Annotated in this window: 205 protein-coding genes, 4 tRNA genes and 2 pseudogenes (2 of these 211 cut by a window edge); 91 read left to right on the top strand and 120 right to left on the bottom strand. The window is 63.4% G+C overall.

The annotated features are described in order from the left end of the window. The 5 genes in view from LZ518_RS07950 to LZ518_RS07930 are tightly spaced (at most 12 nt apart) and all read left to right on the top strand, a layout consistent with a single transcriptional unit that may run on beyond the window. Positions 1–424, top strand: the final stretch of a protein-coding gene (locus LZ518_RS07950) for a quinone oxidoreductase family protein (RefSeq protein ID WP_249915467.1). 557 nt of this gene lie to the left of the window's left edge; only the last 424 of its 981 coding nucleotides appear in the window; the start codon falls outside the window, past its left edge; the stop codon is at positions 422–424. Then, positions 421–1,269, top strand: a complete 849-nt coding sequence (locus LZ518_RS07945; RefSeq protein ID WP_249915466.1) for a TauD/TfdA dioxygenase family protein — start codon at positions 421–423, stop codon at positions 1,267–1,269. The genes LZ518_RS07950 and LZ518_RS07945 overlap by 4 nt, the downstream gene beginning before the upstream one ends. A gap of 12 nt (positions 1,270–1,281) precedes the next feature. Continuing rightward, positions 1,282–2,328: a beta-keto acid cleavage family enzyme gene (locus tag LZ518_RS07940; RefSeq protein WP_249915465.1), complete on the top strand. Its 1,047-nt coding sequence runs from the start codon at positions 1,282–1,284 to the stop codon at positions 2,326–2,328. Next, the gene (locus LZ518_RS07935) at positions 2,325–3,581 is read left to right on the top strand and encodes an MFS transporter (RefSeq protein WP_249915464.1); all 1,257 of its coding nucleotides are present in this window, start codon (positions 2,325–2,327) and stop codon (positions 3,579–3,581) included. The genes LZ518_RS07940 and LZ518_RS07935 overlap by 4 nt, the downstream gene beginning before the upstream one ends. Before the next feature lie 3 nt (positions 3,582–3,584). Beyond that, positions 3,585–4,595 carry a YeiH family protein gene (locus tag LZ518_RS07930; protein WP_249915463.1) on the top strand — a complete coding sequence of 337 codons (1,011 nt, stop codon included), beginning with the start codon at positions 3,585–3,587 and terminating at the stop codon, positions 4,593–4,595. 180 nt (positions 4,596–4,775) lie between these two features. Here the strand turns inward: LZ518_RS07930 and LZ518_RS07925 are convergent, their stop codons facing one another. Beyond that, entirely contained in the window at positions 4,776–7,328 is a 2,553-nt protein-coding gene (locus tag LZ518_RS07925) for a TonB-dependent receptor (RefSeq protein ID WP_249915462.1), read from the bottom strand. 241 nt (positions 7,329–7,569) lie between these two features. Here LZ518_RS07925 and LZ518_RS07920 point away from each other — a divergent pair, with 241 nt between their 5' ends. Both LZ518_RS07920 and LZ518_RS07915 read left to right on the top strand, forming a co-directional pair. Then, positions 7,570–9,336, top strand: a complete 1,767-nt coding sequence (locus tag LZ518_RS07920) for an adenylate/guanylate cyclase domain-containing protein (protein WP_249915461.1) — start codon at positions 7,570–7,572, stop codon at positions 9,334–9,336. A gap of 213 nt (positions 9,337–9,549) precedes the next feature. Further along, positions 9,550–10,581: a TIR domain-containing protein gene (locus LZ518_RS07915; protein ID WP_249915460.1), complete on the top strand. Its 1,032-nt coding sequence runs from the start codon at positions 9,550–9,552 to the stop codon at positions 10,579–10,581. A 21-nt stretch (positions 10,582–10,602) separates the two neighbouring features. On the opposite strand, the gene LZ518_RS07910 is transcribed toward LZ518_RS07915, so the two are convergent. After that, positions 10,603–12,870, bottom strand: a complete 2,268-nt coding sequence (locus tag LZ518_RS07910; RefSeq protein WP_249915459.1) for a serine/threonine protein kinase — start codon at positions 12,868–12,870, stop codon at positions 10,603–10,605. A gap of 140 nt (positions 12,871–13,010) precedes the next feature. On the opposite strand from LZ518_RS07910, the gene LZ518_RS07905 reads away from it, so the two are divergent. The 5 genes from LZ518_RS07905 (at position 13,011) to pgl (ending at position 17,662) form a co-directional block, all read left to right on the top strand. Continuing rightward, the gene (locus LZ518_RS07905; RefSeq protein ID WP_249915458.1) at positions 13,011–13,691 is read left to right on the top strand and encodes a PP2C family protein-serine/threonine phosphatase; all 681 of its coding nucleotides are present in this window, start codon (positions 13,011–13,013) and stop codon (positions 13,689–13,691) included. 90 nt (positions 13,692–13,781) lie between these two features. Beyond that, the gene (zwf, locus tag LZ518_RS07900; RefSeq protein WP_249915457.1) at positions 13,782–15,239 is read left to right on the top strand and encodes a glucose-6-phosphate dehydrogenase; all 1,458 of its coding nucleotides are present in this window, start codon (positions 13,782–13,784) and stop codon (positions 15,237–15,239) included. Positions 15,240–15,248: 9 nt separating this feature from the next. After that, positions 15,249–16,133 carry an ROK family protein gene (locus LZ518_RS07895; RefSeq protein ID WP_249915456.1) on the top strand — a complete coding sequence of 295 codons (885 nt, stop codon included), beginning with the start codon at positions 15,249–15,251 and terminating at the stop codon, positions 16,131–16,133. Positions 16,134–16,168: 35 nt separating this feature from the next. After that, the gene (locus tag LZ518_RS07890; protein ID WP_249915455.1) at positions 16,169–16,909 is read left to right on the top strand and encodes a TonB family protein; all 741 of its coding nucleotides are present in this window, start codon (positions 16,169–16,171) and stop codon (positions 16,907–16,909) included. Positions 16,910–16,960: 51 nt separating this feature from the next. Beyond that, positions 16,961–17,662: a 6-phosphogluconolactonase gene (pgl, locus tag LZ518_RS07885; RefSeq protein WP_249915454.1), complete on the top strand. Its 702-nt coding sequence runs from the start codon at positions 16,961–16,963 to the stop codon at positions 17,660–17,662. A 51-nt stretch (positions 17,663–17,713) separates the two neighbouring features. Here pgl and LZ518_RS07880 read toward each other — a convergent pair whose 3' ends face one another. The 11 genes and pseudogenes from LZ518_RS07880 to LZ518_RS07835 all read right to left on the bottom strand — a co-directional run bounded on the left by LZ518_RS07880 (position 17,714) and on the right by LZ518_RS07835 (position 26,607). Further along, on the bottom strand, positions 17,714–18,106 hold the full coding sequence (locus LZ518_RS07880) for an acyl-CoA thioesterase (protein ID WP_249915453.1): 393 nt from the start codon (positions 18,104–18,106) through the stop codon (positions 17,714–17,716). Between the two features lie 99 nt (positions 18,107–18,205). Next, positions 18,206–18,511, bottom strand: coding sequence for an MFS transporter (locus tag LZ518_RS13610; protein ID WP_431358231.1), 306 nt, complete (start codon positions 18,509–18,511; stop codon positions 18,206–18,208). 390 nt (positions 18,512–18,901) lie between these two features. Continuing rightward, positions 18,902–19,819: pseudogene (locus tag LZ518_RS13605) on the bottom strand (MFS transporter); the annotation flags it as partial. 90 nt (positions 19,820–19,909) lie between these two features. Next, positions 19,910–20,395: a DUF3833 family protein gene (locus LZ518_RS07870; RefSeq protein ID WP_249916525.1), complete on the bottom strand. Its 486-nt coding sequence runs from the start codon at positions 20,393–20,395 to the stop codon at positions 19,910–19,912. Beyond that, entirely contained in the window at positions 20,395–21,492 is a 1,098-nt protein-coding gene (locus LZ518_RS07865; protein ID WP_283938173.1) for an NAD(P)-dependent alcohol dehydrogenase, read from the bottom strand. Before LZ518_RS07865 ends, LZ518_RS07870 begins: the two co-directional genes overlap by 1 nt. 9 nt (positions 21,493–21,501) lie before the next feature. After that, positions 21,502–22,389 (bottom strand): HpcH/HpaI aldolase/citrate lyase family protein, encoded by an 888-nt coding sequence (locus tag LZ518_RS07860; protein WP_249915451.1) that lies wholly within the window; start codon positions 22,387–22,389, stop codon positions 21,502–21,504. Further along, positions 22,350–22,802 carry a MaoC family dehydratase gene (locus LZ518_RS07855; RefSeq protein WP_249915450.1) on the bottom strand — a complete coding sequence of 151 codons (453 nt, stop codon included), beginning with the start codon at positions 22,800–22,802 and terminating at the stop codon, positions 22,350–22,352. The genes LZ518_RS07860 and LZ518_RS07855 overlap by 40 nt, the downstream gene beginning before the upstream one ends. Positions 22,803–22,839: 37 nt before the next feature. Then, complete coding sequence (locus LZ518_RS07850; protein WP_249915449.1) at positions 22,840–23,274, bottom strand: hypothetical protein; 435 nt, start codon at positions 23,272–23,274, stop codon at positions 22,840–22,842. Positions 23,275–23,348: 74 nt separating this feature from the next. Then, positions 23,349–25,679: a transketolase gene (locus LZ518_RS07845; protein ID WP_249915448.1), complete on the bottom strand. Its 2,331-nt coding sequence runs from the start codon at positions 25,677–25,679 to the stop codon at positions 23,349–23,351. Between the two features lie 48 nt (positions 25,680–25,727). Then, a complete protein-coding gene (locus tag LZ518_RS07840) occupies positions 25,728–26,171 on the bottom strand; it encodes a hypothetical protein (RefSeq protein ID WP_249915447.1) in 444 nt (147 codons plus the stop codon). Between the two features lie 61 nt (positions 26,172–26,232). Next, entirely contained in the window at positions 26,233–26,607 is a 375-nt protein-coding gene (locus tag LZ518_RS07835; RefSeq protein WP_249915446.1) for a winged helix-turn-helix transcriptional regulator, read from the bottom strand. A gap of 135 nt (positions 26,608–26,742) precedes the next feature. On the opposite strand from LZ518_RS07835, the gene LZ518_RS07830 reads away from it, so the two are divergent. Continuing rightward, complete coding sequence (locus LZ518_RS07830; RefSeq protein WP_249915445.1) at positions 26,743–27,294, top strand: FMN-dependent NADH-azoreductase; 552 nt, start codon at positions 26,743–26,745, stop codon at positions 27,292–27,294. 67 nt (positions 27,295–27,361) lie between these two features. Here the strand turns inward: LZ518_RS07830 and LZ518_RS07825 are convergent, their stop codons facing one another. The 5 genes from LZ518_RS07825 to LZ518_RS07805 form a co-directional block, all read right to left on the bottom strand. After that, positions 27,362–30,010 (bottom strand): TonB-dependent receptor, encoded by a 2,649-nt coding sequence (locus LZ518_RS07825; RefSeq protein ID WP_249915444.1) that lies wholly within the window; start codon positions 30,008–30,010, stop codon positions 27,362–27,364. A 91-nt stretch (positions 30,011–30,101) separates the two neighbouring features. Further along, on the bottom strand, positions 30,102–31,400 hold the full coding sequence (locus LZ518_RS07820) for a dihydrolipoamide acetyltransferase family protein (protein WP_249915443.1): 1,299 nt from the start codon (positions 31,398–31,400) through the stop codon (positions 30,102–30,104). Next, a complete protein-coding gene (locus tag LZ518_RS07815; RefSeq protein WP_249915442.1) occupies positions 31,400–32,413 on the bottom strand; it encodes an alpha-ketoacid dehydrogenase subunit beta in 1,014 nt (337 codons plus the stop codon). The genes LZ518_RS07820 and LZ518_RS07815 overlap by 1 nt, the downstream gene beginning before the upstream one ends. Continuing rightward, entirely contained in the window at positions 32,410–33,693 is a 1,284-nt protein-coding gene (locus LZ518_RS07810) for a 3-methyl-2-oxobutanoate dehydrogenase (2-methylpropanoyl-transferring) subunit alpha (protein WP_249915441.1), read from the bottom strand. The genes LZ518_RS07815 and LZ518_RS07810 overlap by 4 nt, the downstream gene beginning before the upstream one ends. Positions 33,694–33,775: 82 nt before the next feature. Further along, the gene (locus LZ518_RS07805; RefSeq protein WP_249915440.1) at positions 33,776–37,123 is read right to left on the bottom strand and encodes an amidohydrolase family protein; all 3,348 of its coding nucleotides are present in this window, start codon (positions 37,121–37,123) and stop codon (positions 33,776–33,778) included. A 123-nt stretch (positions 37,124–37,246) separates the two neighbouring features. On the opposite strand from LZ518_RS07805, the gene LZ518_RS07800 reads away from it, so the two are divergent. Further along, entirely contained in the window at positions 37,247–37,522 is a 276-nt protein-coding gene (locus LZ518_RS07800) for a DUF3297 family protein (RefSeq protein ID WP_249915439.1), read from the top strand. Here LZ518_RS07800 and LZ518_RS07795 read toward each other — a convergent pair whose 3' ends face one another. The 3 genes from LZ518_RS07795 to LZ518_RS07785 are packed head-to-tail and all read right to left on the bottom strand — an operon-like array spanning position 37,523 to position 39,588. Then, positions 37,523–37,720, bottom strand: coding sequence for a hypothetical protein (locus tag LZ518_RS07795; RefSeq protein ID WP_249915438.1), 198 nt, complete (start codon positions 37,718–37,720; stop codon positions 37,523–37,525). It abuts the gene before it with no gap. A gap of 54 nt (positions 37,721–37,774) precedes the next feature. Further along, complete coding sequence (locus LZ518_RS07790) at positions 37,775–39,280, bottom strand: methyl-accepting chemotaxis protein (RefSeq protein WP_249915437.1); 1,506 nt, start codon at positions 39,278–39,280, stop codon at positions 37,775–37,777. Next, positions 39,277–39,588 (bottom strand): hypothetical protein, encoded by a 312-nt coding sequence (locus LZ518_RS07785; protein WP_249915436.1) that lies wholly within the window; start codon positions 39,586–39,588, stop codon positions 39,277–39,279. Before LZ518_RS07785 ends, LZ518_RS07790 begins: the two co-directional genes overlap by 4 nt. A gap of 252 nt (positions 39,589–39,840) precedes the next feature. Here LZ518_RS07785 and LZ518_RS07780 point away from each other — a divergent pair, with 252 nt between their 5' ends. From LZ518_RS07780 to LZ518_RS07765, 4 genes are read left to right on the top strand one after another with little or no spacing between them, the layout of a single operon-like run. Beyond that, on the top strand, positions 39,841–39,978 hold the full coding sequence (locus LZ518_RS07780) for a hypothetical protein (protein ID WP_249915435.1): 138 nt from the start codon (positions 39,841–39,843) through the stop codon (positions 39,976–39,978). Further along, positions 39,971–40,747 carry a PspA/IM30 family protein gene (locus LZ518_RS07775; protein ID WP_249915434.1) on the top strand — a complete coding sequence of 259 codons (777 nt, stop codon included), beginning with the start codon at positions 39,971–39,973 and terminating at the stop codon, positions 40,745–40,747. Before LZ518_RS07780 ends, LZ518_RS07775 begins: the two co-directional genes overlap by 8 nt. A gap of 20 nt (positions 40,748–40,767) precedes the next feature. Then, complete coding sequence (locus tag LZ518_RS07770) at positions 40,768–41,154, top strand: PspC domain-containing protein (protein ID WP_249915433.1); 387 nt, start codon at positions 40,768–40,770, stop codon at positions 41,152–41,154. Further along, complete coding sequence (locus LZ518_RS07765; RefSeq protein WP_431358230.1) at positions 41,151–41,384, top strand: hypothetical protein; 234 nt, start codon at positions 41,151–41,153, stop codon at positions 41,382–41,384. The genes LZ518_RS07770 and LZ518_RS07765 overlap by 4 nt, the downstream gene beginning before the upstream one ends. 93 nt (positions 41,385–41,477) lie before the next feature. On the opposite strand, the gene LZ518_RS07760 is transcribed toward LZ518_RS07765, so the two are convergent. Both LZ518_RS07760 and LZ518_RS07755 read right to left on the bottom strand, forming a co-directional pair. After that, entirely contained in the window at positions 41,478–41,651 is a 174-nt protein-coding gene (locus LZ518_RS07760; protein ID WP_249915431.1) for a hypothetical protein, read from the bottom strand. Positions 41,652–41,688: 37 nt separating this feature from the next. Next, entirely contained in the window at positions 41,689–43,755 is a 2,067-nt protein-coding gene (locus LZ518_RS07755) for a TonB-dependent receptor (RefSeq protein WP_249915430.1), read from the bottom strand. Positions 43,756–43,970: 215 nt separating this feature from the next. On the opposite strand from LZ518_RS07755, the gene LZ518_RS07750 reads away from it, so the two are divergent. From LZ518_RS07750 to LZ518_RS07730, 5 genes are all read left to right on the top strand, one after another. After that, positions 43,971–45,173 (top strand): threonine synthase, encoded by a 1,203-nt coding sequence (locus LZ518_RS07750; RefSeq protein ID WP_249915429.1) that lies wholly within the window; start codon positions 43,971–43,973, stop codon positions 45,171–45,173. Between the two features lie 157 nt (positions 45,174–45,330). Further along, on the top strand, positions 45,331–48,870 hold the full coding sequence (locus tag LZ518_RS07745; RefSeq protein WP_249915428.1) for a hydantoinase B/oxoprolinase family protein: 3,540 nt from the start codon (positions 45,331–45,333) through the stop codon (positions 48,868–48,870). Further along, positions 48,867–49,541: a DUF969 domain-containing protein gene (locus LZ518_RS07740; RefSeq protein WP_249915427.1), complete on the top strand. Its 675-nt coding sequence runs from the start codon at positions 48,867–48,869 to the stop codon at positions 49,539–49,541. The genes LZ518_RS07745 and LZ518_RS07740 overlap by 4 nt, the downstream gene beginning before the upstream one ends. After that, on the top strand, positions 49,538–50,491 hold the full coding sequence (locus tag LZ518_RS07735; RefSeq protein ID WP_249915426.1) for a DUF979 domain-containing protein: 954 nt from the start codon (positions 49,538–49,540) through the stop codon (positions 50,489–50,491). The genes LZ518_RS07740 and LZ518_RS07735 overlap by 4 nt, the downstream gene beginning before the upstream one ends. Next, entirely contained in the window at positions 50,488–51,483 is a 996-nt protein-coding gene (locus LZ518_RS07730) for a DUF2891 domain-containing protein (protein ID WP_249915425.1), read from the top strand. The genes LZ518_RS07735 and LZ518_RS07730 overlap by 4 nt, the downstream gene beginning before the upstream one ends. Here LZ518_RS07730 and LZ518_RS07725 read toward each other — a convergent pair. The 4 genes and pseudogenes from LZ518_RS07725 to LZ518_RS07710 form a co-directional block, all read right to left on the bottom strand. Continuing rightward, positions 51,471–51,545: transfer RNA gene (locus tag LZ518_RS07725), tRNA-Thr, on the bottom strand. The genes LZ518_RS07730 and LZ518_RS07725 overlap by 13 nt on opposite strands. A gap of 24 nt (positions 51,546–51,569) precedes the next feature. Continuing rightward, a pseudogene (locus LZ518_RS07720) lies at positions 51,570–52,413 on the bottom strand (hypothetical protein). Beyond that, positions 52,410–53,717, bottom strand: coding sequence for a mechanosensitive ion channel (locus tag LZ518_RS07715; protein WP_249915424.1), 1,308 nt, complete (start codon positions 53,715–53,717; stop codon positions 52,410–52,412). Before LZ518_RS07715 ends, LZ518_RS07720 begins: the two are co-directional and overlap by 4 nt. Then, positions 53,718–55,061 (bottom strand): replication-associated recombination protein A, encoded by a 1,344-nt coding sequence (locus LZ518_RS07710; RefSeq protein WP_249915423.1) that lies wholly within the window; start codon positions 55,059–55,061, stop codon positions 53,718–53,720. A gap of 94 nt (positions 55,062–55,155) precedes the next feature. On the opposite strand from LZ518_RS07710, the gene LZ518_RS07705 reads away from it, so the two are divergent. Continuing rightward, positions 55,156–55,806 (top strand): PadR family transcriptional regulator, encoded by a 651-nt coding sequence (locus LZ518_RS07705; RefSeq protein ID WP_249915422.1) that lies wholly within the window; start codon positions 55,156–55,158, stop codon positions 55,804–55,806. Here the strand turns inward: LZ518_RS07705 and LZ518_RS07700 are convergent. Beyond that, positions 55,769–56,953: a glycosyltransferase family 4 protein gene (locus LZ518_RS07700; RefSeq protein ID WP_249915421.1), complete on the bottom strand. Its 1,185-nt coding sequence runs from the start codon at positions 56,951–56,953 to the stop codon at positions 55,769–55,771. The genes LZ518_RS07705 and LZ518_RS07700 overlap by 38 nt on opposite strands. A 72-nt stretch (positions 56,954–57,025) precedes the next feature. Between LZ518_RS07700 and LZ518_RS07695 the strand changes: the two genes are divergently transcribed. After that, positions 57,026–57,526 carry a DNA-deoxyinosine glycosylase gene (locus tag LZ518_RS07695; protein WP_249915420.1) on the top strand — a complete coding sequence of 167 codons (501 nt, stop codon included), beginning with the start codon at positions 57,026–57,028 and terminating at the stop codon, positions 57,524–57,526. Next, a complete protein-coding gene (locus LZ518_RS07690; RefSeq protein WP_249915419.1) occupies positions 57,523–57,816 on the top strand; it encodes a hypothetical protein in 294 nt (97 codons plus the stop codon). Before LZ518_RS07695 ends, LZ518_RS07690 begins: the two co-directional genes overlap by 4 nt. On the opposite strand, the gene LZ518_RS07685 is transcribed toward LZ518_RS07690, so the two are convergent. The 4 genes from LZ518_RS07685 to LZ518_RS07670 all read right to left on the bottom strand — a co-directional run bounded on the left by LZ518_RS07685 (position 57,813) and on the right by LZ518_RS07670 (position 64,078). Continuing rightward, entirely contained in the window at positions 57,813–61,001 is a 3,189-nt protein-coding gene (locus LZ518_RS07685; protein WP_249915418.1) for an efflux RND transporter permease subunit, read from the bottom strand. The two genes, LZ518_RS07690 and LZ518_RS07685, sit on opposite strands and share 4 nt — an antisense overlap. A gap of 6 nt (positions 61,002–61,007) precedes the next feature. Next, entirely contained in the window at positions 61,008–62,135 is a 1,128-nt protein-coding gene (locus tag LZ518_RS07680) for an efflux RND transporter periplasmic adaptor subunit (protein ID WP_249915417.1), read from the bottom strand. 270 nt (positions 62,136–62,405) lie between these two features. Beyond that, complete coding sequence (locus LZ518_RS07675) at positions 62,406–63,434, bottom strand: histone deacetylase family protein (RefSeq protein ID WP_249915416.1); 1,029 nt, start codon at positions 63,432–63,434, stop codon at positions 62,406–62,408. Between the two features lie 5 nt (positions 63,435–63,439). Next, on the bottom strand, positions 63,440–64,078 hold the full coding sequence (locus tag LZ518_RS07670; RefSeq protein ID WP_249915415.1) for a helix-turn-helix domain-containing protein: 639 nt from the start codon (positions 64,076–64,078) through the stop codon (positions 63,440–63,442). Between the two features lie 129 nt (positions 64,079–64,207). On the opposite strand from LZ518_RS07670, the gene LZ518_RS07665 reads away from it, so the two are divergent. From LZ518_RS07665 to LZ518_RS07595, 15 genes are all read left to right on the top strand, one after another. After that, on the top strand, positions 64,208–66,214 hold the full coding sequence (locus LZ518_RS07665; protein WP_249915414.1) for a serine hydrolase domain-containing protein: 2,007 nt from the start codon (positions 64,208–64,210) through the stop codon (positions 66,212–66,214). Then, on the top strand, positions 66,214–67,224 hold the full coding sequence (locus LZ518_RS07660) for a dipeptide epimerase (protein ID WP_249915413.1): 1,011 nt from the start codon (positions 66,214–66,216) through the stop codon (positions 67,222–67,224). The genes LZ518_RS07665 and LZ518_RS07660 overlap by 1 nt, the downstream gene beginning before the upstream one ends. Next, positions 67,221–68,498: a peptide MFS transporter gene (locus LZ518_RS07655; protein WP_249915412.1), complete on the top strand. Its 1,278-nt coding sequence runs from the start codon at positions 67,221–67,223 to the stop codon at positions 68,496–68,498. Before LZ518_RS07660 ends, LZ518_RS07655 begins: the two co-directional genes overlap by 4 nt. Positions 68,499–68,625: 127 nt before the next feature. Then, the gene (locus LZ518_RS07650) at positions 68,626–70,848 is read left to right on the top strand and encodes a TonB-dependent receptor (RefSeq protein WP_249915411.1); all 2,223 of its coding nucleotides are present in this window, start codon (positions 68,626–68,628) and stop codon (positions 70,846–70,848) included. Beyond that, positions 70,849–71,898 carry an N-acetyltransferase DgcN family protein gene (locus LZ518_RS07645; protein WP_249915410.1) on the top strand — a complete coding sequence of 350 codons (1,050 nt, stop codon included), beginning with the start codon at positions 70,849–70,851 and terminating at the stop codon, positions 71,896–71,898. It begins immediately after the preceding gene. A gap of 4 nt (positions 71,899–71,902) precedes the next feature. Then, positions 71,903–73,030 (top strand): YkvI family membrane protein, encoded by a 1,128-nt coding sequence (locus LZ518_RS07640; protein WP_249915409.1) that lies wholly within the window; start codon positions 71,903–71,905, stop codon positions 73,028–73,030. Then, positions 73,027–74,598, top strand: a complete 1,572-nt coding sequence (locus LZ518_RS07635; protein ID WP_249915408.1) for a serine hydrolase — start codon at positions 73,027–73,029, stop codon at positions 74,596–74,598. Before LZ518_RS07640 ends, LZ518_RS07635 begins: the two co-directional genes overlap by 4 nt. 29 nt (positions 74,599–74,627) lie before the next feature. Then, positions 74,628–76,352 (top strand): N-acyl-D-amino-acid deacylase family protein, encoded by a 1,725-nt coding sequence (locus LZ518_RS07630; RefSeq protein WP_249915407.1) that lies wholly within the window; start codon positions 74,628–74,630, stop codon positions 76,350–76,352. 75 nt (positions 76,353–76,427) lie between these two features. Beyond that, positions 76,428–77,768, top strand: a complete 1,341-nt coding sequence (locus LZ518_RS07625; RefSeq protein ID WP_249915406.1) for an APC family permease — start codon at positions 76,428–76,430, stop codon at positions 77,766–77,768. A 34-nt stretch (positions 77,769–77,802) separates the two neighbouring features. Continuing rightward, entirely contained in the window at positions 77,803–79,134 is a 1,332-nt protein-coding gene (locus tag LZ518_RS07620; protein WP_249915405.1) for an aspartate aminotransferase family protein, read from the top strand. Next, positions 79,131–81,212 (top strand): oxidoreductase, encoded by a 2,082-nt coding sequence (locus tag LZ518_RS07615; RefSeq protein ID WP_249915404.1) that lies wholly within the window; start codon positions 79,131–79,133, stop codon positions 81,210–81,212. The genes LZ518_RS07620 and LZ518_RS07615 overlap by 4 nt, the downstream gene beginning before the upstream one ends. Beyond that, complete coding sequence (locus LZ518_RS07610) at positions 81,209–82,396, top strand: DmpA family aminopeptidase (protein ID WP_249915403.1); 1,188 nt, start codon at positions 81,209–81,211, stop codon at positions 82,394–82,396. Before LZ518_RS07615 ends, LZ518_RS07610 begins: the two co-directional genes overlap by 4 nt. Beyond that, entirely contained in the window at positions 82,393–83,967 is a 1,575-nt protein-coding gene (locus LZ518_RS07605; RefSeq protein ID WP_249915402.1) for an aldehyde dehydrogenase family protein, read from the top strand. The genes LZ518_RS07610 and LZ518_RS07605 overlap by 4 nt, the downstream gene beginning before the upstream one ends. Then, positions 83,964–84,665 carry a CoA transferase subunit A gene (locus LZ518_RS07600; RefSeq protein ID WP_249915401.1) on the top strand — a complete coding sequence of 234 codons (702 nt, stop codon included), beginning with the start codon at positions 83,964–83,966 and terminating at the stop codon, positions 84,663–84,665. Before LZ518_RS07605 ends, LZ518_RS07600 begins: the two co-directional genes overlap by 4 nt. After that, positions 84,662–87,205 carry a CehA/McbA family metallohydrolase gene (locus LZ518_RS07595; RefSeq protein WP_249915400.1) on the top strand — a complete coding sequence of 848 codons (2,544 nt, stop codon included), beginning with the start codon at positions 84,662–84,664 and terminating at the stop codon, positions 87,203–87,205. The genes LZ518_RS07600 and LZ518_RS07595 overlap by 4 nt, the downstream gene beginning before the upstream one ends. A gap of 104 nt (positions 87,206–87,309) precedes the next feature. Here the strand turns inward: LZ518_RS07595 and LZ518_RS07590 are convergent, their stop codons facing one another. Further along, positions 87,310–87,768 carry a pyridoxamine 5'-phosphate oxidase family protein gene (locus LZ518_RS07590; RefSeq protein WP_249915399.1) on the bottom strand — a complete coding sequence of 153 codons (459 nt, stop codon included), beginning with the start codon at positions 87,766–87,768 and terminating at the stop codon, positions 87,310–87,312. 69 nt (positions 87,769–87,837) lie between these two features. Continuing rightward, complete coding sequence (locus LZ518_RS07585) at positions 87,838–89,088, bottom strand: SulP family inorganic anion transporter (RefSeq protein ID WP_249915398.1); 1,251 nt, start codon at positions 89,086–89,088, stop codon at positions 87,838–87,840. 116 nt (positions 89,089–89,204) lie between these two features. Here LZ518_RS07585 and LZ518_RS07580 point away from each other — a divergent pair, with 116 nt between their 5' ends. Beyond that, on the top strand, positions 89,205–89,711 hold the full coding sequence (locus LZ518_RS07580; RefSeq protein WP_249915397.1) for a potassium channel family protein: 507 nt from the start codon (positions 89,205–89,207) through the stop codon (positions 89,709–89,711). Between the two features lie 70 nt (positions 89,712–89,781). Here LZ518_RS07580 and LZ518_RS07575 read toward each other — a convergent pair whose 3' ends face one another. The 5 genes from LZ518_RS07575 to wecB all read right to left on the bottom strand — a co-directional run bounded on the left by LZ518_RS07575 (position 89,782) and on the right by wecB (position 92,893). After that, complete coding sequence (locus tag LZ518_RS07575) at positions 89,782–90,252, bottom strand: c-type cytochrome (protein ID WP_249915396.1); 471 nt, start codon at positions 90,250–90,252, stop codon at positions 89,782–89,784. An 83-nt stretch (positions 90,253–90,335) separates the two neighbouring features. Next, a complete protein-coding gene (locus tag LZ518_RS07570) occupies positions 90,336–90,707 on the bottom strand; it encodes a DUF2147 domain-containing protein (RefSeq protein WP_249915395.1) in 372 nt (123 codons plus the stop codon). Positions 90,708–90,754: 47 nt separating this feature from the next. After that, positions 90,755–91,429 (bottom strand): NAD(P)H-dependent oxidoreductase, encoded by a 675-nt coding sequence (locus tag LZ518_RS07565; protein WP_249915394.1) that lies wholly within the window; start codon positions 91,427–91,429, stop codon positions 90,755–90,757. 169 nt (positions 91,430–91,598) lie between these two features. Beyond that, positions 91,599–91,674, bottom strand: a tRNA-Glu gene (locus tag LZ518_RS07560). A 52-nt stretch (positions 91,675–91,726) separates the two neighbouring features. Beyond that, positions 91,727–92,893, bottom strand: coding sequence for a non-hydrolyzing UDP-N-acetylglucosamine 2-epimerase (gene wecB, locus LZ518_RS07555; protein ID WP_249915393.1), 1,167 nt, complete (start codon positions 92,891–92,893; stop codon positions 91,727–91,729). 94 nt (positions 92,894–92,987) lie between these two features. Between wecB and LZ518_RS07550 the strand changes: the two genes are divergently transcribed. Next, on the top strand, positions 92,988–93,875 hold the full coding sequence (locus LZ518_RS07550; protein ID WP_249915392.1) for a phosphodiesterase: 888 nt from the start codon (positions 92,988–92,990) through the stop codon (positions 93,873–93,875). A 3-nt stretch (positions 93,876–93,878) separates the two neighbouring features. Here LZ518_RS07550 and LZ518_RS07545 read toward each other — a convergent pair whose 3' ends face one another. Together LZ518_RS07545 and hrpB are read right to left on the bottom strand one after the other, a co-directional pair. Continuing rightward, positions 93,879–94,160 carry an NADH dehydrogenase ubiquinone Fe-S protein 4 gene (locus tag LZ518_RS07545; RefSeq protein WP_249915391.1) on the bottom strand — a complete coding sequence of 94 codons (282 nt, stop codon included), beginning with the start codon at positions 94,158–94,160 and terminating at the stop codon, positions 93,879–93,881. A 31-nt stretch (positions 94,161–94,191) separates the two neighbouring features. Continuing rightward, positions 94,192–96,660 (bottom strand): ATP-dependent helicase HrpB, encoded by a 2,469-nt coding sequence (hrpB, locus tag LZ518_RS07540; protein WP_249915390.1) that lies wholly within the window; start codon positions 96,658–96,660, stop codon positions 94,192–94,194. Positions 96,661–96,813: 153 nt separating this feature from the next. Here hrpB and LZ518_RS07535 point away from each other — a divergent pair, with 153 nt between their 5' ends. Next, positions 96,814–97,584 (top strand): GAF domain-containing protein, encoded by a 771-nt coding sequence (locus tag LZ518_RS07535; protein ID WP_249915389.1) that lies wholly within the window; start codon positions 96,814–96,816, stop codon positions 97,582–97,584. Positions 97,585–97,668: 84 nt separating this feature from the next. Further along, positions 97,669–98,106 carry a hypothetical protein gene (locus LZ518_RS07530; protein ID WP_249915388.1) on the top strand — a complete coding sequence of 146 codons (438 nt, stop codon included), beginning with the start codon at positions 97,669–97,671 and terminating at the stop codon, positions 98,104–98,106. A gap of 16 nt (positions 98,107–98,122) precedes the next feature. Here LZ518_RS07530 and LZ518_RS07525 read toward each other — a convergent pair whose 3' ends face one another. The 6 genes from LZ518_RS07525 to LZ518_RS07500 all read right to left on the bottom strand — a co-directional run bounded on the left by LZ518_RS07525 (position 98,123) and on the right by LZ518_RS07500 (position 105,620). After that, the gene (locus tag LZ518_RS07525) at positions 98,123–99,052 is read right to left on the bottom strand and encodes a L,D-transpeptidase family protein (RefSeq protein WP_249915387.1); all 930 of its coding nucleotides are present in this window, start codon (positions 99,050–99,052) and stop codon (positions 98,123–98,125) included. A 129-nt stretch (positions 99,053–99,181) separates the two neighbouring features. Beyond that, positions 99,182–100,162 (bottom strand): phosphogluconate dehydrogenase (NAD(+)-dependent, decarboxylating), encoded by a 981-nt coding sequence (gene gnd, locus LZ518_RS07520; protein WP_249915386.1) that lies wholly within the window; start codon positions 100,160–100,162, stop codon positions 99,182–99,184. 41 nt (positions 100,163–100,203) lie between these two features. Next, the gene (locus LZ518_RS07515; protein ID WP_283938291.1) at positions 100,204–101,163 is read right to left on the bottom strand and encodes a polyprenyl synthetase family protein; all 960 of its coding nucleotides are present in this window, start codon (positions 101,161–101,163) and stop codon (positions 100,204–100,206) included. A 92-nt stretch (positions 101,164–101,255) separates the two neighbouring features. Beyond that, positions 101,256–103,283, bottom strand: coding sequence for a M13 family metallopeptidase (locus tag LZ518_RS07510; protein ID WP_249915384.1), 2,028 nt, complete (start codon positions 103,281–103,283; stop codon positions 101,256–101,258). An 83-nt stretch (positions 103,284–103,366) separates the two neighbouring features. Beyond that, positions 103,367–104,743, bottom strand: a complete 1,377-nt coding sequence (locus LZ518_RS07505; protein ID WP_249915383.1) for a sensor histidine kinase — start codon at positions 104,741–104,743, stop codon at positions 103,367–103,369. Positions 104,744–104,954: 211 nt separating this feature from the next. Beyond that, positions 104,955–105,620, bottom strand: coding sequence for a response regulator transcription factor (locus LZ518_RS07500; RefSeq protein WP_249915382.1), 666 nt, complete (start codon positions 105,618–105,620; stop codon positions 104,955–104,957). Between the two features lie 118 nt (positions 105,621–105,738). Here LZ518_RS07500 and LZ518_RS07495 point away from each other — a divergent pair, with 118 nt between their 5' ends. After that, positions 105,739–106,335 (top strand): DedA family protein, encoded by a 597-nt coding sequence (locus LZ518_RS07495; RefSeq protein ID WP_249915381.1) that lies wholly within the window; start codon positions 105,739–105,741, stop codon positions 106,333–106,335. Here LZ518_RS07495 and LZ518_RS07490 read toward each other — a convergent pair. Next, positions 106,332–106,700 carry a hypothetical protein gene (locus tag LZ518_RS07490; protein ID WP_249915380.1) on the bottom strand — a complete coding sequence of 123 codons (369 nt, stop codon included), beginning with the start codon at positions 106,698–106,700 and terminating at the stop codon, positions 106,332–106,334. The two genes, LZ518_RS07495 and LZ518_RS07490, sit on opposite strands and share 4 nt — an antisense overlap. Positions 106,701–106,821: 121 nt before the next feature. On the opposite strand from LZ518_RS07490, the gene LZ518_RS07485 reads away from it, so the two are divergent. After that, a complete protein-coding gene (locus LZ518_RS07485) occupies positions 106,822–108,624 on the top strand; it encodes an ABC-F family ATP-binding cassette domain-containing protein (RefSeq protein ID WP_249915379.1) in 1,803 nt (600 codons plus the stop codon). Here the strand turns inward: LZ518_RS07485 and LZ518_RS07480 are convergent. The 7 genes from LZ518_RS07480 to prsK all read right to left on the bottom strand — a co-directional run bounded on the left by LZ518_RS07480 (position 108,621) and on the right by prsK (position 119,176). Further along, a complete protein-coding gene (locus LZ518_RS07480) occupies positions 108,621–109,571 on the bottom strand; it encodes a CDP-glycerol glycerophosphotransferase family protein (protein WP_249915378.1) in 951 nt (316 codons plus the stop codon). The genes LZ518_RS07485 and LZ518_RS07480 overlap by 4 nt on opposite strands. A 380-nt stretch (positions 109,572–109,951) precedes the next feature. Continuing rightward, a complete protein-coding gene (locus tag LZ518_RS07475; RefSeq protein ID WP_249915377.1) occupies positions 109,952–111,256 on the bottom strand; it encodes a HAMP domain-containing sensor histidine kinase in 1,305 nt (434 codons plus the stop codon). A 43-nt stretch (positions 111,257–111,299) separates the two neighbouring features. Then, on the bottom strand, positions 111,300–111,983 hold the full coding sequence (locus LZ518_RS07470; protein WP_249915376.1) for a response regulator transcription factor: 684 nt from the start codon (positions 111,981–111,983) through the stop codon (positions 111,300–111,302). 96 nt (positions 111,984–112,079) lie between these two features. Next, on the bottom strand, positions 112,080–113,891 hold the full coding sequence (locus LZ518_RS07465; RefSeq protein WP_249915375.1) for a DUF885 domain-containing protein: 1,812 nt from the start codon (positions 113,889–113,891) through the stop codon (positions 112,080–112,082). A gap of 116 nt (positions 113,892–114,007) precedes the next feature. Continuing rightward, positions 114,008–115,648: a putative bifunctional diguanylate cyclase/phosphodiesterase gene (locus LZ518_RS07460; protein ID WP_249915374.1), complete on the bottom strand. Its 1,641-nt coding sequence runs from the start codon at positions 115,646–115,648 to the stop codon at positions 114,008–114,010. A 58-nt stretch (positions 115,649–115,706) separates the two neighbouring features. After that, positions 115,707–117,092, bottom strand: a complete 1,386-nt coding sequence (prsR, locus tag LZ518_RS07455; RefSeq protein WP_249915373.1) for a PEP-CTERM-box response regulator transcription factor — start codon at positions 117,090–117,092, stop codon at positions 115,707–115,709. Beyond that, the gene (gene prsK / locus LZ518_RS07450; protein ID WP_249915372.1) at positions 117,089–119,176 is read right to left on the bottom strand and encodes an XrtA/PEP-CTERM system histidine kinase PrsK; all 2,088 of its coding nucleotides are present in this window, start codon (positions 119,174–119,176) and stop codon (positions 117,089–117,091) included. The genes prsR and prsK overlap by 4 nt, the downstream gene beginning before the upstream one ends. 151 nt (positions 119,177–119,327) lie before the next feature. Here prsK and LZ518_RS07445 point away from each other — a divergent pair, with 151 nt between their 5' ends. From LZ518_RS07445 to LZ518_RS07435, 3 genes are all read left to right on the top strand, one after another. Then, positions 119,328–120,377 (top strand): mannose-1-phosphate guanylyltransferase, encoded by a 1,050-nt coding sequence (locus tag LZ518_RS07445; RefSeq protein ID WP_249915371.1) that lies wholly within the window; start codon positions 119,328–119,330, stop codon positions 120,375–120,377. Beyond that, positions 120,370–121,305, top strand: a complete 936-nt coding sequence (locus LZ518_RS07440) for an aldo/keto reductase (RefSeq protein ID WP_249915370.1) — start codon at positions 120,370–120,372, stop codon at positions 121,303–121,305. Before LZ518_RS07445 ends, LZ518_RS07440 begins: the two co-directional genes overlap by 8 nt. A 96-nt stretch (positions 121,306–121,401) precedes the next feature. After that, entirely contained in the window at positions 121,402–121,668 is a 267-nt protein-coding gene (locus LZ518_RS07435) for a hypothetical protein (protein WP_249915369.1), read from the top strand. Positions 121,669–121,673: 5 nt separating this feature from the next. Here LZ518_RS07435 and LZ518_RS07430 read toward each other — a convergent pair whose 3' ends face one another. Further along, a complete protein-coding gene (locus tag LZ518_RS07430; protein WP_249915368.1) occupies positions 121,674–122,093 on the bottom strand; it encodes an ATP-binding protein in 420 nt (139 codons plus the stop codon). A gap of 85 nt (positions 122,094–122,178) precedes the next feature. Between LZ518_RS07430 and LZ518_RS07425 the strand changes: the two genes are divergently transcribed. Continuing rightward, positions 122,179–122,571 (top strand): FecR family protein, encoded by a 393-nt coding sequence (locus LZ518_RS07425; protein ID WP_249915367.1) that lies wholly within the window; start codon positions 122,179–122,181, stop codon positions 122,569–122,571. Then, entirely contained in the window at positions 122,568–123,155 is a 588-nt protein-coding gene (locus tag LZ518_RS07420; RefSeq protein WP_249915366.1) for an OmpA family protein, read from the top strand. The genes LZ518_RS07425 and LZ518_RS07420 overlap by 4 nt, the downstream gene beginning before the upstream one ends. Here the strand turns inward: LZ518_RS07420 and LZ518_RS07415 are convergent. From LZ518_RS07415 to LZ518_RS07390, 6 genes are all read right to left on the bottom strand, one after another. Beyond that, positions 123,152–125,140, bottom strand: coding sequence for a CHASE2 domain-containing protein (locus LZ518_RS07415; protein ID WP_283938171.1), 1,989 nt, complete (start codon positions 125,138–125,140; stop codon positions 123,152–123,154). The two genes, LZ518_RS07420 and LZ518_RS07415, sit on opposite strands and share 4 nt — an antisense overlap. A 43-nt stretch (positions 125,141–125,183) precedes the next feature. Next, complete coding sequence (locus LZ518_RS07410; protein WP_249915364.1) at positions 125,184–126,143, bottom strand: MBL fold metallo-hydrolase; 960 nt, start codon at positions 126,141–126,143, stop codon at positions 125,184–125,186. 19 nt (positions 126,144–126,162) lie between these two features. Beyond that, positions 126,163–126,498, bottom strand: a complete 336-nt coding sequence (locus LZ518_RS07405) for an STAS domain-containing protein (protein WP_249915363.1) — start codon at positions 126,496–126,498, stop codon at positions 126,163–126,165. 84 nt (positions 126,499–126,582) lie between these two features. Then, a complete protein-coding gene (locus tag LZ518_RS07400; protein ID WP_249915362.1) occupies positions 126,583–127,899 on the bottom strand; it encodes an amidohydrolase in 1,317 nt (438 codons plus the stop codon). A gap of 1 nt (position 127,900) precedes the next feature. Beyond that, on the bottom strand, positions 127,901–128,515 hold the full coding sequence (locus tag LZ518_RS07395; protein WP_249915361.1) for a DUF4893 domain-containing protein: 615 nt from the start codon (positions 128,513–128,515) through the stop codon (positions 127,901–127,903). A gap of 11 nt (positions 128,516–128,526) precedes the next feature. After that, positions 128,527–129,312: a 3-hydroxybutyrate dehydrogenase gene (locus tag LZ518_RS07390; RefSeq protein WP_249915360.1), complete on the bottom strand. Its 786-nt coding sequence runs from the start codon at positions 129,310–129,312 to the stop codon at positions 128,527–128,529. Positions 129,313–129,451: 139 nt separating this feature from the next. On the opposite strand from LZ518_RS07390, the gene ypfJ reads away from it, so the two are divergent. Both ypfJ and LZ518_RS07380 read left to right on the top strand, forming a co-directional pair. Further along, positions 129,452–130,297 (top strand): KPN_02809 family neutral zinc metallopeptidase, encoded by an 846-nt coding sequence (gene ypfJ / locus LZ518_RS07385; protein ID WP_249915359.1) that lies wholly within the window; start codon positions 129,452–129,454, stop codon positions 130,295–130,297. 91 nt (positions 130,298–130,388) lie between these two features. Further along, a complete protein-coding gene (locus LZ518_RS07380) occupies positions 130,389–131,210 on the top strand; it encodes a COG4705 family protein (protein ID WP_249915358.1) in 822 nt (273 codons plus the stop codon). Positions 131,211–131,249: 39 nt separating this feature from the next. Here the strand turns inward: LZ518_RS07380 and LZ518_RS07375 are convergent, their stop codons facing one another. Then, positions 131,250–132,239 carry an NADP-dependent oxidoreductase gene (locus LZ518_RS07375; RefSeq protein WP_249915357.1) on the bottom strand — a complete coding sequence of 330 codons (990 nt, stop codon included), beginning with the start codon at positions 132,237–132,239 and terminating at the stop codon, positions 131,250–131,252. A 123-nt stretch (positions 132,240–132,362) separates the two neighbouring features. Beyond that, positions 132,363–133,214 (bottom strand): DUF2171 domain-containing protein, encoded by an 852-nt coding sequence (locus LZ518_RS07370; protein WP_249915356.1) that lies wholly within the window; start codon positions 133,212–133,214, stop codon positions 132,363–132,365. A 198-nt stretch (positions 133,215–133,412) separates the two neighbouring features. Here LZ518_RS07370 and LZ518_RS07365 point away from each other — a divergent pair. After that, a tRNA-Ala gene (locus LZ518_RS07365) sits at positions 133,413–133,488 on the top strand. A gap of 4 nt (positions 133,489–133,492) precedes the next feature. Here LZ518_RS07365 and LZ518_RS07360 read toward each other — a convergent pair. The 3 genes from LZ518_RS07360 to LZ518_RS07350 form a co-directional block, all read right to left on the bottom strand. Beyond that, positions 133,493–134,647, bottom strand: a complete 1,155-nt coding sequence (locus tag LZ518_RS07360) for a hypothetical protein (protein WP_249915355.1) — start codon at positions 134,645–134,647, stop codon at positions 133,493–133,495. 498 nt (positions 134,648–135,145) lie between these two features. Then, a complete protein-coding gene (locus LZ518_RS07355; RefSeq protein ID WP_249915354.1) occupies positions 135,146–135,337 on the bottom strand; it encodes a hypothetical protein in 192 nt (63 codons plus the stop codon). 39 nt (positions 135,338–135,376) lie between these two features. After that, complete coding sequence (locus LZ518_RS07350; RefSeq protein ID WP_249915353.1) at positions 135,377–135,703, bottom strand: hypothetical protein; 327 nt, start codon at positions 135,701–135,703, stop codon at positions 135,377–135,379. A 231-nt stretch (positions 135,704–135,934) separates the two neighbouring features. Between LZ518_RS07350 and LZ518_RS07345 the strand changes: the two genes are divergently transcribed. Together LZ518_RS07345 and LZ518_RS07340 are read left to right on the top strand one after the other, a co-directional pair. Continuing rightward, positions 135,935–136,186, top strand: a complete 252-nt coding sequence (locus LZ518_RS07345) for a YgaP family membrane protein (RefSeq protein ID WP_249915352.1) — start codon at positions 135,935–135,937, stop codon at positions 136,184–136,186. Between the two features lie 65 nt (positions 136,187–136,251). Continuing rightward, positions 136,252–136,527, top strand: coding sequence for a YgaP family membrane protein (locus LZ518_RS07340; protein WP_249915351.1), 276 nt, complete (start codon positions 136,252–136,254; stop codon positions 136,525–136,527). A gap of 54 nt (positions 136,528–136,581) precedes the next feature. On the opposite strand, the gene LZ518_RS07335 is transcribed toward LZ518_RS07340, so the two are convergent. From LZ518_RS07335 to truB, 4 genes are all read right to left on the bottom strand, one after another. Further along, positions 136,582–137,523, bottom strand: coding sequence for an MBL fold metallo-hydrolase (locus LZ518_RS07335; protein ID WP_249915350.1), 942 nt, complete (start codon positions 137,521–137,523; stop codon positions 136,582–136,584). A gap of 595 nt (positions 137,524–138,118) precedes the next feature. Continuing rightward, complete coding sequence (gene pnp, locus LZ518_RS07330; protein WP_249915349.1) at positions 138,119–140,491, bottom strand: polyribonucleotide nucleotidyltransferase; 2,373 nt, start codon at positions 140,489–140,491, stop codon at positions 138,119–138,121. 195 nt (positions 140,492–140,686) lie between these two features. Next, on the bottom strand, positions 140,687–140,956 hold the full coding sequence (gene rpsO / locus LZ518_RS07325; protein ID WP_249915348.1) for a 30S ribosomal protein S15: 270 nt from the start codon (positions 140,954–140,956) through the stop codon (positions 140,687–140,689). Positions 140,957–140,975: 19 nt separating this feature from the next. Next, positions 140,976–141,929: a tRNA pseudouridine(55) synthase TruB gene (truB, locus tag LZ518_RS07320; RefSeq protein ID WP_249915347.1), complete on the bottom strand. Its 954-nt coding sequence runs from the start codon at positions 141,927–141,929 to the stop codon at positions 140,976–140,978. 88 nt (positions 141,930–142,017) lie between these two features. Here truB and LZ518_RS07315 point away from each other — a divergent pair, with 88 nt between their 5' ends. Beyond that, the gene (locus tag LZ518_RS07315; protein ID WP_249915346.1) at positions 142,018–142,992 is read left to right on the top strand and encodes a hypothetical protein; all 975 of its coding nucleotides are present in this window, start codon (positions 142,018–142,020) and stop codon (positions 142,990–142,992) included. Positions 142,993–142,994: 2 nt separating this feature from the next. Here the strand turns inward: LZ518_RS07315 and LZ518_RS07310 are convergent, their stop codons facing one another. From LZ518_RS07310 to LZ518_RS07255, 12 genes are all read right to left on the bottom strand, one after another. Next, the gene (locus LZ518_RS07310) at positions 142,995–143,612 is read right to left on the bottom strand and encodes a thymidine kinase (protein WP_249915345.1); all 618 of its coding nucleotides are present in this window, start codon (positions 143,610–143,612) and stop codon (positions 142,995–142,997) included. Beyond that, positions 143,612–144,016, bottom strand: a complete 405-nt coding sequence (locus tag LZ518_RS07305; RefSeq protein WP_249915344.1) for a hypothetical protein — start codon at positions 144,014–144,016, stop codon at positions 143,612–143,614. Before LZ518_RS07305 ends, LZ518_RS07310 begins: the two co-directional genes overlap by 1 nt. Before the next feature lie 32 nt (positions 144,017–144,048). After that, positions 144,049–144,558 carry a GNAT family N-acetyltransferase gene (locus tag LZ518_RS07300; RefSeq protein WP_249915343.1) on the bottom strand — a complete coding sequence of 170 codons (510 nt, stop codon included), beginning with the start codon at positions 144,556–144,558 and terminating at the stop codon, positions 144,049–144,051. A 13-nt stretch (positions 144,559–144,571) separates the two neighbouring features. Then, the gene (locus LZ518_RS07295; RefSeq protein WP_249915342.1) at positions 144,572–145,309 is read right to left on the bottom strand and encodes a hypothetical protein; all 738 of its coding nucleotides are present in this window, start codon (positions 145,307–145,309) and stop codon (positions 144,572–144,574) included. Continuing rightward, the gene (rbfA, locus tag LZ518_RS07290; protein ID WP_249915341.1) at positions 145,306–145,698 is read right to left on the bottom strand and encodes a 30S ribosome-binding factor RbfA; all 393 of its coding nucleotides are present in this window, start codon (positions 145,696–145,698) and stop codon (positions 145,306–145,308) included. Before rbfA ends, LZ518_RS07295 begins: the two co-directional genes overlap by 4 nt. Next, the gene (locus LZ518_RS07285) at positions 145,698–146,135 is read right to left on the bottom strand and encodes a PaaI family thioesterase (RefSeq protein WP_249915340.1); all 438 of its coding nucleotides are present in this window, start codon (positions 146,133–146,135) and stop codon (positions 145,698–145,700) included. Before LZ518_RS07285 ends, rbfA begins: the two co-directional genes overlap by 1 nt. A 147-nt stretch (positions 146,136–146,282) precedes the next feature. Continuing rightward, positions 146,283–148,796 (bottom strand): translation initiation factor IF-2, encoded by a 2,514-nt coding sequence (gene infB / locus LZ518_RS07280; RefSeq protein ID WP_249915339.1) that lies wholly within the window; start codon positions 148,794–148,796, stop codon positions 146,283–146,285. Next, positions 148,793–149,491 carry a DUF448 domain-containing protein gene (locus LZ518_RS07275; protein WP_249915338.1) on the bottom strand — a complete coding sequence of 233 codons (699 nt, stop codon included), beginning with the start codon at positions 149,489–149,491 and terminating at the stop codon, positions 148,793–148,795. Before LZ518_RS07275 ends, infB begins: the two co-directional genes overlap by 4 nt. After that, positions 149,472–151,097, bottom strand: a complete 1,626-nt coding sequence (nusA, locus tag LZ518_RS07270) for a transcription termination factor NusA (RefSeq protein ID WP_249915337.1) — start codon at positions 151,095–151,097, stop codon at positions 149,472–149,474. The genes LZ518_RS07275 and nusA overlap by 20 nt, the downstream gene beginning before the upstream one ends. 5 nt (positions 151,098–151,102) lie before the next feature. Next, complete coding sequence (rimP, locus tag LZ518_RS07265; protein ID WP_249915336.1) at positions 151,103–151,639, bottom strand: ribosome maturation protein RimP; 537 nt, start codon at positions 151,637–151,639, stop codon at positions 151,103–151,105. Positions 151,640–151,768: 129 nt separating this feature from the next. Then, the gene (locus LZ518_RS07260) at positions 151,769–152,254 is read right to left on the bottom strand and encodes an isoprenylcysteine carboxyl methyltransferase family protein (RefSeq protein WP_249915335.1); all 486 of its coding nucleotides are present in this window, start codon (positions 152,252–152,254) and stop codon (positions 151,769–151,771) included. Beyond that, entirely contained in the window at positions 152,254–153,300 is a 1,047-nt protein-coding gene (locus tag LZ518_RS07255; RefSeq protein ID WP_249915334.1) for a type III polyketide synthase, read from the bottom strand. The genes LZ518_RS07260 and LZ518_RS07255 overlap by 1 nt, the downstream gene beginning before the upstream one ends. Before the next feature lie 39 nt (positions 153,301–153,339). On the opposite strand from LZ518_RS07255, the gene LZ518_RS07250 reads away from it, so the two are divergent. Next, the gene (locus LZ518_RS07250; RefSeq protein ID WP_249915333.1) at positions 153,340–154,497 is read left to right on the top strand and encodes a PQQ-dependent sugar dehydrogenase; all 1,158 of its coding nucleotides are present in this window, start codon (positions 153,340–153,342) and stop codon (positions 154,495–154,497) included. A gap of 21 nt (positions 154,498–154,518) precedes the next feature. On the opposite strand, the gene LZ518_RS07245 is transcribed toward LZ518_RS07250, so the two are convergent. The 3 genes from LZ518_RS07245 to trmB are packed head-to-tail and all read right to left on the bottom strand — an operon-like array spanning position 154,519 to position 156,996. Further along, on the bottom strand, positions 154,519–155,181 hold the full coding sequence (locus LZ518_RS07245) for a peroxiredoxin (protein ID WP_249915332.1): 663 nt from the start codon (positions 155,179–155,181) through the stop codon (positions 154,519–154,521). Between the two features lie 36 nt (positions 155,182–155,217). Beyond that, on the bottom strand, positions 155,218–156,267 hold the full coding sequence (locus LZ518_RS07240; RefSeq protein WP_249915331.1) for a cysteine synthase A: 1,050 nt from the start codon (positions 156,265–156,267) through the stop codon (positions 155,218–155,220). Positions 156,268–156,276: 9 nt separating this feature from the next. After that, complete coding sequence (gene trmB / locus LZ518_RS07235) at positions 156,277–156,996, bottom strand: tRNA (guanine(46)-N(7))-methyltransferase TrmB (RefSeq protein ID WP_249915330.1); 720 nt, start codon at positions 156,994–156,996, stop codon at positions 156,277–156,279. Positions 156,997–157,100: 104 nt separating this feature from the next. On the opposite strand from trmB, the gene LZ518_RS07230 reads away from it, so the two are divergent. Beyond that, positions 157,101–157,505 carry a DUF1761 domain-containing protein gene (locus LZ518_RS07230; RefSeq protein ID WP_249915329.1) on the top strand — a complete coding sequence of 135 codons (405 nt, stop codon included), beginning with the start codon at positions 157,101–157,103 and terminating at the stop codon, positions 157,503–157,505. Positions 157,506–157,586: 81 nt separating this feature from the next. On the opposite strand, the gene metK is transcribed toward LZ518_RS07230, so the two are convergent. The 22 genes from metK to LZ518_RS07120 all read right to left on the bottom strand — a co-directional run bounded on the left by metK (position 157,587) and on the right by LZ518_RS07120 (position 177,411). After that, a complete protein-coding gene (metK, locus tag LZ518_RS07225) occupies positions 157,587–158,831 on the bottom strand; it encodes a methionine adenosyltransferase (RefSeq protein ID WP_249915328.1) in 1,245 nt (414 codons plus the stop codon). A gap of 56 nt (positions 158,832–158,887) precedes the next feature. Continuing rightward, positions 158,888–160,405, bottom strand: coding sequence for an apolipoprotein N-acyltransferase (gene lnt / locus LZ518_RS07220; protein WP_249915327.1), 1,518 nt, complete (start codon positions 160,403–160,405; stop codon positions 158,888–158,890). A gap of 71 nt (positions 160,406–160,476) precedes the next feature. Next, entirely contained in the window at positions 160,477–161,370 is an 894-nt protein-coding gene (locus LZ518_RS07215) for a hemolysin family protein (protein WP_249915326.1), read from the bottom strand. After that, positions 161,370–161,873, bottom strand: a complete 504-nt coding sequence (gene ybeY, locus LZ518_RS07210; RefSeq protein WP_249915325.1) for an rRNA maturation RNase YbeY — start codon at positions 161,871–161,873, stop codon at positions 161,370–161,372. Before ybeY ends, LZ518_RS07215 begins: the two co-directional genes overlap by 1 nt. After that, on the bottom strand, positions 161,873–162,898 hold the full coding sequence (locus LZ518_RS07205) for a PhoH family protein (RefSeq protein ID WP_249915324.1): 1,026 nt from the start codon (positions 162,896–162,898) through the stop codon (positions 161,873–161,875). The genes ybeY and LZ518_RS07205 overlap by 1 nt, the downstream gene beginning before the upstream one ends. Further along, on the bottom strand, positions 162,898–164,202 hold the full coding sequence (gene miaB / locus LZ518_RS07200) for a tRNA (N6-isopentenyl adenosine(37)-C2)-methylthiotransferase MiaB (RefSeq protein ID WP_249915323.1): 1,305 nt from the start codon (positions 164,200–164,202) through the stop codon (positions 162,898–162,900). The genes LZ518_RS07205 and miaB overlap by 1 nt, the downstream gene beginning before the upstream one ends. Before the next feature lie 10 nt (positions 164,203–164,212). After that, positions 164,213–164,938, bottom strand: coding sequence for a lysophospholipid acyltransferase family protein (locus LZ518_RS07195; RefSeq protein WP_249915322.1), 726 nt, complete (start codon positions 164,936–164,938; stop codon positions 164,213–164,215). Between the two features lie 19 nt (positions 164,939–164,957). After that, positions 164,958–165,380, bottom strand: a complete 423-nt coding sequence (locus LZ518_RS07190; RefSeq protein ID WP_249915321.1) for a Fur family transcriptional regulator — start codon at positions 165,378–165,380, stop codon at positions 164,958–164,960. Between the two features lie 104 nt (positions 165,381–165,484). Then, complete coding sequence (locus tag LZ518_RS07185; RefSeq protein ID WP_249915320.1) at positions 165,485–165,901, bottom strand: Ros/MucR family transcriptional regulator; 417 nt, start codon at positions 165,899–165,901, stop codon at positions 165,485–165,487. Between the two features lie 122 nt (positions 165,902–166,023). After that, complete coding sequence (rimI, locus tag LZ518_RS07180) at positions 166,024–166,470, bottom strand: ribosomal protein S18-alanine N-acetyltransferase (RefSeq protein ID WP_249915319.1); 447 nt, start codon at positions 166,468–166,470, stop codon at positions 166,024–166,026. Positions 166,471–166,505: 35 nt separating this feature from the next. After that, the gene (gene tsaB / locus LZ518_RS07175; protein ID WP_249915318.1) at positions 166,506–167,132 is read right to left on the bottom strand and encodes a tRNA (adenosine(37)-N6)-threonylcarbamoyltransferase complex dimerization subunit type 1 TsaB; all 627 of its coding nucleotides are present in this window, start codon (positions 167,130–167,132) and stop codon (positions 166,506–166,508) included. A gap of 81 nt (positions 167,133–167,213) precedes the next feature. Continuing rightward, entirely contained in the window at positions 167,214–167,792 is a 579-nt protein-coding gene (locus LZ518_RS07170; RefSeq protein WP_249915317.1) for a NifU family protein, read from the bottom strand. A gap of 27 nt (positions 167,793–167,819) precedes the next feature. After that, entirely contained in the window at positions 167,820–168,755 is a 936-nt protein-coding gene (gene mmsB, locus LZ518_RS07165) for a 3-hydroxyisobutyrate dehydrogenase (RefSeq protein ID WP_249915316.1), read from the bottom strand. 12 nt (positions 168,756–168,767) lie between these two features. Further along, positions 168,768–169,544: an enoyl-CoA hydratase gene (locus tag LZ518_RS07160; protein WP_249915315.1), complete on the bottom strand. Its 777-nt coding sequence runs from the start codon at positions 169,542–169,544 to the stop codon at positions 168,768–168,770. A gap of 107 nt (positions 169,545–169,651) precedes the next feature. After that, the gene (locus LZ518_RS07155) at positions 169,652–170,731 is read right to left on the bottom strand and encodes an enoyl-CoA hydratase/isomerase family protein (protein WP_249915314.1); all 1,080 of its coding nucleotides are present in this window, start codon (positions 170,729–170,731) and stop codon (positions 169,652–169,654) included. After that, on the bottom strand, positions 170,728–172,398 hold the full coding sequence (locus LZ518_RS07150) for a PHA/PHB synthase family protein (protein WP_249915313.1): 1,671 nt from the start codon (positions 172,396–172,398) through the stop codon (positions 170,728–170,730). The genes LZ518_RS07155 and LZ518_RS07150 overlap by 4 nt, the downstream gene beginning before the upstream one ends. Positions 172,399–172,421: 23 nt before the next feature. Next, positions 172,422–173,564 carry an acyl-CoA dehydrogenase family protein gene (locus LZ518_RS07145; protein WP_249915312.1) on the bottom strand — a complete coding sequence of 381 codons (1,143 nt, stop codon included), beginning with the start codon at positions 173,562–173,564 and terminating at the stop codon, positions 172,422–172,424. A 30-nt stretch (positions 173,565–173,594) separates the two neighbouring features. Next, positions 173,595–174,125: a hypothetical protein gene (locus tag LZ518_RS07140; RefSeq protein WP_249915311.1), complete on the bottom strand. Its 531-nt coding sequence runs from the start codon at positions 174,123–174,125 to the stop codon at positions 173,595–173,597. Between the two features lie 14 nt (positions 174,126–174,139). After that, a complete protein-coding gene (locus LZ518_RS07135) occupies positions 174,140–174,658 on the bottom strand; it encodes a hypothetical protein (RefSeq protein ID WP_249915310.1) in 519 nt (172 codons plus the stop codon). A gap of 25 nt (positions 174,659–174,683) precedes the next feature. After that, entirely contained in the window at positions 174,684–175,076 is a 393-nt protein-coding gene (locus LZ518_RS07130) for a VOC family protein (protein WP_249915309.1), read from the bottom strand. A 2-nt stretch (positions 175,077–175,078) separates the two neighbouring features. Then, positions 175,079–176,581: a CoA-acylating methylmalonate-semialdehyde dehydrogenase gene (locus LZ518_RS07125; protein WP_249915308.1), complete on the bottom strand. Its 1,503-nt coding sequence runs from the start codon at positions 176,579–176,581 to the stop codon at positions 175,079–175,081. Positions 176,582–176,646: 65 nt separating this feature from the next. Beyond that, positions 176,647–177,411: a hypothetical protein gene (locus tag LZ518_RS07120; RefSeq protein WP_249915307.1), complete on the bottom strand. Its 765-nt coding sequence runs from the start codon at positions 177,409–177,411 to the stop codon at positions 176,647–176,649. Positions 177,412–177,476: 65 nt separating this feature from the next. On the opposite strand from LZ518_RS07120, the gene LZ518_RS07115 reads away from it, so the two are divergent. The 6 genes from LZ518_RS07115 (at position 177,477) to LZ518_RS07090 (ending at position 183,508) form a co-directional block, all read left to right on the top strand. Further along, on the top strand, positions 177,477–178,913 hold the full coding sequence (locus LZ518_RS07115; RefSeq protein ID WP_249915306.1) for a M28 family peptidase: 1,437 nt from the start codon (positions 177,477–177,479) through the stop codon (positions 178,911–178,913). Positions 178,914–178,995: 82 nt separating this feature from the next. Next, positions 178,996–179,934, top strand: a complete 939-nt coding sequence (locus LZ518_RS07110; RefSeq protein ID WP_249915305.1) for a DMT family transporter — start codon at positions 178,996–178,998, stop codon at positions 179,932–179,934. Positions 179,935–179,941: 7 nt separating this feature from the next. Continuing rightward, positions 179,942–182,215: a ribonuclease R family protein gene (locus LZ518_RS07105; RefSeq protein WP_249915304.1), complete on the top strand. Its 2,274-nt coding sequence runs from the start codon at positions 179,942–179,944 to the stop codon at positions 182,213–182,215. Between the two features lie 51 nt (positions 182,216–182,266). Continuing rightward, entirely contained in the window at positions 182,267–182,896 is a 630-nt protein-coding gene (locus tag LZ518_RS07100) for an NADPH-dependent FMN reductase (RefSeq protein WP_283938170.1), read from the top strand. Between the two features lie 85 nt (positions 182,897–182,981). Further along, positions 182,982–183,158 (top strand): YegP family protein, encoded by a 177-nt coding sequence (locus tag LZ518_RS07095; protein ID WP_249915303.1) that lies wholly within the window; start codon positions 182,982–182,984, stop codon positions 183,156–183,158. A gap of 131 nt (positions 183,159–183,289) precedes the next feature. Then, positions 183,290–183,508 (top strand): hypothetical protein, encoded by a 219-nt coding sequence (locus LZ518_RS07090; RefSeq protein ID WP_249915302.1) that lies wholly within the window; start codon positions 183,290–183,292, stop codon positions 183,506–183,508. A gap of 3 nt (positions 183,509–183,511) precedes the next feature. Here the strand turns inward: LZ518_RS07090 and dcd are convergent, their stop codons facing one another. Next, on the bottom strand, positions 183,512–184,066 hold the full coding sequence (dcd, locus tag LZ518_RS07085; protein ID WP_249915301.1) for a dCTP deaminase: 555 nt from the start codon (positions 184,064–184,066) through the stop codon (positions 183,512–183,514). A gap of 231 nt (positions 184,067–184,297) precedes the next feature. On the opposite strand from dcd, the gene LZ518_RS07080 reads away from it, so the two are divergent. Beyond that, entirely contained in the window at positions 184,298–185,788 is a 1,491-nt protein-coding gene (locus LZ518_RS07080) for a replicative DNA helicase (protein WP_249915300.1), read from the top strand. On the opposite strand, the gene chrA is transcribed toward LZ518_RS07080, so the two are convergent. From chrA to LZ518_RS07060, 4 genes are all read right to left on the bottom strand, one after another. After that, a complete protein-coding gene (gene chrA, locus LZ518_RS07075; RefSeq protein ID WP_249915299.1) occupies positions 185,785–186,957 on the bottom strand; it encodes a chromate efflux transporter in 1,173 nt (390 codons plus the stop codon). The two genes, LZ518_RS07080 and chrA, sit on opposite strands and share 4 nt — an antisense overlap. Beyond that, positions 186,957–187,784, bottom strand: a complete 828-nt coding sequence (locus LZ518_RS07070; protein ID WP_249915298.1) for a chromate resistance protein ChrB domain-containing protein — start codon at positions 187,782–187,784, stop codon at positions 186,957–186,959. The genes chrA and LZ518_RS07070 overlap by 1 nt, the downstream gene beginning before the upstream one ends. 120 nt (positions 187,785–187,904) lie before the next feature. Next, entirely contained in the window at positions 187,905–189,332 is a 1,428-nt protein-coding gene (gene astD, locus LZ518_RS07065) for a succinylglutamate-semialdehyde dehydrogenase (RefSeq protein ID WP_249915297.1), read from the bottom strand. A gap of 47 nt (positions 189,333–189,379) precedes the next feature. Further along, entirely contained in the window at positions 189,380–190,756 is a 1,377-nt protein-coding gene (locus LZ518_RS07060) for a protein adenylyltransferase SelO family protein (protein ID WP_249915296.1), read from the bottom strand. A gap of 38 nt (positions 190,757–190,794) precedes the next feature. Between LZ518_RS07060 and LZ518_RS07055 the strand changes: the two genes are divergently transcribed. Then, the gene (locus LZ518_RS07055; RefSeq protein WP_249915295.1) at positions 190,795–191,673 is read left to right on the top strand and encodes an alpha/beta fold hydrolase; all 879 of its coding nucleotides are present in this window, start codon (positions 190,795–190,797) and stop codon (positions 191,671–191,673) included. A gap of 11 nt (positions 191,674–191,684) precedes the next feature. Here LZ518_RS07055 and LZ518_RS07050 read toward each other — a convergent pair whose 3' ends face one another. Beyond that, the gene (locus LZ518_RS07050; RefSeq protein WP_249915294.1) at positions 191,685–192,167 is read right to left on the bottom strand and encodes an SCO family protein; all 483 of its coding nucleotides are present in this window, start codon (positions 192,165–192,167) and stop codon (positions 191,685–191,687) included. Between the two features lie 107 nt (positions 192,168–192,274). Continuing rightward, positions 192,275–192,706, bottom strand: coding sequence for a copper chaperone PCu(A)C (locus LZ518_RS07045; RefSeq protein ID WP_249915293.1), 432 nt, complete (start codon positions 192,704–192,706; stop codon positions 192,275–192,277). 135 nt (positions 192,707–192,841) lie between these two features. On the opposite strand from LZ518_RS07045, the gene LZ518_RS07040 reads away from it, so the two are divergent. Beyond that, positions 192,842–193,453: a TetR/AcrR family transcriptional regulator gene (locus LZ518_RS07040; RefSeq protein WP_249915292.1), complete on the top strand. Its 612-nt coding sequence runs from the start codon at positions 192,842–192,844 to the stop codon at positions 193,451–193,453. 11 nt (positions 193,454–193,464) lie between these two features. On the opposite strand, the gene LZ518_RS07035 is transcribed toward LZ518_RS07040, so the two are convergent. Next, positions 193,465–193,794, bottom strand: coding sequence for a hypothetical protein (locus LZ518_RS07035; protein WP_249915291.1), 330 nt, complete (start codon positions 193,792–193,794; stop codon positions 193,465–193,467). Between LZ518_RS07035 and LZ518_RS07030 the strand changes: the two genes are divergently transcribed. The 4 genes from LZ518_RS07030 to LZ518_RS07015 are packed head-to-tail and all read left to right on the top strand — an operon-like array spanning position 193,793 to position 200,045. After that, entirely contained in the window at positions 193,793–194,185 is a 393-nt protein-coding gene (locus LZ518_RS07030; RefSeq protein ID WP_249915290.1) for a hypothetical protein, read from the top strand. The two genes, LZ518_RS07035 and LZ518_RS07030, sit on opposite strands and share 2 nt — an antisense overlap. Continuing rightward, positions 194,182–195,447, top strand: a complete 1,266-nt coding sequence (locus tag LZ518_RS07025; protein WP_431358214.1) for an efflux RND transporter periplasmic adaptor subunit — start codon at positions 194,182–194,184, stop codon at positions 195,445–195,447. The genes LZ518_RS07030 and LZ518_RS07025 overlap by 4 nt, the downstream gene beginning before the upstream one ends. 15 nt (positions 195,448–195,462) lie before the next feature. Then, positions 195,463–198,642: an efflux RND transporter permease subunit gene (locus LZ518_RS07020; RefSeq protein WP_249915289.1), complete on the top strand. Its 3,180-nt coding sequence runs from the start codon at positions 195,463–195,465 to the stop codon at positions 198,640–198,642. Between the two features lie 8 nt (positions 198,643–198,650). Further along, on the top strand, positions 198,651–200,045 hold the full coding sequence (locus LZ518_RS07015; protein ID WP_249915288.1) for an efflux transporter outer membrane subunit: 1,395 nt from the start codon (positions 198,651–198,653) through the stop codon (positions 200,043–200,045). Here LZ518_RS07015 and LZ518_RS07010 read toward each other — a convergent pair. Continuing rightward, entirely contained in the window at positions 200,042–200,725 is a 684-nt protein-coding gene (locus LZ518_RS07010; RefSeq protein WP_249915287.1) for a TetR/AcrR family transcriptional regulator, read from the bottom strand. The two genes, LZ518_RS07015 and LZ518_RS07010, sit on opposite strands and share 4 nt — an antisense overlap. 114 nt (positions 200,726–200,839) lie before the next feature. Between LZ518_RS07010 and LZ518_RS07005 the strand changes: the two genes are divergently transcribed. The 5 genes from LZ518_RS07005 to LZ518_RS06985 are packed head-to-tail and all read left to right on the top strand — an operon-like array spanning position 200,840 to position 206,200. Next, a complete protein-coding gene (locus LZ518_RS07005) occupies positions 200,840–202,270 on the top strand; it encodes an efflux transporter outer membrane subunit (protein WP_249915286.1) in 1,431 nt (476 codons plus the stop codon). A gap of 56 nt (positions 202,271–202,326) precedes the next feature. Further along, a complete protein-coding gene (locus LZ518_RS07000; RefSeq protein WP_249915285.1) occupies positions 202,327–203,502 on the top strand; it encodes an HlyD family secretion protein in 1,176 nt (391 codons plus the stop codon). Continuing rightward, on the top strand, positions 203,502–205,037 hold the full coding sequence (locus LZ518_RS06995) for a DHA2 family efflux MFS transporter permease subunit (RefSeq protein WP_249915284.1): 1,536 nt from the start codon (positions 203,502–203,504) through the stop codon (positions 205,035–205,037). Before LZ518_RS07000 ends, LZ518_RS06995 begins: the two co-directional genes overlap by 1 nt. 29 nt (positions 205,038–205,066) lie before the next feature. After that, positions 205,067–205,582 (top strand): MAPEG family protein, encoded by a 516-nt coding sequence (locus LZ518_RS06990; protein WP_249915283.1) that lies wholly within the window; start codon positions 205,067–205,069, stop codon positions 205,580–205,582. Between the two features lie 3 nt (positions 205,583–205,585). Further along, positions 205,586–206,200 (top strand): hypothetical protein, encoded by a 615-nt coding sequence (locus LZ518_RS06985; RefSeq protein WP_249915282.1) that lies wholly within the window; start codon positions 205,586–205,588, stop codon positions 206,198–206,200. A gap of 6 nt (positions 206,201–206,206) precedes the next feature. Here LZ518_RS06985 and LZ518_RS06980 read toward each other — a convergent pair whose 3' ends face one another. Both LZ518_RS06980 and LZ518_RS06975 read right to left on the bottom strand, forming a co-directional pair. Further along, positions 206,207–207,535, bottom strand: coding sequence for a sensor histidine kinase (locus tag LZ518_RS06980; protein WP_249915281.1), 1,329 nt, complete (start codon positions 207,533–207,535; stop codon positions 206,207–206,209). Further along, on the bottom strand, positions 207,525–208,895 hold the full coding sequence (locus LZ518_RS06975) for a sigma-54-dependent transcriptional regulator (protein WP_249915280.1): 1,371 nt from the start codon (positions 208,893–208,895) through the stop codon (positions 207,525–207,527). Before LZ518_RS06975 ends, LZ518_RS06980 begins: the two co-directional genes overlap by 11 nt. A gap of 182 nt (positions 208,896–209,077) precedes the next feature. Between LZ518_RS06975 and LZ518_RS06970 the strand changes: the two genes are divergently transcribed. From LZ518_RS06970 to LZ518_RS06955, 4 genes are read left to right on the top strand one after another with little or no spacing between them, the layout of a single operon-like run. Then, positions 209,078–210,391 (top strand): efflux RND transporter periplasmic adaptor subunit, encoded by a 1,314-nt coding sequence (locus tag LZ518_RS06970; RefSeq protein WP_249915279.1) that lies wholly within the window; start codon positions 209,078–209,080, stop codon positions 210,389–210,391. Positions 210,392–210,404: 13 nt separating this feature from the next. Then, positions 210,405–211,085 (top strand): ABC transporter ATP-binding protein, encoded by a 681-nt coding sequence (locus LZ518_RS06965; protein ID WP_249915278.1) that lies wholly within the window; start codon positions 210,405–210,407, stop codon positions 211,083–211,085. Positions 211,086–211,116: 31 nt separating this feature from the next. Then, complete coding sequence (locus LZ518_RS06960) at positions 211,117–213,609, top strand: ABC transporter permease (RefSeq protein ID WP_249915277.1); 2,493 nt, start codon at positions 211,117–211,119, stop codon at positions 213,607–213,609. Positions 213,610–213,648: 39 nt separating this feature from the next. Then, complete coding sequence (locus tag LZ518_RS06955) at positions 213,649–216,141, top strand: ABC transporter permease (protein ID WP_249915276.1); 2,493 nt, start codon at positions 213,649–213,651, stop codon at positions 216,139–216,141. 90 nt (positions 216,142–216,231) lie between these two features. On the opposite strand, the gene LZ518_RS06950 is transcribed toward LZ518_RS06955, so the two are convergent. Then, positions 216,232–216,305: transfer RNA gene (locus LZ518_RS06950), tRNA-Cys, on the bottom strand. A gap of 162 nt (positions 216,306–216,467) precedes the next feature. Here LZ518_RS06950 and LZ518_RS06945 point away from each other — a divergent pair. The 9 genes from LZ518_RS06945 to LZ518_RS06905 all read left to right on the top strand — a co-directional run. Next, positions 216,468–217,100: a protein-L-isoaspartate O-methyltransferase family protein gene (locus LZ518_RS06945; protein ID WP_249915275.1), complete on the top strand. Its 633-nt coding sequence runs from the start codon at positions 216,468–216,470 to the stop codon at positions 217,098–217,100. A gap of 17 nt (positions 217,101–217,117) precedes the next feature. Continuing rightward, positions 217,118–218,554 carry a TolC family outer membrane protein gene (locus LZ518_RS06940; RefSeq protein WP_249915274.1) on the top strand — a complete coding sequence of 479 codons (1,437 nt, stop codon included), beginning with the start codon at positions 217,118–217,120 and terminating at the stop codon, positions 218,552–218,554. Positions 218,555–218,568: 14 nt separating this feature from the next. After that, complete coding sequence (locus tag LZ518_RS06935) at positions 218,569–218,979, top strand: PopZ family protein (protein ID WP_249915273.1); 411 nt, start codon at positions 218,569–218,571, stop codon at positions 218,977–218,979. A gap of 108 nt (positions 218,980–219,087) precedes the next feature. After that, complete coding sequence (locus LZ518_RS06930; protein WP_249915272.1) at positions 219,088–221,139, top strand: S9 family peptidase; 2,052 nt, start codon at positions 219,088–219,090, stop codon at positions 221,137–221,139. A gap of 113 nt (positions 221,140–221,252) precedes the next feature. Then, complete coding sequence (locus LZ518_RS06925; protein WP_249915271.1) at positions 221,253–224,015, top strand: valine--tRNA ligase; 2,763 nt, start codon at positions 221,253–221,255, stop codon at positions 224,013–224,015. A 99-nt stretch (positions 224,016–224,114) separates the two neighbouring features. Next, positions 224,115–225,575, top strand: a complete 1,461-nt coding sequence (locus LZ518_RS06920) for an MATE family efflux transporter (RefSeq protein ID WP_249915270.1) — start codon at positions 224,115–224,117, stop codon at positions 225,573–225,575. A 42-nt stretch (positions 225,576–225,617) separates the two neighbouring features. Then, the gene (gene hemB / locus LZ518_RS06915) at positions 225,618–226,613 is read left to right on the top strand and encodes a porphobilinogen synthase (RefSeq protein WP_249915269.1); all 996 of its coding nucleotides are present in this window, start codon (positions 225,618–225,620) and stop codon (positions 226,611–226,613) included. Further along, a complete protein-coding gene (locus LZ518_RS06910) occupies positions 226,610–228,046 on the top strand; it encodes a pyridoxal phosphate-dependent decarboxylase family protein (RefSeq protein WP_249915268.1) in 1,437 nt (478 codons plus the stop codon). Before hemB ends, LZ518_RS06910 begins: the two co-directional genes overlap by 4 nt. Beyond that, positions 228,039–228,659, top strand: partial view of an APC family permease gene (locus LZ518_RS06905; protein WP_249915267.1) — the start only. It continues 642 nt past the right edge of the window; only the first 621 of its 1,263 coding nucleotides appear in the window; the start codon lies at positions 228,039–228,041; its stop codon lies off the right edge, out of view. The genes LZ518_RS06910 and LZ518_RS06905 overlap by 8 nt, the downstream gene beginning before the upstream one ends.

The following is a 228,659-nucleotide window of genomic DNA, read 5'->3' as shown; positions in this document are numbered from 1 at the left end:
TGACGAGATTATCTTCTACCGCCGCGAAGATGTGCCCGAGCGGGTCAGGGCGCTCACCGGCGGCGAGGGCGTCACCACAGTCTACGATACGGTCGGCAAGGACACGTACGAAGGCTCGCTCAAGTCGCTGAAGCGCCGGGGCGTCCTGGTTGGCTGCGGCACGGCGTCGGGTCCGTTTCCGCCAATCGATGCGCTGCAGCTGGCGATCCAGGGGTCGGTTTATTTCACCCGCCCGGCGCTCGCCGACTTCATTGCCGATCCGGCCGAACGGGCCGAGCTGTCGCAGGCTCTGTTCGATCATGTCGCCTCCGGGCGAATCAAGATCAACGTCAACCAGCGCTACGACCTTGAAGAGGCGGTGCAGGCCCACCGCGACCTCGAGGCAGGGAAGACGACGGGCTCGTCGATCTTCGTCGTCCGGTGAGGATCGAGAAGCTCACGACGCACATCGGTGCGGAGCTGGGCGGAGTCGACCTCGCCGAGGCAGCGACCAACGACGATCTATTCGGTGCGATCCGCGACGCGCTGCTGACGCACAAGGTGCTGTTTCTTCGCGACCAGGACATCAGCAAGGCCGACCATGTCGCCTTCGCTTCACGCTTTGGCGAGCTGGAGACGCACCCGGTGGTCGGCAGCGACCCGGAGCATCCCGGCCTGGTCTGCATCTACAAGGACCTGAACTCTCCCCCCGACCATTTCGAAAATGCCTGGCATTGCGACGCGACCTGGCGGGACAAGCCGCCAATGGGCGCGGTCCTGCGCTGCCTTGAATGCCCTCCCGTCGGCGGCGACACCATCTGGTCGAACATGGCGCGCGCCTACGAGGACCTGCCTGACGATATTCAGGAACGGATCGCCGATCTCTATGCGCGCCATTCGATCGAGGCGAGCTTCGGCGCGCGAATGCCGATCGGCCAGCGCCACGCCTTGAAGGCACAATATCCCGACGCCGAGCATCCAGTCGTCCGGACTCATCCCGAGACTGGCCAGCGAGTGCTGTTCGTCAACAGCTTCGCGACCCATTTCACCAATTTCCATACGTCCCAGAATGTGCGCTTCGGCCAGGACTTCGCACCTGGTGCCACCAACCTGCTGAGCTACCTGATCGGCCGGGCAAGCATTCCCGAATATCAGGTCCGCTGGCGCTGGACGCCGGGCAGCGTGGCCATCTGGGACAATCGCTCGACCCAGCATTACGCGGTCATGGATTACTGGCCCGCCGTCCGCAAAATGGAGCGCGCGGGCATCTCTGGCGACAAGCCCTACTAGAGGAGAACCACCATGCAGTTCATGGACGACAGCCTGCTGCCCGAAAACCAGGATCCGCTGGTGATCCAGGTCGCGCCTTACGCGCCCAGCTTTTTCCCCCGCGATTCCGACGACATTCCGGTGTCGATGGCGGAGCAGGTGCAGAAGGCGGTCGATTGCTACAACGCCGGCGCGACCGTCCTCCACGTCCATGTCCGCGAGCCCGACGGCAAGGGGTCCAAGCGCCTCGAAATGTTCAACGAGATGCTCGACCGGCTGCGCACCGCGGTTCCGAAAATGATCCTGCAGGTCGGCGGGTCGATCAGCTTCGCTCCGAAAGACGAGGGCGAAGCGGCGAAGTGGCTGACGGACGACACGCGCCACATGCTGGCCCAGCTCAATCCCGCGCCCGACCAGGTGACCATCGCCATCAACACCAACCAGATGAACGTGATGGAGTTGATCACCGACGAGGATTGCGCCGGGACTTCGATGGGCGAGCCTGACTATAAGCACGCCTACACCGAAATGTATTATGAGTCCGGGCCGGGCTTCGTGAAGGAGCATCTGAAGCGCCTGGTCGCGGCCGGCATTCAGCCGCATTTCATGATCGGTTCGATCAAGGACCTGGAGACGGTCGAGCGTATCGTCCGCCAGGGCCAGTATATGGGCCCCTACGTTCTCAACTGGGTTGCGATCGGCGGCGGCCACGATGGCCCCAATCCGCGCAACCTCATGGAATTCATCAATCGGGTTCCGCAGAATGCCGTATTGACGGTCGAGGGACTGATGCGGAGCATCTACCCGCTGAACGCCATGGGCATTGCCATGGGCCTGCACGTGCGCGTCGGGCAGGAGGATAATTTGTGGGGCCGTCGCGGCGAACGCGCGACTTCGGTTCAGCAGATCGAGAAGATGGTGAAGCTGTCTGAGGAACTTTGGCGTCCAGTCGCGACCGCGGACCAGGCCCGCCAGCTCTACAAGATCGGAACTTTCTACTCGAGCGTCGACGAGACGCTGGAGCGGAACGGTTGGCTGCCCAACCGCAAGACCGCGCTGGCGCAGCGTCAGGCGGCGTGACCGACATCGCGATCAGCAGGCCGAAGGTCCAGGTCTATGCCTGGGTGATATTCGCGCTCACCTTCGGGCTGCTGATCTCCGATTATATGGCGCGGCAGGTGCTGAATGCCGTCTTCCCGCTGCTCAAGGCGGAATGGGCGCTCAGCGACAGTCAGCTCGGCCTTCTGTCGGGCGTTGTCGCGATCATGGTCGGATTGTTGACGTTCCCGCTGTCCCTGGCGGCCGACCGATGGGGTCGCGTCAAGAGCCTGACGGCGATGGCGGTGCTGTGGAGCCTTGCGACCTTGTTGTGTGCCGTCGCGGCCAACTATGAACAAATGCTCGCCGGCCGGGTGCTGGTCGGGGTGGGCGAGGCGGCATACGGCAGCGTCGGCATCGCCGTGGTGGTAAGCGCCTTTCCGTCGCGCCTGCGCGCGACCCTGTCCGCGGCCTTCATGGCCGGCGGCCTGCTCGGCCAGGTGCTGGGCGTGGGGATCGGAGGGGCGGTCGCGGCGGCGCATGGCTGGCGCATGGCATTCATGATCATTGCACTCTCGGGGCTGGCACTTGCTATCCTCTACCCGATCCTGGTCGGGGAGCAGCGGCTTGCGCGACTTTCCGCCGCCGCAGGGCAGGAGCCTTATGAGCGCAAGCGGGCATTGCCGAACATCGGCAGCCTGTTCGCCGGCCGTACCCTCAAGTGCGCCTATGTCGGCAGCGGACTCCAATTGTTTGTGGCCGGCGCGCTGCCGGCCTGGCTCCCGACCTATTTCAATCGCTATTACGAGCTTCCGGTCGATGGCGCCGCGTCGCTGGCAGCGCTTTATCTCGCGATCTGCGGGATCGGCATGGTTGCCTGCGGCGTGATCAGCGACCGGCTGTTCAGCCGTCCCGAACAGCGAGTGATGCTGGCCGCCGCCTATAGTATCGGCTGTGCTATCCTGCTCGCGGTGGCGCTCGCGGTCCCGGCCGGGCCGGCGCAACTGGCATTGTTGGGACTGGCGATCTTCTTTGCCGCGGCGACCGCCGGCCCTGCCGGGGCGATGGTCGCGGGGCTCACTCCCGCCGCGATCCACGGCACAGCTTTTGCCACACTGACGCTTGCCAACAATTTTCTGGGCCTTGCTCCGGGACCGATCGTTACCGGCTGGCTAGCTGACAGGGTCGGTCTGCTCGGCGCGTTGCAAGTGCTTCCCTTGGCCAGCGTCGCGGCCGCGCTGGTGTTCCTGTTCGCCCGCAAATCCTCGAGAGCTGCCGTCGCCTTCGCGGAGTAAAGAATGACCAAGATAAGCGGGTTGCCGTTGCCCGGCATTGGCGGGGTCGGACCCGGCGTGCTGGCATCGCTCATCATCGCCGCCGCGGCGACCTTCCTTGCCGACCATTACGGCGGCCCGGTGATGCTGTTCGCATTGCTGCTCGGCATGGCGATGAATTTCCTGAGCGAGGTTGATCGCTGCAAACCAGGGATCAGTTTCGCATCGCGGACGGTGCTTCGGCTGGGCGTCGCGCTGCTCGGGTTCCGGATCACCCTCGGCCAGATTGCCGATCTTGGCTGGCAACCGGTCGCGCTGGTCGTCGCCGTCGTCGCGTTGACGATCCTGGCCTCGACCTGGGCGGCACGGGCGATGGGCTTCAAGACGGAGTTCGGCATATTGTCCGGAGGTGCCACGGCCATTTGCGGCGCTTCGGCCGCCATGGCGCTATCGGCGTCCTTGCCTGCCCATCCGCTGAAGGAAAGGGCGACGGGCTTCACGATCATCGGCGTGTCGACCCTCTCGACCATTGCCATGATCCTTTACCCGGCGATCGCCAAGCTATTCGGGTTTGACGATCACCATGCCGGGCTGCTCATCGGCGCAACGATCCATGATGTCGCGCAAGTGGTCGGTGCCGGATACGCCATTTCGCCGGAGGCCGGCGACACCGCCACGGTGGTCAAGCTGATGCGCGTCGCCATGCTGCTGCCGGTGATCGTCGCCGTGGGATTATGGGCACGTTCGCGCGGCGATCGGGGCGAAGGCAAGCGGCCGCCGCTGTTGCCCTGGTTCGTCACGGCATTCGTCGCGCTGGTCGTGGCCAATACCATTCTGCCCATGCCGGGCTTCGTCCGTGATGCCGGCAACGAAGCATCGCGCTGGTGCCTGGTCGCGGCGATCGCGGCCCTGGGTATCAAGACGCATTTCAGCGAGATCGTGGACATTGGGTGGAAGCCGGTGGTGCTGATGGTTCTGGAGACCGTCTTCATCGCCGTGCTCGCGCTCGCGGCGCTGTGGTGCGGCTGGCTGTAATTATACTCAACTAACTCAATACCAAGAAAAGCCCGGTGCCGTGGACCAGCACCGGGCTCTCCCCTCCCCAAACGCAACTACTCAACCAAGAGGTGGAAGGTGGCCGCCACTCCGAAGAGTGGCGGATTCTTGTAGTTGGAAGGACAGGCTATCGTACCGCCCATCCCCCGCTCCATCCGTCTAGAAGTTCAGGCGCCCCTGGACCGCGAAGGTCCGTCCTTCGCCAACGATGTTGGCCTGGCTGTAAGCGCCGAATGTCGAATAGGACAAAGGTGTGGTGACGCCCATTGATACGACATGCTTGTCGGTCAGGTTCTTGCCGAGCAGCGCGATTTCCCACCGGTTGTCGGGAGCGCCCAGGGCAACACGCATGTTGAACTTGGCATAGCTGCCCTGGACCTGGTTCGGGTCCAGCGTCGGCGCCAGGAAGTAGCCGTCGGTGGCGAACATGTCCGCCGTCGTGCGCAGCTCGAGCCAGTCGGTCAGCTGGTGAGCCCAGTCGATCGCGAGCGTCGCCTGCCAATCGGCGACGAGCTGGTTGGTCTTGCCTTCATAGTCGCACTGTCCAAGCGTGCCGTCAGAGGCCTGCCCCGGATAGCATTGGCCGTTGGGATAGTCGGTGAACTCGAAATCGGTCAGCGCGCCCGAGCCGCGCAGGGTCAGTTCGGGGGTGACCCGGAAGCGCCCGTCCACTTCGATCCCCTGGGTCCGGGCATCGGCGTTGCCGACGACATAGCCGAGCTTGCCGTCGAACACCGAGACCTGCAGATTCTTGATCTTGGTGTGGTAGAAGGCGACGTTGAACGTCCCCCGGTGATCGAGGAACTGGGTCTTGGCGCCTGCTTCGAAGCTGGTGGCCTTTTCTTCGCTGAACTCGAACGCATCTTCCATGGTCGGATAGAAGCCGCGGTTGTTGCCGCGGAAGTCGAATCCTCCCGATTTGGTGCCCTTGGTGGCCGACGCATAGAGCATGACGTCGTCGTTCACGTCATACTGGACGGTGAGCGAGGGCACGAAGCCGGTCTTCGACACCTTACCCTCGACCGGATGGGCGCCGAACTGCGCGAGGCAGGCTGCCGCGCGTTGCGGGGGCGTCACACCGGTCGGCGGCGTGGTGCAGGTCACTCCCGGAGGAGCAGGGGTAGCTCCGGCGATGGTTGCCAGGTTGGTCGAACTGATGTTGAGCAGCTGGGCATAGACGAGCGGCGCGACAACCGCCTGCATCCCGGCCAGGTCGCCGCCGGCCAGCGTCTGGATCGTCAGCGTGCGGTCGCCTTCTTTCTCTTCGTGGGTCACGCGCCCGCCGACCGTTACGCGGAACTGGTCCGTGATGTCGTAATTCAGCTGGGCGAAGGCGGAGAGGATCTTGGCCTCGACCTTGGCTTCGCGCGCCGCGCGGGTTCCGCCAGTCAGCGTGCCGAAGCCGGCGGCCTGGGCGTTGATCACCGGAACGAGCAGCGAATTGGTCGGGATGTTGATGTTGTCGCGATAGCTATGGTCGCTGGTCTGGAAGAAGCCGCCGACGATATAGTCGAGCTTCCCCTTCGTGTCGGAAGCCAGGCGGATTTCCTGGCTGAACTGCTCATACTTCTCGCGCAGGTCGACGGTGAGAATGGTCGCGCCGGTGAAATCGCAATCGCACAGCTCGTTGTAGCTGAACTTGTTGAGCCCGCTGATCGACGTCACCGTGCCGATGTCGGTTTCCCAATTGGCGGTCACCACATAGGTGTTGGACTTGTTGTCCGACGTGTCGCCGTTCGCCGAGCGCTTGCCGTCTTTCACGGTGTTCAGGACGGACTCGTCGGCGCCAAGTAACCGCAAGATTTGGGCATAGGTCCTGCCGGCGAACAATGGTTTGGTGCTGATCGACGGCAGTTCGTTGTAGATCTCGATATTGCGGCCTTCGACGTCGAACTCGCCATGTTCGGCCTTGAGGTTGATCGTCAGATTGTCGGTCGCATCCCATTCGACGATGCCGCGCAGGTTCCAGTCCTTCCGCTGCGGCTCGGAACGGTCGAGCGTCAGATTGTCGATATAGCCGTCGCCCTTGTGATAGCGTGCGGCGACGCGGGCCCTCAGGCGATCGCTGAGGGGGCCGGAGACGGCGCCAAGCATTTCCCAGTCGTTGCCGTCGGGCTGATAGCTCGCCTGGGCATAGCCTTCGAAATCGTGCGTCGGCTGGGCGGAGATGATGTTGAGGGCGCCGGCGATCGAGTTTTTGCCGAACAGGATCGATTGCGGTCCGCGCAGTACCTCAACACGCTCGACATCCAGGAACGGCGAGCGAGCCTGTTGGGCGCGGCCATAATGGATACCGTCGATGTAGGTGCCGACCGACTGCTCGAAGCCCTGGTTGACGCCCGAGAAGATGCCGCGAATGGCGATGTTGGAGCCGATGCCGGTCTCCGTCATCGTAAAGTTGGGAACCTTGAACTGCAGATCGTCGAGCTTCTTGATGCCCTGCTGCTGCATCAGTTCGCCCGACACGGCGGCAATAGAGAGCGGCACATCCTGGAGGCTTTCCGAGCGTTTCCGCGCGGTTACGACGATATCGCCGTTATCGGCTGCCGGCGCATCCGCCGCAGGCACTTCTGTGGCTTCGCCTGCTGCCGCCGTCGCCTCTGCCCCGGTCGCGGCAGTCGCCGCGTCCTGGGCAGCCGCAGGTACCGACCACATTGCGGCTGCCATGGCAGTGACGCTCGCAAACGCGAGCAGTTTCAAATTGTTGGACATGAAGTTGGCTCTCCCCGAATCGATTGGGCAACCTAGCCGGGAGGGTGGGCCATTGTTCGCTATGCGTGCCAAGAGCTTTGCAGTACGTGACAAGTTTGACAGGCTATCGTCACGGGAAATTCGGAAAGCCGACGGCCTTTGACTCGAGCGCTGGTTTTCCACCTTTCGGGCGCAAGTCTATTTTCCTACACAAGCCCTCCCCCCGGGTAGGTGAGGGGCTGGAGGCAGGGTCCCGTCCACGATGGAAGCAGCGCAATCGAAGTTCCATCATCAGTTCGACGACGCTTTGAAAAGCGGCGACATGTTCGCGCTCTACGAACATGCGCGAGAGGCAATCCGGGCCTATCCCGACGATCCCCGTGCCCGCTACCTCCAGACCTTGGCCATGGCGCGGCTGGGTGAACCGGTCGCCGCGCTGGAATATTATGAGCGCAATCGTGTTGCGGAAATCGGCAGCGAGGATGCGGTGGCGCTGCGCGGAAGACTGCTCAAGGACCTCGCCGTCCGCTCCAGTGGGGCGGAGCGTGTCGACATGTTCCGCCAGTCGAGCAGTGCCTATCGCAAGGCCTACGAGCTTTCTGACGGCTATTTCTCCGGCATCAACGCGGCCACCACTTCCTTTCTCGCCGGCGACCGGCAGGAGGCGAGCGAGCTTGCTTCCGCGATTGGGCGGCGGCCGGACATTGCCGAGCCACAGGACTATTATGCCGCGGCATCGGGAGCCGAGGCCATGTTGGTTCGCGGCGAAGTCGAACGGGCCACCTCATTGTTCGCCGAGGCCCGGCGCCGGCCCGATGCGTCGCCGGGCATGGTTGCCTCAACGGCGCGCCAGGTTGCCTTGATCGCCGGCGAGCTTTCGATTTCCGATGAACAGTGCCGCGCATTGCTGGCGTCGATCCAGCCGACTCCGGTCATCCACTTTTGCGGTCATATGTTCCGCGCCGGCTGGGAAGAGGAGGCGGAAATTGCCCGCGCCGTACGCGCGATCCTTGATGAAGCCGATGTGCTCATTGCCTATGGGCCGCTCGCCTGTGGCGCAGATATCGTAATTGCCGAGGAAATTCTCGCCCGCGGCGGTGAGCTTCACGTCGTCTTGCCCTTCGCCGAGGATGATTTCATCCGTACCTCGGTCATCGTCGGCGGCGAGCAATGGCTGCCCCGCTATGAGGCAGCGAAACGGGCGGCCTCGTCGGTCACCCTTGCAACCCAAATGCGCAATGTGAACGACGACCAGCAGTTCGCCTATTGCTCCAAGCTGGTCATGGGGCTGGCGCAGCTTCGCGCCAGCATCATGCAGGCGAAAACTTTCCAGCTGGCGGTGTGGGACGGCGTCACGAGCGGCGGAGTGGCCGGCACGGCGGCCGACTACGATCTTTGGGCGCAACAGGGCGGAACCACCCAAATCGTGCCGGTTCCGCGCAATCGACCGCCGCTGGATTATGCCCCGGTCGAAGTTGATGAAGGTAGACCGAGCTGGAGCCTCCACTCCCTGTTGTTCGCGGATTTCGCCGGCTTCTCACGGCTGGACGAGGACCGCCTGTCCACGTTCCTGGAGGTCGTGATGGGCCGGATCGCCAAGGTGCTCGACCGTCACGGCGAAGCCGTGTTGACCCGCAATAGCTGGGGCGACGCCGTCTTCGCGGTCATCAGCTCGCCCTCGCAAGCGGCGCACATCGCACTTGAGATTCAAGCGGAGCTCGATCCGGATCTGCTTACCGAGATCGGCTTGCCACCCGAGGGCGGAATGCGCATCAGCCTTCACCACGGCCCCATTTTCCAGCATTTCGACGCCATCAAGGCCTCGAAAACCTATTATGGCACCGAGGTTACCGTTGCCGCGCGGATCGAGCCGCGCGTTCCGGTCGGGTCAATCTATACCACGCAGCCGTTCGCCGCGATGATCGAGTCCGACCGCAACAATTATCACTTCGAATATGTCGGGATGATGGACCTGGCCAAAAACTATGGCGTGCGCATATTGTACCGCCTTGGCACAGGTGACGAGTAAACGGTGGTTTCCAAGGCGAATCCAAGGCTAATCACTTGCTGCGAAACGGCTTTGGCCTCGACATTTTGGGTCGGTTAACCGACAATATACCAAGCTATTTCGAGTCGCTTCGCTGGGCGCTGTTTGCAGGTCAGGCGAGCGGGCCTGTTCGGCGGCCCGGCGACGGGCTCCCGAATAGGCGGTAAATTAGAAAGGGCGAAGCTGGGGAATTGCGTGTCGGGAAATGATATCTTCATCTCCTATTCCCGTGAGGATCGGACCTCGGCCCGGCAATTCGCCGAATGCTTCGCACGCGAAGGGTTCAGCGTCTGGTGGGATGCCGTGCTTCGCTCGGGTCAAACCTTCGACGAAATTATCGAGCAGGAACTAAGGGCTGCCAAGGCAGTCGTGGTCTTGTGGTCGCCGCGATCGGTTCGCTCGCGCTGGGTCCGGGCCGAAGCGACGCTCGCTGACCGCAGCAACAAGCTGGTTCCGATCATCATCGAACCGTGCGACCTGCCGATCATCTTCGAGCTCACCCATGCTTCCGAACTGGCGCAATGGGCGGGCGATACGTCCGATTCGCGCTGGCAGACGCTTGTCAGCGATTTGCGCCGGATGGTCGGGACCATACAGCAAGCGGCCCCTGAAGCTCCTGCCGTGGACCCGGTTCCGGCCAAGGCAGCTTCCGTGCCGGAGGCGCCAAGCACCACGGCTACGCCAAGCAGCGAAGCTAATGCCAAGTCTCGCCGGCCCAATGCCGAGGAGATCATGCGCGCCCTGGATCGGCTCGGAAATGCCCAGGAGTCGAAACTTTCCGAGCCTACTCCAGAAGAAAAGCAACAGGCCGAATTTTATCGCCGGTCCGATGAGTTTCGCGCGAACGAGCGCGAACAGCTGCACTGCCTGCTGCGGCTTGATGGCGAGGACCAGGAAACGAGGTTCGTGGTCAGCACCGAGGGCTTGCGCATCGGTCGCGCCGCACCAGCCGACGTGATAGTTTCGGGCCTGGGTGTATCCCGCCAGCATTGCATGGTTGAAATGGCGGCAGACCAGGTTCGGGTGACCGACCTCAATTCAACCAACGGGACGTTCATCGATAACAAGCGGATTGAGCGCAGCGCCAACTTAGAAGTCGGTTCGGTTCTGCGCGTCGGCAACGTCTCCTTCGAGCACGTCCTTCGCACGCACGAGGAACTGGATCCTGATTTTGATCCAGCCGCGATCGTCGACGACGATATTCCGCGCTCGGCGGCGCGCCACTAGGCCACCCGCCGCTCCCGGCTGTTACTTGTTGAGGAACACCAGATAGGCCTTGGTCTGGTTGGCCTGCTTTATCAGCTGATCCAGCTCGGCATTGGTCCTCGTTCCGCGCCCGCTGTTTTCGAGCGTCGCCAGATATTTGTCATATCCCTTGGCGAGCCGTGCATTTTCCTTGTTATCCGAGGCGATCACCTGGCGCGCCAGGCTGCGGCCGCTGGCGACGATCGAATTGAGCTGCGCGACCTTGGAGGCCGAACCAGCAGAGGCCGCCGGAGCGCTGCTCGGGGCAGCGACAGTGGGAGCTGCGGATATGACCGTGGTTCCGGTAGCCGTCGGCTCTTGCAATTTCGCCTGTTGGGGCGTGGTCACAGTGGTTCGCTTCGCTGCCAGCTGGGCGCGATGGACGTCGGGCAGGGCAGCTGAAACTGCCTGCGATTTCACCAGCGCATCGCGTGCGGCGGCCATGGACCGGCCCGGATCTGGCGCGGCCGAAGCCTGCACCGCGCCGCGAAGGCCCCCGAGCGCGTCATTCAGCCGGCCGACGCTGGGATCGGTAGCGGGCACGCCGGCAAGCGCCCTGCTCGCCTTGCCTTCGGCATCTTGCAGCAACGCATTGGCGAATGCCTGATGCGCGGCCGTCGCGGTACGCTTCATCTCGTCGGCTTTCGCCGTCGCCGCGCTTTCCTGGGCCGGATCGTTGAGCAGCGGCTGTAGCCCGACCATTTGCTTGTCGAGCGTCTCTCCAGCAGCAACCAGGCCATCGACCGCAGCCTTGGGCGCGCCAGCCTTGCGGGCATCATCGGCAAATAGTCGCTCGGCCGGAGCCAGTGCCGTTACGTCGGTTAGCGAGGCTTCGATAGCAGTAGCGTCGGCAATGGCGATATTCTCGCCGGAGTCTTCGGAGCTTCCGCCGCCGAACATCGACGTGCCGGCAACAACGGCCGCTATCAATGCAACCGCGCCCACGCCGGCGAGCATCGCCGCGCGCGGCTCCTTGTACCATGGCTTGCCAGACGGCTTGGCATTTGGATCGGTCGCGACGACCGGCTTCCGCTTGACCGGCTCCGGTTCCGGCTTGCGATTGAGCGGTGGAGCCTCGTCGACCGCCTGCTTTTCTGCCTTGGGCGGCTCGGCGGCGGCACCCGCGGCGGCGGCGGCACCTGCAGCGGCTGCAGCGGCAGCTGCGGTCTCCTCTGCTTCCTTTTTCTTCTTCTTGGACGCGCCAGTCTCTTCGCCGGCCCGCTTGAACTGAGCCTCGCTCGGATCGTTGGGAACGCCGGTATCGCGCGCTTCGGCCTGATCGAATCCCGGCGCCGGCGGCGGCACAGGGGTAATTTCGTCGGATGTCAGCTCATGAGCGAAGAAGCGCGTCGGCTCCTCTTCCTCGCCAACTTCCTCGACGACATTCTTCTTGCCGAATAGCGCCAGCCACTCGCGGATCGATTGTGGCCGCTCCGACGGCTTGATCGTCATACCGGCGTCGATCGCCTGGAGGAATCGCTTGCCGAAGCCGGGCCAATGGCCGTCCGCAAGCGCCGTTCCTAATCCGCCATGCAGCCGCTCGAGCACTTCAGGCGGCTTTTCGCCCGTGACGCACTCATAGAGCACAACCGCCATCGCATAGATGTCGGTCCACGGCCCCTGCGGATAGGTTTTCACATATTGCTCGACCGCGGCGTAGGGCGGCGTGTGGAACGTCACCGAAGTGCTGGTTGCTTCCGCTGCCTCGAACCGGGCAGATCCGAAATCGATTAGGACCGGGCGGTTGTCGTCGGCGATGAGGATGTTAGGCGGCTTGATATCGCGGTGGAGCACTCCGACGCGATGCGCCCGGTCAAGGCCTTCGGCGACCGGCTGGACAATGTTCCACAGGCTTCGTTCGTTGAACCGCCTGCCTTCCTTGAGCAGCTTCGACAGCGAGACCCCGTCTTCGAAGTCCATCACCATGTAGGCAGTGCCGTGAATCTCGAACAGGCTGCGGACGCTGACAATGTTGGGGTGCCGCGACGGAGTCGACAGGTTCCACAGCAGCTTGGCTTCCTCGACGAACTTCTTGAGGCCTAGCGCATGGACTTCCTCTACGTCCGACCCGATCGGAACGACGGTGTCCTCACCGTCGCGTTCGCTGATCGAACTGGGGAAATATTCCTTGATGGCGACGAGCTCGCCGAAATAGATGCCCCGGCCCTTATAGACGATGCCGAACCCGCCAACGCCGAGCACCTCTTCCAATCGCCATTCGCGAAGGACGGTGCCTGCCGGTAATGCTTTATTACTATACGCTTTGCTCAACGCCGACTCCCCCACGCATTGAAGCCCCGATGACAGCTAATAAAAAGTAAATCGCATGATCGCTCGGTAATTGCTAGTCTCCCCTCCTCACAGGCGGCGGGGGAAACCGAGTGGTAATCGAATGCGTCAGCAGAACGCACGTGGGGCTCCGCCGCAAGATCAACGAAGATTCGATGATCGCCCTCACCGATCGGGGGCTGTGGGCGGTCGCCGACGGAATGGGCGGCCATGAGGCAGGCGACGTCGCCAGCGGCAAGGTCGTCGAAGCGCTCGGCCAACTTCACACCGATACCAGCCTGGACGTCCTCGTCGAACAGGCGATTTCGTCCCTGCAGAACGTCAACCGTCAGCTGATTGCGCTGGCCGAGGCGGGCGGGCGCCGCACGATCGGTACGACTGTGGTCGGGCTGGCCATCTCAGACGGTCTGTTTTGCTGCTTTTGGGCCGGGGACAGCCGGGCCTACCGGGTCCGTGGCGGGGTGATCGAGCAGATCAGCCGCGACCATAGCGTAGTCCAGGACCTGGTCGACGCGGGCATGCTGGATTCGGCCGGAGCTCGCGATCATCCCAATTCGAACCTGATCACCCGGGCGGTCGGGGTGGCCGAGGACCTGAAGGTCGACATTGTGAGCGGAGAAGTCCAATCGGGCGATCTGTTCCTGCTTGGCAGCGACGGGCTGACGCGGATGGTCGATGACGATGAGTTGGCGGCCGAGCTGACCTCGAACAGCCTCGACGATGCGGCCGACCGGCTGATCGATATGGTCCTGTCGCGCGGCGCGCCGGACAATGTCACCCTCATCATCACCCGCTGCGTTTAGCCGGTCGGATCGAACCGTCGGCGCGCTCGACCCAGTTGCGGCCATCGTCCTCACCTCCCATAGTGCGCTGACGGCGGCGATGGAGAGGTGATGACCCCGGAAAAGGTTTCGACCCTGCTGCTGTTTGGCGCGACCGGCGACCTCGCGCACCGCATGCTATTGCCTTCGCTCTACGGTTTGCACGCCGACGGGCTGCTGCCTGACAACTTCAAGATCGTCGGCACGGCCCGTAGCGAGCTCAATGACGAGCAGTATCGCGCTAGCGCGGTCGAAGCGCTGAAAGAGCATGTCCCGGCCAATTTCTACGATCCCAAGTCGGCCTTGGTCTTCTCCCGCCGGCTGACTTACGTCTGCCTCGACGCGACCAAGCCGGAGGGGTTCAAGAAGCTCGCCAAGACGGTCGACCCGAGTGCCGGGCTGGCAATCTTCCTGTCGACCGCGCCGACCCTGTTCAAGGCAGTCATTGACGGGCTGGAGGCCAATGGCCTGACCGGGCCAAGGGTTCGACTTGCGCTGGAAAAGCCGCTTGGCACCGACCTTGCGTCCAGCCGGGTGATCAACGACGCCGTCGCCATTGCCTTTCCCGAGGACCGGACGTTCCGCATCGACCATTACCTGGGTAAGGAAACCGTCCAGAACCTGCTCGCCCTGCGCTTCGCCAATTCGATGTTCGAGCCGCTATGGAACTCGGCCCATATCGACCACGTCCAGATTACCGTTGCGGAAGGCATCGGACTGGAAGAGCGGGGCGCCTATTATGACGGCGCCGGCGCGCTTCGTGACATGGTCCAGAACCATATGCTGCAGCTCCTGGCGCTGGTGGCGATGGAGCCGCCTGCCGACTTCGACGCCACTTCGATCCGCGACGAGAAGGTCAAGGTGCTGCGCACGCTTCGCCCGATGCGGCCCGACGATGTCTCGGACCATGTCGTTACCGGCCAATATCGCAAGGGCGCGGTCGGCGGGGATCCGGTCCCCGGCTACACCGAAGAGTTGGGCAAGGAGTCGACCACCGAAACTTTCGTCGCCTTGAAGGCCCACGTCGAAAATTGGCGGTGGGCCGGAGTTCCTTTCTACCTGCGGACAGGCAAGCGAATGGCCGAGCGCAAGACCGAGATCTTCATCCAGTTCAAATGCGTTCCGCACTCGATCTTTGCCTCGCGCGGGGCGCGGACCCAGCCCAACAAGCTGGTGATCGCCATCCAGCCGGAAGAAAATATCCGCCTCCTGGTGATGGCCAAGACCCCTGGCCTCGACCGTGAAGGAATCCGACTGCGCGAAGTGCCGCTCGACGTCGGCATGGCCAATGCTTTCGCCGACGCCCGCCGGCGGATCGCCTATGAACGGCTGTTGCTCGACCTGATCGACGGCGACCCGACCCTGTTCGTCCGCCGCGACGAGGTCGAGGCGCAATGGCAGTGGATCGACGGTGTTCGCGCAGCCTGGGAAGGGGCCGGGCTGACGCCCAAGCCCTATGGCGCCGGTAGCTGGGGACCGTCGGCGGCGATCGCGCTGACCGAACGCGACGGCGTGCATTGGCATGATTAAGGTTGGGGCATGACCAGGCTTGCCGGGCTCGAGCTTGGAGGGACCAACGCCAACCTGGTGCTGGGTACCCCAAGGGAGATTGTCGAACGCTGCCGGCTCCCGGTCACCGACGGGGCCGACACGCTGGCCCGCGTCGCTGGCCAGCTACTGCAATGGCACGAGCGGGAGCCGATCGAAGCGCTCGGCATCGCCAGCTTCGGCCCGCTCCAGCTCGATAGCGGTCAGCCCGACTATGGCCATGTCGTCGCCACGGTGAAGCCGGGCTGGGACGGCGCCGATGTGCTTGGCACGCTGGAGCGGGCGATCGGCTGCCCGGCCAGGATCCACACCGATGTCACTGGCGCTGCGCTGGCCGAGGGGGCGTATGGCTCGGCGATAGGCTGCCACGATTTCGTCTATGTCACTGTCGGTACCGGCATCGGCATGGGGATCATCGTCGGCGGAAGGCCGGTGGTCGCCTCGCTCCATCCCGAAGCCGGCCACCTTCGTGTCCGCCGCATGGAGGGCGACAGCTTCGGCGGGGTCTGCTCATACCATGAGGATTGTCTTGAGGGGCTGGCGTCCGGCTCCGCGGTCGCCACCCGCGCCCGCCAGCCGGGCGATGAAGTCAGCGACGACAGCCCTGTGTGGCCGCCGGTGATCGACGCCCTGGCCGAAGGCTGTTCCAGCATATTCCTGACCCTTGCCAGCGAGCGGATCGTGCTGGGCGGCGGAGTCATCAACCAGCGTCACTGGCTGGTCGAGGAGATTGCGTTCAAGACCGCCGCAAAGCTCGGTGGCTATCTGCCTTATATCGGCGAGCGCGCGCCAATCGTCGCGGCGCGGCTGGGCGCCGATGCAGGGCAGCGCGGCGCCCTGATCCTGGCCGAGCAGGCGCTGCAATCGCGGGCGTAACGAAACCGGTTCGCATGCGCTAACGTTGGTGCGCCATGTATCACGAGCAGCTGACCCGCCGCGACCGCGCCCTAACCGCCCTGATGGTGGTGGCGATTCACGTCGTCCTGGCCTTCGTGCTGATCAACATTTCGCCCGCCGCCCGCCAGCAATTGCCCGAAGAAGTGGTCGACCTCTTGAGCATCACCGAGCCGCCACCGCCGCCGGTAGTCGAGCTTCAGCCCGAGAAAGACCAGTCCAAGCCCAAGCGCGAGGAGGGTGCCGCCTCCGCCAGGAATATCGAAAGCAAGGCAACTCCGGTGGTCCAGCCCAAGCCGCGCATCCAGCTCCCCGTTCCCGAGCCCAAGCCCGCCACGACCACGCCCAACAGCGGCAATCAGAATACCCAGGGGGCGTCTAATGTCATTGGACCCGGCACCGGGGCAGGCGGGCAGGGAACCGGTACCGGTAGCGGCGGATCGGGCAACGGCACCGGCGGCGGCGGGAGCGGCGGCATTGCCACTCGACCGATAGTCGTCCGCGGCATCACCAGTCGCGATTATCCCGACGAAGTCGCGCGCTACTGGCCACGGGGCGGGGCGGTGTTCGTCGCGGTGCGCGTTCTCCCCAACGGCCGCGCGACCGACTGCAAGATCAACAAGTCGATCGGCGTCCCCGCAATCGATCAATGGACTTGCCGCCTGGTCGAGCAGCGCGCCCAATTCCGCCCTGCCACTGACACCAGCGGACGTCCGGTGGCCGCCTGGTTCGGCTATGTCCAGCAGGAACGGCGCTAGCCTTTTCCTCCCGCTTCCGGCAAAGGCGCGGCACGCGAAAAGGAGCCGCAAATGATCGAAGCCGAATGGTGGGACTATGACAGCGTCGAGGAAATGGCGGACGCGGTCGCCGGCGATATCGGCTTCATCATCGAAAGCGCGCTCGACGCCCGCGGCGAGGCGCTGATCGCGCTCCCCGGCGGCAAGACCCCCCTGCCGGTGTTCGCCAAGCTGGCCCAGGCCAAATTGAACTGGAAGAAGGTCACCATCATTCCAACCGACGAGCGGCTGGTGCCGCTGACCGATGAAAAGTCGAACATCCGCGCCATCGCCCAGGCGTTCTTGCCGTCGGGCGCTCGCGTCTATCCGATCAGCAGCGACATCACCGACTATAAGCTCGCCGGCAATTCGGCCAACGCCAAGCTCTCAGACCTTAGATTTCCGCTCGATCTCGCCTGGCTCGGGGTCGGCGCCGACGGCCACACGGCATCTATTTTCGCGGGCCCAGACCTCGACGAAGCATTGAACGCCCCCAAGGGCCGCCACGCCGTCGGGGTGATGCCCGATCCGATGCCGGCCGAAGCGCCTGTGCCGCGCATCACGCTAACCCGTTCGGCGATCCTGTCGGCGCGCACGGTGCTGATTACCGTCACCGGCGAAGCGAAGAAGGAACTGCTCGAACGGGCGATCGAGGATGGCCATTCGTCGAAACTGCCGATTGGCCGCGTGCTCGCAGAAGCCGAGCAGCCGATCGACATTCATTGGGCGCCCTGAGCGCCCGAGTCGACTGGCGCGGCTAGTCGACCGGTGTGAGAATTTCGGGCGCTATTTCTCAGATTTTGGCAGGCCGGCAACGGCCCGCGGTCGGGCTTGGTCGTCGATCGCGACAAAGGTGAAAAGACCTTCGGTTACCTTGACCCGGATCGCGCCGCTGTTCCGCCAGGCCATCACCTCGATTCTCACTTTCATCGAGGTGCGGCCGACGCTTTCAACTTCCGCATAGACCGAGATTAGATCGCGCAAGTGGATGGGTGTGATGAACTCCATCCGGTCGATCGCAACCGTGGCAACCGGCCCACCCGAATGAAGCCGCGCGACGATACCGGCCGCCATGTCCATCTGACTCAAGACCCAGCCACCGAAAATGTGGCCGTTGGCATTGATGTCGGCATGTCCAGGCATAATGCGAAGGATCGGTTCGCGGCGGACTTCGGTCATGCGTTGGCCTTTCGTCTGAGTTTGGTCGGCCTGATGATCGCTTGGCTCAACGCAATCCATATAGCCGCATTTGGGTCAAGACCGGACCCTTCGCGCAGCTCAGCATTCCTCCAGCGGCTTGCCGCGAGTTTCCTTGAAGAAGAATATCATCACCACCGCTGACAGGGCGGTAAACGCGACCGAATACCAGAGCCCGGCAAAGATATCCCCGGTCAGTGCGACGATCGCAAAGCTGGTGACCGGCAGGAAGCCGCCGACCCAGCCGGTGCCGACATGATAGGGCAGGCTCATCGCCGTGTAGCGGATGCGGGTCGGGAACATCTCGACCAGCGCCGCTGCCTGCGGACCATAGAGCGCGGTCGCCGCGACCACGAACAGCAGCAGGACGGCAATCAGCAGCGGCATGTTCATCTTCGCTGGATCGGCCGAGGTCGGATAATGGGCTGCCGCCAGCACGGCATCGATATCCGTCGCCGACTTGGCCTTGAGCGCCTTCAAGTCCGCGCCCGGCAGCCCTTCGCCATCGGCAATCAGCGTCTTGTTCGGGCCGGCATGGACGCTGGTCATCCCATCCGCCGACGCACGCGTCTTGTACGATACGCCGCGGCCGATCAGCGCGCTTTTGGCGATGTCGCAGGCGGTAACGAACTTGGCCGTGCCGGTCGGGTCGAACTGAGCCGAACAGGTCGCCGGGTCGGTCTCGACGATCACCGGCATCGCCTCGCGCGCGGCGACCCGGTCGGGATTGGCGGCCTGGGCGATCAAATGCGATCCGGGAAAGTAGAGTGCCAGTGCCAGCAGCATTCCCGCCAGCATTACCGGCTTTCTTCCGATCCGGTCGCTCAGCCAGCCGAAGAAGACGTAGAGGGGTGCGCTCACTACCGTCATCACGATCAGCAGCATGTCCTTGGTCGCGCCCGGAACGCCGAGCGATTTCTCCAGAAAGACCTGCATGTAGAAGAATGCGAAATACCAAACCGCGCCTTGCGCGCACATGATCCCGAAAAAGGCGATTGCTACATTCTTGAGGCTTTCCTTTCGCGCAAAGGCTTCGCGGAGCGGCGTCTTGCTGGTTTCGCCCTCTTCCTTGATCTTGGCGAAGTGAGGACTCTCGGCAAGCTTGACCCGCATCCAGACCGAGATTGCCAGCAGCACGACCGACATCAGGAAGGGGATCCGCCAGCCCCAAAAGCCGAACGCCTCTTCGCCCAGCCAGCTGCGCGTCGCGAAGATGATCAGCAGCGCGGCCAGCAGCCCGAATGAGGCCGACGACTGGATCCAGCCGGTCGCCGCGCCGCGCCGGTCGTTGGGCGCATGCTCGGCGACATAGATTGCCGCTCCGCCATATTCGCCGCCCAGTGCCGTTCCCTGGCAGATGCGCAGGAATATCAGCAGCACCGGAGCCAGCAGGCCGACCTGCTCGTAGGTTGGCAGCAGGCCGATGGCGAAGGTCGCGCCGCCCATCAGGCTGACGGTGGTAAGGAAAGTCGCCTTGCGCCCGACCCGGTCGCCCATGGCGCCGAAGATGATCGCGCCCAGCGGCCGGAACGCGAATCCGACCGCGAACAGCGCCAGCGCCGCGACAAGCGCGGACGTCGGATCGAGCCCGGCCAGGAATACCTTTGCGATGACCGGGGTCAGCGATCCGAAGATGAAAAAGTCATACCATTCGAAAGCTGTGCCCGCCGAACTGGCGGTGACGACGCGGGCCATTGACCATGGTTTGCGCTGCGGTGTGTCGGCCAGTGTCGCCATTCTGTCTCCCCTAGCGGCAGGGATAGCGGGACGGGCACAGCGCGCAAGTCAGCGCTTGTCGATCCGCTCCGTGAGAGTCGCGACCTTCATTCCCCATTTCGTAATCCTGGTGTCATTGCTGAAGGCTCGCCCGCCGGGCAAGGGTGCCAGATGGCTCTCGACCTTGAGGCCGCCCTTCATCGTGTAGCGGATCCGGATCGAGCGCCCGATCACCTGTGCCTCGACCGGGCCGATCGCGTCGGTGAGCGTGCCGGTGTAGCGGCCGGGTCCGGCCTCGCGCAGCCGCCAGCGACGGATGCGCATCGGATCGCCCTCGACCTGCATTTTCTGGTCAAGGACCAACAGGCCGTCCTTTTCGGCATGGCCCACGCTGTCGGTCGTCACCTTCCGTTCGCGTTTCAATGCTTCCTTCAGCCGGCCTTCGCCATGGCTGACGCCGGTGAAGAAGCTGACCGGGTCGAACTGCTGAGGCGCCTCGGCGGACGCGCTTCCAGTGGCCAGCGCCACCACGATTGCAGTGGCGCCAACCCGCATCACATTCCGTGCGCCATGTCGATCACGAAGCGGTAGCGGACGTCGTTCTTCAGCAGCCGCTCATAAGCTTCGTTGACCTGGTCCATGCGAATGAATTCGACATCCGGGTAGATGTCCTTGGCGGCGCAGAATTCCAGCATTTCCTGCGTTTCCGGAATGCCGCCGATCGCCGATCCGCCGACTGCCCTGTTCCACCAGATGATGTTGAACCCGGTGAAGCCCGGCATCGGCGTCAGCGCGCCGACGATGACCATGCGCCCAGCGCGACCGAGCAGCTGGAGATAGCCGTCGATCTCATGGCTGACGGGAATGGTGTTGAGGATGAAGTCGAACCGAGTCGCCGCGGCGCGCATCTGCGCGGCGTCGGTCGAGATGATGAAGTCGCTGGCGCCAAGTTCGCGGGCGTCCTGCCCTTTGCTCGGCGTGGTCGTGATCATGGTCACGTCGGCGCCCATCGCGACGCCGAGCTTGACCCCCATATGGCCGAGGCCGCCGAGACCGACGACCGCCATTTTCGTACCGGGCCCTACGCCATATTGGCGAAGCGGCGAGTAGGTGGTGATTCCGGCGCACAGCAATGGCGCGACGCGGCTGGCGTCCATTCCGCCTGGTACCTTGCAGACGAAATGGTCGCGGACGACGATATGGTCGGTATAGCCGCCCTTGCTGATCGTCCCGTCATGATAGTCGGCGCTGTTATAGGTCTGGACGCAGCCCTTGCGGCAGAAGACTTCCCAGCCTTCCAGGCACTGGTCGCACTCCATGCAGCTGTCGACCATGCAGCCCACAGCGACGGTGTCGCCGATGCGGTGGCGGGTGACCTCGTTACCGATTGCGGTGACCGTGCCGACGATTTCATGGCCGGGAATGACCGGATAGCGGCTGCCGCCCCAGTCGTTGCGGCAGGTGTGAAGGTCGCTGTGGCAAATGCCGGCGTAGGTGATGTCGATCGCGACGTCGTTGGGCCTCAAGGCGCGCCGCTCGAACTCCATCAATCTTAGCGGCTGGTCGGCGGCATCGGTGCCCCAGCCCTTGGCGGCGGTCGGTCCCGCGGCGGATTCGGGCGAATTGGCGGTGTCGGGGTGGGTCGTTGCCATGGAAGCCTCCTATCGGGACCGGGCCAGTACGCGCCTAGCTTGAACGAGGTGGGGGCGGTCGACCATTTTGCCGCCGACCGAAAGTACCCCTGCGCCGGGCTCTGCCTCAAACGCGGCGACGATCGCCAGGGCATGGTCGATTTCGGCGCTCGACGGGGTGAAAGCAGCGTTGATCGGCCCGACCTGGGCCGGATGGATCGCCAGCTTTCCGGTAAAGCCTTCCAACGCTGCGGCACGGGCTTCGGCGATCAAGCCCGCCTCGTCGCGGAAATCGGCGAACACACCGTCAACCGGCTGGACCTCGGCAGCCACTGCGCCGGCGAGGCACAGCGAACGCGCCATCCGGTAGGTGAAGGCCAGTTCACCGCTCGCCGTATATTTCGACGAAGCGCCAAGCGCTGCGGACAAATCCTCCGCTCCCCAGCTCATCGCCGCCAGGCTGGAGCAGCAATCATTGTAGCTGAGCAATCCGAACAGCGACTTGGCCGTTTCGGTGACGATGGCATGGATCGGCAGGCTGCGCGGCGCCAACGCGGCGGCAAGATCGGCGACATCGTCGCCGCATTCCGCCTTGGGCAGCACAACTCCGTCGACATCCAGCTCTTCCAGCAATTCCAGATCGTCGCGATGCGAGTCCGTGCCGATCGGGTTGATTCGCAGCCAGCGCTCAGGCCCGCCATCGCTTCGATCGGGCAGCAGGCCGAGCAGTTCCCGGGCCATCGCCTTCTGGCCGGGGACGACGCTGTCTTCCAGGTCGAAAATCACCGCGTCGGCCTCGCTGGCGATCGCCTTCATCATCTTCTTGTTGCTGTCAGCCGGAACGAACAGCCAGCTGCGCGGTGCGGGACCGCTCTCGGTCATGCCGGTTTCTTCAGCAGCAGCGCCGAGCGGCTGCATTTGCAAACCAGCTCATTGCGTTGGTTGAAGCTGCGATGCTCCCAAGTGACGATGCCGGCATTGGGTCGCGACTTGCTTGGCCGGACCTCCAGGCACTCGCTTTCGCTGCGCAGCGTGTCTCCGACGAACACCGGCGCCGGAAACACCAGTCTGTCGTAACCCAGGTTCGCAACCAACGTGCCGAGCGTCGTGTCGCCGACCGATACTCCGACCATCAGGCCGAAGGTGTAGATTGAATTGACCAGCGGCCGGCCGAACTCGCTCGCCGCCGCGACTTCATGGTCGAGGTGCATCGGCTGCGGATTGTGGGTGAGGGCGGAGACCAGCACATTGTCGGTCTCGGTAACGGTGCGGGTGATGGCATGAGCGACGGTGTCGCCGACTTGCCACTCGTCGAAATAGCGTCCTGCCATGGACCCGCCTTAAGCGGCGCGCCATATTCTGCCAAGGTCAGGGTTCGAAACCGCCATCGACGGTGCCGCGGCGGGTCAGGCGAGCCTTCAGCTCGCACATGCCGATGCGCTGGACTGCCGCCTTTGGCGCGGCCGAGCGAGTCACCGCGGCAATATGGCCGAGCATCTGGCCGACGATGTCGACGCTTTGCAGGGCTACGGCGTGACGCATGACGACGCTCATATCGGTTGCAAGCTCGTCGCCCATCGCGTCGAGCATCCGCCTGGCATAATCCAGTTCCTCGGCCAGCCGCAGCCGCAGCTGGTCGTCGGTTGGGGTTAACGCGGGATCGACCGGCGGCGCATTTTCGCGCCGAATCGACTTGCCTGCGCCGCACTGCTGTTCCGCGCGATATTCTTGCTGGATCGAGTCGCAAATGGCTTGCTCTCGCCGAAGATGGGCTGGAGCGCCGAGATAATTTTGACCGCTCACCGTGGCGGTACTCCCGAAGATTGGCGGCCGCGAACCGGCGGCCTTCACATCAACCTGCCATAAACGGGACGCGGTTAAGGAACCATTTTTGGGTCATTTTGGAGCAGAATTTCGGCCGCCGCCTCGGTGATGGCCGCCCCGTCAAGCCGATAGGCGGCGTAAAGGTCGGGCAGACTGCCGGTCTGTCCGAAGCGCTCGACCCCGAGGGGCGCGACCCGCTGGCCGAGCACGCCGCCTAGCCAGCTAAGCGAAGCCGGCGCTGCGTCACACAGCGTAACGAGCCCGGCCCGGGGCGCGAGGCCGGACAGCAGCTGCTCGACATGGCTCGGCTCGCGCCTGCCGCTCCAGCGCGCTGCCTGGGCTGCGGTCCAGCCGCGATGAAGCAGGTCGGGCGAGGTGATGCTGAGCAGGCCGAGCCCGGGGATGTCGGCGCTTAGCTCCTCCCAAGCGGCCAGCGCCTCGGGCATCAGTGCGCCCATGGCGACGATCGCGGCCTCGGCATATGGGGCCGGCTGCTTGAGCCAATAACCGCCCTGAAGCGCGCCGTCCTTCCAGTCGTCGTCCGCGCGCTCGACCTGGTCGATCGAACGGGTCGAAAGGCGCAAATAGGTCGACTCGCCATTGGGGTCGTCGATCAGCCGGAACGCTTCTTCCATCATCGCAGCCAGCTCGTCGGCATAGGCGGGTTCGTAATGGCGCAGGCCCGGCTGGCCGAGAGCGATCAGCGGCGGATTGATCGATTGGTGAGCGCCGCCTTCCGGTCCCAAAGTTAGGCCCGATGGTGTCGCGACCAGCAGGAATCGGGCGTCCTGGTAGCAAGCATAGTTGAGGCTATCGAGGCCACGCGCGATGAACGGATCGTAGAGCGTTCCGATCGGAATCAGCCGCTCCCCGAACAGGTCGCCGGACAGGCCGAGCGCCGCTAACATCAGGAAAAGATTGGATTCCGCGATCCCCAGCTCGATATGCTGGCCTTTATTGTTGCCTGACCACTTTTGCGCCGATGGAATCTTTGCCTTGGCGAAAATGTCAGCCATTTCTCGCCGCCTGAACAGTCCGCGCTGATTGACCCAGGCGCCGAGGTTGGTCGACACGGTGACGTCGGGCGAGGTGGTGATGATCCGGTCGGCGATGGGCGCGCCCGACTTGGCCAGGTCGAGCAGGATCCGCCCGAACGCAGCCTGGGTCGACTGTTCCTCGCCCTGGGGGGCGGGAATCGCAGGAACGCTCAGCTGTCCGAACGCCCGGCCGCGCTTTTCGCGCGCGATCCGGCTGCGCTCGATCACCGCTTCGACGCCCGGCCGCTCATTGCCGCCAAGGCCGGCCAGCGGATCCCATTCCTCGCCTTCCTTGACCCCCATCGCGTCGCGCAGCGCATGTGCCTGGGTCGGGTTCATAAGCCCTGCATGATTGTCCTTGTGACCGGCGAAGGGCAGGCCAAAGCCCTTGACCGTCCAGGCGACGAACAATGTCGGGATATCGTCCTGCGCCTGGTCGAACGCCTGCGTCAGCGTCTCCATGCAATGGCCGCCCAGGTCGCTCATCAGCGCGCCAAGCGCCGCGTCGTCATGGGCGTTGAGGAACGCCGCGGCCTTCCTGCCGAGGTCGGCGTCGATTCGCGCCCGCCAGGCCGCGCCGCCCTGATACAGCAGCGCCGAATGATCGGCGTTGGGCAGCGCTTCGAGCCACTCCCCAATTGCAGGATGATTGGCCAGTGCCGCCGACAATTTCTTGCCGTAGCGCAGTTCGACAGTGCGCCAGCCGCACGAGCGGAAAATCTCGTCGAACCGTTCGAACATCCGATCGGCCGACGTCGCGTCGAGGCTTTGCCGGTTATAGTCGACGATCCACCAGCAATTTCGGATGTCGTGCTTGTAGGCCTCGATCAGGCATTCGTAGATATTGCCTTCGTCGAGCTCGGCATCGCCGATCAGCGCCACGAACCGCCCGCGGTCCTCGTCGGCCATCATGCCATGCGCGCTCAGATAATCCTGCACCAGGCTGGCAAAGGCCGTGATCGCCACGCCGAGCCCGACCGATCCGGTCGAGAAATCGACGGGGATCTTGTCCTTTGTCCGGCTCGGGTAGCTCTGCATCCCGCCCAGCCCGCGGAAATTCTGCAGCTGCTCGAGGCTCTGCGAACCCAGGAGATAATGGATCGCGTGCAACACCGGACCGGCGTGCGGCTTCACCGCCACTCGGTCATTGGGGCCGAGCGCATGGAAATAGAGCGCGGCCATGATCGCCGTCATCGACGCGCAGCTCGCTTGGTGCCCACCGACCTTCAGCCCGTCGGCGCTTGTCCGGATGTGGTTGGCGTGGTGAATCGTCCAGGACGACAGGAAGCGCAGCCGGTCGTCGAGCAATTTCAACGATGCGATATCGGGCGAAACCGTCTTAAGCATGGCCCTGCCCCTAGCGCCGACTTGCCGGGCCGACAAATGCCGCTTGTGCTAGTCGCGCCGCCCGAGGAACCGGGCCTGGAAATCGGGCGAATAAGTGTCGGTATAGAAGTAGTTGCGCATCAGGCTCTTGCGCAGCTTGGCCTTGGCGCCCTTCCTTGGCGGCGAGTCAGTCATCGAATCCGCGATCAACTCCCAGCGGTCGCCCGTATCGAGCTCCACCCAGAAGCGCATAAATCCCATTCCACCCGACGCGACCACTGTTCCTTCGAGCGCCTTGGGCTTGAACTGCGCGGTCGACATCAACTCGCCTTCTTCAAGCGCTTGCTTGAGGCCGGCCATGGCCTCGTCATAGCAGGCCAGCCGTTGCGCTCCGTCGGCGATTGTCGTGCATTGGAGCGACTTGGCGATGCGCGGATCGACCTTGTCCTTGGCCGTCGCGGCTGCCGGAAGCGCGAGTATCGCCAGGGCGCCTAACATGATGAACTTCGACATGAACGATCCTCCCCCTGGGCAGTGGCGCAGCATTGCACCGGCGGCGACGGAGGGAAAGGGGTTAAGCTGCGATACTGTCGTCGCGCTCGGCATCGAAGCGCGTTTGGGCGCCGTGGATCGCCTCCACATTGTCCATTGCCCAGGTGGCAAGCCCGCAGATCGGCTTTTGCAGCGACTGGCCAAGTTCGGTCAGTTCATAATCGACGCGCGGGGGGATCGACGGAGTCACCGTCCGGCTGACCAGGCCGTCGCGCTCCAGGTTGCGCAGGGTCAGCGTCAGCATGCGCTGCGACACGCTCGGAATCTCGCGGCGAAGCTCGTTGAACCGCTTCGGGCCGGCCCCCAGGGTCTGCACTACCAGCACAGTCCATTTGTCGCCGATCCGGGCCAGCAACGTACTGATCGTGCGGCACACCGGGTTGCTGGGATCTCTCATTGTCTGTCTCCGGTCACATTCATGTTCCCACCGCACAAATTTGTTCGTGAGAACCAAAAAAGTGCGTTCTTGCAGGGCTTTATAGGGTAGTTATTTAAAGTGTCTCAGTAACAAATCAATACCAAGGACCAAAAAATGACTATCCTTCGAATCGACAGCAGCATCAATGGCGAAAACAGCGCCAGCCGCACCCTCACCGACTCGATCATCGGGCAGCTCAAGGCCGCCAATTTGGGCGAGCAGCTCGTCACTCGCGACCTGGTTTCCAGCCCGCTGCCGCACCTGACGCTCGATGCTTTCGCCGACTCGTCGGTGCTCGACGAATTTCTCGCCGCCGATGTCGTCGTGATCGGCGCGCCGATGTATAATTTCTCGGTCCCGAGCCAGCTCAAGGCGTGGATCGACCGCATCGCGGTTGCCGGCAAGACCTTCCACTATACCGCCGACGGACCGGAAGGACTGGTCAAGGGCAAGCGCGTGATCGTCGCCCTGGCCCGCGGTGGCTTTTACGGCGACGGCGCGCCGGCGGCATCGCTCGAGCATGTCGAAACCTATTTGAAGGGCGTGTTCAACTTCATTGGCGTCGAGCCCGAATTCGTCATCGCCGAAGGGCTCGGAATCAGCCCCGAGCACCGCGAAAACTCGCTCAAGCAGGCGATTGGCGAGGTCGTGCTGCTTGCAGCCTGACTCTTGGTCCGGCCCCGGCTCCTTTCCGTCGCAGGGAGCCGGGATCGGTCCTGCGGCGAGGCCGGGGCTAGAATCGCGCGGTCAGCTGGATGCCGTAGGTCCGCGGCTCGCCGGCGATGAACGTCGGCAGCCCCAGCGCATCGCCGCTGTTGCCGGCGTCCTTGATATACTCCTTGTCCAGCGCATTCTCGATAAACAGCTCGACGCGATATTTGTCCGCCAGCAAGCCGTAGCCGAGCCGGGCACTGACAAGTGCATAGCCCTTTTGGAACTCGTCCTGGACGAAGTCGGGCAACAAGGTCGCCGGCGGCTGTTGCAGCTCGGGCCGGTCGTTGTTGTCGTCGAAGAACACCTTCGACTGGTAAGTAATGGCCGGCGTGAAATCGATCCGGCCAGGCCCGGCATTGGCGGCCCAGGTGAAGCCGGCCGAGAAGCTATGCTCCGGCGCCAGGCGGAACCGGTTTCCGTCAAGCACCCCGGTTTTGAACCGCGCATGGTTGAATGCGTAATTGGCGAACATCCTCAGGTTGCGGTTCGGCTCGTAGCGCAGCTGCGCCTCCAGGCCATAGCTTTTGGCCTTGCCCGCATTGGTCGTGATGAAGGTCGTGCCAACCTGCTCAAGTGTCTGGAAATTATCATATTTATAATAGAATAGAGAGGCATCGAGGTAGAGCTTGCGATCCACCAAAGTCGCCTTTGCGCCGACTTCGAAGCTATCGACGGTTTCGGCATCGACCAGCGTGAAGCGCGGATCGCCGAATGGCACGGCCGGGTTCAGCGCGGACAATACTTCCGGCCGGCGACCGCGCGCGTAAATCGCATAGAAGCTGGTGTCATCGTTCGGCGCATAGCGGCCGAACAGGCGCCACGTGAATCCATTGTCCTTGTTCTTGGCCTCAAGCTCGTCGCCATTGTTGGCGGTCGGCTGGAAGGTCAGGCCGAACAGGGGGACGGGATATAAGATCGACGGCGGAATGGTAGCCGCGCCCGGTACCGCCAGAGCCTGGAGCAAGCCAATGCGCTCGGCGTCGCTCAGCCCCGGCGTTTGCAGTGCTCCCAGGAAGCCGCCCAGGATGGAACGGCCATTGAGCACGCTGTCGCTGATGCTCGTGCTCTTGTCATCGTGGGTCCACCTCAGGCCCGCGCCAAGCTCGAACTGATCCGATACCTTCCACGTCACATCGCCGAAGATATCAAACGCCTCCGTCTTGGACCGGTTGATGTCCTGCTCGCCATGGTCGGCCTTGAGGTTGCCGGCGATGCCTGCCGCGACGGGCAGGGGCAATAGCGTGTCGAGCACGCCGTCAATGATGAAGTCGGGCGTCCCGATGGGAACCGAGTTGACGATCCCCTGCCGCGCCACGCCGCGCAGCAGCGCGGTCGTGAAGAGGGTATTGCCGAACAGACCAAGTGGGGCCGGGTCGGTGGCGGGACGGCCGGGGATCAGTCCGCCGCCGTTCAGCGCCCCGGCGATTTGGGCGAGCGCGGTCCGCTCATCGAACTGGACCGCCTGCCGCTGGCTGCTCTTCTCGTGAAAATAGCTGGCACCGATGAAAGCGGTGACCGGGCCCTTATTGTCCCAGGTCAGCCTGAGATCCTGGCTGAACTGCTTATTGTCGAATTCTTCGGCGCCGGTGATGATCGGCAATGACGTTCCGTCGATGTCGAGGATCTCCAGCGTGTGGAACTCGCGGTAGGCAGTAGTCGCGTTGAGCGTCCATGAGGGGCTCAATTCATATTTGGTAAGTCCGGTCAGTCCCCACACCTTGCGATCGAGCCCAAGGTCCTTGCCGCCCTCGAACCCCGCGCCGGGTGCCAGAGCGGCGCCGTCGCCGACGTCCAGCTCGCCCAGCACTTCGCCGGTCACCGGATCGGTCGGGCGATAGAGCAGCGACTTGAACGACGTCCCGCTCGGCGTGTCCTTCTGATAATTGCCGATCAGGTCGAACGTCAGCTTGTCCGATGGTTCGACGCGCAGGATGGCGCGAGCAGCGCCGGTCTCGATCGAATTGAAATCCTCGACTCCCGGAAGCAGGCTTTCAACATAGCCGTCGCGCTTCTTGTAACGGCCGGAAACCCGCAGCCCGACCTGCGGCGAAATTGCCGCGTTCAACATCGCTTCGGCCAGCCAATAGTCGAAATTGCCATATTCGCCGCGAACCCTGCCGTAGGTGCTGTCGAGATCGGGCTTGGCCTGGACGATGTTGACCGCGCCGATCAGGGCGCCGCGGCCATAGAGGGTCGATTGCGGTCCCTTGGAAATTTCGACCCGCTCGACGTCGAATAGTTCGACATAGGCTCCGCGCGGCTTCGCGATCGAAACGCCGTCCTGGTAGATCGACACGCGCGGTTCGAAATAGGAAAAGCCGGAGTCGACGGTAATGCCGCGGATGCTGATTGCCGGGTTGTTGGGCGACTGGTTCTGGACCGCGAAGCCGGGCGTGTAGCGGGCAAGATCCTCGAACTCCTGGATATTGAGATCCTCGAGCGTCCGGCTGGTGAAAGTGCTCAGCGCAAAGGGAATTTCGACCGGCCGCTGTTCGCGCAGCTGGGCGGTGACGACGATCGTCTCCTCTTCGGCTGCGGCCTGGTCGGCCGCCAGATCCTTCGTGACCGCCTGGTCGGGCGGTGGGGCCTGTTCATTCTGCGCCAGTGCCGGCGTTGCGGAAATCAGGGCCAGCAGGCTGCCGGCCGCGTACAAGGCGCGCGATTGCATCGGAAATCCCCCTCCGGTTTGCGAGGGCGATTAGCGCATGAATATGACGATCCCGCAAGCACGGGAATCCGATCGCGATTAGACCGGGCTGTCAGGCCGACAGCAGCCTGATCGGATTTTCGATATAACCCTTCAGCGCCTGCATGAAGCTTGCCGCGTCCCAGCCGTCGACCACACGATGGTCGCAGGACAGCGACAGGTTCATCAGCTTCCGGACTTCCAGCTCGCCGTCCACGATCACCGGCATCTCGCGGACCTTGTTGACCGCGATGATCGCCACTTCCGGCCGGTTGATCACCGGGGTCGAGGTTACCCCGCCCATCGGGCCAAGGCTGGATAGGGTGATCGACGAGCCGCTCAGTTCCTCGCGGGTCGCCTTGCCGGTCCGCGCGGCGTCGGCCAGCCGCAAGATTTCACGGGCCAGCTGCCACACGCTCTGGTCTTGCGCGTCGCGGATTACCGCCACCATCAGACCGTTGGGCGTCTGTGTAGCCATGCCCAGGTTGAGCGCTCCGTGGCGGGTGATCACCCCGGCATCATCGTCGAAAGTGGCGTTCAGCATCGGCCATTGTGGCAGCGCCTTGGCCATGGCGGCGATCAGGAAGGGGAGGACAGTCAGCTTGGGATTGCTGCCGCGGTCGGCATTCATCATGGCCCGCGTGTCTTCCAGCGCGGTGACGTCAAACTCTTCGACCAAAGTGAAATGCGGGATGCGCCGCTTGGCCTCCTGCATATTCTCGGCAATCTTGCGGCGAAGGCCGACCACCTTGATCGTCTCGTCGGCGCGCGGTGCCGAGCCGCGGACGGAAACGCTGCCGCCATTGTAGAGCAGGTAAGCGTCGAGATCGGCGTGGCGGATTCGGTCGCTCGCAGTTTTCACCTGGCCCAGGTCGATGCCGAGGTCGCGGGCGCGCTGGCGCACCGCCGGCGAAGCCAGCACCTTGGCGCCATGTGCCTCGACCACTTCCGGCTCGGGCTTTGGCGATGCCTTGGGGGCCGGGGCGGGGGCGGAAGCCGGTTCCGGTGCCGCGGTCGCCATCGTCGGAATGGCTTCTTCCTGCTCCCTGGTCGGAACTTCGGCGCCATCGGCCAGCGGCTGCTCGGCTTCGCTCGCGGAGGCCGGTTCTTCCTTGACAGTCTGAGCACCGCCTTCTGTCTCGATTTCGACCAGCACCGATCCAATCGCGATCTGGTCGCCGACCTCGCCCGCCAGCGACTTCACAACGCCGGCCACCGGTGACTCCATTTCAACCGTTGCCTTGTCGGTCATCATGTCCGCCAGCTGCTGGTCTTCCTCGACCTTGTCGCCGACCTTGACGTGCCATGCGACGATCTCGGCCTCGGCAATGCCTTCGCCAATATCGGGCAGTTTGAACTGATAGGTCGCCATTAGGCCTCCAACACCTTCTTCAGGGCATTCTTCATTCGGATCGGGCCCGGGAAATAGACCCATTCATAGGCGTGCGGATAGGGCGTGTCCCAGCCGGTGACCCGCTCGACCGGCGCTTCCAGATGATAGAAGCAGCGTTCCTGGACAAGTGTCGCCAGCTCGGCGCCGAAGCCGCTCGTCTTGGTGGCTTCCTGGACGACCAGGCAGCGGCCGGTCTTCTTGACGCTTTCCTCGATGGTCTCGATGTCGAGCGGGACCAAGGTGCGGAGGTCGATCACCTCGGCGTCGATGCCATTATCCTCGACCGCCGCCAGCGCGACATGGACCATCGTCCCATAGGTGAGGATGGTCAGCGCCTCGCCCTCACGCACGACCTTCGCCTTGCCCAGCGGCACATCATAATGGCCGTCGGGAACCTCGCTCAGCTCATGCCTCGACCAGGGCGTGACCGGCCGGTCGTGATGTCCGTCGAACGGTCCGTTGTAGATCCGCTTGGGCTCGAAGAAAATTACCGGGTCCGGGTCCTCGATCGAGGAAATCAGCAGCCCCTTGGCGTCATAGGGGTTGGACGGAATCACCACTTTCAGACCCGCGCAATGGGTGAACAGCGCCTCGGGGCTCTGGCTGTGGGTCTGGCCGCCGAAGATGCCGCCGCCATAGGGCGTGCGAATGACCATCGGCATGGTCCATTCGCCGGCGGTGCGGTAACGCATCCGGGCTACCTCGCTGACGATCTGGTCGTAGCCTGGGTAAATATAGTCGGCGAACTGAATCTCGATCACCGGCTTCAAGCCATAGGCCGCCATACCGACCGCGGTGCCGACGATGCCACCTTCCGAAATCGGCGCGTCGAATACGCGGGTCTTGCCGAATTCCTTCTGCAGCCCGGCGGTCGCGCGGAACACCCCGCCGAAATAGCCGATGTCCTCGCCATAGACGACGATGTCCTCGTCGCGGGCCATCATCACGCGGTGGGCGTCGTTGATCGCCTCGATCATGTTGCGAGTGGTCATTTCGGCTCATGCCCCAGAAACTCGCGGGCTTCGTTCATGGCCTGCTCGCATTGCTCGGAAACGTGCCACGGCGTGTCGTGATAGACGTCGTGGAACATCGACGGGATATTGTCGAAACCCTGCTGCGGGAGGATGCCCATCGCCTCGGCTTCCTTCTGCGCGGTCCGCACCAGCGTATCGAGCTCCTTGTCGAGCTCGGTATCCCGGTCGTCGTCCCATTCGCCCAGCGCAACCAGATGCGACTTCAGCCGCGCGATCGGGTCGCCCAGCGGCCATTCCTCGGCCTCGCCCTTGGCGCGATAGCCGGTCGGATCGTCGGAGGTCGAATGGCCCTCAGCGCGATAGGTGAAGAATTCGATCAGGGTCGGGCCGTTGTTCGTGCGCGCCCGCTCGCTGGCCCATTTGACCGCGGCATAGACCGCCAGCGCGTCATTGCCGTCGACCCTGAGGCCGGCCGTGCCATAGCCGATCGCCCGGCTGGCGAAGGTCGCTTGCTCGGCCCCCGCTATCCCCGAGAAGCTGGAAATCGCCCATTGGTTATTGACCACGGCGATGATCACCGGCGCCTGGTAGACCGTCGCGAAGGTCATCGCATAGTGGAAGTCGCCTTCGGCCGTCGCGCCATCGCCGATCCAGCCCATGCAGATGCGGCTGTCGCCCTTGATCGCGGATGCCATCGCCCAGCCGACCGCTTGCGGGACCTGGGTGCCGAGATTGCCCGAAATGGAAAAGAAGCCGTGCTTCTTGTCCGAATACATGATCGGCAGCTGGCGGCCATGGAGCGGGTCGCCGGCGTTCGAATAAATCTGGCACATCATCGTTTTCAGCGGATAGCCGCGCGCGACGAGCAGCCCCTGCTGGCGATAGGTCGGGAAGTGCATGTCTTCCGGGTCCATCGCCGTTGCGGCGGCGACGGCGATCGCCTCTTCCCCGGTGCACTTCATGTAGAAGCTGGTCTTGCCCTGCCGCTGGGCGCGATACATGCGATCGTCGAAGACTCGGACCGTCTTCATGTCCCGCAGCATCTTGCGCAGCGTATCGGGGTCCAGCTTCGGGTCCCACGGTCCGACTGCTTTGCCGCTGTCGTCGAGCACCCGCACCAGGTGCGTGCAAAGCGGGAAGGTCTCCTCCGCCTCGGCCGCGACGTCGGGGCGCGGCGCTTCGCCGGCATTGGGAACCTTGATCGACGAGAAATCGGGCGTGTCGCCAGGCCGGAACGGCGGCTCTGGCACATGCAGCGCCAGCGCCGGCCGGTTCGGGCGGGAAGTTGCTTTATCCATTGCGCCGTCCGCTTAGTGCGGAGTCGGCTGAGGGGCAACTATCGCCGCCATTCGGCACAGCGCTTCACGCAAACGGCAAAGCCTAATCTTCGTGTGGGACGCCGATCGTCGCTCCGGCGGTAAACGCCCCGCCAGCCTGCTCGTTGAACCAGAAGGGCTTGAAGCCGGCCGGAACATTGGCGGTCCCGCCCGCGACGATTTGCAGGTTGCTGTCGAACAATTTTCCGCCCTGCATCGTCATCGCGACATGATCGCTATTGCGGATATTCTCGAGCGGATTGTCGTCGAGCACCACCATGTCGGCGAGCTTGCCCGGTTCAATGCTGCCAAGGTCCTTGTCGAGCCCCAGCGCCCGCGCCGGATTGATCGTCCCGGTCCTCAGCGCTTCCATGTTGGTCATTCCACCCAGCGCGAACGTCCAGATGTCCCAGTGAGCGCCAAGCCCCTCGCGCTGGCCGTGAGCGCCGATCGACAGCGGAATGCCAAGATCACTGACCTGCTTGGCCTGCTTGGCGACGCTGAGCAAATTGTCCTCCTCCGGCGGGTTCATCACCGGTCGGCGGGCGCGGGCGTCGAGCAGCGGCCGCGGCACCCATTTGGAAAGGATCGGCTCGGCCCAGACATTGCTGTGCTGGTACCAGTAATTCTCACCGAACGGCCCGCCGTAGGCGACCACCAAAGTCGGGGTCCAAGCGGTTCCGCTGCCTTTCCAATATTGCAGCACGTCGTCGTAGATGTTCTGCACCGGCAGCGAATGTTCGATCGTCGTATGGCCGTCGGCGATCATCGTCATGTTCATCTCGAACAATGACCCCCCTTCGGGCACCACCTCCATGCCGAGCTGGCGCGCCGCCTCGATGATCATCTGCCGCTGCTCGCGCCGCGGCTGGTTGTAGCTCTTGACCGACCAGGCGCCCGAAGCCTGCAGCCGCCTAAGATGCGACAGCGCATCGTCCAGGCTGTTGATCTCGACCGTAAAGGGAGTCGTCGCCCCATAGAGGATGGTGCCGGTCGAGAAGATCCTCGGCCCCAAAATCTTGCCCGCCTTCTGATATTCCGATGCGGCGAAGATTTCGAACGTGTCGTTCGACGGGTCGTGAACGGTGGTCACGCCATAGGCCAGCGCCGCGGCATGCACCCAATTCTGCTTGGGGATAATCTGGTCGCTGCCCATCGGCCCGTGCCAGTGAGCGTCGATCAGGCCGGGGATAATCGTCTTGCCGCTGACATCGATCGTCCGCGTTCCCGCCGGGTAGGTGATGCTCGCCGTCGGCCCGACCGCGACGATCCGGTCGCCTTCGACCAGCACCGTGCCATTCTCGATCACCTCATCGCCCCGCATGGTGACAATCCTTGCGCCGGTGAGCGCGATGCTGCCGGTCGGCTTCGCCTGGTTGGCGGTGACGCCCAGCTGGGCAACCAGCGGAGCCGCGCCGAGCTTGCCGCCGGCAAATGCGCCCGACGACCCAACATTCAGCCCGTAAAGATTGGGCCCCTGGCTCCAGAACAGGCTTCGCCCGTCGCCCGACCAATGGATCCAGTCGCCGGCATCGGCACTGACCTTGGACATAGGCAAGGCCTTGCCGTCGGGCGCGATGTCGATCGATCGGCCGGATCGGGTGAAGGGCATGACATAGGCCTGGTAACGTTCGGTCCAGGCGACGAACTGCTCGTCCGGCGACAGCGCGAACCGCGCCGCGTTCTGGGAAACAAGGTGGGTGACCTCGTCGGTTCCTTGCACCGAAACCGATTTCAGCAGCCGCTTATCCTCATCGCCGGCGGCGATGTAGAATATCCGGTCGCTGGTCGCGCCGAACATCGGCTGCGTACCGGCCTTTGCGACCCTCTTCGGCGTGCCGCCATTTACCGGCACGACGTAGATGCCGGGGTCCTTGCCGTAGAGCGGCGTGGTCAGAAACCCGTCGCTGGTCTTGCGATAGGCGATCAAATTGCCGTCGGGCGAGAAGGCCGGCTCCAGATAATGGCCAGGCTGGGAAGTAACGGTTCGCCCGTCGCCGCCCGCGACTCCAACCACCTTGATCCGCGCCGCCGTGTCGTCGTCCCAGGAGACATAGGCGATGCTCTTCCCGTCTCGCGAGAAGGCCGGATAGCTTTCGAAGTCGCTGCCGCGCGTCAGCCGCCTGGGCGCGCTACCGTCGCCGTTCGCTATCCACAAGTTGCCGAGCGCTTCATAGACGATGTGGCGCCCATCCGGGCTTTTCTGGGCGAAGCGCACCATCTTGGTCGTGAAGCTGGCGGGGGCGACATCCTTCTGCTGCCGCACCGCATCCTCGACAAAGCGTGTGCCGGTGACGTGGAACGGGATTTCGCTGACCGCCCGTGAAACGGCATCGACCCGATGAATTCCGCCCTTGGCCCAGAACAGGATCGACTTGCCGTCGGGCGTCCAGCTCATGCCGGGATAGACGCCGTGGACGGCCCAGGTCTCCTGCATGTCGCGGTCGAGGATATCGGTCAGCGGCGTGATACGTCCGGACGCCAGGTCCATCAGCATGATCGTCGATTTGTACCGGACCCGCTTGATGAAGGCCAAGGTCTTGCCGTCGGGCGAGGGCGTCGGGCGGATCGCGCCGCCGGGCCCGTCGACATAAGTCTCGATGTCGCCGGTCTGCCGATCCAATCGCTGGATCACATAGATCTGGTCGTTGACGTCCTTCGAATATTGGAAAATGTCGCCGGGCGTCGCATCGTCGGAGAAATAGAGGTAGCGGCCGTCTGGAGAGAAGGCCGCCTCATTGGTGTCCTTCTGCTTGGTCCGCGCCTTGGTCATCTGCACGCCGCCGCCCTTGTCGGCGCCGCTGCGGTGATAAAGCCACATTTCGCCCGACCCCAAGGAGCGGGACGACGTGAAATGCTTGCGCGCGACGATGAAATTCCCGTCGGGCGTCCAATCTGCCTGGTTCAACAGGCGGAAATCTTCCTTGGTGATCTGGCGCGGGGAGCTGCCGTCGCGGCGGATGGTCCAGATATTGTCGCCGCCGCCACGGTCGGACGTGAAGGCGATTTCCTGCCCGTCCGGCGAATAGCGCGGCTGCATGTCCCAGGCGTTGCCGCTGGTCAGCGGACGCGCTTCGCCGCCCCCGATCGGCATGACGTAGAGGTCGCCCAGCAGGTCGAAGGCAATCTCGCGGCCGTCCGGCGACACGTCGAGGCTCAGCCAGGTTCCGCTCCTGGTATCGATCGGCACATCACGGCCCGGGCCGTGGCGGGCGTTGACATCCCATTTGGGCGGCTTTGCCCCTGCCGTGCCCGGGGCCGCGGCGATGTCCTTGGGCTTGTCCTGGGTCATCGGCTCGGCTTGGCCTGGCTGCGGCGGGGGCGGGGCTACAGGCGGCGTGGGCGCGGGCTGGGCAATGGCGGCGCTGGCGGCAAGCAGCGAGCAGCCGACGAAAAGCTTGAGTTGGCGCATGGAAATCCCCCTGGACACTGAATCGCGCGGGAGATTGGCCGTGCTGTCACACGAACGCAACGAAGGTGCGCCGCCGTTCGTCGAATTTGACGCGTCCCGCATGCAGCGGCTAGGGGCGCCGCCATGTCAGAATCCGAAGCCAACGAGGCCAAGAAGCCGCTGCCCGATCGCCTGTCGCTCGACCCGCGCAGCAAATATTTCGACGAGGAAGTGCTGCGCCACGGCGTCGGCATCCGCTTCAACGACAATGAGAAAACCAACGTCGAGGAATATTGCATCTCGGAAGGCTGGATAAAGGTCGCCGCCGGTCGCAGCCGCGACCGCTTCGGCAATCCGATGACCCTGACCCTCAAGGGCAAGGTCGAGCCCTATTATGAGGGCGAGACCGCTTCCGAATAGCTAGGCCGCGTCGCGCCGGCTGCGGCGCCGATCCAGCAGCTTCTTGGCTCCCCAACCGGCGGCCGCGACAAGCGCCAGCGGGCCAAGGCCGCGTCTGGCGATGGCTGGGATGGCGGCGCCGACCAGCGCGCCTGTCAGTTTGCGATTGGGTCCGGCGACCCTTTCGCCAACGATACCGCCCAAAATCTTGCCAAGCATATGTGATTCTCCTCTGGGTCGTATCAGCGCCTGAGCGGGCAGAGCGTTCCGAACTTAGGCAGCGCGGAGCTGCGACAGGAATTCGTCGGTCGCGGAGCGAAGGCCATGGGCTATCCTGGTCAGCCCATCCGCGGAGGCATGAACTTCGTCCGACAGCTTGACCGCCTCGCCGGCTGCCTTCGCCACTTCGCTGATGCGCTTGGCGATCTGGTCGGCGCCGGCGGCGCTGTCGACCGCGCCCTGTTCGATCAGCGAGGCGACATTGCTCTGGTCGCCGATCACGCCGCGGATCTTCTCTGCGGATTCAGCCAGTTCGGTCATTGCCCGCGATACCTGTCCGATCACGTTTTCCGCCTCGGCAGCGCCGCTGTCGATGTCGGACACCAGCTGGTTGATCTGGCCGCTCGCCTCGTGCGCCTTGTTGGCCAGCGCCTTGACCTCGGCGGCAACCACGCCGAACCCGCGCCCGGCCTCGCCAGCCCGCGCGGACTCGATCGTCGCGTTTAGTGCCAGCATGTTGGTTTGGGATGCGACGCCCTGGATCAGGCCGACGAACGCCTCGATGTTCTGGGTCCGCTCAGACAGGGTGCGGATCACTTCCTCGCCGGTCTTGGATGCACCGCGCGCCGCTTCGCCGAGGTTGGCCTGCTGCTCGGCGTTGCTGGCGATGCTGAGGATCGACTTCGAAAGGTCGCTCACTCCGGCGGATACGCGAAGCGCATTTTGCGAAGCGCTTTCGGCATCCCTGGCCGCCTCGGCCGACTGCTCGCCGGCATTATGCGCGAACTGGTGCATGTTGCTCGCCGCGTGAGCCATTTGTTCGGCAGCGGCAGCGACCGACTGGACGATGTTGGCGACCGAACCCTCGAACGCTTCGGCCAATGCCATCAACTCGCCGCGGCGCGCGTCGGCCATTCCGCGACGCTCAATCTCCAGCCGCTTCTCACGCTCCGCCTCGACTTCGCTCTGGGCGGCCCTGGCTTGCTCCAGCGCAGCCTGGGCCGACGCGGCGAGACCCTCGCTAGTCGAACGGGCCTCGGCCTGCTCGGAGAACAGCCTGCCCATGTGGACCATGACCGGCCCCAGCACGGCGAGCACCCAGCTCACCGCCAGCGCATGGACCAGCACGCGGGAAAAATCGCCGCTGCCGATGAACACCCATTCCGGGGCGACAAAGCTGAGCAGCAGGTGATGGGCGGCGATCAATCCGACCGCGGCCGCCATCGGACGCCAGTCACAGAGCAGGGTCAGCGCGGCGAGGCCGACGAAGAAATACATATGGCCTTCCATCTGCCACGGATGGCCCTGCAACATGTAAACCAGCAGCGCGGGCTGCACCGCTGCCATGACGGCGAACGTCATGCCGATCGACAGGTCATAGCGCGGCCGCATCGCGATGAAGGTCGGGATGATCGTGACGGCGGCCGAAAGTACGACCGGAACAAGCTCGTTCTTTAGGTCGAACACCAGCGCCAGGCCCATCAGCGCGATGGTGCACAGCCAGCCAAACATGGCGAGAAGCATCAGCCCACGCAGCCTTAGATCGTTCAGTTGAATCATGATTGAGTGGCCTCGTTCGATAGCAATCCGCCGCAAATTGCGTCGGGGGCAGCCAGGACGATAATTCCTTCAGACATTAACCCGGCGAGCGCCGTGCGCTGGCCGTCGACGACCCACGATCCCCTTACCGGTCCCGGCTTCAGCGCCAGCGCATGGGCGGACTCGATCGTGGTCCTGGCAATCGGCTCGCCGTCCAGCGGCACCAGGAGCATTCGGCCCTGGGCCGGAGGCGCGAACGCCGCCAGCAGCAGGGCTAACGCTCCCAGCGTCAGTTGCCCGATCAGCATCGGGCCCGTCTTGGCGAACATCGCTCGCATGGCTCCAAGCTAGCTGATGATGGTAAATTCCCTCTTAAGCTGGCGCTGGATTTGGTCCGGAAACAATCCTGGTCGGCATTTGGTCAAACATCCCAACTGATGGTGGGAAATTCCGCCAACTTGCCGGCCGATGAACGTTGTTCGCGGCATTTTCGGCGGAAATCTCCAATTGGCACGACCCTTGTAAAGGATGTGTCAGGACCAAGGGCGAATGCCCCGACGTCCGAAAAGGGAGATTGAACAATGTTTGGTTCGAAATTTCAAAGCCACCTGATCGTCGCGTTCGCGTCGCTGCTGATGAGCACGATCGCGGTCGGCGCGGCGGTTGCCCCGGCCCAGGTTTCGGCCGCTACCTCTGTGGAAGTTCTTACCTATGCCTGAACTTGAACCGATCGAAGCCCGCCCGGCCATCCGCATTCCGCGGCAGGACGAGGACAGGAATGAAACGACTATCAGTTTCGCGCCGCTTTCCGGCATCCTGTCGGGCCCGATCTTCACCCGTACGCGGGACATTATCGCAGCGAATGTGTCGGAACTGCTCGACCGGTCGGAAGACCCGGCCCGAATGATCCGCATGATCATCGTCGAGATGGAAGAAACGCTGGTCGAGGTGCGCGCAACCGCCGCCCGCTCGATCGCCGACATCAAGGAAATGCGCCGCGCCTGCAACCGGCTCGACGACCTCCAGCATGGCTGGACCGAGAAGGCCGCGCTGGCACTGGAAAAGGGCCGCGAGGACCTGGCCCGCGCCGCGCTGGGCGAGAAGCAGAAGGCAGCCGAGATGGCCGAGGGCCTGCATGCCGAGATCTCGCAGATCGAGCAGGTGCTGCGCGGTTACGAGGCCGACATCCAGCGGCTCCAGACCAAGCTTGCCGAAGCCCGCGGTCGCCAGAACGCGATCGCCAGCCGGCTCGAGAGCGCGATCACCCGCGCCCGCACTAGCGAAGTGCTGCACGGCAACCGCACCGAGGAAGCGTTCGCCAAGTTCGAACTGCTCGAGCGCCGTGCCGATTTTGCCGAAGGCCGCGCCGACGCGCTGGCGCTCGCCGGGCCGAAAAGCCTTGAGGAAGAAATTGCCGAGCTGCGCGCCTCCGAGGCCGTCGATGCCGAGCTTGACGCACTGAAATCCGCGCTTGCGGCGAAGAAGTGAACGGGAAGGAAAAAAGGGAAATGTCAGAACGTTATTCGATGAATCGCCGCGACAAGAAGGTGGCCGGCGTCTGCTCGACCCTCGGCGATGTGTTCAACATCGATCCGACCTTCATCCGGCTGGGGTTCGCCGCCGCCGCGCTGCTGATCAGCTGGAAACTGGCGATTGTCGCCTATGTCGCGGCCGGCATCTATCTGCATATCCAGAAGAACAAGGCAGTTGGCAGCCGCGAACGGCCGTCGGAGTTCGAGCGCATGGCCGAGCTTGGCCGGCGCCGCACCTCGGTCCACGAGCTGCGCACCGAGCTCGACGTCAACGACCGCCGGATGATGGCCATCGATCACCATCTGAGTAGCCAGAACGATGAGCTGGCCCGCGAAATCGAAGCATTGAGGGAGGAGAAATAATGGAACCGCTGTCCATCGGCCTGATCGCCGTCAGCGTTCTCCTTGTAGCCGGCATGGCAGCCGTGGCGGGTCTCAAGGGCTGGCAGAACTGGCTCGACTTCAAGCGGCTCGAGCTGGCAAGCCAGACCGGCGACCACAGCCTTCCCCCGGCGACCGGCCGGATCGAGTTGGCGGACCTCAAGGAACGGGTTCGCAAGCTTGAAGCGATCGCTGCCGGAATCGATCTCTAAAGCGGGGCTTCCTTCCCCAAAGCCCAAGTCCCGCAAAGGGCGGCCTGTCACGGTTCCGGCAGGTCGCCCAATTTTTTTGGCGGGAGTTAGCGGCTAAAGATAGTCGATCGGGGGACTGGCCAGGCGCTTGGCTCCGAAGATCGTCGCCAACGCCTCATAACGTTCCGCCATTTCGGCATGAGCCTCGGCCGCGCGGCAATCTGCCGCCTGCCGGCTCAACGCTCGCTCATGTTCTTCGCGGCTGGCGAAATAGCTTCCGTCGGTCATGCGCGAGGAACGCCGCTCCGGGCATCCAGTTCCTGCACTAGAATCCGATTCTCGCCGTCACCCTGATGTCGCGCCCGGCGAGCGGGGCAAAATCCTTGAGCAGCGACGTACTGCGCCGCGCCTCGACATCGAACAAATTATTCGCCGCCAGCGACAAGGTCAGCTCCGGCTTGGCCGCGAACGGGTGCCAGTCGAGCGACGCATTGACCAACGTATAGCCGGCCGTGTCCGTTTCGTTCGGCGCGGCGCGGTCATGGTCGAATGCATGCTCGACCTCGACCCGCCCATCCAACTGGCCCTTCTCGCCGGTGATCGCACCCAGTACCCGCATCGGCGGGATCAGCGGTGCGGGACCGAAATCCTTGACCGTGGCATGAACCATGTCGCCTTGCAGCTCGGCGCCCCAGTTGATGCCGAGCGCCTCGCCCAGCTTCGCCTCTGCCTGAGCCTCGAAGCCATAATAGGTCGCCTTGCCCTCGCTATATTGGAGCACCGGCAGATCGTCCTCGATCTCCCCGGTCGGCGCCTGGAAGATAAAGTTGGAGAAGCGCGAGTAGAACAGGTTCGCGGTGAGGTGCAGTCCGCCTTTGCTGTGGTGCAGCCCCAGCTCGACCGAATTGCTCCGTTCCGGATCTAGCTCGGGATTTCCGATTTCAAACGCCTGGCTGCCGCCGTGCGGGCCATTGGCGAACAGCTCGTCGATCGCCGGCGCCCTCTCGGCATGCGACAGCGACAGGCCGGCACGCCATCCCGGAACGAACTCATATTGCCCGCCCAGCGAGCCCGACCAGGTGGTGAAGCTCTTCGACCGCTCGGGCGTGCCGAGCTGCGCATCGGCATCGGCGTCGAGCTTGCTATGCTCGACCCGCACCCCGCCCTCGATCCGGATCGGCCCCTGGACGTAGGTCTGCAGGGTGAACAGGCCGGCCTGTTTCTGCCGGCTGTCAGGCAGGAATTTCTCTTCGCCGCGGATTTTCGCGTTGCGTTGGAGATATTGCACGCCGCTGGTTCCGCCCCAGCCCGACTTCTCACTCTGCACCAGCTCGACCCGGCCTTCTCCCCCCTTGCTGAAGAAGGAGGAGCCGATCTCGCCGCTCTCCTCGATCTCGTCGTGATGGTAGTTGGCGTAGCCGCCCCGCGCCCGGACCAGGTTGAAGAATCCGCCGACCGGAATCTCCGCCCGCGCGTCGTAACGCGTCTGCTCGACGTCGATGGTCGGCGCTTCTGGCTCAATCGCCGGATCGAGCGAATAGCGGATCGGCACTTCATACTTGCTGAGGTGCCGCGTCACCGACACGCCGACATTGAGGTCGCCGTCGACATAGCCGACGCCCAGCGCCCCTTCCTTCGACGTCGCCGCCGAATTGGGCAATTCGCCCTTAAGGTCGGCAAGAGCCTGGATTTCCGCATCGGGGCTGGCCAGCGCCTGTTCGCGCAATTCCTTCGACAGGATGTGGCCGCCCGTCTCCAGGTCGTCGCTCTTCGAATAATTACCGTCGGCATGAAGCACGAAATGCCCGCCGACCGGCACGTCGATCGCGGCATTGGCTGACCGCTCGTTGGCGGCGCTGCCATAGGACAGCAGAGCGTCGGCCTTGATCGGACCGTCGGGTTCATGACGCGGGATGCGCGTGTCGATGACATTGACCACGCCGCCGATCGCCGAAGATCCGAACAACAGGGCCGACGGCCCGCGCAGCACCTCGATCCGCTCGGCGGTGATCGGGTTGATAGCGATGGCATGGTCGGGCCCGGACGATGACAGGTCCAGGGTGCCGATCCCGTCGGTCAGCACCCGGACCCGGTCGCCGGAAAGGCCGCGCAGTACCGGCGCCGAGGCGGTCGGGCCAAAGCTCGTCGCACTGACCCCAGGCTGCTTGGCCAGCGTCTCGCCGATGCTTGGGCGCATCTGCCGGGTGAGGTCGGCCTGATCGAGCACCGAAACGCCGCCCAGCACATCATTCTCTTTCCGCCGGACTCCGGTGACGACGATGTCCGCCTCATGGTCGGGGTGAGCTTCTTCCGCGCTGCCCGACACCGGCACATCGGCCGATACGGCGGAATCGGTCGCTCCGACCGCCTCACTTGATGAATCGGTCACCATCGCCTGGGCCAGCAGCGGGGCGGGGGAAACGGAAATGGCTAAGGCAAGAAAAGTGGCGGAGCGGCGCATGATGATCCTGAAGCGGGGAGAGCCGCGTGCCTAGCTCAAGATGATATAATGTAGCAAATGTTATACCATACCTTGGTCGCGTCCTGACTGCAGTTCGTCGAAAGCCCGGCCTTGCGTGACGGAGATGTCGCGTTACCCAGGCGGCCATGTTCATGACCCATCTCGAATGTTCGCTGACCGGCGAGCGCTATGAATCGGACAAGCTCCAGAACCTGTCGAAAGTCGGCAAGCCGTTGCTCGCCCGATACGATCTCGACGCGGTCGCGGGGCGCCTGACCCGCGACGAACTGGCCTCGCGCCCTTCGGGCATGTGGAAATGGCGCGAGCTGCTGCCGTTGCCCGAAGGCGCCGAGCCGGTCAGCCTTGGCGAGCCGGAAACGCCGCTGATCCCGCTCGACCATGTCGGTCGCAAACAGGGTACCAAGGCACCGATCGTCAAGGACGAGGGGCGCCTTCCAACCGGCTCGTTCAAGGCGCGCGGCATGGCTGCGGCGGTCAGCATGGCCAATCATTTCGGCGTGACCCGCATTGCGCTGCCGACCAACGGCAACGCTGGCGCGGCGCTGGCCGCTTATGCCGCGCGGGCAGGGATGAGTTCCCTGGTCATTTGCCCCGCCGAAACGCCCGACATCAATATCCGCGAGACAGCGGCCTATGGCGCCGAGGTCATCGTCGCCGACGGCCAGATCGACGAATGCGGGCGGATCGTCGGGGAAGGGGCAATGGCCGGGAAGTGGTTCGACTGTTCGACGCTGAAGGAGCCCTACCGGCTGGAAGGCAAGAAGGTGATGGGCCTGGAACTGGCCGAGCAGTTCAGCTGGGAACTGCCCGACGCCATCTTCTACCCGACGGGTGGGGGCACCGGCCTGATCGGCATGTGGAAGGGGTTCGACGAGCTGGAGCGGATCGGACTGATCGGGCCGAAGCGTCCGCGCATGTATGCGGTGCAGGCCGCCGGCTGCGCGCCGATGGTCCGCGCGTGGGAAGCGGGCGACGAGTTCGCCGAGCGCTGGGAAGGCGCGGCGACAATGGCCACCGGCATAAGAGTGCCCAAGGCGGTCGGCGATTTCCTCATTCTTCGCGCGGTTCGGACAAGCGGCGGTGCGGCGATCGCCGTCCAGGAGGAAGCGATCATGGAAGCGGTCGACGATGCAGCACGCCTCGACGGCATGCTGCTTTGCCCGGAAGGCGGGGCAGTGCTTGCCGCGTGGCGCGACGCGCTCGATCGCAAACTGGTCGGTCCGGACGAGCGCGTCGTCCTGTTCAACTGTGCCAACGGCAACAAATATCCGCTGGCCGACCGCTCGCGGCGGATGATGCTCGCCGACATCGACGCTACGAGCCTCTAGAACGAGTAAACCCCGGAGACCGAAGTCTCCGGGGTTCCATGGTTCGCTTCCGAAGATTTGAACCACGAAATAATAACGGTCGTCCCACCTCCCAGTTCCGTGTTCCGCAAAAAATATTCGGCAAACTGTCATTGAGCATGGACCGGGCATTTGCTTCATGGGCGCCGTGGAGCGCAGCTGGACCTTTGCGATCGATCGCGGCGGGACCTTCACCGACATCGTCGCGACCTCAACCGACGGCCGCCAGCGGGTACAAAAGCTGCTGTCGGTAAACCCCGGCCAATATGAGGATGCCGCGGTGGAAGGGATCCGCCGCGTTCTGGCGGAAGAAGGTGGCTCGCTTGGCGATGTCCGCATGGGCACCACGGTCGCCACCAATGCCCTGCTCGAACGAAAGGGCGAGCGGACCGCGCTGGCGATCACCGCCGGCTTCGGCGACGCGCTGAGGATCGGTTATCAGGCACGTCCCGAAATCTTCGCCCGCAATATTGTGCTGCCGTCGATGCTGTACGAGGCCGTTGTTGAAATTGACGAGCGCGTCGGGGCGGACGGCGCGATCATCCGCCCGCTCGACGAGGAGGGCGCGCGGGCCGATTTTTCTGCGTTGAAGGCCCAGGGCTTTGTCGCCTTGGCAATCGTGCTGATGCATGGCTGGCGCTTCACCGAGCACGAAGATCGGCTGGCAAGCATCGCCCGCGACCTTGGCTTCACCCAGGTGTCGGTCAGCCATGAGGTGGCGCCGCTGATCAAGCTGGTCGGCCGCGGCGACACGACAGTGGTCGACGCCTATCTCTCGCCGATCCTCACCCGCTACGTCGGCAAGGTTGCGGCCGGACTGGGGGCCGGGACTCGTTTGCAATTCATGCAGTCCAACGGCGGCCTGACCGGGGCCCGCGCCTTCCGCGGCAAGGACGCGATCCTGTCCGGTCCGGCCGGCGGGGTGGTCGGCATGGTTGCGGCCAGCGCCCCCCATGGCTCGGATCATTTGATCGGCTTCGATATGGGCGGCACCTCGACTGACGTGTCCCACTATGCCGGCAGCTATGAGCTAGGCGACGAAAACCTTGTCGCCGGCGTCCGCATCCGCGCGCCGATGATGCAGATCCACACGATCGCCGCCGGTGGCGGCTCCATTTGCCGGTTCGACGGAATGCGTTTCCGGGTTGGCCCGGAATCGGCCGGGGCTCGTCCGGGACCGGCCTGTTACCGCGCCGGCGGGCCGCTAACCGTCACCGACTGCAACCTTTACCTGGGCCGGCTCGACCCGGCCAAATTCCCCACGCTGTTCGGTCCCAACGGCGACCAGCCGCTCGATCCCGAAGCGTCACATGCACGGCTGCAGGAAATCGCCGACGCTCTTGGCGGTACCAAATCGCTTGCGGAAATCGCGGAGGGCTTCCTGGATATCGCGGTCGACAATATGGCCGCCGCGATCCGCAAGATTTCGATCGCGCGGGGTCATGACGTGACCCGCTACACGCTGGCCTGCTTCGGCGGCGCGGGCGGCCAGCTTGCCTGCCGGGTCGCCGACGCGCTCGGCATGGAGCGGATCCTCATCCATCCGCTTGCCGGGGTGCTGTCGGCCTACGGCATCGGTCTCTCCGAGGTAAAGGCGGTGCGCGAGGCCAGCTGGCTGAAGCCGCTTACGGAGGATTTTTCCGACGGCCTGCACGCGCTGGAAGCGGCGGCGCGAAATGACCTGCTCGGCCAGGGCTTCGACCCAGACCAGATCCGCTTCGAGCACCGCGCCCGCCTCCGCACTTCGGGCAGCGACACAACCATCACCGTCGACCTCGCCAGTGCCGGCGAAATGCGTGCAACTTTCGAAACCATCCATCGCCGGCGCTTCGGTTATATCGACGAGGCCGAGCCAGTCCTCGACACGCTCAGCGTCGATGCCATTGGTTCCTCCCCCGCAGGGGGAGGGGGACCACGAAGTGATGGAGGGGGAATAGAGCCCCCTCCGTCATCTCCTTCGGACCTGACACCTCCCCCGACGGGGGAGGAGCTAATGGGCCCCGGCCTGATCTTCGACCCCACCTCCACCATCGTGGTGGAACCGGGTTGGCGGGCGGAGCGGGCCGCGGACGGGACCCTCATTCTGACCCGGGCCATGCCGCTTGAGCGCGCTCACGCGGTCGGCACCCAAGTCGACCCAGTCCGGCTCGAAATTTTCAACAATCTGTTCATGGCCATCGCCGAGGAAATGGGCGTCGCGCTGCAATCGACCGCAACCTCGGTCAACATCAAGGAACGGCTCGACTTCAGCTGCGCCATTTTCAACGGGTCGGGTGCGCTGATCGCCAATGCACCGCACATCCCGGTCCACCTGGGCTCGATGGGCGAAAGCATCCGCACCATCATCGACGCTCGGGGCGGGGGAAGGGACGAGCGCGGAATTCGTCGTGGCGACGCCTATGTCCTCAACGATCCCTATCGCGGCGGCACGCACTTGCCCGACATCACGGTGATCGTCCCGGTGTTTTATGGCGACGAGGCCGATCCATCCGCCTTCGTCGCGGCGCGCGGCCACCATGCCGATATCGGTGGGATCGCTCCCGGCTCCATGCCGCCCGACAGCAGGACCATCGAGGACGAAGGCGTATTGATCGACAATGTGCTGCTGGTCGACGAGGGCCATTTTCGCGAGGCCGAGATGCGCGCCCTGCTGACCAAAGGCGAGCACCCGGCGCGCAATCCGGACCGCAATATCTCCGACCTTCGCGCCCAGCTCGCCGCATGCGTTCGGGGCGCCGAAACGCTGGTCCAAACCGCCGGCGAATATGGCCCGGACGTCGTCGCGGCGTACATGAACCACGTCCTTGCCAACGCCGAGGAGTCGGTCCGGCGGCTGCTCGACCGTCTCGATGACGGCCAGTTCGCCTATGAAATGGACAATGGCGCGTGCGTTTCAGTCAGAATAACGATCGATCGGGCCTCGCGATCGGCAACTTTCGACTTCTCCGGCACCAGCCGGCAGTTGCCCGACAATTTCAACGCGCCTTTTTCGATCGTCCGCGCCGCTTCGCTATATGTCGTCCGCACCCTGATCGACGATGCCATCCCGATGAATGACGGTTGCCTCCGGCCAATTCGCCTGGTCGTGCCGGACAGGTCGATGCTTAGGCCCCATCACCCTGCCGCGGTCGTCGCCGGTAATGTCGAGACAAGCCAGGTCGTGACCGATACCCTTTTTGCGGCGACCGGCCGCCTGGCGCCTAGCCAGGGCACGATGAACAATTTCACTTTCGGCAATGACCGCCACCAATATTATGAGACGATCGCCGGCGGTTCCGGCGCCGGGCCGGATCATGACGGAACCAGCGCGGTGCAGACCCATATGACAAACAGCCGGCTGACCGATCCCGAGATATTGGAGACGCGCCTCCCGGTGCGGCTCGACCAATTCTCGATCCGTAGTCATTCCGGTGGCCGGGGGCTGCATAAGGGCGGCGACGGCGTAATCCGCAGCGTCACCTTCCTCGAACCGATGCGCGCCAACATGCTCGCCAATCGCCGCCGCGTAGCGCCGCGCGGATTGAACGGCGGCGGCGATGCACTTCCCGGCCGCAACTGGGTCGAGCGCGCCGACGGTTCGGTCGAGCAATTGACCGCGACCGACTGGGCCGAAGTCGGCATTGGCGACCGGTTCGTGATCGAAACGCCGGGCGGCGGCGGATATGGGGAGCCGACATGATCGACTATTGGCCGCTGATCGGTATCGCACTGGTGGTCCTCGGCTTCGCGCTGAAGTTCAACCCGATGCTGGTCGTCACCGTGTCGGCGATCGCTACCGGCCTGATCGCGGGGATGGACTGGCACGAGGTCATCTCGACCTTCGGCAAAGCGTTCAACGACAACCGCATCATTGCCATCGTCTGGATTGTCCTGCCAGTGATCGGATTGCTCGAACGGTTCGGACTGCAACAGCGCGCGGCCACGCTGATTCGCTCATTGAAGAGCGCAACCGCCGGCAAGCTGCTGATCCTTTATCTGATCTATCGGCAGATCACCGCGGCGATCGGGCTTCATTCGACCGCCGGGCAGGCGCAGACGGTCCGGCCGCTAGTCGCGCCGATGGCGCTCGCCGCCGCCGAGAAGCAGCATGGCGAATTGACCGAAGCGGAAGCGGAGACGGTCAAGGCCTATTCCGCCGCGACCGACAATGTTGGGCTCTTTTTTGGCGAGGATATCTTTTTCGCGATCGGCTCGATCGTGCTCATCCAGCAGATACTAGCGGGCTACGGCTATGATCTAGCCCCTCTGCACCTCGCGCTATGGGCGATCCCCAGCGCGATTGCCGCATTCCTGATCCAGTCGACCCGGCTGCTGCTATTCGATCGCAAGCTGGCGAGGCGCGGCCAATGATCACGCTTCACTGGCTCTATGCGCTGGCCGGCGCGATGTTCGCCGCTTTCGCCATCCTGTCGGCGCTCGACCGGTCGCACGGCAAACGGTTCGGCAATGCCGCCTTCTGGGGATTGATGGCGCTCAGCCTGCTTGGCGGCGACGCAATCGGCGACTTCGGCAACGGCTTGCTGGTGCTTGGGCTGGCAGGGCTCGCCGGCTTCGGCTTTATCGGCCGTAGCCATCCCCCGACCACCAGCGTCGAGCAGCGGCAGGGTTGGTCGGACAGGCTCGGCAATAAGCTGTTTCTTCCGGCGCTGATCATCCCTTTGACCGCATTTATCGGCACGCTGGCATATAATTATACTCCTCTCGGCAGCTTTGGCCTGATCGAGGCCAAGCGTGAGACTTACGTCTTCCTCGGCCTCGGCGTGTTGCTCGCCATTGGCTCCATCTTCGCCTGGCTTCGCCCGCCTGCCATCGCACCGTTGCAGGAAGGCCGCCGCCTGATCGACGCGATCGGTTGGGCAATTGTCCTGCCGCAAATGCTCGCCTCGCTTGGAGTCCTGTTCGCTGCCGCCGGTGTAGGGGATGCGATAGGCTCCCTGACCCGCATGGTGATCCCGGAGGGCAGCATCTTCCTCACCGTCGCGGTGTTCGGTGTCGGAATGGCCATCTTTACGATGGTGATGGGAAATGCCTTCGCTGCGTTCCCGGTGATGACCGCAGCAATCGGCGTTCCGCTGCTGATCCAGGGCTACGGCGGCGATCCCGCGGTAGTCGGCGCGATCGGCATGCTCGCAGGCTTCTGCGGCACCTTGATGACCCCCATGGCAGCCAACTTCAACCTGGTCCCGGCAGCGCTGCTCGAACTTAAGGATCAATATGGAGTGATCCGCGCCCAGTTCGCGACCGCGCTGCCGCTGCTCCTGGTCAACATCCTGCTCATCTATTGGCTCGCATACCGATGATACTCGACGAAAAGCTTGCCGCGAAATTTGCGCGGATCGCGCTCAGCCACGTGGGAAAGCCATACCCCTACAAGATGGATCATGTGCTGCTTGGCGATGAGGACGCGCTTCCGCCTCGCGCTCTTCACCCGATCTTTTTCGGCAGTTTCGACTGGCACAGCTGCGTCCATGGCTGGTGGACCTTGCTGACAATTAGCCGCCTCTACCCAGAGACCGGTGAGGCACAGGCCATCGCCGATCTGGCCGGCGCCAGCTTCACCGCCGACAAAGTTGCGATCGAATTGGCCTATCTCCGCCGGCCGCTTTCGGCGGGGTTCGAGCGACCCTATGGCTGGGGCTGGCTGCTTTATCTTCATCTCGAAGCATCGCGGCATTCCAACCAAGAGTGGGCGGCCAATCTTGAGCCGCTGGCCCGCGCTTTCGCCGACCGGCTTCATGGCTTTTTGCCCAGGCTGACCTATCCGATCCGGGTCGGCACCCATTTCAACACATGTTTCGCCCTGATCCTCGCACTGGAATGGGCCGAACAGTTTGACGCGGTCTTGGCCAGGAATATCCGCCGCTGGGCAGTCGAGAAATTCAGCAACGACCGCGATTGCCAGGCGTGGGAGCCGGGTGGTGACGAGTTCCTGTCGCCCGCGTTGATCGAGGCGCTGTGCATGGCGCGTGTTCTAGCAGCAGGTGATTTCGCAAGATGGTTCGCGGCCTTCCTGCCGCGGCTTGCAGATCGTGAGCCTGAGGCGCTGTTTGCTCCGGCAACGGTGAGCGACCGAAGCGACGGCAAGATAGCCCATCTCGATGGACTCAACCTCAGCCGCGCATGGTGCTGGCGTTCAATCGCGCCCCTGTTGCCGGCCGGCGAAAAGGCGATCGCCGAGGCAGCCGCAACGAAGCATCTGGACGCGGCGCTGCCGCATGTTGCCGGCGACTATATGGGGGAACATTGGCTGGCCAGCTTCGCGCTGCTCGCGCTGCAGGCTGGTGCCGGCTGAGGGATTTGAACCCCCGACCTTCGGTTTACAAAACCGCTGCACTACCACTGTGCTAAGCCGGCGTACCTGTACCCGGCCCCTTTGCTTCAGACGATGCCGAACGTCCAGCCCTCGGTTTGTGCCAGGTCCGACGTAATGCCGGCTGGATTGAACGCGGTCTGGTTCTGAAGATGGGCCCGCATCCCTGCCGCAGTTACCAGGGCATCTGTCTGATGGTCAGTGGGCTCGAACCCTAGGCGTACTGGTTTACTTCCAAGTCCGGCCAGCGCGCGGTTGAGATCGACCCGGGTTCGCAATTTCTTACCGCTCATGCCTGCGTTACGCAGGTAAATGCGGGTATAGATTTCGACTACCGCGCTGCCATTGGTCGGCAGCGGGTCCATCGGCCAGATGGCGACCTTTCCATTCAGGCGGTGCAGCAATCGCATTCCGGAGAAGCTGGCCTTGGCGACCTGCGCCGCCCCGATGGCGTCAAACGCGCTCGCTGTCTTGCGGCCACCCATCGCATTCAAATGCGAATCGCAGATGCGAAATCGCACAAAGTCGGCTTTCACGCCGTCGGCGATTCCAAAATAGAAATGGCGACGGTGCACCTCCTCCAGGAAAGAGGCGGCTCCTAGATCTTCGACTAAGGGCGTCGACATAGGCCCAGAAGTCGCGGGCATTGTCGGGCACGCCGCTTTCACCGGGTAAATAGGATCCGCACTCGGCAAAGGGAGGCGCAAAGCTGAAATCGAAGCCAAATAGTGTCGGCTCCCTGGCTGCGCGCGTCAGCAGCCATTCGAGCACCTCGGTTCTGGACCAGACATGGCCTGGTCGGACCAGCCGCGGAGCACTGCCCTCGCGCGCCTCGGCGATCGCAATGCCCTTGTGCCGCTTGCCCTTCGCGCCCGACCAATCGATCGCGACAGCCGCCGCGAAGCGGGTCACACCAGGGGCGGCTGGCTGTCGTCCTCGCTTGGGGCCTTCTTGAGCCGTGGCGGAGGTGCGCGGCGCACAGGCGGCGGGGCGGTGCTCTCATGCCACTCCTCCAGCAGACGCGCTGCATAGTCCCGCCCGCCCAGGCCAAAGGCAAGGGCAGTGGCCACAGCGGCCGAGCCAAGGATCAAGCCGAATGCAATCATCACGATCTGATCGGCTAAGCCCATGAAAGTCAGCCCGATGGCTGTGAACAACGCAATGATGGCATATTTGACGATCGTCTGGGCATAGCCCGCTTCGCCCGTCGAACTTCCGACCAAATTGGAAAGGATTCTAGCCAGGAAAATCCCAACGACGATGATCACTGTCCCGAATATCACCTTGCCGCCGAGCTCGGTGATTTGGAACAACAATGCCGCGACGCTGTCGCCGCCGATTGCCCGCGCTGCCTCGATGGAAGCCGCCAGCAATATGGCCGTCATCGCAATTGCCCCGACCACTCTCGATGGCACCGAGGTAGATGGCATGACACCGAGTGCGCGTACGGCATTGTCGAAGCCGAGCCCCGGCAAGATTGTCTCTAGAAGCGACTTCACCCACTTCGCGACGATGAATGCCAATGCCAGCCAGATGAGAGCGTTCAATACTTTCGGAATAGCGAGCGCGATAATGTTCAACATGTTCGTCGCGGGCTCGGCGATGGCGGATATCTGAAGAATTTGCAGCGCGCCGATCGCGGCGAAGATAATGATCACAGCAGACACGGTCATCCCGACCGCCCGCGCGATGGTGCTGCGCGCCGGTGCCACCCCGTCGCTCGCTACCCCGTCGCTGTCGACCGCCACAGGCGCATCGGCCAATTTCAGGCCAGCGCGTCCTGCCAGCTGCTCCAGGTTTAGCGCGCCGAGGGCCGCTTCGATCACATGGCGCACGATCCGGGCCAGAATCAGTCCGGCGAAGAAGAACAGTCCCGCGCCCAGCAGCCTTGGCAAAAATGCGAAAACTTCGTTGGTCATCGCCGTGACCGGGGTCAATACGCCCGAAAGGCCAAGCGGCTGCAACGCCGCGATCAGGCCAACCAGCCACACCAGCCAATAGGCCAGCCGCCCAAGCTCCGTGCCGATACTGTCGCCGCCCGCATCCGGGTGTCGCTTGAGCACCGGCACCCGGTCGATCGCCTTGGCGACGCCCCATTGCACGGCCTTGGCGACAAAATGGGTGACGACCAGGATGAGGATGGCAAACAGGACCTTCGGTCCCCATTCGACCAATTGCTGCTGCCAATAACGGGCGGGTTCGGTGCTCTGGTACATCTAGCTCCCCTTGTCCGAGTCCTTTGATTGCTTCTCTCGGCGCATTTCTTCCCAATAGGCAAGCCGCTCGGCAACCTTGGCCTCAAAGCCGCGGCCAGTCGGCACGTAATACTGCTGCGGGTCCATTTCCTCGGGCCAAAAATCGGCTCCAGAAAAACCTTCCTCGGCATTGTGGTCATATTCGTAGCCGCTGCCGTACCCGACCTGCTTCATCAGCTTGGTCGGGGCATTCAGAATATTCTTGGGCGGCATCAGTGAACCCGTTTCCATGGCCGATCGCCACGCGGCCCCTTGGGCCTTGTAACCGGCATTCGATTTGGGAGCGGTGGCGAGATAGAGGCAAGCTTGGACAATCGCCAACTCGCCTTCAGGCGAACCGAGAAAATCGTAGGCGTCCTTGGCGGCAATGCATTGCACAAGAGCGTTGGGATCGGCCATTCCGATATCCTCGACCGCCGCCCGGATCAGCCGGCGCAACAGGAACAGCGGTTCTTCGCCCGCCACCAGCATGCGCGCCAGATAATAAAGCGATGCTTGGGGATCCGAGCCGCGGATCGACTTATGTAGCGCCGAAATGAGATTGTAATGGCCCTCGCGGTCCTTGTCGTAAACGGCAACCCGGCGCTGCAGGAAGCTGGCCAGCCCGGCCGGGTCGAGCGGCTCCTGCAGCCCCACGTCGAACAGCGTCTCGGCCTGGTTGAGCAGGAAGCGGCCATCGCCGTCCGCGCTTGCAACCAGCGCGTCCTTCGTTTCCGGCGTCAGTGGCAGAGGCTTGCCCTCCAGTTCCTCGGCTCGCTCGAGCAGCTGCTTCAGCGCCTCGCTGTCGAGCCGGTGAAGGATCAGCACCTGGCAACGCGACAGCAGCGCGGCATTGAGCTCGAAACTGGGATTTTCCGTAGTGGCTCCGACCAACGTGATCGTGCCGTCCTCGACATAAGGGAGGAAGCCGTCCTGCTGGGACCGGTTGAAACGATGGATCTCGTCAACGAACAGTAAAGTCCTCTGTCCCGCCTTCACGGCGACCTTCGCCTCGGCGAAAACTTTCTTGAGGTCGGCAACGCCGGAAAAGACCGCGGACAGCGCGACAAACCTCAGTCCGACCGCTTCAGCCAGGAGCCGGGCGATGCTGGTCTTGCCGGTGCCTGGCGGTCCCCAAAGGATCATTGAGCCTAGCTTGCCCGCCGCCACCATTCGACCAATCGCCCCCTCCGGCCCGGTCAGATGCGCCTGTCCCACAACCTCGTCGAGAGAGCTCGGCCGCAGCCGGTCCGCTAGCGGCGCATGCAGCGAAGTCTCGCGGGGCGCCGTCCCTGGCGGCAATTCATCGGCAAACAGGTCGGCCATTGGTCGCTGGAATAAGCGCCTTCGCAGAAAGTTGCATCCATCCTTGACGCGATGCATCTAAGATATATCTTAGAACTATCACGAGGAGGATTAGATGCATTTCCATTACGACTGCGACGACGCAGGCCGGCATATTCGGCGGGCAATGAGCAAGAGCCGCTCGTTCCGCTTCGGGCCGTTCGACTTCGACTTTGATTTCGACAATGGCGGCGGGCGAGGCAGCTGGGGCGGCGGTCGCCGCGGCCGGGCAGGCAAGCGGATGTTCGAGGGCGGCGAGCTTCGGCTCGTGCTGTTGAAGCTGATCGCCGACCAGCCGCGCCATGGATATGAGCTGATCAAGGCAATCGAGGAAATGACCGGCGGCGACTATGCGCCCAGTCCCGGCATCGTCTACCCGACCCTCACCATGCTTGAGGACATGGGCCTGATCGCGGAGACAAAGTCGAAGAACACCAAGAAGGTCTATGAAGTGACCAGCGACGGCCGTGCCCATCTGGATGAGAATTCAGATGAGGTGGACGAGCTGATCGAACGGCTTGAAGGCCACGGACATCATCGCCGCCGCGGGCATCGACCTGAGATTGGGCGGGCTATCGGCAATTTGATGACGGCGCTCCGCAACCGCATTGCTCACGAGGGCTGGAACGAAGACCTGCTGGAAGAGGTAGTCGACATCCTTGATGAGGCTGCCCAGCGGATCGAGCGAGTCAAGGACGCAAAGCCTGAAGACCCAGACGACGATTGAGGTGGCACCGCCGTTCGATGACACGTTCGTAAACGTGCATCACGGCCGCATTGATCGCGTCCCAGTCCATGGTCTTTGCGAACTCAAGGCCGGCCGCGCCGTGTCTCGCCCGTAATTCCGGGTTGCGTTGATAGTCGGCCAGCTCGTTGGCCATGGCATCGATATCGCCCGGTTCCGCCAGCCGGCCGGTAATGTTGTCCTGGACCAGGCTGGTAGTCCCCGACGCGGCCGCCGCCATGACCGGCAAACCGGACGCCATTGCCTCCAGGGTGACGTTGCCGAAGGTTTCGGTGATTGAGGGATTGAGAAAGACGTCGGTCGAAGCGAACGCCATCGCCAACTCGTCGCCTGTCAGCTGACCGGTGAAGATCGCATCCGGCAGCCGTTCCTCGAAGTAATCGTGGGCGGGTCCGGTGCCAATCGCGACAACTCTGAGCGGCACTCCCTTGGCGCGAGCGGCGTCGACCGCATCGGCAAATACGTCGAGTCCTTTCTCAAGCACTAGTCGGCCAAGAAATGAGACGACCATTTCGTCATCGCCGATGCCATGGGCGCGGCGCCACTCCAGGCTGCGGCGTTCGGGATTGAACTGCGCCCGATCAACGCCGCGCGACCAAATCGAGATATCCTTGTTCATCCGCTGTGCGCGCATGATTGCCGCGGTGGATTCGGCCGGAACGACGATCGCGTCACAGCGCCGGTAGAAGCGGCGCATTATAGCGCGAGCAACCGGCTCCAGCCATTTCAGGTTATAGTATTGCAGGTAGGTATCGAAGCGCGTGTGGACCGATGCGACCACGGGAACCTTGCCCCGGCGCGCCCAGCTGATCGCCCGGTGCGCGACAAAATCGGGACTTGCCACATGGACGACATTCGGCGCGAACGCTTCCAGGTCCCGCCGCGCCGATCGAGGCAATTTGTACGGGATCCGATATTCTTCGCGCCCGGGAACCTTGAACGCCTTGATGTTGACCATCTCGCCGGTCGCCGGAAATGCCGGGCGCTTGACGATCGGCGAATAGACCCGGACCTGCGCGCCCTGGCGCAACAGATACTCGACCAGCCGGTTCAGTGCCTGGTTGGCGCCATCGCGGACATAATTATAATTGCCCGAGAACAGGGCGATGCGGAGTTCTTCGGGCCTCATTCGGCAAGCCCTTAGCGGTTGGGAAGTATCCATCGCAACTGCTGGAGGTTGGAGATTAGCTTAAAGCGTTCCATGGCACCGGTCGGCGCCCGCGATGCGCTGCTGCTGATCCTTGGCAGTCTGCCAGGTGACGCGTCACTGCGAGCCCAGCGCTATTATGCACATCCGCAAAATCAATTCTGGCGATTGCTAGGCAGCGCCATTGAAGAAGAACTGGCGTTTGCGCCCTATGAGGATCGCCTTTCCCGGTTGAGCGCCAGGGGGATCGCCCTATGGGATGTGGTCGGCGAGGCACGACGCCACGGCAGCCTCGATGGCGCAATCCGGGGAGCCACGCCTAACCGGCTCGCGGAATATGTTGCGACCCATCCGCGGCTTCGCGCTGTGGCATTCAACGGCAAGACTGCGGCACGGCTGGGCAGGGTGGCGCTGGCCGGCCTAAGCGGGCTCGAGACCGTCGAACTTCCGTCTTCAAGCCCGGCCTATACGATCGCCTTCGCCGATAAATTGGCCAAATGGTCGGTGCTGGGCCCGCTTGCATGCCCGGCAGAAGCTGCCACATTGGATCGATGACCGAAGATATTATCGAAGACGATGAAGATCAGTCGCTGACCATGGTCGATGAGGCGTTGGTCGCCGGCAACATTGCCAACACAAACGGCCTGCTCGTGATTCTTGCCCGTCTCGTCGCCAAGGGCGTGTTCGACGCTGAAGATCTGCATGCCTTTTCCGATAGCTACTCCAAGCCGCTCGACCATGAGCATATGCGCGAGAATGAGTTGATCAGTCAGATGCAGGACCAGATGGAGGCGACCTTGGCCCAGCTGATGCATTATCTGGCCGACAAGGGCAGCCCGGACTAAGCGGTCGCCTCGCGGCGCTTGGCACGCCGTTTACTTAGCGCTCCGAGCCCGTCGCGCACGCCGCGTCGGACGAGCACGAAGAACATCGGAATGTAGAATATCGCCAGCAAGGTCGCGGTCAGCATGCCGCCGATCACCGACGTCCCGATTGCAATACGGCTGTTGGCGCCGGCGCCGGTCGACAGCGCCAAAGGCAATACGCCAAAGATGAAAGCGAAGCTGGTCATCAGGATCGGGCGCAGCCGGATTCGCGCAGCCTCCAACGCGGCATCGATGATACGCTTGCCCTGCCGCTCGGCGCGGTCGGCGAACTCGACCATCAGGATCGCATTCTTGGAGGCCAGCCCCATCGTTGTCAGCAGCCCGATCTGCAAATAAACATCGTTCTGGAGCCCGCGGAGGGTGACCGCGAAGATCGCCCCGACCAATCCCAGCGGAATGACCAATATGACCGCCAACGGGATCGACCAGCTTTCGTAAAGGGCGGCCAGGCAAAGAAACACGACCAGCAGCGAAATGGCGTAAAGCAATGGCGCCTGACCCGACGACAGCCGCTCCTCGTAGGACTGGCCTGACCAAGCGACGCCGACCCCGGGGATTTGGGCGGCCAGCCGTTCGATTGCCTTCATTGCATCGCCGCTGCTCTTGCCGGGCGCCGGCTGGCCCTGGAATTCATAGGACTGGATGCCGAGGAAGCGCGACAGGCTGACGGGCGCCGTCGACCAGCCGGTTTGAGCGAATGAGGTAAAGGGCACCATCTCGCCGCGGCTGTTGCGGACCGACCATTGGTCGATGTCCTCGGGTTTCGACCTGAACGGCGCGTCGCCCTGGACATAGACGCGCTTGACCCGTCCACGGTCGATGAAATCATTGACGTAGCGACCGCCCCAGGCGGTCGACAGGGTGCTGTTGACGTCCGCGGTGCTGAGACCGAGCGCCGAAATCCGCTCCTGGTTCATATTGACCTTGAGGGTCGAAACGTCGGGCAGTTCGGACAAGCGCACTTGCTGCAGGTCCGGATCTTCCGCCGCCAGGTCCAGCAGCCGGTCTCGGGCTGCCTCGAAATCCGCCATGCTCATGCCGCTGCTGTTTTGCAGCTGCAAGTTGAAGCCGCCGGATTGGCCGAGCCCGCGAATGGCCGGGGGAATCAGGGCAAAGACCTGAGCATCCCGGTAACCGTTGAACGCGTCCTTCGCCCGTTGCACCAGTGCGTCGGCGTTATTTTCCTTGCCCTCACGCTGGTCGAATGGCGCCAGGTTGATGAACGACTGGCCGGCATTCTGGCCGGTCGCGCCCTGGCCGCCGCCGGCGACGATGAAGTAGGTCTTGAAATTATCCTTGTCCGGCCCGCGCATCAGATAATCTTCGACCGCCAGCTGCATTTCCTTGGTGCGCTCCAGCGTTGCGCCGGCCGGAAGCCGGAACTGGATCTGCATCGCTCCCTGGTCCTCGCTCGGCAGGAAGCCGGTCGGCAGGCGGAAGAACATTACGGCCAGGACGACACAGACGACCGCATAGCCGCCGAGAAACCGCCACTTGCGGTCAACCACGAAGGTCACCGTTCGCACATACCAGTCGCGCAGACTGTCGAAGCCGCTGTTGAATCGGTCGCGGGCGATGGAAATCCCGGCCGCTGCCCGGGGGAACCGTCGGCCGAAACCGGTGTCGCGTGGATCGACATGCTTGCGCCGGAGGACCGCCGCGGCAATCGCCGGGCTCAGGGTCATCGCGACGAACACCGAAAGGACCATGGCGGAAACGATCGTCGCCGAGAATTGCCGGTAAATAACCCCGGTCGAGCCGCCGAAGAAAACCATTGGCAGGAATACCGCCGACAGGATCAAAGCGATCGCGACCAGCGCCATTTGGATCTGGCTCATCGACAAAATCGTTGCCTCGCGCGGCGTGAGATCCGGATTTTCCTCGAGGATGCGTTCGACATTTTCGACCACCACGATCGCATCATCGACCAGCAGCCCGACGGCCAGGACCAATCCGAACAGCGTCATGGTGTTGATCGAAAAATCGAGTGCGTAGAGGATTCCGAAGGTGCCGAGCAGGACGACTGGAATGGCAATCGCCGGAACGAGCGTCGCTCGCCAGCTTTGCAGGAACACGAACATCACGACCAGTACCAGGATCATCGCTTCGACCAGCGTCTTCACGACTTCGTCTATCGACAGCTTGATGAAATCGGTGGTGTCGTAGGCGTAGGCAAAGCGGTAACCGGGCGGGAAGCCGGCAGAGATTTGCTCAACTTTGGCTTTGACCAGCTCCGCGGTTTCAAGCGCATCGGCGCCGGGTGCCAGGAAGATGGCAATTCCCGCGCCGGGCTTGCCGTTGAGGCGGCGGTCCGAATTATAGTTTTCGGCGCCCAGCTCAACGCGCGCCACATCCGACAATGCAACTCTCGCGCCGCTAGCATCGGCCTTGACGATGATGTTGCGGAACTGATCGACGTTCTGGAAGCGGGACGAAGCAGTGACGGTCGCGTTGAGCATTTGCCCCGGGCTCGACGGAGTGCCGCCCACTTCTCCGGCCGCGACCTCGACATTCTGCGCGCTGATTGCGCTGAGTATGTCAGCCGGGTTCAGCGAATAGGATCGCAGTTTGGCGGGATCGAGCCAAATGCGCATCGCGTAGGGCGCGCCGAACACATTGACGTCGCCGACTCCGGTGATTCGGGAAATCGGGTCCTGCATGTTGCTCGACAGCCAGTCCGACACATCCATGTCGGTCGTTCGTCCGGAATCATCGTAAACGCCGATGATCAGCAGGAAGTCGTTTGACGCCTTGGTAACGCGCAGGCCTTGTTGCTGGACCTGCTGAGGAAGTCGGGACAGTGCAGTCTGGACCGCGTTCTGGACCTGCACCTGGGCGATATCGGGATCGGTTCCCTTTTCGAAGGTGACGTTGATCGTCGCCTGGCCGCGCGAGCTCGACGATGATTGAAAATAGAGCAGCCCGTCGAGCCCGGTCAGCGATTGCTCCAGCACTTGCGTCACGCTGTCCTGCAGTGTCTGCGCCGAGGCGCCGGGATAGGTGGCGCGGATGTTGACCTGCGGGGGTGCGACATCGGGATACTGGGCGATCGGCAGCTTGGTGATCGACCCAATTCCGACCAGCATGATGATAATCGCGATCACCCAAGCGAATATCGGGCGATCGATGAACAGCTTTGACATGGTTGATCAGCGAGCCGCAGCGTCGGGGCGGGCCGGCGGGCTGGCGCGCTGCGGCGAGGCTGCCGGAACGGGCTTGATCTTGGCCCCTTCCTTCAGCTTGCCGATACCCTGAGTGATAACTTTTTCACCGGTCGCAAGGCCTTGCGTGACAACCCAGTTGGTCCCGTCCGTCCGGTCGGCAATCACAGTGCGCTGAACGGCACTGTTGCCCGGCCCAACCACCCACAGCGCGGCATTGCCTCTGGCATCGCGTGAAATGGCTTGCTGTGGCACCAGATAGGCCGTCCGGCTGATCGATTGGGCGAACCTTGCCCGGACGAACATGCCCGGCAACAGAATTGACTGTGCATTGGGGAACTCGGCGCGCAGCGTGACCGACCCGGTGTCCGGATTGACCACGACTTCGGTGAACTGGACCGTACCCGTATAGCCGTAGTCGCTACCATCAGGCAGCGTCAGCCGGACCTGTGCAGCGGTCGGTACGGATCCCCCGCGCGCCAGGTCGCGGCGCAAAGACAGCAATTCGGGCGCCGACTGCTGGATGTCGACATAGATCGGATCGAGCCTGGTGATGGTAGTCAGCGCGTCGGTCTGACTAGCGGTAACCAGCGCTCCTTCGGTCACATTGGATGCCCCGACGCGCCCGCTGATCGGCGCCGGCACGCGGGTGAAGCGAAGGTTGATCCGCGCTTCCTGCAACGCCGCCTCGTTCTGCGCCACGGCCGCCCTGGTTTGCCGGGACTGAGCGAGGACGTCGTCATACGCCTGGCGCGAGACGAATTGGCTCTTGGCGAGCGGGCGATAACGCTCTTCGCGCGCAGTTGCCGCCTGGGCGCTGGCGCGCGCGCTGTTGAGGTTGGCCTGCGCCTGCGCGACTGCCGTCTGATAGATGCGCGGATCGATTTCGTAGAGCGGTTGGCCCTGGCGGACCATTGCGCCCTGGGTGAACAGGCGACGCAGGACTACCCCCGAAACCTGCGGCCGGACTTCCGAAATTTGATAGGCGGCGACGCGCCCCGGCAAGTCCTGCTGGACGAGGACCGACGAAGGTTGGACGACGACATAGCCTACCTGGACGGGAGCGCCCTTCTTGGCGGCATCCTGCGAGTCAGCGGCTCCGCACGCCGCGAGCATCAATGCTCCGGCTGACGCGATTACAATTTTTAAAGCCGGCTTGGGCATTCCCGTCGGAACTCATTCTTTCTTTGGGTCGAAGGATTTTTGCAGGAAGGTGACCGATGTTTCCGAATTATGACATCCGGTGTCGCCGCTCCGCGATTACTCCTGAAGTGAGCGGGGGCAATACAGGGTCCTCCCACAGGCCGTCCAGCACGATTGCCGGTGCGATATCGGCCGTTCGTCGACCCTAGAGTGCCGTTCGTAAGAAGCGCGGGCGGTCGGCGCTCAAATTGCCGCGCTTTCGAATCCCGACAACAGAGCCGATACGTTGGCGCCCAGGGCATCAATTGCATAGCCGCCTTCCATGACGATCAGCGTAGGTAGGTCGATGGCGGCAATGCGGCTGGCTATTTCTCGATAATCGCCTTCCCTAAGCCGGAAAAAGGATATCGGGTCGTCCTCGAACGTATCCGCCCCGAATGACAGGACCAGCAGGTCCGGCCGATGCGCGCCGACGGCTTGCAGGGCCATGTCCAATGCCTCTCGATATCTACTCATGTCGGTACCGCGCGGCAGCGGCAGGTTGATCGTCTTGCCCTCGCCCTTGCCGTCGCCGCGCTCGTCCGCATGTCCCCAGAAGAAGGGGTAATCGTTCACCGGGTCGGCATGGATCGATACGAACAAAAGATCCGGATCCTCGAGAAAGATGTCCTGGGTGCCGTTGCCGTGATGATAGTCGATGTCGAGGATGGCGACCCGCAGTCCTTTCTGCTGGGCCCGCCTCGCGGCAATTGCCGCGTTGTTGAGGTAGCAATAGCCGCCGCAATAATCCCGGCCAGCATGATGGCCGGGCGGCCGGCACAGGGCGAAGCTCGTCCGCCTCCCCTCATCGACTATTGCGGCTAGTGCCGTGAGTGCGGTTTGCGCGCTCCAATAGGCGGCATCCCACGTGCCTTCGGCAATCGGCGTTGCCGCGTCATAGCTGTAGCGGCCCAACCGGGCGTCGATCCGGTCGAGCCTCAAGTCCCGGCGGTGCGCAATGGGCCAGGTGTAGCCAATTGCATCACCCTCACGCCCTGAGGCGCGCCAATCGGTGTAAGCCAAACGGAGGAAGTCGATATAGGCCGGGTCGTGAACGGCCAGTAGCGGTTCCAGGCCGAAATCCTTGGCCCCGCTCAACTCTCCCAGGCTGGCCGAGATATTCTCGGCGCGAGAAGGCTTTTCGGCATATTCGACCCAGCCGCCATTATGCAGTTCGCGGGCGGGAGCATGCGCCAGCTGCCTGAGGTCAAAGAATCCAGGAACTGGCCCCACCGACTCTAAATCCCTTCGTTGCCCGACCCGTCGTGCATCGTCATCAGGGACTGCATCAACTCTTCGTCGGCGCTGGACATCACCGCGAGCACGGTCGCCTCGTCGCATCCCTCGGCCGCGAGATAAGCGTGGCCCATGCTGGAATCGAAATAGATGGATTGACCGACTTCCAGGGTCACCGCGTCATAATGTTCGGTGTTGACGGTGACGCGGCCGCTCAGGACGTAGACGAATTCCTCGCCTGCGTGATGGACCAGGTCGCCGAACTCTTTCGACGTTTTCGCGCGGATTTTTGAGATGACCGGGATCATCCGTTTCCGTCGAAGGTCGGTACACAGGAAATAATAATCATAGTTGTTGGTCTCGACGCGAACCGCATGGTCGATATCGCAGAGGCTCCGGCGCGCCGTGATCGCTGCCGGTGCCTCCTCACTCGATTCGGCGAACAGCTCCGACATACGCAGTCCAAGCCGCTGAGCTACCTGATAGAGCTTGTCATAGGTCAGGGTCAGCCGGTCATGCTCGACCTTGGAAAGGGTCGATACCGGGATGCCGCTCTTCTCGCTCATCTGCTTGAGGGTCCAATCTTCGCGGTTGCGCACACCGCGCAACAGTGCGCCCAAGGTTGGAACTTCCGAGGCCATGAAATTGGACTCCTTTGCAGTTGACGAATTTTCTAATCAGGATAACAGTGTCCCAATCAGAACAATAGTATCAACCTTATTGGCTGGCGCGGGCCGGGGCAATCCCGGCGATTAGGGGAGGTAAAAGCCATGAAGAAATGGCGCGGAATAGCATTTGGATTGGCGGCGATCGTCGCCGGAACCGCGGTTGCGCAGCAGGCCGTCAAGCTTGGTCCCGTTACGACCGTCGGCAACCCGTTGGCATCGTCGGCAGCGCCCGGCGCGACTCCTGCATTACCGGCGTTGGGCGGGACTCATGAGCTCAACAAGACCGATGTCGATGCCTGGCTCGACGGTTACATGCCTTACGCGATCGCGCGCGGCGATATTGCCGGCGCGGTGGTCGTGGTCGTGAAGGACGGCCAGGTACTGACCGAGCGGGGCTATGGCTTCTCAAACGTCGAAAAGCGCACGCCGGTGTCGCCGGAGACCACGCTGTTCCGTCCTGGCTCGATATCTAAGCTCTTCACCTGGACTGCGGTCATGCAATTGGTGGAGCAGGGCAAGATCGACCTCGACAAGGACGTCAACACCTACCTCGACTTCAAGATTCCGGAGCGTAACGGCAAGCCGATCACGATGCGCAACATCATGACGCATACGGCCGGTTTCGAGGAAACGGTACGGCACCTGATCCACGATGATACAGTTCCCGTCGTTCCGCTGGACAAGTTTGTGAGGGTGAGCCTGCCGAACCGCGTGTTCGATGCGGGCACGACCCCGGCCTATTCCAACTATGCGACTGCCCTGGCCGGTTACATCGTCGAGCGCCAATCGGGACAATCGTTCGACGATTATGTCGATCAGCACATCTTCAAGCCTCTCAACATGCAGCATGCGAGCTTCCGGCAGCCGCTGCCCAAGAATCTGCAGCCGTTCATGGCACAGGGCTACAAGGGCGCGTCGGCACCGAAGGCCGAGCGGTTCGAGATCGTGGATCCCGCGCCTGCCGGAAGCCTGTCGGCATCCGGCGCCGACATGGGCAAGTTCATGATCGCTCACCTGAACAATGGCGCCGGCCTGCTGAAGCCCGAAACCGCCAAGTTGATGCACGAGTATCGCTACGACGTGATCCCGGGCCTCAATCGCATGGCGCTCGGCTTTTACGAGCAGGGCATCAATGGCCATCGCGGCCTTGCTCATGGCGGCGACACCAGCCTGTTCCACTCCGACCTGACGCTATTCATCGACGACAATGTGGGCCTGTTCGTCTCGGTCAACAGCGCCGGTGGCGAGGGCGCCCCGCGTGCACTGCGCGAGCGTCTCTTCGACGAGTTCGGCAACCGTTATTTCGCCGCCCAGCCGGTTACCGCCAAGGTCGATGAGGCAACCGCGAAAAAGCATGTTCAGCAGATGGCCGGCAATTATTTCAACAGCCGCGGCATTCGCTCCAAATTTCTCCATATCCTGGACCTGATCGGCCCAGTGGCAATCGGCCCTGATGAGAATGGCAAGCTGTCCGCGCCGATGGTCACCAACACCGGCAACAAGCCTCGCCGGTGGGAAGAAATCTCGCCCTATGTCTGGAAGGACCTGGACAGCGGCGAGAAGCTCGCGGCCAAGGTCGAGAATGGCCAGGTAACGCGCTGGAGCTTCGACACGGTCTCGCCGTTCATGGTGTTCGACCGGGTGCCCTGGTACAAAAATCCGGCATGGCTGGCGCCGTCGCTATATGTATCGCTCGGCCTGCTGCTCCTGGCTGCACTCTCCTGGCCGGCCGGAGCGATCGCACGACGTCGGTTCAAGGTCGCCAATGTCCATGAAGGCAAGCGCCTCCGCATGCAGCGGATCTGGCATGGCTGGCAGTGGTTGTCGCTTGCCACGCTGGCCGGCTGGGTCACCTTCGTATCGGTTGGCTTCTCAAGCCTCTCGCTGCTCGGCGGGCCGCTCGATCCGCTGCTGATCGCCGTCCAGGTGCTCACCCCAATTGCGTTCGTTGGCCTGCTCTTGCTGGCGGGCTGGAACCTGCGTCAGGCGTTCCTCGAGAAGCGGCGCTGGTTCGTCAAAGCCTGGGCCGTCGCCCTGCTGCTCTCCGCGGCAGTGATCGCCTGGGTCGCATTCGCATTCCACCTTGTCGGCTTCGGCACCAACTACTGATGTCACGCCTAGAGTTGGATGTAAGCGTAGAGACGTTGCGGCTGGCTCAGCCGTTTCGGATCTCGGGGCATGTCTTCACCGGTTCGGACGTCGTCGTGGTTACACTTCGGGACGGCGACCTGAGGGGCAGCGGTGAAGGGGGCGGCGTCTATTATCTCGGTGATGACGTCGCCCACATGCTTTACTCGATCGGTGCCGTCCGGTCGGCAATTGAGGCGGGTCCCACCAGGGAGGAGCTGCGCTCGATCATGCCAGCCGGCGGGGCCCGCAACGCGGTCGATTGCGCACTGTGGGAACTGGAGGCCGCAAGAGCCGGAAAGCCGGTTTGGCAGCTCGCGGGCCAAGCCGACCCACAGCCGCTTCGGACGACGTTCACCCTCGGCGCGGATGAGCCTGAGGTCATGGCCGAGGGCGCTCGGCGATACGCCGATGCACGGTCGATCAAGGTCAAGCTGACCGGCGAGCTGGACCTGGACATTGCCCGGGTGGAGGCGATCCGCGCAGCACGTCCGGACGTGTGGCTCGGCGTCGATGGCAATCAGGGCTTCGTCATCGACCAGCTCGACCAACTGGTCGCAGCCCTCGAGGAACAGCAAGTCTCGCTCCTTGAGCAGCCGCTCGCTCGCGGCCGTGAATCGGATCTGTACGGCTACAAATCTCCAGTCCCCATCGCGGGCGACGAGAGCCTGCTGACCCTGGAAGATTTGCCTGGCGCGATCGGTTGCTTCGACGTCGTCAACATCAAGCTCGACAAGTGTGGCGGCCTTACCGAAGGACTGCTGATGGCAGCGGAGGCGCGCCGCCTCGGGCTCGGCGTCATGGTTGGCAATATGGTCGGCTCGAGCCTTGCAATGGCACCTGCGTTCGTCCTCGGCCAGGGCTGCGACATCGTCGATCTCGACGGCCCGACCTTCCTCGCCGAAGACCGGACTCCAAGCGTGGTCTACAAGGATGGCAACATCACTGCCGGGCCGGAAGTCTGGGGTTCGGGCAAGGTCGCGGTTGCATGACCGACGAGCGCACGTGGTTCGGCCAGCCGCGTGGCCTTACCGTCCTGTTTCTCACCAATATGTGGGAGCAATTCTCTTACTATGGGATGAGGGCGCTGCTGGTCTATTATATGACCAAGCAGCTGCTGATAGGGCAGGCCCAATCCTCCTTCATCTACGGGACCTACACGGCCTGCGCTTATTTCACGCCGATCATCGGCGGGGTCATCGCCGACCGCTATCTTGGCAAGCGCAAGGCGGTGATTATCGGCGCCAGCGTCATGGCCCTGGGCCATTTCATGATGGCGTTCGAGCCGCTGTTCTATGCGGCGCTGGCGGCGATTGCGATTGGCAACGGCCTGTTCCTGCCAAGCCTACCCAGCCAGGTCGGCGACCTTTATCGGCGTGACGACCCCCGGCGCGGCTGGGCCTTCAACGTCTATTATGTCGGGATCAATATCGGCGGGTTCCTCGCCCCATTGATCTGCGGGACCCTGGGCGAGCTATATGGCTGGCATTATGGTTTCGGTGCCGCCGGCGTCGGCATGGTGGCGGGCCTGTTGATCTATCTTTCGGGGCAGAAATACCTGCCGGTGGAACAGCCGAAACCGAACGCCGCGGAGGCTGGCGCCCGCACGGGCTTCGACCGGCACACCATATTGGTCCTGCTCGGCATCGGTCTTTGCGTAACCGTGTTCCGCGCAGCCTATGAGCAGGTCGGTAATACGGTAGCGTTGTGGGCCGACAGCGGGATCGATCGCGCCGCTGGCGCCTATGAGATTCCGATGACCTGGTTCCAGTCGCTGAACCCGCTGTTCGTCATGATCATGACCCCGCCGCTGCTCGCTTACTGGCGACGCCATATCCACCTTGAGACGCGCGCATCGTTGATCCGGCGAATGGCTACGGGAGCGCTGATCGTTGGCGCATCTTACCTCCTTCTCGCCGGGGTTGAGCTCTTGAGCGGGGCCGCCCTGGCCGGCTGGGCCTGGCTGGCGCTTTTCTTCCTGATCTTCACCTTCGGGGAATTGTTCATCTTGCCTACCGGCCTGGGCCTGTTCGCCCGGCTCGCACCGCCGCACCTGGGCGCGACCACCGTTGCCTCCTGGTTCCTGGTTATCTTCAGCGGCAGCCTGAGCGCCGGGCTGATCGGGACTTTGTGGAGCAAGTTCGATCCCGCTGCTTACTTCCTGCTCCTTGCGGGAATAGCCGGCCTGGCCGCCATTCTGCTGCGTGGAATGAGCACTGTTGCCGAGCCATCACGTCCTGAGAAAGTTTCAGCCGAAGCGGATTGACAATTTTCTAATCAGGACAATAGTGTCTTTATTGGGATTAAATGGAGACGGCGTCGTCCTATGCCGACTCCTTGGTCGCAAGGCCGGCAAGAGACCGGCCGACTGCACCGAATTTGGGGAGGAAATTATGATCTACCGCCGTACCGCTTTGCTGCTCTCGTCCGGCATTGCCGCGTTGCTCGCAAGCACACCTGCCTTGGCACAAGAAGTCGCTGCCGAAGCGCCGGCCACCGAAGCCAGTGCGCCTGCCCCGGTGGAGGGCGAGGTCATCGTCGTGACCGCGCAGAAGCGCGAGGAGCGCCTCCAGGACGTGCCGATTTCGATCAGCGTAGTTTCCGGCGAGGACCTGGCCGAGAAGGGAGCGACCCAGCTCACGGAAATCGCCGGCTATGTTCCCGGCTTGCACGTCAACAATCTCGGAGCTCCGGGCCAGACGCAGGTATCGCTGCGCGGCATTTTCCCGCTGGGCGCAGGTGCGGCGGTTGGAACATATGTTGACGATGCACCGGTTGGTTCCAGCACCGTCTACACGGAAAGCGCCGCGTTTATCGTGGATCTCCTTCCGTATGATATTGCTCGAATTGAAGTCCTGCGCGGCCCGCAAGGCACGCTCTATGGTGCGAGCACCGTCGGCGGACTGCTCAAATATGTAACTGTCGTTCCGGATCTCAATGACTTCAGCGCCCGCGCCGGCGTCGAAGGATTCACCCTGGCTCACGCGGGAGACATTGGATGGGCGGTGCAGGGTTTGGTCAACGTCCCATTGGTCACTGATCGCCTCGCAGTCACTGCCAGCTTCGCACATCGCGACACACCCGGTTGGATCGACAATGTTCAGACTGGAGAGCACGACCAGAACTCGTTTGATCAAACGGGTTTCCGGGGGAGCCTGCTGTGGCGGCCGACCGACAATCTGAGCATTCGCCTATCGGCGATGCATCAGGAGATCGATTCAGATAACGCCACCGTGATCGCCCAGGATCTGACGGGGACGCCACTTGGGAACGGCCGCTCCAACTGGAACTACATCCCGGAGACCTTGAAGTCGGACTTCACGAATTACGCGGGCACGATCGAGTATGACTTCGGCTTCGCAACACTGTCCTCGGCGACGTCATGGACCGATGCGAAGCGCGTAGAGGTGCAGGACGCGAGCCGTATCTACGGTGTGCTGTTCCCGCTTTTCAGCGGTGGCGCGGTCGACGCGGGCCTGGCTCCGTTCACGAACACGATCAGCATGGAGAAGCTCACCGAAGAAGTCCGCCTGACGTCACGGTCAGGGGGGCGTTTCGAGTGGATGGCCGGCTTCTTCTACACGGACGAAGATGCTGGCAATGACCAGGTTGTCAACAGCCTGGACTTCGATGGCAACGTCAACGCAGGTTTTGATCCGTTTGTAACTGCGGGCCTACCGTCCACGTACAAGGAGTATGCATTATTCGGAAACGCGACGTTCCGAGTGACGGACAAATTTTTGTTGAGCGGCGGTCTCCGCTGGGCCCACAACAAGCAGACTTTCCGTCAACAATCGGCGGGCGCGATTCTTCCGACGACTGATACTCCCAACAAGTCGGATGAGAGTATCGTCACCTACAGCATCAGCCCCCAATATCATGTCAATGACGACACGATGATCTACGCGCGGGTCGCCACCGGTTACCGGCCGGGTGGACCCAACGTCATTGCAGCCGGCATTCCGCCGACGTTCGACCCGGATACGGTCACGAATTACGAACTCGGACTTAAGACGCGACTGGCCGATCGCACGGTCACTCTTGATCTGGCCTTGTTCCGAATCGATTGGGAGGACATCCAGGTCACGCAGGCGTTCCCGGGCGGGTCGGCTCTTGGTAACGGGGATACGGCACGCAGCCAGGGATTTGAGGCAGCCGTGCTTTGGCGGCCCGTGCCTGGCCTCTCGTTAGGGGCAAACGGCGCCTACACGAATGCTGAGTTGACTGCGGATGCTCCGGGAATCGACGGCCAGGACGGAGATCGGCTGCCGTTCGTGCCGAAATTCAGCGGTGCTCTTACCGCCGATTACAATTTCCCGGTCAGTTCATCGGTCAAGGCCACGGTCGGCGGTGGTCTTCGCTACACCGGCAGTCGAGGGTCCAGTGTTGAAAGCGACCCCACCTCCCTTCACCTCGGGTCCTACACGGCAATCGATCTCAACGGGTCGGTCACCTTCGGCGATCGGTACACGGTGCGCGCCTACGCCCGTAATCTGACGAACTCAGGAGGGCCGATCGCCAGAAACATCATCCCGGGCTTCTTCGGTCCGATCAACATCAACGAGGTTCCGTTGCAGCCGCGGACGATTGGACTTGCCGCCGAGGTCAGTTTCTAGGTGGCCGAACCGAGCCGAGCGCTAGATCCGCAGGGACAGGATGTAGGGCTTCCGCAACCCTACCTCCTGTTCCTCGGGGATACGGTCGAGCCAGGCTATGCCAAGACCGCATTTGGCCTGTGCGATTGGGCTCCGGACCGATGCATCGGCGAGCTTGCCTTGCCAGGCGCGACGGTAAGCACCGGCATTCCCCGGCTGAGCTGCCGCGAAGCATATGCAAAGGGCGCCCGGGCATTGCTGATTGGTGTCGCGACGCCGGGCGGGGCAATCCCGCACCATTGGATTTCGGCTCTGCTCGACGCCCTGAAGGCCGGGCTGGATATCGTGTCGGGCATGCATGCCAGGCTCAACGACATTCCCCAGCTCGCTGCCACAGCCGAAATGCTCGGCCGCCGCCTCATCGATGTGCGAGTGCCGCCGGCCAGGATTCCGATCGCGACGGGCCGGAAGCGCTGCGGCAAGCGGTTGCTTACAGTTGGCACCGATTGCGCGCTGGGCAAGAAATATGCGGCGCTGTCGATCGCTCGGGGACTGGAAGGGCGCGGTGCGGACGTGACGTTCCGCGCAACCGGCCAGACCGGTATCATGATTGCCGGTTCAGGAATCCCGATCGATGCCGTCGTGTCCGACTTCATCGCCGGCGCCGCCGAAATGCTGACGCCCGATGCGCCGCCCGATCATATCGACGTGATCGAGGGCCAGGGTTCGCTGTTCCACCCGGCCTATGCGGCTGTGTCGCTCGGTCTGTTGCACGGAAGCCAGCCCGATATGTTCGTGGCTTGCCACGAGCCCGGCCGGACCCATGTTCTCGGCTATTCCGGTTTCCAGCTTCCCTCGATCGAAGAACTCATTTTGCAGACCGTAGTGCTCGGCAAGCTGACCAACCCGGATATCCGATGCGTTGGCGTTAGCCTGAATACATCCGGCATGAACGTTGAAGCCGCTCAACGGCTGATCGCGGCCGAGTCCGACCGGCTTGGCCTTCCGGTGGCCGACCCTGTAAGAGGCGGTCCCGCCTTCGAGCGCCTGCTCGATCGCTGCCAAGGCTAAGGCCATGAGCCCAACCGTGCCGATCAAGTCTTCCTGGTTTCAACGCTATTTGCTGCCCGGATTCGCCTTCAAGGCAGTCGTCATCGGCGGCGGCTATGCCACCGGCCGGGAACTGGCGGAATTTTTCCTGCCGAGCGGGGCCTGGGGCGGTCTGGCAGCCATGGCGCTGTCGATGACATTGTTCAGCCTGTGCTGCATCGTGACATTTCTCTTCGCACGCCAATTCGGCGCCCGCGATTATGTGACCTTCTTCAAGCAGCTTCTCGGCCCGGGGTGGGTGCTGTTCGAGGGCGCCTACATCCTGTTCATTGTCCTGATTCTTGCCGTCTATGGCGCGGCCGCAGGATCGATCGGCACCGCCCTGTTCGGCGTGAACCATGTTTGGGGCACGCTGGCGCTGGGGCTGTCGATTATCGCGATCGTGACGTTCGGCAACGCCTCGGTCGAGCGGATGTTCGCCTATGTCTCCTACCTGCTCTACGCCGTCTACGCCCTGTTCGTGATCCTGGCTTTCAGCCGTTTCGGTAATGACATCAGGGCGGCATTTTCGAACGAAGCTGCGGTCGGCAGCTGGGCCGCCGGAGGAACGGTCTACGCCGGTTATAATCTGATCGGGGCGGTCGTGATCCTGCCGGTGATGAGGCACCTCACCAGCAATCGCGACGCAGTCGTGGCCGGGCTGCTTGCAGGACCGTTGGCGATGCTGCCTGGTGCGCTCTTCTTTGCCTGCATGGTCGCCTTTCTGCCCGACATCGCTTCGGCGACGCTGCCGTCGGACTTCATGCTTCAGAGGCTCGATTTGCCGCTGTTCCACATGCTGTTCCAGCTGATGATCTTTTCGGCGCTGCTGGAGAGCGGGGCGAGCTCGGTCCACGCTATCAACGAGCGTATCGCCAAGACCGTGAAGACCAGACGCGGGGTGGAGCTCAGCCATCGCATGCGGCTGCTGATTTCGCTCGCGATGCTTCTGTTCTGCATGTTCCTTGCCGAGCGCTTCGGGCTCGTTGCGCTGATCGCGAACGGCTATCGCGCGCTGGCCTATATCCTGCTCGCCGTTTTTGTCCTGCCGCTCCTGACCTTCGGCGTCTGGCGGCTCTGGCGTCAACAATCGACACCCCTGGAGGCTAAATGAAATCCCGCCTTTCCGTTGCCCTGATCGCGCTGGCAGCAAGCTGCCCGTCGTTCGCCGCTCCGCCGGCCAATTTCGACCAGCGGGTCGAACAGCTTCGTCGTGCGTCGGAGACTCCGGGCATGGCCATCGCCATTGTCGAAAATGGCCAGACGGTCCTGGCTCGCGGCTACGGCGTCCGCAAGATCGGCACCACCGACCCTGTCGACGCCGACACGATTTTCATGACCGGCTCGACCGGCAAGGCGGTCACGGTTGCGGCGCTGGCGACCCTCGTGGATGCGGGCAAGCTGGGCTGGGACGACAGGGTGGTCGACCGGCTGCCCGGTTTCCAGATGTATGATAGCTGGGTCACGCGCGAAATGACGGTGCGCGACCTGCTGACTCACCGCAGCGGCCTTGGCCTTGGCGCTGGCGACCTGATGTTCGTTCCGCGCAGCAAGCGGACCCGCGCCCAGATGCTCGAAGGGCTCAAGCACATCAAGCCGGCCACGAGCTTCCGCAGCGGCTATGCCTATGACAATATCCTCTACACGGTTGCCGGCGCGTTGATCGAAGCGGTCAGCGGACAGAGTTACGAAAGCTATGTCCGCGACCATGTGTACAAGCCCGCCGGTTTGCTGACCGCTACCAGCGATGAGCCGGGCCGCCTGGGAACCGTCAATCGCGCCTATCCGCACGGACGGATCAACGGACCCGTTCGTGGACTTGGCGACCTGCAGCTGCTCGACGAAACCGACCAGCTCGGTGCCGCTTCGACCCCGGCGGGGCTGCTGGCGATGAGCGCCAACGACCTTGCCAAGTGGCTGAAGATCCAGCTGTCGCACGGCAAGACCGAGAATGGCGGCCAGCTGTTCAGCGAAGCCTCGTCCGCAGCGATGTGGAATCCGGAAACGATCGAACCGATCGGTCCGGTTCCGCCTGGATTTGAAGCGACCAAGCCGATGTTCAGGGCCTATGCCCTTGGCTGGGAAGTTTCCGAATATGGCGGGGCCAAGATCATTTCGCACTCCGGCGGCGTGTTTGGGTTCATTACGATGGTCGTGCTGATTCCCGAGAAGAATGTTGGCTTCGCAATCACGCTGAACGCGGAAGAAAGCGCCGTTCGGCGCGGCCTGACGAACGAGCTCATCGACCATTATCTCGGGCGTCCATTCGCGGACTGGCCGGCCAAGTATAAAGGCCTGATCACCACGATGCTGACCAACGCCAAGGCAGCAGTGGAAACCAAGGCGGCCGCCCCCGCCAAAGTTGGCCCGTCGCTGTCGCTCGACCGCTACGCCGGCCAATTCAAGGATCCATGGTACGGCAAGATCACCGTGTCGCAGGGCAAGTCCGGCCTCGGCATCAACTTTGACGAAACGCCGCGGATGAGCGGCCCGCTGGTGCACTATCAATATGACACGTTCATCGCTCGCTTCGAGGACAAGGGGATCGAGCCGGCCTATGTCACCTTTGGGATCGACCCCGAAGGCAAGGTCGATCGGATCACGATGAAGCCGGTGTCTCCGACAGCCGATTTCAGCTTTGACTATCAGGATTTGAACTTCACGCCGGTTGCATCGCGCTAATCCGGGTCGAAGAATCGGGAGGGACTGCCATGGCATGGCGTACTGGAGTTGCATTGTCCGCACTGGCGGCAGCGATCTTGCCGGGCAGCTCGGCGCTTGGGGCGGAGCAGGAGTCCTATGACCTGCTGATCCGCAACGGCACCATCTATGATGGCAGCGGCGCGGTACCGTTTCGCGGCGAGGTAGCGATCCGCGGCGGCAAGATCGTCGCGGTTGGGCAGTCCTTGCCGGGGGCCGCCAAGCAGGTGGTCGACGCCAAGGGCCTGGCCGTCGCGCCGGGGTTCATCAACATGCTTAGCTGGGCCACCGAATCCCTGCTCGTCGATGGGCTTGGCCAAAGCGATCTTCGGCAGGGCGTCACCCTCGAGGTGATGGGCGAGGGCTGGTCGATGGGCCCGCTCAACGACCGGATGAAGAAGGAAGCCGTCGAACAGCAGGGCGATTTCAAATATCCGATCGAATGGACCACGCTGGGCGAATATCTGAGCCTCCTTGAACGCCGGGGCACGACGATGAACGTGGCGTCCTACGTCGGCGCCACCACCGTCAGGCAGCATGAACTGGGCGACGGCGACGTCGACCCCAATCCGGAGCAGCTGAAGCGCATGAGGGCGCTCGTGCGGCAGGCGATGGAGGAAGGAGCGCTCGGCGTCGGCACGTCCCTAATCTATCCGCCGGCGAGCTTCGCCGAGACGGACGAGCTGGTCGCCCTGACCACTGAAGCCGCCCAATGCGGCGGAAATTACATCAGCCACATGCGATCCGAAGGCGATCGCCTTCTGGAAAGCATCGACGAGCTGATCGAGATTTCGCGCCGTTCGGGCGCGCCGGCCGAAATCTATCACCTGAAACAGGTCGGCCGCGCCAATTGGGGCAAGATCGACGCCGCGATCGCGAAAGTCGAAGCGGCGCGGGCAGCCGGGCTCAAGATCAGCGCCGACATGTACACCTATACGGCCGGCGGTACCGGGCTGGCTGCATCCATGCCGCCCTGGGTCCAGGATGGCGGCGTCGATGCCATGCTTGGACGGCTCAAGGATCCGGCGACGGTAGAACGCATCAAGAAGGAAATGCTCCGGCCCGGTTCCAATTGGGAAAATCTCTATCTCCATGCGGGACCGGACGGTGTCCTTCTCGCCAGCATGACCGAGCCGTCCCTGAAGCCGCTGATGGGGAAGACCGTAGCCGAAGTGGCAAAGGAGCGGGGCGTGACCCCGGAACAGGCGGTGATCGACCTGGTGCTGGCCGACAAGGGCCGGTCGAGCGCCATCTACTTCCTGATGAACGAGGATAATGTCAGGCGGCAGGCCGCACTTCCATGGGTCAGCTTCGGATCGGATGCCGAGGCAGCGGCGCCTGAAGGCGTGTTCCTGAAATCGAGCACGCATCCGCGCGCCTATGGCAATTTCGCGCGGTTCCTCGGCAAATATGTCCGTGACGAGAAAGTCGCGCCGCTGGCCGAGGCCGTACGACGCCTTTCGGCGCTACCGGCGAGCAATCTTGGATTGCGCGACCGGGGACAGCTGAAAGCCGGGATGGTTGCCGATGTCGTCCTGTTCGATCCGGCGACGATCGCCGATCATTCGACTTTCGCCAATCCAATGCAGTTCGCGACTGGTGTCCGAGATGTATTCGTCAACGGCGTCCAGGTTCTTAAAGACGGCACCCCAACCGGCGCAAAACCCGGCCGGTTCGTGAAGGGGGCCGGATGGACCGGCTGGCCCGATGGCGGGGCGTGCCGCAAGTCGAGCTAGCATGGCCTGATTTGGCCTGAAGCTTTCGATTGCCGGCCGTGCTACGCCGCGGCGATCGGCGGGAGGGGGACAGCCATGGGGTCGCAAGCTCAGCAACCGGCGGAGAAAGGCTCGGCGCTTCATCGTGTCCTGGGCCTGGCATTCGGGCTGGCGATCGGTTTCGGCGGTGTTGTCGGCGGCGGCCTGCTCAAGACTTCAGGTAGCGTAGCCGCTTTGACGCCCGAACCCTGGCTGATTGTCGCGCTTTGGGCCGCCTGCAGCCTTCACTCATTCCTCGGCGCCAATGTCGTCGCGGAGGTAATGACGGCGCTACCCAGGGATGGTGGGCTGTTCGTTACTGCCCGTCGCGCTTTCGGCGACTTTGGCGGCCTGGTCGTCGGTTGGGCGGATGCCGCCCAAACCTGCGCGGCCATCGCTGCCGTAACGATCCTCTTCGCCACCTTCGCGGGGATGATCGTCCCGGCCCTTATTCCCTATGGCGTCGCACTCGCGATTGGCGTCCAGGTCTTACTCCTTGGCGTCAACCTGCTGGGCATTCGTGAAGGCAGCGCCGTCCAGCAGGCGACGGCTCTGCTGAAGGCCATCATGCTTGCGGCGATCGTTATGACCTTGCTGATGGCCGCCGGCACCGGAGCCATGAAAGCGCCGGCGCCTGGCGCGATGAACCTCGTCGGTGCGATCACGGCATATCTGTTGATATACGGCGTCTACAGCGGCTGGGCCTATCCCGGCTATTTCGGCGACGAAAGCAAGAGCGGCGGTCGGGAGATTCCCAAAGCCATATTCGGATCGATCGCCGCAGCCTCATTCGTCTATATCGGCTTCAACCTCGGGCTGGTGGCGGCACTCGATATCCCGACATTGGCTCATTCGGATTTCCCGGCCGCCGAGGTCGTGGGCCGAGTCATCGGAGCGGACGGCAGGCTGATCCTGGTAGCGATCGCCATGCTGGTCGTGTTCAGCAGCGCCAACGCCTACATCCTGATCGCGCCGAGGATCATTTACGGGCTGGGGCGCGACGGCTTGTTTTTCAAATGGTCGGCGCATGTAAACCGGGGCGGAACGCCAGACTGGTCGACGATCCTTGCCGTGGCTGCATCAATTGCCATGACCATGTCGGGAAGTTTCGAAACCGTATTCCTGCTGATGGGGGCGATGACGCTGTTCACCTTCGTCGTCACCGACATCGCTTATTTCGTGCTTCGGCATCGCGAGCCGGACCTGGAAAGGCCGTATCGGGCGCGGGGGCATCCCTACCTGCCGATCTTGCTGCTGGCGATCGATGGCACCTTGTTTGCGGCGTACCTCTGGTCCGATCCGGTCGGGGGCATGGCGATGCTTGCGATGATTGCCATCGCCATCCCGATCAGCGGACTGATTCACTTCCAGAAAAGGCGGAAACAAGCGACCGCTTGACCCGTAACGACGCCGGGGACCATGTTCCGATACGATGGAGGCCGAGCACGTCTTTCACCGATCAACCGAGGCGCGGCCGCCGCTGGCCGTCCGCGGTGAAGGCATCTACGTGATCGACGATCGCGGTGGGCGCTATGTCGACGCTTGCGGGGGCGCCGCGGTTTCATGCCTCGGCCATGGCCATCCCGCAGTGGTCGCGGCAATGGCTGAGCAGGCTCGCCGCCTGGAATATGTTCATACCGGATTCTTCACCACGGAAGCCGCGGAGGAGCTGGCGGCCGACATAGCCGGCCAATGTCCCGGAACGCTCGACCGCGTCTGGTTCACCGGAAGCGGTTCCGAAGCGATCGAAGCCGCGCTGAAGCTCGCGCGCCAATATTATCTTGAGCGCGGCGACAGCGGACGGAGCAAGGTAATTGCACGCCGCCTCAGCTATCATGGCAATACGCTCGGCGCGCTGGCAGCCGGCGGCAGCGCCTGGCGGCGCAAGCCCTACGAACCGCTGTTGATCGACGTTTCGCTGGTCGATCCCTGCTTCGAATATCGGTTTGCCGAGCCGGGCGAGAGTGCGGAAGCCTATGGCGAGCGGGCGGCAAACAGGCTTGAGCAGGAAATCCTGGAAATTGGCCCGGACAGGGTGATGGCCTTTGTCGCCGAGACGGTGGTTGGCGCGACTGCCGGGGCGGTTCCGCCCGTGCCGGACTATCTCAGGCGCATCCGCGAGATCTGCGACCGCCACGGTATGCTCCTCATCCTTGACGAGGTCATGTGCGGCTCGGGGCGCACTGGCACTTTCCTGTCTTGCGAACAGGATGGCGTCGTTCCCGACATCGTCACCTTGGGGAAGGGGTTAGGGGCCGGCTACGAGCCGATAGCAGCGGCAGTCTGCAGCAGCGAAGTGTATGACGCGGTCGCAACTGGATCGGGCGCACTCAAGCACGGCCAAACCTATAATGCTCATGTCATAGGCTGCGCGGCCGCGCTCGCGGTGCAAAGGGTTATTCGCGAAGAGCGGCTGCTGCCGCGGGTAAGGCAATCGGGAGAGCGGCTCATGGATTTGCTCGGCCAGAGCTTCGGCCAGCATAGCAATGTCGGCGACATTCGTGGGCGGGGCCTGCTCATTGCGCTGGAACTGGTTGCCGATCGCGCGACCAAGGCGCCGTTCGATGCCGCGCTCGCCATTCACCAGCGCGCGAAAGCCGAGGCATTCGCACGCGGTCTGCTGATCTATCCAAGTGGCGGCACGGTCGACGGCCGGTCAGGCGACCACATCCTGCTGGCGCCGCCCTACAATGTCAGCGACGGCGAACTCGACATGATCGTTGACTTGCTGGGGCAGACGATTGACGCGGTGCTGCCGTCATGAACCGCGACCCGCGATACGATATTCTCTTCGAGCCGGTGCGGATCGGACCGGTGACTGCGCGCAACCGCTTCTACCAGGTGCCGCACTGCACCGGCATCGGCTGGACCCAGCCAGAAACCCTTGCGCGGCTGCGCGGGATCAAGGCCGAAGGCGGCTGGGCGGTCGTTGCCACGGAGGAGACGGAGATACACCCGACCGCCGATTGCGAGCCGTTCCACGAAGGCCGCCTGTGGGACGATCGCGATATTCCGGCAATGGCGCTGATGGCCGACGCGGTGCACGAACATGGCGCGCTGGCCGCGATCGAGATCATGCATCACGGTGCGTCGGTCGCGAACTGGGGAACCCGGCTTGCACCGATCGGGCCGTCGCACCGGCCGATCATCTACGGCTATCCGGTGCAGGCGCGCGCCGTCGACAAGCAGGACATTCGCGACCTCAGGCGCTGGCACCGGGAAGCCGCGCTCCGCGCCAAGCGAGCCGGGTTCGACATCGTCTATGTCTACGCCACCCACGACCTGTCGATCGCCCAGCAATTTCTGGAGCGGCGGAAGAATGACCGGACCGACGAATATGGCGGCAGCCTCGAAAACCGGGCTCGGTTGCTTCGCGAACTGATCGAGGACACCAAGGACGCCGTTGGCGATCGCTGCGCCGTGGCCGTACGGTTTTGCGCGGACGAATTGATGGGCGATGCCGGGCTGACCCACGACGGGGAGGCGCGAGACGTGGTCGAAATGCTCGCCGAGCTGCCGGATCTCTGGGACATCAACATTTCCAACTGGCCCAATGACAGCCAGACATCACGGTTCGCGAAGGAGGGATTCCAGGAGGAATATACCCGCTGGGTGAAGCAGGTGACGAGCAAGCCGGTGGTCGGGGTTGGCCGCTTCACTTCGCCCGATACGATGGTGTCGCAGATCCGGCGGGGCATTCTCGATTTCATCGGCGCGGCGCGGCCGTCGATCGCCGACCCGTTCCTGCCCAAGAAGATCGAGGAAGGGCGGATCGACGAAATTCGCGAATGCATCGGCTGCAACATGTGCGTGTCGAGCGACTATACGCAGACCAACCTCAGGTGCACGCAGAACCCGACCATGGGCGAGGAATGGCGCCGCGGCTGGCATCCCGAAATCATAGCGCCCAAGAAATCGGACGGATCGGTGTTGGTCGTCGGCGCAGGACCGGCAGGGTTGGAAGCGGCGCTGTCGGCCGCGCGGCGCGGCTTTGAGGTTCATCTGGCGGAGGCTGGCAACGAACTCGGCGGACGCGTCATTCGGGAAAGCCGGCTCCCTGGCCTCGCCGAATGGGTCCGGGTGCGCGACTGGCGGGTCACCCAGCTGGAGCGGATGGCGAATGTCTCCGTCTATCGCGACAGCAAGCTCGAGGCCGAGCATGTGCTCGAATTTGGTGCGCGGCACGTCGCAGTGGCGACAGGCTCGACCTGGCGAAAGGATGGCGTCGGCCGCGATAGCGGATTCCCGGTGCCGGGCTTTGACGCTGACAACATCTACACACCTGACGATGTCATGTCGGGACGCGACCCTGACGCCGGCCCGGTGATCATCTGGGATGACGATCATTATTACATGGGGGGCGTCCTGGCGGAGCTGTGCCGCCATGCCGGGCATGAGGTCACCATCGTGACGCCGGCGGCGATGGTGTCCGCCTGGACCGTCAACACGCTTGAATCGCTGCCGATCGCCAAGCGGATCGCGCGGATGGGAATAACGGTGCTGCCCTACACCAGTGTGCGGAGCTTCGGCGGCGGCAAGGCGCTGCTGGCCAACGGATTGACCGGGGCGGAGACAGAAGTTGCCGCGGGAGCGCTGGTGACCGTCACGGCGCGCCTGCCGTCCGACGGCCTCTATCTCGACCTGCAACAGGTGCAGAATCGTTGGGGCGATGCGGGTATCGCGACAGTCACTCGCATCGGCGACTGCTGGGCGCCGAGCACGATCCAGCAGGCGGTTTACACCGGCCATAAATGGGCGCGCGAGCTGGATGAAGCCCCCGAAGAACTGCTGCCGCGCGAATTGCCGATGATTGAATCCGGCCGCGTGAAGGTGCCGAGTTGAGGGCGCTCGCGCTGCTGCTGCTCCTTGCGTCGGCGCAGGTCGACGCAAGGGCGCGGGACCTTGGCGTGCCGTTTGAAGGAAAGCCCGGACCGCTTAACGCAATCACCGACATTGCCGGTGTCGAGGTAGGGCAGGTGACGCTGATCAAGGGCGAAGGACCGCTGACCGTCGGCAAGGGTCCAATACGGTCTGGAGTCACGGTCATCTTCCCGCGAGGCCGCAACAATCTAAAACCGGTCTATGGGGGTTACTTCAACCTCAACGGCAATGGGGAGATGACGGGCCTCGCCTACTTGCAGGATTTCGGCGTGATCAGCGGACCGATTGGCATCACGAGCACCAACGCGGTCGGTCACGTTTATGCTGGCATTCAGGAATGGGCCGTCCGGCATACCGGGGAGGTGGTTTACCCAGTCGTCGCTGAGACGTGGGATGGGTGGCAAAGCGACATCGACGGTTTTCATGTCCGTCCCGAAACAGCGGCAATCGCGCTGGACGCCGCAAAGAGCGGGCCGGTTGATGAAGGAGTGGTCGGCGGCGGGACCGGAATGCATTGCTTCAGCTTCAAGGGGGGCATCGGTACTTCGTCCCGGGCGATCTCAGCGGGCGGGAAGCCATATACGGTTGGCGTACTGGTCCAATGCAACACCGGGGACCGCAAGGTATTGCGAATAGCCGGCGTGCCGGTCGGGCAGGAATTCACGAACAGCTGGCTACCTTGTTACGACCCTAAACAATCAAGACCGGATCAGCTCCCCAAATGCGGCAAGGGGGGCAAGGCGCTACCGGACCAAGGCTCGATCATCATCGTCGTCGGCACTGATGCGCCACTGATGCCTCTGCAACTGCAGCGTGTCGCCAAGCGCGCAGCTCTCGGCCTCGCCCGGCTGGGTTCCTATTCGGGAACGAGCTCGGGTGACATCATCCTCGCTTTCTCGACAAAGCCCGAAGCGGTCAACGCTCCCGATCAGAAGTTGCCCTCGCCGATTACGCCATTGGCCGATACCGAGGTGAATGCGGTATTCGAAGCGACGGTGCAGGCGACGGAGGAAGCCATCGTCAATGCGCTTAGCGCGGCCCACACATCGACGGGCGCAGACGGATACACAATGTTCGGCCTTCCGCACGACGAGCTGCGGTCGATCCTGAAGCGCTACAACCGCCTGGAAGGCGCAGCAAAATGAACGAGCTTCCGCGCGTTACCTATTCGAACACCGGCGAGGATTTTTCGGGCGTTCATGCGCATCTTGATGCGATTATCCCGGACGTCGAAGCGCGGTTGCTGGGCAAGCTGCGGCTGGCACATATCGGCGGCCGCGACCGCGGCGAGGGACCGTCGGTCGAAGCGCGAAGCCCGATCGACCGCGACATTCTGCTCGGTGAATTCCCAATCGCCGGGGCGGCCCTGGTCGACGAGGCGGTAGCGGCAGCCCGCGCCGCCTATCCGTCTTGGCGCCGGCTTGGCTGGCAGCGCCGAGTGGCGATCCTCCGCGCCGGTGCGGACCTAATAGACCGTAACAAATGGGACATTTCCGTCGCCTGTCTGATCGAGGTCGGCAAGTCGCGCCTCGAAGCAGTGGGCGAGGTGGAAGAGGCCATCGACCTTATTCGCCATTATTGCGACGAGATGGAGCGTGCCGGCGGGTTCCACGAGGATCGGCCGGGCGCTTCATCCGCCGAACGCTGCGCGGTGGAGCTACGGCCCTATGGCGTGTTCGGAGTCATCGCTCCGTTCAATTTTCCGGTCGCGCTCTCGCTCGGAATGATGTCCGCTGCGCTAATCGCCGGCAACACCGTCCTGTTCAAGCCAAGCGATGCCGCGGGACTGACCGGGCGGCTGGTCGTCGAGGCGCTTATATCCGGCGGGCTTCCCGACGGCGTCCTGAATCTGGTGTACGGCCGCCGCGACACGGGCGAGGCAATGGTGGGCCACCCAGGGATCGACGGCTTTGCCTTCACCGGCTCCAATGCCGTCGGAATGACCATCATGCGCGCGGCAGCTTCGTCGCCGGCGATGCGCCCGGTGCTTGCTGAAATGGGTGGCAAGAACCCCGCCTTCATCACGCCCAGCGCCAACCTGGCTGTCGCGGCGAGCGGAGTGGCCCGGTCGGCATTCGGTTTGTCGGGACAGAAATGCAGCGCACTGTCGAAAGTCTATGTGGAGCGCGGGACGACTGGCGCATTCCTCGATGCGCTGGTCGAAGTCACGGACAAGCTGGCGGTGGGTGACCCGCGGCGCGCGGAAATATTCATGGGCCCGGTGATCAACGAAAAGTCGATGGAACGCTTCACTATCGCATGCACGGAGGCTGCGTCGGCGGGCAGCATACTGATCGGCGGGACAAGGCTTGGAGGCGGTCAGTTCGATCGCGGTCCCTACGCCGCGCCGACAGTCGTTACCGGCCTGCCGAGGGACCATCGCATCAATCGCGACGAATTGTTCCTGCCGTTCCTGAGCGTGCTTGAATATGACCATCTTGATGAGGCGCTGGCCGACGCCAATGGCAGCGCCTTCGGCCTGACCGCCGGCATCTATACGCGGGACAAGGCGGAGCTCGATCACTTCATCGACACGATCGAGGCCGGCGTGCTTTACGCCAACCGCGCCAGCGGTGCGACGACCGGTGCCTGGCCAGGCTTCCAGACCTTTTGCGGCTGGAAGGGATCGGGAACGTCCGGCAAGGGCGGGCTGGGGAGCTGGTATGTCCCCCAGTTCATGCGCGAGCAGAGTCACACCTTGTTCGGGACGCTGTGAACAAGATCTACGACTCACCGCGCGCGGCGCTGGACGGGCTGCTGCGCGATGGCATGACAATCATGTCCGGCGGCTTTGGCCTGGTCGGAAATCCCGAAAGCCTCATTCCCGAGATCAAGGCATCGGGCGTCAGGGATCTCACGGTCATTTCCAACAATGCCGGCGCCGATGGATTTGGCCTCTGGCACCTGCTGGAGAGCCGCCAGATCCGCAAGATGATCTCCTCCTACATCGGCGAGAACAAGTTGTTCGAACAGCAATATCTGTCCGGCGAGCTTGAGCTGGAACTCAATCCTCAAGGGACATTGGCCGAGCGAATCCGGGCCGGCGGAGCGGGCATCCCCGCCTTTTTCACGCCAAGCGGTGTCGGCACGCTCGTTGCCGATGGCAAGCCGCAAGAGGAGTTTGAGGGAAAGGCTTATGTCCGCGAAACCTGGCTCCGCGCGGATCTTGCGATCATCAAGGCCTGGCGTGCGGATGCGACAGGGAATCTGCAGTTCCGCAAGACCGCGCGCAATTTCAATCCGGTGATGGCGACGGCTGCTACCGTGACGGTCGTCGAAGCGGAGGAACTGGTGGAAACCGGCGCGATCGATCCCGACTGCGTCCATACTCCGGGCATATACGTCCATCGGATCGTCCAGAGCACGATCAACGAAAAGCGCATCGAGTTTCGTACGGTGCGGGAGCGGCCATGACCTCTGTCGCCCGTGTAGCGATGCTGACGTCGCTGTTGCTACTTGCCGCGCCGGCCGGCGCCGGCCGCGAAGCAGTGCTCAAGCAAGTCGACTTGCCGCACAGCTATTACTGGCGCGAGCTATATATCCCGCAACTGACGACCGGTCCGTCGGGCCTAAGCTTCACGCCAGACGGATCAGAACTCATTTACAGCATGGGCGGATCTCTGTGGCTGCAGAAAATAGGGTCAGACGAGGCAATCGAACTGACCCACCCGCGCGCCGCATATGATTATCAGCCGGATGTTGCGCCGGACGGCGGAAGCGTCCTGTTCAGCCGCTACGATGGCAATGGGATTGAGCTTTGGCGGCTCGACCTGGCGACCGGCCGGGAGCAGGTGCTGACCGTTGGAAACGCCGTCAATGTCGAGCCGCGGCTATCACCTGATGGCAAGCAGGTTGCGTGGGTTTCCACGGCAGGAACCGGCCATTTCAACCTGTTCGTCGCCGACATAGGGGCGGATGGATTGCACAATCCGCAACCGTTGCTGGGCGAGCGCAAGAGCGCGATCGCCCGATACTATTATTCGGCCTTCGACCATGCGCTAAATCCGTCATGGACGCCTGACGGCAAGCGCATCCTCTATGTGTCCAACAATGAAGCCGCCTGGGGCACGGGCGACATCTGGTCGATGGCCGTCGGCAACCCGGCCGACCGCCGCAAAGTCCTGAGCGAAGAGACCAGCTGGGACGCTCGTCCCGAAATGTCCCCCGATGGCAAGCAACTGCTGTTTGCCAGCTATCACGGCCGGCAATGGCGGCAACTATGGCTGACAACGCCGGACGGCGCGGCACCGCTGCCGCTGACATTCGGTGAATTCGACCGGGCGAGCGCGCGGTGGTCGCCGGATGGCCGCCGCATCGGCTACATCAGCAACGAACGAGGCAACACAAGCCTTTTCGTGCAGGACTATGTCGGCGGCGCGACCACGCCGATCGTCGCCGGCAAGCGACGATACAAGGTTTCGACTTCGCGGCTGACCCTCGACATCCGCGACGAACGGGGCAGCTCTGTTCCGGCGCGCGTGGCCGTAATTGGAAGCGACGGGAGAGCGGCGGCGCCAGCTTCGACGTGGATGCATGCCGACGATGGGTTCGACCGCGCGCGGCAGGCTGCGGAGACCCACTACTTCCATTGTCCGTCGCGCTGCACGATCGATGTTCCGGCGGGTGACACCGCGATCTGGGTGCAGCGTGGATTCCGATACGATCCGTGGCGGCAAAAGGTGAAGCTTACGGAGGGGACGGATCGCACCGTACCCGTGACGCTTAGTTCTAACGACCTCCCGGCCTCTTTTGGAAATTGGCGGAGCGCCGACCTGCACGTCCATATGAACTATGGCGGCCACTACCGGAACACGCCGGAAAACCTGGCTCGACAGGCGAGGGCCGAAGACCTCGACGTGATTTACAACCTCATCGTCAACAAGGAGGAGCGGGTACCGGACATCGGCTACTTCCGACCCGATCCGGACCCGGCCAGCGGGGCAGGCGTGCTGATCATGCATGCCCAGGAATTTCACACCAGCTATTGGGGCCACCTTGGTCTGCTCCATCTGTCCGATCATGTGCTGACGCCGGACTTTTCCGCTTATCGGCACACCGCGCTGGCCAGTCCATTTCCGCACAACGGCACTATCGCCGACCTGGCCCATGATCAGGGAGCGCTGGTTGGCTATGTGCACCCGTTCGACTGGGACATCGATCCGGCAACGGAGAAGTCGCTCACCAACATGCTTCCCGCCGACGCCGCCAATGGCAAGGTCGACTATATCGAAATCGTCGGCTTCTCCGACCACAAGGCCACCGCCAATGTCTGGTATCGCCTCCTGAACCTCGGTTTTCGGCTTCCGGCCGGTGCAGGCACCGATGCCATGGCCAATTACGCGTCGCTTCGCGGTCCGGTCGGCATGAACCGGGTTTTCCTGGAAACGGGAGGTGAGACGACGCCGGCGGCGTTGCGCGCCGCCCTCAAGGCGGGAAGGACATTCGCCAGCAACGGCCCCCTCCTCGGGCTGGAGTTGGGCGGCAAGCGGCCGGGCGATACGATCTCCCGCCCGGCGCCTGGGAAGATCGGCTACCGGATCGCACTTCGATCGCCCGTTTCGGTCGACCATCTGGAGCTGGTTCACAACGGCAAGGTGGTGAAGGCTTTTGCCCTCAAGGGCGATCGCCGCAGCCTTGACGCGACCGGCGAACTGGCGGTGGATGCCGGAGGGTGGCTACTACTTCGCGCCTGGAACGATGGTGCCGATCCGCTGGTCCTCGACATCTACCCCTACGCCACAACCAGCCCGATCTATCTTGAGTTGCCGAGTGGTCCGCCTGCCGCGCCCCGGGATGCCGCCTATTTCGCCGCCTGGATGGACCGCGTCCTGGCCGATGCCGCAAGTCGCAATGATTATCGATCGGAAAGCGAACGAGAGTCGACCCTGGCTTATCTGCGAAAGGCGAGAGACCATTATCTGAGCCTCGCCAACGAAGGTCCGGCGGGCCGCTAGCAAGCGCAAACAGGGTGCAACAGCTAGTCGGCGACCCCACCCCTAAAGCGCAAGCGTTAGGCTGATTCAGGTGCGAATAAAGCCGAACCTGAAGCCTCAACGGCTCATTCGCCATTCCCCACGGTCAGCGATTGGGTGTGCCCAATGCCCTGGCTGTAATCCAGCACCGATACATATCGGCACTCCGCACGCATCAAGGCTGTTTCAGTCTCGTCGGGAGGGCCGAAATCGGCCAGGTTGGGATGCCGCTGCATCAGCAACGTCCACGCGAGCTCGCGCTCGCTTTTATCGGTCACCTCGGATGCATGCGCGCCGGCATATACTGCCCTAATGTCGCTGAGGTGGTTAGGATCTCCGCCGACGGCGATAGAGGTGCGGTCATCGCGCCTAAGGTTCGCAAACTTCTGGCTTGAACGGTAAATCAGGAAGTAGACCGTCCAACCGTCGTTGGCGTATCCGACAATCGTCGTTTGCGGCCATCCGTCGGGTCTCACCGTGGAAATTGCCATCGTGCGATGGGAATTCAGGATTTCTATCGCAGGTTGAAGCACAAAAGCCTCCACTGTTTAATCGCCACAAGGCGAGCGCGATTGATATTTCCATAGAGCAAGGCGGCACACAAATCTGCCATCCTATCGCTCCGGAGGATTCCACTCGGCCGGTTCGACACCCCGTCGGATGAGCCGTTGAGCCAGTCCGACCGCGGTTCCGACGGCGATTGCGACAGTCAGGTCGGTGACCACGGTCAGCGTCATGGTCAGGAACAGCAGGACCTGGTCGGCAGAGCGGGCCCGGATGCGCTCTTTCCAGCGATGCGGTTCGCTCATTGACCAGGCTGTAACGATGAGCAGCGCGGCAAGCGCGGGCATGGCCAGATAAGCAGCCAGCGGTGCAACGGCGACAACGAACACCAGGATGGCAAGCGCGTGGATTATGCCCGCGACTGGCGTACGGCCGCCGGCCCGGACATTTGCGGCGGTGCGTGCGATTGCGCCCGTAGCGGGCAGGCCACCGAACAGCGGCGAGGCGATGTTGGCCACGCCCTGGGCCAGCAGCTCGGCATTGGAGCGATGGGCGCCGCCGACCATCCTGTCGGCAACGATTGCTGAAAGAAGTGATTCGACCCCCGCCAGGAATGCAATGACCAGCGCCGACGGGAGCAGCTCGTTCATTCGGGCAAGACTGATCGGGGGCAACGACGGGTAGGGGAGGCCGTTTGGCAATCCGCCGAAGCGGGATTGAATCGTCTCCACCGAAAGGCCGAACATCACGACCGCGGCAGAAGCCAGCGCTATTACGACGATCGAGCCGGCTCTCCTTCGCAGGACCGCAATCGCGGCGATCGACGCAAGGCCGACGGCGGCCGCGGCAAAGCTTGCTGAATGCCGGGCATTCCACAACTGCGGCACGGCATCGACGAAATCGGCCGGCAGCTTCGCGATCGACAGCCCGAACAAATCCTTGAGCTGGCTGACCGCAATGATCAGGGCAATGCCGACCGTGAATCCCTCAATGACCGCTTCGGGGATTAGCGCGATGAGGTTGCCCGCTCGGGCCACCGCCGCGATCACCAGGATGACGCCAGCCATTAGCGTCGCAAGCAAAAGTCCGTCGAAGCCGAATTGTTCGATCACTCCGTAGACAACGACAATGAAGGCTCCGGTTGGTCCGCCGATCTGGACGCGGCTTCCTCCCAACGCCGAAATTAGGAATCCGCCGATGATCGCCGTAACCAGCCCTGCTGCGGGTTCTGCGCCGGAGGCGATCGCAATGGCGATGCTCAACGGGAGAGCGACCATCGCCACCGTAATACCGGCGAATGCGTCAGCCACGAATAGCTTCGCCGTGTAATCCTGGAGTGTCGTCAGCAGCTTTGGCTTCATGCGCATGCGCTACGTGGCGCACCGGAGAAGCGCAAATGTGAAGCCTACATCGGTGCAACGCAGGGCTTGCGGGACCATTAAGTGGAAGATGGTCTTTCGTGTCTTAGGGTAGCAATATGGCAGCCGGAGGCACGGCAATGCTGAACCAGTTGGCACTAGCAAGCGTGATGGTGGTCATCACTGTGATGGTCCATCTCATCGGTCTCAATATGGTGATGCGCCTCTTGCGCTCCCACAGCCGCTTTATCCGCAAGCTGCGCATCACGCCGCTGACTCTACTGCTCAGCGCGTCGCTGGGAATCTTCGCCATCCATACGCTGGAGATATGGCTCTATGCGGCGCTGTTCCTTGGACTGGGCGCGTTCAATAATTTCGAAACGGCGCTCTATTTTTCCACCTCCACTTATGCCGCGATAGGGTACGGAGACGTGCTGATGCCCTATGGATGGAGGGTCCTCGGCGCTATCGAGGGCGCCACCGGCATCATCATGTTCGGCTGGTCCACCGCCTTCCTCGTCTCGCTCCTCGCGAAGCTAAACCTGCTGCGGCATGATTGGCTTGCTCCCGATGAGGTCCGGCCGAGTGACGACAGGCCGGAAAAGACGGCACCCAGCCACGAATGAATTCTGGGAATTCAGGCGGCAAACGTCCGCACTGCATGGAAATCGGACATCGCCACTCTCATCTGCAAGCCTATGGAGAGGCGTGCGGCATTCCTGCTCGAAGGTAGGCGGTCACGGACCAAATGTCCCGCTTTGACAGACTTTGCTTGAACGCCGGCATCTCCGAATTGAAGGATTTCCCTCCTTCAGCAATGCTCCAGTAGATGTAACGATCGGCGGTGTTCCGAGGGGTTCTTGCCAACCATTCCAGATCGGCGGGAGCAGGCACAAGAAATTCTCCCGCTGGACCGGTTCCCTGTCCGGTCCAGCCGTGACACGACGCGCAATGTTGATCGAACACGGCCGCACCACGCCGCAACTTCGCGGGCGTATCGGGAATGGTGTCGCGAACCACGTTATATGGGGCGGGAACCCCATGCATGATGACCCTCTGATGCCGGGCCATATTTGCCATCCAGCGGGGCTGGTCCATGTCGGATTGAGCGGCAGCGACGGCGAACGGCAAGACGACGATGGCGCTTGCACTCAAGTAGCGGAACATAAGCAAACCTCCATGCAATTGCTGGTCGCATCACGGCAGTGTGGTCCCAGTTGTTGAGATCGCGTCGAACTGGCTGGGTGCGCTCACTCGCCTACCACCCGCTGCCAGAGCTGTGACTTGCAGATTATTCGGCCCGCCAGGCATCCCCTGACCTTGAGTTGGTCGAGCCCCGAAAGCCGGAGCTCGACGTTCGACCTTTTGTTGAGATCCGGGACAAATAGCTGAGCTCTCCAGCGACCCTCGCCTCGCGGTACAATATCGCCAAGCAGCTCGGCGCCGATCAAGGGATCGGTGCCGCCGTTGCGGGCGTCGGCTGTGGCCTTGTCGGAAGCCCACTGCACCCGTCCGCAAAGGGACTCATCACATGGCGTGATGGAAATGATCACGCTTCCGCTAGGATTGCGCCAACGCCCTTCAAGCCCCGTTTCCTTGAGTTCAGCCGATTGTGTGATCATCGCTGCGAGTAGGAGGTAATGGGGCGGCACCTAGCTATCCCGGGTCGCTAAAGATTTGCGTGATGCCGTGCGGCAGCTGCTTGGGCGCAAATAAGCCGGGCCTTCTCCCCGACGTCGTACAGATGTTGCTCGGCCAGCGCCTTGCCCATGTCAGTCACTACCGAATCCGCATGGAAATAATATCTATTCGAGAAACCGAAGATCGATGCCAGATATTGGCCGAAGGACTGCTGAAGCGAGGTCATGACACCCTGCTCGTCGAGCCATTGGCCGGTGCTGGCGGACGAAGTAAACAGGGCCAGCGACTTTCCGGAGCATGACCCGATCGTCCGCTCGCGTTTGAGATCGGAAAGCTGGAAAGCCGCGCTGAAGACGCGATCGATATAGCCCTTTATGATCGCGGGTGGCGTGCCGAACCAGAGTGGATACACGAAGGTTATGACGTCCGACCGCTCGACCAGGTTGAGCTCATGCCGCACATCGGGTCCGCAGACGCCAGGGCGCGTTTGCGGCCGCTCGATATCCTTGAGCAGCGGATCGAAGCCCATCGCATAAAGGTCTCGGATTTCCACCGCTTGATAGTTGGATTGGGCGACCTCGACATAACGAGCCGCAACGGCATGATTGAAGCTGCGGGGATCCGGATGGCCGAGGATCAGTAGATGTTGGACCGTCGCCCGTTCCTGCCGTTGAGGATCTTGGGTCTGATCTCCGGCTTCCACCGATTCGTCCTTCCGTCGCGGGCCGTGACAATAGCATATGCCTGAGCCAGGACGTCGTTTGTTTCGGGGCTGGGCGAAAACGGATGAAACCGGCCGGGACGTGTTGGTGAGGAAAAACTGCGATTTGGGAGGGTTTTGCGACCCCTTTAACTCGCCTGGGACTGAGTGATGGTGACCCCTACGGGACTCGAACCCGTGTTTTCGCCGTGAGAGGGCGACGTCCTAGACCGCTAGACGAAGGGGCCATGGCCATGGCGGCAAGGGCGCGCATATGCTGACCTTTGCCCGGCTAGTCAATCATGCGGTCAGGCTATCCGCTGGCTCGATCCGATCTTCCAGGAACGTCAAGCAATGGCGGGCGATGCGGGGGGCGGCCCGGCCGTCCCCGAACGGCAGGCAGGGCCTTGCCATGGCGCGCAGTGCGGCCCGGTCGCGGCGCAGGCGCATAACAGCCTCGACGATCCGCTCCGGATCGGTTCCGACCAGTTCCATCGACCCGCTTGTCAGTCCTTCCGGTCGCTCGGTCTTGTCCCTGAGGACGAGCAGCGGCACGCCAAGCGCAGGCGCCTCCTCCTGGATGCCGCCGGAATCGCTCAGCACCAGGTCGGCCCGGCGCATCGCGTCGATCATCGCGAAATGCGACAGTGGAGCGATCAGCTTCACATTCGGCGCGTCGCCAAGCAGTGCGGTCATTCGCTCGGTGACCTTCGGATTGGGTGGCAGCAGCATCTCACAATGAATGTTGTGCTCGGCGAGAACCCTGATCGCCTTCGCCAGCCGGTCGAGCCCGCTTCCCCAGTTCTCGCGGCGATGGCAGGTAACCAGCAGCTTGAAATGGCTGCGCGGCCACCATCGCCGTTGCGGCTTCAGCGGCAACGGCCCGACTAGCTCGGCCAGCACATCGATGCCGCTGTTGCCCGTGATCGTTACCTCTCCGGCGACCTTGTCACGGCGGAGATTGGCGGCATTGCCCGATGTCGGCGCGAACAGCAGGTCCGCCAGCCGGTCAATCGCAACCCGGTTTTCCTCTTCCGGCCACGGCAGGTTGGGATCGTGGCTGCGTAAGCCCGCCTCGACATGGGCGAGGGGCACTCCGGTTTCCCGTGCTGCCAGGGCCCCACCGAGCGCGCTTGATGTATCCCCCTGGACGATCAGCAGGTCGGGCGGGTCGAGCGGCAACAACCTCTTGAGCGCGCCCCGGACCAGCTCGGAATGAAGCATTGGGTCGGGCTGTCCAGGACAGTCGAGCAGCGTCGCGGTGAAGCCTTCCAGCCTATGGTCGCTGAGCTCAAGCCCGGGATGCTGCCCGGTCACGAACAGGTGCGGAGGCTCGCCCAGCGCCGCGAGGGCATGGGCAACCGGGCTCAGTTTGATGGCTTCCGGGCGCGTTCCGACGACAAACGCAATACGATACTGGCGCAGCTTTCCCCCTGGCTTCGGCGCATCAATTGTCGCCCAAGCCAATGAAGCTGGCAAGACCGTTAGTAACCTGCGTCAGGAAAAGGCTGGACAAGGGCTCGGCCCCTTGCTCCAAGCTCTAGGACTTGGGGGGTTCGGATTGCCAAAAAGACCTTCGATCGACGGAATCCTGGTTGCGCAGGTGACCGACCTGCACATCGGCTTCGACCGCGACAACCCGCACGAAATGAATGTTCGCCGATTGAACCAGGCGATCGACCAGCTAAACGCGATGCGTCCCAAGCCGTCATTGCTGTTGGTGACTGGCGACCTGGTCGAGCGGGGCGACGAGGACTTGGACGCTTATCGCCATATGGTCGCACTGGTCGCCCGCTGGGAAGGGCCGGTGCTATGGGCAATCGGCAATCATGATGGCCGCGATGGCTTTCGCGCGGTGTTGCCGAACGTCCCGACCGACGAAAATGGTTTCATTCAATATGAGCTGGACCATGGCGGGGTGCGCTGGATCGTGCTCGACACGCTCGATCCTGGCCGCCACGGCGGCATGATCTGCGAGGATCGGGCGGCTTGGCTGAAGAAGCGCCTTCGGCAGCGCAAGGACGTTCCAACCATCATCATACTCCACCATCCGCCCGTAGACACGGGCATCGATTGGATGAGCGCGCTGCCCTGCGAAGCCTGGGTCCAGCGGCTGGAAGAGATTGTGAAGCCGGCCAAGCAAGTGGTCGGAATGATCGCCGGTCACGTCCATCGGCCGATCGCCACCAGCTTCGCTGGAAAACCGCTGACGGTCTGCGCCTCGACCGCGCCATGGGTAGCGCTGGACCTGGACGATATCGACCCGAAGGACCCCGACGGGCGGCCTCTGATCCTAGCCGACGCGCCCGCTTTCGCACTTCACTATTGGAATGGACAACAACTCCTGACCCACTTCGACGTCGCCGGTCCGCACCAGGTGCTGGCCAGTTACGACACTACCGCGATGCCGATGATCCGCGATTTCCTGGCGGAACGCGGGACCGGCTGAGTTTTAGCGAAAATTGTCGGCGTAAGCCTGTAGCTTCAGGCTTGTCGGGGCGGCCGGCACGACATGGACCGTGAAACCCTTGCGGGTCGCATAAGCCATCGCTTCCTCCTTGGTGGAGAACCGAAGCCGGATCTGGGTGTTGGTGTCGCCCGATCCATTCCAGCCGGTCAGTGGATCAGGTCGCTGCGCCTGCTGCCTCTCATATTCCAGCGTCCAGCTTCCGGCCTGAGCCTTCCCCGATTGGGTGGTCTTGCGTTGTTCCTGGACGATGCGGGCGACGGTCATGGGCGCGAATTGGCGCAGCTTGAGCGTAGAATCAAGAGCCTGCCCGCTTGGTCCGGAGAGTCGGCGAAGCGTTCGCCGGATCTTCGGGCCACGGATGCTTGGGGTATCGGCCGCGCATTTCCTTGGCCACGTCGCGCCAGCTCCCGGCCCAGAAGGCGGGCAGATCCTTGGTCGTCTGGATCGGGCGGTGCGCGGGAGAGGTAATCGCGAGAGTCAGCGGCACCCGGCCGCCGGCTACCGTCGGATGGCTTTTGAGGCCGTAGAGCGCCTGCGCCCGGACCTCGGCTGCCGGCCCGCCGGTCGCGGAATAATCGATCGGATGAGACGATCCGGCAGGCGTATCGAAATGTGCCGGGGCCAGCCGGTCGACCGACCGCCCGCCTTCATAACCGAGCAGGCCCTGGAGCGCGCTGGTGAGGGAGGAGGAACCAATTGCATCGAGGCGCCGCTGTCCGTGAAGCAGTGGCGCCAGCCACTCGTCGAGCCGCTCCAGCAGTGCCTTGTCCGATAGGTCGGGAACCTTCTCGTCGTGCAGGGCAGCGAAGACCGCGCGCTGGCGGAGCGCAATTGCGAATTCGCTCCACGGAAGGATGGCAAGACCATGCCGCCGGACCGCGTCAGCCAGGCCGGCCTCGATCGCCGCCTGGTCGGGTCGGGGGTCGGGAGCCGATGACAGCTTTATCGATCCCAGCCTGCGTCCCTTCGTCGCGCTGATCGCAGCGGTGGCCGGGTCAAAACGAACCTGCGTGTAGGTTGTTATCTCATCGGCGAAAAGCGCCTCCACCTCGCCTGTCTCGATGGCTGCCGCGGACAGGATCCGCGCGCCCGATGCGGCACCGGCAACTTCGGCTACGGTCAGCCATTCGCTGCGGGCCAATGGCGATGCCGGATCGAGCCGAAAGCCGCGCCCGCCTACCGACTGCCACTGTTCGCCCGATTGATCGCGGCGACGCGACAGGCGGTCCGGGAAAGCCAAGGCGATCGACCGGGCGATATCGTGCGGGTGGACGCTTCCACCTCCACCGGCCTTCGCCCATCGCTTCGCCATGTTCTTTGCCGCCTGCGCCCGGGGCGATCGGTCGCTGAGCCAGCGGCGGTGGCGCGCTTCCAGGTCAGGGTCGTTGCCTCCCAGCCCGCGTTCGGTCAGCAGGACGGCCGCTTCCGCAGCTGCGTGAGCGAAGCCGCGCTCGCCGGCCTCGATCAGCATATGTGCCAAGCGTGGCTCGAGCGGGATCGCGGCGATTGCCCTGCCGTGCGCGGTAATATGGCCGTCCGCGTCGATCGCATTGAGGCGTTCGAGACGCAGCCGCGCCTCCGATATTGCCGGGGCCGGCGGCGGATCGAGGAAGGGCAGCCGAAGTGGATCATTCTCGCCCCACAACAGGCAGGTCAGGAGCAAGCTGGAAAGATCCGCTTCCAAAATCTCTGGGGGGTCATGGGCCGGCAATGACGCATTCGCGGCTTCCTCCCATAGGCGAACCGCTACGCCTGGCGCCTGTCGTGCGGCACGGCCGGCCCGCTGGGTGACGGCGGCACGACTGGCGCGCTCCGTAACCAGCCGCGTGAGGCCCGCACCGCGATCGTAGCGCGGCCGGCGCGCAAGCCCGCTGTCGACCACGATCCGGACATCATCGAGAGTGAGGCTGGTTTCGGCGATGGCGCTGGCCAGCACCAGCTTGCGCGTCCCGGGCTTAGGCGGTGCAAGCGCTGCACGCTGCTGCGCCGGTTCGACAGCGCCATGCAATCGATGGAGGACGACATTGGCCGGCAGGCTCCCGAGCGCTTCGGCGGTCCGTTTGATTTCGGCAACTCCAGGCAGGAAGGCGAGCAGCGACCCGTCATGGTCGGACAGGGCGGCGCGGATTGCCGAGGCCATTTGCGGCTCGATCCTTTGTGCAGGGTCACGCCCTTCGTGAATTAGGGTTAGCGGAAAGCTTCTTCCTTCGCTTTCGATGATCGGCGGATCGCCCAGCAATCGGGCGAAGCGCTCGCCGTCCAGCGTTGCCGACATTGCCGCGATCCGCAGATCGGGCCGCAAGCTCTCGGCCGAGTCGAGCGTCAACGCCAGCGCCAGGTCGCTGTCCAGCCCACGCTCATGGACTTCGTCGAACAGCACGGCGCTGACTCCGGCAAGCTCGGGATCGCCCTGAATTCTGGCCAAGTAGACGCCGTGGGTCATGGCGATAACCCTCGTCGCCTTCCCAGCCTTGCTGTCCAGGCGAGTGGCGTAACCGATCGTCGCACCCGCTTCCTCGCCGCGCTCGCGCGCGATAAATTCAGCCGCGCTTCGCGCGGCCAGCCGGCGCGGGACCAGCAACAATACCTGCCCCGTGCACCACCGCTGATCGAGCAGCGCCGGCGCTACGCGCGTCGTCTTGCCGGCACCCGGCGGAGCGACCAGAAGCGCTCTCGTTCCCTCGTCGAATGTCCGGAGCAGGTCGGCCAGGACATCATCGATGGGCAGGTGACTGAATTGGGTCGCGCCGCGGCCGGAAGACATGCTCGTCCTATGTCAGATGATCGGAACGTAGGACAGCGGAACGGCTGGCCGGCAGTCCCATTAAGTACGGATAAGTGACAAATTCGAAAACGTTAAGACAATGTGATAGCAATATGACCTCCCCGTGAGAGCCAGCTGGCTGGAGATGTTCGGTTGATATTTGCCGCTGCACTGCATGACTCACTAAAGGATCGTTCATTCCGCGCGTCCGCCGAGTTCGCCAGGGGCGAAACGCTGGAGACGGTCCTCGACCGCTATTTGCGCACCGTGGAATCAATGGCCGACACGGTCCTGCTGACATCGATCCTGCTGCTCGACCCCGATGGAAAGCGCCTCCGGCATGTTGCGGCGCCAAGCCTTCCCCAAAGCTATTGCGAGGCCTTGGACGGCACGGAAATCGGCCCGGCGGTGGGGTCTTGCGGGACAGCCGCCTATCTCGGCCGCGCGATTTATGTGACCGACATCGAAGTCGATCCGCTGTGGTCCGACTATCGCCACCTGGCCTTGCCGCACGGCCTGCGCGCTTGCTGGTCGACGCCGATCCGTAATTGCGAAGATGTCGTCATCGGGACGTTTGCCATCTATCATTTGACCGCGCGCAGTCCCATTCGCGAGGAAGTCGATGCCATCGGGATGATTTCCGGGCACGTCGCGCGCGCGATTGAATGGGCCCGCCTCGTTGGAGAATCGGCAAAGGCCGGCGAGCAAGACAATTCCCCGGAAACCGCATTTGGCACCGACAATCTGCTTCATTCCATCGAAGCCGATTTCGAGAGCATAGCTTCGATCATGCACCACGCCATCGAAGGCCACGCCGGCGGCTCGAGAGCCGAATATCTGAAGCGGCTTAACAGGGTTAAGCAGATGGCCGAACAGGGCGCCAAGACCCTTAGGGCCAGAAAAGGCGACCTCCACCAGGGCTAGGCTTGCTCAGTGATTGTTCCGATTGAGCGCCATCCAGCCCAGTCATAGGCCCGTCGCTTCCTCGGGGGCACGAAGGAGGCATCCATGAAACGGCTTCTTGCCTTGCCTGCCCTGTTTGCAACGCTGGTCGTTTCCACTCCGGCCCTTGCCGAACATGACCATTATTACCACCGGCACCACCATCACCACGATGGTGACGGCGTCGCGGGCGCGATCATCGGCGGCACGATTGGCGCGATCGCAGGCTATGCAATCGGCTCCAGCCATGGCCATGGCTACTATGGTCATGCTCCATACGGCTACGGCGGCTACTACGGTCGTCCGGCATACGCCTATCCGGGTTATGGCTATGCCGTTCCGGCCTACCCCTATCCGCCGCCTCCGCCGCCAGCGTACGGCTATTATGGCGGACCGTACGGCGGCTATGGCTACTACGGCGGTTATCGGCCCTACGGCGGCGGATATGCCGTGACCTATGGTGGTCGATATGCCTATCGACGCCACTATTACCGGTATCACTAGGGGCCCGGACTAGCTCCTATCGGGTCCCGCCGTCATTCTCGATAACGGTCAGCGCGCTGCCCGAACTGCCGGCGTGCAGGGTTTGCGGCGTGACGATGATGATGCTGCCCGGACGCAGCACGGTCTGGACCGCATGACGGAAATCCCATGGCGCATCGAAGCGGTCACCCTCTCCAGGCGACACTTCCATTCCCTGGCCGGCGCCCGAATATTGCAACTTGAGCCAATGTTGGCCGGTAGCATCCCAGGCGCGCAGCGCATAGGCGAAGCCGCCGGCAATGCTGCCGTTGACGCGGACTGGGGCAGAGCCGATCTCAACCCCGTTGCGAAGGACGATTGCTCGCTCGTCGGCGGCGCTGATGATAACCGAGACCGGTCCGCTCGCCGACCGCTCAGGATGCCATTCGAATGGGGCGCGCGCCAACGTCGTCGCGTTCGGGGCAATGGCTGCCGCCAGGTCCGGCGTGGTGGACTGCCCGGGCTGGACCGGGAAGCTGGTGATGATCACGGTCATGCCGAGCTTGGTTGCGCCGAACAGCAGGTTCGAAAATTTCATCGGCAGCCGGATGCAGCCGTGTGAGGCGGGATAGCCGGGCAAATTGCCGGCATGGAGCGCAATTCCCTTCCACGTCAGCCGCTGCATGTTGGGCATCGGCGCATTGCCATAGGTCTTGGAATAATGCTCTTTCTTCTTCTCCAGCACCGTGAAGACTCCGGTCGGAGTCTCATAGCCGGGCTTTCCTGACGAAACCGTGGACGCGCCAATCGGCAGGCCGTTGCGAAACAGGATCGCGCGCTGGGTAGCAAGATTGACGACCATCAGGACCGGCCCTTCGGGCGCCGACCCCGGCGACCAGACGAATTGCCCAGGCTTCAGCGTGGTGACCAGCTCCAGCACCGGGCGCCCCGCCGCCTCGATCTGTTGGGCGTGGGCTGGCAATGACATCGCAATTGCCGACAGGAAAAGTGCAGCGGTTCGTACCATGGCCTCGCTCGCGGATTGATTCTGAAAGCGCGAACCTATGTGAATTGCGCAAGAGTAGGTCTCAAGTGAATCCCTGAGAACTTGAGCCTGCTATTGCGGCATCTCGACATGGCCCCCGAAGCCATGGCGCATCGCCGACAGCAGCTGGTCGGCGTAGCTGAATTCAACCCGGCTGCGGAACCGCGCGAACAGGGCGGCGGCAAGGACGTCCACCGGCACGGCCTCCTCGATCGCGGCATCGATGGTCCAGCGGCCCTCGCCGGAATCGGCGACTCGGCCACTATATTTCGACAGCGACTGGTCGTTGGCGAGCGCGATTGCGATGAGGTCGAGCAACCATGAGGAAATGACGCTACCGCGGCGCCAGACTTCGCTGATGTCGGACAGGTTCAAATCGAACCGCATATTGTCAGGCAAGTCATCCTTGCCCCGCTGCTTCAAAATATCGAATCCCTCGGCATAGGCCTGCATCATTCCATATTCGATGCCGTTGTGAACCATCTTGACGAAATGGCCGGAGCCCGCCGGCCCGCAGTGGACATAGCCCATCTCCGCCTGCCAGGCGCTTTCCGTGCTGGGGCGCTTGGTCCGCGGGATGTCGCCAAGCCCGGGGGCAAGCGCCTGAAGGATCGGATCGATATGCTTCACCGCGGCATCGTCGCCGCCGATCATCATGCAATATCCGCGATCCAGCCCCCAGACGCCGCCCGACACGCCGACGTCGATCAAGATGAGGCCGCGCTCCTTCAACCAGGCAGCGCGCGCAAGATCATGCTTCCAGAAGCTGTTGCCGCCGTCGACAATGATGTCGCCGGGGCGAGCCAGCTCGCCCACTTCGCGCATCACATTCTCGGTAATTTCGCCGGCCGGAAGCATGATCCAGTAGATGGCGGGGGAGGGCAGCTGGGCGGGAAGCTCGGTAAGGCTGGAAACGCCGGTCGCACCATTTTTGGCCGCTTCCGCCACGGCGGCCAGGTCGCGATCATACGCGACCACTTCGTGGCCATGCTGGACCAGCCGATGCGCCATGTTGCCGCCCATTCGGCCGAGCCCGATCATTGCCAGCTTCATCAAGCGCCTCCTTTGATGCGGCGACGTCCCGCCGCCTCGAACTAGTAGGCGCGGGCTACGGCGAACTCCACCGCCTCGACCAGCGCCGCCTTGGCCCGGCCCGCGGGGAACGGCGCCAGGGAGTCGATCGCCCGGCGGCCATAGTGCCGCGCCCGTTCCAACGTGTCGGACAGCGCGCCGGTTTCCTGAATCAGCCCCGTGGCATGCGCGAGGTCGGCATCGGAAATCCTGTCGCCCTGCATCGCCGCCTTCCAGAAAGCGCGGTTTTCCGCGGTTCCTCGCGCATAGGCGAGAATCACCGGCAGGGTCACCTTGCCGTCGCGGAAATCGTCGCCCTGGCCCTTGCCCATGGTCGCTTCGTCTGACGAATAGTCGATCGCATCATCGACCAGCTGGAACGCGACGCCAAGGTAACGGCCATAGGATTCCAGCGCTTCTTCCGCCTCCTCGCCGGCCTCGGCGACGACTGGCGCGATCCGGCAGGCGGCGGCGAACAGCGCCGCGGTCTTGGCATTGATGATGTGGAGATAATGTTCTTCGCTGGTCTCGACCTGGCGTTGCGCGGTCAGCTGGTCGACCTCGCCCTCGGCGATTACCGCGGAGGCATGGCTCAGGATTCGCAGCACCTTGAGGCTGCCGTCCTCGACCATCAGCTCGAACGCTCGGCTGAACAGGAAATCGCCGACCAGCACGCTCGCCGGATTGCCCCAGATGATGTTGGCGGTTCGCTTGCCGCGCCGCAGGCCCGATCCGTCGACCACATCGTCGTGCAGCAGGGTCGCCGTATGGATGAATTCGACCGCGGCGGCCAGCTTGTGGTGGCGCGCTCCGGTATAGTCGAGCAGTGCAGCGCTGGCCAAGGTCAGCATCGGCCGCATGCGCTTGCCGCCGCCGGCGATGAGGTGGCCGGCGAGCTCGGGGATCAATGCGACCTTCGACTGCATCCGATCGAGGATCACCGAATTGACCGCGTTCATGTCGGCCGCGGTCAGCGCGATCATCGGATCGAGCGACGGCGCGCGCTTGTCGCTGAGGCTGTGGACGGAGGCAGTCACGGTCGCCGACCTAGCCGCTGAGCGGCCGTTTTTCTAGCCTACCAGACGTGCACTCTCTGTTCGGGCGGCAGGTAGAGCTTATCGCCCGGCTTGACGTTGAACGCCTTGTACCAGGCGTCGACGTTGCGGACGACGCCGTTCACCCGATACTTGGCCGGCGAATGCTCGTTGGTCAGCAGCTGCGCGCGCAATGCTCCTTCGCGTTGCTTGGTCTGCCAACTATAGCCGAACGCGATGAAAAAGCGCTGGTCGCCGGTCAGGCCGCCGATCACTGGCGGCTCGCCATGTTGGGCGACGTAGCGGCGGTAGGCCGCATAGGCGACTTCCAGTCCGCCAAGATCGCCGAGATTCTCGCCAAGCGTCAGCTGGCCCTTGATGTGCACGCCCGGAACCGGCTCGTAGCTGTCATATTGCTTCACCAGCGCCGCGGCGTGAGCGTCATATTTCTGGGCGGTCGCCGCCGTCCACCAGTCGCGCAGCTTGCCGGTGCCGTCGAACTTGCGGCCCTGGTCGTCGAAGCCATGGCCGATCTCATGGCCGATGGTCGCGCCGATGCTGCCGTAATTGGAGGCGGGGTCGGCATTAGGGTCGAAATAGGGCGGCTGGAGGATCGCCGCCGGGAATGTGATCTGGTTCTGGGTCGGGTCGTAATAGGCGTTGTTGGTCTGGGGGGTCATGTCCCACAACGTACGGTCGACCGGCTTCTTCATCCGCGTCAGCAGCAGGTCCCAATCGAACTGGTTCGAACGCATGACGTTGCCGAGCAGGTCGGATCGATCGACCTTCAGGCTCGAATAGTCGATATATTTGGCAGGATGGCCGGTGCGCGGATCGAACGCGGCAAGCTTGGCCACCGCTTCCTTCTTGGTCGGCTCGTCCATCCAGCTGTTGGTTTCGATCTTCTCCTGAAGCGCGGCGCGGATATTGGCGATCAACTCGCCCATCTGGCGGTCGCTTTCGGCCGGATAATGACGCTCGACATAGATCTGGCCGACTGCTTCGCCGAGCGCGCCGTTAACCAGGCTTACACCGCGCTTCCAGCGATCGCGCTGCGTCGGCACATCGCGCAACGTCTTGGAGAAGAAGTCGAAGCTGGCGTCGTCGATCGCCTTGGGCAAATAGGCGGCGTGGTCGCTCACGAAGTGATAGGCCAGATAGTCCTTCCAGGTTGACAGCGGGACGCTGTCGACCAGCTTGCCGATCTCCTGGACCGCGCTGGTCTCGGTCACGACCACCGATTTGACGTCGCCAAGCCCGGACTTGGCCAGGGCGCGGTCCCAATCGAGCTGCGGCGCGAAGGCTTTGAGCTTGGCGCGGTCCATCGGGTTGTAGATTTTGTCGATGTCGCGGCTTTGCTCGGGGGTCCAGTGGACCTTGGCGATGGCGGTTTCGAGCGCGACGATCCGGTCGGCCTTCGCCGCCGCATCGGTCATGCCGGCCAGCTCCTGGATCTTGGTCACATAGGCGCGATAGGCGGCCCGATAGGCGTCATATTTGGCGCCCTGGAGCAGGTAATAATCGCGATTGGGCATGCCGAGCCCGCCCTGGCCGGCATAGACCGCATATTGGGTCGGGGTGGCTAGATCCGGGTAGATGGCGACGCCGACCGGGGATTCATATCCGACGGTGGCGAACAGATCGAGCAGCTCGCCCTTGTCCTTCACCGCGGCGATGCGGTCGAGATAGGGTTTCAATGGCGCAGTGCCCTTGGCTGCGATCGCCGCTTCATCCATCCAGCTGGCGTAGAAATCGCCGACCTGCTGGCCGATCCGTCCTGACTGGGTGGGATTTTTGGCCATGTCCTCGACGATTGAGCGGACGTCCTTGTCGAGCTGATCATTAAGCACGGAATCAATGCCGACGAAGGTCCGGTCGGGCGCGATCTCGGTTCGCTTGGCCCAGGCGCCGTTGACGTAGTCGAAGAAGTCGTCGCCCGGCTTCACGCCATTGTCCATGGCCGAAAGGTCGACCCCCCAGGGGGCAAAGGCCGGCTTCCCCTGGGCGGCCAGTGCCGGAGCGATAACGAGCGCCGACGCCGCGGCAAGCAGGAGCAAATTCCGTTTCATGGCAGGCCCTTATCCTGATCAATTGGCGCGCACGCTAGCCGCGGCGGCGGCACTGCCAAGCCCCTTTCGACCAATCGACGAAATCAGGTGAGTTGCGGCGCCTCGGGAAGCGACAAAGTTACCATCAACCCGCCCAAATCCTCACTCTCGGCGAGCGAGACCTTGCCGCCGTAAATCTCGGCGACGTCGCGGACGATGGCGAGGCCAAGTCCTGTCCCGGGCTTGCCGGTCGTGTCGAGCCGCGTACCGCGCGTGAACAGCTCGGCGCGCTGGGCTTCGGGAATGCCTGGCCCGTCATCTTCGATCTGAATGGCGACCAGGCCGCTGGCTGGCGGATCGACCGTCACAAACACCCGGCCGTTGCCATATTTGGCGGCATTTTCGACCAGGTTGCCGAGCATTTCGTCGAGATCCTGTCGCTCGACCCGTACCTGCGCGTGCCTGTCGCCCGCGATATCGATGGTGACCTTGGCGTAGAGGGTCGACACCGCACGCTCGACCGCCTGCGCGCTTTCCCAGACGGTGACGCGGGCCTGGGTCGAGGCCCTGCGGCCGATTGCCCGCGCCCGGGCAAGGTGGTGGTCGACCTGCCGCCGCATCGCCGCGGCTTCGCGGATCACCGTATTGTCGAGGTCCCCGGCATGGGCAGTGGCCGCATTGGTGATCACGGTCAGGGGTGTCTTCAAAGCGTGGGCAAGGTTGCCGGCGTGACGGCGGGCTTCCTCGGCTTGCGCCTCGCTATGGGCGAGCAGCTCGTTGATTTCGTCGACCAGCGGCTCGACTTCGCGTGGGAAGCCCTCCGCGATCCGGGTCTGGATGCCGCCGCGGATCGCCGCCACTTCCCGCCTAACCCGGCGCAGCGGCCATAATCCGTAGATCGCCTGGAGAGCGGCCAGGGCCAGCAAGCCCAGCCCGAGCCCCGCGAAACTGGCGATCAGGGTTGAGCGCAGCTCCTTTATCTGGCTGTCGATCGCCTGGCGCGACTGGGCCACCTGGAAACGCCAGCGCACGTTGCTGCCGGGCAGGATCACGTCCCGTTCCAGGATGCGCAGCGGCTCGTCGGCAAACTCCATGCTGTCGCGCATGTGCAACTCGACATCGTTGTGGCCCGTATCGACCTGCAATCGCCGGTCCCATAGCGAACGCGACGGGAAGGTTTCCTGGCCGGCGCCACTGATCTGGAAATAAACCCCTGAATAGGGCTCGAGGAAGCGCTGGTCGGCCGGCGGCCGGCTGAACCGCACCTCTCCGTCCGGTCCGATTTCCGAGGCGCCGATCATCGATTTCAGGACGCGCTCCAATTGGGCGTCGAAATTGTCGACAATCTGCCGTGACAGGACCCGGTCGAGCGCGAACCCGCCGATCAGCAACAGGACGCCGATCCACACCGCCGACACGACGATCATGCGCCGGGTCAGCGACCCTCCGCGGCGCTCTCGGGGGGTCAGACTAGCTACCATCGCGCCTGTGACATGTCTCCGGCCGGATGCAGGGCCATGCCCGAAGGGTGGAACGCAAAAGCGCCCTGACACGCTCGCTCGCTTGCCGGATAGGCCCCACTATCCGTCTTCACTCGCTCTCTCTCAGGCCGCTTTTCGGTAACCATCACAGGCTCGCTGGTAGCTGGTCTGGCCCCCAACTTCACCGCTTCATCCGCTTGCGCGGCATCGTTCAAGCGGGGCTATCCTCAAGGCTGTAACCGAGGCCACGGATAGTGGTGATGACGTCGGCGCCCAGCTTTTTGCGGATTCGCGTTACGAATACCTCGATGGTGTTGGAATCACGGTCGAAATCCTGGTCGTAAATATGCTCGATCAGCTCGGTCCGGCTAACCACCTTGCCCTTGTGGTGCATCAGGTAGCTGAGCAGCTTATATTCCTGGGCGGTAAGTTTGACCGGTTCGCCGGCCTTGGTGACCTTGCCCGAACGGGTATCGAGACGAATGTCGCCGGCGATCAGCTCCGAACTGGCGACCCCGGCGGCGCGGCGGATCAAGGCGCGAAGGCGGGCGATCAGTTCCTCGGTCTGGAACGGCTTGGCGAGATAGTCGTCGGCTCCGGCATCGAGCCCGGCGACCTTGTCCGACCAGCTGTCGCGAGCGGTTAGCACGAGCACCGGCATCTTGCGGCCTTCCTTCCGCCAGCGGTCGAGTACGGTCAGCCCGTCGATTTCGGGCAGTCCGAGGTCGAGCACCACGGCGTCATAGGTTTCGGTCGAGCCAAGATAGTGACCATCCTCGCCGTCGGTAGCGAGATCGACAGCATAGCCGGCACCTTCCAGCGTCGAGCGCAGCTGGCGGCCCAGATTGGGTTCGTCCTCGACGATCAACACGCGCATTCGTTCATCCTTCGAAAATCCGTTCGCAGTCACAAACACGCGCGAAGCTGAACGGTTGCTTGGCCGCAACGAAAGGAACGGGCAAGCGGTTATTGAAATTGCGGAGAGACGCGGCGCGATGTTCGAATGGATCACCAACCTGATCAACCAGGCGGGCTATGCCGGAATCGCTTTCATCATGTTCCTGGAAAGCGTGTTTCCCCCAATTCCGTCCTGGCTGGTGATGCCGCTGGCCGGGTTCGAGGCGTCGTCCGGCCGGTTTCACCCGTTGGCGGTAGTGCTGGCCGGAGCGACCGGTTCGACAATCGGGGCGATCGTCTGGTTTTACATCGGTCGGATGGTCGGGGTGGAGCGGCTCAAGTCCTTCGCTGCCCGCCATGGCCACTGGATTACGCTAACCCCCGCGCAAATCGACCGCGCCGACCGCTGGTTCGATCGCCACGGCGCGCCGGCGGTGATGTTCGCCCGCGTCGTGCCGATCGTCAGGACCTTCATTTCGGTGCCGGCCGGCGTGTTCGACATGAACCTTCGCCGGTTCATCCTGTTCACGCTGATCGGTGACATTATGTGGAGCGGCCTGTTGGTGACCGCAGGCTATGTGTTGCGCGCGCAATATGACCAGGTCCGGGATTATCTCAGCCCGATTGCGACAATCGTTCTGACGATCGTGGTCGCGACCTATCTGATTCGATTGATCGGCTGGAAAAAGGATTAGTCGCCGGACTTGCCGACGATCTGGCCGGTGCGGGGATCGACATCGACCCAGATAACCCGGCCATTGTCCATGAACTTCATCCGCAGATTCTGCCCCCGAATCTCGGGGCCGAGGTAATCGGCGCCGCCCATCCGGGGCAGGACTTTGCGCTCGATCTGCGGCAGCGCCATCGACCGGCCCTGCTGCTTGTCGCGGAATGCGCGATCCTGGTCGCGCGGCCGGTCGAGCCAGGCGAGATGCGGAGTGCCGGTCGTCGGTCGCGTGGCGACCGCCGGTTGGCCGTCATTCTTGCGGGCGAACGCAGGCGTGGCGACCGCTACGGTGGCGGCGCAAAGCGAAAGGACAAAGGTACGATACAGGCTCATTGGCTATACTCTCGCCGGCCTGACTATAGCTAATCCATTGAACAAGCTATGAATGCCCCCGTTGCTTGCCGTTCATGTCCCCACGTGACGGCACGGGCAACCTAAGCTAGGTGGCGCCGCGATGGCACCCCCAATTTTATCCTATGAGAATCTCGGACTGATCCAGGGCGAAGGCTGGCTGTTCCGCAATCTCGACATTTTCATCGGTCCGCGCGACCGGCTTGCCCTGATCGGCCGCAACGGAGCCGGCAAGACGACCTTGTTGAAGTGTCTCGCCGGGCTGATCGAGACCGACGAGGGGACGCGCAAGATCGTTCCCGGAACGAAGGTCGTATTGCTGGAGCAGGATCCGGTGATGACCGGCCAGGCAACGCTCGAGGACTGGGTGCTGGCGGGCGATGACGCTCCGGCGGCGCACGAAGCCGCGGCGATCGCGGACCAGATCGGGATCGATCTCACGCGCGACGTCGCGACTGCCAGCGGCGGCGAACGGCGACGGGCGGCGATCGTCCGGGCGCTGGCGCAGGAGCCGGACGTACTGTTCCTCGACGAGCCGACCAATCACCTCGACCTGGGCGCGATCGACTGGCTCGAACAATGGCTGCAGCGGTTCAAGGGCGCGTTCATCGCCATCAGCCACGACCGCACTTTCCTTACACGGCTGACCAAGAGCTGCCTGTGGCTCGACCGCGGCCAAATGCGGCGCGCAGAAATCGGGTTTGGCGGGTTCGATGCCTGGACCGAGGCCGTCTATGCCGAGGAGCAGCGAGCAGCGGAGAAGCTCGACGCAAAGCTGGCGCTGGAGTTGCATTGGCTGCAGCGCGGCGTGACCGCGCGGCGTCGACGCAATCAGGGGCGGCTGGCGAAGCTCAATGAGATGCGCGCCCAGCGGGCGGCAATGCTGGGCCCGGCCGGCGGAGCCAAGCTGGGCCTCGCCAAGGACGATGTGAAAACCAAGACGGTGATCGATGCCGACCGAGTATCAAAGGCGTTCGGCGAGCGCCCGATCATCCGCGACTTCACGCTGCGCATCCAGCGCGGCGACCGGATTGGGCTGGTCGGAGCAAACGGCACCGGCAAGACGACCCTCCTGAAGCTGCTGACCGGCGAATTGAAGCCCGACGCCGGCACGCTGTCGCAGGCCAAGACGCTGAGCGGCATCGTCATCGACCAGCAACGCAAGCTGATGGCTCCGGACAAAAGGGTGCGCGACGTGCTGGCCGAGGGCGGCGACTGGATCGAGGTACGGGGCCACAAGAAGCACATCAAGGGCTATCTGAAGGAATTCCTGTTCGACCCGTCGCTGACCGAGGCGCCGATCGGGTCGCTGTCCGGCGGCGAACGGTCGCGGCTGCTGCTGGCGCGCGAGTTTGCGCGGGCGTCGAACCTGCTGGTGCTCGACGAGCCGACCAACGACCTTGACCTGGAAACGCTCGACCTCCTGCAGGAAGTGATCGCCGATTATGAGGGGACGGTGCTGATCGTCAGTCATGACCGCGACTTCCTCGACAAGACGGTGACCGTGACATTGGGGCTCGACGGGTCGGGCAAGGTCGACATCGTCGCCGGCGGCTATGAGGACTGGATTCGCAAGCGCTACGTCGACCATCGCCGGCCGGGCAAAGCCAAGGCCGAGCTTCAGGGCGCCGCGCCGGCGCCCAGGGTGGCTGCGTCGAAGCTAAGTTACAAGGACCAGCGCGACCTCGACCGGCTGCCAGGCGAAATCGAACGGCTGGAAGCCGCGATCGCCGCCGATGAGCTGACGTTGCACGATCCCGACCTGTTCAGCCGCGATCCGAACAAGTTCGCCGAGCTGACCGAGCGTATCGCCCGGCACCGCACCGATATCGAGGCGGCGGAATTGAGGTGGCTGGAAGTGGCGGAGATGGCTGAGCAGTTCGCCCGGGGAACAGACGTTGCTTAATGTTTTGTCGATCGCTTGGCGATGAAATCCAGGATGGCGTCGGCCTGGCGCTGCGAAGCGGGCCGGTCGCTTTGCTCGATCGATCCGGCCATCGCCGCGCGCTGGAGCGGTTCGAAATGGGGTTGCATCTCCGCCGATCGGGCGAGGGCGGGGCCAAGCTCCTCCGGCCGTTCGATCACCTGTCCGAGGGCAAAATGCGCATAATCCTCGCGCCCGCGCCAATCGACCCCGTGCGCATTGATGAAGATGCAGGGCCGGGGCGTGCGGAGAAACTCATAAACTTGGCTGCTGGCATCGCCGACATAGACGGACGCGGCCTGCGTATAGCTCATGTCAATCGACCGGACGCTTCCGCGATCGATCAGGACGTTCGGCGCAGATGATCGAATGCGCGGCCCGCCCCGCAACTTCACGTGCGGGGCAACGACGAAGTTCCAGCCCTCAATCTGTTCCATTTCGTGTACCAGCCGGCGGCCCATGGTGAACCAGCTCGACAAGTCACGGCGGACATGGGGGTTGTAGAGCGCAATCGGCCGATCGTCGGGAAACAGGGGCGCCGGCGGCTTGACCAGTTCAAACTTGGCGTAGCCGGCAACGACGAGATTCTCCTCGGTGCCGAGGCCCGCCTCGAGCAGCCGCTTGCGGTCTTTCTCTCCACCAACCAGGTTGAGGTCGAACAGTCTCACCCGGCGGTCGTCGATCCGGGTCGCGGCGTCGCCCGCGCCATGCCGGATACGCACGAGCAGCGACTTGAACTTGCGGCTTAGCATCAGGATCGAGCTAGTGGTCTCGGTGGTTACAAGCACCGGGTATCGTCGGAACAGCCAACTGTAGAGCAGATAGATTTCGAAGCGCGGCGGGAGGTCGAACAGCGACCCTCCCAGCTTCCCCGGGATCCAACGCAGCCTGAGGCTCGCTTCGGGATCGAAGCTCCTGATCAGCCGCATGCCTGAACGGCTTGGACATAGGACGTCGACGTCGGCGCCACGGCGCGCCAGCTCCAGCGCTACCGGTATCCAATGGAGATGCTGATGAGCCGGCGCGAGCGCAAGAAAACCTATTTTGAGCGGCAAGCCGGACGAGGCCGCCGGAATGTGATCCCTAACTGATGGAAGATTTGATTGGTCCACCAGAGATCCTCTTGGCTCAGCCCGTCGGTTCGGCCAGGGCAGCCGAGAAAGTCGGGGCAGAGGCCGGAACCATCGCCGTCACACGGTCCATCGGGGGGTTCGATGGGTTGGCGATCAGGCAACAAGGCTTCGGCACGGGGCTTGGCTAACCCACGCCGAAATCTCCTGCACTGCCAATGTTGTAAGGTTGGGAAGAATCAATCTTCGGCGGCTGGGGCCGCGGGCAGGACAAGCTCCGCAATCAGCCCGGGGTTATTGTCCGCGAAGGACAGCGTTCCCCGGTGCAGTCGAGCGATTGCATCGACCATATTCAGGCCCAGTCCGTGACCGGGCCGGCTGCGGCTTGCGTCCAGGCGGATAAAGCGCCGTGCAATCAGCGCTCGGTCGGCCTCACTTACGCCCGGCCCATTGTCGGCGACGGTGATGCAGGCTGACGCCGCCCGGCGCGCCAGTCCAATCGAGATATGCGTCCCGGTCGGGCTATGGTTCTGGGCGTTATCGATCAGGTTTGTGATGGCCTGAGCAACCAGCTCGCGGTCGCCTTCCAGCGTGATGCCCTGCTCGATCGACCAGTCCAGGTCCCGGCCGCTGTCCCGGACGGCTGGCGCGTAGCTTTCTGCAAGATCGGTCACCAGCGCGGTGGCGTCGAATGGCTCAAATCGGCGCCTGATCGACCCGCTTTCGATCTCGCTGATGCGAAGAATGGCCGCAAACATTGCCAAAATGTCGTCGACCCGTTTGATCGCATCCGACACGGTAGCATTCATTTCCAGCTCGCTGGAACGACCGCTCAACCCTTGTTCCAGTGCGTTGCGCAACCGGGTCAGCGGCGTGCGGAGGTCGTGGGCAATGTCCCCCGATACCTGCCGGACGTTTTCGAGCAGCCGCTCGATTTCTTCCAGCATGGTGTTGAGCAGCCCTGCCAATTTGTCGAACTCGTCGTCGCCGGCTCCCATGGGCATACGTCGGCTGATGTCGCCGCCAATGATCGCCGCGGCTGTCGTCTGGATCGAATGGAGCCGGTTACGAAGGTAGGAGCCCAGCGATAGTGCGCCGACCATCCCAAGTAGCAGGACCGCTGCAAAGGCAGCGGCGAAAGTGGCGAGGACGACATGGTCAATATTCTCGATCCACTCGCGATCGGCGGCGACAACAAGCCTGCGGCCATCCGGCAGGTCGACCGCCACACCGCGCGCCGCGTCCGGACCCTCGGTGGGATCGATGAAAGCAATATCGTGCACTCCAAGGGCCGGGCGCTCCGCCTGGAATGCGCCGATCGTCCTGCGCCCGTTTGCGTCAAATACGGCGTAATAGACGCGGGCCCCCGGATCGAGGCGCTCACGCTGCCCAATCGCGCGGGCAAGCTCGGCGGGCCCGTCCGTTTGATATTCCAGGATCAACGATTGGGCTTCCTCGTTGATGAGGACGTCGAGTTGACGCGTAAATGCGATATGCATCGCCCAAAAGGTGACGATACCAAGCAGCGCGATGCCGGCCGCCATGGCCGCCGAATAGGCAATTGCAATCCGGTATGCGGCGCTTGAGCTAAGCTTCGGCAACAGGTTTCATCCGGTAGCCGGCACCACGAATGGTTTCGATAAGGTCCGGGCCGCCGTCCTCGTTCAGCTTTGCGCGCAATCGGCTCATATGCGTTTCGACGATGTTGGTCTGGGGATCGAAATGAAAGCCCCACACCCGTTCCAGCAGCATCGTCCTGGTGATCGCCCGCTCGCCGCTTCGCATAAGTTCCTCCAGCAGCCGGAATTCCCTCGGCTGCAACAACACCTTGCGCCCATCGCGCCGAACCTCGCGGCGAAGCAGGTCAATCGAGATCGGCCCGTGCTGCAGCTGGGTAACAGGCAAGCCGGGCGGGCTTCGGCGCGCAAGGGCGTTGACCCTGGCGGCAAGCTCCATGAATGCGAACGGCTTGACCAAATAATCGTCCGCGCCCGCGTCAAGGCCCTCGACCCGATCGTCAATTCCGCCAAGTGCAGTGAGTAGGAGCACCGGCAATTCCAATCGCTCGGTGCGCATCCTGCGAAGCACCGAAATGCCATCGAGCCCGGGGAGCATGCGATCGATCAACGCCAGATCGAACGGCTGCTCGGTCGCCAACCGCACCGCAATGTCGCCGTCAGCTGCGCAAATGACCTGATGCCCAAGATCGTTGAGGCCGCGCTCAATGAAGCGCGCCATTTCAACATCGTCTTCTGCCAGCAAGATGCGCATCGCAGCCGGCTATTACCATTAATGGCATGAGTTGGAACGCGGGTCGGCCCGCCGATCCGCCTGGCTGCTCCAACTCAAGACATAGGCAAGCCAGGCCTAGGCCCGCTTGGCTGCCTCCGCCCGCTCGACGATCCGCCGTTCGAGAATGGTGAGTGGCATGGCCCCGTCCTTCAGCACTTCGTGGAACTGCTTCAGGTCGAACTTGTCACCGAGGATTTGCTGTGCCCGGGCGCGGGCGCGAGTCCAGGCGATGTGGCCGATCTTGTAGCTGCACGCCTGCCCGATCGAAGCGCAGTAACGCTCGATTTCGCGCTGGACACGGGGGCGGGCGAAGCCGGTGGTGGCGACCATATAATCGATCGCCTTTTCGCGGCTCCAACGCTTTGAGTTCATGCCGGTATCGACCACGAGGCGGGTGGCGCGAAACAGGTATGACTGGAGATAACCGGCGCGTTCGATGTCGTGATAGGCTCCCAGTTCATCGGCCAACTGCTCGGCGTAAAGCGCCCAGCCTTCGCCATAGGCGGAGTAGAAGCTGATCTTGCGCAGCATCGGCAGATCGGCGCTGGTCTGGGCCAGGCTGATCTGCAGGTGATGGCCCGGCGTGCCTTCGTGATAGGTGAGTGCCGGCAGCGAATATTTCGGCCAGTCGCCGGTGGTCTTCAAATTGATGAAGTAGATCGCCGGGCGTGAACCGTCGAGCGAGGCGCGCCGGTAATAGCCGTTCGACGCGCCGTTCTGGATCTCCGGCGGCACGCGGCGGATTTCGAGCGGCTGGGAGGGCAGGGTGGCGAAGGCGCGGGGCAGCCGCGTCGCCATATCCTTGACGCCCGCGTTCAGGCTGGCGATCAGCGCCACCCTGCCCTCATCGGTATCGGGATAAAGCTGAGCCGGATTCTTGTTGAGCGCCGCCAGCCGCTCGCCGACCGTGCCCTGGGTGAAGCCGGCGGCTTTCAGGAGCGTGTCCAGCTGGGCGGTGATCTCGGCAACCTGGGCGAGGCCGAGCTGGTGGACCTCGTCAGGCGTAAATTTGGTGGTCGTCGCCTGGGCCAGCGCGTCGGCATAGATCGCCTCACCTTGGGGGATGCGCCAGGCCCCGTCGCCCGCGGGCGTGGACTTGCGCAATTCCTCGACCGCGGCGATCTGCCGGTCGAGCGCCGGATAAACTTCCTTTTCGACGATCGCTGTCGCCCGGGCGCCCCAGTTGCCCGGGATCGACGCGGTGCGGGTGACAATCGATTCGACCATTGGGCTCTTGTCGGCGGCCGGCGAGCGCTGTTCGCGCATTTGGCCGAGCGCGAGATCGAGCGACCAGCCGGGCGCGACATATCCGCGGGCTGCCTGTCGCTGCTGCTCGGCGGTTTCATTGTCGAGCTGCGTCGCGAACTGGGCGAGGCGCGACAGATAGGCCTCGGCGTCGGCGGCATTGTCGATGGTATGGGCGCTGTTGAGGAAGTCGGGGGTCGAGAAATAGGCCCCGTCCTGCTGGCTGATCAGGTAAGGCGACTGGACCGAGTCCAGGTCGTACTTTGCCGGCGCCGTGAGGTTGGTGCCCAGGTCGTAGAGCACGATCTCGCGGTTGAGCTGGCCGGCCGGTGACAGCGACGCCGGCGGGACAGCCTCGACCATCGCAATGAATTTGCGGTTGCGGGCCAGGTCCTCGGCCCGCGCGGCCTGGTAGTTGCGGGTATCGAGCTTCGACTTCAGGTCCGCATTGGCACCCTTGTCGAGGCCAAGGCTGGTGGCAAAGGTCGGGAAAGCGCGCACCTGCTCGTTGAAGATCTTGTCGAACGCTTCGTTGAGCGGCGCATCGCCCGGCGCTCCTCCGGTTTGGGCGGAAGCCGCACTAACCGGCACCATCGGCAGCAAGGCGACGCTGCTCAGTGAAAGAAATTCTCGGCGATCCATGGCCCACTCCCGTCTTTTCGAATTGGGAGCGGACGATAAAGCGGGAGGGGCAGTCGGCAAGCACGCTGGTCGAAAAGCAAGGTCCGTTCGTCAATTCACGAACGGCAGTCAGGCGATCACCACTTCTGTCCGGCGGCGGGCTTGCGCGCCGACCCATCGTCCTCGTCGGGAAGATTTAGCGGTTCCGATAAAGGAGTGCGCTTGCTCTCGAATTTGGCCGACGGCGCGATCTTGGGCGCATCGAAGTGCATGCTGGCGACATGTGCCGATACCGCGCGGCCGAAATGGAAGCCCTGGGCGTCGGTACAACCCAACGCCGCCATCTGTTGGCGGATATGGTCGCTTTCAACGCCCTCGGCAGTGATTGGGACGCTCAACGTCTTGCCGAGCGAGGCGATGGTCTGGACGATCGCCGCGGCCTGCTCGCTCTCGCCGAGCGAATTGATGAAGCTGCGGTCGATCTTGATTCGGTCGAACGGCAGGGCGTGGAGCTGACTCAGCGATGCGTAGCCGGTGCCGAAATCGTCAAGCGCGATGGCGATGCCGTGGTTGCGAAGGCTTTCGAGGATGGTCAGCGCTTGGGCGCGATCTTCGAGCAGGGAGCCTTCGGTGATCTCCACCTCCAGTCGCCGCGCCGGGAAGCCGGTCTCCGTCAGGATCAGGATGATCCGCTCTGCCAGCTGGGGATCTCGAAACTGGACGGGAGAGACGTTTACGGCCAGCTTCAGATGAGCCGGCCAGTCGCGCGCCTGGACGAAGGCTTTTTCCATGACCCGCATCGACAGCGGTCCGATCTGGCCAGACTGCTCGGCAATACCGATGAAATCGGTCGGCTCGATCAGCCCGCGCCGGGGAGAGTTCCACCTTGCCAGCACTTCGAATCCGTTGAGTTCACCGGTGTCGAGGCTGATCAGCGGCTGGAAGAAAGGAACGAACTCGTCAGCTTCGAGCGCGGCCCGAATTTCGTCTTCCATGTCGACGCGCGCCTGAAGCTGCTGCTCCATCTGGCAGTCGAACCAGGCGAAATTGTTGCGGCCGGATTGCTTGACCGAATACATGGCGACGTCCGCCCGGCGAAGCGCATCGACCGGCGCGGCTTCGGACCGAAGCGGCACGATTCCGGCGGAGATCGAAATTTGCGCCTTGGTCTCGCCGACTCCCATTGGCTGGCCGAAGGCACGGACGGCGTTGCGCGCCGAGCTTTCCGCATCCTTTTCGTCGCGAATAAGGGCTGCAAATTCATCGCCGCCAAGACGAGCGACGAATGCCGAGGAAGGCAGGGTCCGGACCAGCTCTTCTCCCACCATCCGGAGCAGTTGGTCGCCGGCGACATGGCCGTAAAGATCGTTGACCCGTTTGAAGTTGTCGACGTCGATCAGCAGCAGCGCTCCCTCGCGCTCCGGCGCGGCGAAAGCACCCTCTATCTCGCCCAACAGCGCACGCCGGTTGGGGAGGCCGGTAGTGTGATCGGTATAGGCGTTGGCAAAGGCGTCCGCCTCGGCCTGCTTCAACGTTGCCAGCGTTTCCGACAGGTCGCGGCTGCGGCGATAGCCAAACAGGACGATCGCAATGTTGAGCAGGAAGGCCGCGACCAGCGCGTTGGTGGAAGTCACCTTCGATCCGATGGCGCTGGGGACCACATTGGCCCCGATGATGACGAACAATAATATGGCTGCGAGAGTGGCGCACGTCGTGATCAGGTGGCTTGAGGCCACCTTGTACGAGGTCCCATCCTTGTCGAAGACGTTACGTGCCATTTTTCCCCCGAGAACGAGGGGTATTACCGCCAGTAGGTAAAGGCCGCGTAAACTGATCCTAATTGCCCAGCTGATACTGTTTCATCAGATCGTAGAGTGTCGGACGGCTGATCCCGAGTAGTTTGGCCGCCCCGCTGATGTTGTTTTCGGTGCGCGACAGCGCCTGCCGAATGGCGCGGCGGTCGGCCACTTCACGGGCAGCTCGGAGATTGATCGGCAAACTGTCCGCTGCGCCGTCACCGCCGCCGGGCAAATCAAGGTCGGCAGCGGCCACCCATTTGCCGTCGGCCATGATCACCGCCCGCTTCATGCGGTTCTCCAGCTCACGGACGTTCCCTGGCCATGGATAGGCATCGATCGCATCCGCGGCGTCCGGGGCGAGGCCATGGACCTTGGGGTTCATCTCGCGGGCAAAGCGAGCGACGAAATGGCGCGCGAGCAGCATCGCATCACCCGCCCGTTCGGCCAGGCTTGGGATCTTCACCACGATTTCAGCCAGCCGGTAGTAGAGGTCCTCGCGGAAACGCCCTTCGGAGATCATCGCGTCGAGGTCCTGGTGAGTGGCGCAAACGATCCTTGTATCGACGGCGATCGCTGTTCGTCCGCCGATCCGCTCGATCACCCGTTCCTGCAGGAACCGCAGAAGCTTGACCTGGAGCGGCAGCGGAATGTCACCGACCTCGTCGAGGAACAGGGTGCCGCCCTGCGCCATCTCGATCTTTCCGGGCGTAGTCTTGACCGCACCGGTGAAAGCGCCGCGCTCATAGCCGAACAGCTCGGCCTCGAGCAGGTTTTCGGGGATTGCGGCACAGTTGATGGCCACGAACTCGCCCTTGGCGCGGGCCGATTTTTCATGGACCGCGCGGGCCAGCAATTCCTTGCCGGTGCCGCTGGCGCCAAGCAGCATCACCGATACGTCGGCCGAAGCGACCCGCTCGACGGTGCGGACGACCTTGACCATTTCAGGGCTGCCGGTGAGCATCGCGCCGAGCGCGGTGGCTTCGCCGTTGGCGGATTCCAGCCGGCGATTCTCGGCTTCGATCTCGTAGACATGGAAAGCGCGACTGACGATCAGGCCCAGTTCGTCGATGTCGACCGGCTTGCGATAGAAATCGTAGGCACCGAGCGCGATCGCCTTGAGCGCGCTCTCGCGCGCACCATGTCCCGAAGCGACGATGATCTTAGTGTCGGGCTTGAGGGCGAGGATCTCGGTCAGCGTCGCAAACCCCTCAGCCGTGCCGTCGGGGTCGGGCGGCAGGCCAAGGTCAAGCGTCACCACGGCCGGCTCGTGCAGGCGAACCAGCTCGATCGCCGTCGCGCGATCGCCGGCGCTAACGATGCGATACCCCTCATAGGCCCATTTGAGCTGCCGCTGCAGGCCTTCGTCATCCTCGACGATCAACAGGACGGGTAGTTCGCCCGAATTGATGGGAGTCTCGCTCATGCCAGTTTCCGTTTCGGTTCAGCCGCCGGAGTTGTGGCGGGAAGTGCGATGGTGAAGCTGCTGCCTTCGCCGGGTTTACTCTCGACGGTAAGCCGGCCGCCCATTGCCGACACCAGGCTCTTTGCTTCGAATGCGCCAACGCCGAAGCCCCCCTGTTTCGTCGATGCGAAGGGCTGGAACAGGCGGGTGCGGACGAATTCGGCGTCCATGCCGGTCCCAGAGTCGGCGACAGTGACGAGCACCATGTCGCCGTCGTCGCCCATTCGGACCGAGACCGGGTGGCCGGGCGTGCTGGCATCGACCGCGTTGCGGACAAGGTGCCCGATAGCCTGTTCGAGCATCAGGGGATCGGCCATCACCCACATGTTGCCGTCGCCGAGCATCATCACCTCATGATCGCGGCGATTGGCGGCAATGGCCGATGCGACCAATGGCCGGAGCGGCGTCGGCTCGGGGCGGGCGGGGCGCTGGTCGGGTGTGGGCGCGAGCCGTGCCAAAAGGTCGTTCATCTTGCCGACCGAGCCCTTGAGCGTTGCCACCATGTCGGCGCGGAAATCGGCGTTATCGGAGTGCCGCTCGGCATTGCGGGAAAGCAGCGAGAGCTGGCTGACAAGATTCTTCACGTCATGAATGATGAAGGCGAAGCGCCGATTGAAATCCTCGAATCGCTGGGCGTTCATCAACGCCTGCTGTCCATGTGCCTCAGCCAACGACGACGCCGCCTGCCGGCCCGCGGCGCGCAACAGGTCGAAATCCTCCCAATCGAGCGGGCGGCGATAATCCGGCGCGGCCAGCAGGACGAGGCCGACCAGCCGGTCCTCATGGATCAACGGGACGCCAGTCCAGGCCTGTTCCTCGCCCAGCAGCGGGGCGGGAATATCGAGATCGCGGTCGCGGGCGTCGGCCCAACCGCCGCTAAGAGCGTCGAAGTCGATGATCCGTCCCTCGGCGCCAACCGAAAGCCAGAAACCGAGCGCCTCCGGCGTAGGGATTGCAGCGCCTGGATTGGCGCTGCCCGACCAGTTCCAGGCGGCCGCCGGCTCAATCGATCCATTTTCGTCGGCGACCATCAGCAGGCCGCCCGGCGCGTCGAGAATGTCCGCGAACGCCTTGATTACCCGCTGGCCAAGCGGGGCCGCCTTGGGTCCGCTGGCGCCGATCGTTTCGGTGAAGCGCAGCCACTCTGTGCGATAATCGTAGCGATGCTCGAACAGATGCTTCGCGATTTTGACTTTGGCCCAACCCCTCGCACGGTTCGACGGCACGAGGATGATCGCGGCCACCGTCATGCCGGCGAGCAACGAAACCAGCACGGCCCGGGTCCAGTCGAAGCCCGAGCCGCGGAGCGCGGTCACTAGTACCGCCATCACCGCGACATAGGCCGTGATCGCGATTAGGGAGAGGCTCTGGAAGGTCGCCGCGCGAGAGAGCCGGATCCGCCACCGCTCGTCCCTGGTGCTGCCGATCGCGAACAAGGGCGCGACAAGCGCCAAGGCCAGGCCGCGGAAATCGAACAGCCCTTGTGCCGACGCCGGGTCGAAATAGGCGATGGTGTAGAGGTTGAGGTCGTAGGCCCACATCGCCGCGATCGCGATCATGGCGAGGCGAATCCCCGGCCGGCTGGAAGGGGCGGCCTGGCCGTAAAGATTATGAACCAGGACTAGCGAACCCGCCGCAGCCGTGAGGCGGAGGATGATCGCGGTGACGATCAGCGCATGGCCGCGGGTCAGGGTTTCGGTGTCGATTACAAGGGGGAGCGCATCGACCACCAGCTGCAGGCCAAGTACGGCCGCGACTGCCGCATAGACAGGCCGAACGCCCAGCTGTTCCTCGCTGCTGTCGATCCCGGCAAGCCGATAAAGCACGCCGACCCACACCAGGTTGCGAGCTGTTTCCGAATAGGCCGCGAGCATGGTCGTCGGCGCGACCGCGGTGATCCACGCCCAAACGCTGGTCAAGGCGAAGGCGAGCAGCAACATCCGCTGTTCGCTCTCGGCCAGGCCGCGCCGCAATTCCCACAGCGTGAGGGAACCGAACAGCGCCGCAGCGAGCGCATGCGTCCAAAAGGCGACTAGCGCTTCCATAAAAGCCCCAGCTCTCGACACCTCACTGTAAAATTCGCCGACATGTGCGGGGTGTCGCAAAACTTTACAAATATATAGTGAATGTCTTGCCAATTGCGAAGCTCGTCATTGGCACTGGCACCGGGCCCTCATCCCGCGCATTGTGACCGCTATGAGCGATTCAATCAGCGATCGGCCGATCCGCCCGGCCATATTGGCCGGTGGCGCGGGATCCCGACTGTGGCCGCTGTCGACCGCGGCTCGGCCCAAGCATTTGCTCCCGCTGTTCGGAGCGGACAGCTTGTTCGAGCAGACGCTTCGCCGCTTCGGCGACCGGTTCGCGCCGCCGATCGTTGTCGCCAATCGCGCGCAAGAAGCGGATTTGCGAGCGATCGTCGGTCCCGGCAGCCGGATCATCCTAGAACCGCTGAAGCGCGACAGCGCCGCGGCGATCGCCCTGGCTGCGTCGTTGGCGGAAGAGGATGAGCTGTTGCTGGTCTGCCCCAGCGATCATCACATCGGCGACATTGAGGCGTTCCACCGCGCCATCGCGCTCGCCCGCCCGGCAGCCGAGGCCGGCAAAATCGTTACCTTCGGAATCGAGCCCAGCCACCCAGCGACTGGGTTCGGCTATATCGCCGCCGGCAAGGGTGATGGCGTTCGCCCGGTCGCGCGCTTTATCGAAAAGCCGGATGAGGAAAAGGCCGCGGCCATGCTGAGGCAAGGCGGCCATTATTGGAACGCCGGTATTTTCCTCGCCCTGGCCGGAACCTGGCGCGAAGAACTGCGCCGCCATGCCCCGGCCATCCTTGAAGCAGCGCGAGAAGCGCTGGAGCGAGGCGACTGTGAAAGCCCCGTTATCCGGGTCGACGAGCAGGCGTTCGCCCGCTCGCCTGCCAAGTCGATCGACTATGCGGTGATGGAGCATAGCGATCGGGTCGCCGTCGTGCCGGTGTCGATGGGCTGGTCCGACGTCGGCAGCTGGGATGCGGTGTTCGATGCCTCGCCCAAGGGAGACGGCGGCAATGTCGTCGTCGGCGATGCGCTGGTCATCGACAGCCATGCCAACCTGATCCGCAGTGACGGGCCCAAGGTCGTGGCGATCGGCGTCGATGATCTTGTGATCATCGCTACCGCCGATGCAGTGCTTGTGACCAGCCTTTCGCATACCCAGCGCGTCCGCGAAGCCGCCGAATGGTCGGAGAATGATGCCAATGGATAGACGGCCGATCGGCAACAGCGGGATCTCGGTGACGCCGATCGCGCTTGGCGGCAATGTGTTCGGCTGGACCGCCGACGAAGCGGCCAGCTTCGCCGTGCTCGACGCGTTCGTCGATGCCGGCGGGATTATGATCGACACCGCCGATGTCTATTCGGCCTGGGTGCCGGGCCATCAGGGTGGAGAGAGCGAGGCGCTGATCGGCCGGTGGCTGAAGCGCGACCCCGGCAAGCGCGAAAAGGTCGTGATCGCAACCAAGGTGGGTTTCATGGCCGGGCTCGCGCCCGACTCCATCGCTCCCGCCTGTGAGGCATCGCTCAAGCGGCTCGGGATCGACGCGATCGACCTCTATTACCAGCATAAGGATGACGAGACCGTGCCGCTGGCCGACAGCCTCGGCGAGTTCGATGCGCTGGCGCTGCAGGGCAAGATCCGCGCGATCGGCCTATCGAATTTCTCCGCCGGGCGGGTGGATCAGGCAATGCAGGCGGCAAGGGACAATGGCCTGACCGCTCCAAGCGCTCTCCAGCCCTGGTACAATCTGGTCGAGCGCGAGCGGTTCGAGGGAGAATTGCGCGGCGCGGCAGAACGAGCCGGATTGGCCGTCTTCCCCTACTACAGCCTCGCCAGTGGGTTCCTCACCGGCAAATATCGATCCGGGGAGGACCTCGGCAAAAGCGTGCGCGGCGGGCGTAGCGCCCAATATATCGAAGGCGGCGGGCTAAAAGTGCTGGCCGCCCTCGACCAGGTCGCTGGCGAAACCGGCGCCGCGCCGGCAAGCGTTGCGCTGGCCTGGCTCAAGGCCCAGCCGTCCATCGCCGCTCCGATCGCCAGCGCCACGAGCCTCTCCCAGGTGGAGGAACTGGTGGCCGCACTGGCGCTCGAACTCACGTCGGCCCAGCTCGACCTGCTGGGCAAGGCCAGTGCCTGACCCGCGATGCGCCGAGCCGACGCGCCGGCACGGCCATCGGAACTGGTCGGCACCCGCATCTGAGCTACTTTGGAGGCTCAAGCGGAGAATCGAACAATGGGCTGGTTGATTGGCCGCACGGCGGCCATGTCCGATCCGGAAGGCGCGCGGCTGAAGGCGCTCGAAAAGCTGCAGGGCATTGCCGAGATGGATGACCCGGAGAGCCTGGTCGTGCCGATTTTGCTCGACGCGATCCTGTTGGTCGAAAGCTACCGCGGTGCTCGCCACCAGATTACTTTTCTCGACGATCTGACCGGCAGCGTCGACGGCCTGCTGCGCGAATTGACGATCGTCGAAAAATCCAAGCTGTGGGCGGCGGAGTAGGGGGCTTAGCTTCCGCCTAGCTCCAGCAGCAACTCCAGGCGGTTTTGGCCGCCGCTGCTTTCATAGCTCATAATCTCGGACCAGCTTTGGACAAGGCGGAGCCCGGCGTTGCCCCCGCGATCGGGGATCGCATTGTCGGGAATCGCGCTTCGCGGGTCGAAAGGCGACCCATTGTCCTCAATGATTAACCTGATTGCGCCATCGAAACGATCGAACTCAACTGCGATCTGAGGATGGGTGAGTCCGCCATGTTCGAGCAAGTTGGTGAGCAGCTCTTCAACGATGATGCAGAGGCGAGCGCAATCGCTTGGGCCAAGCTCCTTATCCAAAGCATAGCGGCGCGCCGATGCGACCGCATCGCCAAGGGCAGTGGGGCCAGCAACTTCGATCCGCTGCCAGTCTGTTGGCGATTCGCGTGACGACATCGAAACGGTTATGACACGAGGCTTGAAACGAGGGGAGGCCAGCATGCGTCGTCATACTTTGGCAGTTTTCGCGTTAGCGTCGCTAATGACATCGCCGGCCTTTGCCGAGATCGCCCGGATCAAAAGCAGTACCGGGGCCGCGACCGTCGAGCGGGGCGCCACCAATCTCCCGGCAGCGCCCGGCCTGCAGCTAAATCCCGGCGACCGTCTGGTAACCGGCAAGGACGGGCGGATGAGCCTCAGTTTCATCGACAATACCCGCTTTGCGGTCGGCCCCAACAGCCGGGTTTCGGTCAGTGAATTTACCTATGACCGGACCCGTCAACAGGGCAAGTTCGTGACACAGGTCGACCGCGGCTCGCTGGCGGTCGTTTCCGGCAAGATCGCGAAATCGGGCCGTGACGCAATGACGGTCCGAACGCCTAACACGCTGCTGGGTGTCCGCGGCACCAAGTTCATCGTCGAGGTACCGCAATGATGTGGGTGCGCCCCGCGGCGGCGGCATTGCTGCTTGGCGGATGTGCCAGCTCTTCGTTGGTGCTGCTGCCCGACGACGAGGGCCATCAGGGCCAGGTTGCCGTGCTGGAGGCAGGCGGCAAGCCGACCGAAGCGGTCATCGCCGAGGGTAACAGCCGCACCAAGCTTGGTGACCCCAATGCAACCTCCCGGCCGCTCGGTGACAAAGGGCTGAAGGCGCAGGAAGCGGCATTGCTGACCAGCCTTCCGCCTCCGGCGAAGAGCTTTACCCTCTATTTCGACCAGGGCACGGTGACGCCGACGCCGGAGTCGCAATCGGTGCTGGTTGCGCTGCGCACCGAGATTGCATCGCGTACCGGCCCGCAGGTCGAGGTGACGGGCCATACCGATACGGTCGGAAGCGAAACGGACAATGACCGGCTTTCGCAGCAGCGCGCGGAGGAAGTTCTCAACTGGTTGGCCAGCCAGGGATTCGACCGGTCACTGATGTCAGCGGTCGGTCGCGGCGAACGGGAGCTCAAGGAGCCGACGGTCGACAATTACAGCAACGCCGCCAATCGCCGGGTCGAGGTGATCGTCCGCTAGCCGACGTAGCGCAGCGCCATGACGGTGAGGTCGTCGGTCGCTTCCTCGCCCTCTTCAAAGCTCCGCACGCGGTCGCGGATTGAATCCACGATGGCCGTGGCCGACTGGCCCCGTAACACGCCCTCGCGCGAGATGCGGTCGCGGCCGAACAAGCCGCCTTCGGCATTTTGGGCCTCGGTTACGCCGTCGGTGACCAACAGCAGGATTTCACCCTTCTGCAGCGTCACTGTCTCCAACGGATAGTCATAGTCCGCGACGCAAAGCGGCGGGCCGCCGTCGAGCGCAATCCGCTCGGCCTTGCCTTCGGCCGACACCCGCAGCGGGTCTTCATGTCCCGCGCAGACCATCCTTGCCTCTCCGGATTTGAGGTCAAGTATGCCGAGCAGGATGGCAACTCCCATCGCCTCGCTGTTGTCCTTGAGGAGCTCGAGGTTGATGGCGGCGGCCATGGTCGCCGGATCGGCCTCCATCCGCGACAGTGCGGCGCTGGTCAGGGCCTTCGACATGGCCATGAACAGGGCCGCCGGGACACCCTTGCCGGTGACGTCGGCGACGGCAAATCCGATCTGGTCCTCGCCGATCTTCATCGCATCATAATAATCGCCGCCAATCGATTTGGCCGGCTCCAATAACGCATCGAGATCAATACGCGGATCGAGGTTCTTGAGGCGCGCCCGGGGCGGGACCATCCCCAGCTGGATTGCGCGTGCCGCTTGCAGCTCTCCGTCGGCTTCCGCCGCCATTACCCGTTCCTGCACCAGGGCCTCGCGCAGCCTTTCCCGCTCGACGCGCGCCACGGCGAACAATCCCATGGCGACGCCGGCAATCGCGCCCGCTCCGACCAGCATGGGCCGGGCCGGATCGAACAGCAGGGCGGCATTGGCGAACGCCAGCCAGCTGGCGATTGGCAGGGCCACGAACGCTAGCGCCAGGAGGATTCGTCCGGTCCTGCCGAGGGCGGCGCATCCGAGCGCGAACAAGGCCAGAAGCGCGCCCAGTGCCCATTCCAGCCCCTCGACCCAGGCGGGCCGGTTCAGCCAGCCACCAGTCATGATGGCATCGACCGCCTGGGCCTGGATCAGCGGTCCATATTCCTCGGCGGACAAAGGTGTGGCGGCTATGTCGGACGTGCCTTCGGCCGACAGGCCGACCAGCACCGTCTTGCCGGCAAATTCGTCCGCCTTGAGCCGCTTCGAATTTCCCAGCACCTCGGCCGCGGAAATGATCTTGTCCGACGGGAAATTGCCGAAGTGGAACCGCATCCGCCCGTGCCGGTCGACTGGAACGGCCTGGCCGCCGATGCGGACCGCAGAGGGAGCCACGGCGATCGATTCCGCGCCCAGCGCGTTCCGCGCGATCTCCGCGGCAAAGCCCGGCCTCGGCTTGCCGCCGACCAGCATCACCAGCGGAAGGCTCCGCACCACACCGTCGACATCCGGCTTGCCGTTGATCAGGCCATGCCCCTGGGCGACGTCATCCAGCTCCGGAATGGCGGCGAGCTCGGCCGGCCAGCGCTCGACCGCGGGAGGCATTTTGCCCGTGACCGGGGCATCGAACAGCGCCGGTTGATCGGCCGGCGCTTCGGCAACGCCGGCATGGGCGAGCACAACCGGTGAGGCGCCAATCACTTCACCGAACAGCCTGTCCATCGGCTCCAGCGACCTGACTTCAGCGACGGCCGCCGGACTAAGCTCGGGGTAAAGCGACACGAAGATGTCGGGCCGCACCCGGTCGCGCTCCGGAAACAGGATGTCGAAGGCGATGACCTTTGCCTTCCGGTTGGCCAGTTCCTCGGTCAGCCGGGCCATATAATAGCGCGGCCATTGCCAGGGGCCGACCATCTCGATGCTGCGGTCATCGATCATGACGACACGCACGTCGGTCGCCGAAAGATCTCGCGGGCGTGCCGACTGCCAACTGTCGAAGATTCCCCGTCGCATTCGATCGCCGACGGCAAGGGTGGCTAAAACGGCAATCAGGGTCATGAGCAGCCACGTCATCAAGACGCGGCGCTGAGGCCATTTCCTGTTAGAGGCGGATTTCGAGTCCGTCATATGCGCATAGCACCTCAAGCGCGCTGCCTTCGCGCGTCAGCTCTTCGTAACGGATGCTTTCCTGGTGCATTCGCTGGATAGCCTCGTCGTCATAGGTCGGCTCGTGATGGAACAGGGCCAGCCGCCTGGCGCCCGCCTCGTGACACAGGTCGATCGCGACAATGTTGCTTGAATGTCCCCAATCCTCCTTCATCGAGACGCTGTCGGCGAGCGAATACATGGTGTCGCAGATGACGAGGTCGGCATCGCGGAAAAACTCAATGAAGGCCGCCTCATCCTTCATATCGTCGACCTTATGTTCGCTGTCGGTGCTGAACACGATCGTTCGCCCGCTGCCATCGGTAAAGCGATAGCCGTAGCTGTCATGCGAGTGCTGCTGCTTCTCCGCCACCACCTTCAGCCCGTCGACCTCGATCGGCTCACCGGGCGTCATGGTGACGAACTCGATGCTTGCCCGCAGCCAATCGAACGGGACGGGGAAGCTGATCTCTTCCTGCTGGCGTCGGAGCGCGTCTTCCGCGTCGGGGTGGGCCGAATGGATCCGGATGACCGCCGCGGGGTCGAAGGAAGGAACGAAAAAGGGGAAGCCCATTATATGGTCCCAGTGCAGATGCGACTGGAAGAAATTGTAGATGCGCGCGTGACCATCGGCGCACCGCTTAATGGTGCTCAACCCGAATTCGCGCAGGCCGCTGCCCATGTCGCAAATGAAAAAGCTGTCGCCGCTTTCGATCTCGACGCAGGCGGTGGCGCCGCCGTAGGTCGCGCCGGCCGCGAAATCGAGTTCGCGGTCGATAAAGTCGTCGGCCTGCTGGAGGTTGGCAATCGAATGGCCGTTGGCGGCGACTAGCGCCTTGGCAATCTTGGTCCGGATCGCATCGGCCTTGGCCGCTACAGGTAGCGACCCTCGGGTCCCCCAAAAGCGGACGAGCATTTCGGTCAGGCTCCCCGGGTCATTGGCCGGTGTCCACGGAATCGCTGATGTGAAACAGCTTGTCGTAGCGACTGATTGCCAGGATCTCGCGCATGACCTCGTTCGGGGCCGCCAGGGTGATGGTTAGGCCCGCAGTGTCGGCCCGGCGCTTGGCGATGGTCAGCACTCGAAGGCCGCGCGACGACATATAGGCAAGGTTCGACAGGTCGAGCATCAGTTCCGACAATTTTTCCCCGGCCGCCTGGTCGATCGCCCCGCTCATCTGGTCCGCAAACGCCTCCCAGGTCGACTCATCGACCCGGCCGTGAACGGCCGCGACCAGGATTCCGTCCGTTGACCGGCAACTGAAATCCATGCCCCGCCCCCTTATATTCAGCGTTTGGCTTCACCCTATTACGCCGATTGCCAAGCAGCGCAATTGAGGCTGCCCCCGGTTGACTCAGCCCTTTTTCAATACGTCCAGCGCCGCCACGGTCATCGCCTCGGTCGCGGTGGAGATGACAGTTTCAGCGTCCGGAGCCCAAAGCGGGCTGTGCAAGGACGGCAGCTTTGTAGTGTCGCCCCCGGCTGCATCCCACTTTGCTTTGGGCACGCCGCCGACCCAGAACAATGTTCCTTCGATGGCCGGGTCGTTGAGCCAGTAGCGGCCGACATCCTCGCCGACCATGAACGGCTGAAGCACCGTTGTCCTGTCCGCCCCGAAATGCTGCCCGAACAGGGCCAGCGTGTGATTGGCAAGCTTCTCCGTGTTGAACGTCGCCGGCGTATGCTGGCCTTCGCGAATGGTGACCACCGGCATCCGGTCGTCGGGAAGGCCCGCCGAAATCGCTTCGCCGCGGGCGATCCGCGCGATTCCGTCGAGCAACAGCTTGCGCACCTCGGGCTTGTAGGTGCGCACGGTAATCTGCAGCTTCGCCTCGTCCGGAATGACATTATGCTTGTTGCCGGCCTGGAAGCTGCCGACCGTCAGGACCGCGGGGTCGAGCGGGTTTTTCTCCCGGCTGACCAGGGTTTGAAGCGCGACCACGATCCGCGAGGCCAGGACAATTGGATCCTTGGTCGATTGCGGGCTTGCACCGTGGCCGCCGACGCCCCGAACCAGCACATCGACATTGTCGACGCTGGCGGTCGTATAGCCCGGGGTAAGGCCGATCGTTCCTGCCGGGAGGATCGCCGAATCATGGAAGGCGAGGACCGTGTTGGGCTTGGGAAAGCGGGTGTAAAGCCCATCCTCCAGCATTGCCCTGGCGCCTTCGCCGGTCTCCTCGCCCGACTGAAGGTTCATGATCAGGGTTCCCGACCATTGGTCCTTCATTGCCGCTAGCCGGCGGGCGATCCCGTACCAGGCAGCGATGTGCGTGTCGTGGCCGCAGGCATGCATGACCGGCGTCGGGCTCCCGTCGGGCAGCTTGCCGATTGCGTTCGATGCGAAGGGCAGGCCGGTCTGTTCCTTGACCGGAAGCGCGTCCATGTCGGCGCGCAGCATCAGCACCGGCCCGGGCCCGTTGCGCATGACTGCAACCAGCGCCGTCTTGCCGACATGTTCGGTTACCTCGAAGCCAAGCTTGCGCATCATCGGCGCGAGCTTGGCGGGGGTCTGCACTTCCTGCATCGACAGTTCGGGATTGGCGTGCATGTCGCGATAGAGATCCATCAGCTGCGGCAGGTCGCTGTGGATCGCTTCATCCAGCGTTGCGGCGGACGCGGGCGTGGCCAGGATCGAAGCTGCGAGATAGGCCAGCACACTACGCTTCATGTCATTGCTCCGGGACCAGCTCGATCACATCGAGGGTCGATTCAAAATGGGGGTAGGGCAGGATCATCCGCCACCGGTTGCCATCAATTCGTTCGACCCAGCCGGCAAGGTCGCGATCGGGATCGCGGCCATATTGCATCGCCAGCCGTTCGTCGCCGAGAACCAGCGTGCCGAGGAACACCTGGCGGAGGGAGTCTCCCGGAAAGATGATTCCGCTCGGCCGCTGCGATCCGGTCAGCTTGTTGAAGCCCTGAAGCTCCTTCTCCTGGCTGACGCGGCAGGTAAAGGCGGGGTAGGAAACATAATCGAGCAGGCCCGGCGACTTGGCGCCGACCTTGATCACCCTGCATTTATAGCGGCCGTTGGGGATCGGCACCTGTCCGATCGCCGCGTCGGGTTCAAGCAGCTTGCCTTCGCTTGCAACCTCCCCGCCATGGCCCGCGGCCTTGGCCTGGGACAGCGCCTTGGCAAATGCCGCACGCCAATCGCGCAGCCGTGTGCGGTCGGCCGAAGTCGCGACCTGCCGCCAGTCGGTCGAGGATCGTACCGGGGCGCTTCCCGGAACGGTCGAGCAGGCGGCGAGGGTTAGCGCGGCAAGCGCCAGGAGAATCCGCATCGCGGACGAGCCTAGGCGGCGGTCCAGCCTCCGTCCATCGACAAGTTGGCGCCGGTGATCGAGGCCGCGCCGTCGCTGGTTAGGTAAAGCGCCAAGCTGGCGACCTCGTCGACCGTGACGAACCGCTTGGTCGGCTGGGCCGCGAGCAGAACATCCTGCATTACCTCTTCGCGGGTCAGGTTCCTTGCCTTCATCGTGTCCGGAATCTGGTTCTCGACCAGCGGAGTCCAGACATAGCCGGGCGAAATGCAGTTGACGGTCACTCCGTCGCGCGCGGTTTCGAGCGCGACCGACTTGGTGAAGCCAGCGACGCCGTGCTTGGCGGCGACATAGGCCGATTTGTTGGGCGAGGCGATGAGGCTGTGCGCGGAGGCGGTATTGATGATCCGGCCCCAGCCGCGCTGGCGCATTGCGGGCAGGGTGAGCCTGCTGGTGTGGAATACGGCGGTGAGGTTGATGCGCAGGATTGCCTCCCACTTCTCGGCCGGAAAGCTTTCGACCGGAGAGACGAACTGGATGCCGGCATTGTTGACCAGGATATCGGGCGCGGTCAGCTCGTGACCACAGCGGCGGATCATTGCTTCGATCGCCTCTGCATCGCCAAGGTCTGCACCGTCGTAAAGTGCCTGTGCGCCTGACGAGGCCTCCAATTCGCGGCGGATCTCCTCAATCTCGTCCGCGTCGCCAAATCCGTTGATCATCACGCTCGCGCCTTCGAAGGCAAATGCCCTGGCGATGGCGAGGCCGATGCCGCTGGTCGACCCGGTGACCAGAGCGGTTTTCCCCTGAAGCTTCATGGTTACTCCGTCATTGCGAGCGCAGCGAAGCAATCCATGGATTGCGGCGTCGCCTACGGCTCCTCGCAATGACGGGTTCGGCTACAATTGCAACCGTAACGACGGTGGCGCATTGAAACGGCAAGGCAGGAGAGCTGGCATGCGCTTTGGCGATTCACCGGAAAGCGACAATTTCGAAGATCGAACCGGCCAATCCGGCGGCGGTGGCATGAACTTGGGCGGCGGACTTGGCATGATCCTGCCCTTGGTCGCATCGCGCTTCGGCATCGTCGGCGTGCTGATCCTGGTGCTCGGCTATTGCGCCCTGACGCAATTGGGCGGTGGCGGGGGGATGCTCGGCGGCGGGTCGAGCGAAAGCGGACCGTCGAAGCTTGATCCCAACACCGGCAAGTTCATGCGCCAGGTGCTTGGCTCGACCGAGCAGGTTTGGGGGCAGATCTTCACCCAGGCCGGGGCAAAATATACGCCGACGCGGCTGGTTGCATACACCGACTATAATCAGTCGGGCTGCGGCGCGGCGCAGGCGGCGATGGGTCCCTTCTACTGTCCGACCGACAAGCAGATTTATATCGATCCGGCCTTTTTCAACGAACTGTCGCGGCGGTTCGGCGCGCCCGGCGATTTCGCCCAGGCCTATGTTATCGCCCATGAAGTCGGCCATCATATCCAGGACCTGGAAGGAACGCTCGACAAGGCGCAGGCTGCCCAGGCGCGGATCGGCAAGGCCGAGGGTAATGCGATCCAGGTTGGCGTCGAGCTTCAGGCCGACTGCTACGCCGGCGTGTGGGCCAACCGTTCCGGCGCACTCGAGCAGGGCGATATCGAGGAAGGGATGCGCGCGGCCGAAGCGATCGGCGACGACATGCTGACCAAGGGCCAGGTTTCACCCGACAATTTCACCCACGGCACCTCGGCACAGCGGATGGAAGCGCTGCGCAACGGCCTTGGCAGCGGCAATCCGGCGACCTGTAAATACGCGACCTAGACGCGCGCCAGCACGGCTCATTCCGGTGGAAATCGGACGTTAACGTTCGGCGGAGCCATATGCATCCCTGTACCCGCAATTGGAGGCCGACGTGACTCACGAATCAAGGGACGCGCTGACCAAGGTTCCTGCCGTCACACTAGGCTTCTGGATCATCAAGATATTGGCGACCACGCTGGGTGAAACCGGCGGCGATAGCGTTTCGATGAGCTGGCTCGGCGAAACCACTGCGAATGCCGGCCAATCGGAGCTCAACGGATATCTTGTCGGAACGGCCATTTTTGGCGTGCTGTTGGTTGTACTGGTCGGGGCGCAAATTCGGGCCAGGAGTTTCAACCCGTGGCTGTACTGGGCGACGATCATCGCTTCGACCACCGCGGGCACGACACTTGCCGACTTTGCCGATCGTTCGCTCGGGATCGGATACCCCGGAGGCTCATTGCTGCTGCTGGCTTGCGTGCTGGGCACTCTTTACGTCTGGTATCGTTCGCTCGGCAGCGTCTCGGTCAACACCGTTGTCAGCCCACGCCAGGAAATATTTTACTGGATCACGATCACCTTCTCGCAAACCTTGGGGACGGCGCTCGGCGATTGGGCTGCCGACGCCGGGCTGGGCTACGCGGGCGGGGCGATTGCGTTCGGGGCCGCGCTGCTGATTCTGGCGGCACTATATTATTGGACCCGCATCAGCCGGGTCTTCCTGTTCTGGGCGTCCTTCATCCTGACCCGCCCACTTGGAGCAACCGTCGGCGATTTCTTTGACAAGCCGATCGACAAGGGCGGACTTGATGTCAGTAGGCCGATCGCGTCGCTGATCCTCCTGGGAATTATTATCGCCTTGATCTTGCTGCTGCCGCAACGGGCAGGCCGAAAGGACGTATCCGGCGCCGAAGTGCTGGCGAGGGTTGGCTAGCGTCGACGGTACAAGCAGTCCGAGGTCAGCGTGAATACTCTATAGCCGGACAAGCATCTTGCCGGTGTTGGCGCCCTTGAACAGTCCAAGGAACGCGTCGAGCGTCTGATCCAGCCCTTCGACCACAGTGTCGCGCGACTTGACCTGGCCGCTCGCCAACCAGCCGCCCATGTCGCGGTAGAAGTCGCCGAGCTGGCCCATGTAATCGGTGTAAATGAAGCCCTTAAGGCGGATACGCATGGCAATGATCCGCGCGATGTACCTAAGTGAGGTCGGCTGTGCCTCATTATAGATATCGATCATTCCGCAAATGGCAAAGCGCGCGTCCTTGCGGGCCAGCGCCAATGCCGCGTCGAGATGATCGCCGCCGACATTGTCGAAATAGACGTCGATCCCGTCCGGGGCCGCCCCGGCCAGCTGCTTGACCAGAGAGCCGGCCTTGTAGTCGATCACTGCGTCCGCGCCCAATGATTGGACGAAGTCGCATTTGTCGGCGCCTCCGGCCGATCCGATTACGGTCATTCCCTTGGCCTTGGCGATTTGCACCACGGCCGATCCAACCGCGCCGGCAGCGGCCGAAACGAACACAATGTCGCCTTCCTTGGCCGAGGCGGCATCGAGCAGGCCGAAGTAGGCGGTTCCGCCAGTCAGCCCCAGATTGCCAAGGAAGGCCTGCGGCTCGACCCCGGGGATTGGCGGCAGCTTGTTGAAATTCGAAGCGGGCTCAATGGTTTCGTCGCGCCATCCGCTCATATGCAGAACCATGTCGCCGGGTGCCAGGCTGGGGTCGTTGCTCTCGATTACCTCGCCGACCGCGCCGCCCGACATCGGGGCGTCGAGGCTGAAGGGAGGAACATAGCTTTTCACATCATTCATCCGGCCGCGCATGTAAGGGTCGACAGACAGCCAGCGGTTCCTGACCCGCGCCATGCCCTCGCCGAGGGCAGGCAGGGCATAATCCTTTAGTGCGAAATCCTCGATAACCGGCATGCCATTGGGACGGCGCATCAAGTGCCAGGCTCGGGCCATTTCGCTTCTCCTCGGGTCGCGTTTCAAAACCGATTAGGCCGGTCGCGCTCCAAACGAAAGGCCCGGCGCTTGTGGCGCCGGGCCTCCCATGTGCCTGCCGGGGGGCTAATCCTGGCGCAGGCGCTAGTAGGTGCCGGAAAAACTGCGGTTGAGCATGTGCGGACCGATGTCGCGGGCGTCTTCGTCACGGAAGAGACCGCGATCGCGGCCGTCGTTCTCGATCCGCTGCTTTACCTCGGACGCAGGCCGGTCGAGGATCACCTGGTCGCCTTCGACCCGGTCGATCGACGAGCAGCCAAGCATGTGATGGCGGCCATCCTCGCTGTCGCCTTTGGTGAGAACGATGTGGTCGCCGCGGACACAATCGACCGTTCCGACGTGCTCCTGGTCGGAACCAACTACGCTCATATGGTCGCGGATTTGGCCAAGTAGCTGGCGCTTGCCCTGGCGATTGGCCCGCCAATTGCCGAAATCGCTTTCGAAGCGGCTCTGATTCTCGCGGCGATAGTCGTCATAGTCGCGGTCGATCTCATCGAGTTGGCGTTGGCGCCACTCGCTGTAGTGCGGGTCATGTAGGCCCGCGGTGCCGCTCCAGTCGCGGCTCCGTTCCGGGGTCCACCGGTCCGAGGACCAGCCGCGATCGGCGCCGATGCCGCGATCCTGCTCGTCTCCGGATCCGCGGCGGCCGAAGAAGCGGCCGGTATAGGGCCGGCGATAGCCTTCATCCCGGAACCGCGCCTGACGGTCGTAGCGCGAGAAATCATCGTCGCCGAGCCGCTTCATATCCTCACGGCGGCGCCGTTCGGCATCCTCATCACCGAACCAGCTGGCAACCTCATCACCTGCGCGATCGAAGAAGCCTCGTTCCCGATCATCGTAGTCGCGGCCGAAGCCGCGGCTTTCGCCAGAATCGCCGGGCCAGCGTGAACGTGGTTCGCGCCATCCGCGGCGCGTGTCATAACGATCGTAAGCCATGGAAATTCCGCCTTATTCAGACAAGTCCGCCCGCTTTTCCAGTTCATTGAAGCAACGAACTTTGAGGAGTGCCGTTCCGGCAGGGCGGCGGCGTTGACGCCGAAGCGAAAGGGTCGAGCGCCGGAGCGAAAAAGGAGGGGGAGGGGGCGTTGCCAGAGGTGGAAAGCGCGGCTATTGGGGCGCTCCACCGTAGGGTGCGGGGCTGTAGCTCAGATGGGAGAGCGCTGCAATCGCACTGCAGAGGTCAGGGGTTCGATTCCCCTCAGCTCCACCAGCCCCTACTCGACCTTCAGCCTGACGAAGCCCATCGCACCGACCGGGTTGCTGCTGCCGTAAAGCGGCTTGAGATCGTCGGGGACGAAATTGAGCGCCAGCAGACCGCCAAGGCCAAGCGCAACCTGGTCACCCAACTTGAAATCGTGGATCGCACCAAGTGAGACCTTGCCAACCGAAAAGGCCGGGCCATGTTCCTCGGCATCGACCAGCTCGCGGTTCTCGGTGACTTCGCCACGGCCGAAGACGGTCCACGGGCCATGCTTCAGCGATGCTTCGGCGACATAGGCATCGTCCTTGTGGTGCTCGATGGTCTTGCGGCCCCAGGCCAAAGTCCCGGCCAACTTCCAGCCAGGCGCGACTTCGCGCGCATAGAGTGCACTGGCCGACCAGCGTTTCTGGTCGACGCCCGGCTCCAACTGCTCGCTATCCTCAAAATGACCCCAGCTGCCCTGCACGGCCAGACTGGCAGCCGGGTTCCATGAAACGCGAACGGCCGTGGAATCCAGCGGCCCGGTTTCGAAGTTCCAGCGATGCTGGTCGGGCTCGCGCCCGTTGAACCGGCTAACCTCGACCTTGAACCGATCGACGATCAGGCCGGCAGTCAGCACGCCGAAGCTGATATGGGTCGAATCCAGCCAATGATGGCTGATCGGGGCCTCCGGCGAATCCAGGATCGCCTCGCGGTGCATGAAGGCCGGTGGGCCAAACGCCGGCTCGCCGGGCAGGCCGCCATAGACGAAGACGCTGCTCTTCGCGCCGATGTTCTGGGATAGGCTGGCCGAAAGCTCCATGAAAAAGTCGTGCGGGTGCTGGCGGTCGATCAGGCGGGTCGACCCGTCGGCGGTTTCGCCGCTGGCCAGCAGCAACGGATAGCCTTTCTTGCCCATGATCGGGTCGGGGCTGAACATGGCCCGGAACTGAAGCGTGCCGTTGCCGATCTCGCGGCGGGCCATGCCCATCAGCATTCCGGATGCAAATAGCTTGTCATCCCCGCGGTCATCGGACTGATGATCATAAACCAGGTTGAGCCGGGCGTGGCCCATCAACATCCAGTCGCCGCTCATGACATGAATGCCGCCGTGGTCCGAGGAGTCCGGCTGCCAGGCAGTGCCTGAGGACTCGCGGGTCATCTCATAAGGCCCGAAGGCGGCGTTCATTGCGCCGGGATGCTCACCGGATGACATTTGATCATGCCCCATGACCGAATGGTCCATTTGTGAATGGTCCACCGGCATTGGCTGCTCGTTGCCCGAGGGTGACGTGGGCATGGTGCCATGGTCCATTTGCGAATGGTCCATGGGCTCACTTGGAGATGGCATCGGCTCAGCAGGCGTCTGCGTCGCGTCGTGGTCCATGGTTGCATGATCCGTCGTCGCCGGCGGCGCAGTCCGGGTAGCGATTGGATTCTTCTTGGGCGCCGCCGTCGAAGACTTAGCGGCCGGCCTCTTGGCGACGGACTTCTTTTTGGTGGTAGGCTGGGGGGGCATGGGCATGGTCATGCCGCCATGGCCAGTATGTTGGGCCATGGCTGGCGCCGATAGACTAGCAAGCGCCACCGCGCTCACCGTCGCGAAATATCTACTGATCACAGGTGGACCTCCGAATGGGGTACCGGCGGCCCACCGATCAGACAGGCCGCCGACCCTTAACGCTTACTAGCGCTGATGCGCTTCATGCTCGGCGTGCTCGGCATGATCCTTATGGTCCATGCCCTCACAGCAGCACTTCTTGCCCTCTGCCTTCATTTTCTCGCAGCAATCCTGCTTGGGCGGCGGGGCTGGGTCCGCCGCATAGGCAACGGCCGGTAATGCGATCGTCAGCGCGATCGCGGTCAGCAATTTCAGCATTTCTAATCTCCACGAAATCGAGTTTTGGAAAGTTCGATTTCAGGCGGAGCGTGGAGGGGGAGTGGCGATTTCGCCAAGGAAGCCACGGCGGTCGAGGTCCGAAGCCGGCCGCTCACGCGACACATGGTAGAAGGGCAGTTCCGTCATGTTCGCCGGGATCACAACCGCGATGCACATGGCGACGCAGCAATTCTTGTCGGCCGCTTTGTGGTGCTTGTCAGGCACCTGTTGGTCGCAATGTCCGCTGCTCGTCATTGCGTCATGATGCGATGCAGGGGTTGTCACCTCGGCCATCGCAGGCATGCCGAGCGGTGCCAACGTCATGGCAATTGTCAGCACTAGTGCAAAGAGGCGACGGATAATCACCTTTCACCCTATGCTCCCCAACTCTTCGCTTGGCAACGCATGACGGCTGGCCTAGACCCGCTGTTAACCTCGCGTTTACCGCACTTTTCGGCCAATCGTGGATTTGCTCCGATGGCCCGAAACGCGCTATGATGCGGGCGACGCGAACGGTCGATTAGGGGGCCGCCCGCGCCGCAAGGTCGGCGTCGCAGATGGGCTAGGCGCCGCGCCCAAGTGGAGGAGCGTCTTTTCATGGTGAAAAATGTTGGCAATGCCGACCGGGTCGTCCGGCTGGTGGTGGCGGCGGGGCTCGCTTTCGTCGCCTTTACTCCGGCGGTCGACGGGTGGATGGCGACGGCCTTTTATGTCTTCGCCGGCTATTTGGCGCTGACCGCGCTGATCGGCATGTGCGTCATTTACAGGCTGCTCGACGTCAACACTCACGACCAGGAAGCCACCTATTACAGTGGCGAGGACGTGTTTGACGGACGCGGCGGCGACTAAATCCTGAGCGCCCGCCGGCGCCGACCTGATGATGGCGCCCGGACTCCAGGTGGAGGAGCGTCATCATGGTCAAAAATGTAGGCAACATCGACCGCGTGGCACGGGTGCTCGCGGCCCTGTTCCTGTTCTTCCTCGCAGTGGCGCCGGGCGTTGTGCTGTCGGCGGATCCGACGATGGATTATTGGCTGACCATCCTGCTCTATGTCGTTGGGGGCTATATGTTCCTCAGCGCCATTGTCGGCAGTTGCCTCATCTATCGGATGCTTGACGTCGACAGCCATGTCCACGGCGGGACCTATCATAGCGGAGAGGACCCGTTCGACGGCCGCGGCGGGAATTAAGGCTCGACGTTAGCTTGAGAGCTGGTCCAGTTGCCGATCATTCGGCAAGCATCCTCATTCGGGGCTGGGCACAGGCCGCTTCTTGGTCCCCGCCAGCTCATCGTTCATGTAGCGCACTTCGGCCGCAACGGCACGATCGCTAATCGTCCAGTCGGGATGCAATGCCCGGAGCTTGGGTGCCACCGACTGGACCAGCAGCTGATCCTGAAACCCTGCCTTACGCCCCTCATCGACCAGCCTTCGGATGTCGAGCAGATAGGCGCGAAAGTCCCGTACATCGCTCACGTCGGCGACGTCGCCGTGGCCGGGCACAAATCGCATGGCCGCTGCATCCGGCAACGCAACGAAGTCCGCGGCCGTTGCCTGCCACTCCGACACCGATCCGTCGATCAGGTTGGGCGCGACCTTTCGCCACAGCATGTCGCCGGCAAACAGGACCTTCGCGTCCGGCACCGCGACAATGAGGTCGCCGCCGGTATGCCCCAATACCGTCCTGACCACGACCTTGCGCCCGCCGAGCCACACGATGAGGTCCTTGTCGGTAACGAGGTCGGGCAGGGGAAGCGTCTCGATCCTGGCCCTTAGTTCAGGAGTAATGCGGTCGCCGAACAGGTTGATGTTGTTGGTCCGGACCCAGCCTCGGACATTCCTGTGCGCGATGATCACCGCGCCGGCGTCGCGCAGCACCTGGTCCCCGCCGGTATGGTCGGCGTGATAATGGGTGTTGACGACATAGCGGATCGGCTTGGGCGTCAGGCGGCGGATTTCGGTGACCAGGGCCCGCGAGGCGTCCGGGGTGAACATCGCATCGATCACCAGCACTCCATCGTCGCCGATGACGAAGCCCGCGTTGGAACCGGCCTTATGCTCAGGCCCGTCAATGGCCGCATAGACTCCCGGACCAAGCTCCTTCAGCACGAACGGCAGCGGCGGGGCTGGTTGCGCCGAGGCGGCGGTGGCCGACGCCAGCGCGATGATGAGGGCGACGCGCTTCACTTCGCTGCTTCGCCGTCGGCGCTCGGGTCGGTATCCGCGCTCAGCCGGTCGCCCGGGTCGAACTTGAGTGACAGCCCGGCGAGCTCCGAATTGTCGACATGGAAATCCCTGACCATGCGGCGAGCTTTCCCGCATAGCGATGCAAACGCAACGCGTTTGTTGGCTCAGCTATAGCTTCCGAATGACCGTGCCGGTCGAGCAGCATATCCTGGGGCTGCAACCTGCCGATATTCTGCAATGAAGGAGTGGGGTGGGGAGGGCGAAACGAAAAAGGGGGCAAACGCTTGGCCCTCCCCGTACGCGGTACCCGATCAGCCTCCCCAGATGATCGTCCCCGGGCCGCTGGATTGGCTGGCCCCGGGAGCAGCGCCAATAGACCAATCTTGAAAGCGTGTTTCCCGGATGGCGACAATAATTTGCTTGTTGCCGACAAGCGGTCGACGTCGCAGCGTGGAACGATCGGCTACGCCATCGATAAGAAAAGGCCCCGGACCTAGGCCCCATCAAAGCAGTGCTTTGACGGGAACCTAGCTCCAGGGCCTTCCTGTTACGGCCTAGCACCCCGACTCATTGGCCGGGATGAAGACGAGTTCGATTATTCGTCGTCGTTCCGCAGGAACGCCGGGGCGAATTCAGGTGCGGGGCCGTCGTCGCGCTGGCGATCGCCGCCTTCGCGGCGCGGGCCACGGTCACCACGGCCTTCGCCGCGCGGACCACGGTCACCACGATCGCCACCTTCACGACGCGGACCGCGATCGCGGTCACCGCCGTCGCGGCGCGGGCCACGGCCGTCACGGCGCGGGCCGCGATCACCACGATCGCCACGCGGACCACGGTCCTCACGCGGCTCGCGGGGCGGGCGCGTGTCTTCCAGCTCGGCGCCGGTATCCTGGTCGACCAGGCGCATCGACAGGCGAACCTTGCCGCGCGGGTCGACTTCCAGCAGCTTGACCTTGACCTCCTGGCCCTCGCTCAAGACGTCGCGGACGTTCTCGACCCGCTCGTTCTTGATCTCGCTGACGTGGACCAGCCCGTCCTTGCCGGGCATGAAGGTCACGAACGCGCCGAAATCGACGATGCTGGCGACCTTGCCGGTGTAGATGGTGCCGGGCTCGGGCTCCGCGACAATGCCGTGGATCCACTGGCGCGCGGCCTCGATCTGCGACAGGTCGGACGAGCTGATCTTGATCAGGCCTTCGTCGTCGATGTCTACCTTGGCGCCGGTGGTGGCGACGATCTCGCGGATGACCTTGCCGCCGGTGCCGATCACTTCGCGGATCTTGTCCTTGGGGATCTGCATCGTTTCGATCCGCGGCGCATGGGCCGACAGTTCGCTGCGGGTATGGTCGAGCGCCTTGGCCATTTCACCGAGGATGTGCGCGCGGCCGTCCTTCGCCTGGGCGAGGGCGACCTGCATGATTTCCTGGGTGATGCCGGCGACCTTGATGTCCATCTGCAGGCTGGTGATGCCGTCGGACGTGCCGGCGACCTTAAAGTCCATGTCGCCAAGATGGTCCTCGTCGCCGAGGATGTCGGAAAGCACTGCGAAATCCTTGCCTTCGAGGATCAGGCCCATGGCGATGCCGGCAACCGGACGCGCCATCGGCACGCCGGCGTCCATCATCGCGAGGCTGCCGCCGCAAACGGTGGCCATCGACGAGGAGCCATTGCTCTCGGTGATGTCGGAGAGGACGCGGATCGTATAGGGAAATTCCTCCGCGCTCGGCAGCATCGGGTGCAGCGCGCGCCAGGCGAGCTTGCCGTGGCCGGTGTCGCGGCGCGACGGAGCGCCAAAACGGCCAACTTCACCGACCGAATAGGGCGGGAAGTTATAGTGGACCATGAAGCGCGAGTAGGAGAGGCCCTCCAGCCCGTCGATCATCTGCTCGGCGTCCTTGGTGCCGAGCGTGGTCGATACGATCGCCTGGGTCTCGCCGCGGGTGAACAGCGACGAGCCATGGGTGCGGGGGAGGAAACCGACGACCGCCTCGATCGGGCGGACCGTCTTGGTGTCGCGGCCGTCGATGCGGCGGCCTTCCTTCAGGATAGCGGTCCGGACGATGTCGGCCTCGAGGCTCTTGACCGCCTTCGATGCCGCCATCTGCTCTTGCGGATCGGCTTCGGCGAAGGCTTCCTTGGCCTTCTCGCGGATCTCGTTGAGCGCGGCCGAGCGCTGCGACTTGTCGGTCAGCTTGTAGGCCGCCTCAATGTCCTTGCCGACCAGCTTCTTGAGCTTGTCCTTGGCGGCGGTCTTCGCGTCGCTGGTAGCCAGCTCCCACGGATCCTTGGCGGCCTTCTCGGCGAGCGAGATGATCGCGTTGCAGACCTTCTGCGACGCCTTGTGGGCAAACATGACAGCGCCGAGCATGACCTCTTCCGAAAGCTCCTTGGCTTCGGATTCGACCATCATCACGGCATTGGGCGTGCCGGCGACGACCAGGTCGAGCTGGCCTTCCTTGACCTGCTCCTGGGTCGGGTTGAGGATATATTCGCCATCGATGTAGCCGACGCGGGCGGCACCGATCGGGCCCATGAAGGGAACGCCGGAGATAGTGAGGGCAGCCGACGCGGCGATCATCGCCAGGATGTCGGGCTCATTCTCGCCATCGTAGGACAGGACCTGCGCGATCACGAGAACTTCATTGTAGAAGCCCTCGGGGAACAGCGGACGGATCGGACGGTCGATCAAGCGGCTGGTCAGCGTTTCCTTTTCGGTCGCGCCGCGCTCACGCTTGAAGAAGCCGCCCGGAATGCGTCCGGCGGCCGAGAATTTTTCCTGATAGTGGACGGTCAGCGGGAAGAAGTCCTGGCCGGGCTTGACCGACTTGGCGGCGGTAACGGCGCAGAGGACGACGGTTTCGCCGAGGGTCGCCAGTACGGCGCCGTCGGCCTGACGGGCAACGCGGCCCGTTTCGAGCTTGAGGGTCTTTCCGCCGAGCTCGATTTCCACGGTTTTGATATCAAACATCTTATTTCCTTTACCCCGCGGCCAGATGCCTACGGGGACAGCTCCGGCCCAAGAAAGTGGTACTTTCGTGGGTACCCGGTCCGCAGACAAAGCCGGTCTGCGAGCGGTGCGGGGCCTAAATTGCCCCAAAGGCCGTTCCGCCGAATGCGGAGAAGCCCCAAAATGCGAAGGGCGCCGCGCGGGCGCCCTTGCATGTTACTTGCGGAGGCCAAGCTTGGTGATGAGATCACTATAGCGTTGGACGTCTTCGCGCTTGAGATAGTCAAGCAGCGAGCGGCGCTTGTTGACCAGCATCAGGAGGCCACGGCGCGAATGGTTGTCCTTCGCGTGGGTCTTGAAATGCTCGGTCAGGTTAATGATGCGCTCGGTCAGGATCGCAACCTGCACCTCGGGCGACCCAGTGTCGTCCGGTTGGCGGGCGTTGTCCTTGATGATCTGCTGCTTCTTTTCAGCTGTAACCGACATCGTGTCACTCCTATTCGTTTCAAAGGTTGAACCCGCGCACGACCTTGATCGTGGTCCCGTCGCCTTCGACCAGCGCGACCGGCACAGCGCCGTCCATCGCAAGCGAAAGCCCCGGGGTCGCGGGGATCCCGAAAAGCTGCTGTCCATGACGGAGCAGCCTGGCTTGTTCGGGGGTGACGGGGAGGCCCGGGATGTCGTCCAGCCCCGCCTCAAGCGGGAGAACCGTCCTCGTCAGTGCGCGCCCCTTAGCGATTTCCGCCAGTTTGTCCAGCGATATCGCCTGTTCCAGGGTGAAGGGGCCGGCCTTGGTACGCCTCAACATGGTGACATGGCCGACACTGTTCAATGCATGGGCGATGTCGCGGGCAAGGCTGCGGATATAGGTGCCCTTGGAAACTGTGGCAGAGAGGGTGATGTCCTCCATGCTTTCGTCATTCCCGCGAAAGCGGGAACCTGGATTTTCTTCTTGATTGCCTGGGTCCCCGCTTGCGTGGGGATGATGAATTTTTAGCGAATGCACAGTCACCGCCCGCGACTTCAGTTCCACCTCTTTCCCCTCCCGCGCCAGGTCGTAGGCACGCTGACCGTCGACTTTCAGGGCCGAGAAGGCTGGCGGGACCTGCTCGATCAGGCCGGTGAAGCGCGGCAGGATGGCCTCAATATCGGCACGTGATGGGCGGACGTCGCTGGCGGCGATCACCTGGCCTTCCAGATCGAGCGTGTCGGTTTCCTCGCCGAAGCGGATGGTGAAGTCATAGGCCTTCGTTGCGTCGAGCATCCGTCCGGCAAGCTTGGTCGCTTCGCCGAGTGCGATCGGCAGCACGCCGGACGCAAGCGGATCGAGCGTCCCCCCATGACCGACCTTGGTTTTGGGTTCGCCGGCTTCGCGCAAGACGCGTTTGACTGCTCCTACCGCCTGGGTCGAACCCGTACCGACCGGCTTGTCGAGGATGATCCAGCCGCTGAGCGCCATGGGCGGCGCGATAGACAAGGCCAGCCGCTTTGACCATAAGTTCGAGCGACGTGTTCCAATCCCCGCGCGCCCTTCCCATCTCGCTGCCATGGACGCGCCCCGCGTGAGCAAGAAGCAGCATATCAAGCAGCTGGCATGGCGCGAATATCTGCCCATGGCCGGGGTTATCGCCACATGGGCGGTGATCGTCGCCGCTCTCGGTCATGCCGACGCCGCCCGGCTGCTGGCGGCCATCACTGCGATCCGGGCAATCCAGAACCTGACCCGGCTGACCACCTCCGTTTCGTTGCGGCAGCGCATGGATGCACCGCGTGAGATCCGCCGCCAGGCGAAGGTATTCGCTCTCAATCTCCAGGTCGGGGCGCTGATTGCCGCGATAATGGTGGTTACCGGCTTGATCGCGGCGATGGACGCGATCGGCCAAGGAAGCATTGCCGCGGTGCTGCCCTTCGTCGCATTAGGGATGCCGGCGCGCTACCTTCGCGTCGCCGACGTCAACACCGCTTCACCCTACTTCCGGCTGGCACTGGCCGGAAGCGGGCTGGTGATGGTGGCGATAGGTTGGGCATCCGGCCTGCATCTGGTGGCGATGGGCCTTGCCTTCGGTGCTCGCGAATGGGTCGCCTATGCGGTACTGCGCTTGTGGCCGCGAGAGGCAAGCGAGCCCCGGACCACGTTGGTCGAGCCACTTCGTTTTGCCGAGATCGCGCGCAATACGGCGATCATCGGTCGACGCATGCTTACCTATCGCCTCACCAAGACCTTGCTCACCGTTTTCGGACCGCTCGGCAACATTGCCGCTCGTACCGGTCGCGGACTCAACTTCTTTCGCCGGCTGGAGCCCTATATTCCGCACCATCTCGGCGGGTTCATCCTGGCCAGCCTCGGTTTCTACGGCGCGGCCGGATTCCTTGCCTATGGCAGCGGCGAGCCGGCGGCGATGATCGGGGCCGCCGGCATGGCCCAGATCGCGTCGGCGATGGCCAACGTCATATTGCTTTGGCACTGGCTGCCGGCGCGAGACCTCGGTGGACGTGTCGACGACGACGACGACGATGAATGATTTTAAGCGCGCGGGATCGCCAGGCTGAGCTGGCGCGCCTCGCTTTCCTTTAATCGCTCGAAGAAATGACGGCGGCAAAGCGCGATGTAACGGTCGTTGCCGCCAATTTCGGTCTGAGCGCCGGCAACCACGGCGTGACCTTCCGCATCGACGCGAAGGTTCATGGTCGCTTTGCGCCCGCACTCGCACACGGCCTTCAGCTCGGTCAGCGAATCCGCGAGGGCCAGCAGCGCCGCCGAGCCGGGAAAGAGATTAGCCTGGAAATCGGTACGGAGGCCGTAGCAAAGCACCGGGATTTTGATCTCGTCGGTAATCCGGCACAGCTGTAGCACATGGTCCCGGGTGAGGAATTGCGCCTCGTCGATTAGAATGCAGTCCAGCTTGCGCTTGATCAGTTCGCGCACGACTGCGTCGAACAAATTGATGTCGTCGGCAAAGCAATGCGCCGGAGCGGACAGGGCGATACGCGAACCAATCATGCCCGCGCCGTCGCGGTCGTCCAGCGCGGCTGTCCACAGCATCGTCTGCATGCCGCGCTCGCGATAATTATAGTCGGCCTGCAGCAGCGTGGTCGACTTCCCGGCGTTCATCGCCGCATAGTAGAAATAGAGCTTGGCCATCAGGGACAGAGCGACCCCGCTGGGGCGCGCTTGAAGTCGCCGAGGCGAATCGCGGCAACCGCTTTCGGCCAATGCTCGATCGCGAGCTTGCCATTGGCAGGAACGGCGCAGCTCTTTGCCGCCCCAGCTTTCCCGTCCGGCAGGATCAAGGTCGCCTTATAGGCATAGTCGAACCTGCTGTTGTTGGTGATGGTCATCGTGGTGCCCATCAGCGCGCTGAGCGAGACCTTCATCTCACCGGCCGCGGGCATGGCCTTGACGGCGGCCTTGCGAGCCCTAGCTGGCTGCCCGTGTGCGACGGAGAAAATCCAGGTCTCGCCCATCTTGACGACCAGCCCGGGAGGTTTGGCCAACGCCGGTTGGGCTGCCAGCATGAGTGCAAGGATCGGACCGATGAGACGCATGATTCCTTGGCAACGCTAGCTGAGCATCGCGACTACTTCCACTCGTCCTTCAGGATCGAGAATAGCACCGTATCGCGAACATGGCCGGTCCAGGTAATGCGGTCGGCGCGCATCACGCCCTCGCGCGACGCCCCCAGTTTGGCCATTGCCGCCTGGCTGCGCTTGTTACGCTCATCGACGCGGAATTCGACCCGCCGGAAACCGCAATCGAAGGCGCGGCGAAGCATCATGTCCTTGACCCTGCGGTTGAAACCGGTGCCGCGAAATTTGGGACGGTAGTAAGTGCCGCCGATTTCGAGCACGCCGCGGCCCTCGTCGATGCCGAGGAAGCTCGACATGCCCGCGAATTCGTCACCTTCGAACAGAATGAATGTCCGGTTTCGAGGGGTGCTGCGGTAAAGCGCGATGCTGTCGTCGAAGCCATCTGGACCGAAGTTATTGGCATAAATCTGCCAGATTTCTCCGTCCTCGGCGCACGCCGACCTAAGCGCGTCATGCCAATCGTCGGTGTACAGCTCGGCGTGGCATCCATCGCCGTTCATGGGCGCATCGAGCTTAGCCAAAGACGCGATTCACCCATCCGTCGGGATTGAAGGACTGCCAATCGTCGATCTTATCGATAGTTGGAATGGCCGAGCTCCTCAGCCGATGCCATCGGACCGCGTCGGAACCGTCACTGTCGGTGCGGCCGTGGCTTTCCTTCACTCGCCGGTTGAGGAAGTTGATGCTTAGCTCACTCGTATCGCCGCTATTCCGCCCGACATTGTCTCGATCATAGCCGATCAACTGCAGGGTATTGCCGCTCCAGCGGAACGTGAATGCTGTTGTTCCCATGTCCCAGCCACCGGCATTGGCAAAGGAGAACAGGCTGATTTTCAGCGAGCCCCGTTCGATGGCCAGGCCACCGTCCTCCCCGAACGGGTCGCTCATCGTCGGGATTTCATGGCGCGGGATAAGGCGATGGTTTGACAGCTTCAGGCGAAATCCAGTTGCCGAGCCCACTGCGACAATCAGGATGCGCGGGTTGGTGTCGAGCCGTGGCACCCCAAGGCTTTCATTGGTTAGGACGAAGGCAGGATCGGCCTGCTTCACGACTATCGCCAGATCGTCGCGGCCGTCCCCGCTGATATCGCCCCTCGCTTGCCTCTCGATCGCCCAACCGTCGGGAACAAACGCACCAGCATTGGCGCCGGAGCTGGAGATAAATGGATAGGTCGCCGACGGGATGGCGAGCTGCTGCGCCATGGCCGGAACGGCGGCGATCAACAGAAGGAGTCCTCCGGCGATCCTCATTCGTCACCCAAATCCTGCGCGACATGATCGGAACGGAGAAGCCGATCGATATGGCCACCTTCGTCGAAGCTCTCGTCGGCGATGAACTTCAGCTTGGCGGCATATTTCATCTGAACGCGACGGGCGACTTCGCGCTGCAGGTAGGCCGTATTGGTGCGCAGCGCCTTGAGCACCGCTTCCTCGTCCTGGCCGAGCAGGGGTTTCACGAACACCGTCGCATGACGAAGGTCGGGCGACATGCGCACCTCGGTAATGCTGACCAGGTGCGACTGCAGGACTTCGTCGTGCACGTCGCCGCGCTGGAGAATTTCGCTAAGCACATGGCGCACCTGCTCGCCGACGCGAAGCAGGCGGACCGTACGGCCTTCGGGGGTCTCCTTGGTACGCATCAATATCTTCCATTTGCCTTGTCGCCGCGCATTACGCGGTTGCTGAAGGTTGCGCGGGCGACCATGTCGCCAGCATCGTCGAATAATTCGGCTTCCGTGAAGGCAATGGTTTTGCCCATCCGGATCACGCGACCTCTGGCCACGAAACTACCCGGGCGCGCTTCCTTAAGGAAGCTGATGTTGAAGTCGATGGTCGGGGCGTAGGCCTCACCATGCGTGTGACCGAACAGAGCCGGGCCCTGAGTGTCGTCGAGCATCGCCGCGAGGAAGCCTCCCTGGACGGTTCCGCCTGGGTTGATGAAGCGCTCGTCAGCGGTGAAGGCAATCTCGATCGTGCCGGCGTCAGGGTCAATGGAGCGCAACGCCCAACCCAACAGCTTGGCCGAGGGGGGAGGATCGAAACGATCAAAGATCGACGGGGTGCGGGGCTGGTCCATCTTGCCTCAGGGACGGAAGAGCTAGGACAACGGCAGTAGTCACGGGTGTCCACGACAAACAGCCAGCTGCTGCGTCGAACAGCCAGCGGCCTGCTCTATCCTCCCGCTTTTACCGCTTCTCCCGCTCCCCGTAAGCTTTCCATTCGGTCACAGCGTCCGCGCGCGCTCCTCGGTCTCGAAGACTTCGAGATTGTCGCCCGGCTTGATGTCGTTCGTATCTGCCAGGAGCACGCCGCACTCCATGCCGGCGTTGACCTCCTTCACATCGTCCTTGAAACGGCGAAGCGAGGAAATGGTCGTCTTCGAAACGATGACGTCCTCGCGAGTAAGGCGCGCATGGAGCCCCTTGCGGATGACGCCTTCCAGCACGAGCAGGCCGGCGGCCTTGTCCCGCTTGCCAGCCGGGAAGACTTCCTTGACCTCGGCGCGGCCAACCACCGTTTCGATGATCTCCGGACCAAGTTCGCCAGCCATCGCTCCCTTCACCCAGTCGGTGAGGTGGTAGATGACGTCGTAGTAGCGGAGCTCGACCTTGTTACGCGCGGCGGTCTCGCGCGCCTTGGCGTTGGGACGGACGTTGAAACCGATGATCGGCGCGCCGGTCGAGGCGGCCAGCGTCACATCGCTCTCGGTGATGGCGCCGACGCCCGAGTGAAGCACCCGAACCTTGATCTCATCGGTCGAGATCTTGTTGACCGCATTTACGATCGCCTCGACGGAGCCCTGCACGTCGGCCTTGACCACCATCGGGAATTCGATCGTCGAAGAGGATCGGTTGGCGAACATATTTTCAAGGCTGACCGGCGCCGACGTCGTGCGCTTCTTGTCGAGCACGCCCTGGCGGTAAGCAGCGACCTCGCGGGCGCGGGCTTCATTCTCGACCACTGTCAGCTGGTCGCCAGCCGACGGAACGGCGCCGAGGCCAAGCACCTCTACCGGGAAGGACGGCGGCGCCTCCTTCACCTGGCGGCCATGGTCGTCGATCATCGCCCGAACCTTGCCCGAAGCGGCCCCGACGACGATCACGTCGCCCACGCGAAGCGTGCCGCGCTGGACCAGCACGGTTGCCAGCGGTCCGCGGCCCTTGTCGAGCTTAGCCTCGATAACCGTGCCTTCGGCCGCGCGATCGGGATTGGCCCTCAGCTCAAGAATTTCAGCCTGGAGGTTGATCGCTTCCAAAAGCCCGTCGAGATTGGTCTTTTGTAGTGCCGAGACTTCGACGTCCTGGACCTCGCCGCCCATCTGCTCGACGATAATCTCGTGCTGCAGCAGCTCCTCGCGGACCTTCTGCGGATTGGCGCCCGGCTTGTCGATCTTGTTGATCGCAACGATCATCGGCACGCCGGCTGCCTTGGTGTGGTTGATGGCCTCGATCGTCTGTGGCTTGAGGCCGTCGTCGGCGGCCACGACCAGCACGACGATGTCGGTGACGTTGGCGCCGCGAGCGCGCATCTCGGTGAAGGCTTCGTGGCCCGGCGTGTCGAGGAAGGTGATCTTCGACTTGTCTTTGAGCGCGACCTGATAGGCGCCGATGTGCTGGGTTATGCCGCCGGCCTCGCCAGAAACGACATTGCCGCCGCGGATGGCGTCAAGAAGCGACGTCTTGCCATGATCGACGTGGCCCATGATCGTCACGACCGGCGGGCGAGGCTTGAGCGTCTCGTCCGGATCGACGTCGGTCTCTGTCTGGATGTCGACGTCGGATTCGGAAACCCGGTTGATGCGATGTCCAAACTCGACAATGAGCAGCTCGGCGGTGTCCTGGTCGATGGTTTCCGTGATGGTCACCGGGGTACCCATCTTGAAGAGCGCCTTGACCAGGTCAGCACCACGTTCGCCCATGCGCTTGGCAAGCTCCTGGACGGTAATTGCCTCTGGCACGTCGACATCGCGATACTGTTTCTGAGCCGGACCGGATTCCTGGTGGTGGCGCTTTTCCTTTTCGCGGGCACGACGGAGCGCGGCCAGCGAGCGGGCGCGGCTGTCGTCCTCACCCGACAAGGCGCGGCTGACGGTCAGCTTGCCGGCGTGGCGGCGCTCATCGACGCGGCCGCGGTTGGCGCCAGGGTGCGCCGGGGCCGTCCGTTTCGGGGCATGAGCCGGGGCGGTGGAGCGCCGGAATTCGCGATCGTCCTCGGACGGTTCGGCGGCCACTTCCGCGGTGGGGCGGGTCGCCTCCTCGGTGGCAAGACGCTCGGCCTCGGCGGCTTGCTCCACGGCCAGGCGCGCGGCCTCTTCTTCGGCCTTGCGGTTTTCCTCGGCGCGGCGCTTTTCGTCCTCAGTCTGGGCTTGCTTCGAACGGTCCTCGCGGCGGCGCGCCTCTTCAAGCGAGGCCATCCGAGCTTCCTCGGCTTCGCGCAGCAGGCGCTCCTGCATTTCCTTGCGAGTAGTAATGTCGTCGGCTGGGCGCTTGGCCGCGGGCTTCGGGGCGGGCGCGGCCGGCTTCGGCGCCGGGGCGGGGGCCTCGGCGACCGGCTTGGTCTCGACGGGCGGAGGCGCCTCGCCCGGCTTGCTGAACACACGCCGCTGCTTGCGCTCCACCACGACGGTGTTCGAGCGGCCATGGCTGAAGCTCTGCTTCACCTTGCCGGTCTCGACCGTACGCTTCAGGCCCAGCGGAGGCCGGGTTCCAAGCTTGGGCTTGTCGCTCTGGTCGGTCATGCGTTTCCTTCGTCTACAAATACGTCGTTCGAGCCCGGCCGAGCGGCGTGGCCGCCGTCTAGCCCAGCATCGGGATCAATGAAAGCTTGCCACCGGTTGATGGCGAGAGTGACGCGCCTCGCGGCGGCGGCGTCGGTCAAGGCGATGTGTACCACATTTTCGCGGCCCAGCGCCATCGACAAGATGGTGCGCCCCTCGGGAAAAACCAAGCCTTGGGGACCGCCGCCGCCGACCCGCCAGGCCTGGTCGAGACGCCTGCGGCCGTCCTCGCCGGCATCGGCGGCATGGATCAAGAGGGCGACTTTGCCCTGGCGGGCCGCGACCTCGACCCTCTCGGCGCCGTTGATCAGCGTACCGCCGCGAGCTTCGAGGCCTAGGCGGTCGAGCGCCTGTTGCCGCAAGCTTGTCTCGATCCGCTCGCCGAGGTCGGCGGGGACCAAGAGGTCCTTGCTTTTAAAGGCGCGGGCAAGGGCACCCTTGAGCTTGCCCTTGGCATTGGCCTCGTCAATCGCGTTGCGGCCGACGCCGATCCACGCTCCGCGGCCTGGGGCACGGGCGCGAACGTCAGGTGCAATCTGGCCGTCAGGACCGAGGGCAAGCCGGATCAGCTCCTCGCGCGGCGCGGTTCGCCGGGAGAGGATGCAGCTCCGCTCGGGTACTTGAGCGTCTAGCGGATCATTCTGAGGATCCCGCATCGGCGGCCTCCTCAGATTGCGGCTCGTCCTCGAACCAGTGAGCGCGAGCGGCCATGATGATCTCATTGCCTTGCTCTTCGGTCAGGCCATAGTCGGCCAGCACGCCGGCCTTGTCTTCGGCGCGTTTGGGGGCGGTTTCGGCCCGGCGGCGCGGCTCCTGGCGCTTTTTCTGGATCAGCTCGTCGGTGGCGAGGTCCGCGAGGTCGTCGAGGGTACGGATATTGGCCTTGCCCAAAGTCACAAGCATCTGCTCGGTGATATAGGGCAGCTCTGCCAGCGCATCCTCGACGCCCAGCTTGCGGCGCTCGTCGCGAGCGGCTGCCTCGCGGCGCTCAAGTGCTTCCGAAGCGCGGCTCTGCAGTTCCGAGGCGATTTCGTCATCGAGTCCTTCGATCGAAGCGATCTCATCGACCTCGACGTAAGCGACTTCCTCAAGGCTGGTGAAGCCTTCTGCGACCAGCAGCTGTGCCAGAGTCTCATCAACGTCCAGCTCGGTCTGGAACATCTCCGAGCGCTCGACGAACTCGCGCTGGCGCTTCTCGCTGGCATCGGCCTCGGTGAGGATATCGATCTGCGAGTTGGTCAACTGCGAGGCGAGGCGGACGTTCTGCCCGCGGCGGCCGATCGCCAGGCTGAGCTGGTCGTCGGGAACCACCACCTCGATCCGGCTTTCTTCCTCGTCGATCACGACGCGGCTGACAGTCGCCGGCTGGAGCGCGTTTACCACGAAGGTCGCGGTGTCCTCGCTCCACGGGATGATGTCGATCTTCTCGCCCTGCAATTCCTGGACCACCGCCTGGACGCGGCTGCCCTTCATGCCGACGCAGGCACCGACCGGATCGATCGAGCTGTCGTAGCTGATGACGCCGATCTTGGCCCGCGAACCCGGGTCGCGGGCGGCTGCCTTGATCTCGATAATGCCGTCGTAAATTTCCGGCACTTCCTGCGCGAACAGTTTCTTCATGAAGTCCGGATGGGCGCGGGAAAGAAAGATCTGCGGGCCGCGGGTCTCGGCCGAAACGCGCAGGATCAGCGAGCGGATGCGGTCGCCGACGCGGACCATTTCGCGCGGAATCTGCGCGTCGCGGCGGATGACGCCCTCGGCGCGGCCAAGATCGACGACGACATGGCCGAACTCGACGCGCTTGACGACGCCGGTGATGACTTCGCCGGCGCGGTCCTTGAACTCTTCATATTGCCGCTCGCGCTCGGCGTCGCGGACCTTCTGGAAGATAACCTGCTTGGCGGCCTGCGCGGCGATGCGGCCGAACTCGATTGGCGGCAGCGGGTCGACGATGAAATCGCCGATGGCCGCATCGGCCTTGAGTTTCTGGGCGCCCTTCAGGTCGACCTGCTTGAAATGATCTTCGGGCTCTTCGACCACTTCGAGCACACGCCACAGGCGCAAGTCGCCGGTTTCCTGGTCGAGCTTGGCGCGGATATCGTTCTCGGCACCGTAGCGGGCCCGGGCGGCGCGCTGGATCGCGTCTTCCATGGCCTCGATGACAATGGCCTTGTCGATCAGCTTTTCGCGAGCGACTGCGTCGGCGATAGCCAGCAGTTCGGCCTTGTTGGCAGTGGCAGCGGCGGGCGCGGCAGTGGCCATGATGTTCAACCTTCCGTCTTGATCAAATCGGCGCCTTCGGTGCTGAGCGGCGCGGTGGCGTTAATAAGCTTGTCGGTCAAGAGCAGCTTGGCCGATGCAATGTTGGCGAACTCGACCTTCCGCTCGCCCTTGGGCGTCGCAATACTGATCGTTTCACCGGAAATTCCCTCGATGATGCCGGACACCTGCTTGGCGCCATCGACCGCTTCCGCATATTTGATGCGCGCTTCATGACCTGCCCAATCGGCAAAGTCGGCGCGGCGGGTCAGCGGGCGGTCGATTCCGGGCGAGCTGACTTCCAGGCGGTATCCGCCTTCGATCGGATCCCGTCCGGCGGCTTCCTCGCCATCGAGCAGGTCCGACAGCGTGCGCGAGATGTCGGCGCAATCGTCGATCGTCAGCTGGCGCGTATCGGGCCGCTCGGCCATCACCTGCAAGGTTGGGTCCGACGCTCCGCCGATCATCGCCACGCGCACAAGATCGAAGCCCAGTTCCCTGACGGCGGGCTCGATCAGGCGAGTAATTGCGGCGGTGTCGGTCAAACAGGCTCCATTCGAAATTCCAAAACTTCTCGGCGCCGAGCCCCTCCGGGCTCAGCCTCAACGCCTTTACGATGTCGAGGAGAGTGGCCGCCATATAGGCGTGCCGCCCAAGAGTCGCAAGAAGAAGAGTTAGAAGCCCAGAGCTTCGTTTTCGGCGCGGATTCGGACGGCAAGAGCTGCTCCGTTGAGCAGCGAAAAGATGATGGCGATGTCCCACAGGCCGAACACCAGCGGCAACACCGCAATCTCGCCGATCACCACCAGATAATTGGGATGGCGGACAAAGCGGTAAGGTCCGGACGCAACCAGCTGTTCGCCCGGAACTATGATGATCCGAGTGGTCCAGCGCGGCCCGAGCGTGCGCAGTACCCAAACCCGCCCCGCCTCGATCAACAGGAACAGCAGAAGGAACGGGATGTCGATCGGCCGGCCGGGAGCCAGCCACCACAGGGTCAGCAGCCAGGCGGCGTGAACTGCCACGATCAGGGGATAATGGCCCGCACCGACTTCCTGTCCGCCGGCTGCCAGCAGCCGCTTGGTATTGGCGTGGGCCAGCGGCAGTTCGACAAGGCGCTGCAGCGTGACGAAGGCCAGCAAGGCGATGGATGGCCACATTATCTGAGCTCTAGAAGCATGCCGGCGGCGGTGAAGCCGGGTCCGAAGGCGGTCATCAATACCCGTTCGGGCAAGCCACGAGCGATCAACCGGTCGAGCACGAAAAGCACGGTAGGGGCGCTCATGTTTCCGCAGTCGCCCAGCACCTCGCGCTCGAGGTCGAGCGTGCCGACAGGAAGCTCCAGCGCGCTTTCAATGGCGTCGATTACCTTGACCCCGCCGGGGTGGCAGCAGAAGCGGTCGATGTCAGTGCGGCTGCGGCCGAATCCGGACAGGATGCCGTCAACCGCTTTGGCTAGCTCAGCCTCGACGAAGGGCGGGATGGCGCGATCGAACACCACGGCAAGTCCCGGGTCCTCGACCCGCCAGCCCATGATGTTCAACGTATCGGGCCACATCTTCTCTCCCGCGCCCGCAATCGTCGCCAGTCGGCTGTGACCGCTGCCTACCACTGCGGCCGCGGCGCCATCGCCGAAGATTGCAGTGGCGACAATTGCCGCCGGCTCGTCGCTGTCGAGACGAATGGCAATCGAGCAGGTCTCGATCGTAACGAACAGCCAGTTCGTGCCTGGCTCGGCCGCGGCGAGCCGGGCTGCGGTCGCCAAACCGTTGATGCCGCCCGCGCAGCCCATACCGAACACCGGGACTCGGCGAACATCATCGCGCAGCCCGATTGCGGGGCCATTGCGTGCCTCGATGCTCGGTGTCGCTATACCTGTGGTCGACACCATGACTACGCCGTCGATTTCCGACGGCTTCAGTCCCGAGCGGTCGATCGCCTTGCTGGCCGCGTCCCGAAACATGGCGTCGCATGCATCCAGATAGACGCGATTGCGTTCTTTCCACCCGTGATGGCCTTCGTACCATTCGATCGGCGCGACGATGTGCCGTCGGGCGATAGCGGCGTTGTCGAATACGCCCGCCAGCCGGTCGAACAGCTCCTTGCGTCCACCGAACAGCTCGCGCGCCTTGGCCTTCGCGAGATGTTGCTCAACGCTGTAAGGCGGTAAGGCCGTAGCGAGCGACAGGAGGCCGACGTTGATCATGTGAGCCTTTCGTTTCGCCGCTGTTATGGGAGAGATCGGATGAACCGACGGCTAATACAAGCAGTGTTAGTGGCGCTGCTTGGCGGCGCATGCCAGTCGGAAAGTGCCGCCCAGCGGCAGGATAGCCAGGATCGTCCGTTCACCACGACCGAAATTGCCGACTTTAGCTCGCCCTGGGCGATGGCGTTTTTGCCCGGCAGCGGCGTCCCCTTGACCAACATGGCACTGCTTACCGAAAAGGAAGGCAGGCTGTGGCTGGTAGATGTCACTAACGGCACGCGGACAGCAGTTTCGGGCGCTCCCGACGTGGTGGTGGCGGGTCAGGGCGGGCTGGGCGATGTCATGCCCCACCCCGATTTCGCTGGAAACCAGCGCGTCTATTTAAGCTTCGTCGAGCGCGGGCCGGATGGCACCAGCGGGGCCGCATTGGGCTATGGCACGCTCGATCTTCGCAATCCCTCCGCACCCGCGCTGCGCGGTTTCAAGGTCATTTGGCGGCAACAGCCCAAGGTTTCCGGCAACGCCCATTTCTCGCACCGGATCGCCTTTGGGCCAGACGGGCTTCTCTACCTGAGTTCCGGCGAGCGGCAGAAGATGACTCCGGCGCAGGACCTGACCAACGATCTCGGCAAGGTGCTCCGCCTGACGCCGGAAGGCCAGCCGGCGGAGGGCAATCCGTTCAATGATCCGCGCGCCGACACCAATCGCGATACCGCGATCTGGAGTTTCGGCCACCGCAATGTGCTTGGCCTGAGCTTCGCACCGGACGGCAGGCTGTGGGCTTCGGAGATGGGACCAAAGGGTGGAGACGAGGTCAATTTGATCCTGCCCGGCAAGAACTACGGCTGGCCGCGGGTGTCGAACGGCAGTCATTATGACGGGCGCGACATCCCCGACCACAAGCCGGGTGACGGCTATGAAGCACCCAAGGTCTGGTGGAACCCGTCAGTCTCGCCCGGCGCGCTGATGATCTACACCGGCAACAAATTCCCTGCCTGGAAGGGCGATGCGCTGATCGGCGCATTATCTGGCGAGGCGTTCATCCGCGTCGACATCGATGGCGACAAGGCCAGCAAGGCCGAAGAATGGCCGATGAATGCCCGCATCCGGGCGGTCGACCAGGGTCCGGATGGAAGCGTCTATCTGCTCGAGGACGGGCCCAGCGGCGGGAGGCTGCTCCGGCTCGACCCCAAATGAGCCGGAGCATGATTGCAACGATTAATCCGCGGGCTGCGGGATACGGCGCAGGTAGGGCTTAACCGTCTCCCAGCCGTCCGGATATTTTTCCCTGGCGGCTTCGTCGCTGACCGATGGCGGAATGATGACAGGCTCGCCCGGCTTCCAGTTGACCGGCGTGGCGACACCCTTGTTTTCGGTCAACTGAACCGAATCCAGCAGGCGCAGCACCTCGTCGAAATTGCGGCCCGAACTCATCGGGTAGAGCAGCATGGCCCGGATCTTCTTGTCCGGCCCGATGATATAGACGGTGCGCACGGTGGCGTTGTTAGCTGCCGTGCGGCCGGCGGCGGTATCGCCAGAGTCTGCCGGCAGCATGTTGTAGAGCTTGGCAACGTTGAGATCGCTGTCGCCGATCACCGGATAGTCGACGATATTGCCGGAAACTTCCTCAATATCCGGAAGCCAGCGCTTATTGTCCTCGGCAGTATCGACACTGAGGCCGATGATCTTGGTGTCGCGCTTGGCAAATTCGCCTTCCAGGCCCGCCATATAACCGAGCTCGGTCGTGCAGACCGGAGTGAACGCCTTGGGGTGGGAGAAGAGGATCGCCCAATGGTTGCCGATCCAATCGTGGAAGTTCAGGGTCCCATGCGTCGTCTCGGCGGTGAAGTCGGGAGCAGTGCTGCCGATCGAAAGGGTCATGTTCGTTCCTTCGTATTAGTAAGGTGGATGGCGCCGCTATACCGCTGCAGGCACCGGGACAAAATCGGGTTCGACGACCGTCGGCCGGTCGAGCCACTCCGGAGGCTCAAGGCCCTTGGAGCGAAGAAATTCGGGGTTGAACAGGCGCGACTGGTAGCGGGTCGCCGGATCGCACAACATGGTGACAATGACGTGACCTGGTCCCAGCTCGCGCGCCAGCCGGATTGCGCCGGCAACATTGACTCCCGACGACAGTCCGAGCGCGAGACCTTCGTCCTTCAGCATCGCGAAGGTGGTCGCCAGGCTTTCGGCGTCCGGGATGAAGAAGCTGTGGTCAGGCTTAAACCCTTCGAGGTTGGCGGTTACGCGCCCCTGGCCGATGCCTTCGGTGATCGAGCTGCCTTCCGACTTGAGTTCACCGGTGGTGTAGAAGCTGTGCATCGCCGCGCCCGGAACGTCGGCTAAAGCAATGGCGATATCGGGATTGCGCTCCCGAAGGGCGGCCGCAACCCCGGCCAGCGTGCCGCCGGTGCCGATCGCGCTGACGAAACCGTCGACCTTGCCCTCGGTCTGCTCCCAGATTTCCGGACCGGTGGTGCGGATATGGATGTCGCGATTGGCGACGTTGTCGAATTGGTTGGCGAATATCGCGCCCTCGGGATGCTCCCGGGCAAGGCGCGCCGCGGTGCGGCCGGCGACCTTCACATAATTATTGTCATTGCGGTATGGGACTGCCGGCACCTCAATCAGGCTCGCGCCCAAGGACCGCAGCGTGTCCTTCTTCTCCTGGGCCTGGGTTTCCGGGATGACGATGACGGTCTTGAGGCCGAGTGCATTGGCAACGATTGCGAGGCCGATGCCGGTGTTGCCGGCGGTTCCGTCAACGACCAGCCCGCCCCTGCGGAGTTCTCCGCGGTCGATCGCATCGCTGATGATGCCGAGCGCCGCCCGGTCTTTGACCGAAGCGCCGGGATTCATGAATTCGGCCTTGCCGAGAATGGTGCAGCCCGTCTCTTCCGACGCGCGGCGAAGCCTGATCAGCGGCGTGTTGCCGATTGCGGCAAGAACGGAGTCTCGGGTCTCCATCGCGCCTAATTAGGTGCGCGTGCCGCCTTCGCCAAGGCGGCGGTAGCGGAATTGATGCGGCGTGCGGCCCTGGCGGCGCGCCTTTGCGGCGTAGCGGGTCTCCAGCCAGCCGGAGGGATAGCCCAGCCACTCGCCAGGTTCCTTCACGACCCATTCGAACTGATCGGTGTGGCGCTGCATGATCATCAGCGCCCAATCCAAATAGGTCGGATCGTCGGTGGCGACGCGAAATTCGCCGCCCGGCCTCAGCTTGGCCGCGATCAGGGCCAGCGGTCCGTCATTCAACATCCGCCGCTTGGCGTGGCGCGCCTTGGGCCACGGGTCAGGGTGGAGCAGATAGACCATCGTCAGTGACTTGTCGGGCAGGCGGCGCAGCACATCGAGCGCGTCACCCATGTGGATGCGAACATTGGCCAGCCGCCCGTCGCGGATATGGCCGAGCGCCTGGGCAACGCCGTTGAGGAACGGCTCGCAGCCGATGAAGCCATGGTCGGGCAGCAGGTCCGCGCGATAGGCGAGGTGCTCACCGCCACCGAAGCCGATTTCGAGATGAAGCGGCCGATCATCCCCGAATAGCCGCTTGGACGTAATTTCGCCTTCGGCCGGCACGGCGATCGCCGGCAGTAACGTTTCGACCAACTCGGCCTGGCCCTTGCGGAGCTTATGCCCGCTCGACCGGCCATAGAGCCGGTTGAGAGTGGTTGGATCGCCTTCCTTTTGCGCGGTCATGCCGGCGCCCTAATCGGTTCGTGTCGGGCATTAAACCCTCAGTTTGGCGTCATGTCGTCAGTGGGTTATGTTCCGCTCGCGCAACAATAACTGGGGAGGGGAATATGCGCTCTGGTGGAATCAACTGGCTGGCGGTTATCACCGCGGCGGTCGTCATCTACGCAATCGGTTTCGTCATCTACGGACTGCTGATGGCGCCCGATGCCTATATGGCACTGTCCGGCATGACTGAGGGTGACAAGGCCACGGCGATGTCGCGGATGATGTACAGTCCTCTGATGCCAATCCTGACCGCCGCATTCATGGCGGTGCTCTTCAAATGGGGCAATGTCGCCGACGCCGTGACCGGCGTGAAATGGGCGATTGTGATCGGCTTGGCTTCGGCTGTTCCGACCGTGCTTTATGGTTGGGTCTATGACGGCGTCGATACCAATATGACGCTGATCGACAGCGCCCACCTGCTGCTCGGCCACATCGCTGCCGGCGCCATTTTGGGCGGCTGGAAATAAGCTAATTCGTCATTCCCGCGAAAGCGGGAACCCAGCACTGAGATCTGGGCCCCCGCTTATCCGGGGGTGACGATTCAGTGTTTAAGCGGCGACTGTCACCACTTCCTGCAGCGCCGTCTTCAGATCCTCGACCAGGTCGGTCTTCTCCCACGGGAACAGGTCGCCCTCCGCCTTGCGGCCGAAGTGGCCATAAGCGGCGGTCGCCGAATAGATCGGCTTGTTAAGACCCAGGTGGGTGCGGATCCCGCGCGGCGTCAGCCGGCCGAGCTTGGCGATCCGGCCGATCGCCGCCTCGATCGCGTCGTCGCCGAAGCCTGTCAGTTCGGGGCCGGTGCCGTGCGTGTCGACATAGAGCGACAATGGCTCGGAAACGCCGATGGCATAGGCGAGCTGGATGGTGCAGCGGGTCGCGAGCTTGGCCGCGACGATGTTCTTGGCGAGGTAGCGCGCCGCATAGGCGGCCGAGCGGTCGACCTTGGTCGGGTCCTTGCCGCTGAACGCGCCGCCGCCATGCGGTGCTGCGCCGCCATAGGTGTCGACGATGATCTTGCGGCCGGTAATGCCGGCATCGCCTTCCGGCCCGCCGATCTCGAAGCTGCCGGTGGGGTTGATGTGGTAGACGGTTTCGCTGGTGAGCAACTCGGCGGGAAGCACCTCGCCCACCACCCGTTTCACATAGGCATGAAGCTCGGCTTCCTTGTCGCCCTGATCATAACCCTTCTTGTGCTGGGTCGAAACGACGATCGCGGTTGCCGCCACGGGCTTGCCGTTTTCGAACCGGAGCGTGACCTGGCTCTTGGCATCCGGCTCCAGGAACGGGGCGCGGCCGGCATGACGGTCGGCTGCCATCCGCTCGAGGATCTTATGGCTGTAATCGAGAGTCGCCGGCATCAGGTCGGGCGTCTCGTCGCAGGCGAAGCCGAACATTATGCCCTGGTCGCCGGCGCCTTCATCCTTGTTGCCGCTGGCGTCGACGCCCTGCGCGATGTGCGCCGACTGCGGGTGAAGGTGATTGGCGAAGTCGAGGCGGTCCCAATGGAAACCTGCCTGCTCATAGCCGATCCGCTTCACCGTCTGGCGGACCGCCTGCTCAATCTCCTCGCGAATGCCCTCGGCCCAATTGCCTTCGCGATCCATGATCCCCTGGCCGCGGATTTCGCCGGCCAGCACCACTCGGTTGGTCGTCGTCAGCGTTTCGCAGGCAACGCGTGCTTCCGGGTCCTTGGAAATGAACAGGTCGACGATCGCGTCGCTGATCTGGTCGGCGACCTTGTCGGGATGGCCTTCGGAAACCGATTCGGAAGTGAAGAGGTAGCTATTGCGCATGGGGAGGCATCAGTCCTTGGCAGAAATCTGCTAAAAATTGAGATATAAAGGATTCGTTATATGGCCCTGTAGCGAGCGCGACGGTCGAGTGCAATCGCGACGATGAGCAACAGGAAGCCCAACGCCAGCGGAATGATGTTGCCAAGCCGCGCGAACAGGGTCGGCGCCGCACTGGGCGGCAGGTAGCCCCAGATGATCCCTGCCTTGCCGAGCGGGATGGAATCGATCAGCTCACCGCGGGCGTCGATCAGCGCGCTGATCCCGGTGGGGGTCGAGCGGATGACCGGAATGCCTTCCTCCGCGGCCCTGAGCCGCGCCTGTGCAAGGTGCTGCGGCGGGCCCCAGGCGCCAAACCAGGCGTCGTTCGACGGATTGAAGATGAAGTCCGGGCGATGGTGCGGATCGACGACATGGCCGGAAAAGATAATCTCGTAACAGAGCTGGAAACCGGCCGTTCCCCAACCTTCGGGAAGGGCAAGGCTTTGCGCGCCCGGTCCGGGCTGGAAATCAATATCTCCAGGGGCCAGCCGCGACAGGCCAATGGCGGAAAGCAAGGGCCGCATCGGCAGATATTCGCCATAGGGCACCAGATGCGCCTTGTCGTAACGTCCGACGAATCTGCCGTCCGGGCCAAGCACGAACACGCTGTTGGCCGCGCCATCGACGTTGCGCTGGTCGCTGGAACGGAACGCGATACCGCCGGTTAGCAGCAGGTCGCGATCGGAAATCTCTTTGGCCGCCGCCGATCGCTCTCCGGCGATGTATGGCGCTGCGCCAGGCCGGTTGTCCGATAGGGGTTCGGTCACCGCTGCCTCGGGCCAAAAGACCAGTTCCTGCCGCTGGTCGCGCAGAGTCGACAATTTGCTCAGCTTGCCCGCCGCAATCTGCTCGTAACCCGGCATCCATTTTAGATTCTGGCCGATGTTTGGCTGCACGATGCGGATCGGCTTCAGCGCTGCCTCATTGGGCGCGATCACCGGTCGCGGGAGAAAATGAGTCAGCAGGATGATAACGACGAGACCGGCACCTTCCTTCCACTGGCGCCGGGCGAGCAGCCAGAGAGTTCCGCCGGCCAATGCGACCAGCGCCGAAAGCCCGTAGGTCCCGATCAGACTGCTGACGCCGATGACATGGGTGTCGACCAGCGTGACGCCGATCGGGTTCCAGGCGAAGCCGGTGAACATCGTCGCGCGCAGCCATTCGGTCAGTGCCCAACTTCCGGCCAGGGCCAGCACCAGCGCGACACGGCTCTTCTCGCCGAACCGCCAAGCCAATCCGGCTGCCAGCATCGGATAGACCGCAAGGTAGAGCGACAGCAGGACTACCGCGATCCAACCGAGCCAGGCCGGCATCGCCGCCTGGAAGGTGAAAGCGGTAGCGATCCAGTTGAGACCGATGACGAATTGCCCGACTCCGAACGCCCAGCCGATCAGCAGGGCACCTTTCAGCGACCTGGTCCGCGTTACTAGTTCGCACAGCGCCGCCATGGCCAGGATCATCAGTGGCCACCAGCTTACCGGCTGGAACGCGAATGCGGAAAGGGCGCCGGTAACCAGCGCGATCAGGAACTGCATCGAGCGTCGCTAGCGGGTCGTGACGCGCTGGGAAAGGGCGGCGTCGACGGAAACGCTGCCGGACGGATGCGCTACTTTTCCGCCTGGACTGCCTCGATCACTGGCTCGGGAGCGTGAAGCCGGACCCGGACAATCCGGCGAGGGTCGCTGTCGATCGCTTCCAGCCTCCAACCCGATGAGTGAAGTATGGATTCGCCCTTCGCCGGAATTCGACCGGTGAGCAGGAATATCAGCCCGCCAAGCGTATCGACTTCGTCGTCCTCGGTAGCCAGGCGCGGGTCGACCACCTTGGCAAGTTCTTCCAGCTCGACCCGGGCGTCGGCTTCCCACAGCCCGTCTTCGAGCAGGGCCAGCATCCCCGCTTCCTCGGTGTCGTGTTCGTCCTCGATCTCGCCGACGATTTCCTCGACCACATCCTCGATCGTCACCAGTCCCTCGGTGCCGCCGAATTCGTCGACGACGATCGCCAGATGGAGCCGTTCGGTCCGCATCCGGGCGAGCAGGTCGAGCACGCCCATCGATTCCGGGACAAACAGGGGGGTCCGGAGAAGCGATGCAATGGTCCGTGGATGCTCGGCGTCGAGGCGCGCTTTGAACACATCCTTGATGTGGATCATCCCAATCACTTCATCCAGGTCGCCACCCGTCACGGGAAGGCGGCTGTGCTCGGCCTCGGCGAAGGCGGCGACGAGCCCGTCGAAGCTGATCGTGGAGGGAACGGACACGATGTCGCCGCGGGTAACGGCAATCTCGCCTACCGTCCGATCACCGAAGTGCAGCAGGTTGCGAAGCATTTGCCGCTCGGTCGGCGACAGGTCGCCGCGCTTGATCGGCTCATCCTCTGCCTCGTCGATCGCGTCCTCGATCTGGTCGCGAAGCGTCTCCTCGTGCGCCTCCCCGAACAGCAGCGACCGCATTCCGCGCCACAGCCTGGAGCCGCCTTCATCCTCGTTGCGGGTCGCCATCAGCGCTCGCCCTCGTACGGGTCGGATATGCCCATCCGTGCTAGCGCGCGCACTTCGCGCGCTTCCATGTCGGCAGCGCTGGCTTCATCCATATGGTCATAGCCGAGCAGGTGGAGCGTGCCATGGACCATCAAATGGGCGGCGTGGCTTTCGAGCGGAATGGATTTTTGCTGGGCTTCGGCGGCGCAGATCCCGCGGGCGAGGATGATATCGCCCAGCATCAGTTCGGGCCCGGCAGCGCCACCGTCAGCGAGCTCTTCGGCCTCGGCCATTGGGAAGGACAGGACGTTGGTCGGCTTGTCCTTGCCGCGCCATTCGGAGTTCAGCGCATGAACTTCGGCGTCGCCGGCGAGGCGGATCGACAGTTCGACGGTTCGTTCGCTGGTCCCCAGCTGGGGGAATGCGCTTTCGGCAATGGCGGCGGCGGCGGCGGCACGGGCAAGCCCGTCCCAGCCGGTGCTACTGTCCCATTCTCCGTCGGTATCGATGGCGATCTCAAGCATCACCGCCCCAAATTCCCTGGCCCAGGTCCCTCATAAGCTTCGACGATCCTGCCGACCAGCGGATGGCGGACGACGTCGGCGGCGCTGAACCGGACCATCGACAGTTTAGGTATTCCTTCGAGCTTCGACACGGCATCGGCCAGGCCGGACGTCACGCCTGGCGGCAGGTCGGTCTGGTTGGGATCGCCGCAAATCACCATTCGGCTGCGCATGCCGAAACGGGTGAGGAACATCTTCATCTGCTGCGGCGTGGTGTTCTGCGCCTCATCGAGGATGATGAACGCGTCGTTCAGCGTGCGGCCGCGCATGAACGCGATCGGGGCGATTTCGATCTCGCCGCTGGCGATGCGCCGCTCGACCTGCTCGGTCGGCAGCATGTCGTAAAGCGCGTCGTAGAGCGGCCGGAGATACGGATCGACCTTTTCCTTCATGTCGCCGGGCAGGAAGCCCAGCCGCTCTCCGGCTTCGACTGCCGGACGCGAAAGAATCAGTCGATCGACGCTGCCCGAGACGAGCTGCGAGACCGCTTGGGCGACCGCGAGATAGGTCTTTCCGGTACCCGCCGGCCCAAGCGCGAAGATCATGTCGTCGCGAGCCAGGCATTCCATGTAGCGGGTCTGGACGGTCGAGCGCGGAACGATCGTCTTCTTGCGCGTCCGGATCATGACGCTCGGGGGCGAGGCGACCTCGTCGGCGATTATCCCGTCGAGCGCGGGCTGGTTAGCCATTCCGATCAGCGCTTCGACCGCGGCCGCATCGACGTCCTGGCCCTGGTCGAGCCGGTTATAGAGGCCGGTGAGCACGTCGCGGGCGCGGGCGGCGGCATCGGGATCGCCCTCGATCATCACCCGGTTGCCGCGCGCGGCGATATTCACGCCAAGCCGGTCCTCGATCATGATCAGGTGGCGGTCATAATCGCCGAACAGCGGGCCGAGCAGATAGGGCTGCTCGAACTCCAGCTCGAGCCGGGCGCGTCCTTCGATCCGGGAGTCGAGGTTCGCGGCGGACAGTTCGCGCTTGGCCATCAGGCTGCCTTTGCCGAGCGGATGACTCCGCCAAGGCTGTTGGGAAGCGCCTGGGCGATGGTGACATCGAGCATGTCGCCGATCTCGGCGCCAGTTTCGACGAACACTGACTGCAGCCAGGGCGACTTGCCGATCATCTGGCCGGCCAGGCGGCCCTTGCGTTCGATCAGGATTTGGGTGTCGCTGCCGATCGTGGCGCGGTTGAAGGCGAGGCTGTGCTCGGCGATGCGGGCCTGGAGCCGCTGCAATCTGTCGTCCATCACCTCTTGCGCCACCGCTCCTTCCATCTGCGCCGCCGGAGTGCCCGGGCGGGCGCTAAACTTGAAACTGTAGGCCGAAGCGTAACGCACGGAATCGACGATGGATAGCGTCGCCGTGAAATCTTCATCAGTCTCGCCCGGAAAACCGACGATGAAGTCGCCGCTGATGGCGATATCCGGCCGCGCTGCGCGCACTTTCTCGATCGTCCGGAGATAGGATTCGGCGCTGTGGCTGCGGTTCATCGCCTTCAGGATCGGATCGCTGCCAGACTGCACCGGCAGGTGAAGGTAGGGCATCAGCTTGTCGACCTCGGCATGGGCGGCAATCAGCGCGTCGGTCATGTCGGTTGGATGACTGGTGGTGTAGCGGATCCGCTCCAGCCCGTCGATCTTGGCGATTTCCCGGATCAGGCGGTCGAGTCCGCCTTCATAAGCGTTCACATTCTGGCCAAGCACGGTGATTTCGCGTGCGCCGCTGTCGACCAGCGACCGAGCTTCGGCGACCACGTCGGCGAACGGGCGGCTGATTTCCGCGCCGCGGGTGTAAGGCACCACGCAATAGGTGCAGAATTTGTCACAGCCTTCCTGCACGGTGAGGAAGGCGCTCGGACCGACCTTTCGGCGGGCAGGTAGCGCGCCAAACTTGGAAATGGCCGGCATGTCGGTATCTACGGGTCGATGCCCTTTGGCGACCTCCGCCACCATTTCGGGCAAGCGGTGATAGGCCTGCGGCCCGACTACCAGGTCGATCATCGAAGAGCGTGTCCTGGCTTCGGCACCTTCGGCCTGTGCGACGCAGCCGGCCAGTGCGATCATCGGCTTGCTGCCATCCTCGCGGCGCAGGCGACCGACATCCGAATAGGCTTTTTCGGCCGCCTTCTCGCGGATGTGGCACGTATTGAGCACAACCAGATCGGCGTCTTCTCCATCGGCGGCCGCGCGCATACCCTCGGCGCCGAGCAGCTCGGCCATCCGCTCGCCATCGTAGACGTTCATCTGGCAACCGAAACTTTTGACGCGGTAAGTCTTAGGAATCTCTGTCATTTCACCGCGCCTATAGGGCCTCCGGCGCGGCCAAGGAAGAGAGGGAGGCGGCGATCGCCGAATGAGCAAGGCGCGCCAGCGCCTTGCGGTCTTCGGCGGGCGGCAGCGGGTCGAGTAGATGGACGGTCATCACCATCGTGCCACGGTGGCCGAGCACCCGCTTGAAGTTGGCGATACCGCCTTCGCCGCTGTGCCAACCGACGACATCGGCAAAGCTGCCATAATCGACCGCGACCGGGCGAACCGAGACGCGGGGCGGGGGCGGCGCGACCGCCTCCATCAGGGTAGAGCGGAACGGCAACAGCTTGCGGCCGTTGCCCGTGGTGCCTTCGGGAAAGACGGTGAGCGGCTGGTCATGGCTCAGCGCGGCTGCGATCCGCTTTACCTGGTGATGGACTTCGCCTCGTGCCGAGCGCTCGACATAAAGGGTGCGGTTCTGGTCGGCGATCCAGCCTATCAGCGGCGTCTGTTCGACCTCCGCCTTGGCGATGAAGGCAGTGCCGGTCCAGCCGCCGAGGATCAGTATGTCGAGCCAACTCAAATGATTGGCAATGATGAAGCTGTGCGCTTCGATCGGCTTGCCCTGGACATGGGGCCGAACCCCAATGGTCAGCGCCCCCCAGTAAAGAAAGCGCCTTGGCCAATTGGAACGGCCGCCGACCCATTTCGTCAGCAGGTGCGGCGGAACGAAGGCGAGGAGCAAGGCAATGAGGCCTGCCAGGCGCAGCCCGAACAAAAATCTGGAAGGAGGGCGCTCAGCGCTCGCGGTCAATGGCGACGCCGTAAAGCTCCATGCGATGGTCGACCAGGCGGAACCCCAACCGCTCGGCGATCCGTTTCTGGAGCAGCTCAAGTTCTTCGTCGACGAACTCGATGACATTGCCGGTCTCGACGTCGATCAAATGGTCGTGATGGGTTTCCGATGCCGCCTCATAGCGCGATCGGCCGTCGCCAAATTCGTGCCGCTCCAGGATTCCCGCTTCCTCGAACAGGCGAACGGTACGATAGACCGTGGCTATCGAGATGTTGGGGTCGATCGACGCCGCCCTGGAATGAAGCGTCTCGACATCGGGGTGATCCTCGCTCTCGCCCAACACGCGGGCGATGACCTTGCGCTGCTCGGTAATGCGAAGGCCCTTGTCGGCGCACAGCTGCTCGATGTCGATCGTACGATGCATAATCCCGAATTAGGGTGCGGATGAGATAACGTCAAAGGGGAGACGCAAATCATGTCTCCCCCGAGAGCGGGCGCCTCGCCCATCCACCGGAACGGCTTTGCGCCTTACTTCTTCGGCTTCCGCCGCTTGGTGCCAAGGCCAATCGATTTGGCCAGCGTCCGCCGCTGCTCGGCGTAATTGGGCGCGACCATCGGATAGTCCGCGGCCAGGCCCCACTTCTGCCGATATTGATCCGGAGTCATTTGATAATGAGTCATCAGATGCCGTTTCAGCATCTTAAGTCGTTTCCCGTCTTCAAGGCAGACAATATAGTCAGGCTTGATCGATGAGCGGATCGGAACCTTGGGTTCGGGCTTGGCTTCTGCGGCCGAGCTTGCGCCCGACAGTTGTGCCAGTGCGCCATGAACGTTCTGGATTAGTTGCGGCAGGTCGTTGACCGCAACGCTATTGTTGCTGACATGGGCCGCGACGATGTCGGCGGTCAGCGTGATGAGCGTGTCATCATTGCCTTCATTGGTCATTGTCTAATTCCCGAGCAATAAATTTGTGCGCGAGACGGCGGCACACCGTCGCGGCTATAGCAACATTACTACCCCGTTATTATGGGGGCAAGTAAAGTCTATACTAACTAAAGTTAGGCAATTTAGTCGACCAGCGCCAGTGTGACGGCGTCGTGACTTTGACCGTCAGGGCCATGATAATAGTTTCGGCGGCGGCCGACCTGGCTAAATCCAGACGTGCAATAAAGCTCTACCGCCGGATTTCCGTCGCGAACCTCAAGGTGCAATCGGTGTGCCCCGCCGGCCAATGCAGTCGCGATAAAGTCATCGAGCAATGCCTGGCCAATCCCGCGCCTTTGTTCCGAGGGATCGACCGCAAGCAAAAGCAGCTCGGCTTCATCCGCGACTGCCCGGACCAGTGAGAAGCCGGCTACCTGTCCCCCTTGTTCGGCAAGCGTCAGCGACACGCCGTGCATCGGCAGGATCCCGGCGCATTGCGAGCGGGTCCAGGCCTCTCCGAAACAGGGCTGGAAGGCGGCAGTCATGACCTCCATGACCTCGTCGAGCTCGTCGGCGCCGCCCCGACGCAATCGAACAATGGAATCGGCTTGCCGGCGCGTCGCCATCATGCGGCCCCAACCAGATCCTTTGGCGCTCGCGCGTCGGGGGCTCTGGCATAAATCGGCTTGCACTCCAGGCTGCGCAGCAATTCCGGCAAGGCAAGGGCCCTGCTCGCGGTCGGCAGAAGCGGCAGCGCTTCGCCGTCGCGCCGGGCCTCGACCAGCGCTTCGGAGCCGCTGCCAACGACCAACGGAGCGTCGACTTTCCTCGCTGCCGCTTCCGGCGTCAGATTGAGGACCGGGCCGGTCGCGGTCAGCTTTTTGCGATCGAAAGTCTGGACGAACAATTCGCCATGGCCGCCGGCAATTGCGGCGGCAACCTTGCCTTCGCCGGCCGGGGCGGAAGCGGCGAGCAGCGCCAGGCTGTTCATTCCTGACAGAGGCACGCTCCAGCCGATCGCCATTCCGTGCGCGGCAGCAATGCCGACGCGAAGCCCAGTGAAACTGCCAGGGCCGACGCCGACCAGGATCTTCGATGGGACATGGCCATCAAGCATTTCCTTGATCATCGGTACCAGCCGCTCGGCATGCCCGCGCCCGATCAGCTCGTCGCGCGAAGCGACGATCGTCCCGTCCCGCTCGAGCAAGGCGGCGGTGCAGGCGGTGGTCGACGTGTCGAGCGCAAGGATCAATCGAGCGACTCCCTGTTCGAAAGCGCATGGAGGCACAGCCCGCGCTAGGCGGCAAGCAAAAATCGGAAAATGCCAATAAAATCAGACGGCTTCGATCGTCTCGACTTCAGGGACGTAGTGCTTGATCAGGCTTTCGACGCCACGCTTCAGTGTGACGGTCGATGACGGGCAGCCTGAGCAGGCGCCCTGCATGCCGAGATAAAGCTTTCCGTCTTTATAGCCGCGATAGACAATGTCGCCGCCGTCCTGGGCGACCGCTGGGCGGACACGGGTATCCAGCAATTCCTTGATCTGCTCGATGATGTCCGCGTCGGCGGGATCTTCCTCGATCGTCGGCGCCTCGTCGGCGGCAATCTCGATGCCGGCGGCCGTGCCCTGTTTGAACAGGGGCGCATCGAGCATGAAATGATCGAGCAGGACGGAGAGGACTTCGGGCTCAAGCTGGTCCCATTCGACCGTCGGCGCGGCGGAGACTGAAACGAAATCACGGCCGAAATAGACTCCGTCGACCATGCCGGTCGAAAACAGCGCCTCGGCCAGCGGGCTGGCATCGGCGGCGTCGGCATTGGGAAAGTCGCGCCCGCCCATTTCCATCACGGTGCGGCCAGGCAGGAACTTGCGGGTCGCCGGGTTGGGCGTCTTTTCGATCTCGATCAGCATGGCCGGGATGTGGTCTTGGTGCGCTCCTTAATCAAGCGCGGTGACGGGCGGTTCGACATGCTTTTCCCCCTCGGGCGTTTTCCAACTGTCGTCGATCATCTTGATCAGCGCCGAAAAATCCTTGTTTCCGCCGCCCCGGTCGACGAAGCGCTGGAACAAGTCCGCCGCCTCGCCCCCCATCGGCGTATAGGCGCCGGCTTTCTGTGCCGCCTCCATCGCCAGCTTCAGATCCTTGAGCATCAGCGCCGCGGCGAACCCGCCCTCATAGCCGCGGTCGGCCGGCGTCTCGGGACCGACGCCGGGAACCGGGCAGTAGCTGGTCATCGACCAGCTCTGGCCGCTGGCCTTGGACGAAATGTCGTAAAAGGTCTGAAGGTCGAGCCCGAGCTTCTGGGCCAGCACGAAGGCCTCACAGGTTGCTGCCATCGATGCGCCAAGCAGCATATTGTTGCAGATCTTCGCGGCCTGGCCGGATCCGGCCTCGCCGGCGTGGATCACCGCCTTGCCCATTTTTTCCAGATATTCGCGGGCCTGCTGGAAACCCTGTTCGCCTCCGCCGACCATGAAGGTCAACGTGCCGCCCTCGGCGGCGGCGATGCCGCCGGAAACAGGCGCGTCGACCATGGTATAGCCCTGGCCTTGGGCTTCCTCCTCGACCGCCTTGGCGGTGGCGACGTCGATCGTCGAACAATCGATCAGGATCGCGCTTTTCGGCGCCTTGCCGAACACATGGCTGCGGTAGACTTCGGCGACATGCTTGCCGGCGGGAAGCATGGTGACGACCGCGTCGGCATCCTCGACCGCCTCGTCGGTCGATTTGGCGCGCTTGCAGCCGCGCTCGACCGCATGGGCCAACGCTTCCTCGCTGAGGTCGAAGGCGCGGACCTCATGCCCCGCCTTGGCCAGATTTGGCGCCATGCCCCCGCCCATATGCCCCAGCCCGATAAATGCGACGCGTGCCATGTCAGTTACTCCTTAACGCCCCGTCCAATTGCCCGGGCGCTTGTCGACGAAGGCGGTCATGCCTTCCTTCTGATCCTCGGTGCCGAACAGGCCATGGAACAGCCGCCGCTCGAAGTTGATCCCCTGGGCCAGGCCCATTTCGAACGCGGCGTTGACCATTTCCTTGTTGGCGATGGCAGCCAGCGGCGCCATCGACGCAATCGTCTCGGCGGTTTTCAGCGCCTCGTTCAGGAGGTCGGCGGCAGGGACGACCTTGGCGACCAGGCCGCTGCGTTCGGCTTCCTCGGCACCCATCATCCGGCCGGTCAGGCACATTTCCATCGCCTTGGCCTTGCCGATCGCCCAGGTCAGCCGCTGAGACCCGCCCATGCCGGGCGACACGCCTAGCTTGATTTCGGGCTGGCCGAATTTGGCGCTGTCGGCGGCAATGATGAAGTCGGCCATCATCGCCACTTCGCAGCCCCCGCCTAGGGCGAAACCGCCGACCGCGGCGATCCACGGCTTTCGGGTCGCGGTGACCTTTTCCCAGCCCTTGAAGAAGTCCGACGCATACATGTCGGCGAAGCCCTGGGCCTGCATCTCCTTGATGTCGGCGCCGGCGGCGAAGGCCTTTTCCGACCCGGTCAGGACCAGGCAGCGCTGGCCGGGATCGGCGTCATAGGCGGCAAAGGCGTCGATCAGTTCCGTGAGTACGGTCGAGTTGAGTGCGTTGAGCGCCTGCGGGCGGTTCAAGGTGACCAGGGTCACCGCGCCCTTCTTTTCGACCAGGATCGTTTCGTAATTCGCCAATCTATCCTCCGTCGCCCCAGCGGAGGCTGGAGCCCATGTCTAATCCTAGGCCCATGTCGCCATGACATGGATCCCAGCCTTCGCTGGGATGACCGCCCGTTGGGACGTCAAAAATCGAACGGCCGCCACTGTTCCTCGATCGGCAGCGGCTCGAAAAATGCCTCGACCTCCGCGTCGCCGATTACCTCGGGCCGGGTCGGGTGCCAGTTGGGGGCATTGTCCTTGTCGATCAGCAGGGCGCGGACGCCCTCCTTGAAATCAGGATGGTGGATCAGGCGGACCATGATGCCATATTCCATCCGCATCTCATCGACGAAGTGGAGCTGGTAGGGGCTTTCCTGCAGCAGCTTCAAGCTGACCTTGCAGGCCATCGGCGATTTCTTGCGGATGGTCGCCGCTTCCGTTGCGGCCCACTCGTCGCCTTCGTCGGACCCGGCATCGAGCGCATCGAGAATTCCTTCCAGCCGGTCGGACGCGAAATAGCGGTCGATCTTCTGGATGTTGGACTTGATCCGCGCCGGCGGGATTTCATCTTCAGAAAGCTCGTCGAGTATCGCTTCGACCCGGAACGGCTGGGCCATAATCCGTTCCTTCGCCTCTTCGAGCCGATCGGAGTGGATGTAATGGGTGGCGAGCCTCAGCGCCTTGCATTCCGCCCCGTCGAGCCGCGCCCCGGTCAGCGCCAGGAATTGGGCCAACCGCCCACGCAGTCTCGACAGGTAGCGGCCGCCGCCGACGTCTGGGAAGATGCCGATGGTCGTCTCGGGCATGGCCAGCACGGTCCGCTCCGTGGCGACGCGGAAGCGGCAGGGGCAGGCAATTCCGACCCCGCCGCCCATGGTGATGCCGTCCATGAAGGCGACGCCCGGTTTGGGGTAGGTATATTCGAGGTGATTGAGCCGATATTCGTCGAAGAAAAAGGCGCGGGCGGCGGCATCGGCACCCTCGACGTTGAGGCTGATGTCGACCACGTCGCCGCCGGCGCAGAAGCCGCGGCCCTCGGTATGATCGATGAGGATGATGCGGACGTCAGGGTCGTTGCGCCACTCGATCAGGGCGCTGGCCATGTCGCGCACCATCTGGCGGTTGAGGCTGTGCAGCGCCTTGGGCCGGTTGAGGCGGAGGCGGCCTGCGAGCCCTTCCTTCTGGCAGAGAACGTCGCTGCTTAGCTCAGTCATCAAATTCATTTCATCATCACATAGCGGCCCGGCGCCGGCTCGATCCCGTCCTTGATGGCGCGGGCCGGGACCGGCTTCTTCGAACCGTGATCGGTCAGCCAGTTGGTCCAGGTCGGCCACCAGCTGCCTTCGTGGCGAGTAGCGCTTTCAAGCCAGGCCTTGGCATCGGCCGGCCGGCCCTCGCTGGTCCAGAAACCATGCTTGTTGGCGGCGGGCGGGTTGATCACCCCGGCATTGTGGCCGGAGCCGCCGAGGATGAAGTCGGCACCGATGTCGCGGGCTCCCCGATAGACTGCTTCCCAGGCCGAGACATGATCGTCCTTCAAGGCGATGACCAGCATCGGCGTCTTGATCGCGCCCAGGTCGATCGGTACCCCGCCGACCTCGAAGCCGGCAGGTTCCTTGAGCCTGTTATTGAGCAACAGATCCCGGTTGTAGCTCTTGAGGAAGGCGGCTGGAATCCGCGCGCCATCCTCGAACCAGTAGAGCAGGTCGCTGGGTGGCGCCGGCCGGTCGAGCAGGTAATGGTTCACCACCGACGACCAGATGAGGTCGTTGGCGCGCATCGCCGCGAACAACCGCTGCAATTCCAGGCTGTCGATGAAGCCTTGGCCTTCGAGATAATCCTCAAGCGCGGCGAGATGGCCTTCATGGACGAAGGCCGACCAGTCGCGCATGTCGGCAAAGTCGACCAGCGACCCGATCAGCGTCGCCGAATTGACTTCGTCGGCTCTGCTTTCGGCAGCGAGCCACGCCAGCGCGATCGCCACCAATGTGCCACCGAGGCAGAAAGCGAACAGGTCCGGCGACGTTCCGGTGCGGGTCCGTACCTCGCCGATTGCCTCGACGATCCCCTCGAGGACATATTCGCCGACGCCCTTATGCTTGTGCTTCTCGCTCGGGTTGACCCAACTGACGACGAACACGGTGCGACCCTCGTCCACCAGCCATTTGACCAGGCTTTGGCGGGGCACCAGGTCGATCATGTAATAGCGGTTGACCAGTGGCGGGACGTAAAGCAGCGGCTCGGCCGCGACCTTTGCGGTCGTGGGCGTGTACTGAATCAGCTGGAACAGCTCGTTCTCAAACACCACCTCGCCCGGCGTCGCGGCGATAGTCTTGCCCTTTTCGAACGCGGTCGGGTCGGTCCGGCGCTGGACGATACCCTTGCCGCTGCCGATGTCCTCAATCAGGTGGGCAAATCCCTGGACCAGGTTGGCGCCGTTGGTTTCCTTGGTGCGCTTGACCACCTCGGGGTTGGTCGCCGCGAAATTGGAAGGCGAAAGGGCGTTTAGATATTGGTCGAGCAGGAAGCTCGCCATCGCCGTAGTGCTGGCATTTCCTTCGCCCAGCGAAACGACCTCGCGCAGCTGCCTGGAAGCAAGCAGATAGGCGTCGCGGATGGCGCGATAGTATGCATCGTCCTGCCATTCGGGCGCGGCAAAGCGTCGGTCGCGCGGTTTCTCGCCGATCGTCCCGGCCATCGTCCCGGTCCAGAAATCGCCCCATTGCTTGGCGGCCGCCAGCTGCACTTCCATCAGCTCCGCCGGTCTCATCGCCAGGCCAAACGCGAACTCGCCGGTCGCCTGGGCAATGGCGAAGGGATCGAACGGAAGCGCCGGCTTGACCCCGCCGGCCATCATCTTCTCCGCAGCGTCGTTGAGCTGCTTAGCCAAGTCGTTGAAAGAAAAAGCGGAAGTCACTGACGGATAAGCTCCCGGCCAACGATCATCCGCATCACCTGGTTGGTCCCCTCGAGGATCGAGTGGACGCGAAGGTCACGCCAGAATCGCTCGATCGGATAATCCATCAAATAGCCGTAGCCACCGTGAAGCTGGAGCGCGCGGTCGACCACCGATGAACCGGTGTCGGTGGCGAAACGCTTGGCCATTGCAGCAAACTTGGTCTTGTCGGGCGCATTGGCAGTGACCTTGACTGCCGCGGCATAAAGCAGTTGCCGCGACGCCTGCAGCTCGGTCTCCATGTCGGCCAGCATGAACTGTGTATTCTGGAAGTCAGAGATGGCCGTCCCGAACTGCTTCCGCTCCTTGGTGTATTTCACCGCCTCGTCGAGACAGCGCTGAGCACCGCCGAGCGAACAGGCGCCGATATTGAGGCGTCCGCCATCGAGCCCCATCATCGCGATGCGAAAACCTTCGCCTTCGCCGCCAACGCGGTTGGTGATGGGAACGCGAACCTCGTCGAAATTGACCTGCGCGGTCGGCTGCGAATGCCAGCCCAGCTTTTTCTCATTGGCCCCGAAGCTGACGCCTGGCATGTCCTTTTCGATCACCAGGCAGCTGATGCCCTTGGGGCCGTCCACGCCGGTGCGGACCATGCAGACGTAAATCTCATTCTCGCTGCCGCCCGAAATGAACGCCTTGCTGCCGGAGACGACATAATGGTCGCCGTCCAGCACCGCCTTGGTCTTGAGCGCCGCCGCGTCGGATCCGGACGACGGCTCGGTCAGGCAATAGCTGGCGATCTTGTTCATCGGGATCAGCGACGGGAGATATTTCTGCTTAAGCTCATCCGAGCCGAAGCGGTCGATCATCCAGCTTGCCATATTGTGAATCGAGATGAAGGCGCTGGTCGACGGGCAGCCATAGGCCATCGCCTCCATGATCAGTGCCGCCTCGAGCCGCCCAAGGCCGATCCCTCCGCTCTCCTCGCTGACGTAGATGGAGCCGAAGCCGAGCTCCGCCGCCTGGCGGATCGTGTCGCGCGGGAAGATGTGCTTTTCGTCCCATTCCGCCGCGAACGGCGTAATCGCATCGGCGGTGAATTTCTGCGCCATCTCCTGGATCTGGCGCTGGTCGTCGGTCAGGTCGAACTGGTGCATGAGCAGGGCGCCTAGCACCCGGCAAACAGCTTATCTAGAGGCGCCTATGCAGCGCTGATAAACCTCGCCGCCGTTTCGAGTAAGGCGATTGCCGCCGCCGCTCAGGACGAAGCTCTCGCGCGCTTCATAGCCGCCCTCGCCGACAAAGCGGCCATCGAAGCGGCCTGGTGAATCGGCAAGCACGCCGCCGAGCGAAGCAACCGTATCGGCCGAAATAATCTGGTCGCCGGTCAGCAATATGGAATTTCCGGCAACCTCCCCCGGGCGGCAGTCGGAAGCAGCCATTCCCCACAAGCCCTGGAAAGCGGGAGGGACGTTGCCGGGGACGCCCGCTTCGACCGCATTCCCATCGATCTCATTACCGACCTCATTGGCTATCTCGTTTTCGACCGGAGGCGGCGCGGGCGGCGGCTCGGGATTTTCGCTCAACTGGATGTCAGGCAGTTGGGGGGCGGATTCGGACGCCCGGATCTTGTCTGCCGTCAGCACGTCCTCGTCGCTCGGCCCGCCGCAGGCAGCAAGGGTCAGGGCAAGCAGCGACGCAACGAAGATATGCTTCATGGCCTCGCGGACTATCAGGCGCAGCGCTTGTAGGTAAAGCTTTGTGAGACGTCAGCCTGGCTGCGGACAAGCGTCTTGCTGCTCCCGGTCAGCTTCAGATTCTGGCTGTTGGTCCAGCTTTGGCCCTCACCGGTGAAGGCAAATGTGCCGGTGAAATTCTCGGGCGCGTTGAGGATGACCTTGGTCAGCGTGCCACGCGACTCGTAAAAGACCAGGCTGCGCTCTCCGATCGAAATCAGGCCCTTGTTGTCGTCGCGCTTGGGATCGCAGTCGGCAACGGTCATTCCCCAGCGGCCACGAAACGCCGCCGGGATCATGCCTGCCTCCGGCGTACCTGGCGACGAAGCCTGATCGGAGCCCGCATCGTCGGCCTCATTGCCCATGTCGGCATCGTTGGTGACCGTCTCGTCAGGCGGTAGCGTTTCGATCTCGGCGTTGGCGGTGTTCGTCTCATCGATTGCGAAATTGTCGTCACTGCCCTGCTGGCAGGCAGCCAGGGCGAGGAAGATTGCCGCGGCAAGTATCCGTTTCATGTCCGAACCAACGCCTTAATCCAGATTAAGATGCACCGCGATCCGTCGGTTCGATCAAATCCCATCGATTGCCGTACAGGTCGCGGAACACGGCCACCGTGCCATAGGGTTCGCGGCGCGGCCGCTCCTCGAACAATGCGCCGGCGTTGATGAGCCTAGCCTGTACGGCGGCGAAGTCATCGGTGCTCGCGAACAGTCCCACCCGGCCGCCGAATTGGTTGCCGACTGCGGCCAACTCCTCGGCCTTGTTGGCTTTTGCCAGCAGCAGGGCGCCGCCGTCATCGCCGCTGACCACCACCCAGCGCCTGCCGCCGCCCTGGTCGCTGTCCTCAACCAGGCGAAAGCCGAGCGCATCGCAATAAAAAGCGATGGCCTCTTCATAGTCACGGACCAGTAGCGCGGTCAGCGCCAGCTTCATGCTCATCCCATGGTCGGGATGATGAAGGCTTCCTTGTGATCGCCCGCGGCCGTTCCGTCGGGCCAACGCTGGGTGACGACCTTGGTCCGGGTCCAGAAGCGCATGCCTTCCTGCCCATATTGGCCGATGTCGCCGAAGCCCGAGCGCTTCCAGCCGCCGAAGCTGTGATAGCTCACCGGCACCGGGATCGGCACGTTGACGCCGACCATGCCGACATTGACCCGGCTCACGAATTCGCGCGCGGCGTGGCCGTTGCGGGTGAAGATGGCGACGCCGTTGCCATATTCATGTTCGCTCGGAAGGCGCACGGCCTCCTCGAACGTGTCGGCGCGGACGATCTGCAGTACAGGGCCGAAAATCTCTTCCTTGTAGCTGCGGAAGTGCGGCTTCACATGGTCGAACAGGGTCGGGCCGACGAAGAAGCCCTTCTCATGGCCTTGCAGCATGAAGCCGCGTCCGTCGACGACCAGTTCGCCGCCCTCGTCGACGCACATCTGGATATAGTTTTCGACGCGCTGCTTGTGCGCTTCGTTTACCACCGGGCCGTAATGCGCCTCGGGATCGGTCGAAATGCCCACCCGCAGCTTTTCGATCGCCGGTACCAATTTCTCGCGAAGTGCGGCGGCCGTATCGTCGCCGACTGGCACGACTACCGGCAGCGCCATGCAGCGCTCGCCGGCCGAGCCGAAAGCCGCGCCGGTCAAATCGTTGACGACCTGGTCGAGGTCGGCATCAGGCAAGACGATGCCATGGTTCTTGGCGCCGCCGAAGGCCTGCACCCGCTTTCCGTTCGCGGTGCCGCGCGAGTAAATATATTGGGCGATGTCGGACGAACCGACGAAGCTGATGCCGGCGATGTCGGGATGGTCGAGGATCGCGTCGACCATTTCCTTGTCGCCGTGGACGACGTTGAGCAGCCCATCGGGGAGGCCCGCTTCCTGCATCAGCTCGGCGAGGCGCACGGGGACCGACGGGTCGCGCTCCGAAGGCTTAAGGATGAAGGCGTTGCCGCAGGCGATCGCCATGCCGAACATCCACATCGGGATCATCGCCGGGAAATTGAACGGAGTGATGCCGGCGCCGATGCCCAGCGGCTGGCGCATCGAATAGACGTCGATGCCGGGGCCGGCGCCCTGGGTATATTCGCCTTTCAGCGCCTGCGGGATCGAGCAGGCATATTCGATCACCTCGAGACCGCGCTGCACATCGCCCTTGGCATCGGCAACGACCTTGCCATGTTCGGAGGCGAGCAGCTCCGCCAGCTGGTCCATGTTCGTTTCGATAAGCTCCTTGAACTTGAACATGACCCTGGCGCGGCGCTGCGGATTGGTCGCGGCCCAGGCCGGCTGGGCGGCCAGCGCGGCGTCGACCGCGCGCTGCAATGTCGCGGCTGTGCCGAGGCCGACCTGTGCCTGGACCTCGCCCTGCGACGGGTTCCACACGTCGCTCAGGCGCTTGGCGTCCGCAACCGATTGACCGTTGATGAAATGCTCGATGCTACGCATGGGGACTCGGACCCTCTTGGCTGATGGGAAGTTGGCCGCTCCCTAATCCCCTCTTTCGCCTAGCGCTAGGTGGCAGGGCAGTTGGCGTAGTGGGACTTCATCAGGGCATCCCAAGCGGCCTGGCTCCCGGTTTCCAATCTTTCGAAAGTCAGTCGGAAATCCTTATAGTCCAGATGGTTGGGAAGACCCAGTTGAGCCTCGACAATGTAAAATTCCCGCGCATCTACCCATAATATGCCGGTCGAGGGTGTCGGACCTTCGACCTTGAGGTCAAACCGCACAGCATCGCGATCGAGGTGCTTTTCGGAACCGGCGTAGCGGGCCTGCAGCCGGCCATAGTCGCGGAACACGCTGGTTCCCTCGGCCGGCCAGATCACCGGCAACTCAAAACCGAAGTCGCCCCTGGGCTTTGCTTCCTGGAGGAAGACATTGAGGTCGGAAAGATCGAAATCGTAGAGCAGGAAAGGCAGTGCCCTGAGCGGATGGTGTTCCCTGATCTGCTCGTTCGGCAGGTCGACCGCAACGTCGAGGGCGGGGGCGACTGGGTCGAGTGTCAGCGTACCGAACACTGCCTGGGTCCCATCCCTGGCGACCTTGCCGGCCGTGAACAGCCGGGCGTCGCGCAAATCGGCTTCCATCTCCGCGGTGACATAGGCCGCGATCTTGCATTTCTCGACCCATTTATAGACCGCGATCCTATCACGGGCCGAGCGATACTGGACGACATGTTCCGGCTCGCTTCCGTCGATGTTCGAGCGGACATAGTGGAGGATCGGCGCGGTCCACGGCGCAGACCCGGCAAGTGCGGCCGCGGCGAGGAGGCTCAGCATGGGCGCAACCTAGGTGCGCGGCCGGTGCTTGCCAAGCTTGGCGAAAGGCGGTTCAACCCGGCCCCATGAAAAAGATGCTGCTTGCTTCCGCCGCCCTCGCTTCCACCGCCGCGACGGCGGTGCCGCCGCTCCGGGGCCCGGAAGCCAAGGTCGCCGGCATCGCCCGAACCGTCGACGCCCAGCGGATGCGGGCGACGGTGGCCAAGCTGGTCAGTTTCGGCACCCGCCATACGCTGTCGACCCAGACCGATCCCAAGCGCGGAATTGGCGCCGCTGTGCGATGGGCGGAAGCCGAGATGAAGTCGCTGGGCCTCGAAACGCTGCAGACTTGCGACACGGTCACCGGGCGGCGTGTTCCGACCCCGACCAAGGTGTGCAACGCGGTCGCGATCCAGCGCGGCACGGAGCGACCCAACGACGTCGTGATCATCACCGGCCATATCGACAGCCGCGTCACCGATGTGATGAACTTCACGTCGGATGCTCCCGGCGCCAATGACGATGGCTCGGGGACAGCGGCGGTGCTGGAGGCAGCGCGCGTGCTGTCCAAACACAAGTTTCCCGGCACCATTGTTTACGCCGCGCTGTCGGGCGAGGAACAGGGGCTGCTCGGCGGCAAGATATTGGCCGACTATGCCAAGGCCCAGGACTGGAACGTCATCGCCAATTTGAACAATGACATCATCGGCAACAGCTGCAGCTCCGACGGGATGTGCAACGACAAGCAGGTGCGCATTTTTTCCGAAGGGCTTCGCTGGCAGGGCGGGGACGAGCTCCGCGCCCAGGTCCGCAGCCAGGGCGGCGAGAATGACTCGCCGTCGCGGAACATCTCGCGTTTCCTTGATGGGCTGGCCGAACGGGTGCCGTCGCTGGGGATCGACGTGATGCAGGTGTGGCGCAACGACCGCTTCGGCCGCGGCGGCGATCACACGGAGTTCCTGAATTTGGGCTTCCCGGCAGTGCGCTTTTCGGTCGCGGTCGAGAATTACAATTGGCAGCACCAGGATCTGAGGACCGAAAAAGGCATAAAGTACGGCGACACCATCGAGAATATGGATTTCCCCTATCTGGCGCGGGTCACGAAATTGAACGTCTCCGCGCTTGCCTGGCTGGCCAGCGCTCCGCCACCGCCTGAGCCGACCGTCGAGGGGGCAGTCAGCACGGATACGACGGTTGCATGGCCGGACATGTTGAGATCGGAGTCAGGGCATTATGTCATTCGCTGGCGTCGAACGGACGCCAATAACTGGCAGAAAACTCGCTCGGTACCCGCCGGGAGCTGCCTGCCGCCGGACCGCGAGGATGCCGTACTGCTCGCTTCGCAGTCGACCATTTCCATCATCTACAAGGCCTGCAAATCAGCCCTAAAAGGCGTGCGCGTCGACGACTGGGTGTTCGGCGTTTCTTCGGTCAGCGAGGACGGATTCGAAAGCCCGGTCGCCTCAGCCGTCCCCGGGGGCGCGTTCAAGCCTTGGGTGAAGCCGGCGGAAGCCGCGAAATAGCCGTCATCGCTAGGAGCGCAGCGACGTGGCGATCCAGACTGGATTGCTTCGCTTCGCTCGCAATGACAGCTAGGGGCTGAGCATGCCCCGCACCACCAGCTTCGATACCGACCGCCCCGCCGATCCAAGGCCGGTGGCGGGGGTAGTGTTGCGGCTAGTGACTGCCCTGCTGCTTGCGATCATGTTTGCGCTGGTAAAGCTCGTCTCGACGCGAGGGGTGAACATCGTCGAGACCCTTTTCTATCGCCAGTGCGGATCGGCGCTGTGCGCGGTCGGGCTGGTCGCGGCGGGGCCGGGGTTCAGGTCGCTGCACAGCAAGCGTGTCGGCGCCCATGTCGGGCGGATGGCACTTGGCGTGACGGCGATGGCATTGAATTTCGCGGCGATGATCATGCTGCCGTTGGCCGAAGCGACGGCGATCGGCTTTTCGGTGCCGATCTTCTCGACCGTGCTGGCGGCGATGGTCCTGGGCGAGCCGACCGGCAAATGGCGCTGGGGGGCCGTCGGATGCGGCTTCCTCGGCGTCCTGCTCATCGTTCAGCCGGGGACCGGCGAAGTGCCGCTGCTGGGGGCCTCGGTGGCGCTCATTGCGGCGCTGCTGACTGCGTCGGTCACAATCGTCATCCGCCGCCTGGGAAAGACCGAGCGGGCCTCGACCACCGTTTTCTGGTTCGCGACCAGCTCGCTAGTGCCGCTCGGCGCAGCGATGTTGTGGTTCGCGAAGCCGCATGACCCGACCACCTGGGCGATCCTCGGCGCGATGGCATTGGCGGGAGGCCTTGCCCAACTGACATTGACCGGTGCGCTGAGGCTCGCGCCGGTCGCCCTGGTGATGCCGATGGACTATACCAGCCTGATCTGGGCCCTGCTGCTCGGGTCATGGATTTTCGGTGAGCTGCCGACGCCATGGATCTGGGTCGGCGCGCCGATCATTATCACAAGCGGCCTGGTCATCGTCTGGCGCGAACATCGGCTGGCGCGTCGAGCAGTCTTGGCTGCGGCCATCGCATCGCCCAATTAGGAGCCGCATGCCCCGCAAACCATCCCAGGGTCTCCCGACTCGCCAGCAGATCCTCGATTTCATTGAGTCCAGCGGCCAGCCCGCCGGCAAACGCGAGATCGCGCGGGCGTTCAGCCTGTCAGGGCATGAGAAGATCATGCTCAAGGCTCTCTTGAAGGACATGGCCGACGAAGGGCTGATCGACAGCGCCCCCGGGCGGGCCTTTCACAAGGCCGGCGGCATTCCACGGGTGACCGTGCTCCGAGTGGTGTCGGTCGACGACGGGCACGTCTGGGCCCAGCCCGAAAGCTGGCATGCCGATACTCCGCCGCCGAAATTGAGGGTGATCGAACGCGGCCGCCGGTCGGCGCTGGCGCTCAACGACCGCATCCTTGCCCGTACTGAGGAGGCGGGGAAGGGGCACGTCGCCCACGTGATGAAGAAGCTGCAGCGCTCGGCCGAGCTGGTGCTGGGCGTCGTTCGTCGGGAGGGCGACCGCTTCTACCTGACCCCGGTCGACAAGAAGGAGCGGCGCGAGCTTCCGATTTCCGAGTTGAAGGACGCACAGGAGGGCGACCTGGTACTGGCCGAGCCGTCGGGCCGCCCGCCCCGGGTGACCGCGCGTGTCGACGCAATCCTCGGCGATCCGTTTGCACCGCGCAGCTTCAGCCTGATCGCGATCCATAAATATGGCCTGCGCGACGAGTTTCGGGCCGAGGCGGTGGTCGAGGCCAAACATGTCGCCAGGCAGAAACTGGGCGAGGACCGCGAGGACCTGACCCACTTGCCGATCGTCGCGATCGATCCCGAGGATGCGCGCGATCATGACGATGCCATCTGGGCAGCTCTTCGCGACGACGGCGACGGCTGGGATGCAATCGTCGCGATCGCCGACGTCAGCTATTATGTCCGCCCTGACAGCGAGCTCGACCGCGAGGCGCGGGCGCGGGGCAACAGCGTCTATTTTCCGGACCGGGTGGTCCCGATGCTGCCCCATGAACTGTCGTCGGACATCTGTTCCCTGAAAGAAGGCGAGCCGCGGGCGGCAATGGCCTGCCACCTTCATATCGGCAAGGACGGAGCACTCAAAAGCTGGCATTTTACACGTGCCAAGATTTGTGTTGCCGCAAATATTGCTTATGAGGATGCTCAAGCGGCGATGGATGTGGCTGAAGAGCAAGTCATTGAAAATGCATCCTCTCCCTGCTCGATGCCGCCGCTCGATGGGCGTGTTTCGAATGAACTGGTCGACAAGGCGCTGAAACCGCTGTGGGCCTGTTGGCGGGCGCTGCTGGCGGCGCGCAACAAGCGCGAGCCGCTCGAGCTCGACCTGCCGGAACGGCGGGTGATGCTCGACGAGAAAGGGCGGATATTGTCGGTCGCGCCGCGCGAGCGGTTGGACGCGCACCGGCTGGTCGAGGATTTCATGATCGCCGCCAATGTCGCCGCGGCCAAGGCGCTGGAAAAGAAAAAGGCCCCGGTGATGTATCGTGTCCATGAGGCGCCGGGCCGCGAGAAGCTGGTGGCGCTGAAGGATTATCTGGCGACCTTCGACTTGGAATTCGTGCTAGGGCAGGTGGTCCGGCCGGCGACCTTCAATCGCATCCTGGAACGGATCGGCGAGCATCATGATGCCCGGCCGGAGATTATGGAGCAGGTGCTTCGAACCCAGATGCAGGCGCGTTATTCGCCCGAGCCGCTGGGCCATTTCGGGCTTGCTCTGGGCAGCTACGCCCACTTCACATCGCCGATTCGCCGCTACGCCGACCTGCTGGTTCATCGCGCCCTGGTCAGCAACTTCAAGCTTGGTGAAGGCGGTCTGCCACCTGCCGATGCCGAGCGGTTCGTCGAGGTCGGCGAGCATATCTCGATGCTCGAGCGGCGGGCGATGGAAGCCGAGCGGGAGACAATCGATCGATACGTCGCGGCTTTCCTGGCGGACAAGGTTGGGCAGATCCTCCGCTGCCGCATCACCGGCGTGCAGCCGTTTGGTTTCTTTGCCACGGTCGAGGATCTGGGCGGCGACGGCCTGGTGCCCGCGGCGATTCTCGGCAGCGAATATTTTCGCTACGATGAAGCAGCCCGTGCCCTGGTCGGCGAGGAGACGGGCGAGGCCTATCGTGTCGGGCAGCATCTGGAACTGAAGCTGGCCGAGGCCAATCCCGCCTCGGGCGCGCTCAGGTTCGAACTGCCCGAAGGCAAGTTCGGAGGGCCGCCGCGGGTCGCGCAACGCCGAGACCGGGTCCGGCAAGGCAAGCGCGGCCGGCCGGCCAACATTCGCCACCAAGGCCGTCGCCGCTAGCATCCAAAGCGGCTATGGAGCGCATAGCGGTTCGATTGACGGGAGGCGCAAATGGCCAATTACAAGATTGCAATCATCGTCGGCAGCCTCAGGAAGGACAGCCTCAACCGCAAGATCGCGCGGACGATGTGCGCGCTGCGCGGGGACAACCTCGACTGCCATACGATCGAGATCGGCGACCTTCCGCTGTACAATCAGGATTACGACCTGCAGCGACCCCAGCCGGAAGCCTATGTGCGGTTTCGCGAGCAGGTTGCCGCGGCGGACGGCATCCTGTTTTGCACCCCCGAATATAATCGCGGCGTGCCAGGGGTCCTGAAGAACGCCATCGATGTCGGCTCACGGCCCTATGGCCGCAGCGTGTGGGACCGCAAGCCGGCGGCGATCGTTAGCGCCTCTCCAGGTTCGATCGGCGGGTTCGGCGCCAGCCACCAGCTTCGCCAGGCGTGCGTGTTCCTGAACATGCCGGTGATGCAACAGCCAGAGGCCTATCTGGGGCATGTCACCGACGACAGCTTCGGCGAAGACGGCTGTTTGAAGGAAGGGCCGGTGAAGGAAATCGTCACCAAGCTGGCTCATGCCTTCCATGACTGGGTCGAGACAATCCTTCGGTCGCGCGAATTGCTGCTGCACGACGCCGCGCGGGCGGAGCGCGAAGCCAAGAAAATGCAGTCCGCCTGAATATCGGCGCGGGTCAGCGGTCACGGCATTGTCACTTAAATTGGGTTAGCCTAGCCCCTCTCCGCGACGCATGAGGGAGGCTAAAATGGCCCATAAATTCGTGATCCGAAAATCGACCAATGGCGAGTATCGCGCCTATTTCGAGTATAACAGCGAGAAGATTTTCTGGACCGAGGGCTATTCGAGCAAGTCAGGCGCGCAGAACGCGATCGACTCAATCAAGAAGAACGGTCCGGGTGCCGACGTCACCGACGAAAGCTAAGGCCTAATCCGTTCGTCGAAGCGCCTTGTCGACCAAGGCGCTTCGCGGCTCGGCCAATCGGCAGCGGGCGGATGGCAGGAGCATGGGCGTTCACATAAATTGCGCATGGGGTGTCACAGGGGAGAAGACCCATGCGTAACTATCGCGCGATGACCTTGATCTGTGCCGCCACGCTGCTGGCAGCCGCCGCGCCCGCCAAGGCGGACGAGCCGGTGTCCAATAGTGTCGCCAAGAAAGAACAGGCACCCAAGAAAATCTGCAAATGGCTGCCGGTGACCGGTTCCAACATGAACCAGAAGGTCTGCCTGACTCCAGAGGATTGGAAAAGGGCCGAAGCCCAAAGCTGGTAGGGCTTACAGCTTGGGCAGAGTGACGCCCCTTTGCCCCATATATTTGCCGGCGCGGTCGGCGTAGCTGGTCTCGCAGCGCTCGTTCCCCTTTAGGAACAGAAACTGGCAGGCGCCTTCATTGGCGTAGATTTTGGCCGGAAGCGGCGTGGTGTTGGAAAATTCCAGCGTCACGTGACCCTCCCAGCCGGGTTCCAGCGGGGTGACATTCACAATGATCCCGCAGCGGGCATAGGTCGATTTGCCGAGGCAGATCACCAGCACGTCCTCAGGCACCCGGAAATATTCAACCGTGCGTGCCAGGGCAAAGCTGTTGGGCGGGATGATGCAGACGTCGGTCTGGCGATCGACGAAGCTGTTGGACGCAAAGTCCTTGGGATCGACCGTGGCGCTGTCGACATTGGTGAAGATCTTGAACTCGTCGGCAACGCGCGCGTCATAGCCATAGGATGACAGGCCGTAGCTGATGCAGCCTTCGCGGCGCTGCGCCTCGACGAACGGCTCGATCATTGCGTGATTGAGCGCCTGGTCGCGAATCCAGCGGTCCGATTGAATGGTCATGGCGAGGTTGGTTAGCGGCCCAAACTCTTTCCGTCACCCCAGCGAATGCTGGGGTCCATGAACACTATCGTGGCAAGTAAACCGCAAGCGTCGAGTTTATGGATGCCAGCCTTCGCTGGCATGACGAGCAGGAAAAACTGTGTGTGAAAATCATCGCAAATCTGCGCTTTTCCCGAGGCTTATCCACATAGCAATTTGAACAATCCGTTCGACTATGGCTTAGCTTCGCCCATGGCCGAAGTAGTTCGAATCGACGGCGGGGCAGAGCCCCCCGCAACCCCCTCGCTCCCCCAGAATATCGAGGCGGAGGCGGCGCTTCTTGGCGCGCTGATGATCGACAATCGGCTGGTCGAGGACATCCAGCTGCGCCTGAAGCCGCACCATTTCTTCGAGCCGCTGCACGGGCGGGTCTACGAGGCCATCCTGCGGATGACCGACAAGAACATGGTCGCCAATCCGGTTACGCTGAGGCCAATTTTCGATGCCGACGAGGCGATGAAGGAAATCGGCGGTCCGGCCTATCTGGCCCAGTTGACGGGGTCGGGGGCGGCAGTAATCGGCGCTCGGGATTTCGCGGCGCAGATTTATGATCTGGCCCTGCTGAGGGCCCTGGTGGGGGTCGGGCGCGATATGGTGGAGGGCGCGCTCGACACCTCCGAGGAAGTGGCGCCGCTGACCCAGATCGAGCGGGCCGAAAGCGAGCTTTACCGCGTCGCCGAGGAAGGCGGTACGGCCAATTCGGTCAAGAGCTTCGGCGAGGCCACGCGCATGGCGCTGGAACAGGCCGAAAAGGCGCTCAACAGCGGCGGCCATTTGAGCGGCATCACAACCGGGCTCGATGGGGTCAACACCAAGGTCGGCGGCCTCCACAAGAGCGATCTTGTGATCCTCGCCGGGCGCCCAGGCATGGGCAAGACCTCGCTCGCCACCAACATGGCATTCAGCGCGGCGCAGCGCTTCGTCCGCGACCAGGAAGACGGCATCGATCCGGCCAAGAGCGCCGGCGCACCGGTCGCCTTCTTCAGCCTGGAAATGTCGGCCGACCAGCTGGCGACGCGTATCCTCGCCGAGCAGTCGGGCATCAGTTCCGAAAACCTACGCATGGGCAAGATCAGCCAGCAGGAATTCCGCTCGTTGGCGCGGGCTGCTGGCGAGCTGTCGACCCTGCCACTGTACATCGACGACACGCCCGGCCTGACCATCGCCGCGCTCCGCGCCCGAGCCCGCCGGCTGAAGCGGCAGAAGGGCATCGGTTTCGTCGTGGTCGACTATCTCCAACTGCTGCAGGGCAGCGGCAAGTCAAGCAACGAGAATCGCGTCAACGAGATTTCGGAAATCAGCCGCGGTCTGAAGACGCTCGCCAAGGAACTGGACGTTCCGGTGTTGGCGCTGTCGCAGCTGAGCCGCGCGGTCGAACAGCGCGAGGACAAGAAGCCGCAACTGTCGGACCTGCGTGAATCGGGCTCGATCGAGCAGGACGCCGACATGGTCTGGTTCGTGTTTCGGCCCGACTATTATGTCGCCGCGAAGCAGCCACCGGACGATCATCCCGACTTCGCCGCGTGGCAGGAGGAGATGCAACGGGTTTACGGCACCGCCGAACTGATCGTCGCCAAGCAGCGTCACGGCGCGACCGGCAAGGTCAGGATGCGGTTCGACGCGAAGATCACCAAGTTCAGCGACGCAGGCGACAGCGACTATCTGCCGGAGATGCGGAGCTAGAAGGCCAGCGCGCCGATAGCGGCCGAGCCGACTATTACGGCCAATGAGTTGAGCTTGGACTTCCACAGGTAGAGCAGCGCCAGCGCGGCCACGAAGATAGCCGCACCGAGAATAAGCGAGGGCAGGTTCTGGGCCACGTTCCAGCCCAGCTGGATCGCCGTTATAGCGATCAGGCCGACGACTCCGGCGGCCACGCCCTCCAGAAGGCGATGCAATCTTGCATCCTCAATTACCTGTTCGAGCCGGTCGTAGAAAAGCAGGGCGAAGCTGAAGGCCGGAAAGAAGATGCCGGCAGTGATCGCCAACGCTCCGCCAAGCCCGCCGGCCAAATAGCCCACGAAGGTTGCAAAAATGATCAGTGGAGCGGGAATGATGCCGGACAGCGCCAAGCTGTCGAGGAATTGGCCGTCACTGACCCAGGCGCGGCCAACCGCGTCTTGGCGGACGAAGGGAATTGCGGTGTAGGCTCCGCCAAAGGTCAGCAGGCCCGCCTTCAGGCCGGACACGAACAAGGCCATGAATCCAGCCGGGGCAGCATGCCTTGCAACTGTGGCGTTCGTTCCGTCGGGCTGAATGGTCCAAAGCGCCAGTGCCAGGGCAAGTAGCGCAACTGCAAAGGCAAGCATGTGCCGACGGCCGGCCGCGGAGGCATAGAAAAGTCCGGCGGCTGGCAAGAGTATCCAGAAGCTGACGCCGAACCAGGAGCCGATGGCGCTTGCGCCAGCCGCCAGCCACAGCCAGCGATCCGCCAGTGCATGCTCGCCAATGCGATGCACCGCGCGGACGATGAGAGCGATTACTGCAACCTGCACCGCCAGCAAGATGGCGGCGATCGGCGGCATCTGCAGGTCCAGCCGTTGATAGGCCCAGGCCAGCGTTAGAATCAGCAGGAAGCCGGGCAACATGAAGCCGAGGCCGGCGAGGACACCGCCCAGCGGCCCTCGCTTCATCATCCCGAAATGGACGCATAGTTCATGCGCTTCGGGTCCGGGCAGCACCTGGTAGATCGCCAGCAGGCGGTTGAAGCGTTTGGGGCTGATCCATTTCTCTTCCTCGACCAGCTCGCGCTTGATCATCGCGATCTGGGCAACCGGACCGCCCCAGGCGAGCAGGCCAAAACGAAGGAAGCGCGCGAAGATCGCCGCGAGGGTCGGACGGCCTTCTGACACTATGCAATCACTGGCTGCCGGGAGCGTTTCGGCTTGTGAGATATCCAGTCGTGCGTTTCTTCGACCGCATCGCGGCACCAACGATAGAAGGCGTCATAAACTGGCATGCCGGCCTCGAGCTGCTCCAAATCGTCGGAAAACATTCGCGAAAGGCCCAGCGAGGCCGCTAGCAATCCGGCCGCCTGCGGTGCGATCTCCGGCCGTGCCGTGTCGGCCCCACGAACGATGATCGCGAGCCGCGCCAAGGCGTCGATCCTATCAAGTCCAAACTCCTCGATCATCGTATCGAAGGTGCACTGGTCGCCTCGATGACTCCAGAACACTCCCTCAACGTCAAATGGCGTTGCGCCGAAACGCTCGGCGACCCCAGCAACATCGGTCGGAGACACAAACAGGAAGACGGCCTCTGGATCGACGAACCGGCGGATCAACCATGGGCAGGCAATGCGGTCCACCTTGGGCCGCGCCCGCGTGACCCATAAGGTGCGCCCAGCGGGGTCGCGCTCCGGCAGTTTGGCCGCGACAATTACCGGCAGGCCGGCATCGCGCCATGCCTCGAAGCCGCCCTCCAATATTTCAGCGTTGATGCCTTCGGTGCGAAGGATGGCGGCTACTCCGGCGCTGCGTTCGTGGCCGTGGATACAGCTGACGACGACGTTTTTGCCGGCCAGTGAGCCAGCCCATTCCCGAACGTCTTCCGCTCGCCGACTCACTGACGTGGGCAAAAGCTCGGCACCGTCGGGCCGGACGTCGATGATCGCCGGGCAATTGGGCGTGCCAATCAGGCGGAACAGCTTGTCGGCGGTGATGCTATTGGTTGCAGACATGAGGCGTCCCTTTCGAAGGTAGGACGCGATACTTCAGCATGTCGCCTCATGGGGTGATCGCGTTCCCCATCCCGATATTAAGAACCTCGCGTCGAACCGAGTCAAGCGCCGAGGCGCGCATCACTTCTCAGGCGCGTAAGCGTCCCGGAGGCCTTCACTGATAACCGCACGGGTTGATTCTGCCTCAACACTTGTAACCGGATAGGCACTATAGTCGGCAGCGTAAAAGGCGCTCGGCCGATGATTGCCGCTATAGCCGACGCCACCGAACGGGGCGTTGGATGGGGCGCCGTTGGTCGGCTTGTTCCAATTGATCACGCCGGAGCGGACATTGGCCCAGAAACGATCGTAGAGCTTCGGGTCCTTGGTCAACACGCTGGCGGCAAGACCGAAGCGGGTGTTGTTTGCTTCGTCTATCGCGGCGTCGAAATCCTTGACCCGGATCAGCTGTAGCACCGGCCCGAACAATTCCTCGTCCAGCCGGTCCGGCGCGTCGGTCATGTCGATCAGCGCGGGCGTCAGGTAAGGGCGTTCCTCGTGCGGCCGCTCGAGCCTCCGGATCGGCTTGCCGCCCTTCATCATCAGGGCGATGAAACGGTCCTGAAGGATATCGGCGGCCATCAGGTCGATAACCGGGCCCATGAATGGCTGTGGATCCGCCATCGGATGATCGACGATGATTCGGTCGATCAGCTTGCAGATCTCGGCGATCAGTTCCTCATGCTTGCCGTCTTCGACGATCAGCCTGCGCGCCGCCGTGCAGCGTTGCCCTGCCGAGAGATAGGCCGACTGGACGATGATCGTCGCCGCCGATTGCAGGTCAGGCGCGTCCCACACCACGATCGGGTTGTTGCCGCCCAATTCGAGCGCCAGGATCTTGTTCGGGGATTCGGCGAACTGCCGGTGCAATGCCATGCCTGCACCAACCGATCCGGTGAAAAGCAATCCGTCAATTCCAGCCTGTCCGGCTAGTGACTTGCCCTGGTCCGGCCCGCCGACGAGCAGCCGCAACACACCTTCCGGCACACCTGCTTCGTGAAAGCAGTTGACCAGAAATTCGCCGGTTGCCGGGGTCTTTTCCGACGGCTTGAACACCACGGTGTTGCCGGCGATCAGCGCCGGAACGATGTGCCCATTGGGAAGGTGGGCCGGAAAATTATATGGGCCAAGCACCGCCAGGACGCCGTGCGGCTTGTGGCGGACGGTGACCTTGTTGCCCATCGCGGCCTCTAGCCGGCTGGTGGGGGTCCGCTCGGTATAGGCCTTGATCGAAATATCGACCTTGTTGACCACCGAACCGACCTCGGTCTTGGCCTCCCAGAAAGGCTTGCCGGTCTCGCGCGCGATCAGCTCCGCGAATTCGATTTCCTTGCCGCGGACGACATTGGCGAAGCGGCGCAACGTTTCGATCCGGAAGGTAACCGAGTGGGCCGCCCATTCCGGCCAGGCGGCACGCGCGGCAGCGACCTCGGCAGCGGCATCCCCCACCGGTCCGGACCAGATTTCCTCACCGGTAGCCGGCTCGGTCGAGACGAGTTTTTCGTTCATCTATACTTCGGCACCCCGGGGGGCGTTCCCATGCCGCGTCGTGCCGGTCAACCCACCACGTCCGACGTCATGGCGTCGGCGAACCGCCGAATTGCCTCGATCTTCGACTCGAACGGGCGCCAATCGTCACTCTCGGCAATCGCCGACCAGATCGCCTCGACCTCGTCGATCAGCATTGAGCAGGGCTGTTCGTCGTTCCAGTAAGGATGGGTCAGGACCTGCTGGCGCCCTTCGAGGCGCTCCCGAAGGTCATCAAAATCATTGGTTGCATACTGCTCGGCCTCCGGTGTGCGGCCGCCGCGCCAGTCGAAGAAGAAGCGGTCGATCCCGACCGAACGTGAACGAAGTGCCTTGAGTGCCGCCGATACCAGCGGCCGTTCCTTTTCGGCGCCGCGCGCCGCCACTCCAAGTCGCGCGATGATCCGGTCGATCAATGCCGCTTCGAACCGCGCCGGCCACGAAGCGAGCAAGGCAGACAACGCCGGCGCCTCGCCGACCAATGCCAGGCAGCCGGCGAGCTGGGCGACGTTCCAATGAATCGCCTCCGGTTGGCGGCCGAAGGCATAGAGCCCGGTCTGGTCGAAATAAGCTGCGGTGAACTCCTCGTCCCATTCGGGCGCGAAGCGCCACGGGCCATAATCGAAGCTCTCTCCGGTGATGTTGATATTGTCGCTGTTGAGCACGCCATGAACGAAACCCGCGGCGATATAGCTGGCGGCAAGTTCTGCCGTAGCCGAGCAGATCCGGTCGAATAGCCTGGCGGCATTTTCGGAATCGTCGCCGATGGTCTCGCCAAGCAGATGCTTGAGGCAATATCTAACCAGCCTGGCGATGCCCTCGCTGTCGTCGATATATGCCAGTCGCTGGTAATTGCCGATCCGGATATGGCCGTGGCTGAGCCGGGTCAGCACCGAGGATCGAGTGGGGGAAGGCTCGTCGCCGCGCCACAATTGCTCGCCGGTTTCGAACAGGGCGAAGCTCTTTGACGTGTTGACGCCGAGCGCCTCGAGCATCTCGGTAGCCAGCACTTCGCGAACGCCCCCCTTCAGCGTCAGCCGGCCATCGCCGCTTCGACTGTAAGGGGTTTGCCCGCTACCCTTGGTGCCGAGGTCGAGCAGCCGCCCCTGGTCATCACTAACTTGCGCAAAGAGGAAACCACGGCCGTCGCCGATCTCGGGATTGTAGGTCCGGAACTGATGGCCATGGTAGCGCAGCGCCAGCGGCTGCGGGAGGTTGCCCGGCAACGGATCGAACCGACAGAAATGCCGCGCCCAATCCTGGTCGCTCAGTCGTCCGAGCCCAATCCGATCGGCCCAACGGCGATTGACGAACCGCTGCGTGCAGGCCGGAAATTCCGCCGAAGCCACCGGATCGTAAAAGCTCTCGCCAAGCTCCACGATCGGAATGGGTTGCAGCGCGGCCATTGGGCCGCGATAGGAGGAGTTCTGTTGCGGGGGAAGTAATGCCGAGTTGGACCGACCGTTACTGGAACAGCGCGGAAGGCCTTAGACTCCATTACCGGGACTATGCCGGACCGCGCGACAAGCCCCCGATTTTCTGCATCCCCGGCCTCACCCGGAACGCTCGCGACTTCGAGCCGGTCGCCGACCGCTATGCCGGCGCCTGGCGGGTGATAGCTGTCGACCTTCGCGGAAGGGGCGAAAGCGAATCCGATCCGGACTCGCGGCGCTACGAGCCGCGCCATTATGTCGCCGACATCTTGAAGCTGCTCGACCAAGAGGGGATCGCCGACGCAGTGTTCATTGGCACCTCGCTCGGCGGGCTCTGCACCATGCTGCTGGCGTCGAGCGATGCCGACCGGATCGCCGGAGCGATGATCAACGACATCGGCCCCGAGATCGATCAGACGGGCCTGGAGCGCATCGGCAGCTATGTCGGCAAGGAGACTGGCTTTGCCAGCTGGGAAGACGCCGCCCATGAGCTGGCGACGCGAAACGCCGAAATCTACCCCAATTGGAGCGGTGACGACTGGGAACGCTTCACCCGCCGGGTCTGCCACCAGACGCCGGACGGAATCCGCTTCCATTACGACATGAGGATCGCTGACAATTTTGGGGCCGCGGCCAACTCGCCCGATGCCAAGCGCTGGCCACACTTCCGGGCATTGGCTGGCCGCCCGGTGACAATTCTTCGCGGCGAATTTTCAGACCTGTTGTCGCAGGATGTGGCCGAACGGATGGCCAAGGAGCTGGGCGATGATGCCAGGCTGGTGGTTGTGCCGGAAGTTGGCCACGCGCCGACACTTGAGGAACCCGAGGCGCATGACGCGATCGATCGGCTGCTGGAGCGGGTGATGGAGCGCGAGGAAACCCTCAGCTAGCGACCGGCAGGTCAGGCGATCAGGCGTTGCAGCTTGGCCAGCGCAACCGGATCGCCTTCCTCCGGAGAAAGGGTCGCGACGAAGCTGCCGTTGCGGTCCATCAGGAACACGCTGGCAGTATGGTCGACGCTATAGCCGCCGCCGGGCTGATCGACCTTTTGCGAAAAGGCACCGAACTGCTTCTTCACGCGCTCGATGTCGGCAGTGCTGCCGGTCAGGCCGATCACAGGTGCGTTGAACAGCTTGGCATAGCTGCCGACCTCGGCAGGTCCGTCGCGTTCCGGATCGACGGTGATGAACACGATCGACATGGCGTCGTCGCCCTTCCCGAGCTGCCGCCGCAACTTGGTCAGCCGGGCCAGGGTCGTCGGGCAAACGTCAGGGCAATTGGTGAAACCGAAGAAGATCGCCGCCGGCTTTCCGTTGAGACGCGAGCTTTGGAACGGCTGGCCGTCGCTTCCCGTCAGTGTGAACGGCCCGCCAATCGTCGCCATGGCGGATTCGGTGGAATCGGACGAGGGGCGCTGCAGGGCGACCACGATCCCGCCGATCGCGGCAATCCCGACCAGTATCCACAGGATGATGCGCAGCCTGGCGATGACTATGCCCCCTCTGACTCCACGACCGTGACTTTGACCGTCTGGTCCTTGCTGGAACGGAAGCGCAGCACCAGGTCGAAATCGTCGCCGGCCTTCAGAGGCGCCCTCAGGCCCTCAAGCATGATGTGGGTGCCGCCCGGCTTCATTTCGATACGGTCGTGGGCGGGAAGGTTGATCTCGCCCGCCATCCGCATCTTGGCGACACCGTCGACCACCTCATTCTGGTGGACCATCGCCATGGCCGCCAGATCGGTGGCCGCGCCGGTCAGCCGGTCAGCAGCGTCGCCATTATTTTCGATCGTCAGGTAAACCGCACCGGGCGTCTGGCCGATGGTCGGCCGGGCCCAGGCATTGGACAGCTTGATGTCGGCCGAGCCATCCTGGCCGCAGGAAGCGAGCAACAAGCCGGCGAGAATGATGAGGCTGCGGGTCATGGCGTGGACCTAAGGGCTGCATCCTTGCTGCGCAATGAAGGCCAGTCGAATTTTGGAGGGCATCGGGGCGGTCGAAATTCGGCTGCCGTAATTACTGCTGGATTTTCAGAAACATCATATTATATACCGATCGATATGAATAAGCCCGAATCCATCGCTCCCCGCGGCCGGCCGCGCGAATTTTGCGTCGATTACGCGTTAGCGCAAGCGCTCAGCGTGTTCTGGGCCAAAGGCTATGAAGGTGCGTCGCTGACCGACCTTACGGAAGCGATGGGGATCACCCGGCCGAGCCTTTACGCCGCGTTCGGCAACAAGGAGTCGCTGTTTCGCAAGGCGCTCGATCTCTACGAGCGCGAAAAGCTCGATTATATCGGCAAGGCAATGGCCCAGCCGACCGCGCGCAAGGTCGCCGCGGCAATGGCCTATGGCTCGATCGAGACTGCAACCGGCGGCGGTGAGCCGCATGGCTGCCTGCGTGTGATCAGCTCCGTTGCCTGTGGACCGGCCGCGCAATCGATCCATGACGAGGTGATCGAGCGCAGCAACAAGGGCAAGCAAGCGCTGATCGAACGGTTCGATCGAGCCAAGCAAGAGGGCGATCTTCCGGCCCATGTCGACACCGAAGGGTTGACCCGGGTGCTGATCGCCATCCTCCAGGGAATTTCCGTCCAGGCCAATCAGGGCGCCTCTCGCGAAGAGCTCGAAAAGCTCGTCGAAACGGCCATGACCCTGTGGCCAAGTGAGTAAAGCTTATACTGTCATCGAAATTTTTTATCGATCGGTATAGAAATTTTCTTGACGTCGCTTATCTGTCTTTGTACTGACCGGTACAGAAAGCTTGGATCAACAATTCCGATCGCTTTCCGACCATCGACAAAAAGGGGCCGATGGATCTGATGATCGAAAGAGTTTCTGCGAGCGGCGACGCTTGCCTGTAATTTCGTGACCACCCTTTGAACTGAACCGTTGACGTCGAGGCATTGCGCTTCGCCGGACAGGTCTTTGCGTGCCCTGGCAGCGGCACAGCGCCGGAACGGACGTTCCCGGCGACCGGTGAAGCTCGCCCCGGACACAGGGAGAAAAAGCATGGCATATGCAGCCCGTATCGAAACGCAGAACGCCGAGCCGATTGCCCTGACGGGCGTAGCGGCCAACGACACGGACAAACCCGATTTCTCGCGCCTTGAATGGTCGGTGATCCGGTTGGCGCGGGTCGACAGCCTTTCGACGCTGCGCGAGCCAGGCCGTTGGGGCCGCTTCGTCAATTGGCTGATGAACCGCAAGGGCCTGCCGTCACTCGCCAATGAGCGGCTGGAAGCGCTGCGCAAGATGGCGGTGCTCAGCTGGCACTATGGCTTCACCGTACCGGGCGAGGACGTCGCCAACTTCTTCTCGGCTGGATTCAGCCCCGACCAATATGAGCTGATGGTGCGCAGCATTCGCGCGGCCGTCAGCGGCCCAAAAGGAATGACCGCATGAATATGATCAGCCAATTTTCGGCAAGCGATGCCGAGCATAAAGAGCTCGGATCGCGAATTGCCGCCCGGCCTGCATGGCAGCGCGCCGCCCTTTACGGTTCGCCGCTGCTTTTGCTTGCCGCGGCCGTTACCTATTGGACCAGCGACCCTTCCCCCGCTGCTGCTCCATCTGCCCCCATGGTAACGGTCGCGGCACCCCTGGAGCGCGAGATCAACCAGTGGGACGATTATGTCGGCCGGTTCGAAGCCAGCCGCAGTGTCGAGGTGCGCCCACGCGTCTCCGGCCAGATCATCGGCGTCCACTTCACCGATGGCCAGATCGTCCAGAAGGGCCAGCTGCTGTTCACCATCGACCCGCGGCCGTTCGGCGCGGCCCTGGCGGAAGCGAAGGCCAGTGTTGCTTCGGCGCAAAGCGATCTGTCGCTGGCCGAGATCAACCTTGGCCGAGCCAGGCGACTGCTCGAGGCGGAGGCCGTTTCACAGAGCGACGTCGACCGGCTGACCGCGAATGTGCGGTCTGCCGAGGCCGCTCTCGCCGCCGCTCGTGCCCGGGTGAGCTCGCGAGCGCTCGACGTTGAATTTGCCTATGTCCGGGCGCCGATCAGCGGCCGCATTTCGGACCGTCGGATCGATCCGGGCAACATCGTCGGTGCCAATGAAACGCTGCTGACGACGATCAACGCGCTCGACCCGATCTATTTTACATTCGACGTGCCGGAATCGCTTTACCTGAAGACCGCCCGTCAGCGGCAGGCCAAGGATGGCGCCGGCGAAACCGCCGAAATCCGGCTTCAGGACGAGGCGCAATATAGTTGGCGCGGCAAGCTCGACTTCACCGACAATGGCATCAGCCAGAATTCGGGAACGATCCGCGCCCGGGCAGTAGTCGCGAACCCGACCAATTTCCTCGCGCCGGGTATGTTCGGCAACATGCGCCTGGCCGATGGCGGGACTACGCCCGCTTTGCTGGTGCCTGACGCAGCCGTCCGAACCGACCAGGCACGGAAGATCGTGCTGGTGGTCGGCAAGGACGACACCGTCGCGGCCAAGCCGGTCGAGACGGGTCCGCTGGTCGGCAACCTCCGCGCGATCCGGTCCGGCATAGCCAAGACCGACCGCGTCATCGTCCAGGGCGTGCAGTTCGCGATGCCCGGAGCGAAGGTGAAGCCGCGCGTCACCCAGATCAAATTTGATGCCGCCGCTGCGAAAGCGCCACCTGCATCGGTGCCAAGCGCCTCTCAAGCCACTCTGGCCGCCAACTAGTTCGGACAAGCCCCCATGCGCTTTAGCCACTTCTTTATCCGGCGGCCGATCTTTGCCGCGGTGATCGCGATCATCATCACGATCGTCGGCGCCTTTGCCTATGTCGGCCTGCCGGTGTCGCAATTCCCTGACGTCGTTCCGCCGACGGTGACGGTCAGCACCAGCTATCCCGGTGCTTCGGCTGAAACAGTCGCCGATACGGTCGCATCGCCGATCGAGCAGCAGATCAACGGCGTCGACAATATGCTCTACCAGTCGTCGCAATCGACCGGCGACGGGCGGGTGACGATTACCGTTACGTTCAAGCTCGGCACCAACCTCGATACGGCGCAGGTGCTGGTCCAGAACCGCGTCGCGCTGGCCGAGCCAAGCCTGCCCGAAGAAGTGCGCCGCCAGGGCGTGGTCGTTCGCAAGGAGCAGCCGAGCTGGCTGATGGCGGTCAACGTGCTGTCGCCGGACGGCTCATTGGATCGCGGCTATGTTTCCAACTATGCGCTGACCCAGATCCGTGACCGGCTGACCCGGGTGGACGGCATCGGCGACGTGCAGATCTTCGGCGCGCGCGACTATGCAATGCGCGTCTGGATCGATCCGGGCCGCGCCGCGACCATGGGTTTCACCGCCGGAGAGGTAGTGAGTGCGCTGCGCAGCCAGAACGTCCAGGTTGCCGCCGGCGTCGTCGGCCAGCCGCCCTACGACACTGGCGCGGCTCAGCAGCTCAACGTCGAGACGCAGGGCCGCTTCAAGACCGCCGACGAATTCGCCAATATCGTCATCCGCAGCGACCCGACCACCGGAGCCATAACGCGCCTGCGCGACGTGGCGCGGGTCGAGCTCGGCGCCTCCGATTATGGCGTCAACGCCTATCTGTCGGGCACCGACTCGATTATCCTGGGGATTACACAAAGGCCGGGCACCAACGCGCTGGCGGCAGCCGAAGGCGTCAAGGCCGAGCTCGCTGATGCGGCCAAGAACTTCCCCAAGGGACTCGAGTACCGGATCATCTGGAATCCCACGGAGTTCATCAGTGAATCGATGACCGCCGTGCAAGAAACATTGCTCGAAGCGATGCTGCTGGTCGTTCTGGTGATCATCGTCTTCCTGCAGAGCTGGCGCGCCGCGGTGATCCCGATCGTCGCCATCCCCGTCTCGCTGATCGGTACCTTCGCGGTGCTCGCCGCGCTCGGCTATTCGCTCAACACGCTGTCGATGTTCGGCCTGGTACTGGCGATCGGCATCGTCGTCGACGACGCCATCGTGGTGGTCGAGAACGTCGAGCGAAACCTGGAGCATGGCTTAAGCCCGCAAGAAGCGTCGCACCGGTCGATGGACGAGGTGTCGGCGGCGCTGGTCGCGATCGGCGTGGTGCTGATCGCGGTGTTCGTGCCGACGACTTTCCTCACCGGCATCACCGGCGAATTCTACCGCCAGTTCGCGGTCACAATCGCCGCGTCGACGGTAATCTCTCTGCTGCTGTCACTGACCCTGTCCCCCGCGCTGGCCGCGATGCTGCTGAAGCCGCGCAGCGACCACCGCGTGGAGACCGGCGTGATGGGCCTGCTTCACCGAGCCGGCGACAGGTTCAACCAGACCTTCGGCCGCCTCGGCGAATGGTATGCCGGCTTCACCCAGCGCATCACCCATGCGCCGAAGCGCGCGCTGACCGTCTATGGCGGGTTGGTCGCGCTGACCGTGGCGGTGTTCTGGGCGACCCCGGCCGGGTTCGTCCCGGCGCAGGACCAGGGCTATGCGCTGGCCGCCATCCAGCTGCCGCCGGGAAGTTCGATCGAGCGGACCGACGCAGTGCTGAAGAAGGCGGTCGCCAAGCTGCTCAAGGTGCCGGGCGTCGACCAGGCGGTAATGTTCTCCGGCTTCGACGGGGCGTCGGGCACCCAGGCGTCCAACGCCGGAGCGGCATATGTCACTTTCAAGCCGTTCGAGGAGCGGGCCGGGACCGACCGGACCGAGCAGAATATCGAGAATGACATGCGCGCCGCTCTGGCTGACATGGACGAGGCGTTCGTGTTCGTCATCCCGCCACCGGTCATCCAGGGCATCGGCAATGGCGGCGGCTATCGAATGATCGTCCAGGACCGCAGCGACATGGGTTATCAGGCCCTGGAGCAGGCGGCCGGCAAGCTGATCGGTTCGGCTCACCAGGATCCGAAGCTCGCCAACGTCTTCACGCTCTACAATACTGCGACGCCGCGCATCTGGGCGGATATCGACCGGGCGAAGTCCGACATGCTCGGCGTTCCGCCGGAACGGGTGTTCGAGGCGCTGCAGGTCTATCTGGGATCGGCCTACGTCAACGATTTCAACCTGCTAGGCCGTACCTATCGGGTGACGGCGCAGGCGGAAGCGGCGGCACGCGACGATCCGGCGGATATCGCCCAGCTCAAGACGCGGTCGAACAGCGGTGCGATGGTGCCGATCGGATCGGTCGCGACCTTCAGCGACAAGACCGGACCGTACCGGGTCACGCGCTACAACCTCTACCCAGCGGTTGAGGTCGATGGCGAAACCGCGCCCGGGACATCGACCGGCCAGGCAATGAACATCATGGAGAAGCTGGCCGCCCAGCTTCCGGCGGGCTTCTCGACCGAATGGACCGGGATCGCTTTCCAGCAGGAAGCGGCCGGCAACATCGCCATCCTGATCTTCGCCTTGTCGGTGGTGTTCGTCTTCCTGGTCCTGGCGGCCCAGTTCGAAAGCCTGCTTTTGCCATTGGCGATCATCCTGATCGTGCCGATGACATTGCTGGCGGCGATGGCCGGCGTGAATCTCAGGGGGCTCGACAATAATATCCTGACCCAGGTCGGCCTGATCGTGCTGATCGCCCTGGCTGCGAAGAACGCAATCCTGATCGTTGAGTTCGCCAAGCAGGCCGAGGAACGGGGCGCGACCGCGATCGACGCGGCCGTCGAGGCAGCCCGCACCCGTCTGCGGCCGATCCTGATGACCAGCTTCGCCTTCATTCTCGGCGTGTTGCCGCTGGTCATGGCGAGCGGTCCGGGCTGGGAGCTCCGCCAGGCGCTCGGCACCGCCGTCTTCTTCGGGATGATCGGCGTCACCGCCTTCGGCCTGGTGTTCACCCCCGTCTTCTACGTCGCGACCCGTGCGCTCGGTGAACGGCTGCGCAAACCCCGTCAGGGTCCAGCCCAGGCCGAGCTCGCACCGTTGCCGGCTGAATGAGGTTAGCAATGAAGCATCTGAAGCATCTCACCACCCTGGTCTCGGCGCTGGCGCTGGCCGCCTGCGCAACCGGCCCCAACTATGCCCGTCCAACCACGGCATCGGCCGCGGCAGGGCCATTCGTTGCGGCGCAAGGGCCGGCAATCCAGCCGCTCGCCCCTGTCCAGGGCGACTGGTGGCGCCTCTACAATGATCCGGTGCTCGACGGGCTGATCGCCGACGCACTGGCGCACAATACCGATGTCCGCGCCGCCGTGGCACGGCTGGCCCGTGCCCGCGCCGCGCTCAAGGAGACCAAGGTCGACCGGCTGCCCCAGGGCGGGGTCAGAGCAGGTGTGACGCGGGGCCGCGATCCGGGCGAGAATGACGCCACCACCAGCTTCGATGGCGGGCTTTCGGTCGCCTATGAAGTCGACTTGTTCGGCCGGGTCAGCCGCGGAGTTGAGGCGGCGCGAGGCGACGTCGCCGCGGCCGACGCCGACGCCGACGCAGTTCGCGTGGCAATCGTCGCCGATACGGCGCGAGCCTATGCCGACGCAGCCAATGCAGCCGAGCGGCTTGGCGTGGACCAGCATATTGTCGAGCTGCTCGACAAGTCGCTCCAGCTGACGCAGCGACGCGTCGAAATCGGGCTGAACAGCCGGATCGACACTGCCCGCATCGCAACCCTCAGAAACCAGAGACAAGCAGAGATTCCGGCCATCGCCGCCGAGCGCGACAATGCGCTTTTCAGGTTGGCGACCCTGACCGGACGCGCGCCCGCCGAGCTGCCCCAACAGGCGGGCGCGCGAACCACATCCCTGGCGCTGGGCCAGCCGATCCCGGTTGGCGACGGAGCCCAGCTGCTGGCCCGCCGGCCGGACGTCCGAGCGGCCGAGCGTCGCCTTGCGGCATCGACCGCAAGGATAGGGGTGGCAACGGCTGAGCTGTATCCGCGCATTAGCCTCGGCGGCTCGCTCGGCTCATCGGCCGGAAGCCTTGGCAATCTGTTCAGCAATCCGATCGGATTCCTGCTCGGGCCGCTGATCAGCTGGTCTTTTTCCGATCATGCGCGTGCCCGGGCACGGGTGGCGGGGGCAGAGGCGGGCGCCCAGGAGGCGCTGGCCGATTTCGACGGCACCGTGCTGCGCTCGCTCCAGGAGACGGAGACCGCGCTTTCGGCTTACGCCAACTCGCTACAGCGGCTTGAGGCGTTGAAAGCGGCGCGCGACGAAGCCGAGGTGGCGGCCCGCGTCGTTCGCGCCCAGCAGCGGGAAGGGCAGGTCGACTCGCTTGCGCTGCTCGACGCCGAACGGACCTTTGCCGAGAGCGAGGCGGAGCTGGCGGCGATGAACGGCCAGGTCTCGGCTGCCCAGATCGACTTGTTCCGCGCCCTTGCCGGCGGCTGGGAGCAGAAGGCCTAGGCGGCTCTCTTCCGGGGCTTGGGCTTCGTCCGGGCCTTGGGCGCGGTTGCCGGCCTGGCCTTTTTTGCCTGCTCGACATCGGCGCCATAGAGCTTGAGGAAGGCATCGGCAGCTGCGATCGACGCGCGGCGGATCTCGTCCGCGGGGGGTTCCTTGATCGCCCCAAGCAGCCGACGTTCAAACATGTCCCATTCGCACATGCCTTTCCATTGCATGGCCGCGATCCATGAATCTGCCGGGATCAGGATGCCGGCCTCCATCAATATCTGGAAGCGATTGGCCAGCCTTTCCCAGGCAGGTCCAAGAACATTCTCATAGAACTCCTTGCCGATGGTCGAACCTTCGGGTTGGGTCGAAACGATCCGGACATTGGCGATCGGGCCGGGCGACAGGCGCCGGTGCATATAGGCCTGGCCGAGGGTTATCAGCCCTTCGCGTAAATCCTTGCCCGACAGGAATTGGTTCATCAGCCGGTCGGCTTCGGTGGTTACATCATAGACCAGGACCGACTGGAGCAACTCCTCCTTCGATTTGAAGTAGCCGTAGAGCGTCGCCTTCGACCCGCCGAGCCGCTCGGAAATAAGCGACATCGAGGTCCGCTCATAACCCAATTCCTGAAACAGCTGGGACGCGACCTCGACAATCTGCCTGCGCTTTAGCTCGGTCCTCACTCGTACCACGAAAAACTCCTGCTAACTCCAATACAGTACATGGGCGTTCAGTTTTGAATTGACAAGTCCGCGACTCGTAACTAAACCGTACGGTACAGTTACGCGAATCAAGGGCTTAAGACAATGACCATCCTCCGGGGTACGCGGCTTGGCCGCGCAGCCATGCTGTTGCCGCTGCTCGTTTCGACCGCTTGCGCGTCGATTCCGAACCTTGGGCCGAAGCCGGAAATGCGTTCCGCCAGCGATTATGCGGCGACCGCTTCGCTGACCGCGACCGGCGCAGCCTGGCCCGACCAGGGCTGGTGGCTTCGCTATGGCGATGCCCAGCTCAACGGGTTGATCGAGGAGGGGCTGGCCGGCTCACCGGACATGGAGGCAGCGGCTGCTCGCTTCCGCACCGCGCAGGGAATTGCCCAACAGGCCGGCGGAGCGCTGGCGCCGAGCATCGACGCCTTCGCGCAGTCGGAATTCAAGAAGCGCGATTCCAAGGACGTCAAATTCCTCGGTATCGATGGCGACCAGATTATCAGCACCGGCAGCGCCGGGCTGAGCTTCTCCTTTGACCTTGACCTGTGGGGAAAGAATCGTGCGGCGCTGGCCGCGGCGACATCCGATGCGGAAGCGGCCGGATATGAACTGGCGCAGGCGCGGCTGGCGCTGACCACCGGCATCGCTTCGACCTATGCCGACCTGGCGCAGCTTTACCGCCAGCGGGATACGCTGGAAGCGGCGCTGCAAATCCGCGGCGAGACCGCGAAGCTGGTCGGTCAAAGGGTCGAGATCGGTCTCGACACCCGTGCAGAGCTGAAGCAGGCCGAGGGCCGCGTTTTCGAAGCGCGCGACGATCTGGCCGCCAATGAGGAAGCAATCGGCCTGACCCGCAACGCGCTGGCCGCGCTGATCGGCAAGGGACCGGATCGCGGCCTCGCCATCCAGCGGCCAGCGGTCGCGACCTACACGGCGCAGGGTATCCCGGCCAACGCAACGATCGACCTGGTTGGCCGCCGCCCCGATGTCGCCGCCTATCGCGCGGCCGCCGAGGCCGGCGCGAGCCGCATCAAGGAAGCCAAGGCGGCTTTCTATCCCAATATCAACATCACCGCCCTGCTCGGCCTCTCGGCCTTCGGCATTGGCGACATTTTCTCATCCACTTCCAGCTTTGGCAGCGTTAGCCCCGCGGTAACCCTCCCCCTGTTCCACGGCGGCGCGCTCCAAGGCCAGTACCGCGGTGCACGCGGTCGTTATGACGAAGCCGTTGCCCTTTATAACCGGCAAGTCATTACGGCCCTGCGCGAGACGGCCGATGCCGTCACCAGCCGGCGAGCCCTTGACGCCCGGCTGATGGAATCGCGCAGGGCACTGGCCGACTTTGAAGAGGCCAATGGCCTCGCCCGAATGCGCTACGAGCGCGGGCTTTCGACCTATCTCGACGTGCTTTCGGCCGAAGAGAGCGTGCTAAGCGCGCGCCTCAACGTCGCCGAGCTCGAGACCCGGGCCTTCGAGCTCGACGTGGCGCTGGTTCGCGCTCTGGGCGGGGGCTTTGCTTCCGTCTGATCAAGGCGCCGGTGGCTTCACCGCCTGACCAACTTTTCAAAAAGGGAAAAAACATCATGGCCGACAGGGACCCCGTTGAGCTGCACGAGCAGCAGCAGTTTGAAGAAGTGCCAGCTACTGAGGCGCCGAAGCTACCCGAACTGGACAAGCGCAGGAAGCGCAAGAAGATCCTGCTTGGGCTCGCGGCCGCCATCGTCGTCATTGGCGGGGCCTGGTGGCTGATGTCGGATGGCGACCACGTCACGACCGACAACGCCTATGTGAACGCGGACTCGGCGCAGGTCACCGCGCTGGTTTCCGGCCCGGTCCGATCGGTCGAGGTGGTCAACACGCAGGTCGTCCGCCGCGGGCAGATCCTGTTCCGCCTCGACGATAGCGATGCTCGCCTGGCGCTGGCCAAGGCCGAAGCGGAATATCTGAAGGCCCGCAAGCAGTTCGGCCAGATCAGCGCGACCAGCGGTTCGCTGGCGGCGCAGATCGGGGCCCGCGACGCCGATATCGGCCAGGCCCAGGCGCAGCTCGCAGCGGCCGGCGCAAGCCTGGCAAAGGCCCGTATCGACCTCAATCGCCGCAGCGAGCTGGTCGAATCCGGTGCGGTGTCGAAGGAAGAGCTGACCACCGCGCAGAATGCCTATTCGACCGCGCAGGCCAATGTTTCGCAGGCACGGGCGGCGGTTGCCCAGGCCTCGGCCAGCCGCGGCGCGGCCCGCGAAAGCTGGGCGGCCAACGAAGCGCTGATTGCCGGGACTTCGGTCGATACCAGCCCGGACGTTGCTGCCGCCAAGGCGCGGCTCGACCAGGCGCGGCTCGACCATGAGCGGACGGTGATCCGCGCGCCGATCGACGGCGTCGTCACCAATCGCCAGATCCAGGTCGGCCAGCGCATCGCTGCCGGATCGGCGGTGATGACGATCGTTCCGGTCGGCAGCGCTTATGTCGATGCCAATTTCAAGGAAGGCCAGCTGGCCCGCGTCCGTCCGGGCCAGAAGGTCGCATTGAAGTCCGATCTTTATGGAGGCGATGTGGTCTATCATGGCCGCGTCGTCGGCTTTTCCGGCGGTACCGGCTCTGCCTTCGCCCTGATCCCGGCGCAGAATGCGACTGGCAACTGGATCAAGGTGGTCCAGCGGCTGCCGGTGCGGATCGTGCTCGATCCGAAGGAGCTTGCCCAGCATCCCTTGCGCGTCGGCCTGTCGATGGAAGCAGAAATCGACGTGTCGGGAGCCGAGTGATGAGCGCCCAGGACGCCTCTATTCCGCAGATGTCGAAGGGGACGCTGGTCCTCGCTTGCTTCGTTCTTGCCTTCACCAACTTCATGGTGGTGCTGGACACGACCATCGCCAATGTGTCGGTGGCGCATATCGCGGGCGGGCTCGGCATTTCGTCGAGCGAGGGGACCTGGGTCATTACTTCCTACGCAGTTGCGGAAGCAATCTGCGTGCCGCTTACCGGCTGGCTCGCCAGGCGGTTTGGAACAGTCCGCGTGTTCGCCATCGGCATGGCCGGCTTCGGCATTTTCTCGCTGCTATGCGGGATGGCCTGGAGCCTGGGCTCGCTGGTCGCCTTCCGGATCGGCCAGGGCCTGTGCGGCGGGCCGCTGATGCCGATCAGCCAGACGTTGCTGCTGCGTATCTTCCCCAAGGAGAAGCACGCCCAGGCGACCGGCGTGTGGGCAATGACGACCATCGTCGCGCCGATCCTGGGGCCGATCCTGGGCGGGACGATCAGCGACAATTGGGGCTGGCACTGGATCTTCTTCATCAACGTGCCGATCGCCGCGGTCTGCTCGGTGATGGCCGTCGCCCTGTTGCGCCAGGCCGAAACCAGGATCGACAAACTGCCGATCGACGTGTGGGGCATGGTCCTGCTCGTATTCTGGGTGGGGTCGCTGCAGCTGATGCTCGACCTTGGCCGCGAACATGACTGGTTCGGCGATCCGCTGATCGTCGGCCTGGCCGTCGCCGCCGCCGTCGGGTTCACCTTCTTCCTAGCGTGGGAGTTGTTCGAGAAAGACCCGGCGGTGAACCTCAAGGTGTTCCGCCATCGCGGCTTCACCGTCAGCGTGACCTCGCTGGTGTTCGCCTATGGCACCTTCTTTGCCAGCCTGGTCGTCATCCCCCAGTGGCTGCAGGGAGCGCTCGGCTACACCGCCACCTGGGCCGGCTATGCCACCGCCTTCAACGGCGTCGCGGCGGTGATGATGGCGCCGGTCGTCGCCAAGCTGTCGGAGAAGGTCGATCCGCGCCTGCTGGTGTCGTTCGGCATATTGTGGCTCGGCGGGACCTCCCTGATCCGGGTGTTCTGGTGGACCAGCGACGCCGACTTCTGGACGGTTGCCTTGCCGCAGCTGATCCAGGGCGCGGGCATGCCCTTCTTCTTCATTCCGCTGACGACGCTAGCGCTGGGCGCGGTCGAGGAGGAAGAAGTGGCTTCGGCGGCCGGGGTGATGAACTTCCTTCGCACCATGTCGGGCGCGGTCGGGACCGCGATCGTCACCACCATTTGGTATGACGGCGCGCAGGGCATCCGCGCGGAACTGAGCGGCGTTCTGAATGGCGCCGAGGTGACCATGCAGTCGCTGCAGGCGCACGGCTACACTATCGAGCAATCGCGCCTGGTAATCAGCAATTTGGTGGACGGGCAGGCGACCGCGCTGGCTACCGGGTCGGCCTTCGTCACCGCCGCGATCGTATTCGCCGCCGCCGCCAGCATCGTCTGGCTTGCGCCGCGGCCCAAACATGCGGTTGCTGCGGGCCAGGCCCACTAGCTCGTGCAGATTCCGAAAGGGGAAATGAAATGACCAGGGATCAGAAAATCGTCGCGACCGGTGCCGCCACCGGAGTCGCGACCATGCTGGCCGCGCTGGCCGCCCTGTCGGCGATTATGGCCGGCATTGCGGCCGAGGCGACGGCCGGCGAGCGGCTCGCCTTTGCGGCGCGCTGGATCGCGCTTGGCGCCCTGCCGCTTGCCATGATGATCGCGTCGGTCGGCAATGAGCGGTTCGGCAGCGAGGCGATCGACCCGACCGCGGGCAAGGAAAGCCAGGCGATGATCGTCAACGGCCGCGTTTGCGAAAATACGCTGCAGCAATATTTACTGTTCATCGTCGCGAACCTGGCGCTGGCGGCGAGCCTCGGCGGCGACCGGCTGGGCGTTATTGCGGCGGCGGCGATCGTCTTCGTCATCGCCCGGTTTGTGTTCTGGATCGGCTATCGAATCCGGCCGATCTACCGGGCGCCGGGCTTCTCCTCGACCTTCTATTTGAACGTCGTCCTGTTCGGCTATGCCGCCTGGGCGGCGTGGCGGGGCTAATCCATGAAGGGGGTGGACCTTCTCTTCCAGCTCTTCGCGCTACTGCTGGGCTTTTCCGTGGCCGAGCTGCTGGCCGGCATGGCTCGAAGCTGGCGGATCAGGGTCGGCGCAAGCCGCACGGGGGAAGCGCGGATCCGCATCGGCTGGCTGGTACCGCTGCTGGCCTCGCTGGTGCTGATCGACCAAACCCATTTCTGGCTCACCGCCTATGAGCTCAAGGATTTCTTCGTCTTCGATTATGCCACCCTGCTCGGCATATTGGTCATCGTCGGCGGCTATTATGTGATCTCGACCTTCGTGTTTCCGGACAGTCCTGCCGAGTGGCCCGACTTCGACGAATATTATCTGCGCACCAACCGGACCGTGCTGGCAGGCATGATTGCGATCAACTTCATTACCTTTTCCTACGCCGTCTACGTCGCGCTGGGATTCGGCCTGGAAATCTCCTCGGCGCCGGTGATGCGCAGCTGGTTCAGCTTCGTCCCGGCGCTGCTGTTCTTTCCGCTGCTGGTGTCGCTGTGGTTCGTGAAGGGCCGCCGGGCGAACCTCCTGCTGCTGGCCGTGATGAACCTGCTGCTCGTGTTCGGGGCACTGGGGCCCAAGCTGTTCGACGCTTGACCCTCGTCAGATTACCAGTGCCACTTCGGCGCCGCCTTCCGGTGCTTCACCGGCGCTGATCGACCCGCCATGCGCCAGAGCGACCTGGCGGGCGAAGCTCAGGCCGACGCCGCTGCCGCCCTTATGGGTCGTATAGAAGGGCAGGAAAACATCGTCGCGCCGGTCGGCGGGAATGCCGGGACCATTATCGCGAACCTCGATCTTGATGCGGCCTCCAGCCTGGCGGCTGAACGCCAGCACGACAATTGGGTCGGGGGAGTCGGCGGTTACCCGGAACGCGTTACGGAGCAGATTGAGCAGCGCCTGGGCCAGCAGCTCAGGGTCGGCGTTCAGCTTCAAGGACTCCGGTTTCATCTCCAGCGAAGCGCCGGCGACGCGATCGGGGGCACTGGCCAATGCCAGTCGCAGCAATTCTTCGGCCCATGGCAGGGCGGCAAATGACTGGCGCCGCACCTCGGGGGTCTGGGCGAACTCCCGATAGCTTTCGACGAAGCGCAATATGCCCTCCGCGCGCCTGGCGACCGTCTCGGTGGCCACGCGCGCATCGCCGAGGTCCGCGCCCTGCTGTTCCGCCAGCGCGACCATGTCTGCGCTCGACCGGGCCAGTGAGGTCACCGGCGTCAGCGAATTCATGATTTCGTGGGTGAGGACCCGGACGAGGTCGGCCTGCGCCGCGACTTCGAGCGCGCCAAGCTCACTCTGTACCGGGAGGATGGACAGGATGGTGGCACCCCGATCGAGGCGCGCGACATGCGCCGAAGCGAGAATCGCGCGGTGCGGGATGCCGTCAATCAGCAGGCGCGTAATCTTGCGGGTCCCGGGCGGCAGGTCCGCGGCGGCGGCCAGCTCGGCACCCAGAACCGCCAGGTCCTCACGCCTTGAAATCGGTTGCCGGGCGAACAGCTGCCGCGCGGCCTTGTTGAGCATTTCGACGTGGCCATCCTCATCGATCGACAGCAGGGCGCTTGGGGAATCGTCGACGATCGCCGCCAGATATCGCGCTTCCACCGCCGCCTCGGCATGACGCGCCTGAAGAGCCTTGAGCGCGTGATCGAGCGTATCCCCGAGCACGTCGAAGCCACCGCCGCTGGGATCGGAAAAACGTTGCGAATAATCCTCGAACCGGACGGATTCGATAAACCTCGCGACCTGGAAATTGGTGCGGCGGATGAATTGCCAGAGGCTGGCCAGCGCGGAGAAGGCGATCAACGCCGCGACGATCCGGGCCGCCCTCAAGTCAGGCGTGGAAATCGCCTGGGCGAGCAGCCAGATGGCAAGAATCAGGACCAGCGTGCGCCACGCCAAGCCGAATTCGAACTTGCGCCTAAAGCCCATGTTTTTCCATCCGCCGGTAGAGCGCGCCGCGGCTTAGGCCGAGCTCGCCGGCAGCCAGCGAGATGTTGAAATGATGCATCCTCAGCGCGCGTTCGATCATTTGCCTTTCAAGCTGATCGAGGTTGAGGCTGCCGGACAGCGAAGGGATTGCACCGCCTTGCGGCCGCGCGGGCAGCGGGAAGTCCTCGAGCCGATAGCTGCCCCCATCGGCCATGATCACCGCGCGCTCCGCGGCATGGCGCAAGGCGCGGACATTCCCGGGCCAATCATGCTTCGTCAGGGGGTCCATGACCTCGCCTGGCAGCGATCGCTCGGGCCGGTCATATTTGCGCTCATAGAGGCGCAAATAATGGTTGATAAGCTGCGGGATGTCCTCGGCCCGCGATCGCAGCGGCGGCAGGTGAATCTCGATCGTGTTCAGGCGGAACAGCAGATCCTGCCGGAACCGGTTTTCGTCGGATAGCCGTTCTTCCGACAGGTTGGTGGCGGCGATTACCCGGACGTCGATCCCGACCGCTCGGTTGGCGCCGACCGGCACTACCTCGCGCTGCTCAAGCGCGGTCAGCAGCTTGGGCTGCAGGTGGAGTGGCAGATTGCCGATCTCGTCAAGGAACAGCGTGCTGTGGTCGGCGGCCTTGATGCGCCCGATGCGCTCTCCGGCGGCGCCGGTGAAAGCGCCCTTGGTGTGACCGAACAGTTCTGATTCAAACAGCCCTTCTGCGGTTGCGCCAAGGTCGATCGACACCATCGGCAGCTTGCCGCGGCGCGACTTGCGGTGGATTTCGCGCGCAACAATCTCCTTGCCGGTGCCGTTCTCGCCGAGGATCAGGACATTCGCGTCGGTCGGCGCCGACCGGTCGATCAGCATTTTGACTCGCTGCATCGCTTCCGACTGCCCGAGCAGCGGAGTTTCGCCATTGTGCGCCAGCTCGGACGTGCGATCGCGTTCGAGCCGGGTATCGAGCTTGCTCCGGCGCAATGCGGCGGCGCTGCGGACCGTGGCGGCAAGCCGCTCATTGGCCCACGGCTTGGCGACGAAGTCGCTGGCGCCGCGCTTCAACGCCTCGACCGCCACCGACACGGCGCTGTGGGCGGTAATGATCACGACCGCGGCTTCCGGATCGACCGCCATGATCCGGCCGAGATAGTCGAGACCTTCGCTGCCGTCCGTTGCGGCCCGCTCGAAGTTGAGGTCGAGCAGGATCGCATCGGGCGATCGCGCGGTTACGAATGCCGGCAACTCCTGCGGCGATGGCAGGGTGGCGATTTCCTTGAACAGGGTGCGCAGGGCCAGGCGCGCGGCCAACGCAATATCGGGATCGTCGTCGACGATCACTGCAAGGTCGAACGGCTCGTCCATCAGCCAAGCCTAGCGCCATTGTCCGGAAACGAACAGTGGGGCCGTCGCCGGGGCATTTGGCACGCCGCTTGCACAATTAAGGGCATGATTGACGCGCCAAACTTAGCCTCCACTCACGTGGCCACCCCGCATGCAGGGCAGATTCTGTCCGATTCCGGACACCTGCTGTCCGGAGGCGGACAATGAGCCTGGTGGAACTGAAAATGGCGTCCGGACCTGGCGCGGTCAGCGGCGGCGCGATGGATCGCGTGGTCGAACGCAAGAAAATCGACAAGCGCATCCTGATCGGGGCGGGCGCCGGCGCGGCGCTGCTTTTGATCCTGCTGTTCTGGCTGTTCGCGCCACGGGGGGATTCGCAATCGGTCAATCCCAACCGACTGACCATCTCAAAGGTCCAACAGGGCACGTTCGAGGATTTTCTTCCCATTAGGGCACGAGTTGCACCGCTGGTGACGGTCTATCTGGACGCGGTTGAGGGCGGCCGGGTCGAGCAAATGGCGGTTGAGGACGGCGCCAATGTGGTCAAGGGGCAGCTGCTTGCCGTCCTGTCCAATGCGGACCTTCAGCTATCCACGCTGGCGCGGCAAACCGAGGTCGAGCAACAGCTCAACAACATGCGCAGCCAGGAGCTGGCGTTGCAGCAGACGCGCAGCGCCAACCGGCGCGAGTTGAACCAGGTGCAGACCGACCTGTCGAAGGCGCAGCGGATGTACGACCTTCAGCGTCCGCTGGCGGAAAAAGGCTTCGTCACCGGTAAGGCGTTCAACGACACCAAGGATGACCTGGCATTCCAGAAGAACCGGCTGCTGATTCTCAAGCGCAGCATAGCCGAGGACGAGCAGTTACAGGCGAACCAGCTCGGCCAGCTGCGCTCGTCGACGGCGTCGCTGAACCAGAGCCTTTCGATCGCGCGCGGCAGCCTCAGCCAGCTCCAGCTGCGGGCGCCCGTGTCCGGCCAGCTTAGCGGTTTCTCGATCCAGCTCGGCCAGTCGCTGCAGCAGGGCGAGCGGCTCGGCCAGATCGACAGCGCCGGGAAGAGCAAGCTCGAGGGCGACGTAGACGAATTCTACCTCGGCCGGGTCGAGGTCGGACAAACCGCCTCCATCGAGGTGCAGGGCAAGACCTATGGCCTCAAGGTTTCGAAGGTCTACCCGCAGGTCCGCAACGGACAGTTTCGTATCGACCTGATTTTCGACGGGCCCGAGCCGCCCTCGACACGCCGCGGCCAGACCATTTCGACCAAGCTCACGCTCGGCGATTCAAGCCGCGCGGTGCTGATCCCCAATGGCGCCTTCTTCAACGATACGGGCGGCAATTGGGTGTTCGTCGTCAACGAACGGGGAACGAGCGCCGAGCGCCGCGCGGTCCAGCTCGGCCGGCGCAACAATGACTTCATCGAGGTTCTCGACGGCCTGAAGCCTGGCGAGCGCGTCGTAACCTCCAGCTACAGCGGGCTGGTCGACAAGGACCACCTCAGCTTCGACACCGGCGAGTAGAAGGGAATATTCAATGCTTACCATGACTGGCCTGACCAAGACCTACCGCACCGATTCCGTGGAAACGACGGCACTCGATGCGATCGACCTGGACATCGCCGATGGCGAGTTTGTCGCGATCATGGGCCCATCGGGCTGCGGCAAGTCGACTTTGCTCAATGTGATGGGAATGCTCGATAGCCCAAGTGCCGGATCCTATGTGTTCAACGGCCATGAAGTGGCCGGGCTCACCGAATCCCAGTTGGCCGACACCCGCAAGAGCAACATCGGCTTCATCTTCCAGAGCTTTAACCTGGTCGACGAGCTGACGGTTCGTGAGAATGTCGAGCTGGCCTTGCTCTACCACAATATCCCGGGCGGCGAGCGCAAGTCGCGGGTCGACCGGGTGCTCGACAAGGTCGGCATCGCCCACCGCGCCAAGCACCGCCCAACCCAATTATCGGGCGGCCAGCAACAGCGCGTTGCCGTTGCTCGGGCGCTGGTCGGGCAGCCCAAGCTGATCTTGGCCGACGAGCCAACCGGCAACCTCGATACCGCTCATGGTGAAGAAGTGATGCGCATGTTGCGGCAGCTGAACCAGGAGGGCTCGACGATCGTCATGGTGACCCACTCGCCGGCTCATGCCGATTTCGCGAGCCGGGTGGTCAACATGCTCGACGGACGGATCCTGCAGGAACGGCGGCGTGCGGCCTGAATCGCCCACCATTTGAAAAGGAACGGTGGTTATGTGGCGCAATTACTGGACGGTGGCGGTGAGGGCCCTTGCCAAGAGCAAGACCTATTCGATCATCAACATCGCCGGCTTGGCGATCGGCATGGCCGCCTGCATCATGATCCTGCTCTATATCCGGTACGAGCAAAGCTACGACGAGTGGCTGCCGGACGTCGAAAATACCTACCAGCTGCAGACATGGGGGCCGAACCCGTCCGACGGTGAGCCGTTCTTTTTCCAGATGGCGTCCTATACGACCAAGGATCGCATCAAGAAGGATTTTCCCCAGGTCCAGTCGGCCGCCTACATCCAGGACAATGGGCCGGTCTTCATCAAGGATGGCCAGGCGACCTCGACCGAAGATTTCATGTTCACGGACGACGATTTCCTGAAGGTCGTCAGCCTGCCGCTGTTGACCGGGACGACCTTGACCCAGCCACAGACGGCCGTGATCACGCAATCGGAAGCGATCAAGCGTTACGGCACCGACCGGGTCCTTGGCCAAACGCTTACCGTGATCTCTCGCGGTCTCAAGCGAGACTTCAAGATCAACGGCGTAATCAAGGACTTGCCGAAGAATTCGAGCCTTAAGATCAATGCGATCATGCGGCTCGACTATCAGGCATTCAACGTCGCAAATCCGCAGTTCCTGACCTGCTGGGGGTGCCAGTCGGGATGGGTCTATCTGAAGGTGAAGCCCGGCACCGACATCAAGCTGATGCAAGGCCAGATGGGGGCTTGGGAGAAGCGGAACATCCCGGACGAGCCGGTCGGCGACATTCGCTACAACGCCGGCGACGACCAGGAATGGCATTTCATCAATCTGAAGGACATCCATCTCGGCAAGGCCCAGGATTCCGGTATGACTCCGGGCAACGACCGGCGCACCATCACCACCTTCGGCATTATCGCGATGCTCATCCTGGCGATGGCCGTGGTGAACTTCACCAACCTGGCGACCGCACGCGCCGGCCAGCGGGCGCGGGAGGTTGCACTGCGGAAGGTGCTTGGCGCTAATCGCAAGCAGCTCATCGTCCAGTTCGTTGGCGAATCCCTCCTGATTTCAGCTGCATCGATGCTGCTGGCTTTAGCGCTGGCCGAATTGTTGGTGCACCCGTTCGCCGCGTTCCTCGATGCCGACATAAGGCTGAATTATCTTGGCCGGGACGGCATCCTTCTTCCAGCGATCGGGCTGACCTTGATGGTCGGCATTGTCAGCGGCCTGTATCCGGCCTTCTTCCTGTCGCGGTTCCAGCCTGCACAGGTGTTGAAGGCCAATCGCTCGGCCGCCGAAACGCCTGGCTCGGGCTACCTCCGGACCGCGCTGGTCGTGCTCCAGTTCGCAGTCTCGATCGGCCTCATCATCTGCACGGCGGTGATCTACGGGCAGACGGTATATGCGCGATCGGCCGACCCCGGGTACAAGCGCGACCATATTCTCCAGGTCGAAGAAATGGCTCGCGCCCAGCTGTGGCCGCTGGCCGAAGGCATCGTCGATCGCACCAAGCGCATTCCGGGCGTGGTCGCAGCCGGGCTGACCGACATCGGCATCAACACCAACAACAACAATAATAATTTCATCATCCCGCCGGGCAGCAAGAAGCAGATATTGATCGGCCAGTATAATGTCGGCGAAGGCTTCATGGACGCGATGGGCCTGAAGCTGATCGCCGGCCGCTGGTTCGACGCCAATCGCGAGATCGACGATGCCACCACACCCTATCCACCGGACCCGGCGATCGAGCAGGCAATTCACGACCGCGGCATGAATGTCGTGCTCAACCAATATGCGGTTCGCAAGCTCGGCTTCAAATCGCCGCAGGATGCGATCGGCAAGGTCGTGAAGGGTGACATGGTCGGCAACGACCTGGGCCTGATGGACGTCACTATTATCGGCGTTGTCGGCGATTCCCGGTTCCGCACCGTCCGCACGCCGATCGACCCCATCATATTCCGTAAGGTCCGGACCGGGCCCAGCTGGATGATGGTCCGCTACAACGGCGATCCGAACGCCGTGAAGGACGCGATCGAGCGCGAATGGAAGCAGGTCACCAACGATGTGCCGTTCAACGCCAAGTTCAGCGAAGACGTGATGGGTGAGGCCTATGAACAGGAGGACGCCCGGGCGCAGATGTTCGCGGCCTTCTCCATCCTCGCGGTCATCATCGGCTGTCTCGGCCTGTTCGGCCTGGCCGCGTTCACCGCCGAGCGGCGGACCAAGGAAATCGGCATCCGCAAGGTGCTAGGTGCCCGGACCCGAGATATCGTCCGGCTGCTGGTGTGGCAGTTCAGCCGGCCGGTGATCGTTGCCAATGTCATCGCCTGGCCGGTTGCCTGGTGGCTGATGCGGGACTGGCTCAATAAATTCGACGATCGCATTGCGCTCGGCCCGACCCCGTTCGTCACCGCTGCCGTGATTGCGCTGACGATCGCCATCGTCACGGTGGTTGGCCACGCTTTCAAGGTGGCCAGGGCCAATCCGATCCACGCGCTGAGGTACGAATAGCCGTCGCGGCTTGCCCGTCGACTGAAAGGAAATCTGGATATGTGGCGCAATTACTGGACGGTCGCGGTGAGGGCCCTTGCCAAGAGCAAGACCTATTCGATCATCAACATCGCGGGCCTCGCCATCGGCATGGCCGCCTGCATCATGATCCTGCTCTATATTCGTTACGAGCAAAGTTACGACAATTGGTTGCCTGACGCTGAAAACACCTACCAACTCCAGGCTTGGTATCCCAATCCGAGTAGCGGCATTCCAATCTTGAGCCAGATGTCGGCCTACGTCACCAAGGACCGCATCAAGAAGGATTTTCCGCAGGTCGAAAGGGTCGGCTATCTGCTCGACACGGCCCCCGTCATTCTCAAGGACGGGCAGGCGACTTTGGCCGAAAATTACGGCCTCGCCGATGATGACATATTGCAGGTAATCAAGCTGCCGATGCTAGCCGGATCGAGCTTGCCGGCGGCCGGCACCGCGGTCCTTTCACAGTCCGAGGCCATCAAGCAATTCGGAACGGATAAGGTCGTCGGCCGAACTCTGACTACGGTTTCGAAAGGGGTCACGCAGGATTCCAAGATCACGGGCGTCTTCAAGGATATTCCCAAGAATTCGCACATGAAGCTGAATGCGATCCTTCGCACGGACTTCAATAGCTATTGGTCGGATTCGCCGTCCTTCCTGACCCAGTGGGGCTGGCAGTCGGGTTGGGTCTACATGACGCTTCGCCCGGGAAGCGATCCCAAGGTCCTCGACGCCGCCATACCCGCCTGGGAAAAGCGCAACATCCCCGATGAAACCAACGAGGGCATTCGCACCAACCAGGGCGACGACCAGGATTGGCATTTCGTCAACGTCAGGGACATTCATCTGGGCAAAGCCCAAAATGGGGCGATGACTCCGGGCAATGATCAGCGAACGGTGACCACCTTCGCGATCATCGCCCTGCTGATCCTGGGCATGGCAATCGTCAATTTCACGAACCTGGCCACGGCGCGCGCCAGCCAGCGGGCTCGCGAGGTCGCCCTGCGCAAGGTACTTGGCGCCAATCGCAAGCAGCTCGTCCTTCAATTCGTCGGCGAGGCGATGCTGATCAGCGCCGTATCGATGCTGGTTGGCCTGGCGCTGGTCGAGTTGCTGGTGCGTCCCTTCGCCGCCTTCCTCGATGCCGATCTGGAGTTCAGCTATTTTGGCGCTGGCGGCATCCTCTTGCCCGCGATCGGCATCACGCTGCTCGTCGGTTTCGCCAGCGGCCTTTATCCCGCATTCTTCCTCTCGCGGTTTCAGCCGGCCCATGTGCTCAAGGCCAATCGCTCGGCCGCCGAGACGCCGGGCTCGGGCCGCCTGCGGACGGCGCTCGTCGTGGCCCAGTTCGCGGTGTCGATCGGCCTGATCGTTTGCACCGCGGTGGTCTACGCGCAGACCGTCTATGCCCGTTCGGCCGATCCCGGCTACAAGCGCGACCACATCCTCCAGGTCGACAATATCAATCGGCGGCAGCTGGCTTCTCGCGGGGAGATGATCGTCGACCAGATGAAGAGTGTCCCCGGCGTGGTAGCCGTTGGCCGCACCGGCATCGGCGTTTCAACCGGCAACAACATCAATACCGGAGTGGTCCCGCCCGGCGCGACCGAAACGGTGGATATTGGCAGCTATGAGGTTGACGAGGGTTTCTTCGACGCCATGGGCCTGTCGCTGAAAGCCGGACGCTGGTTCGATCCGAACCGTCCGGCCGACGACCAGACGGTGCCGTTCCCAAGTGATCCGGCGGCAGAGAAACTGGTTGCCGCGCGTGGCGTCAACGTTGTCCTCAACGAGCTTGCCGTTAAGCGGCTGGGGTTCAAATCGACCCGCGACGCGATCGGCAAGACATTCCGAGCCGAAATCTTTTCGGATGGAGTGCCCGCGACCGACCTTTCCGTCATCGGCGTGGTCGGCGACACTCAATTCCGGTCGGTACGGGACCCGGTTCAACCGATCATGTTTGGCAACGTCAACAGCGGGCCCGGCTGGATGATCATTCGATACAATGGCGACCCTCAATCTGTCCGGGCAGCGGTCGAACAGAAATGGAAACAGATCGCATCCGAAGTTCCGTTCGATGCCAAGTTCAGCGAAGACATCGTCAGCAATCTTTACGAGGCCGAGGATGCACGGGCGCAGATTTTCGCGGCCTTTTCGCTGCTGGCGGTGTTCATCGGCTGCCTCGGCCTGTTCGGCCTGGCTGCCTTTACTGCCGAGCGGCGCACCAAGGAGATCGGCATCCGCAAGGTGTTGGGCGCGCGGACCCGCGACATCGTCCGGCTGCTGGTCTGGCAATTCAGCCGACCGGTGATCGTCGCAAACCTAATTGCCTGGCCGGTTGCCTGGTGGGTCATGCGCGACTGGCTCAATGGCTTCGACCAGCGGATTACGCTCGGCCCGACGCCGTTCATCACTGCAGCCCTGATTGCCCTGACGATCGCGATCGTCACGGTGGTCGGCCACGCTTTCAAGGTGGCCAGGGCCAATCCGATCCACGCGCTCCGTTACGAGTGACGTGGGCCTAACGGGCCGCGCTCGGCTTCCCCTGGGTGCGGCCCAAACCTTGTCGGCGATATGTCGGAAATGGAGTTTCAATCCGATGGTTGGAGGCCCGAGCCGGAATCGAACCGGCGTGCAAGGATTTGCAGTCCTCTGCGTAACCACTCCGCCATCGGGCCTCGCGGGTCAGGCCTTTGGCGGCACGCCCCGTCGCTTGTCAACCGAACCTTTCGACGAATGGGTGCAGCCGCTGCTTGGCGCAGCAAGCGGCTCGCGATATGGAGCGCTTGAACCGTCACTGTATTAGTGGCATATAACAGTTCGCAACGAACGAGGAACTCATGCAAGATTTCGGCCTGGCCCGTCGGGCGATGGTTGACAATCAGCTCCGCCCCGAGGGGGTAACCGACCGCGGCGTGCTGGCGGCGATGAGCAGTGTCGAGCGCGAGCGCTTCGTGCCCGCCGAGGCGCGCGCGCTGGCCTATTTCGACCGGTCGCTGAAGGTAGCACCGGGTCGGTCGATGATGCCGCCGGCGGCGCTGGGCAAGCTGCTGACCGAGCTCGCGCCCAAGGCCGGGCAGCGCGCGCTGATCGTGGGTTCGGGCACCGGCTATTCGGCCGCCTTGCTCCGCTCGATCGGCCTCGACGTAGTGGCGCTGGAATCCGATGCATCCTTGGCCGCGGCCGCGAACGGGGCAGGGGTCGAAACGACCGTCGGCGATCTCCACAAGGGCTGGGCCAAGTCGGAGCCCTATGACCTGATATTGATTGACGGCGCAGTCGAAGAGGTTCCTGGCGCCTTTGCCAAGCAGTTGCGCGAAGGCGGGCTACTGGCCGGTGCGGTCGTCGACAATGGCATTTCGCGCCTGGTCGTCGGCCGCGCGTCGGGCGGCACGCTCGGCTTAAGGACTATTGCAGACGCGGAAGTCGAACAGCTTCCCGGATTCGAACGGCCACGGGCCTTTACATTCTGACCCAATCGGAGAGCCTAGTGACCCGTCATCTCGCCATTGCATCGCTACTTGTCGCCTTCGCCGCGACCGCCGCGTCGGCCGACACACTGCGCGAAGCGCTGGTGTCGACCTATCAGGCCAACCCGACGCTCACCGGGCAGCGGGAGGCGCTGAAGGCGACCGATGCCGGTGTGGCGATCGCCCGGTCGGCCGGCAGGCCAAATGTTACCGGCACCGTCGGCGTAACGCGCGACCTGACCCGCAGCGGACGGTTCGACACCGGCCTTAGCAAGGGCCCGTTCGTCGTTGCCGGCGTCGACGTCAACATGCCGCTGTACCAGGGCGGAACCGTCAAGAATGACATCAAGGCCGCCAAGAGCCGCGTCGAGGCCGGCCGCGCCACGTTGAGGGCTGTCGAGGGCGACATCTTCACCGAGGCCGTATCGGCCTACATGGAGGTGATCCGCACCCGCGCGACGACCGAGCTCAACGTCAACAACGTCAAAGTGCTGGAAACTAACCTCCAGGCAACGCAGGACCGGTTCGAGATCGGTGACGTTACTCGCACCGACGTTGCCCAGTCCGAAGCGCGCCTGTCACTGGCCCGGACGCGCCTGGTCCTGACCCAGGGCAACCAGGTAACGGCCGAGGAAAATTATCGGCGCGTGATCGGCAAGGCCCCCGGCCAGTTGCAGCCGCCGCCGCCGCTTCCGCCGCTGCCCCGATCGCCGGACGAGGCAGTGCGAATCGCGCTGGTCAACAACCCCGACTTGCTCGCTTCAAATCATCAAGTGGATGCTTCGGGCTATGATGTGAAGTCGATCCGCGGCACCAGGCTGCCGACCGTTTCGGCGATCGCTTCGGGCGACTTTGCCAGCACCACCGACGGCGACACCGCCGGCATCGACCGGTCGGGAACGGCCACCAGCATCGGTGTCCAGGGCCGGATTCCCCTCTACCAGGGCGGATTGCCCGGAGCGCGTATTCGCCAGGCCCAGGCGCGGGAAGGCCAGGCGCTGGAGTTCCGCATTGCCTCCGAGCGGCAGGTCGTCGCCAACACCCGTTCGGCATATGCCGACTACCAGGCGGCGGTCGACGGGATCAAATCGAGCGAAGTCGCGGTCAAGGCAAACGAGTTGGCGCTTGAAGGCGTGCGCGCCGAAAATAGCGTCGGCACGCGGACGATCCTGGACGTGCTCGATGCCGAGCAGGAATTGCTCAATAGCCAGGTAGTGCTGGTTACGGCCCGCCGCGACGCCTATGTCGCTGGCTTCCAACTGCTCAACGCGATGGGACAGGCCGAAGCCGACGACCTCGGCCTTGATGGCGGCCCGCTTTACGACCCGCTTGGCAACTATCGCCGTGTTGCCGGTGACTGGAACGACTGGTCGAACGATCCACGGCACAATACGGTCGCGACAAGCACCGTCACGCCGCAGGAGCAGCCTCAGGGCGTGACTCCCGCTGCCCAATAGGTAATAGGAGCGCCATGGCTGGTGCTCGTGAGCCCTCGATGGAAGATATACTCGCGTCGATCAAACGTGTGATCGCCGAAGAGAAGGAGATTCGCGGGGTGACGGTCGGGTCCCTTGCCGACGAGGAGCGCGAGGATGAGGACGTTCTGGAGCTCGATCCCAGCATGGAGGCTCCCGTCGCCGCGATCGATCTCGGCCCGCCGCTGATGGAAACGGAGGCCGCCGACGAAAGCCGACAAAGGCTTGAAACGCTGGCGAACGTGGCTGCCGCCGCTCCGCCGCCGCCGCAATATAACCCGCTTGAGGAGATGATCCGCGACATGCTTCGCCCGATCCTCAAGCAGTGGCTCGACGAGCATTTGCCGGCGATTGTCGACGAGCATGTGAAGCGCGAGATCCACCGCATCACGGGGCGGCCGGTCTAACGTCATTGCGAGGAGCGTAGCGACGCGGCAATCTAGACTGGATTGCTTCGCTTCGCTCGCAATGACGCGCTTGTTGCACGCGACCGTGCCTCTGCTACGAAGCGCGCCATGATCAAGCGCATCCTGCTCGCCGCCAGCGTCGCGGCCGCCGCCATTTCCGCAACTCCCGCAATCGCCCGGCCGATGACCGCCACCGACATGCAGTCGATGCGGCGATTGACCTCGCCGAGCGTCTCGCCCGACGGTCGCTACGCGATTTTCGCGCTGTCGACGACCGACCTTGCGGCCAACAAGCGCAACAATGTCGTCCACATCCTCGATTTAAAGGCCAAGGGCGCGGCTCCGCAGCCGCTCGCGGGTGCAGCGCAGGGCGCGCATGACGCCGTGTTCGGCGCCGACGGCGCGATCTGGTACCTCGCACCGGTCGGCGGCCAGGACCAGCTGTTCCGCATGGTCGTGGGCGGTCAGTCCACTCAACTTTCCAACCTCAAGGGCGACATCAGCGGTTTCAAGGTCAGCGCCAATGGCAGCCGGCTGATCGTCTGGGCCGACCGCGACCTTAAATGCTCCGATTTCGCCTGTGAGGACGTCAAGAAGGTTGAGCAGGGCGGCTCGGCCCGCGAATATGACCAGCTTTTCATCCGCCACTGGGACACCTGGGCCGAGCCCGGCGTGCGGAGCCGCATTTTCAGCTTCCCGATCGAGGGCGGCCGGATAAGCGGGGCCGGCGTGCCGGTGACCGGCGCGCTGGTCGGCGACAGCCCGTCCAAGCCGTTCGGCGGCGGCGAGGAAGTCGATATCTCGCCCGACGGCAAGACCGTCTATTTCGCCCTTCGCGAGGCCGGACGGATCGAGGCGAATTCGACCAATCTCGACATTTTCTCAGGCCCCGCGGACGGATCGGCCCAGCCGACCAACCTCACCGCCGACAATGACGGTACCGACAACCTGCCAACGCTATCGCCGGACGGCACAAGGCTGGCATATTTCTCCATGGCCCGCCCCGGCTATGAGGCCGACCGCCAGGTGCTGAAGGTGCGTAATCTCGCCACCGGCCAGGTCCAGGCACTGACCCAGAATTGGGATCGCTCGGTCGGGTCGATCGCCTGGGCGAAGGACGGCAAATCGATCCTGATCACCGCCGAGGACACGCTCGAGCAGCCGGTATGGCGGGTCGATGCGGCGACCGGCAAGGTGACCAGGCTGACTGCCGGGGGCCACGCCGGAAACGTCGCTCCCCTGGCAGGCGGCGGGGCAGTCTATACTTCGAACAGCGTGATGGCGCCGGACGACCTGTTCCGGGTCGATGCCAAGGGCAAGGTGACGCAGCTCACCGACGTCAATCGCGCGTTGCTGGCCGATCTCGATCCGGTCAGCTTCAAGAAGTTCAGCTTCAAGGGCGCCAACAATGACACGGTGTGGGGCTTCACCTTGAAGCCGGCCGGTCCGCAATATGCCGCGGCCAAGCTGCCGATCGCCTTCGTCGTCCATGGCGGGCCGCAGGGCAGCTTCAGCAACAGCTGGTCGTATCGCTGGAACCCGCGGGTCTTTTCCGGCCCGGGTTATGGCGTGGTCAGCGTCGATTTCCATGGCTCGACCGGTTACGGTCAGGCCTTCACCGACGCGATCACCAACAATTGGGGCGGCTGGCCGCTGGAGGACCTGCAGAAGGGCCTGGCATTTGCCGCGTCGCAGGATGCGCAGCTCGACGCCGACAATGCCTGCGCGCTTGGGGCCAGCTATGGCGGCTACATGATGAACTGGATCGCCGGGCAATGGCCCGACGGGTTCAAGTGCCTGGTCCAGCATGACGGCGTGTTCGACGCCCGCGCCATGGCCTATGAGACCGAGGAGCTATGGTTCGACGAATGGGAGCATGGCAAAAAGGCCTATTTTGAAGACCCGGCCGCGTTCGAGCGCTGGAACCCGGTCAACCATGTCGCCAAGTGGAAGACGCCGATGCTGGTGATTACCGGCGAGAAGGACTTCCGCATCCCCTACACCCAGGGCATCGCCGCTTTCACCGCGCTCCAGCGCCGCGACATTCCCTCGAAGCTGATCGTGTGGCCGGACGAGAACCATTGGGTGCTGAAGCCCAACAACTCGATCCGCTGGTACAGCGAAGTGTTCGACTGGATGGGCAAGTATCTGGCAAAATAGTATAGGTGGTCACCCCGGCGCAGGCTGGGGCCCAGGTTCAACTTGACATGGATGCCAGCCTTCGCTGGCATGACGGTTGTGTGTGTTGCAATGCAACGCTAACCGCCGCCGATATGACCGAGCTTTCCAAGACGTTCGAACCGGGCCCAATCGAGGCCCGCTGGTATGCCCATTGGGAGGGGCAGGGGCTGTTCCGTCCGGAACGGCCGGATGCCGACCCTTTCACCATCGTCATGCCGCCGCCCAATGTTACCGGCTCTCTGCATATCGGCCACGCGCTCGACAATACGCTGCAGGACGTGCTGGTCCGCCATGCCCGGATGCAGGGCAAGGACAGCCTGTGGGTGGTCGGAATGGACCATGCCGGGATCGCCACCCAGATGGTGGTCGAGCGCAACCTCGACAGCCAGGGCCTGAAGCGCGCCGACATGGGCCGCGAAGCCTTCATCGACCATGTGTGGGAATGGAAGGCGCAGTCGGGCGGACAGATCACCCGCCAGCTCCGCCGGCTCGGTGCCAGCTGCGACTGGGCCAATGAGCGCTTCACCATGGACGAGGGCTTTTCGAAGGCCGTGATCAAAGTGTTCGTCGAGCTGTATCGAAGGAAGCTGCTCTATCGCGCCAAGCGGCTGGTCAACTGGGACCCCAAGTTCCAGACCGCAATCAGCGACCTCGAGGTCGAGAACCGCGAAGTCCAGGGCCATATGTGGCACTTCAAATATCCGCTCGCGGGCGGGGAGACCTACACCTACGTCGAGAAGGACGAGGACGGGAACGTCACCTTCCAGGAGACACGGAATTATATCTCGATCGCCACGACCCGGCCCGAGACGATGCTCGGCGACGGTGCGGTCGCAGTGCATCCGGACGATGAGCGTTACCGGCCAATCGTCGGCAAGCTATGCGAGATTCCGGTCGGGCCGAAGGAGCATCGGCGCCTGATCCCGATCATCACCGACACCTATCCCGACCCGCATTTCGGATCGGGCGCGGTAAAGATCACGGGCGCGCACGACCTCAACGACTATGGCGTGGCGCAGCGCAACGGAATTCCGAAATACCGGCTGATGGACGGGACCGCGCATATGCGCAGCGATGGTGAGCCCTATGCTGTCGCCGCGGCGCGGGCACTGGCGATCGCCCGAGGCGAAAAAGCGAGCGAGGAGGAAATCGACGCGCTCAACCTGGTCCCCGAAGCGTATCGCGGCCTCGACCGCTACGACGCGCGCAAGGCGGTGGTCGCCGACATCGACGCCGAAGGCCTGATGATCCAGGCCGAGGAAAAGCTGATCATGCAGCCGTTTGGCGATCGTTCGGGGCTGGTCATCGAGCCGATGCTGACGGACCAATGGTATGTCGACGCGGAAACGCTGGCCAAGCCGGCGATCGAGGCAGTGCGGTCCGGCGAGATCGCTGTGGTGCCGGAAACGTGGAAGAAGACCTGGTTCAACTGGCTCGAAAATATCCAGCCCTGGTGCGTGTCGCGCCAGCTGTGGTGGGGCCACCGCATCCCGGCCTGGTTTGATAGCGACAGCAATATTTTTGTCGCCGAAACTTTTGAAGAGGCGCAACGGCAGGCCGGCGAAGGCGTTGCCCTGAAGCAGGACGAGGATGTGCTCGATACCTGGTTCTCATCCGCGCTGTGGCCGTTCGCGACGCTCGGCTGGCCGGATGAGACCCGCGACCTCAAGCGGCACTATCCTAATGATGTGCTGATTTCGGGTTTCGACATCATCTTTTTCTGGGATGCCCGGATGGCGATGCAGGGCTTCGAGTTCATGAAGGAGCGACCGTGGAAGACGCTCTACCTTCATGGGCTGGTCCGCGACTCACACGGCGCAAAAATGTCGAAGGCCAAGGGCAACGTCACCGATCCGCTTATCTTCATCGACAAATATGGTGCGGACGCGCTGCGCTTCACGCTGGCAGCGATGGAAAGCCAGGGCCGCGACATCAAGCTCGATGAGAAGCGCGTCGAGGGATACCGCAACTTCGCGACCAAGCTGTGGAACGCGGCGCGCTTCCTGCAGGGCAATGGCATCGGCGCCTCGCAGAGTATCGCCGCTCCGCAAGCTAGCCTGCCGGTCAACCGCTGGATCATCGGCGAGGTGGTCGAGACGCTGGGCAAGCTCGACAAGGCCTTCGCCGAGCTGCGCTTCGACGACATGGCAGATGCCATCTACCACTTCACCTGGGGCACTTTTTGCGACTGGTATGTCGAGCTGGTGAAGGGCGCATTCGACGACGAAACGCGCGCCGTCGCCGCCTGGGCTTTCGACCAGATTTTGGTCATGCTCCACCCGTTCATGCCGTTCGTGACCGAAGAACTTTGGCACAGCATGGGCGAGCGGCCCTACGACCTGATTGTCGCCAAATGGCCGGCGCCGGAGGCCCAGCGCGATCCAAATGCCGCGCGCGAGATCGGCGGGCTGGTCGAGGTAATCGACCAGGTCCGGGCAATGCGCGCCGAGCTCAATATTCCGTGGAGCGCCACCTTGGCTCCTCACGTCATTGGCGGCGATCCCGCAATGGTCGATCGGTTGACCAAATATGCCGCGACGCTGTCGCGCATGGCCAAGCTCGGCTCGACGGCTTTGGCCGATAGCGTGCCGCCAGGATCCGCGCAGATTGTCGTCGGCGGCGTGACCATCGCATTCCCGTTGGAAGGGGCGATTGACCTCGACGCCGAAAAGGGTCGCCTCTCCAAGTCTGTCGCGGCGGTCGAGAAAGAACGCGACGGTCTCGCCGCTCGCCTCGCCAATCCGGCCTTCGCCGAACGGGCCAAGCCGGAAGCGGTTGAAAAAGCCCGCGCCGACCATGCCGACAAATCCGCTGAGGCCGAACGTCTCCGCGCCGCGTTGGAGAGGCTCGGGTAAACCCACACTCGTCATGCCAGCGAAGGCTGGCATCCATGTCGAGGAAAATGGGTTCGAGAAACATGGGCCCCAGCCTCCGCCGGGGTGACGGGAGAGCATATGGCAGATGCAGCTGCGAAACGAGGACCCCGCGGCGACCTGACGCAGGGCCCGATCGGCAAGACCTTGCTCGCTTTCGCACTGCCGACGCTTGCCTCATCGATCCTTCAATCGCTCAACGGTTCGATCAACTCGATCTGGATCGGGCGTTTTCTGGGCGAGAGGGCGCTCGCTTCCACCTTCAACGCCAACATGGTCATGTTCCTGCTGATGGCCTTCGTGTTCGGCTTCGGCATGGCTGCCACCGTGCTGATCGGGCAGGCATGGGGTCGTAAGGACGTCGACGGCGCCCGGCGGGTCATGGGCTCGGCGGTGGGCGGATTTCTGCCGGTGGCGCTGGCGATCGCCGTCATCGGATGGATCGCCTCGCCCGCCCTGCTGCGGTTGCTCGCCATGCCGCCGGACGCCATGCCGCTGGCGCTTTCCTACTTGCGGGTAATCTTCACCGCGATGCCGGCGATACTCTTGCTGGTACTGATGATGATGGCGCTGCGCGGGAGCGGCGATGCGCTGACGCCGATGTGGTTCATGATCCTGGCGGTGGTCCTCGATGCGGGCCTCAATCCGGTGTTCATCCTTGGCCTCGGGCCGGCCCCGGAGCTGGGCATTTCCGGAAGCGCGCTGGCAACCGTCATCGCCAACTATGTCAGCCTCGGCGCATTGGTGATCTATATTTATGCCAAGGACCTTCCGCTTCGGCTGAAGGGGAAGGAACTGCGATACCTGAAGCCCGATCCGAAGCTCATCGGCGCGATCGTCCGCAAGGGCCTGCCGATGGGGTTGCAGATGATCGTCGTTTCATCTTCAGCGGTAGCAACGGTCGGGCTGGTCAATCGCGAGGGCGTCGACACTACAGCGGCATTCGGCGTCGCCATGCAGCTCTGGACCTACCTCCAGATGCCGGCGATGGCGCTTGGCGCGGCTGTTAGCGCCATGGCGGCGCAGAATATCGGCGCGGGGCAGTGGGACCGCGTCGGCCGGATCACCCGGTCCGGCATTCTCTACACCTTCGCCATCACCGGCATTTTGGTGTTGGTATTGGCGGTATCGGACCGGCCAGCGCTGGCCCTGTTCCTGGGCAGCAAAAGCCCGGCCCTGCCGATTGCCGAGCATATCCAGATACTGGCGACGTGGAGCTTCCTCCTGTTCGGCGTGACGATGATCCTGTTCGGGACGGTTCGCGCCAATGGAGCCGTGGTCGGGCCTTTGGTTATCCTGGCGGTCGGCCTTTATCCGGTCAGGTTCGGATTTGCCCTCGGCGCCTATCCATGGCTCGGTGCCGACGCGCTGTGGCTCAGCTTCCCGGTCAGCAGCCTCGCCAATATGGCGATGGCGATCGGTTTTTATCGCTACGGCGGCTGGCGCAAGGCGCGAATGATGCCGCCTCCCGGTGTCGATGAGGCGATCGAGGAGGCCGAAGGGCTGACAGAGCCGGGCGGGCGCATCAACCCGGCTGGCTAACTCCCTTCCATTCCCGCTGCCAACTCGGCTAGAGCGCGGCCCATGGTAACGCCCTCATTTCCATCAATGCGGATGCGCCGTGGCCGCTCTTCGCCATGGATCCGCGACATGCTGGCCGAGCATCGGCTCCACCCCAGCGACCTCATCTGGCCCTTGTTTATTTGCGAGGGCGAAGGGCAGGAGGAGCCGATCTCGACGTTACCCGGGGTAAGCCGCTGGTCGGTCGACCGGCTGGCGGAGAAGGCGCGGGAAGCCCGCGACCTTGGCATTCCCTGCATCGCGCTTTTTCCCAATACGCCGCCGGCACTCAGGACCGACGATGCGCGCGAGGCACTCAACCCCGACAATTTGATCTGCCGGGCGATCAAGGCGATCAAGGATGCGGTGCCAGAGGTCGGCGTGCTGACCGACGTGGCGCTCGATCCCTACACTGCCCACGGCCACGACGGCGTGGTCGACGACAGGGGCCGGGTACTCAACGACGAAACCAGCGCGATCCTGGTCCAGCAGTCACTGGTGCAGGCACTGGCTGGGGCGGACATCGTCGCGCCGTCTGACATGATGGACGGCCGCGTCGGGGCGATCCGCGCCGGGCTGGAGAAGGCCGGGCTGATCGATGTGGCGATCATGGCCTATGCCGCCAAATATGCCTCCGCCTTCTACGGTCCGTTCCGCGACGCGGTTGGCTCGCGCGGGCTGCTGAAAGGCGACAAGCGCGGCTATCAGATGGATCCGGCCAATGGCGCCGAAGCGCTGCGCGAAGTGGCATTGGACCTGGCCGAGGGCGCGGACATGGTGATGGTCAAGCCGGGCCTGCCTTACCTGGATGTGCTGGCGCGGGTGAAGGACGCATTCGGCGTGCCCACCTTCGCTTATCAAGTGTCAGGCGAATATGCGATGATCGAGGCCGCCGCCGCGGCCGGTGCTGGCGAACGCGAAGCCCTGGTGCTGGAGACGCTGCTGGCGTTCAAGCGGGCCGGAGCAACCGGCGTTTTGACCTATCATGCGCCGCTGGCCGCGCGTCTGATGGCCGGATGACCATTACCCGGGGGGAGTTGGAGGCGCTGAAGGCGGCGATGCAGCCGCTGGAGCCCGACACGGATGACCGGCGCCGTCTCGGCGGCGAAGTGCTCGACCATGCGCTGGACTATCTCGAGGCGCTGCCGGAGCTACCGTCGAACAACAGCTGGGACGAAGTGTTCGCCCAGAAGCTTGACCCGGAGTTCACCGAAGGCGGGCGCGGGTCGGCGGAGCTGCTGTCCTATTTCGGCCAATGCGTGAACCGGCCCGGATTCACGACTACGTCGCCTCGGTTCATGGCCTATATCCCCGGTGGCGGACTATTCTATTCGGCGCTTGGCGATTTCCTTGCCGCAGTATCGAACAAATATTCGGGATTTGCCTCAGCCAGCCCAGGTGCCGTGCGGATCGAGAACGCCTGCTGCGCCTGGATGGCGAAAGTCATCGGCTATCCCGAGACCAGCGCTGGAACGCTGACGTCGGGCGGCAGCATGGCCAACCTGACCGCGGTCGTCGCAGCGCGCGAGGCGCGCGATCCGGATGGCGGCGGAGCGGTCTACATGACCCGCTTCGTCCATCATTGCGTCGACAAGGCGCTGCATATCGCCGGGCGTGGGAGAGCGCCGCGGCGCTTGATCGACACCGATGATCGTTGCCGGATGGATGTGGCTGCGTTGGTGACGGCAATCGAGCGGGATGTGGCGAACGGCGTTCGGCCATGGCTGGTGATCGCGTCGGCCGGGACGATCGACACCGGATCGGTCGATCCGATCGACGATATTGCCGATGTCTGCGCCAAACATGGCATCTGGTTTCATGTCGATGGGGCTTATGGCGGCCTGTTCGCGCTGTGCGACGAGGGGCGGGCCAAGCTCAGCGGCATCGATCGCGCCGACAGCGTCGCGCTCGATCCGCACAAGACCCTGTTCCTGCCTTATGGCACCGGTGCGGCGCTCGTCCGCGACGGCAACCAGCTGCTCCATGCCTTCACCGCAAGCGCCGAATACATCACGCCGCTCGGCGAGAGCGAGGTGGGTCCGTCGCCTGCCGATCTGTCGCCTGAATTGACGCGTCATTTCCGCGGCATGCGGCTGTGGCTGCCGCTGCAAATGGGCGGTATCGCGGCGTTTCGCGCTGCGCAGCAGGAAAAGCTGGGACTCGCCCGATACTTCCACGCACGCCTTTCGGAACTTGCCGGGTTCGACGCCGGTCCGCCGCCCGATCTTTCAGTGGTCGCCTTTCGCTATCAGCCCGAAAATGGCGATGCCGACGCGCCAAGTGAACGATTGCTTCAGCATTTGCAGCAAGAAGGTCGAGTGATGTTGAGTGGAACGCGGATCGATGGCCGATATTATATTCGTTGCGCGATCCTGTCGTTCCGTACCCATGTCGAGCATGTCGACGAGCTGATCGAGGCGCTCCAGCGCGGGGTTAAGGCGCTCCATGGCTGAGGACGCTCAACCGGTCGTCGCGACGCGCCGGGACGTTGGAGTTTGGGGCGCGGCGCTGCTCGCGCTCAATGGCATGATCGGCGCGGCGATTTTCGGATTGCCGGGCAAGCTCGATGCCGCGGTGGGCAGTTTCGCGCCCTGGCTGCTGCTGCTGGCCGGAATCGGCATCATGCCCGTCGTGGTCTGCTACGCCGACCTCGCCGGCCGCTTCCGTGAATCGGGAGGCCCGCAACTCTATGCCGGCAAGGCCTTCGGGCGGTTCGTCGGTTTCGAGGCGGGGTGGATGCTCTACGCCGCCCGGGCGGCGTCACTGGCCGCCAACGCCCATGTGCTCGCTGCCTATGCCGGCGCCCTTTGGCCGGGGCTCAACGCGCCGCTGACGATCATCGTCACGATCAGCGGCATTACGCTGGTGAACGTGATCGGTATCCGCCGTGCCGTCGACACGCTCGGCGCCATGACCATGATCAAGCTTGCGCCGCTGATCGTGATCGGCGCGCTTGGGCTGCTGCTGACGCCGATACCGGCACCGGCATTGCCGCAATTCTCGGCCGTCGAAGGGGTGGCCCTGGCCGCGCTCTATGCCTTCGTGGGGTTCGAGGCGGCGACCATA

The organism is Sphingomonas brevis (assembly GCF_023516505.1).
In the GTDB taxonomy this organism is placed as follows: domain Bacteria; phylum Pseudomonadota; class Alphaproteobacteria; order Sphingomonadales; family Sphingomonadaceae; genus Sphingomicrobium; species Sphingomicrobium breve.
Note: the sequence above shows the minus strand (reverse complement) of the source record. Positions and strands in the feature narration are given on the sequence as shown.

Excerpts from the sequence above, each read along its gene's own strand:
- LZ518_RS07940 (WP_249915465.1), top strand. The coding sequence starts at position 1,282 with ATGCAGTTCATGGACGACAGCCTGCTGCCCGAAAACCAGGATCCGCTG.
- LZ518_RS07930 (WP_249915463.1), top strand. The coding sequence starts at position 3,585 with ATGACCAAGATAAGCGGGTTGCCGTTGCCCGGCATTGGCGGGGTCGGA.
- LZ518_RS07925 (WP_249915462.1), bottom strand. The coding sequence starts at position 7,328 with ATGTCCAACAATTTGAAACTGCTCGCGTTTGCGAGCGTCACTGCCATG.
- LZ518_RS07920 (WP_249915461.1), top strand. The coding sequence starts at position 7,570 with ATGGAAGCAGCGCAATCGAAGTTCCATCATCAGTTCGACGACGCTTTG.
- zwf (WP_249915457.1), top strand. The coding sequence starts at position 13,782 with ATGACCCCGGAAAAGGTTTCGACCCTGCTGCTGTTTGGCGCGACCGGC.
- LZ518_RS07895 (WP_249915456.1), top strand. The coding sequence starts at position 15,249 with ATGACCAGGCTTGCCGGGCTCGAGCTTGGAGGGACCAACGCCAACCTG.
- LZ518_RS07890 (WP_249915455.1), top strand. The coding sequence starts at position 16,169 with ATGTATCACGAGCAGCTGACCCGCCGCGACCGCGCCCTAACCGCCCTG.
- pgl (WP_249915454.1), top strand. The coding sequence starts at position 16,961 with ATGATCGAAGCCGAATGGTGGGACTATGACAGCGTCGAGGAAATGGCG.
- LZ518_RS07880 (WP_249915453.1), bottom strand. The coding sequence starts at position 18,106 with ATGACCGAAGTCCGCCGCGAACCGATCCTTCGCATTATGCCTGGACAT.
- LZ518_RS13610 (WP_431358231.1), bottom strand. The coding sequence starts at position 18,511 with ATGCCGCTGCTGATTGCCGTCCTGCTGCTGTTCGTGGTCGCGGCGACC.
- LZ518_RS07870 (WP_249916525.1), bottom strand. The coding sequence starts at position 20,395 with ATGCGGGTTGGCGCCACTGCAATCGTGGTGGCGCTGGCCACTGGAAGC.
- LZ518_RS07865 (WP_283938173.1), bottom strand. The coding sequence starts at position 21,492 with ATGGCAACGACCCACCCCGACACCGCCAATTCGCCCGAATCCGCCGCG.
- LZ518_RS07860 (WP_249915451.1), bottom strand. The coding sequence starts at position 22,389 with ATGCAGCCGCTCGGCGCTGCTGCTGAAGAAACCGGCATGACCGAGAGC.
- LZ518_RS07855 (WP_249915450.1), bottom strand. The coding sequence starts at position 22,802 with ATGGCAGGACGCTATTTCGACGAGTGGCAAGTCGGCGACACCGTCGCT.
- LZ518_RS07845 (WP_249915448.1), bottom strand. The coding sequence starts at position 25,679 with ATGCTTAAGACGGTTTCGCCCGATATCGCATCGTTGAAATTGCTCGAC.
- LZ518_RS07840 (WP_249915447.1), bottom strand. The coding sequence starts at position 26,171 with ATGTCGAAGTTCATCATGTTAGGCGCCCTGGCGATACTCGCGCTTCCG.
- LZ518_RS07835 (WP_249915446.1), bottom strand. The coding sequence starts at position 26,607 with ATGAGAGATCCCAGCAACCCGGTGTGCCGCACGATCAGTACGTTGCTG.
- LZ518_RS07830 (WP_249915445.1), top strand. The coding sequence starts at position 26,743 with ATGACTATCCTTCGAATCGACAGCAGCATCAATGGCGAAAACAGCGCC.
- LZ518_RS07825 (WP_249915444.1), bottom strand. The coding sequence starts at position 30,010 with ATGCAATCGCGCGCCTTGTACGCGGCCGGCAGCCTGCTGGCCCTGATT.
- LZ518_RS07820 (WP_249915443.1), bottom strand. The coding sequence starts at position 31,400 with ATGGCGACCTATCAGTTCAAACTGCCCGATATTGGCGAAGGCATTGCC.
- LZ518_RS07815 (WP_249915442.1), bottom strand. The coding sequence starts at position 32,413 with ATGACCACTCGCAACATGATCGAGGCGATCAACGACGCCCACCGCGTG.
- LZ518_RS07810 (WP_249915441.1), bottom strand. The coding sequence starts at position 33,693 with ATGGATAAAGCAACTTCCCGCCCGAACCGGCCGGCGCTGGCGCTGCAT.
- LZ518_RS07805 (WP_249915440.1), bottom strand. The coding sequence starts at position 37,123 with ATGCGCCAACTCAAGCTTTTCGTCGGCTGCTCGCTGCTTGCCGCCAGC.
- LZ518_RS07800 (WP_249915439.1), top strand. The coding sequence starts at position 37,247 with ATGTCAGAATCCGAAGCCAACGAGGCCAAGAAGCCGCTGCCCGATCGC.
- LZ518_RS07795 (WP_249915438.1), bottom strand. The coding sequence starts at position 37,720 with ATGCTTGGCAAGATTTTGGGCGGTATCGTTGGCGAAAGGGTCGCCGGA.
- LZ518_RS07790 (WP_249915437.1), bottom strand. The coding sequence starts at position 39,280 with ATGATTCAACTGAACGATCTAAGGCTGCGTGGGCTGATGCTTCTCGCC.
- LZ518_RS07785 (WP_249915436.1), bottom strand. The coding sequence starts at position 39,588 with ATGTTCGCCAAGACGGGCCCGATGCTGATCGGGCAACTGACGCTGGGA.
- LZ518_RS07780 (WP_249915435.1), top strand. The coding sequence starts at position 39,841 with ATGTTTGGTTCGAAATTTCAAAGCCACCTGATCGTCGCGTTCGCGTCG.
- LZ518_RS07775 (WP_249915434.1), top strand. The coding sequence starts at position 39,971 with ATGCCTGAACTTGAACCGATCGAAGCCCGCCCGGCCATCCGCATTCCG.
- LZ518_RS07770 (WP_249915433.1), top strand. The coding sequence starts at position 40,768 with ATGTCAGAACGTTATTCGATGAATCGCCGCGACAAGAAGGTGGCCGGC.
- LZ518_RS07760 (WP_249915431.1), bottom strand. The coding sequence starts at position 41,651 with ATGACCGACGGAAGCTATTTCGCCAGCCGCGAAGAACATGAGCGAGCG.
- LZ518_RS07755 (WP_249915430.1), bottom strand. The coding sequence starts at position 43,755 with ATGGTGACCGATTCATCAAGTGAGGCGGTCGGAGCGACCGATTCCGCC.
- LZ518_RS07750 (WP_249915429.1), top strand. The coding sequence starts at position 43,971 with ATGTTCATGACCCATCTCGAATGTTCGCTGACCGGCGAGCGCTATGAA.
- LZ518_RS07745 (WP_249915428.1), top strand. The coding sequence starts at position 45,331 with ATGGGCGCCGTGGAGCGCAGCTGGACCTTTGCGATCGATCGCGGCGGG.
- LZ518_RS07740 (WP_249915427.1), top strand. The coding sequence starts at position 48,867 with ATGATCGACTATTGGCCGCTGATCGGTATCGCACTGGTGGTCCTCGGC.
- LZ518_RS07735 (WP_249915426.1), top strand. The coding sequence starts at position 49,538 with ATGATCACGCTTCACTGGCTCTATGCGCTGGCCGGCGCGATGTTCGCC.
- LZ518_RS07730 (WP_249915425.1), top strand. The coding sequence starts at position 50,488 with ATGATACTCGACGAAAAGCTTGCCGCGAAATTTGCGCGGATCGCGCTC.
- LZ518_RS07715 (WP_249915424.1), bottom strand. The coding sequence starts at position 53,717 with ATGTACCAGAGCACCGAACCCGCCCGTTATTGGCAGCAGCAATTGGTC.
- LZ518_RS07710 (WP_249915423.1), bottom strand. The coding sequence starts at position 55,061 with ATGGCCGACCTGTTTGCCGATGAATTGCCGCCAGGGACGGCGCCCCGC.
- LZ518_RS07705 (WP_249915422.1), top strand. The coding sequence starts at position 55,156 with ATGCATTTCCATTACGACTGCGACGACGCAGGCCGGCATATTCGGCGG.
- LZ518_RS07700 (WP_249915421.1), bottom strand. The coding sequence starts at position 56,953 with ATGAGGCCCGAAGAACTCCGCATCGCCCTGTTCTCGGGCAATTATAAT.
- LZ518_RS07695 (WP_249915420.1), top strand. The coding sequence starts at position 57,026 with ATGGCACCGGTCGGCGCCCGCGATGCGCTGCTGCTGATCCTTGGCAGT.
- LZ518_RS07690 (WP_249915419.1), top strand. The coding sequence starts at position 57,523 with ATGACCGAAGATATTATCGAAGACGATGAAGATCAGTCGCTGACCATG.
- LZ518_RS07685 (WP_249915418.1), bottom strand. The coding sequence starts at position 61,001 with ATGTCAAAGCTGTTCATCGATCGCCCGATATTCGCTTGGGTGATCGCG.
- LZ518_RS07680 (WP_249915417.1), bottom strand. The coding sequence starts at position 62,135 with ATGCTCGCGGCGTGCGGAGCCGCTGACTCGCAGGATGCCGCCAAGAAG.
- LZ518_RS07670 (WP_249915415.1), bottom strand. The coding sequence starts at position 64,078 with ATGGCCTCGGAAGTTCCAACCTTGGGCGCACTGTTGCGCGGTGTGCGC.
- LZ518_RS07665 (WP_249915414.1), top strand. The coding sequence starts at position 64,208 with ATGAAGAAATGGCGCGGAATAGCATTTGGATTGGCGGCGATCGTCGCC.
- LZ518_RS07660 (WP_249915413.1), top strand. The coding sequence starts at position 66,214 with ATGTCACGCCTAGAGTTGGATGTAAGCGTAGAGACGTTGCGGCTGGCT.
- LZ518_RS07655 (WP_249915412.1), top strand. The coding sequence starts at position 67,221 with ATGACCGACGAGCGCACGTGGTTCGGCCAGCCGCGTGGCCTTACCGTC.
- LZ518_RS07650 (WP_249915411.1), top strand. The coding sequence starts at position 68,626 with ATGATCTACCGCCGTACCGCTTTGCTGCTCTCGTCCGGCATTGCCGCG.
- LZ518_RS07640 (WP_249915409.1), top strand. The coding sequence starts at position 71,903 with ATGAGCCCAACCGTGCCGATCAAGTCTTCCTGGTTTCAACGCTATTTG.
- LZ518_RS07635 (WP_249915408.1), top strand. The coding sequence starts at position 73,027 with ATGAAATCCCGCCTTTCCGTTGCCCTGATCGCGCTGGCAGCAAGCTGC.
- LZ518_RS07630 (WP_249915407.1), top strand. The coding sequence starts at position 74,628 with ATGGCATGGCGTACTGGAGTTGCATTGTCCGCACTGGCGGCAGCGATC.
- LZ518_RS07625 (WP_249915406.1), top strand. The coding sequence starts at position 76,428 with ATGGGGTCGCAAGCTCAGCAACCGGCGGAGAAAGGCTCGGCGCTTCAT.
- LZ518_RS07620 (WP_249915405.1), top strand. The coding sequence starts at position 77,803 with ATGGAGGCCGAGCACGTCTTTCACCGATCAACCGAGGCGCGGCCGCCG.
- LZ518_RS07615 (WP_249915404.1), top strand. The coding sequence starts at position 79,131 with ATGAACCGCGACCCGCGATACGATATTCTCTTCGAGCCGGTGCGGATC.
- LZ518_RS07605 (WP_249915402.1), top strand. The coding sequence starts at position 82,393 with ATGAACGAGCTTCCGCGCGTTACCTATTCGAACACCGGCGAGGATTTT.
- LZ518_RS07595 (WP_249915400.1), top strand. The coding sequence starts at position 84,662 with ATGACCTCTGTCGCCCGTGTAGCGATGCTGACGTCGCTGTTGCTACTT.
- LZ518_RS07585 (WP_249915398.1), bottom strand. The coding sequence starts at position 89,088 with ATGAAGCCAAAGCTGCTGACGACACTCCAGGATTACACGGCGAAGCTA.
- LZ518_RS07580 (WP_249915397.1), top strand. The coding sequence starts at position 89,205 with ATGGCAGCCGGAGGCACGGCAATGCTGAACCAGTTGGCACTAGCAAGC.
- LZ518_RS07575 (WP_249915396.1), bottom strand. The coding sequence starts at position 90,252 with ATGTTCCGCTACTTGAGTGCAAGCGCCATCGTCGTCTTGCCGTTCGCC.
- LZ518_RS07570 (WP_249915395.1), bottom strand. The coding sequence starts at position 90,707 with ATGATCACACAATCGGCTGAACTCAAGGAAACGGGGCTTGAAGGGCGT.
- LZ518_RS07545 (WP_249915391.1), bottom strand. The coding sequence starts at position 94,160 with ATGACCGTCGCCCGCATCGTCCAGGAACAACGCAAGACCACCCAATCG.
- hrpB (WP_249915390.1), bottom strand. The coding sequence starts at position 96,660 with ATGTCTTCCGGCCGCGGCGCGACCCAATTCAGTCACCTGCCCATCGAT.
- LZ518_RS07530 (WP_249915388.1), top strand. The coding sequence starts at position 97,669 with ATGAAACGGCTTCTTGCCTTGCCTGCCCTGTTTGCAACGCTGGTCGTT.
- LZ518_RS07525 (WP_249915387.1), bottom strand. The coding sequence starts at position 99,052 with ATGTCATTGCCAGCCCACGCCCAACAGATCGAGGCGGCGGGGCGCCCG.
- gnd (WP_249915386.1), bottom strand. The coding sequence starts at position 100,162 with ATGAAGCTGGCAATGATCGGGCTCGGCCGAATGGGCGGCAACATGGCG.
- LZ518_RS07515 (WP_283938291.1), bottom strand. The coding sequence starts at position 101,163 with ATGATCGCGCTGACCGCGGCCGACATGAACGCGGTCAATTCGGTGATC.
- LZ518_RS07510 (WP_249915384.1), bottom strand. The coding sequence starts at position 103,283 with ATGAAACGGAATTTGCTCCTGCTTGCCGCGGCGTCGGCGCTCGTTATC.
- LZ518_RS07505 (WP_249915383.1), bottom strand. The coding sequence starts at position 104,743 with ATGGTAGCTAGTCTGACCCCCCGAGAGCGCCGCGGAGGGTCGCTGACC.
- LZ518_RS07500 (WP_249915382.1), bottom strand. The coding sequence starts at position 105,620 with ATGCGCGTGTTGATCGTCGAGGACGAACCCAATCTGGGCCGCCAGCTG.
- LZ518_RS07495 (WP_249915381.1), top strand. The coding sequence starts at position 105,739 with ATGTTCGAATGGATCACCAACCTGATCAACCAGGCGGGCTATGCCGGA.
- LZ518_RS07490 (WP_249915380.1), bottom strand. The coding sequence starts at position 106,700 with ATGAGCCTGTATCGTACCTTTGTCCTTTCGCTTTGCGCCGCCACCGTA.
- LZ518_RS07485 (WP_249915379.1), top strand. The coding sequence starts at position 106,822 with ATGGCACCCCCAATTTTATCCTATGAGAATCTCGGACTGATCCAGGGC.
- LZ518_RS07480 (WP_249915378.1), bottom strand. The coding sequence starts at position 109,571 with ATGCGGCTGATCAGGAGCTTCGATCCCGAAGCGAGCCTCAGGCTGCGT.
- LZ518_RS07475 (WP_249915377.1), bottom strand. The coding sequence starts at position 111,256 with ATGGCGGCCGGCATCGCGCTGCTTGGTATCGTCACCTTTTGGGCGATG.
- LZ518_RS07470 (WP_249915376.1), bottom strand. The coding sequence starts at position 111,983 with ATGCGCATCTTGCTGGCAGAAGACGATGTTGAAATGGCGCGCTTCATT.
- LZ518_RS07465 (WP_249915375.1), bottom strand. The coding sequence starts at position 113,891 with ATGGATCGCCGAGAATTTCTTTCACTGAGCAGCGTCGCCTTGCTGCCG.
- LZ518_RS07460 (WP_249915374.1), bottom strand. The coding sequence starts at position 115,648 with ATGGCACGTAACGTCTTCGACAAGGATGGGACCTCGTACAAGGTGGCC.
- prsR (WP_249915373.1), bottom strand. The coding sequence starts at position 117,092 with ATGAGCGAGACTCCCATCAATTCGGGCGAACTACCCGTCCTGTTGATC.
- prsK (WP_249915372.1), bottom strand. The coding sequence starts at position 119,176 with ATGGAAGCGCTAGTCGCCTTTTGGACGCATGCGCTCGCTGCGGCGCTG.
- LZ518_RS07445 (WP_249915371.1), top strand. The coding sequence starts at position 119,328 with ATGAGCGATTCAATCAGCGATCGGCCGATCCGCCCGGCCATATTGGCC.
- LZ518_RS07440 (WP_249915370.1), top strand. The coding sequence starts at position 120,370 with ATGGATAGACGGCCGATCGGCAACAGCGGGATCTCGGTGACGCCGATC.
- LZ518_RS07435 (WP_249915369.1), top strand. The coding sequence starts at position 121,402 with ATGGGCTGGTTGATTGGCCGCACGGCGGCCATGTCCGATCCGGAAGGC.
- LZ518_RS07430 (WP_249915368.1), bottom strand. The coding sequence starts at position 122,093 with ATGTCGTCACGCGAATCGCCAACAGACTGGCAGCGGATCGAAGTTGCT.
- LZ518_RS07425 (WP_249915367.1), top strand. The coding sequence starts at position 122,179 with ATGACATCGCCGGCCTTTGCCGAGATCGCCCGGATCAAAAGCAGTACC.
- LZ518_RS07420 (WP_249915366.1), top strand. The coding sequence starts at position 122,568 with ATGATGTGGGTGCGCCCCGCGGCGGCGGCATTGCTGCTTGGCGGATGT.
- LZ518_RS07415 (WP_283938171.1), bottom strand. The coding sequence starts at position 125,140 with ATGACCCTGATTGCCGTTTTAGCCACCCTTGCCGTCGGCGATCGAATG.
- LZ518_RS07410 (WP_249915364.1), bottom strand. The coding sequence starts at position 126,143 with ATGCTCGTCCGCTTTTGGGGGACCCGAGGGTCGCTACCTGTAGCGGCC.
- LZ518_RS07405 (WP_249915363.1), bottom strand. The coding sequence starts at position 126,498 with ATGGATTTCAGTTGCCGGTCAACGGACGGAATCCTGGTCGCGGCCGTT.
- LZ518_RS07400 (WP_249915362.1), bottom strand. The coding sequence starts at position 127,899 with ATGAAGCGTAGTGTGCTGGCCTATCTCGCAGCTTCGATCCTGGCCACG.
- LZ518_RS07395 (WP_249915361.1), bottom strand. The coding sequence starts at position 128,515 with ATGCGGATTCTCCTGGCGCTTGCCGCGCTAACCCTCGCCGCCTGCTCG.
- LZ518_RS07390 (WP_249915360.1), bottom strand. The coding sequence starts at position 129,312 with ATGAAGCTTCAGGGGAAAACCGCTCTGGTCACCGGGTCGACCAGCGGC.
- ypfJ (WP_249915359.1), top strand. The coding sequence starts at position 129,452 with ATGCGCTTTGGCGATTCACCGGAAAGCGACAATTTCGAAGATCGAACC.
- LZ518_RS07375 (WP_249915357.1), bottom strand. The coding sequence starts at position 132,239 with ATGGCCCGAGCCTGGCACTTGATGCGCCGTCCCAATGGCATGCCGGTT.
- LZ518_RS07370 (WP_249915356.1), bottom strand. The coding sequence starts at position 133,214 with ATGGCTTACGATCGTTATGACACGCGCCGCGGATGGCGCGAACCACGT.
- LZ518_RS07360 (WP_249915355.1), bottom strand. The coding sequence starts at position 134,647 with ATGAACGCCGCCTTCGGGCCTTATGAGATGACCCGCGAGTCCTCAGGC.
- LZ518_RS07355 (WP_249915354.1), bottom strand. The coding sequence starts at position 135,337 with ATGCTGAAATTGCTGACCGCGATCGCGCTGACGATCGCATTACCGGCC.
- LZ518_RS07345 (WP_249915352.1), top strand. The coding sequence starts at position 135,935 with ATGGTGAAAAATGTTGGCAATGCCGACCGGGTCGTCCGGCTGGTGGTG.
- LZ518_RS07340 (WP_249915351.1), top strand. The coding sequence starts at position 136,252 with ATGGTCAAAAATGTAGGCAACATCGACCGCGTGGCACGGGTGCTCGCG.
- pnp (WP_249915349.1), bottom strand. The coding sequence starts at position 140,491 with ATGTTTGATATCAAAACCGTGGAAATCGAGCTCGGCGGAAAGACCCTC.
- rpsO (WP_249915348.1), bottom strand. The coding sequence starts at position 140,956 with ATGTCGGTTACAGCTGAAAAGAAGCAGCAGATCATCAAGGACAACGCC.
- truB (WP_249915347.1), bottom strand. The coding sequence starts at position 141,929 with ATGGCGCTCAGCGGCTGGATCATCCTCGACAAGCCGGTCGGTACGGGT.
- LZ518_RS07315 (WP_249915346.1), top strand. The coding sequence starts at position 142,018 with ATGGACGCGCCCCGCGTGAGCAAGAAGCAGCATATCAAGCAGCTGGCA.
- LZ518_RS07310 (WP_249915345.1), bottom strand. The coding sequence starts at position 143,612 with ATGGCCAAGCTCTATTTCTACTATGCGGCGATGAACGCCGGGAAGTCG.
- LZ518_RS07305 (WP_249915344.1), bottom strand. The coding sequence starts at position 144,016 with ATGCGTCTCATCGGTCCGATCCTTGCACTCATGCTGGCAGCCCAACCG.
- LZ518_RS07300 (WP_249915343.1), bottom strand. The coding sequence starts at position 144,558 with ATGAACGGCGATGGATGCCACGCCGAGCTGTACACCGACGATTGGCAT.
- LZ518_RS07295 (WP_249915342.1), bottom strand. The coding sequence starts at position 145,309 with ATGAGGATCGCCGGAGGACTCCTTCTGTTGATCGCCGCCGTTCCGGCC.
- rbfA (WP_249915341.1), bottom strand. The coding sequence starts at position 145,698 with ATGCGTACCAAGGAGACCCCCGAAGGCCGTACGGTCCGCCTGCTTCGC.
- LZ518_RS07285 (WP_249915340.1), bottom strand. The coding sequence starts at position 146,135 with ATGGACCAGCCCCGCACCCCGTCGATCTTTGATCGTTTCGATCCTCCC.
- infB (WP_249915339.1), bottom strand. The coding sequence starts at position 148,796 with ATGACCGACCAGAGCGACAAGCCCAAGCTTGGAACCCGGCCTCCGCTG.
- LZ518_RS07275 (WP_249915338.1), bottom strand. The coding sequence starts at position 149,491 with ATGCGGGATCCTCAGAATGATCCGCTAGACGCTCAAGTACCCGAGCGG.
- nusA (WP_249915337.1), bottom strand. The coding sequence starts at position 151,097 with ATGGCCACTGCCGCGCCCGCCGCTGCCACTGCCAACAAGGCCGAACTG.
- LZ518_RS07260 (WP_249915335.1), bottom strand. The coding sequence starts at position 152,254 with ATGTGGCCATCCATCGCCTTGCTGGCCTTCGTCACGCTGCAGCGCCTT.
- LZ518_RS07255 (WP_249915334.1), bottom strand. The coding sequence starts at position 153,300 with ATGATCAACGTCGGCCTCCTGTCGCTCGCTACGGCCTTACCGCCTTAC.
- LZ518_RS07250 (WP_249915333.1), top strand. The coding sequence starts at position 153,340 with ATGAACCGACGGCTAATACAAGCAGTGTTAGTGGCGCTGCTTGGCGGC.
- LZ518_RS07245 (WP_249915332.1), bottom strand. The coding sequence starts at position 155,181 with ATGACCCTTTCGATCGGCAGCACTGCTCCCGACTTCACCGCCGAGACG.
- LZ518_RS07240 (WP_249915331.1), bottom strand. The coding sequence starts at position 156,267 with ATGGAGACCCGAGACTCCGTTCTTGCCGCAATCGGCAACACGCCGCTG.
- trmB (WP_249915330.1), bottom strand. The coding sequence starts at position 156,996 with ATGACCGCGCAAAAGGAAGGCGATCCAACCACTCTCAACCGGCTCTAT.
- LZ518_RS07230 (WP_249915329.1), top strand. The coding sequence starts at position 157,101 with ATGCGCTCTGGTGGAATCAACTGGCTGGCGGTTATCACCGCGGCGGTC.
- metK (WP_249915328.1), bottom strand. The coding sequence starts at position 158,831 with ATGCGCAATAGCTACCTCTTCACTTCCGAATCGGTTTCCGAAGGCCAT.
- lnt (WP_249915327.1), bottom strand. The coding sequence starts at position 160,405 with ATGCAGTTCCTGATCGCGCTGGTTACCGGCGCCCTTTCCGCATTCGCG.
- LZ518_RS07215 (WP_249915326.1), bottom strand. The coding sequence starts at position 161,370 with ATGGCGACCCGCAACGAGGATGAAGGCGGCTCCAGGCTGTGGCGCGGA.
- ybeY (WP_249915325.1), bottom strand. The coding sequence starts at position 161,873 with ATGCTTGAGATCGCCATCGATACCGACGGAGAATGGGACAGTAGCACC.
- LZ518_RS07205 (WP_249915324.1), bottom strand. The coding sequence starts at position 162,898 with ATGGCCAAGCGCGAACTGTCCGCCGCGAACCTCGACTCCCGGATCGAA.
- miaB (WP_249915323.1), bottom strand. The coding sequence starts at position 164,202 with ATGACAGAGATTCCTAAGACTTACCGCGTCAAAAGTTTCGGTTGCCAG.
- LZ518_RS07190 (WP_249915321.1), bottom strand. The coding sequence starts at position 165,380 with ATGCATCGTACGATCGACATCGAGCAGCTGTGCGCCGACAAGGGCCTT.
- LZ518_RS07185 (WP_249915320.1), bottom strand. The coding sequence starts at position 165,901 with ATGACCAATGAAGGCAATGATGACACGCTCATCACGCTGACCGCCGAC.
- LZ518_RS07170 (WP_249915317.1), bottom strand. The coding sequence starts at position 167,792 with ATGCTGATCGAGATCGAAAAGACGCCCAACCCGGCGACCCGCAAGTTC.
- mmsB (WP_249915316.1), bottom strand. The coding sequence starts at position 168,755 with ATGGCACGCGTCGCATTTATCGGGCTGGGGCATATGGGCGGGGGCATG.
- LZ518_RS07155 (WP_249915314.1), bottom strand. The coding sequence starts at position 170,731 with ATGAATTTGATGACTGAGCTAAGCAGCGACGTTCTCTGCCAGAAGGAA.
- LZ518_RS07145 (WP_249915312.1), bottom strand. The coding sequence starts at position 173,564 with ATGCACCAGTTCGACCTGACCGACGACCAGCGCCAGATCCAGGAGATG.
- LZ518_RS07140 (WP_249915311.1), bottom strand. The coding sequence starts at position 174,125 with ATGAAGCATATCTTCGTTGCGTCGCTGCTTGCCCTGACCCTTGCTGCC.
- LZ518_RS07135 (WP_249915310.1), bottom strand. The coding sequence starts at position 174,658 with ATGAAACGGATACTTGCCGCGGCAATCTTCCTCGCCCTGGCTGCCTGC.
- LZ518_RS07130 (WP_249915309.1), bottom strand. The coding sequence starts at position 175,076 with ATGAAGCTGGCGCTGACCGCGCTACTGGTCCGTGACTATGAAGAGGCC.
- LZ518_RS07125 (WP_249915308.1), bottom strand. The coding sequence starts at position 176,581 with ATGCGTAGCATCGAGCATTTCATCAACGGTCAATCGGTTGCGGACGCC.
- LZ518_RS07120 (WP_249915307.1), bottom strand. The coding sequence starts at position 177,411 with ATGCTGAGCCTCCTCGCCGCGGCCGCACTTGCCGGGTCTGCGCCGTGG.
- LZ518_RS07115 (WP_249915306.1), top strand. The coding sequence starts at position 177,477 with ATGAAAAAGATGCTGCTTGCTTCCGCCGCCCTCGCTTCCACCGCCGCG.
- LZ518_RS07110 (WP_249915305.1), top strand. The coding sequence starts at position 178,996 with ATGCCCCGCACCACCAGCTTCGATACCGACCGCCCCGCCGATCCAAGG.
- LZ518_RS07105 (WP_249915304.1), top strand. The coding sequence starts at position 179,942 with ATGCCCCGCAAACCATCCCAGGGTCTCCCGACTCGCCAGCAGATCCTC.
- LZ518_RS07100 (WP_283938170.1), top strand. The coding sequence starts at position 182,267 with ATGGCCAATTACAAGATTGCAATCATCGTCGGCAGCCTCAGGAAGGAC.
- LZ518_RS07095 (WP_249915303.1), top strand. The coding sequence starts at position 182,982 with ATGGCCCATAAATTCGTGATCCGAAAATCGACCAATGGCGAGTATCGC.
- LZ518_RS07090 (WP_249915302.1), top strand. The coding sequence starts at position 183,290 with ATGCGTAACTATCGCGCGATGACCTTGATCTGTGCCGCCACGCTGCTG.
- dcd (WP_249915301.1), bottom strand. The coding sequence starts at position 184,066 with ATGACCATTCAATCGGACCGCTGGATTCGCGACCAGGCGCTCAATCAC.
- LZ518_RS07080 (WP_249915300.1), top strand. The coding sequence starts at position 184,298 with ATGGCCGAAGTAGTTCGAATCGACGGCGGGGCAGAGCCCCCCGCAACC.
- LZ518_RS07070 (WP_249915298.1), bottom strand. The coding sequence starts at position 187,784 with ATGTCTGCAACCAATAGCATCACCGCCGACAAGCTGTTCCGCCTGATT.
- astD (WP_249915297.1), bottom strand. The coding sequence starts at position 189,332 with ATGAACGAAAAACTCGTCTCGACCGAGCCGGCTACCGGTGAGGAAATC.
- LZ518_RS07060 (WP_249915296.1), bottom strand. The coding sequence starts at position 190,756 with ATGGCCGCGCTGCAACCCATTCCGATCGTGGAGCTTGGCGAGAGCTTT.
- LZ518_RS07055 (WP_249915295.1), top strand. The coding sequence starts at position 190,795 with ATGCCGAGTTGGACCGACCGTTACTGGAACAGCGCGGAAGGCCTTAGA.
- LZ518_RS07050 (WP_249915294.1), bottom strand. The coding sequence starts at position 192,167 with ATGGCGACGATTGGCGGGCCGTTCACACTGACGGGAAGCGACGGCCAG.
- LZ518_RS07045 (WP_249915293.1), bottom strand. The coding sequence starts at position 192,706 with ATGACCCGCAGCCTCATCATTCTCGCCGGCTTGTTGCTCGCTTCCTGC.
- LZ518_RS07040 (WP_249915292.1), top strand. The coding sequence starts at position 192,842 with ATGAATAAGCCCGAATCCATCGCTCCCCGCGGCCGGCCGCGCGAATTT.
- LZ518_RS07030 (WP_249915290.1), top strand. The coding sequence starts at position 193,793 with ATGGCATATGCAGCCCGTATCGAAACGCAGAACGCCGAGCCGATTGCC.
- LZ518_RS07035 (WP_249915291.1), bottom strand. The coding sequence starts at position 193,794 with ATGCTTTTTCTCCCTGTGTCCGGGGCGAGCTTCACCGGTCGCCGGGAA.
- LZ518_RS07025 (WP_431358214.1), top strand. The coding sequence starts at position 194,182 with ATGAATATGATCAGCCAATTTTCGGCAAGCGATGCCGAGCATAAAGAG.
- LZ518_RS07020 (WP_249915289.1), top strand. The coding sequence starts at position 195,463 with ATGCGCTTTAGCCACTTCTTTATCCGGCGGCCGATCTTTGCCGCGGTG.
- LZ518_RS07015 (WP_249915288.1), top strand. The coding sequence starts at position 198,651 with ATGAAGCATCTGAAGCATCTCACCACCCTGGTCTCGGCGCTGGCGCTG.
- LZ518_RS07005 (WP_249915286.1), top strand. The coding sequence starts at position 200,840 with ATGACCATCCTCCGGGGTACGCGGCTTGGCCGCGCAGCCATGCTGTTG.
- LZ518_RS07000 (WP_249915285.1), top strand. The coding sequence starts at position 202,327 with ATGGCCGACAGGGACCCCGTTGAGCTGCACGAGCAGCAGCAGTTTGAA.
- LZ518_RS06995 (WP_249915284.1), top strand. The coding sequence starts at position 203,502 with ATGAGCGCCCAGGACGCCTCTATTCCGCAGATGTCGAAGGGGACGCTG.
- LZ518_RS06990 (WP_249915283.1), top strand. The coding sequence starts at position 205,067 with ATGACCAGGGATCAGAAAATCGTCGCGACCGGTGCCGCCACCGGAGTC.
- LZ518_RS06985 (WP_249915282.1), top strand. The coding sequence starts at position 205,586 with ATGAAGGGGGTGGACCTTCTCTTCCAGCTCTTCGCGCTACTGCTGGGC.
- LZ518_RS06980 (WP_249915281.1), bottom strand. The coding sequence starts at position 207,535 with ATGGGCTTTAGGCGCAAGTTCGAATTCGGCTTGGCGTGGCGCACGCTG.
- LZ518_RS06975 (WP_249915280.1), bottom strand. The coding sequence starts at position 208,895 with ATGGACGAGCCGTTCGACCTTGCAGTGATCGTCGACGACGATCCCGAT.
- LZ518_RS06970 (WP_249915279.1), top strand. The coding sequence starts at position 209,078 with ATGAGCCTGGTGGAACTGAAAATGGCGTCCGGACCTGGCGCGGTCAGC.
- LZ518_RS06965 (WP_249915278.1), top strand. The coding sequence starts at position 210,405 with ATGCTTACCATGACTGGCCTGACCAAGACCTACCGCACCGATTCCGTG.
- LZ518_RS06960 (WP_249915277.1), top strand. The coding sequence starts at position 211,117 with ATGTGGCGCAATTACTGGACGGTGGCGGTGAGGGCCCTTGCCAAGAGC.
- LZ518_RS06955 (WP_249915276.1), top strand. The coding sequence starts at position 213,649 with ATGTGGCGCAATTACTGGACGGTCGCGGTGAGGGCCCTTGCCAAGAGC.
- LZ518_RS06945 (WP_249915275.1), top strand. The coding sequence starts at position 216,468 with ATGCAAGATTTCGGCCTGGCCCGTCGGGCGATGGTTGACAATCAGCTC.
- LZ518_RS06935 (WP_249915273.1), top strand. The coding sequence starts at position 218,569 with ATGGCTGGTGCTCGTGAGCCCTCGATGGAAGATATACTCGCGTCGATC.
- LZ518_RS06930 (WP_249915272.1), top strand. The coding sequence starts at position 219,088 with ATGATCAAGCGCATCCTGCTCGCCGCCAGCGTCGCGGCCGCCGCCATT.
- LZ518_RS06925 (WP_249915271.1), top strand. The coding sequence starts at position 221,253 with ATGACCGAGCTTTCCAAGACGTTCGAACCGGGCCCAATCGAGGCCCGC.
- LZ518_RS06920 (WP_249915270.1), top strand. The coding sequence starts at position 224,115 with ATGGCAGATGCAGCTGCGAAACGAGGACCCCGCGGCGACCTGACGCAG.
- hemB (WP_249915269.1), top strand. The coding sequence starts at position 225,618 with ATGGTAACGCCCTCATTTCCATCAATGCGGATGCGCCGTGGCCGCTCT.
- LZ518_RS06910 (WP_249915268.1), top strand. The coding sequence starts at position 226,610 with ATGACCATTACCCGGGGGGAGTTGGAGGCGCTGAAGGCGGCGATGCAG.